Origin of the sequence: Shewanella sp. MMG014, assembly GCF_018100775.1 — a bacterium.
Classification (GTDB): domain Bacteria; phylum Pseudomonadota; class Gammaproteobacteria; order Enterobacterales; family Shewanellaceae; genus Shewanella; species Shewanella japonica.
Genome location: NZ_JAGJDZ010000001.1, coordinates 115,343 through 346,028, shown reverse-complemented (window position 1 = coordinate 346,028; position 230,686 = coordinate 115,343). Strand labels below are relative to the sequence as shown.

Genomic DNA, 230,686 nt, shown 5'->3' with positions numbered 1-230,686 from the left:
TGGATATTGATACTCCCCTAGACATAGCTTAATTGGCTCTAGTCAATATAAAGGCTTGGTATGGGCTTAATAAGGCTTGGTTTAGGCTTAGATTAGAAATATCAAAGAGATACTCAATGCAGTATCTCTTTCTAATGCGTTACATTATCTTTCCGCTCACAGCATACGTATCTTTTATGTACTTAATATAACCATTCTCGATACGGGTTTAGCGCTTAAGAGTCTGCGTTAACTGGCTTTAAAAGGTGCTTTGGTATGCTCAAGTAAAACTGATTTAAGCTTTTCAAACTCTTCAATCTTCTCAAGTGGCTTACTGGTATCTTGTTGCTCAGACCGAAAATAGAAGTTACGCCTAATGTGAGCGGACTTATGTTGCAGCTTAAACAATCTGTGCCTGTTGGCTTGACGCATAACAGTAACCTTAAGGTATATGTAAGTTATTACTTTTGTTTGTATTTCATACTTGCAGCTTAGCGTGAGAATACAGTATGGTGAAGTTATCAACCTCATGTCTTAGCCGCTAGCTAAGTGAATAATAGAAGTTAGTTAACTTGAAGAGAAGTATAACATGGAAAAAGTTAATTTAGTGTTTGGCACCGTATATGGCAGTGCTCAGTTTGTTGCTGAAACACTGGCAAGCAAAATTGCTGAACTTGATTTTGAAACTAACCTTATTCAATCATCTGATTTAACGGGATTTGTGCCTAAGGAAGATGAACTATTAATCATAGTTACTTCAACTACAGGTCAAGGTGATTTACCTGATGATATTGCGCCTTGGTTTGCTGAAATGAAGTCCGTAGCGCCTTATCTTCCTGGTTTACGTTACAGCATTATTGGTTTAGGTGATTCAAGTTACGAGACTTTCTGTGGCGCGGCTAAACAATTCGATGAATTATTTGCAGAACTTGGCGCCAAACCGCTAACAGCGCGTTTAGATATTGATGCATGTGAAACCATGGAGCCAGAAACTGACGCGGTGCAATGGATACCAACATGGCACTCAGCCGCTCAGTCTCTCAATCAATAAGACGATTAAGTCAGCAGTGGTTTAAATTTGCCCAGCGCCTCAGTCAGGCGCTGCTCATTCCTATTGCCATTTTACCTGCTGCTGGTGTGATGTTGGGCTTGTCATATAATCCACTTCCTTTTATTCCTCAAGAACTTGCAACGGTATTTTCAGCTGTTGGTAATTTAATCTTCACCATGATGCCATTGTTATTTGCGGTAGCAATTGCCATTGGCTTTTGTAAAGACCAAGGTATAGCGGCTTTTGTGGCAGTGTTTGGCTTTGGTGTTTTTATCTCGTCAATGGGGGCATTTACTGCAATTTATCAATTGCCTGCTCGATCTTTATGGGGAATTGACACCATAGATACAGGTATTGCTGGCGGTATTTTAGTGGGGGCGATGACATGTTTTGTGGTGAGAATGAGCCAAGATGTCAAATTGCCTGCGATGTTTTCATTTTTTGAAGGCCAGCGAAGTGCCGGTTTGCTGATTATTCCTTTTGCAATGGCATTGGCATTTTTGTTGGCTCACATATGGCCAACGCTCGCTTATCAGATAGATAGCTTATCACTATGGGCCGTTTATCAAGATCCTGCATTAGCTTTTGCCGTTTACGGCACGATAGAACGTTTTTTGATTCCGCTGGGGCTTCATCACATTTGGAATGCCCCATTTTATCTTGAAGTGGGTCAGTACTTTCATGAAGGTAAAATGGTTAGAGGTGAGATAGCACGTTATCTTGCTGGCGACCCTTTAGCGGGAAATCTAGCGGGAGGCTACTTGATTAAAATGTGGGGATTACCTGCCGCAGCGCTTGCGATTTGGCGCTGCGCTGATAAATCCGAACAAAATCGGGTTGCAGGAATTATGCTTTCTGCTGCGGCAACTTGCTGGCTGACTGGTATCACTGAGCCTATTGAATTTGCTTTTATGTTTGTCGCGCCGCTGTTATTTATTATTCATGCGTTATTAACTGGTGCGGCTTATGCGATTTGCATCTTGCTTGATATCAACCACAGTGTGGTGTTTTCTCATGGCTTGATTGACTTTAGCGTGTTATTTGCACAATCAAGTAATACCAGTTGGTTTTGGTTTTTAGGCCCATTAACGGCGTTTATCTATTATTTGATATTTAGGGTCAGTATTGTTGCGTTTAACTTGAAAACTCCAGGGCGAATAGCAGCAGAAGATACCGGAAATAAAGAAAGTTTACGTGCAATGGTCAGTGCATTGGGTGGTCCTGAAAATATCATTGAGCTTAATGCTTGTTTAACCCGCCTAAGAATAGCTGTAGTTGATCCTAAATTAGTTGATAAGCCACGTTTAATGAGATTAGGTGCTAAGGGAGTGATTAAAGTAGGTAAGGGCGTGCAGGTCGTTTTTGGCACAAAAGCAGAAAGTTTACGCAAGTTACTACAAAGGTACTTGGATACAAGGCAGTAATGCTTGCTCTGGCTTATATTTCATAAGGCTGGGTTATCTTCTAAGTGAGCTGTATTATTGGTCATCTCTAGAGCGTATAAGATAAATAATTCATAATTATTCCTCCTTTAAATTAAAGATTCTGTATATGGCTTACCTTATTTATCAAATTACCCATAAATATTGATGTTCTTATCTTGTGCTTGCCCTAGCTGTGTTATTAATGAATTAATTTAGTATGAAAGGCCTATTGGCAAAAATTGATGTGAGTCGTGTAGTTATGAAAAAAAACCAATCTGATACCCCTACATTAAGTGTAGATCGTAAAATTCTTATTACTGATTGTGAAGATGCACAAGGCTTGATTGCCAAAATTACCGGGGTATGTTTTGCCCACCACCTAAATATTGTTAAAAACACCGAGTTTGTAGACCATCAACAAGGACGCTTTTTTATGCGTACTGTGCTTGAAGGTCATATTGATGATGATGCTTTGCTAGCCGATCTTAGGCAGGTGCTGCCTGAGCAAAATCATATGAAATTGGTAGATGCTGGTCGTAAGCGCATCGTGATCTTAGTGACCAAGGAAGCGCACTGTTTAGGTGATATTTTAATGAAGTCCTATTATGGCGGCCTTGATGTGGAAATTGCTGCAGTTATTGGTAATTACGATAACCTGCAAGCATTAACTGAGAAGTTTGATATCCCGTTTCATCATGTTTGCCATCAAGGGATTGATAGACAACAACACGAAATGGCCATTTTAGAAATCATTAAGCAGTACTCGCCTGATTATATTGTATTAGCAAAATTTATGCGTATTTTGACGCCAGAGTTTGTTGCTCATTATCCAAACACGATTATTAATATTCACCATTCATTTTTGCCAGCCTTTATCGGTGCATCACCATATCGACAAGCATGGGAGAGGGGGGTAAAAATTATTGGCGCAACTGCGCACTTTGTGAATAACTGTTTAGATGAAGGGCCGATTATTAAGCAGGATGTGATTAATGTTGATCATAGCTTTAGTGCAGAAGAATTGGCGCATAATGGCCGAGATGTTGAAAAAAGCGTTTTGAGTAAAGCCTTACAATTGGTACTAGATGAGCAAGTTGTGGTGTATGGCAATAAGACTGTGGTGTTTTAACGATGCTTGTATTTTGTTACTGCAAATAGTCACAGTAAAATGTTAAGTTTATAAAAAAGGCCTCATTTCGAGGCCTTTTTTGAATCATTTATCAGATGATTAATATTAATCAACGATACGTAATAACTCGTTAATACCGACTTTTCCGCGGGTTTTAGCATCGACTTTCTTAACAATGATTGCCGCATATAAGCTGTAAGTGCCACATTTAGAAGGTAGGTTACCTGAAACCACTACAGAACCTGCTGGTACGCGACCGTAATGTACTTCACCAGTTTCACGGTCAAAAATACGGGTACTTTGACCAATGTAAACACCCATTGAAATTACGCTGCCTTCTTCAACAACAACACCTTCAACAATTTCACTGCGTGCGCCGATAAAACAGTTATCTTCAATAATGGTCGGGCCGGCTTGTAATGGCTCAAGTACACCACCTATGCCGACACCACCAGATAAATGCACATTCTTACCAATCTGTGCACAAGAACCAACAGTAGCCCAAGTATCTACCATAGTGCCTTCATCCACATAAGCACCTAGGTTTACGTAAGATGGCATGAGTACGGTGTTCTTGCCGATGAATGAACCTTTACGTACCGTTGCAGGTGGTACAACACGGATTGCTTCTTCTTTAAATCTTTCAGCTGTGTAATCAGAGAACTTTTGCGGTACTTTATCAAAGTACTTAGTGTCACCACCTTCAACCACTTCGTTGTCAAAGATACGGAAAGAAAGTAATACAGCTTTCTTTAACCATTGGTGTACGTGCCATTCGCCATCAATCTTCTCTGCAACACGAGCTTGGCCTTTATCAAGCATGCTAATGACAGTTTCGATATCTGCACGAACACTTGGCTCAACTGTGCTAGGTGTGATGTCCTGACGAGCCTCAAATGCAGCTTCTATGCGTTGGCGTAATGCCTCCATTACTATCTCCCAAATTGTGTTTATTGATGTAAAGGTTGAGAAAGCGCTCCTGAAAGCGCTTCGGATAATTGTGTTTGTTGTTCTTTATTTAACGCTTGTCCATCTGAAGTTTGCAGAATGAAGAAGTCTTCAGCTCGTTCGCCAATAGTGGTGATTTTAGCTGATAATAACGTGGTATCGCAGCGATATAATACATCACCGACTTTGGCCAGTAATCCCGGGCTATCCAATGCAATAAGCTCCATCATACTTGTATCATGCTTTGCACCTGGCAAGAAACTCACTTGTGTACGAACGTTAAAAGGTTTCATGATACGGGCCATTTTCCTAAATTTAGGTGGTTTAGGTTTTTGGCTCGCTAATGCTTTTTCAAGCGACTTTTTAATCGATTGAATTCGCGAGAGCTGAGTGATGGGTTCGCCATCTTGCTCTAAGATAACAAAGGTATCTAGGGCGTAATCATCATTTGATGTCATGACATTTGCATCATGAACATTAATATTTTTATTGTCTAATACTGTCATCACAGTGGCGAATAACTTTGGCTTGTCTTTAGCATAAACAAATAGCTCGCTGCCGCCACGAGTCGTATGCTTTGAAATAAGCACTAATGGCTTTTGCTTGTCATGCTTGAGCAAGGCTTCTGTGTGCCACGAGACTTGATTAGGCTGATGGCGTAAAAAGTAATCGTCTTTAAAGCGCAGCCACAGCTCGTTGATGCTTTTTTGTTTAAGGCCACGTCTAAGTAGTTCTTTTTGCGCTTTTTGTTGGATTTCTAATACGCGATCAGCAACATCAATAGGTTTCTCTTTACCGCGCGACAGCACCCTTTGAGTTGAAAAATATAAGTCTCGTAGTAATGAACCTTTCCAGTTATTCCATGCTTTGTGATTAGTCGCGCATATGTCTGCCACAGTTAGACAGTACAAATAACTGAGATGCACGGCATCTTGCACTCTATCAGCAAAAGTAGCGACAACATCAGGATCAGAAATATCACGACGCTGCGCAGTTACAGACATCACCAAGTGATTTTCAACCAACCAAGCCACGAGCCGTCCGTCATGATCGCTTAATCCATGTAACTTACAAAAATCAAGTGCATCAGTCGCGCCGAGTTTACTGTGGTCTCCGCCACGGCCTTTAGCGATATCATGAAAGATTGCGCCTAGCACCAATAACCCTTTTTTTGGTAATTGGTTGATCAAAATCGCCCCGAGTGGAAACTCATCTTTCTGATCTGCTTGGGCAAATCGGTCGATATTCAGCAGCAATCGATGTGTATGTTCATCAACAGTGTATGCATGGAACAAATCAAACTGCATTTGGCCTTCAATTTTGCGCCACGCAGGTAAGTAAGAAGATAAAATCCCATGCTTATGCATTAATGACAAGGCGGCAATTCCACGAGGATGCTTTAATATTGCCATGAAATACTTGCGGCATTCAGGATTATCTTGCAAAGGACCTGTGAGTTTACGCCTTGCTTGCCTTAAAAGGCGCAACGTCGGGGCGTATATTCGTTGAATATTAGAGTTACGTGCTACTTGTAAAAAGAGATTAAGAATTTGTTCTGGCTGGTTTTCAAATACACTTTCATCCAAAACTTCAATATAACGGCCGCGGCGCTGAAATTGATTATTGATAGGGTATATCGTTAATGACGTCGTTTGATTAAGTGTTGCCCGTTTAAACAATTGCAACAGCATTTCATTCAGCTCCATCACACGTCTAACCGTGCGATAGTAACGTTTCATCATTTGCTCAACAGCCAGTTGAGTGGCATCTTCATAACCCATTGCTGTCGCAACTTGGCGTTGTAAATCAAATAGCAGCCTGTTTTCATTTCTACCCGACGTCATATGCAGAGCAAAGCGTAGTTGCCATAAAAAATCACGACATTCGAGCAGCTCAGTTAATTCAACAGGAGTTAGGAAATCATGCTCAACTAAATCTTGTAATGAGGCTGCATCAAAATGACGCATCGCTACCCAAGCAATGGTTTGAATATCTCTTAAACCGCCAGGGCAAGATTTGATGTTAGGTTCTAAATCAAAAGCGTTGGCTTTTTCGTGGCGCAGATCTTGTTCTTCTTTTTTGCCTAAAAAGAATGTTTGCGAAGGCCAGAAGTCAGGCTGGCGGATAGCATCGTATAATTCGTCGTATAAACCGCTATCACCCATTAATAACCTTGCTTCCAACAGATTGGTGGCAATAGTGATGTCTTGAGCACCTTGAGAAAGTGTATCTGCAATAGTGCGAACACTATGGCCAATCTCTAACCCAGAGTCCCACAGGTAAGTGATGAACTGACTAATGGCATCTTTGGCTTGCTGACTGGTTTCATCAGATTGGGATAGCAGTAATAGGTCGATATCTGAATGCGGATGCAGTTCTCCTCGTCCATAACCGCCCACAGCGATTAAGCAAATAGATGCTTGGTCTAAACCAAACTTTTGCCAGTTGTCGAGTAAAAGAGCATCAACAAATTGGCAGCGCTGCTGAACTAAGTCCGTAATTGGCTGTTTAGCAGTAAATTGCTCCAATAAGCGCTGGTTGAATTCGATGAGGGTGTTTTTTGCTACCAGCGCTGTGTTCATTGATGTCCTTATTGAGTGTTTAAGTTATATCGTTCTTGGGAAGTCTTCTTCGCCACGTAAGGTTAATACCTCAACACCAGTTTCTGTAACGAGTAAGGTATGTTCCCATTGAGCTGATTTTTTACCATCTGACGTGGTGACTGTCCAGTTATCTTCTTTATCTAAAACAGTTGTATAACGTCCTGCATTAATCATTGGCTCAATTGTGAAACACATGCCGGCTTTTAATACAGTATTGTCATTGTTTTTGTAGTGAACCACTTGAGGTTCTTCATGGAAGCCTTCACCAATTCCATGACCACAATAATCTTGCACAATTGAGTATTTGTCCAAGCCTGATTTACTTGCTTTGATGAATTTTTCTATTGCAGTACCAATTTCACCTAATTTAACACCAGGGCGTACTTTTTTAATCGCAAGATATAAGCTTTCTTGAGCGATACGAGCAAGACGTCTGTCTTTCGGGCTAACATCGCCAATTAAAAACATTTTTGATGTGTCACCATGGAAACCATCTTTAATGACAGTGATATCGATATTTAGAATGTCGCCATTCTTGAGTTGGTAACCGCTTGGAATGCCATGACAAACGACTTCATTAACTGAAGTACAAATTGATTTAGGGAAACCATGGTAATTTAACGGTGCTGAAATCGCGCCTTGTTCTTCGGTGTATTTAGCGCAGATATCATTGAGTTCATCTGTGGTCACACCGACCTTGACGTGAGGTGCAATCATTTCCAGTACTTCTGCTGCTAATTTACCCGCAGCACGCATTTTTTCGATTTGTTCTGCTGTCTTGATGACTATGCTCATGAATATTCTCTTACCCTTGTATCGGTCAAAAAAGGCGTAAATAAATTTGTCAAAATTTGTGCTTTTTACCCAGTTATGATATAAAGCGCGCCGTTATGTTTAAGTCTTAATGAACGAGTCATTTGAATTAAGTATAAATACTTTCTTCACTTACTGCTTCACTAAGCGTAAAATATGGCGGCCATTATACATGTTATAGATGGCAATTTAACTAAATACTAAATCACACACGTATCGACACATTCTTCGGGGTGCTCTTAGTGCGCTATTTTAGCAAGCAAGAGTCGAAGGTATGGGATTCGTGGAGGTCTAACCCCCCAAATTAAGGTATATAAAATGACTACTGTTTCAATGCGCGACATGCTTCAAGCTGGTGTTCACTTCGGTCACCAAACTCGTTACTGGAATCCTAAGATGAAGCCTTTCATCTTCGGTGCACGTAATGGTGTTCACATCATCAACCTTGAGCACACTGTGCCAATGTTCAACGAAGCATTAGCGTTCATTAGCAACGTTGCTTCTAAAAAAGGTAAAATCCTTTTTGTTGGTACTAAGCGCGCTGCTGGCGAAGCTATCAAAGAAGCTGCAATCTCTTGTGACCAGTACTACGTTGATCACCGCTGGTTAGGCGGTATGTTAACTAACTGGAAAACTGTTCGTCAGTCAATCAAGCGTCTTAAAGAGCTAGAAAGCCAGTCAGTTGACGGTACTTTCGACAAGCTTACTAAGAAAGAAGCGTTAATGCGTACTCGCGAGCTAGAGAAGTTAGAAAAATCTTTAGGCGGTATCAAAAACATGGGCGGTTTACCTGACGTATTATTCGTTATCGGTGCTGACCATGAGCATATTGCTATTAAAGAAGCTAACAACCTAGGTATCCCAGTTGTTGCTGTTGTTGATACTAACTCTGCTCCAGACGGCGTTAACTACATCGTTCCTGGTAACGATGATGCTATGCGTTCTATCCGTTTGTACACTACTTCTGTTGCTGCAGCTGCTAACTCAGGCCGCGGTCAAGATTTAGCTGTTCAAGCTGAGCAAGACGGTTTCGTAGAAACTGTTTAATAAGGTGTGATGGTTACCATCCCCCTTATGTACCAATAGTTAATTGGTGAACAGGGGCCTTATGGGCCCCTGTTTTTAAATGCAATATTAGACGAATTTAAAATAGAGGATTTAACAATGGCAATTACTGCTGCCCAAGTTAAAGAACTTCGTGACCGCACTGGCGCTGGCATGATGGATTGTAAGAAAGCACTAACTGAAACTAACGGTGATATCGAGCTAGCTATCGATAACATGCGTAAAAGTGGTGCTGCTAAGGCTGCTAAAAAAGCAGGTAACATCGCTGCTGAAGGTACTATCCTTATTCAAGCAGGTGAAGGTTACACAGCTTTATTAGAAGTTAACTGTCAAACTGACTTCGTTGCTAAAGATGCAAACTTCTTAGCATTCGCTAACGAAGTATTAGCTGTTGCAGCTGCTTCTAAAGTAACTATTGAAGATCTTAAAGCACAATTCGAAGAAACTCGTGTTGCGCTAGTAGCTAAAATCGGTGAGAACATCAATGTTCGTCGTGTTGAATACATCGATGGTGCTTCTCAATCTTCTTACCGTCACGGCGACCGTATCGGCGTTGTTGTTTCTGGTGAAGCTGACGAAGAAACATTGAAGCACATTGCAATGCATGTTGCTGCTTCTAAGCCTGAATTCGTTAACCCAACTGACGTTCCAGCTGATGTTGTTGCTCGTGAGCAAGCACTTCAAGTTGAGATCGCGATGAACGAAGGTAAGCCTCAAGAAATCGCTGAGAAAATGGTTATCGGTCGCATGAAGAAGTTTACTGGTGAGATCTCTCTTACTGGCCAAGCTTACATCATGGAGCCAAAGAAAACTGTTGGCGACATTCTGAAAGAGAAAGGCGCTACTGTTTCTAACTTCATCCGTTTAGAAGTTGGTGAAGGCATCGAGAAGAAAGAAGAAGATTTCGCTGCAGAAGTTGCTGCACAAATTGCTGCTACTAAAAAAGCATAAGTAATTATCTCTTCATCCCCTAAAGCCGCAGCAACCGCTGCGGTTTTGTTATAATCAGGAAAAAATTATGAGCACCAATCCAAAACCTGCATTTAGACGCGTTCTTTTAAAACTAAGCGGCGAAGCGTTAATGGGCGAAGAAGGCTTCGGCATTGACCCTAAAGTTTTAGACCGTATGGCTCAAGAAGTGAAAGAGTTGGTTGAGTTAGGTATTCAAGTTGGTGTTGTTATTGGTGGTGGTAATCTATTCCGTGGTGAAGGCTTAGCGCAAGCTGGAATGAATCGTGTTGTCGGTGACCATATGGGGATGCTTGCAACTGTGATGAACGGCCTAGCGATGCGTGATGCACTGCACCGTGCCTATGTCAACGCACGTTTAATGTCTGCAATTCCTTTAAAAGGTGTTTGTGATGACTATAACTGGGCAGAGGCAATTAGTTTATTAAAATCTGGCCGAGTTGTTATTTTTGCAGCTGGTACAGGTAACCCATTTTGTACAACTGATTCAGCAGCCTGTTTACGCGGTATCGAAATTGAAGCAGAAGTTGTACTTAAAGGCACAAAAGTTGATGGTGTTTATTCTGCTGATCCAATGAAAGATCCTGACGCAGTTAAATATGATACTTTGACCTATGACGAAGTATTAGAAAATGAATTCAAGGTAATGGACTTAGCGGCATTTACGTTAGCCCGTGACCACGATATGCCTATTTTAGTTTTCAACATGAATAAACCGGGTGCTTTACGCCGTGTTATCATGGGTGAAGATGAAGGTACGCATATTAAAACGAAATAATCTCATAAAGGTTATTTGTTTAAACTAAATGTATACCAATGAGCGAATATCGACATAGCAACGACTATGTGCCATTCTCAGATTATCGCTTAAGTAATAAGTATTTGTGACCAAAAGGATATTTATCGTGATTGATACAATTAAAGAAGATGCTCAAGAGCGCATGACAAAATGTGTTGAAGCTACTAAAAACCAAATGGCTAAAGTACGTACTGGTCGTGCTCACCCAAGCCTACTTGATTCAATTCAAGTGTCATATTACGGTGCAATGACACCACTTAAGCAAGTGGCAAACATTGGTATTGAAGATTCTCGCACATTAAATGTAACTGTTTTTGATGCCACTATGGTTCAAGCTGTTGAGAAAGCGATCATGAGTTCAGACTTAGGTCTAAACCCAATGACTGCTGGTAACGCAATGCGTATTCCATTACCTGCACTGACTGAAGAACGTCGTAAAGACTTCATCAAAGTCGTACGTGGCGAAGCTGAAAATGGTCGTGTTGCAGTACGTAATGTACGTCGTGATGCTATCAGTGAAGTTAAAAAGCTTGAGAAAGCCAAAGAGTGTACTGAAGATGACGTTCGCCGTAGCGAAGATGAAATCCAAAAGTTCACTGATGCAAGCATCAAGAATATTGATGGAATTTTAGCTGCTAAAGAAAAAGAATTGATGGAAGTCTAATTCTCAACCTAGCAAAGCTAGAGTTAAAGCGCCGTGTAAGGTTATACTACACGGCGTTTGTCTATTTGAAAGGGTTGTAATAGATGTCATCCACTGTTGGATATGAGCCAGAAACAAAGTCGAGTGCTGATATTGCGTCATCAGAACAATTGCCAGGGCAATTATCTGAAGCAGTAAAGCAGTCGCTACCTAAGCATGTCGCTATTATTATGGACGGTAATGGCCGCTGGGCTCAGCAGCAAGGAAAACCAAGGGTGTTTGGTCATAAGGCTGGTGTAAAAGCTGTACGCCGAGCTGTGAGTGTCGCGAGCCAACTAGGCATTGAGTCACTGACCTTATTTGCATTTTCAAGTGAAAACTGGCGCAGGCCAGATAAAGAAGTCAGTTTACTAATGGAGTTGTTTTTCTCAGTATTACAAAGAGAAATTAAACTACTGCATAATAACCATGTAAGATTAAATATCATTGGTGATACCAGTCGTTTTTCTGCACGTTTACAAAAACAGATTGAAAAAGCACAACAACACACTGCAGAAAATACCGGATTAGTGCTTAATGTTGCAGCTAACTACGGTGGCCGTTGGGATATTTTACAAGCAGCTCAAAAGCTTGCAGATAAAGTTGCCCAAGGCGAGATTGAGTCAAGTGAATTGACAGAAGAGTCGTTAAATCAACAACTGTGTATGAGTGAACAGCACGAAGTAGATTTAATGATACGAACTGGCGGTGATTACCGTATCAGTAATTTTATTTTATGGCAGGCTGCATATGCAGAATTGGTCTTTACTGAGACTTTGTGGCCAGACTTCAACGAGCAAGCTTTTAAAGATGCACTTGCCGTTTTTGCCAGTAGGCAGCGTCGATTTGGTTTGACTGGCAGTCAAATTGAAGAAATACGAGCTGTATAAAAAATTTAAGAGGCTTTTGCTTTGTTAAAACAACGAATTATGACTGTACTATGGCTCCTTCCATTAGTGATAGGTGCCATTTTCTTTTTACCAGCAGAATATTTTGCTTGGGCACTCGTGCCTGTTTTTATGATTGGAGCAAAAGAGTGGGGGAGTTTTATTGACCCACAATGTACAGTCACTCAATGGACGTTTACCGTCACGGTTTCGTTAATTCTTATTGCACTTAATATATTTGTTCCAGTTGAGGCATTATGGCTGAAAGGCCAAGTTCATCCTATCTTTTTAGCCGTCATTTCAATTGGCCTTTTTTGGTGGGTAATTAGCACCTTGTTAGTGTTTACTTATCCTAAAAGTGGCAGCATTTGGCAAGCCAGCCCAATGTTAAAATCAATGTTTGGACAGTTAACGTTAATTCCCTGTTTTGTCTCACTTATCACCCTCAAGTCAATCAGTGCTAATGTTGAACCTTACTTTGGTGGTACTTTAGTCTTTTTAGTCATGCTAATTGTTTGGGCTGCTGATACAGGAGCTTATTTTGCTGGTCGTTCATTAGGCAAGCATAAATTGATGCCGAAAGTGAGCCCTAATAAGACTTTAGAAGGCCTTGGTGGTGGTTTAGTTGCGACTATGGCGGTTGTGGCAGGTGTTATGTATTACTCACCAGAACAAGAGCTTGGGCTTGTCATTGCGGTTACCTTAATTACGGCAATAGCTTCAGCATTTGGTGACCTGTCTGAAAGTATGTTTAAACGAGCAGCTAATATAAAAGACTCAGGAAAAATCTTACCGGGTCACGGTGGTGTATTAGATAGAATGGACAGTCTGACTGCAGCATTACCTGTTTTTACTTTCATTTATCTCGCATTCTGGATTTAATCAACCATGCAAAATATGGTCATCCTTGGAGCCACGGGCTCTATCGGAAGCAGTACGCTAAGTGTTATCGAGCATAATCCAGAGCAATACTGCGTTTATGGTTTAGTTGCCAATGCCAGTGTAGAAAAGATGCTTCAATTGTGTCTGAAGCATAAACCTCGTGTCGCGCATATGGTGGATTCAAATGCGGCGCAAGCGCTTAAAGAAGCGATACCAGCGAACCTCAATATTGATGTCACCACAGGCGCCGATGAACTTGAAAGTCTTGTTACAGCCACTCAAGTAGATACCGTGATGGCAGCAATTGTTGGTGCAGCGGGGTTAATGTCAACTTACGCTGCGGTTAAAGCGGGCAAGAGGGTGCTATTAGCCAATAAAGAGTCACTGGTGATGTCTGGTGAACTTTTTATGAAGGCTGCGCGTGAAAATAATACGACGCTACTGCCAGTCGATAGTGAGCATAACGCAATTTTTCAATGCCTCCCTGCCGATATTCAAGCAAATCTCGGAACCTGTGATTTAACGGCATCTGGTATTTCTCATATCTTATTAACGGGTTCTGGTGGACCATTTCTGACCTCAGATATTGCCGCTTTAAGTGCAATGACACCAACACAAGCATGTAATCATCCTAATTGGTCTATGGGACCTAAGATTTCTGTTGATTCAGCCACCATGATGAATAAAGGGCTTGAATTTATTGAAGCGCGCTGGCTTTTTAATACTAATAAAGAGCAATTGAAAGTGGTGATTCACCCTCAAAGCGTGATTCACTCCATGGTGCAATACAAAGATGGTTCAGTGATTGCACAAATGGGTAACCCTGATATGCGCACACCTATTGCGCATTGTATGTCTTTTCCAGAAAGAATTTACGCTGGAGTTGAACCTTTGGATTTTTTCAAAGTCCGAGAATTAAGCTTTTGTGAACCTGACTACCAACGTTTCCCTTGTTTAGCTCTTGCGATGAAAGCATGTGAACAAGGTCAAGAGGCTACAACTGTACTCAATGCAGCAAACGAAATTGCTGTTGATGCTTTTTTAAATGAAAAGATTAAGTTTACTGATATCGCTCGTGTTAATGAGTCATGTTTAGAACGGGTATCACATTCAGCATTAGGTACGATTGAAGATATTATGGCGTTAGACGGGCAAGCTCGTATAATCGCAAACGAAGCAATCAAATCGATTAACTAGTTCGTAGGAGAACAATGTTAGATTTTTTATGGAACCTGGGGTCATTTATTGTCGCACTGGGTATTTTGATTACTGCACATGAATACGGACATTTTTGGGTTGCACGTCGTTGTGGCATCAAAGTAGAACGTTTTTCTATTGGTTTTGGTAAAGCCATTTGGCGTAAAGTGGGGCAAGATGGCACTGAGTATGTCGTTGCCATGATCCCTTTAGGTGGTTACGTCAAAATGCTCGATGAGCGAGTTGAGGATGTGCCTGAAGAGTTAAAAGAACAGGCATTTAACCGTAAAACCGTTTGGCAACGGATCGCGGTTGTATCCGCAGGACCGATTGCAAACTTTTTATTTGCTATTGTGGCACTTTATTTAATGTATCTTATTGGGGTCCCTTCACTAAAACCAGTTATTGATACAACAAGAGCAAATACTCCCGCCGCTCAAATTGAGCTAAAAGAACCGATGCAAATTGTGGCAGTTTCTGGCCAGAAAGTTAGAAACTGGGAGGAAGTTAACCTTGCTTTAGTTGGCCATATTGGCGGTAAAGAACTGGACATTAGCTTAGTTCCTTTATCTTCGACAACAACATCGGAAAAAACTTACACACTAGATATCCGTGATTGGCAATTTGATCCAGACAAAGAGTCACCTATTGGGGCTATGGGTCTAGGAATATATCGCCCAGGAATTAAGCCTGTGATTGCGCTTGTAACCAACGGAAGTGCGGCCGAAATTGCTGGTTTACAGTTGGGTGACGAAATACTCAAGGTAAATGGTCAACCTTATCAAGATTGGAATGATTTTGTTGATGTGATACAAACGTCTGCAAACAAAGACGTTAACCTGACCATCGCACGTAACAATGAGCAATTAACTATCATTGTCACTCCGCAAGCACAAAAAAATGCAAACGGAGAAACCATTGGCATTGTTGGTGTAAGCCCAACTCAAATTGATTGGCCTGAAAGTATGCGCTTCCAGCTTGAGTATGGCATAGTAGATTCCTTTGCTGCAGCTGCAGATAAAACCTGGCAACTGGTTGTTGTCAGCTTTAAGATGATTGGAAAATTATTTACCGGCGATGTGTCGGTGAAAAACCTGAGTGGACCTATATCAATAGCTCAAGGTGCTGGCACCAGCGCAGACTATGGATTAGTGTATTTTCTTGGGTTTATCGCACTCATCAGTGTGAACTTAGGGATTATTAATTTAATGCCTTTGCCAGTACTCGATGGGGGACACTTGCTGTATTACTTTATCGAAGTGATTACGGGTAAGCCTGTACCAGAAAAGGTTCAGGACATAGGATTCAGGTTTGGTGCAGTTATGCTGCTGTTGTTGATGAGCATTGCCATCTTCAATGATTTTTCCAGACTCTGAGCAGGGAACACAAATAATTAGAAGTGCTCTATGAGATTTAATAAACTTTTTGCCTCGATGATTTTAGTCGGTGCGTCATTTTCAGGCAATGGTGTGGCTGATACTTTCCAACCATTTGAAGTGACCGACATCCAGATTGATGGTTTACAGCGAGTTGCACTTGGTGCCGCCTTGCTTAGTCTCCCCGTTAAAGTGGGCGATACTGTAGATCAAATTAAATTACAGCAAGCGATTAAAAGCTTGTACGCCTCAACTAACTTTGAAACGATTAACGTTGCTCATGAAGATGGGGTGTTAATCGTTACAGTCAAAGAGCGTGCGACAATTAGTGCCGTGACCTTTGAAGGTAACAAAGACATTAAAGATGAGCAGCTTCAAGAAAGTTTAGATGGCTCAGGTATTAAAATAGGTGAGTCTCTCGATAGAACCATGTTATCGGGTATTGAAAAAGGCTTACAAGACTTCTACTACGGTGTCGGTAAATATGGCGCAAAAGTAGAAGCTGAAGTCATTAACTTACCGCGTAACCGTGTTGAGCTGAAGTTTAACTTTACCGAAGGTCTTGCGGCTGAAATTCGCCAAATCAACGTGGTTGGTAACAGCGTGTTCTCAGATGCAGAATTGATCGGTTTATTAGAGCTTAAAGACTATGTTGCTTGGTGGGATTTATTCGGCGAACGTCGATACCAAAAGCAAAAACTACAAGCAGATTTAGAAACGGTAAAAACCTACTATCACAACCAAGGTTACATTCGTTTTGAGGTGACTTCGACACAAGTTGCGATGACACCTGACAGAAAAGGATTGTATATCACCATCAATGTTGATGAAGGTGAGAAGTATCAGGTTTCTGAAGTTAACTTAACCGGTGAGCTAATGGGCCGTGAAAAGTTAATGAAAGCGATTTTGCCGATTAAAGAAGGTGATACTTACAACGGTGGCGATGTTACGTTCACCGAAGAAATGTACAGCAAATACCTTGGCCGATTTGGTTATGCTTATCCAGAAGTGAAAACCTACCCTGAAATTGATGACGAATCTAAAGAAGTTGCGCTAAACATCAATGTTAACCCTGGTAAACGTGTCTACGTTCGCTCGGTTAATTTCACTGGTAATACAGTGACAAAAGATGAAGTAATGCGCCGTGAATTACGTCAAATGGAAGGTGCATGGTTAAACTCTGCACAAGTCGAACAATCAAAAGCACGTCTTAACCGTCTAGGTTACTTCGAGACCGTTGATACAGAGACTGTTCAGGTACCTGGAAGTGATGATCTTGTCGATGTCGCATTTAACGTTAAAGAGCAACCATCGGGTTCATTTAACGCAGGTGTTGGTTACGGTACTGAATCTGGTCTGAGCCTTCAGTTTGGTGTTCAGCAAAGTAACTTCTTAGGTACAGGTAACCAAGCTGGCGTCAGCTTAAACACCAACAAATACTCTAAGAATGTAAACTTCTCGTACACTGACCCATACTTTACTAAAGATGGTGTGAGTTTAGGTGGTAGCATTTATTGGAATGAGTTTGATGCGAACGAGGCTAACCTTGAGCGCTATAAAAACAAATCTTATGGTATTGCATTAAATTCAGGTTTCCCGATTAACGAATACAACCGTTTAAACGGTGGTATTGGTTACCGTCATAACCAAATTTCTGAAATTTCTGCTTACGAACAAGCATTACGTTTCTATAATGTTTATCGTGAGTCAGATGATCCTAATGCTGATTTAAGTTTTGATAACTTTGAACTTAATGGTGGTTGGAGCCGCAGTACATTAAACCGTGGTACTTTCCCAACCGATGGTTCATCACAGCGCTTTAGCGCTAAAGCGACCATTCCAGGTTCTGATTTACAGTACTTTAAGACAGATTTAGATACCAACTTCTATTTCCCATTAACTCGTAATCATAGCTTTGTATTATTGACCCGTGCACGTTTGGGTTATGCTAATGGTTATGGCCAGTTTAATGATAATGACCAAATTCTTCCTTTCTGGGAAAATTACTATTCAGGTGGTAGTAGCTCATTACGTGGTTTCCAGTCTAACTCTGTTGGTCCACGTTCATTCTATTTATACCGTGGTAGCGAACCATGTTCTCCAGATCCTTCTGGTGACAGCTGTTCATTACCGGGTGAGCCAAATAGAGTACAAGTGAGCTCAGGAAGATCAATTGGTGGTAACGCAATTGCGACTGCCAGTATGGAAATGATTGTGCCGACTCCATTCTTGGATGAAGCTTATTCAAATTCAGTACGTACCAGCTTCTTCGTTGATGCAGGTAACGTATGGGATACCGAGTTCGATTATGACTCGTATAGATATCTTCCAGCCGATGAGTTTGATAAATTGGAAGATTATAGTGACCCAAGCAGAATACGTGCCTCATGGGGTATGAGTGTTCAGTGGCTATCGCCGATGGGACCTATGGTGTTTAGCTTGGCTTGGCCGATTAAAGAATACGAAGATGATGAAACTGAGATCTTTTCGTTCAATATTGGCAAAACGTTCTAAAACAAATACACTCGGCAAGTTTTGCTGATAATAACAAGGAGTCTATTTTGAAAAAGATGGTAAATCGCGCGTTAGTAACAATGGCATTTTTAAGTGCACCTATGATGGCACATGCTGAGAAAATTGCTGTGGTTGATATGGGCGAAGTGTTTGAGCAACTACCTCAACGTGAACAAATTTCACAATCACTAAAAACTGAATTTGGTGACCGTGTTGCTGAAGTACAAAAAATGCAAGAAGAAATGCGTACTATGGTTGAGAAGCAGCAACGTGATGGCGCGTTGATGAGCGACAGCCAAAAGACAGATCTTGTACGTCAAATGGAGTCGTTAAAATCTGACTTCCAACTAAAAGGCAAAGCACTTGATGAAGATATGCGTCGTCGTCAAGGTGAAGAGCAAAACAAGCTTTTAGTTAAAGTACAAGAAGCAATCAACACCATTGCACAGAAAGAGTCTTATGACATCGTTCTTCAACGTGGTGCTGTAATCTTTGTAAAGCCAGAAGCTGATATCAGCGACAAAGTTGTTCAAGCGTTAAGTAAAGGCAACTAATGAAAACTGTGACTTTAAAAGAGCTTGGTCAGCTGTTGGGCGCAACGATTTTGGGTGATGATTCTCTGGAAATAACCAGCGTTGCGACCCTTGAAGATGCTGCTTCAGATCAACTTTCTTTTTTAGCCAATAGTAAGTACCGTGCACAGCTTGAATCTTCTCAAGCTGGTGCGGTGTTATTGAGTGAAAAAGATGCCGAAGATTACTCTGGTAATGCTTTGGTTTTAAAAGATCCTTACGTAGGATTTGCACGCGTAGCGCAATTACTTGATACCACCCCGAAAGTGGCAACAGGTATTCATCCCTCAGCAGTTATTCATGCTTCTGCCCAATTAGGTGAGAATGTTGCTATTGCGGCAAATGTCGTGATTGATGCCAATGTGATTATTGGCAATGATGTGCAAATCGGTGCTGGAAGCGTTGTCGCAGAGCAATCAATTATTGGTTCTGGCACATGTTTGAAGGCAAATGTCACCTTTTATCATGACGTGATAGTGGGACAAAATTGTATCTTTCATTCTGGTTGTGTCATTGGCTCTGACGGTTTTGGCTATGCCAATGAGCGCGGTAACTGGATTAAAATTCCACAAACAGGTGGCGTGAGAATTGGTGATAATGTCGAAATCGGAGCTGGTACTACAGTTGACCGTGGCGCATTGTCACACACTGAAATTCACGATGGCGTTATCATCGATAACCAAGTCCAAATCGCCCACAATTGTGTTGTAGGCCAAAATACAGCAATTGCAGGGACGTCTTTCTTAGCCGGTAGCTCAACTTTGGGCAAATATTGTATTGTTGGCGGCGGAAGTGGAATTGCAGGCCACCTTAAAGTGGCGGATGGCACACATATTTCAGGCAGTACCAATGTAACAAGCGAAATTCGTAAGCCTGGTCTGTATTCATCTGCTACAATTGCAATGGATAATAAGAGCTGGCGACGTAATACGGTTCGTTTCCGCCATTTAGATGAATTGTTCAATCGTGTGAAAGAGATTGAGAAAAAAATAAAAGATTAGCAGTAAATGGCGTTAACGCCATTTCGAGGAATTACGTGTGGCAAACCAATTGAATACAATGGATATTGAAGAAATTCTTCAATATCTTCCTCATCGTTACCCATTTTTACTTGTCGATCGTGTTTTAGATTACACCGTTGGTGAATCATTACATGCGATCAAAAACGTGACGTTTAACGAACCTTTCTTCCAAGGCCATTTTCCTGTTAAACCTGTCATGCCCGGCGTGTTAATTATTGAAGCAATGGCACAGGCTACTGGCTTACTTGCATTTAAAACCATGAGCCCAGATCCTTCTCCAGATGTGCTATACCTACTCGCTGGTGTTGATAAAGCCCGTTTTAAACGTGTTGTATCACCAGGGGATCAATTACATTTTCACGTTAAAATGATTAAAGAGCGCCGAGGGATTGGTGTATTTGAAGGACAGGCATTTGTTGATGGTGAACTAGCTTGTTCAGCCGAAATAATGTGTGCACGCAGAGAGATTAACAAGTGATTGATAAGTTAGCATTCGTACATCCCGATGCAAAAATTGGTAACAACGTTACCATTGGTCCTTGGAGTTATATCGGCGCTGATGTTGAAATCGGCGATGATACTTGGATTAGTTCCCATGTGGTTATTAAAGGCCCAAGCGTCATAGGTAAGGGTAATCGCTTCTTTCAATTTTCATCTATTGGTGAAGAATGTCAGGACAAAAAATACGCAGGTGAACCAACGACATTAATCATGGGCGACAACAATATTGTTCGTGAAAATGTCACCATTCATCGTGGCACGATTCAGGACAACAGTGAAACGCGTATTGGTTCGAACAATTTATTGATGGCTTACGTGCACATTGCTCATGATTGCGTATTAGGCGATAACATTATTATGGCTAACAATGCGTCAATTGCTGGTCATGTACACGTCGGTGACTGGGCAATTTTAGGCGGCATGACAGGCGTACATCAGTTTGTTCATATTGGTGCCCATGCGTTTACTGCAGGTTCTTCTACTATCTTCCAAGATGTACCGCCATTTGTAATGGCAGCAGGTAGTCCAGCAATCCCTCGTGGGTTAAATGTTGAAGGTCTTAAGCGCCGTGGTTTCACTAAAGAGACTCAACATGCTATTCGCCGTACGTATAAATCGTTGTACCGTAAAAACCTGACAATTGAAGAAGCATTAGCTGAAATCACAGCCGATGCTGAATCAGATGAACATGTAAAAGGGATGGTTGAGTTTATTAATGGCTCATCTCGCGGGATCATTCGATAGAAGATAACATGACAAATAATACCCCTCGTATATTTGCAATGGTCGCCGGAGAACTCTCCGGCGATATTTTAGGTGCAGGATTAATAAAGTCACTGCAAAAACAATACCCTGATGCACGATTTATCGGTATTGGTGGGCCGCAAATGGAAGCGCTCGGTTTTGAGAGTTACTTTTCATTTGAAGAGCTTGCTGTCATGGGAATTGTTGAAGTCCTCGCGCGATTACCACGATTGCTTAAAGTGCGCGCGACGTTAATTAAAAATATTTGTGCTGAAAAACCTGATTGTTTTATTGGCATAGATGCACCTGATTTTAATATTGGTCTTGAGCTTAAACTCAAAGCACAAGGGATTAAAACCGTTCACTATGTCAGTCCATCTGTATGGGCTTGGCGTCCAAAACGTATTTTTAAAATCGCAAAAGCAACCAACATGGTGCTGTCATTACTGCCGTTTGAAAAAGCATTTTATGACAAGCATCAGGTACCTTGTACTTTTGTTGGTCACACTTTAGCTGATGATATTCCCATGGAAAGCGACAAGCTTGAAGCCCGTGAGCAGCTTGGCTTAGACCCGCAAGCGGAATATTTAGCGATTTTGCCAGGTTCTCGGGGTGGCGAACTCAAGCAACTTGCCGAACCATTTATCAAAGCTGCAGTCATTATTAAACAAACCTATCCAGATATTAAATTTGTGACGCCTTTGGTTAATCAAGCTCGCCGTGAACAGTTTATAACGGCGCTTAAACAGTTTGCGCCAGATCTTGAAATCGAATTGGTTGAAGGACAATCTCGTGCTGTGATGGCGGCATCAGATGCCATATTGTTAGCATCCGGTACGGCGGCGTTAGAAGCCATGCTTGTTAAGCGTCCGATGGTGATGTCATATCGTGTTAATGCGATGACATACACTTTGGCAAAGCGACTGATGTTGGTCGAGCACTATTCTTTACCAAATTTATTAGCGGGTCGTGCGTTAATCCCTGAAATTGTTCAAGATGAATGTAACGAGAACAATATTTCTGCAGCTGTGATTGAACAGCTAAATCGTGACTTTACGCCATTGAAAGCTGAGTTTGAGCAAATCCATGAAACCCTTCGCTGCAACGCCAGCGATCGAGCTGCAGACGCTGTTATCGAATTAATAAGCCACTCTCCACTGCAAGAAGTGAAATCATGAGCAGAATACCGACAGTCATTAAAGGGATTACACCAGAGCAAGTTGCGTATATCACTCGTGGTGTTGTTGCTGGTGTGGATGAAGTCGGCCGCGGTCCTTTAGTAGGGGATGTGGTGACTGCCGCTGTTATTCTTGATCCTAATCAGCCGATAGCGGGGTTAAATGATTCTAAAAAGCTATCAGAAAAGCGTCGAGAGTTATTGTTTAACGAGATCACAGATAAAGCCTTAGCCATTAGTGTTGGTAGAGCAACGCCAACCGAAATTGATGATATCAATATTCTGCACGCCACTATGTTAGCAATGCAGCGAGCTGTTGCTGGATTATCCATTCAACCAGAAAAGGTGTTAGTCGATGGTAATCGTACCCCTGATTTTGGTATTCAAAGCCATGCTATTATAAAAGGTGACGGATTAGTAGCAGCGATTAGCGCAGCGTCAATTATCGCTAAAGTCACTCGCGATAGTGAAATGGATGCATTAGATGCCAGATATCCTCAATATGGATTTGCTAATCACAAAGGTTATCCAACAAAAGCTCACTTCGAAGCATTAGAAGCACACGGCGTACTACCTGAGCATCGCAAAAGTTTTAAGCCAGTGATGGCTATTCTTAATCAGTCATGATGAGCGATGACTTTTAGTTCATTATTTTTACCTCATTATTTTTAGATTATTATTTGTTACTAAGCCCTGTAATTTCAACTTACGAGGTCAGGGATGAACCGTTGACTTTCCGCTTAGATTGATATTAATTTCGCTATTATAAATTGGCGTAGTTTGCTAATCTGGTCAGCGGTTTTTTCCTTTTAATCATGCATTTCAAAGATACTCATATTCTATGTCCGATCCTCGTTTCGTCCATCTCCGTGTCCACAGTGATTTTTCCATGTCTGATGGCGTGGCAAAAGTTAAACCTATTCTGGCGAAAGCCTCAGAACTGGGTATGGGAGCATTAGCAATTACTGACCAGAATAACTTTTGTGGTCTAGTAAAATTCTATGGCGGTTGTCATGGCGCGGGAATAAAACCGATTATCGGCGCTGACTTTTGGATGAAAGTGCCAGGTTTTGCGGATGAATACTGTGCTATAACCATTATCGCCTTAGACAATGACGGTTATCAAAGCTTAACTCAATTAATCAGTGAAGCGTATTTACGTGGCCAGCTTAACGGCAGAGTGGTCATCGATCAGGAATGGTTAGTCAAATTTAATCAAGGCATCTTGCTGATTTCAGGTGCTAAAGATGGTGATATTGGTAAAGCGCTATTGAAAGGTAACATGGCGCAAGTTGAAGAGCTGGTGTCATTCTATAAAACTCACTTCCATGACCGTTACTTTTTAGAGTTGATCAGAACGGGCAGACCGGATGAAGAACGTTATCTTCATATGGCTGTTAAACTGGCTTCAGAAAATGAATTACCTGTTGTTGCAACTAACCAAGTGGTGTTTTTAAAAGCCGACGACTTTGAGTCTCACGAAATTCGGGTTGCAATTCATGACGGCTTTACGTTAGCCGATCCTCGTAGACCTAAAAAATACAGTGAACAACAATATCTCCGAACCGAAGATGAAATGTGTGATTTGTTTGCTGATATTCCATCTGCATTATCAAACAGTGTCGAAATTGCCAAACGCTGTAATGTCACGATTCGTTTAAATGAATATTTCTTACCTAATTTCCCAACAGGCGATTTGACCATTGAAGACTTTTTGGTTGAAGTGTCTGAAAAAGGTCTGGAAGAGCGTCTAGCGTTTTTATTCCCTGACGAGCAAGAGCGTAAAGAGAAACGTCCTGAGTATGATGAACGTCTCGATGTTGAACTAAAAGTGATTAACCAAATGGGGTTCCCTGGTTACTTCTTGATCGTAATGGAGTTCATTCAATGGGGTAAAGATAATGGCATACCTGTTGGGCCGGGACGTGGCTCTGGTGCCGGTTCTTTAGTGGCTTATGCGCTTAAAATTACTGACTTAGATCCATTAGAATACGATTTGTTATTTGAACGTTTCTTGAACCCAGAACGTGTATCCATGCCCGATTTCGACGTTGACTTCTGTATGGATCGCCGTGATGAGGTAATTGACCACGTTGCCGATTTATATGGCCGTGATGCAGTATCTCAAATTATTACCTTCGGTACGATGGCGGCAAAAGCGGTAGTACGAGATGTTGGGCGGGTGTTAGGTCATCCTTATGGTTTTGTTGAACGGCTTACCAAAATGATCCCAGCCGAGCCTGGCATGACACTGGCTAAAGCGTTCGAAGTCGAACCGTCACTGCCAGAAGCTTATAATAGCGATGAAGATGTCAAAGAGCTTATTGACATGTGTCGCCGCCTTGAAGGTGTGACTCGAAACGCGGGTAAACATGCTGGTGGTGTTGTAATTTCACCGACAGTCATCACTGACTTCTCACCACTATATTGTGATGCAGAAGGCTTAAACCCAGTGACTCAGTTTGATAAAAATGACGTTGAAACGGCTGGCTTAGTTAAATTCGATTTCTTGGGATTAAGAACCCTAACTATTATCGACTGGGCTTTGCAGATGATTAACCCTCGCTTAGAAAAAGCAGGGGAAGAACCCGTCAGAATTGAATCCATTAGCTTGACTGACCCTAAATCATTTAGATTATTGCAGCGCTATGAAACCACGGCGGTATTCCAGTTGGAGTCTCGTGGTATGAAAGACTTGATTAAACGTCTGCAGCCCGATTGTTTTGAAGACATGATTGCATTAGTGGCGTTATTCCGCCCTGGACCTTTGCAGTCCGGCATGGTAGACAACTTTATTGAACGTAAGCATGGCCGTGAAGAAGTCTCTTATCCTGATGCTGAGTATCAACATGAGTCGTTAAAAGACTTACTAGAGCCGACATACGGTATTATTTTATACCAAGAACAGGTTATGCAAATTGCGCAGGTATTGGCTGGATATACCTTAGGTGGCGCGGACATGCTTCGTCGTGCTATGGGTAAGAAAAAACCTGAAGAAATGGCTAAGCAACGGGGTACTTTCGAAGCTGGCGCAATTAAGAATGGCGTTGATGGGCCATTGTCGATGAAAATTTTCGACTTGGTAGAAAAGTTCGCGGGTTATGGTTTCAACAAATCTCACTCGGCTGCTTATGCGCTAGTTTCATATCAAACCTTGTGGCTAAAAACCCATTATCCTGCAGAGTTTATGGCTGCAGTAATGTCCGCTGATATGGATAACACGGATAAAATTGTGATTTTGGTTGATGAGTGTGAGCGTATGGGCTTGCCAATTATTCCACCTGATGTGAATAAGGGATTGTTCAAGTTTACTGTCGATGACGACTTAAACATTGTTTATGGGATTGGCGCGATTAAAGGGGTGGGTGATGGCCCTGTAGAATCGATTTTAAATGCGCGTAAAGATGGCCCATTTACCGATTTGTTTGATTTCTGTGCTCGTATCGATCTTAAAAAGCTAAATAAGCGGGTGATTGAAAAGCTAATTTGCGCAGGAGCACTCGATAACTTAGGCCCACATCGTGCGGCCATGATGGCGACCTTACCTGAAGCGATTTTAGCCGCTGCTCAACATGCGAAAGCTGAAGCCATTGGCCAGAATGATATGTTTGGCTTACTTAATTCTGAGCCAGAAGATAACAAACAAAGCTTTGTTGAATGTCCTACATGGCCTGACAAAGTTTGGCTTGAAGGCGAGCGTGACACATTAGGTTTATACCTTACTGGTCACCCAATTAATCAGTATTTAAAAGAGTTAAGACAATACACTTCTGGACGATTGAAAGACGTTCACCCAACTGATCGCGGTAAAACCGTTAAAGCTGCAGGGTTAGTTATTGCCACTCGAGTGATGATCACCAAGCGAGGCTCAAAAATGGGCTTGGTCACTCTTGATGATAAAAGTGCGCGATTAGAAGTCATGTTGTTTACTGAAGCATTTGAGAAATTTAATCATCTCTTAGAGAAAGATCGTATTTTGATTTGTGAAGGTGAAGTGAGCTTTGATGACTTTGCTGGCGGTAACCGAATGACTGCACGCAATATTATCGAAATCGGTGAGGCGAGAAGTCACTTTGCTAACGCGGTAGAAATTAATGTCACTGCTGAGGATATTAACCCTGAGTGGCTGGAAAAATTTGAACAAGCGCTTTCGCCTTGGAAAAATGGCAGCGTACCAGTAGTGATTAATTATCAGCAGCGTGAAGCCGCAGGGCAATTACGTTTAGGGGATGAGTGGCGTGTTAACCCTACCGATGAGCTGATGTTAGCAATTGAAAGCTTGGTCGGCTCGAGTAACGTTAAGATTGTTTTTTAGTGTTAACTCTGCGTAACTTTGTCGTGTTAAGTGCGCTGAGTAACGCACTGGATTAATCATAGTATGTTAAAAGGGACAAGCTGATGAAAATCATTAATATCTGTGAAGCGATTAAGCAGCACACATCAGCTTTGTTATCGATTAACAGCCCAGCTGGTGCTGTTAATGCTGCTCATCATTCACCGAATAAAATTGTGCTGGCATACAGCGGCGGGGTTGATTCTGAGTGTCTTTGTTACGGCTTGAGCCAGTTTGCCCAGCAAAACCCGCATATTTCATGTTTATTGGTCCATGTGCATCATGGTTTAAGCCCAAATGCAGATGAGTGGGCGCAGCACTGTGTATCACAAGCGAGTCAATATCAACTCCCTATTCAAGTAGAGCATGTCTCATTGATTAAAACATCTCGGACGAGTCTTGAAGCAATCGCCCGAGATGCTCGCTATCAAGTTTTTAAAAAGTACCTTAATCCTGGTGATATTCTCTTAACGGCCCATCATCAAGATGATCAGCTTGAAACGTTATTACTAGCGTTAAAACGTGGTCAAGGCCCGAAAGGTTTGGCAGCTATGGGGAGCATTCAAGCATTTCATCAACAAAGTTGGGTCATTAGACCTTTACTGGGCTTTTCTCGTAGTGACATTGAGGCATTTGCAATCGATAAGTCATTAATTCATATCGAAGATGAAAGTAACTTAGACACCCAGTATGATCGAAATTTTCTGCGTCAAGATATCATTCCTAGGCTAAAGCAACGTTGGCCGAGTATTGCTGCAACAGCATCTCGCAGTGCGCAGCTTTGTGCGCAGCAGCAATCTATCGTTGACGCTGAAGTGGCTCAGCGACTTCCTGAATTCATTACGTACTCTCCGAGTTTTAGTTTATCAGGCCCTGGTTTAGCGCTATTAACATTCAAAGAACAATCCAGTGAATGGCAAAACTTGCTGTTACGCGGTTTTATTTTAGCTCAAGGCTACAAATTACCGTCTCAGTCGCAGCTTGAGCAAATTGTGAGTCAACTATTGTACGCTGCTAATGATGCTAACGTAGATGTCCAGTGTGCTGGATATTCGATTAAACGTTTTGCTGGATGTGCCTATGTTGTACCCAAGATCAGTAAAAAGGACTTAGAGGCAACACAGAACATTGATGCTGAGTTGCTGACTAATGCGATTCAGCGGTTAGACATGCGAACTGAAGAGGTTTGTACTGTTGAGCTATCCAGTCTATCTATTAATAATTTAGAAGGTGAGCAATCACCTCAACCTTTACATGTTTCAGTGGGAGCGAGTACTCAAGGAGCGCGACTATCGATAACGGATTTAACCTCGGTTAGCATTGCCTTTACAGCGAAAGGGAGTACCCGCTGTCAACCCCACTTTAGGGATAAAGGACGAGAGCTTAAAAAGATATGGCAAGAACTTGCCGTTCCGCCTTGGATGAGGGATAGAGTAGCTTTGGTTTTTTATGGCGAAGTGTTAGTTGCCGCGATTGGCTTGTGGGTCGATAAACGCTACTTAGCTAAAGCTGATGAAATCGGTTTACTATTAAACTATAAAATGCAGACATCAGATTAACGTTTACAAACAGTTACTGCATTTCTTCAAGGTAACTTAGTATAAAACGGCAATCTTTTTACTCACTAAGAACGCTCAACGTTAAAGTGATTCGCTAATATAGCTGAACACTCACAATTATCTTTGTGATTTATTATCAATAATTTAACTCTGTTAAGTTTTGTCTATTCATACCTTAGTCATTGCAAATTCTAAAACAACTTCTGCCCGCATCTTTGGCTTCATATAACGCCATGTCAGCACTTTCATACAGTTTATCTTGGGTTTGTGCGCCGCTTGAACTTGCCACGCCTAAGCTGCATTTAACTTGAAAAGTGCTCATTAACGGATGTGACTCCATGGTGTTAATGATACGCTGACACAAAGGCGTCATTTCGAGTGCATTTCCTTGAGCTATAATTATAAATTCGTCACCACCAATACGAAAAGCTTGATCGGTATTTCGAATAGCGTCATTAATCAGTTCAGCAAATGAAGATAAAATCGTATCGCCAAGTTTATGTCCGTGTTGATCATTTACACTTTTAAAGTTGTCTAAATCGAGCACAACCAAAGAGATATCACCTTGGTTTCTGTTGGCTCTGGCCAATGCGCTCTTGATACTTTGTCGATAATAATAGCGATTACCTAAGCCTGTTAATGCATCAAACATGGCTTGATTCGACATTTGACTGTACTTAGTTGCATTTAAAAATGGTTGGCAAAACAATTTTTCAATTTCATTAAGCTGTATTAATTGGTCGGGTGTTAATGGCGAGCTGAGGTAATATTTGATGCTATAAGGCTCACCAAAGCCGCTAATCACTCTTTGTTGATTAAGTCCATGACAACGACCCCAGTTCAGTTTTAGCTGGTGATTCAGTTGTACACCTTGGATCGGCAAAAATTGGCCTAGTGATTTGCCGTAACTGGCAAAGACCGTTCTTGGCTCTAAACTTGCGTGCATTTGCTGCAAGATTTCCATCAAGTTATTATCTGAGTTGTGATCTTTGCCAGCTGTGTAAGGCGCTGATTTTCCCCAGTTTTGTTCTGGATATGGCTGTGAAGCTATGGCGTAATCCATTTTTACTACCTCATTTGATGCAAATACATGCGAATGCGAAACATATAAATAAAATTGTTTTTACCTGTATCAAAATGTAAGCAAAAACTGTGCCTGATATTTTTAGTTACTAATTATCATAAGGTTATTGTTAATTGGTTTTATTGTTAATAGACTGTTTCATTGAATCGCTATTTTATTGACTCGGAGAACTCGCATTTATGGAGCACAGCATCTTTATCCATATTCTCTCAATGCTCGTGATAGCTATTGTGGCTATTTCACTGCTAAGGCGATTTGGTTTACCTCCCATTCTTGCTTACCTACTCACAGGAGTAGTGAGCGGTCCTAGCGGTTTTCATTGGTTCACCCAGCAGCAAATGCATTCAGTGGCTGAGCTTGGCGTTGTGTTATTGATGTTCAGTTTAGGGCTTGAATTCTCTGTACCTAAGTTGTGGTCAATGCGAAGAACGGTATTTGGCTTAGGTAGTGCGCAAGTGACCTTTACTGCGCTGTTAGCTGGTTTGGTGGCACTGCTATTTGGCCAAGATATGATTTCAGCCATTGTTATTGGTTCTGCAGTTGCATTGTCTTCAACGGCGATTGTATTAAAGCTGGTTAACGAGCAAGGGTGGATGCGAAGACGTCACGGCGAGCTCTCTGTCAGTGTGCTGCTCTTTCAAGATATTGCAGTGGTGCCGCTATTAATTATCTTACCTTTACTATCAACCAATGGTGAGCCGATAGGCTTTCTAGATATTGCTTGGGGTATGCTTACAGGCATTTTGGCATTCATTGGTTTGATGTCTTTCGGTAAGTGGGTGTTACCTCGAATTTTTGACGAAGTAGCTCGTTCTCGTTCAAATGAATTGTTCGTGTTATCCACCTTAGTTGTTGTATTAGTCACAGGAGCCTTTACTCAGTGGTTAGGTTTATCGATGGCGCTCGGTGCTTTTATTGCGGGTATGTTATTAGGTGAGAGTCAATATCGTCGTCAACTTGAAGCTGATATAAGACCATTTAGAGATCTCTTAATGGGTCTGTTTTTTATCTCTATCGGTATGCTGCTAGATTTTACGATTGTTGCGCAATTTTGGTGGCAAATTCTATTAATTTTAGTTGCTGTTTTAGTGACTAAAACTGTCGTGGTATTCGGTATTTTAAAGTTGGGCGGTGAACAGTTTAAAGTGGCGTTAAGTACAGCCATTAGCTTGGCACAAGTGGGTGAGTTTAGTTTTGTACTGTTAGCGTTGGCGGTTAATTATCAGCTATTAGAAACTCAAATGAGTACCATTTTTGTCATGGTAGCCGTTTTGTCTATGTCAATTGCGCCTTGGCTTATCAGAAACAGTGTTGATATAGCGCAGGCTATCGAAGGTAAAACATCACGTAAAAAACAGATTGAAGATGAGTTTCAATTGCCGCCACCAGAAGACGGGGATTTAGTATTAATTCTTGGTTACGGCCGAGTGGGGCAAACCATCGCCCGATTTTTGAAAAAAGAAGCAGTGCCATTTGTGGTGTTAGATCTTGACCCTACGAGAGTGTCAGAAGCTAAGAATGCTGGCGAACCTGTATTTTTCGGTGACGCTTGTAAAATGGGGTTATTAAAACAAATTGGTATACGTCGTGCCAGCATGGTGGTCATTACATTTGGAGAGTCTCGCCAAGTGGAAGATTGCCTGGCACTGTCGCGCAAATTGGCGCCAGATACTAAGATTTTAGTGAGAACCACGGATGATGCAGAGCTTGATAGTTTAAAAGAGATGGGCGCCACGCAGGTTATTCCCGAAAAGCTTGAAGGCAGCTTAATGCTGGTATCCCAAGTGCTATACAAATGTGGGGTACCACTACCAAGAATTATTAAGCGATTAGAATCAGAAAGGCGTAACCATTACCAATATCTTCATGGCTTTTTTACTGGAGCTGAGACGGATATGACCTTAGAGCTACTGCATGCGGTGTCGTTAGATACTGGTTCTAATGCGGTTGGTAAGCGCATCGCTAAAATCCCTTGGTCTCAGTTAGGTGTTGAACTTAGAGCGGTAAGAAGGAAAGGCGAGGAGATAAGTCCTGCACCAGAAGATTGGGTTTTCGAGCGTAATGACATCATCATGTTGGTCGGTAAACCACGCTCAATAGAGGCTGCAGAAGAGTATTTATTGCAAGGTTGATGGTTTTTTTTGAAGATGGCTAATTACAGTAGAATTTTGCCATCTTCTTCCATACAATGGCTAGTTACGTTTGTTGTTGAGTAGCCATGTGGTTACTGCTTGTATGGGATAGTCATGTCGGCCAAATTGTTTAATCTTCCTATCAAAATAAGCTTAGAGTTGATTGCTAAGTTATTTTCATCAGTTCAATTACAAAAAGCGCAGAATTATCTCATTGAAGGCCGAGTGCTTGAAGTGCACGCAAGCCAAGAAAATCATAATGTTGAATCTTATGTGGCTGGCTCTGCGATCGAGCCTTATCGCCAAGACATTACGCTGGTAAATGTAAATCACAAAATCGTGATGAAATCACATTGTACTTGCCCTGTCGGCTCCAACTGTAAGCATGTTGCAGCCGCCTTGTTAGCGCTAATTGATAAAAAACCAGTTGAAGAACAACGATTAAGCCAGTGGTTGATGCAGCTTGAAAAGCAAGATTTAGTGCACGCCACAGAAGAAGATGAAGAAAAAGATCGAATTATTTTCACGCTTTCAAGCGATCATCATGGCATTTTTGTCGACTTTAAGCGCAGTAAGCTAAATAAAAAACAACAGTTTAATAAGGGCAGTAAAATTGCCTTAAATGATGTTAAATATCATCTACCTTGGTGGATCAGCCCTGAAGATAGTCAGATTATTAGCTTGCTGTTATCTTCTTCAAAAAGTGCTTCAAAAATATACCTTGAGGGCGAAATTTGCGCTCTTGCATTAACAAAAATGCTTGAGCTTGGTACGTGTTTCTGGGAAGAGAATCGCACACCTTTAACGTTAACTTCTAAACTGGCTCCTGATTTTGTTTGGCAAGAAACTGACGCCCGTCATACTCAAATTAGCATGAGTATGCCAGAGCTAGATAATTGGGAGTTTATCGCTACCAACCCACCAATGTTCGTTGACTTAGATTATTTAAAAGTTGGCTATTTAGACACGGATTTATCAGTAGATAAATTAAAGCTGTTGCAGCAAATGCCGCCAGTGCCATTAGATAAGGTGGATGATATTAGCGATAAAATGCTGCGTCATTTTTCACCTAAAAGTGTGCCAGTTCCCAGTGAGATTGAATTTCATGAGATAGAAGATCCGCTCAAAGTCTCGCTAACCTTTACGATGGCACAGCTAAATGACAGTCCTATCATGCAGCCTGTGCTACAAGTCGAGTTTCTATATGGTGATATCAGCATTGCTGGTAGAAAAAGCCGAGAAAAAATTAATCTTATCAAACAAGGTAAGGTGCAATATCAAATACATCGAGAGCTTGAGTTAGAAGCTCAAGCACTTGAATGTCTTGAAAGCCTACAGTTACAGGCGATTGATAACAGTATCTTGACCCATAACAATCAACATGTTAGCTATTTTAGCCTTGGTTTAATGCCAGAGATGGTTAACGAGTGGGCGCAACTCACGACTTTTGGCATTATGACCTTAGAAGATTTAGGCTATAACGTGGAGTTTGCTGCTGACTTTGATTTAAACATTGTTGATGCAGATATTGAAGTAGATTTAGATGACGATGAAGACAGTGGTTGGTTTTCGTTATCGTTAAATGCTGATATCGAAGGGCAGAGTGTGCCGCTGTTGAGCCTTGTTGCCCGTTGGCTCCAGCAAAATGGTGAGCCTGATGATGAGCAAGAGCTTATTTTACCTGGGCCAAATGGACGGTTTGTCAAAATTAAAGCCAAAACAATTAAGCCGCTAATCTCGGTGATTCAAGAGTTATTTCAGCGAGGCGGTGGTGATGTTCTCGAAGTTCCACGTAACCGAGCTGATTTGCTTAATGAATTGTCAGAAAGCGATATTAGATTACTCAATGGTGAAAGAGTCAGGCATTTAGCGACAAAATTAGCCGAGTTTAAAGGGATTGAGTCAGTTGCATTGCCCACAGGGCTTAATGCCACTTTGCGAGACTATCAAAAACAAGGGTTTGATTGGTTGTGCTTTTTAAAAGAATATCAACTGGGCGGTATTCTTGCTGATGATATGGGCTTAGGTAAGACGTTACAGACATTGGCATTTTTATTAAAAGCCAAACAGATGAAAGCGCAAAATATTGACTCGAGCAGCACGACGTCATTAACACCAAGACCGAGTCTTATCGTTTGTCCTACGAGTTTAGTGGGTAACTGGTATAAAGAAGCTCAAAAGTTTACTCCCGAGCTAAAAGTGTTGGTTATTCATGGCAACAAGCGTCAAGCATTACTCGAAAAAATCGAAGAGTTTGATGTCATTGTCACCACATACCCTCTGATTTTACGTGATGAAATGGTGTATAGCGAATATAGCTTTGAGCACATTATTTTAGATGAAGCACAACAAATCAAAAATGCGCAAGCAAAGGTGACACAAGCGTTAAAGACTTTTAAAGGTCAATTCCGTTTGTGTTTGTCAGGCACACCGTTAGAAAATCATTTAGGTGAATTAAAGTCGTTAATGGATTTTTGTTTACCAGGATTATTAGGCCAACATACTTACTTTAATAAAGAGTTTCGTGGCCCAATTGAGAAACAAGCTGATACAGAAAAGTCAGCTATTTTGCTTAACCGAATTGCGCCATTTTTACTACGTCGTACTAAAAACGAAGTGATGTCGGAGTTACCTGAAAAAACCATCATAGTACAAACCCTTGAACTGGAAAAAGATCAACGTAACTTATATGAAAGTATCCGCTTAGTGATGGAGAAAAAACTGCGAGAACTGTTTGCAAAACAAGGTGTTTCAAGCAGTCATATTGAGTTTTTAGATGCGTTATTAAAACTACGCCAAGCCTGTTGCGATCCTAGACTGGTTAAGTTAGAACAAGCCCAATACGTTGAAGATAATGCGAAGTTAACTTGGCTGACGCAAAACGTGCCAGAAATGGTTGAAGAAGGCCGAAAGATCCTTATCTTTAGCCAGTTCACAGGTATGCTGGCATTGATTGAACAAGAGTTTATTAATATGGGTATTCCATATAGTAAATTAACCGGCCAAACTCGACAGCGCCAAGATGAAATCGATGCGTTTCAAGAGGGAGATGTGCCGGTGTTTTTAATCAGTTTAAAAGCAGGCGGAACTGGGCTTAATTTAACCGCTGCAGACACGGTGATTCACTTTGATCCATGGTGGAACCCCGCAGCAGAAAAACAAGCGACCGACCGAGCGCACCGCATTGGTCAGCTAAATCCAGTATTTGTTTATAAGCTAATTGCTCAAGGTACAGTTGAAGAGAAAATTCAAGAAATGCAGCAACATAAACAAAGTCTTGCTGATAGTATTCTCGCTGGAAGTGCCAAGAGTCAGTGGCAAGGCAATGCCGATGACTTACTGGCACTATTGAGATAATACAGCTGCTAAGATTGACTGACTAAATTATCAAGTACAGTAAAGCTTTCAATATGCTGATATTGCCAATAGAGCTGAGTTAACTCAGCTCTATTTTTTTTGTGTGTTAACGAGGCAATATTGGGGCTCTCAGCCATGACGTGCAAATAGCTCAACAGTGCATCAAATTCAAAAATGACTTCGCCCGCCATGGGGAGGTTCTCTGCGTAGGGGTAGCACTGGCGGCTATCAGCTTGATATTGTTGATGATCGAATTGAAAAAACACAATGTCTGCTCGAGTTTGCAGCATATCAATATACAAAGATGAATAGTCAGTTATCAGTAAATCAACCTCATTGATGATTTCGTAGGTGTCTTGCCAATCAGAGATATTAATAATATTCGGATAGTGACTAATATCTTTGGCTAACTCAGCTTCGTTAGGGTGTAAGCGTAATAATAATAGCTGCTTATTGTAGACGAGTGCTTCCGATAAGCTCTCAAAATTAATGGCTTGTAGATAAGGGTTAGTGCGAGTTTCCCTATCATCCGCAATACCACTGTCGCGCCAAGAAGGGGCGTACAATAACACCTGCGACACATTATTATTCTGTTTCAATGTTTGTATTATGGATGTTGATTTAGGGTATCGCTGATAAAAATCTGTACGAGGATTGCCCGATAACAACATATGGTGCTCGTTAATATGAAAAGCTGTAGCAAATAATGCCGAGACTAAATCGCTTGGTGCAATCATGTAATCTGGAGCTACTCTTTGCTGGTGGTATTGCGTTACGGAGACAAACTTTTGATGCAAGCTCTGAGGGTGATAAATCGAGAATAATGGGCCGTTATTGATATCATATTCAATACGTTTTAATGGCGAACCATGCCATAAATTAATCTTGACAGCTCCATTGGCAAAGTACTGATTCACATCTCCAATATAGCTGTTATACACGTAATATTTGGCAGTAAGGGCATGGAAAATGCCTTTTATACTCCAACGATAATAAGCTTCATAACCTTGAATGGTCAGTTGAGCAATAACATCTTTGTCACCGGAAATCCAAATAGAGCGAATCGTTTTCGCTTGTTGCCAATGCAGGTATAGGTACTTACTATTATCTGCGAATTTGTTTTTGTAGCTTCCCATCACAGCCTTTTGAGTTCTTGGAAACAAGGCTGCAATAAAATAGATGGATTGAGTGACTACAAACCTGATGCTGTTGACAATGTATTGGCCCAATTTATGATCCCATAACAATTGAAAAATCCGTTAAATACAGAATAGCACTAATCAAGTTAACTGCCAGATATAAAAGAAATTTATTAAAAATGTTACCTGCCTGCGATTAAGCAGGCACTGCAAGATTATTTTTAATTTCAGTCGTTGAAATATCATCGGTACGAGTAAGATATAACACATCACATTGACTTTTTAGATGATCAAATTGACCTTCCCAGTCGTCACCGATAGCAAAAACATCGACATCAAATTTCTCTATATCGGTGCTTTTTTGTTGCCAGTTTTGCTCAGGGATGACTTTAGATACATATTTACAAGCGGCAATGATTTCACTGCGTTGCTCATAACTGAAAAAAGCAGCTTTGCCTTTCATTGCATTAAATTCGTCGGTGGACACCCCAACAATAAGTTGGTCACACATTTCGCTTAAACGAGCCAGTAATCTAACGTGACCAAAGTGAAATAAATCAAAAGTACCGTAAGTTATAATCGTTTTCATAATGATATTCCTTAATCGTATTCATGCGATAAATGAGTATTAGGCTTAACCTTTTATAACGATGTCCGTATTGGCTTTATTCATTTGCTGTTGCAACAGGTTGACTAAATATTGTGGTTTATTCGCTTGTTCAAATTCTATTTCAACCATTTGGACTTCTTCGATTGGGGTTGTTTCATCAAAATTAAGTTGTACTGGTCCATAAACACCATATGGGGTTGAGCTATTGATTTTGTTTTGGAATTGCGTTGAGGCACCAAACAAGTTGAGGTCTCCTTTTGCAGCACTCCAAAGTTGAGGTAATAATGCAAAACTAGGGCTAGCAATATTGAACTTGTGTACTTTAATCGGTTGATTATCATTGCTAACAACGGTGTCAGTAACTATGGGTTTTCTGGGTTTATTAATGCATGCACATAAAAATAACGTCAGTAAAAGTGGCGATAATAGGACGTATAGTATGAGTAATCCTGCACGCTGAACTAACGTATTATATTGCGTTGGCTCTTGAACTGACTTGGCAATAAGACTGGGATCTTCAATACGAGTCCAGCTATTGGTTTGCGGGTCTATCATCAAGTCTTGCGAGATGATTTTATTGTTTACACTGAGCTGTGGTCCAACATATGAGTTAGGTAAAATGATGCTGTTTTGAATAGTGCTATCTTCAATAAAGCAGTATTCACCGACAACCACGCCTTCAGTAAGCGATGCTTTTGAAGATACTTTTGTAAACTCGCCGATGGCGCCATATACATCTGTTTTTGATAAATCAGGTAATTGACATTGCGCTTCAACAATCAAATGTTGCTTGGTATTGTTTGTCGCTATCGCACGACCTTTAACGCAAAAATCACGACTGTTGATGACATATTCAGATGCCTCAACATAGGCAGCTAAACTATCTAAGTAAAAGCATTCGCCATGAAGTAACTGCGCAACACTATCTGCATGGTTAACTTCTTTCGTCTCAAGCGGCCAGTTCATTAACTCATGATGTTTCCAACCAGCAGGTAGCATCATCATTGCTGGATTACGCTGTGACATTTTTGCATGCACAAACTTTGATGGCATTAGACTGGCAAATTCAATAAAACGACCCAAACAAGGACTGCGTAACATATCTCCACGAACCACCAATGCTTGGGTGTCTTTGTTGATGCACATGCGAGACAGCACGCTATTAACTTGCTCTTCAGGTTTGCTTAAGAAGTAATCTATTTTTAATCCCCATTGCTGACCATTTCCGAGTTGGCTTTCGATTTTTTTTGCGTCGCTACAGATGACTAGCTTCACGTCGGTAACACCTGCTGACGCTAAGTCTTCTAAGGTATATTCAACCAATGCTTTATTAGCAACGGGCAAAAGCGCTGGGCAGTATTGTTGATTTAAAGGGGCTAATTCATTGCCTGTACGATTTGCAAATACGATAGCTTGCATAATGTCTCCTAGTAGGCGCCGCGCGCCAAAAGTACTGCCGGAATGGTTTTCAATAACAAGCTGATATCTTCTTTTAGTGATTGCTTGTAGATATAGTCAATGTCGAGTTCTACTTGCTTATCAAAAGGGATATCTGAACGTCCGCTAACTTGCCATATGCAGGTTATACCTGGTTTAACTCCCAATCTGCGACGGTCACTTAACTGATATTGGCTTACTTCATTAGGTAGTGCAGGTCTTGGGCCAACTAGTGACATATCACCAATTAATACGTTCCAAAGTTGCGGTAATTCGTCAATTGAAGCCTTTCTTATCAGTTTTCCTATCGTGGTGATACGCGGATCTTTTTTCATCTTAAATATTACGCCACCTTGCATTTCATTGTTTTTCTTGATTTTTTCTAGTCTTTCTTCTGCATCAATATACATTGAACGGAACTTCCACATCGTGAATGGTTGATTATTACGACCACTTCGAGTTTGTGAAAAAAAGATTGCTCCTTTTGATTCAACACGGATGCATAAGGCGGTGAGTAGGAACAAAGGCGCCAATAGGATTAGCAAAATGCTAGCGGCCACAATATCAAATGTGCGTTTTGCAAATTGACCACATTTGATTCCAAAGAAATACCAGCGACGCTTATTTTGGTTGTTCACTTGGCCTAGATTAGTTGCAATGTTTGTAGGTGCTTGTTCAATAGATGCATGACTTAAACGTTTTTGCTTTAATACTCGAGCGATAAAAAGTGGGTTACCAACCACATAACGTTTCCACATACGTGTTGGCTCTTGGGCTAAGCGCCATACCCACTCCATACCGACTTGTCTTACTGCAATTGGTGCTCTTGAAACGTTATTGGCAAAGAAGTCAAATAATCCACCCACACCAACAGCAACTCCAACGCTAAGTGCTGATTTATGCTGACGTATCCAAGCCTCTTGTTTAGGTGCGCCCATGCCAACTAACAAGATGTGCGCTCCAGATTGATTGATTTGTTCAATAACTTGCTGCTCATTTTCATCGGTTAAGTAACCGTGGTGACAGCCTACAATCTCAAGGTTTGGATATTGCGCAGCCAAGTTAGCTGCGGCTTCGTCGGCAGTGTTACCTTTGCCTCCTAAGAAGAATAATTTGATGCCAATTAAGGATGCTTTCTCGCAAAGTAATGGCAGCATATCTGTGCCGTTAACATTATCTTTAAGGCCGATATGATGTAGCTGGCAGGCAATCCTAATACCGCTTCCATCAGCAAACACTTGATCGCATTGATTTACCGTATCGCGATAGTCAGAGTCACTCGCTGCAATGTTTAAACAATCGGCATTTACGAAAGCAAATTGTTTAGTGCTAGTCGATTGTGATGAATGGATAAGTAACTCAATACTTTCATCCATGGTGTTGTTATCGATATCGACACCTAAAAGATTAAACTGTTTTGGGTAGTTTAATTGTGTTGAAACAACCACTAACTTGCTGATTAGGCATTTAAAAATGTTCGATACATAACCGAAGAGGCCAAATGTTGGCGCTGTATTGGGGTTAGTATTGATATGCGTAATGCCCATACGGCGCTGCATTTGTTCAACTGATAAGATCCCTGGGCGCTGGTTAGCGTGGCTTGGCTCAAATACGGCGTACTCAAATGACGTACCTAACAATCCAACTTGGCCTTTTAAGACACTGAACAGCAAAGGGAGTGTCGAAAATCGGCCTTGTGAGAATGTCCGAATCGCAGCTTCCTTTCCACCAGAATGAATAAAAAGTGTTTCGAAAATAGGGTGCTTAGAACAGGCAAGGAATGCCACTTTCACTACCCAAATCGGGCTTGATAAGATCAGAATGCTGCATGCCACAACCCAGTCGAAAACTAAGATGCTAATAGGCGTTTTATGTGAATGAGTGTTGTTAGGTGCAGTTTTCATATGTTGCCTCACACAGGATCGACGTAATTGATACCTTGGTAAAGCAGGAAGTGTTCCAACTTTTTAAGTTGTTGTTATTTAAGTGTTTGTATTGGCTTTTACTGTGTTGAGGAATGGTTGGTAACAGGCGATTACCATAATGAAAAAGTCGGCTTTGCAGATTGCAAACAAGTCTGCAAAGCCAAACAGGGAAGCTTTTTCATATATCGATAATTCACTCAAGTTTATCTCGGCCTTATAAAGGCATTTTATGGTCAGTGAGGCGTTTACAGTTTGTTGTCTTGCATAAACTCACTTGATACGCCATCTTTCGCAATGCGAAGTTTTTGCATCATGCTAATACATTTTTGACCGACGCCTTCGATAACCAGGTATCCCCAAGAAGGCATTACCCATTGCGCATAAGCTGCAATTAAAGTGGTTACTGTACGACCCGTTTCAGATTGCAAAATACTTGGTGATGTCGAAATCGCTTGGTTTACCAGTTTTACCGCTGTTGCACCATCACCTAAGCGAATCGCTTGTCTTGATAAATAACGTAACTGGTAAGCACGCGCGGCTTTCTCATGGCGTGCAAGTAGCGTAGGCGCGAAATCACGTGCTTTTTCAATCATCTTTTCCCACGAAGCATATTGCTTCATTAGATTTGCAGATAAACCACCATGATTTAGACGGTAATATGTTAGTGGCTCTGGTAAGCCTTCAATTTTCCAAGAGGTAGTTGCAGCAATACGTAACCAACATTCAATATCTTCAGATTGACGGAAGCTCTCATCAAAATAACAGCTATAACGTTCTGCAGTACTCATTGATTGGTAGCGAATGTCATTTAATGTAGTACGGCGAATGACTGGTGCGCTGCCATTACCAACAGGGTTGCGACATAATAAGTGTGCAGCATCAATATCAGTTAGTTTTGGCATTTGATAAAAATCAATAAACTTGCCTGTGTAATCAATGAAACTTGAGCGAGAAAAGCTAACACCGATTTGTGGATCGCTTTCTAAATGTGCCACGTGACGAGCTAGTTTTTCTGAGTGCCATAAATCGTCGGAATCAATAAAAGCGATATACTCACCTAGTGCATGACGTATCCCCGTGTTTCTCGCTGCTGCTAACCCTTTATTTTTAGCGTGACGAATAATGTGCACACGTGGGTCGCCAACAAATTGTTTACAGATTTGGATACTGCGGTCATCGCCGCGGTCATCAATAATAAGTAATTCAAAATTATCAAATGTTTGACTCAATACAGATTCAATTGCTGATTTAACGAATTTTTCAACATTATAAACTGGCATGACGACTGAGATTCTTGGAGACATAGTGTTTTCCTTAACTGTTTATAACAGTTGATTGAGTAAAAGTTATGCGGCTGCTGTACCAGCAAAGCCAAGGCATGATGATTAAGTAAGTCACCATTACGCTGCATGCGACGGTGGTTAAATCAAACTGGCTAGCGATACTGATAACCAGAGTTAAAAGGGCGGTGATAGAGATATTTAGTTTGAAATTTAAGTGGCTGTGTCCATGTGCCAACAGTAGTTGGCTGGCTGCTTCAGCCATCGGACGAACTAAACCGCTTAAACATAAAAATACGAAAACCGAAATTGCATCTGTGCTTATCCATTGCTCGCCGTAGACAAAAGGGACATACAATGGCGCTAAACTGGTTTGTAAGATAATGATTGGCGCAGCAATTGCGGTGATTGCTATGACACTACTACGATATTTCTGCTGTGCTGACTGTTCATCTGATGTTGGGTTACTGCCACAAATGTGAGAGTAAAAAGCAGTGCCAAAACTTTGTACTAGACCAAGGCTGACGCCCAAGCTGACGTTGTAAGCAAAGAAGTAAACGCCAAGTGCTTCAACACCCATGAAATAGCCAATAACAAGGTAATCAATGCTCTGTCTTAGGGTATTAATTAAGTCGCTTAAACTTACTGGTACACTAAAGTTAAGCAGTGCTTTAACTTGATTGGCAGACGGCTTTTGAGTGCTTACTGGTAATTTAGTGTCTTTTTTATGGATGTATATCCAAACCAATACCATCACCACTTTTGGGATAATAATGGCCCATAATCCAAAACCGCTTAAGGCTAAGGTTGCTGTTAACACGCCATCACCTATGGTTTGCCATAAGTTAGCACTTGCCACTTTACGCATATTGTTATTACGTAAGTTGGCCGTCGCGTACATCATCCCAAAAGGTAAAAGTAGGTAGCTTGATGCAACAAAGATAATTGGCAGCACTAATTGCGTATCTTGATAGTAATATGCAAGTGGAATACTGATTAAGCTCATTAAAGCAAATGCAATTACACAGCTGGCAAGGTTGATAAGGTTAGCGCTGGCAAGGTTGTCACTAAAGTCGCTGTCATTCATACGAATTAATGCAGCGGAAGTGATACGTCTTGTAGGAGTGCAGATTAATTCAAATAAGGTTAATACGATTGCTACTTGACCAAATATCTCTGGGGTCAATAATCGAGCCGTTATAACGCTTGCACCTAGTCTCACCACTCGACCGCTGAATTGTGCACTAGCTAACCATAAAAGGTTTTTACCTAATGAACGTATGCCTTGATTAAGCATCTCATTAAGCGCTAGCTTTTGATTCAGCGTTTGCTTCGATTGTGATTGAAGCTTAGTGATGTTCTGCATGACCGCTATCCTTGATATTAAATTGCATTTTGCTGTTTAGCATTGAGAGCAAGTTGCGTTGATACCTAGGTATTACAGTTATTGTGTCAACTTTTAAGTTATTGATTTTGTGTTATTTTGTTTTTAATTTTTAAAGCTTAATATGTGAAGTTAGCATTTTGAAAGTGGAGGATTGCAGAATGCAATTTGCAATAAATCTGCTTTTGGGGGGAAATTTCACTCTGTCAGTAAGGAAGTCAGGGGCTTGATGTCTGTCTAGCTCAAGTAATGAGTATGCTAATAATTTAAAAACGTGATGGATATGAGATCATATTAGGTGACTTCATATTAGGTGACTTAATATTAAGTGACTTCATATTAAGTGATATTTAAAGATAAACTTGTGCTGAGATAGAGCGATTAACCTTGAGGTATAAATAGTGATTAAAGTAAGAACAATAAAAGTAAAAGTAGCAAAAGCAATCAAAACGAGCTTCCCAGACCTAAGGTTATTGATTGGTACATTTCTGGTATCTGGGTTTCTGATAGGTTGTGGTGAAGAACAAGACGTTGCTGCAAAAGCACAAGTTTCGGTAGAAATGCAGGAACAGTGTGGAGAGCAGGAGTTTTTAGTTATTGCTGAAAAAGTGAGTGCTGGTGACGGCCAAGGACATGGTCCAGATATTGGCTCAGATGAATGGCAATCAGTCATTGAATTTAAACTTGGCATTAGAGGGCAGGCAGACGTGCCTGCAAGAGATGATGTTCAATGGTGCCAATTTATTCTTAAAAAGCTATAAGCATTCATTTGTTATGGAGCATCCAGTGCATCTGCTTTAGCAAATACGTCGTCAGGCTCTTCAGCGCGAAGGGCCATGCCTAATACAATAAGGCCTGGCCAAAATAAATAGGCGAGAATTTCTAAATTTTCCCCAAAGGTATACAGTCCTAGCATAAGTAAGATAGCCATGCCTACTTTGGCTAATGGGTTGCTAAAAAGGCGTATTAGCAAGGTGATAAAGGTGACTAACATAGGGATGGCTAACGCGACAGCACCTACGACCCCTTTAACAAATAGCAATCCGTACCAAGTGTGATGCGAACCTATCGGCATATACTCCACCATATGTGGGCCTCGCTCGACAATACCATGGCCAAAAACAACTGCTTCGTTCATCCACCGTTCAACAGCAATATCTGCCAAAGCTTGTCTTACTCGAGTAGAGTCGGCACGAGCCGCTTTAACGGCATCGATACTTTGCTCAATTTTAGAAATGGTGGATTCACCGATAACACCGACAAATAACATCATAGGGCTGAGCAATAAGTACAACCAAGGAGAACGCACAAATCTCAGCGTGGTAAAAAAGCCAATTAATGCAAGGTAGCAGACAATGGCAAGTCGAGACTGTGACATGAGGATCATCAGTAAACTGCCGCCGTAGCCCCATCTTCTCCATGTTGCATTTTTTTCTTGTAAGGCAAAAATAAAGTACAAATTCCCTAGCATCCCCAGTGCAGGTGCCCACGGAGTAAATAGTCGCCAACGGGGGACGCCGCTTCCAGGGTCAATTTCATAAAGGCTGACACTAAAAAACTCAGGCCCTGGGCCACCAATGATGCTTAAAGGGGAAACATATAAAGTGCTAGGTAAACCAGCGACCCAAGCAAATACAAACACTGGGAATAACATGATGGTATGTTTGCAAACTCGACAACTTGCGCGGTAAATAATTTCAGGTCGAATAGGTAAGCAACCGATTAAAGGGAATATCGCTAATAAAGCCCAACCTTTAGCCCAGCCAATGGAGGATTTTATAAGTTTGCCCGTGCCAAGGCCAAACTGCAGGTGCCCAACGACCAACGCAATTAACATGACCCACATGCCTAGTACCCAAACATAATGTGTGATGCTAATACGAAATGCGGGTTGGTTATCTAACTTTTTGACAAGAAGTCGCAAAAATAGAATCCAAGCAATCACAGGTGCAATGACGTAAAGCGCACCTAATAACCAGAATAAGTAACTAAAACTTATGCAGTTGTAGATGATTTTTTCGTCAACATTTTCCGTAATAATGGTTTGCGAATCCATAAAATGCTTAGTCCTACTAATGACATGAATGATGCACATATACCGCCGAAAATAATCAAAATAATGGCGAGTTTATCGGGTGATGCAGGCAAACTTGGTGCTGACAGTAACTGCAACATTGGGTAAGCGGTGTAAATATCTGATTTACCAACATCCATTTTTGCCATGGCTGAAGTTAATACTGCCGAAGCTAATTGATGTTCACGCTGTAAGTCTGCAAGTTTCGCTGCATCGTCATTGCTGTGTTGTAAACGTTGTTCCCATTGATTGATTTGAGCAGTTAACGAGTCAACTTCTGACTGGGTCGCTTTGCGATTAGAGGCGAGTGTGATGAACTCTTGCATCATTTCAGCTCGACCATCAACGTCATCAACAGTGAGCATCATGAGTAGTTTTTCATCTTGAAAACCGATCACGGTATTAAAGCGTTTTTTCATGCTGTCTAAAATACTGTCTAACTCTGCTTTTAATGACACTAAAACAGGATGGCGGGCACCTAATCTGCCAGCATTTTCGATATACATAGTGTTTGCTGTATTGTGCTTTTCAACTAATTGTTGGAACAATTTGTCATTATTTAGCTTTAGCAACATTGCTGCTTGGGCATCACTTAAACCCAAGTGGTTTTCGTATAAAAAGTAACTTGCATTTAACCCTTGTAATTCGGCAAGCATAGTGACTTTACTGTGTCTCAGACGTTCGATAGTAATCGCTAACTCTTTAAATTGGTCAAGTGTGACTAAGCCGCGCTCAGATTGAAAATCTAAAAGTTGCTTTTGGGTTTCTTTTACTCGAGTTGAATAACTTTTAAGGCCTTCTTTTATTCCGATTTCACGTAAAGCAATTTCGTCGGCGCGTAAATCATCTAAAATATTTTGCAACGAGCGATACATTGCCCAGCCTCGCTCTTGAGCTGCTTCTGGACTGTCAGCTTTAATACTGTATTCCATTAAGCCTGTTTGACTAGGTAGTTTTAGTTTAGGCTTTTTAATGGCTGATGCTGAAACATCAAGGTAGTGAGCTGCACTTTGCATTAACAAGGTGCTCATTGAAATTGCTTTGTAGTTTTCTCGTGGATCGATGGCAGAGCTCATGTAAGGCGAAATACTAGAGGTACTTGCTTGACCTAAGCTATCAAGGCTTAAAGATGATCCCGCCGCTGCACCAGGTAAAATGAGTACCCACTTGCTTACGTATTGCGTTGGCGTGAGCATAATGAAAATGCCTGCCAGTAACCAGATGATGAGTAATGCGCCAAAACCTGTTTTAAGGTAAAGGCGTTTACGCAATTTAGGCGTCAGTTTACTGCCTTCTAATGTGGCGCGTTTTATCCAATATAAGTAAGCAAGTTCAGAGAAACTTGTTTGCTCACTCGTTTCGTCATTGTTGTCGTCGGCTTTTTCTTGTTTAGTATTTTGTTGGTCAGTGTGTTGCTGGCTATCAGCAATGGCTTTTTCAATAGCTTGTTCTATAACAGGAGCCGCTTGTTGGCTATCCGTGCTGGTTTGAGTCTTATCTTCATCATGAATTCGGCTCATTGCTGACTCCTTACAACCATCCAATAAGGGTGGTTGGTACGACTAACTCAGTCACTGTTCTTGCTATTTCGCGCATGTTGGTAACACGAGAGTCATAACATGCAAGACCATCACCAGGAAGTAACACTGGGTTTGATTGATCATTCCAAGCGCTTTGTATTAGTCCATCAATTGAACGCTCAACAACATCAATTTGATTTGAAAGTGGATTTTTGGTTACAAGTATCACATATCGACTTGCGTTAGTTGATTGCGCACCACCCACACAGTTAGCTGCGATAGCCCCATTGAGTAAGCGAGTACCATATGGAAAACGTGTTGCTTCACGATCGACCGCTGACTGACTGTTTGAGCTAGCTGGCTGTGTTAAGTTTGACATAAATACCCTGATCCCTGGAGCTGTCAATTGTGAAGGTCTAGCAAGTTGATCATTAAATGAATGTGTCGATGGAACATGAACATGATCGCCAGCCATTAATGTCATGCTGGGTACTTTTTCACCTGTTAGCATACCACGTAAATCCATATTGAAAACCTGACCATTACGGATAACTTTAATCGCAGAAATATCAGCATCAGGGCGCACACCACCTGAAGATTTTACAGCGGCACCAATACTACGGTTAATGGCTTGGTCACCAGCATAATTACTACCGTCATCTTTTAGTTCTATCGGTAGTTTTTTATTGATCATGTGTTGACCAGGTTCAAATACCGCACCTGAAGTCGTAATTTCAATTGGCGCCCAGCTGATAGGTAAAATACTAATGCGCACTGCGTGAGCTAACATTAATCTTTCATCAATGAGTAGCTTATTGATATATGTATTAAGCTGCTTAAGTGTTAAGCCTTTTGCTGCAATTGCAGGTAAGTAAGGTAGATAAATATTACCATCGGCATCCACTTCAACATCTTTACTGAATTCTTCACCGTTTAGGATGTTAATCGAGATTTTGTCACCTACTGATAATGACAATGCTTGATTACTTGCATCGACAATCATGGCTTTGTCACCAAAGATTGGCGCGGTTGGAAAAGTGGTATGGTTTGAGGTAACCGCACTGACTTTTCGATTGTAAGGTGTTTGCTGACCAAAATAGTGACAGCTAGTAAGTTGCTTTTCTAAATCACAAACGTCCTGTTGCGCTGGCTGCGAAGGGGTGACGCAAGCGGTTAAACTTGCGACCATTGCGATTGAAATTAGAGTATTAATCATTTTCATTGCGTTATTCCCTTTACGTTTAGTTTAGAAAAATTTCAGTTATTGTCAGTTTTTATTAACTGGCTAAATCAGCGATGACACGTTTATCAAAATCAGACTCTTCGACAATGCTGCTGTGACGTAAAAACTCGAGTGCTAATTTTTCCGTTTCAAAGATTTCGAAAATATGATGTAAACGTGTTAGTTCAATCAGTGATCTCACTGCGGGTGTTGGCGATAACAAAACAATGTTGCCTTGATAATTGAGTGCTTGATTTCTTGCAGATATAAGCACTGATAATCCACTAGAGTCGATATATTCAAGGTGCTGCATATCGATGACTAAACGTGTGTGACCTCTATCGATATAATCAACAAGTGCGGCTCTATAAGTTGGTGTGTGCGCCATAAACATTCTTATTGGTAGGGTTACTACGCTCGCATGTTGCGCTACTTTTAATTCAAATTTCATAACGTGCTCCTAGACTGTAATGATGCTTCTATATGTATTGTTTATTTGAAGCTTGTAGTCTTTAATAGCAGGTACTATGCCAACTTTTTATTCGTTTTATTTCAATTGTTTATGTGTTTGTTTTGTTTTTTCGCTATTTGGGTTTGCTGTTTGCGAAGAGGAAAATTGCTGTTTGCAACAGAGGTTTTTGATGATATTTGCAGTTTGCAATTTGCAAAATGAACGCATATCAATTGATCTGAGGCAGAACTGTGATTGGCTATTACACGTTTAAGAGGCTGGAATGTTGATGTTTAAATATGGGGATAAAGCGCAATACTGAAGTTATGTGTTAAGTGATATAAAAGGGTAAAGAAGCAGGCCCAATAAAAGGGAAATATAAATAAGAGGCAAAGAGAAGCAAGTGGTGAGAGAAGGTAACAGTGTTTCGATTCTAAAAATGATTATAGGAACGAGAATACGGCATTAGAAGTTGCAATAGTGGAGTGGTTGCAAATAGTAAGGCTACAAGCTTAAACAATAATGATGGAGGTCGAATTCAGTATCATTCAGCAATAAGCTTGTTCTATGTAAACTTGTAGCCAGTCTTGCTCGGGGCTGCGCAATTTTTGTTGGTCATCAAATTGCTGCCTTTTCTAATGAGAGTCGCAGATGAGTGCCTAATACGGTGGCTTTCTTGTTTACCTTGTCCATCCATTGATCCATGATCCACAGGCCTCTGCCATTAGGTCTATCGTTAGTCGGGCACTTTTTTGGCGCAGAAAGCTCAACAAACTCTGCAGTATCAAGAATATCTACGACGATATTGTCTTTGTTGTTTTGCACTAACAAGGTCACATCCTCTGTGTTATCAGGGCAATGCTGCGATACATTATTAACGGCCTCCAAGATACAGAGCATTAATTTGAACCTTTGCATAGAGGTAATTTCGTTGGCAATTAAAAAGGCCTCAACTTCATCATAAATCTGTTCAGGTGTCATGAGCTGTAAGTTTAAATTCATTTGTAAACTATTCATTGTTAGTCCTTAAAAGTGGCTATAGCACTTTATGGGTTAGGTTACTTTGCAGTAAATGATTTAGTTATCAACGTTGGCATCCATCAATCTTAATTATCTGATTGTCTTGTATCTTGGCACCATAGATCCAAAATAGCGTTAGCCTGTTCATTGCGATACTTTTCTCATTACTATGCCTTTGTAATTCATAAGCTTAGTGACTAAGTTTCGGGTGCTGTAAACAATAACAGCGACATATCATCCTGAGGTTGATTTTGCTTCCATAGGTTTAATACATAAGTAAGGTGTTTAAGTAGTTTATTGGCAGGCAAATTTTTGGCTTCTGCACAACGCTGCTTGAAACGTGCTAAGCCAAACATGCCATGTTGTGGATGATTGACTTCATAAACACCATCTGAAAAAAGCAGTAACTGTTCGCCAGGATAAAGCTGATACTCACCGGTTGAATATTGACTGTTTTTATCAATACCAATAGGGAGACCAGAAGGCACAGATAATGTTTGGACATCATTTTTGGAAATGATTAAAGGCATTGGGTGGCCTGCACTAGACATGTAAACCTGATGAGTTTTAATATTGATTTTACCAAGGATCACCGTGGCAAATTGGCCTAAATTAGCGGGGTCATCAAACAATAAGTTTAATCTGTGCATTAACACTTCTGGTGCAAGCTCCCAATCCATTCTTTGAGGAGATAAGCCTTGAGCTAGGGTGAAACTTAGCATTGCAGCTCTAGCGCCATGACCCGATACATCAATCACATAAAAACCAATCCACTCTTCATCAATTTTAAAACACTGAAAAATATCGCCAGCAAGTTCTGCTGCAGGTTCAAAAAAATGCTTAACATGCCAATTATCGAATGATAAATCTTCTTTGGGCAGTAAAGATTGTTGTAAAGTCGCTGCTTGCTCAAGCTCAGTTTGCTTGTTGTTTAATTCAATTTCTAACTTTTGGTTATTCTCTAATATTTTTTTTTTGGCTTGTATTAACCTCACAGCGGCTAAAACTTTCACCTTTAAAACAGAGGCTAAAAAAGGCTTAGTAATGTAGTCATCAGCACCAGTTTCCATGGCATAAACCATATCTTCAGTTTTATCGTTACCAGTAAGCAAAAGGAAAAAAGCGGGATTATTTGAGGCTTTTAAACGTTTACATAATTCTATACCCGTCATATTGGGCATACGCCAATCACTGATGATTAAGTCAAAATCATGCAGTTTACAGGTATCAAGTGCTGTTAACCCATCTTCACATTGAGTTATTTCAAATTCGATGTCATCAGGTTGAAAGCTTTGGAGTAAACTTGCTATGTAGTAACGCTCACTAAAAGTGTCTTCAACTAATAATATTGACAACCTTTTGGGCGTTGTACTTGCATTTTGCATAGCTGTTTCCTAAAAATATAGAGATATATCTGATAAAAGCAATTACTGTACCTAAATTGTTTTAGTGTTTAATATCAGTGTTATAGCGTATGTTGTTATTTAGGTTTATTCATGTTTTTTCATTTTGCGAATAATTTTTTGCAAAATGCAACAAGGTGATTCATAGTGAGTTGTGGCGTGGTTATTGTCAGCTCTGTCAGCGCTTTTTCAGCTTGAAAACATGGATTGATTTGCAAAATGCAATAGGAGAAGGAATTTGTCTTTCAGATTAAAAGCCATCATTGCGATTGGGTTGATGCAATCAGCATTGTTATTGATGCTTATCTATAACGCCTTAGGGGTAATAAAGTCCGCTAATCAAGCCGAAATTCAACAGCAGGGGCATCTGTCTGCCATACTCGTCGCCAATAGTGTCGATGTCACTAATCCACGCCAATCTATATTATTACTTAAGCAATCCCTCGAAGAACATCAAATTAGCCACATAGAATCTGTGCAGGTATTTCAAGCTGATAAACGCTTATATGCCGCAGAGCGCAATAGCCTTGGGGAGTTTGCATTAGTTGAACAGCCCGTTCGTATCGATAACTTAGTACCTATTGAAGCCCAGTCGAATAACGGTAGTGGGGTTGCTATTAAGGTGATGGTCAATACTGATGAGTTTGATCACAGCGTTAATGGTGTCGCGATTAAATACAGTGCCTTGATGCTGCTCGTGATTGTGCTGATATCCATTTTATCTTGGTATCAGGGACTTAACCTTATCAAACATGTGTTCAATATCCAGCGGGCATCTAAACAAGTCCTCGAAGGCGATACAGGGGTTCAAGTTAACGAGCCAGGCACTCAAGATATTACAGATACCACCAATGCCTTTAATGAAATGCTGCAATTTTTAGATCAGCAGCGCCACGATCTTCAAGGTGCTAATGTCCGATTAAATACCATTTTAGATTCTGCAGCAGACGGCTTTGTGATAATTGACACTAGCGGTGTGATAACCGAGGTTAATAAAGCGGTAAGTAGTTTATTTGGTTATCAAAAAGAAGAATTAATAGACCAGAATGTATCCATTCTCATGCCGATGGCTGATAGGTTTATGCATGATGGTTATATTCAGGATTACTTAAAAGGCGGTGACGCCAAAATTGTTGGCTTAGGTGGTGGACGAGCATTAAAAGCTCAACATAAAGAAGGCCACCTTTTTCCGATTGAGTTGTCTATTTCCAAAATGGAAATCGATGGTGATGTGTTATTTCTTGGCTTTATTAAAGACATGTCTGAACTTAAAAAGGAACAAGCATCTGCGGCTCGAACTCAATCAATTCATTTAGCAACATTAGAAGCCAGCCACGATGCGTTAATCACGATTAATATCGCCGGGCGAGTAGAAGAGTTTAATGCTGCAGCTGTGAAGTTGTTTGGCTACGAGCGTGAGGAAGCTTTAGGCGAGTTACTTGAGGATTTGATTATTCCTGAAGGGTTCCATAAGGCGCATAAAAATGGCATGGATCATCATCGTAAAACCGGTGAAGGACCAGTGTTGAATAACCGAATAGAAGTGCCAGCACATAATAAAGCAGGAGACGAATTCCCTGTGGAGTTGCGGGTTATACCGATTCAATTAGATGACGAAATGTATTACACCGCTTTCTTACGTAATATTTCAGAACAGAAATCAAAAGAAGAAGAACTGCGCCAAGCTAAAGAGCAAGCCGAAGAGGGCAGTAAGGCAAAATCTCGCTTCTTAGCAACAATGAGCCATGAGATCCGCTCACCACTTAATGCGGTGCTCGGTAGTGTTGATTTATTGCTTGATTCTAGCTTAGAGAAAGGTCAGAGGATGTACGCTAGGACGGCTAAAGAAGCTGGTTCTGTGCTGTTAAGTACCATTAATGACATTTTGGACTTTTCTAAAATTGAAGCGGGCCAAATGGTGTTGGAGCCCAAAGAGTTTGAACCTGACGAGTTAGTGGCGCAAGTATTACAAATCTTATCCCATAAAGCCCATGATAAAGGGGTTCATTTAGCCAGTTATATCAATCGAAATGTACCGCAAAAGCTGGTGGGTGATGCGCAGCGTATTAGGCAGGTAGTGCAAAACTTAGTAGATAATGCGATTAAGTTTTCTACTGAGGGGTGTATCTCTGTTGAAGTTTGGATCCCAAATCGTGATAACGATAAAGTGCAATTATGTTGTCGAGTCACTGATCAAGGTATTGGTATTGGGGATGCCTCGCAGGAGAAACTGTTTAGAGAATTCTCTCAGGTTCATGACACTCATACTACAAGTTACGCAGGCACAGGTTTGGGTTTAGCGATTTGTTCAGAACTTGCTCGAATGATGGGCGGTAACTTAGTGGTTGAAAGTAAGCTGGGTGAAGGTAGCCAATTTACCTTATCTGTATTGTTAGATGAATCTAGTCAAGCCAGTAATCACAATGTTCGCTTACCAGAGCACCCGCGTGTACTCCTTATTCACCCCGATGAAACCTTGTGCAAACTGATTAAGAAACAGTACAGTCAATATGGTGTTGAAACGAAGTATGAGCACCATGTTAGCGATATATTTAATAGTAAAATAGTGCGTGGACGATTTGATTTAATCATGCTCGATGATGCATGTCTCTTATCTGCTAAAGAAAAAGACGTCAGTATTTTACACAGTGATTATTTATTCGAAACTGGCTATATCGCAGCTCTTGCCACTGGCGTTAATAATGATGCGCAATCACTGATTGAAAAATTGGGCATTGAAGAATCGGTGAGTAAACCGTTAAGCCGTGCAATGCTATTGAGTTTAATTAGTGGCGCGACAGCTGAAAATAAACATGAAAAGCCTTTAGAGAAAGTCGCTAGTTTACCTCAAGGCTGCCGCCTATTATTAGCTGAAGATAGCCCTGCTAATCAGATGGTCGCAGGTACAATGCTCACCAATGAAGGCGCAGTAATGACCTATGCCAATAATGGCGTAGAAGCTGTTGAATTAGCACTGAGCCAAGACTTTGATTTGATATTGATGGATATCAGAATGCCTGAAATGGATGGCTTAGAGGCATGTCAAAAGATATTAGCTCATAAACCAGATCAAATTATTTTGGCGATGACTGCCAATGTATTTAGTGAAGAAATCGCTGCGTGTAAAGCCGTTGGCATGCTTGATTGTATTGGCAAACCTGTGAATAAATCTGATTTGATCTCAGGTGTGAGTCATTGGTTAGGTCAAGTAAAGCAGGCATCTTCAATGGGAATGGGGATGCAAATAGAGTTAACTCATGACAAGCCGCAAGTTGAAAATAAAGATAAGGTGACAGCTGAAATAAGCGAACAAAGTACTGAATTATCCGCCCCCAAAGTTTCTACAGACACAGACACTGATGAATTGTTCACAGAGGTCATGCTAGATGAGGCTGTTTTTGACGAATTACTCTCAGCTGTGGGTGAAGCTAGCTTAGCCAAAATGATGCAAGTGTTTTATCACGAGACGATAATGCGGGTTAATACACTTAAAGCCTTAACGCCTCAAGGAAGTCGTCATGATATCGAAACGGAAGTGCATACCATTAAAAGTAGTGCAGGTAGTTTCGGCGCTAAGACCTTAGCTGATGTTGCTGTTAGATTAGAAGCGGCTTCAAGAACAGAAGATGAGCCTTTAGATGCGTTATTTAATGAAATGTTTGCCGTTGCTGAACAGAGTTTAAACCTGATCCAGCAACGCTTTAATATTACTCAAAAATCAGAGTAATCGAATGAATGATAAGGAATGAACAAATGGGTTTTAGTGCCATTCTTGTAGAAGACAGTATGTCCTTAGGCGCACTTTATAGTGAGTACCTTTGCGCAGAAGGGGCTGAAGTCACTCATGTTAACTTTGGCGAAGATGCGTTAAAAGAATTAGCGCGCAAGCAACCAGACTTATTAGTATTAGATATCAAGCTGCCTGACATGTCAGGAATGGATATCTTAACGAAGGTGCAAAAAGAATACCCAAATATTACCGTTATTATGATCACCGCCCATGGCACGATTGATCTCGCTGTAGATGCAATGCGTGCAGGTGCATTTGATTTTTTGATCAAACCATTCGACAGTAAACGCTTATCGATTACCGTGCGTAACGCTTTAAAGCAAAGGGATTTATTAGCGTTAGTTTCCAATTATGAGAACAGTTTACCGAAAACCAATTTTCACGGTTTTATCGGTGACTCACTGGCAATGCAAACGGTATACAACACCATTGATTGTGTTGCTAACAGTAAGGCTTCTGTGTTTGTTGTGGGTGAAAGTGGCACAGGTAAAGAAGTGTGCGCACAAGCGATTCATGAAGCTGGAATTCGATCAGAAGCCCCATTTATTGCCTTAAATTGTGCATCAATTCCAAAAGATCTCATTGAGAGTGAAATTTTCGGCCATACAAAAGGGGCATTTACTGGCGCAGTCAGTCATCGTGATGGTGCAGCTACTCGTGCAGATGGTGGTACGCTATTTCTTGATGAACTATGTGAAATGGATTTAGAACTGCAAAGTAAGTTATTACGGTTCATTCAAACGGGTGTTTTTCAGCGTGTGGGTGGCAGCAAAGAAGAAAAAGTCGATGTCAGGTTTATTAGTGCAACTAACCGAGACCCTTGGAAAGAAGTGCAAGAAGGACGTTTTAGAGAAGATTTATATTATCGTCTTCACGTTATTCCGATTGAATTACCGCCATTAAGACAACGGGGGAAAGATGTTATTGCTATTGCTAAAAAGCTATTAAAGCAATACAGCAAAGAAGAGGGCAAAAACTTTAAAGGCTTTAGCAAAGAGGTTGAACGTTGTTTTGGCCTATATTCATGGCCTGGCAATGTGCGGCAATTACAAAATATTATTCGCCAAGTCGTAGTGTTAAATGTGGCTGATGAAGTTGCGATTACCATGTTACCCGCTCAAGTGACTGCGGCTTTATCTCAAGCCAATGTTAAATCTGTCAAGGTCAGTGAACAGGTTGCACAAACAGCAGTAACGAGCGCAACAGTGACAGATATTCATGCTAAACCTCAAGCGCATGCTGTTGGTGAGAGTACCGTCGCTGCCGCGACATCAGATGATATTGTTAATAACAATATGCCAGTTAATAGTGGAATAAACGCTATCGAATCGGAAGAAGATATTCAACCTTTGTGGCTTACTGAAAAAATCACCATTGAAACCGCCATTAAACAATGTGATGGCAACATCCCCAAAGCGGCTGCTTTATTAGATGTCAGTCCTTCAACGATTTACCGTAAAAAACAGCAGTGGGAAGACAAAGGTTTGTAGAGCATTATTTTATCACTGGAGTAGTTGCACAGAGATAGAACATCAGCAGATAGCGTAAAAGGTTCAAATAAAAAGCCCATCATATGATGGGCTTTTTATGTAAAAACGACTTTTCAGCAATTAAAAATCTCGTTCCCAACCTGCATAAAAGGTCGTTTCCCAGTCACTACTGGTATCAATTTCTGGGTATTCACTGTAACCAATGGTACCGCCGACTTTTAACTTACCTGCATAGAATGGTCTATGGTAACTGGCATCGAGTTGATATAAGCGCTCGTAACGACCAGGTGAAACTGGGTTTCCACCAGAAGGGTTGCCAGTATCTACTCCATCAAAGTTAAGTTTAGCGTAACGGAATTTGGTGCTTAGGCTCTGCCCATGCTCAAGCTGAGTGATCCCGCCTAATACCACTACTCTTGAGTCATTATCATAGGTGCTGCCGAGACTGCGCCCGTAATAACGGTAACCACTTTTGTAGAAGCCATGCTCATACATACAGTTATAAACGTCAGATTCGACGCCACATGATGCTGCAGTATCTGAGTATTCAGCAAAAAATCGAGTGTTTAAATCGGCAATGAAAATATCAACGCCACCCATGTTTGATGCGTTAATTAAACGATTTTTACCTTTATGATAATCTTCATGAATACGCTCGTAGTATATGCCATAAGGCACTCCCCATGCGGTATCTGACCATCTGAAATCATAACCTGCGAGCATGTTTTCTTGGCCATTTTCTTTATCGCCTTCATTAACACCGCCGTTAAACAAACCATCCCACCAGTCTGAAAGGCTATTACCATAACCTTCGCCGCCCCATTGCATAGTCCATGAAAAACCTACCTCTAGTTTAGATATAGGCTTAAAGGTACCTCGAGCCCCCCAATGTTGGGTATCAGGTACATAACGCTCACTTTCCATTTGGCTAAAGCTTGTGGTGAAAGTCCACGGGCCAATCCAATTAAGCCATGGCGTTTCAAATGCATTACTGTTGTTACGAGAAAAAGTTATGCCTGGCATTGGGCGTGCATTCGTTGTTTGTATTAAACCTGAGTCCCAACCTGGCCCCCAGTATTTTTGGACTGCACCACCTGTCACAATCCAATTGCCCAGCTTAACGGCAGCAAAGCTATTATCTAATCGGGACTCGTTACCATCAATGGCATCGTAATGATAACTGGCAGCTAATCGCCCACTAAACCAGTCTTTGGTGACTTCAGCGGTGAACTCCACTTCGGCTTTATCGCGGTAATCATTACCATAGCCAATAAAGCGAGCTTCCTCGTTTGCCCCAGATAAGCTGGCACCTAAACTGACCGTTTGATGGTCTTTGTCGTAGGCCCGCATCACCCGATGAAAAGCATCTTTTTGATGCACAGTCATTGGGCTATCAACGGCATTATCTAAATCAGATTTTATCCCTGACCACATTAGAGGGAAGGTGGTGACTGGCTGAAGGATGATACCTGTATCAGCAAGTAATTGAATATCAGCGCGAAGCGGTAAGTCGGTAGGTTCAATCCACCAAGCAGCTTGTGTTGAAAAGCTGCTAAGTAATGCTATCCCTGCTAAAAATTTTAACTTCATTAGGTACTCTTTAAGATGAACAAATACATCAACTAATAAAAAAGGCTGTTATCGTTAATGATAACAGCCTATTGAATTAGAGCACTAATACTGAAGACAATTTTTCAATTTGTTAGGTAAGTATTGAAACAAGTGATGAATTAGATGTGAATAATGTTGCTTATTCGCTGCTTACACACTTTCATTTATACTTTTTGTTGTTTCAACATAAGCATCTAACATGTTTTGTTGATTATTCATATTTGCGGCATTGACAGTTGCAGCTCTCGCATCATCATTATTTTTGATGATATAAGCTGAAGTTGCACTTATCGAATCGTCACTGCCATTGGCTACGCCTGCTAAGTCCGAGTAAAACTGATATTGGGTCTGAGCTTTTTTATAGTGGACATAGTTCTCCACTTTTTCGCCGTTATTTGGCAAGCTAGGTTGAGTTTCAGGCTCTGATTGACTTTGTGATAAGGCCATGGCTTGAGCACTTATCGTTACTGAATCTCGTTGAGTCGTATTAAGATGACTGACTTGTTCACTTGACGGCTTATTTACTGACGTATTTTGCTGAGTGCTATTGGCTGGGCTAACAGTATTCGCACTCATTTGTTGAGCGGCAGTATAAGATTGAATTTGCATGATAACCCCTGTTTAAATAACGGTGACGAAAAACTTGATGCTATGCTAATTGGTACTAGCTGTACTGAAGTTGAACAAAACAGGCTGAACAATACAGCTTGAACAATATTGTTAACCAATAATTATTAATACAAAGGAACCGTTTTACCCCAGCTAAATGGGTTGTACCACTTAGATACTGACCGCATTTCGACTATTGTTTGGCTAAAGTCACAATGAGTTTGGCAACTTGGGCATAAGCATTCGCTTAACCCATCAGGATAGTAGCGAGTATTAGTCATGATGTGTTCTTTGCAATGACTGCAGTGCACTTTGACTTCTATTATCATTTTTAGCCCCCTGACTTGTTATTATCTCGCTTGGGACATGATGTAATTAACTCCAACTTGATTATTGAGCTAGTTACATAAGTGGCAAGGCGTAGATAATGTTAAAAAACGTTTGATATTTAATCAATATTTTAACCTTGAATATGTGATGTATTAAGTGTTCTGTTTGCTGATAAGAGAAATAACACCAGCGCTGTAACAAATGTGAAAACTGGCAGCGTGAATGTGGTTGATTATTTAACAATAGATCGCGCGGTTAACATTACTGTGTCTGCGAAATGGAATACGAGTCGATTAATAAGCTGCGCTTTGATGTTGGGCTATAAATTGATTGCGATGAGCATGCCTGCAGAAATCATGATGCTTCCAGCGGTGCGATTAATCACCCGGATGGCTTTAGCTGAACGAAAAACTTTTTTGGCCTGTGTGGCCATTAACGAGTAGCCCAAATTGATACTGCCAAATGCCAATGTTGAAATCAGCATGACAAGAATAACATCGTTTAACGTGGTATGTAGTGGAACAAACGCAGGGAAAAAACCAACATAAAAAATAATCGCTTTGGGGTTACTTAATCCAATCATTAATCCTGTCATTAGGTTTTGATAAGCCGATGTTTTTGTCCCAGTGGCCATTGGATTAGATTGACGCTGAGCTTGAAATAATTGAAAGCCTAACCAACAAAGATAAGCCGCACTGACATATTTTATGACGATAAAACTGGGCCCCATTGCATTGGCTAAAGCAGATAAGCCAAATAAAGCAGTGCAAATGAAAATATAATCAGCAATTAATACCCCTAAAAACAGCTGCATGGCCGCAAGAAGGCCATGTGAAAATGACCGTGAAATAATTGCAAATACCACTGGCCCAGGAATGATAGCCAGCACTAACATGGTAAAGAGTAGGCTTAATGATTGCTGCAATTCCATTGTTTATTAAGTTCCCTACTTATCGCTGTTATCAATCAAGCTGAGTGTGCTTCAAGATATTCCGTCGCTGAATTGTACCTGTTTTTTTCGCTAGTGTATTGGAGCTATCACTCTGAATAGTGATAACATTCAGTTTGTACAACAGACTGTAAATACTGCGATATCCCTATTCTTATTCCTATTTACCTTGGCTCCTTATATGAAGATAGTGCTACTTACTCACCAAAAAGAAATCAGTCGGCTAAATAATACTGGCAGATGCGTGACCACCATTTTAAAAGACGATGCCTTGGTTGTGGTTTGGGATAGAGTAAACCCTGATCTTCAATTACTGAATATGATTAACACGTGCAAAGTGGGATTATTGTATCCTGATAATCAACAACTCAATGATGCTAAAGTACCAGAAGCGACGGCTCAACAATCACTTTGCCAAATGCATACAAACGTTGCGCAAATTAAAGAACATAGACAAGAACAGCACCAAGAGAGAAACCAAGATCAAAACCGAGAGCAACAGCAAAAAACAAATCAAGATAAGTTTGATGCGTTAATACTCATCGATGCAACATGGCAAGAGGCACGCAAAATATATAATCGCAGTAACTACCTAAAGGCGTTACAAAAAATCTCGATATCTAGCCAGCATGAGTCGATTTATCAACTTAGACGAAATCAAGTTGAAGGGGGATTATGTACTGCAGAATGCGCAGCACATATACTTTCAGCTTCAGGTGAGCCCCAAAAAGCTGAGCAGATAATGGCATTACTTGTTCAGCAAATTGCTGATGAGCAAAGTTATCGAAACTAAAGTTATCGAAACTAAAGTCATCGAAACTAATGTATTACTTAATTAATCATATATTCATTATTAATTTAAAATGAGCTGCTCCACTTTCGTCGTTAATAAGCTGTTCTGTAATTTAGCTTTATTTACATTGGATTTGTTTTGGATAATCTTAGTGGCAAGCACATAGGCTTTTGCATGATTGATAGCATCGACAGCGAGTAAAGTATCTCCTTTAAAGTACCAAACTGAAAATGACGTTGGCTTGTTTTCTTCAACTTGTTTAATGACTTCATCATAGCCTTGGGCTAAGCCAACCATTTGTAATTTAGTATCAAATTGATCAGACCAAAACCAAGGTAAGGCTTGGTATGTTAACTTTTCAATTTCATTCAATGTTGTTTCAATACGCATTGAACGCGCTGTTGAATAGTGATCTTTTTGATTTTGTGCAATTACCTTTGCTGCAACTTTGGCTTGTTCAACTGCGTTCTGTACTGATTCAAGCCGAATCATACGGTCATAATGTGGATTGTGATGATATGTGCAGTCACCAATTGCAAAAATATTCTCGTCACTGGTTTGCAATGAAGCGTTTACCCATATCCCAGATTTGGGGGGGCTTTTAGGTTTATCACGGCCATTTCCATTTGCTTCATTATGATTAGCCTGCTCATTAGGCATATCAGATGCGAGTTTAATCCCACACGCTTTGGCAAGCTCAGTGTTAACTGTAATACCAACGCCAATCACAATGACATCCGCAATATAGCTGCTGCCATCTGCGCAGGTAATCTTATGTGCTAATGGCATATTTTTATCATTATTCAAATTTGATGTGCTGATTTGTTGAACTAACTTGTCGGTTAATACCTCAACCTGATTTTCTTGATGCAATTGGGTAAAAAATTCAGACATTAGCGGGGCAGTGACTCGAGCTAAAATACGCGGCTCTCTTTCTAATACCGTCACCGTTGCACCAAGCTTTTTTAATGAAGAAGCGGTTTCTAGTCCTACATAACCGCCACCAATAATAACGACGCGTTTTTGCTCACTTGTAGCTAAGGCCTGTTTAATGCGGCTGACATCACTAACGGTTCTTAAACAAAAAGCTTGTTTACAAGCTTTTAAGCCCGAAATTGGTGGAATAAAAGGTCTTGCTCCTGTGGCTAATACGAGCTTGTCATAAGCTTGTTTTGAACCATTACTTAATGTCACTTGTTTGGCGTTTCTATTAATTTCCGTTACCGTGAGCCCCAATTTAAGGGTGATGTTTTGCTTGCGATAACTATCTGGGGATTTTAGTTGAATACTGCTGGGTTCAAGATGGTTTTTATGGCTAGCGCATTCATTCACATTATGATTAAGTAAGAAAGCTTTCGATAAAGGAGGTCTGTGGTAGGGCAAATTTGGATCTGAATCAATCAAGATAATATTACCTTGCCAACCTTGTTTTCTCAGTGAAAAAGCAAGGTTAACGCCGCCATGACTTGCGCCAATGATCACACAGGTATCATTTTGGGTTAACGTCTGTATTGCATTATCAGTAAGTTGAATAGTCATATTTGGCCTGTTTAATGAAATACCGTGGTTGAAGTTAATCGTTATTGGGTGAATTGAGTGGGTAGCGACTATTGCGAAAAACTATCGCGCTATGGCGCTACGGTTAATATAAGACCGTCTAAGTCATCAGATAGCGTTATCTGGCAGCAAAGCCGGCTTAATTCTGTGACATTATCATCAAGCTCTAACATGTCTTTTTCGATTTCACTGATAGCACCTGTTTTATCAAGTTGATCAGAGGCCACATATACATGGCAGGTAGCGCAAGAACAAACACCGCCACAATCTCCATCAATGCCTTCAATGTTATTTTCAACTGCTAGCTCCATGACTGAACCCTGATGTCCTTCAACTGTTGTTGATTGTTCATTTGAAGTAATAAATGTAATTTTTGCCATGGTAAATTCCTTCTATATTTAGTGTGGTGTTATCGGTAAGGACTGAATATCGCATTCAGTTGCTCATAGCCGACTTTTCGCTGAAATGCGCCCCAGTCTTCGATGTTATCTTGTTGTGATAGCACCTCAATCGTGTCAACTTTATTGGTTAGTGTCGTGATGAGCGTCTTGATTATTTGCCTTGCATGGGTGGCTCCAAGACAGTTATGTGTTCCAAAGCCGAAAGCGACATGAGGGTTAATTTTTCTATCTAAAATGACTTCATTTGGTTGTTCGAAAACCGAGGCATCGCGATTTGCTGAAGCCCAGCAAAGTGATATCCGTGAGTCAGCTGTCACTCCCTGCTGAGCCACATCTGTATCTTGGGTAACGACTCGGCCCATATGAGTTAACGGTGAAAAATAGCGAATTAATTCCTCGACAGCTCTGGGTATAATTTCGGGCTCTTTTCTGAGTCGAGAAAGAGACGATGGCTGACTGGCAAAGTAGGCAATGGTATTGGTGACAGCATTAATCACCGTATCTCTGCCGCCTGCAAAGGTTAATATCATCACGCCTTTAATTTGCTCTTTAGATAGCTTTTTACCGTCGATACTGGCACTAAGTAAGGATGAGTAAAGGCTGTCGCTTGGCATTTTTATGGCTAATTCAATTTGATTATCAATATAATCGTATAAGATTGCGGCTTTTTCGCCATCTAACTCTGACTCGTTACTGCGAAACACATGGGTGCCCCAATTAATCCAGACTAAGGATTCTTCATAAGGTACATTTAAAAGCAAAGTGAGTGCCCGAGATTGTAGTTTTAGCGAAAATTCGCTCACAATATCGGTCGAACCATTGTGAATAACATCATCAACGAGTTCTGCAATGATTTGTTGTAATGAGTTGATATAGCCTTGTTCCAGTGGTCTTTTAAACCATGGATTAAGTAAATCACGAAATTGCTTATGCTCTGGAGGGTCTAGCTCAAAAGGAATTTGCCTTGTCTCTCTAATACTGACTTCTGAAGGAACAACGATGCGCCCTGGAACTGCCCCAGATTGGAATATCTTCCAGTTATGAGCACACTTTCGTACGTCTTTTAACCCTAAAATCATCGTCACAGGATCATCCTGATCTTCAATGAAACCCAATCCTTTTGTAATACGTGCTTGTTCAAAAACATCAGGTAACTGGTCAGTAGGGTTAATAGGGCATCGATTTATCGGGCGATTATTATTCATGTCACTATTCCCCTGTGCTGGCGACTAAAAAACGGTTATCTTGTTAAATTAACAGTGTTAATCCTATGGCATCAATCGATGCCTAAATACGCATATTAGGGCCAGAAGTATCAAATATTTGCACTATTGGCATGGTTGCTGTGAAATAGAAGCAGTCAATACAAGCGCATTAACCTTAAGAACGGATTAACGGATGAAACAGATGGGATAGAGTCAGTGAGTGAATACTTTTTGGCATAGACTCTCGCAAAACAAGGATTGAACGTGGTACACAAATTAACAGCCATCACGCTGAGTATATATGCCTTGATAGCAGGGTGTTTATTATTGTTTTCATATGCAGACAAGACAATTTGGCAACAATTTATTTATGCCATTGTATTTATTGTTATTCCCATTATCGGCACGCTTAGTAGTCTTTATGGTGATAAAGGAGGCATTAGCTTAGTGTTATTACTCATGGCATCGCAGGTAATTAGACCCTTGACTCCGTTTGAGGTTTTTCCTTTTCATGCGCCTTTTTCTCTTGCTTTTCCTTTTGGCCAAATTGAGCAAGGAAAGGGCTATTTATTTGATATTTTTGCCTTTGTGATGTTGCTTGTCGTTGCTTCTATGTTGAAACCCAAAAAGCGATAGCTTAAAGATTAGGGCTGAGGGTTGAACTTGAAGCTGACATTAATGTCTTAAAAATGGCCAAAGTTTACATAAAATATGACGTATAAAATACGAGCCTATAGTAAACAGACGTTAGAAACTGAACATTAGATAAACATCAAAGGAAAGAAAATGTGTGCTATCAAAGGATTGTTATATATCGCTGCAAGCGTCGTTGTTTTGTATCCATTATGGGGATTAATTCAACCCGCAAGTTATTTGACTGAAATTGTCGAGGTTTATCCTTTTGCTGGTGATGCTAATGAGGCTCAAGTTAGAGTCGCTGCAGGATTATTATTGTTGAGTAATACCGTGATGGGCTTATCTTTGGTAAGCATTGCTGGGTTTATCGCGCGTCCAACGTCTATTCACCTATTGAAGCTTTCCGCTTTATTACTGATTACGTATCCGTTTCTATTAACTGTCGTTGAGGTGTTTTCTGCTAAAGCACTTTCAAGTCACCTTGAGGCATCTGCTGTAACAGTAGAGTTTTCAGCAATGAAGTTGTTTTATGTGATTTTTGGTATCGGGTTATTGGGCGTATTTAAAACAATTTCACTTAATGATGTTACAAAGGCCTAAATCAAAAACAGCGTAAACCGTGAGTCACTCAATCGGTATACGCTGTTTTAAATGCTGGATAAGATTCGTCTAGCAAGCCGTCTTGCTATTTTTGATAGTTAAAGCTTTTTTGCAAACGAATATCTTCTACTGATGAGCCAAGCATTACAGTAAATTTCCCCGCCTCAGCAAGCCAATCATTTGAGTTAATATCCCAAAAAGACAGGTCTCGCTGAGTTAAAGTAAAGCTAACTTGGCCCGTTTCGCCCGCTTTGAGCAATATTTTATCAAAACCTTTTAGCTCTTTTTGTGGACGCGAGACGCTGGCTTTTACGTCATGAAGATATAGTTGCGCGACTTCGGCACCATCAATGCCACTAGTATTAGTAATGTCTGCTGTAATGGTCATTGTGCCACCTTCAGCCATTGTACTTTTAGATAGCTTGATATTGTCATAACTAAATTGACTGTATGATAAGCCATGGCCAAAAGGGAATGCAGGAGCAATTTTTTGTTGCTCAAACCAGCGATAACCAATAAATACGCCTTCGGAATATAACGACTCCGTTTCATTGTAATCATTCAACGCTATCGGTGCGGTGTCCTGTAATGACTTAGGTAAAGTGATAGGCATTTTTCCATTTGGGTTGGCATCGCCAAAGAGGATGTCACTATAAGCATGGCCCGCTTCCATTCCGCCGTACCAGCCCCAAGCAATAGCGTTAGCTTTGTCTGCCCATGGCATTTCAACTGCCGAGCCTCCAATGATAAACACAACAGTATTCGGGTTAACCGCAAGGAGTTTATTGATAATTTCATCTTGTTGACCTGGAAGCTTCATATCTGGGCGATCAATGGACTCACGATCATCAGCATGGCTCAGGCCGCCAAAATACAACACGGCATCGGCATTTTTGGCTGCTGCTAAATATTCAGCTTCATCGTTATATAAACTGTTTGGCGTTTCCCAGCCTAAAGTGACTTGCTGTTGACCTTGATAAATTAATCTAATGGCATAGGTCTCTTCAGCGGTGAGCTCAATGACATACTCGATAATGTTGGCTGGGTTTGCTTTTTTATTGACTAATACCTTGTCATTAACAGCAAGGCTAACATCGCCATCCGCTAGTATTTTTAAGGTATGCTTACCTGATTCAACTGGCTTAATATTGGCTTTTATCTCAACATTTTGAGGCTGATTTTTGGCATCGAATTGGGGATCGGCAATCCAAGATTCACTGGTTAGCTGATTAAGTTGTTTATCGGCATAGTAGTTAATCTGCCAAGAAGGGGTGCCTGTCCAATGACGTGTCGTAAGGTAATCATTAGGGATAGGCATAAACTGACTACTTGCAGGGCGCATATGCTGAATATTAACGTTTTTTCCTGCTTGTTTAAACTTGGCCTTGAGTCCGTCTAATGGGCTGATTTCGTACAATGCTTTTACTTCTGATGAGCCGCCACCAAAGCCGTGACGTTTATCTGCATTAGGGCCAAGCACTAAGATATTGTTAACTTTTTGGGCATCTAAAGGCAGCACTTTACCGTCATTTTTAAGCAGTACCACGCCATTAGTAGCGATGGTGCGCGCATCATTTCGGTGAGTCTGAGTATTACGCTCACCTGACAATCGCTGTTTATCCATCATGCCAATACTTAATTGTACTCTAAGAATTCGGCGTACTTTATCATCAAGCTCTGACTCAGGCACTTTGCCAGCTTTTATCATGTTTAGCAGCGGTGTTGCGAGAAAATACTCATCATAACTTGCGACATCTGTGCCCATTTCAATATCAAGGCCATTCATCGCAGCGTCATAGGTATTAATATCGACATTCCAGTCAGTTAACAACACGCCCTCGTAGCCCCATTCACCTTTTAAGATGGTTTTAATAAGGTGATGACTTTGGTTAGCGTTAGTTCCGCGAAATTCATTATATGCTCCCATGATGGCATAAACGTTGGCCTCTTTAACTGCAGCTTCAAAAGCGGGCAGGTAAACTTCACGTAATGTGCGTTCATCGGGTTTTGCATTCACTCCAGTGCGATTTAGTTCTTGAGTGTTTAGGGCATAGTGTTTGACAGTTGCACCAACATCGTTGGCTTGAATGGCTTTGACAGTGGGGACAACCAAGGCTGCAGCGAGATAAGGATCTTCACCCATGTATTCAAAATTACGACCGTAAAGAGGTAAACGAGCCAAGTTGACACCTGGGCCGAGTATGAGATCTTTATTACGGTGGCGAGCCTCAGCGCCAAGCACATTGCCATGTAAGCTCGCCATGTTCGGATCCCAACTTGCCGCGACAGCGGTAAGTGGCGGTAAATAGGTAGAGTAATCGTTAGTCCAGCCAGCTGGTGCCCATGAATTTCTGTCAATTTCATAGCGTACGCCGTGAGGCCCATCCGACATCCACATTTCATGAATATTGAGTCTCTCGATAGCTGGGATATGAAATTTACCCCCTGCATGCACTAAGGAGACTTTTTCTTCTAAAGTCAGTTGAGGCAGTAATCTTTCAATTTCAGCTTCTACTTTCGATAGTCGTGTCTGTAAACGCTGCTGCTCAGATTGACTTAATACAGAAAGCGCATGGTTCTGATTAGTGTTCATCCCATCTGATTGAGCGAAACTGCTGGAAGTACTGATAAGCATTGATGCCGAAAGGGAAACAACCAGGGCGTGTTTAATACCTCTTGTAAGCGCTTTCATTTTGTGGCGATGTTTCATTGTCATGTCAGAGTCCTTGCTGATTATTTTTATTTAATTTGGTTATTTACTGCAGCTGGTTTCGAATTAGTGGATTCGAATAACGAGATAATTTGCTCAACGCTTATGTCACATTGATAAATATATTGGCGGTTAAGCGCCCGGAACTTGGATTACTATCTATATCCGTTTGTTGATCAACTAAGGTTGAGTGCAATAAGTTTCCAGGGTAAATGACTAATCGATGTTGTTTGTAATCGACTTGATGGTATTGCTGGTAGTATTCATTACTGTCAACGAAGTATTTCGCTGGAAAGGGCGCTAACGCCTGTAAATAGGGCTCAGCAGCGCGAAAATAATTATCCATATTCGCTTGTGTAATTCGCTCATAACCTGTTGGTTGATGCTTAAAAAAAGCCGTGGCGCCATGTGTACTGTCATTAAGGTATTGTAATAATGCAAAATAATATGGCGCTGGGGTGTCAAAATGAGGAATACGCTGCAAAGTCGTTAAACTTTCCGGTGGTCGGTTTATCAATGAAAAGTAGGTCGCTTGCGGCTTGATACGCAAGTTTTTAGGGATTTTATAGACATCGTAAATCAGCTGAAATACCTGATTTAGCACTTCAATGACGTAGTCTCTAGGGAGCTTGGCTCTAACACCTGGATAGTAAGAGCCTTTATCGAGATTAAAGTCGATTTGGTTAGCATAATTCTGTAACGCTGATAAATCGGTTGTAAAGTCATCGATAACAATCACAGGCGTTTGCAGCTCACCGATATAATGGATCTCAGGGTTCAAAGGCTTGTTGATTAACACCAATGAATCGAGATTTTTCATATCTTGCGCCCGCTGACGCTGTGATTGAGAACTTGTCATACTCTACCTTTACACTTCATTTAGTGACTTAATAACGTTCCTAGCTTACTCACTGCATTGCAGACTTACAGCATTTTTGACTTGCAGTAATGCTGCACGAAATCATAATGATCAGGCAAGTTTGCTACTTTTTGTTTTGCTTTTGCCTTTATTGATGCAAGGAAGTTTTCTAGCTCATCATCTTCCATCATGTCAACAATTGGGTGGTATTGTTTTGGAGCAAGACCCTGTCCCATCATGACTTGAATCCAAGAGCTCTCACCAAATAACTCATTACCATGTTTATATACTTTGCCAGATGCATCAAACATATCGATTCGGTGTTGAAGTGATGCAGGTACGCTCATGTTTTTACAATAACGCCAGAATCGGCTATCAGTTCGGTCAGTGACTTTGTAATGCAAAACAATAAAGTCGCGAATATTTTCAGTTTCGGTGCGAGTTTGTTCATTAAACTCATTAATGTCTTCTTCAACGAGCCCTTGAGAAGGGAACATTTGCAATAAGCGCACAATGCCACGTTGAATTAAATGAATGCTGGTGGACTCTAGGGGTTCTAAGAACCCGGAAGATAGACCTATAGCAACACAGTTCTTATGCCAGGTTTTACGGCGGCTACCTGTGCGGAATTTGATGACACGAGGGTCTGTTAATGGTTCACCTTCGATATTGTCCATCAAGGTGGCTTTAGCTTCTTCATCGCTCATGTACTTACTGCAAAATACTAAGCCATTGCCTGTACGACTTTGCAGTGGAATGCGCCATTGCCAGCCTGATTCTCGCGCAATTGAGCGAGTATAAGGAATCGGTTTTTCAGTGGTTTTAGTTTGCACCGCAATGGCGCTGTCGCAAGGTAACCAGTGACTCCAGTCATCAAAGCCGGTATTGAGAGTCTGCTCAATTAACAGCGCTCTAAATCCAGTGCAATCAAGAAACAAATCACCCTCGATAACGTCTCCTGATTCAAGGGCTAATCCGCGAATATTACCAGTATCATCATGCTGGAGGACTTCTTTAATTTTGCCCTCAATTCGGGTGATGCCATGTTGCTCAGCAATACCCCTTAAGAACTTGGCGTACAATGTGGCATCCATATGGTAGGCATGGTTGTAATCTTGATTAGGTAATACGGCAAAACGCCCCTCACGAGCCGCTAAATGCTCGGTACAGTAATCACCAATTTGGCTGACGATACCGCGTTGTTGCCCTTTGAGCCAAAAATGTTGAAATCCACATGCCCAACAGTCTTTGCCTAAAAATCCAAAGGAGTGAATATAATCTTTACCTACGTCATGCCAGTTTTCAAATGCAATTCCGAGCTTAAAGGTTGCATTGGTCGCAGCCATGACATCTTGTTCTTTTATGCCAAGTAAACGGTGAAAGATGTGTAGCGTTGGAATCGTGGCTTCACCAACCCCAACGGTGCCTATTTGGTCTGACTCAACCAGCACCACTTCTAGGTGTTTTCCCAGTAACTTTGTTAATGCAGCTGCAGCCATCCAGCCCGCAGTACCACCACCGGCAATCACGACTTTTTTAATCGGTTTGTTTGAACTTATTGTATTTGAAGCTTGCTTTTGCATAACAAAATGTCCTTTGAATCAACTTATACCCGAGGTAATTTTATTTTCGTTGTTGATTTTGTTCGTTAAGTTGCTGTTTGTGTAAATCAAATGGCCGCACATTAGTATCACAGAGGCGATTACCGCTTGAGCTTGTTTATTAAGTCTGCTCTTAACTTACGTGCGTTTAATTCATCCAGTGGCTTAGTTTGCATGCCCTGAGCTGAATCTGGTATGTGCGAAACGTCATCGTCATCATGGTCAAAAATATAATGATTAAAATGCGCCTTCCAAGCTTGTCGTTGCGCTTTAGGTAAAGAGCGTAAGCTGAGCATTGCCAGTGCTAGGGCGTTATTGGGTCTTCCTAGGTAAGCGGGTGTATCTCGCCACCAATGGGTAATGAGTACATTAAATGCTTCGATACCACTGACTTGATGCCACCACATGCTTGGAACATACAGTACATCGCCAGGCTCTAGCTCGGCAGTTTGAGCAGCGTTGAGGGCATGTTGGTATTTGGGGAATTTTTCAAAGTCAGGATTATCAAAATCCACCATACTGATTTCTTGGCCGCCGGGTGCAAATTCCATTGGGCCAGTATATAAATTGCCTACTTGCTCAGGAGGGAATAAGGTAAATGTTCGCTTTCCCACAACGTTACAGGCTAGATTCTGAGGAAAATCAAAATGCGCCGCAATACGAGATTGATTGCCTAACCACACACTTGTCAGAGGATGAATCTTGTCAAATGTTAGACTGTTTTCAGCAGCAAGCCCTGGCAGAAACTGATTAATTTCTGTTGATCCCATATAAATACTGGGTGGAAGGGCATCGTCTTTATGGGTAAATAGCTTATCAATGACTTGGCGTAAGTTTAGCTGCGCTGCTTGATAGTTAAAACCATTGACTTGCTCGTTATAAAAAACACGCCCTTTATGCTCTGGGGAAACATAATAGGCGGTAACTGGTGCTTCTTGATAAAATGTCAGTAAGTATTGTGCAGCAGCTTCTGCACTTTGTTGTCCTGCTTGCACAATAGGCCAATGGGCACATGCGCCTTTAAAAATCACAGGCTCATCTGTGTTATCAATCACTTCTAAAATATGACTGATTTCAGTGTTATCAATGACCCTGACTGCCTGCTTTTTTTCCATTGACTACAACCTTTTAAATAATCCTAACGAGACATTGCTATCTATTGTGCATTTTTAAAGTTGAGTAATTGTCTGATATTGGATTGTGATGCCAATGTCATATAAATTGCGTTCAAATAGCCGTTTTGATGCAGCTCACCTAAAGTTTCGGCAGGTAAGCTTGCTAAGGTTTCTTCATTGATGGTGTAAAAACCTATCATTTGGTGCTTGGCGCCATTATCAAGTTCAATATCTAAAGTGAATGATTCAAGCAGTTCTAGCTTGATGAGTGTTTCAATGAACTGTTTACTGTCAATTAACCCATGATGGATTACTTCAAGCATTTCACCGACTTCATCTAAATACGGTGTATTACCGCCGTATGGAAAAAATAGCGGCTCACCTTCAGTTTCATTAATACGAGGATGATTAGGGTCAAGGTGAATCACACGTTGTACTTGCTCTACACCGTCTTCTTGAATAGTTTGTTGGCCGATTAAAAATGGCTGACGACGAACGGTAAGCGGGATATAAGATGCTTGCCATTTGCCATCTTGTAAAAACAAATTCTCTTTATGTTGAAAACCAAACATGGCAACAGAGTAAAACTGACCTGTATTACTGTCTTTTTGAAAAAAGATGGGATAGTGCGCTTGAACACTTCTGAATTCAGCCGGAAAAGTCACTGTATACCATAGGTTATCACCGTACTTTTCTGAGCGTTCGGTAATAATTTTAATATCTTTATGATCGACACTGTTGAGTAATACTGGTTTGTTCATGCTGACATCCTAATCAAATATTATTGGTTTTTGCTGTTTTTCAATTGTTCAAAAGAAAACAGTTATTGTTATCTTGTTGCTAAATATGGGGCAAGCCATATTGACGAATTTTATTGAGCAGCTCGCGATTGGTTGGCAGGATTTGCTTTAATCCCTGGGTTCGCTTGATATTTTCAGTAAACAATTGCTGAGCACGCTGTTGAAGCGTTGGTTTTAGGTGAGTTGGCACATGGGTCTCAAACGCCATTCCGTATAATATAAACTGAAAACTTGCAGCGGGAAATAAGACGTCAGTGTGCTGAATATCATGCTTATTGGGCGTTTGGGTTCGCCATAGCGCTATCTGCTGTTGCAATGATTCTGGTATGGTCGATGACTCTCGATGATCATGCCAATAATCACTATCGCTGCGCTGACTTAATACATAATGTAACTTTAAAAATTCAATAATTTGTTGCCAATGCTGAGAAAATCGTTGATTGACTCTAGTGGCAACAATATCCATAACTTGTCTATTGGCAGGTAGTTGCTGCGCTAAGGTATTGGCGCTCCATTCAACTAATGCTAATGCAGAGGCTTCTAACGGCTCAATAAATCCCGATGCCATACCAATTGCCATACAATTGTTTTTCCAGCAAATTTTTCGGTGACCTGGTGCTATTGATAGTTTTCTAATATCAAGGTTATCGAGGTCAACATTGACACTGGGTCTTAAGTAGTCAATCAATTGCTGTTCAGCTTGCGCTTGGTCAGTATGGCTAGACGAATACACATGGCCCACACCACGTCTTGTCGGTAAGCCGATATCCCATATCCAACCATTGGTTTGTGCGGTTGAATGAGTGCATGAAGCAATCTCAGTATCATCAGTTGGGTAAGGGACTTGAATCGCTAACGCTGAATCGTTAAATAACACTGATTTTTGACATACAAACGGTACATGCATTTGCTCACCGAGTAGCAAAGATTTTACCCCTGTACAGTCAACAAAGAAGTCTGCTGTCAGCTCGCCTGAATGTTGAGTGACTAATGAACGAATATCGCCATTCTCAGCTTTTTGAATATCGCTGACATGGTCTTGAATATGAGTTACACCGAGCTTTTCGGTACAATGTTGTTGCAGTAACTGACTAAATTTACCCGCATTGAGATGGTAACCGTAGTTGTTTTGAAACTGGTATTCACCGGTAGTAATTTGTTTAGGTGCCAAGCCCTGCATACTCAGTTGGTTTTGTTGGCCAACAGCGTCAGCAAAACTGACTTGTTGACGGTGAGGCAGCCAAAAAGGGCATAAATCAATTTCGTTAGTGCCAATTGGTAAACTGAATGGATGAAGGTAATGCTCTCGGGGTTGCTTGGTTAGATCAGCGTCTGGGCTATGGGTCCAATTGATAAAACGAGAGCCTTGTTTAAAGCTTGCATCGCAGCTGATTAAGAACTCAGTTTCACTGATACCGATTTTTTTCAGCGTCGTGCGCATTGAAGGCCAAGTGCCTTCACCAACACCAATAGTGGCAACATCTGGTGATTCAATTAATGTAATGTTGAGCTTAGGGGAGGGCGATAATTTGCCATTGTCAGCGTTATGTTCAGCAGCCAAAATGCCAGCGGTAATCCATCCCGCAGTGCCGCCGCCAACAATAATGATGTCTCTTATCGCGTGTTCCATAATCTGCCTATTATTGTTTTGTTTTATCGTTAAGGCTGTATTGAAATGTTTGTTACTAAGAATAATGTGATTTTGAGTTTATTTAGCATTGAATATTTTTCAATCACTTACAAGAGGTATAGCGTAATAATTTGTATTAATAAAAATCAAAATGAAATTTAAAAAAGGTGCAACGTCCTTGTTGCTAACGGATGTAGCTTAAAAAAGAGGTGACCATAATAGTCACCTCAAACGACCTTAGTTTACATTTTGCAAAAGGTGCACACGTTAGAATGTATAACGAGCGCCAAGACTGTATCGAGCTCCTGTTTGTGTGTAGTTAAGTACTTGAGTACTTGAACGACCATGAGTTCGAGTATTCTCTTCAGTAATGTTTAACCCTTCGAAGAATACTGTTAAGCCTTCAACTGCGGCGATGTCGTAACCAATATTGAAGTCAACTTGCGAGTATTCTTCAGTGTAAGATGGGTTAGCACCTGTACCGTCACCAGTTGAGTTCAAGAACTCATCACGCCAGTTCCAAGCAAGACGAGCTGAGAAACCGTAGTTTTCATAGATAGCAACAACGTTAGCTGTATCACTGATATTAGTTAATACGTTTTGTGGCTCATCACCTGGACGGTTTAAGTTGAAGTTGTCATAAGAATCACCCGCATTCACTAACGTGTAGTTAGCTTGCATACCGAAACCAGACTCTCCAAAGAAGTGCTGTACCGCAAACTCCCAACCATCAATAACTGAGCTGTCGCTGCTATTAGACGGTGTGGTAATCACGAAGTTTAAATCAGGGTCACCAGGGTTACCTGTAATTTCGATATTACCGTTATCAGGGTTTAACGTAACGTTTGGATCTGTTGCGCCGTAGTTATCATAAATCCACTGGCGTTGCTCAATTGCGGTTGTTGCACCTGCAGCAATGGCTTCTTGAACGTAAACACCATTTGATGGATCCGGAATGTTGTAGATATTTGAATTAACAGGGTTACTGTCAATGAAGTTTGTTACGTCTTTACGGAAGTAACCAACAGAAACATAACTGCCTTCAGCATAGTACCACTCACCAGAGAAATCATAGTTAGTTGATTCAAGCGGTAATAAACTTGGGTTACCACTTTCACCACTACCACCACCACGGTTAGCGAGTGTGCCTACCGACGTACCACCTTGAATAGAGGTATAATCTGGACGACCAATGGTTTCACTGTAAGCTGCACGTAAATAGATATCTTCTACCACTTCAATGTTGAAGTTAAAGCTTGGTAGTAAGTAATCGTATGAGCCTGTTTGAGTACCAAATACGCGGTTATCAGCCGTTGTACTTTCTAGAGCAATCTCAGTTTCCGCAATCCAAGTCGCTTGATCGTACGATGATACTGCGGACTTAGATTCAACATCGGTTTTCTCGTAACGCAAACCTAAGTGAACATCAAATGGCATATCACCAAGCTCGCCTTCGTAGTTATATTGTACGTAAGCAGATTGAGATTCTTCTTGAGTGAAGCGGTCAGTATCGCTAGCGTAATCAGTCGATGGGCAGAAACCATTACCACAATCACCAATCGCCGTTGAGCCGTATAATTCAGCTGCACGTGCTCTTACTGCTTCAAAGTCCCATAAGAAGATAACGTCTTGTGGGTCAATAGAGGCAGAACCTTGATAATCAGAGAAGTCACCTTGTGAACCATCAAACTTATCTTGAACACTATCTGCAGGGAACCATGAAGGGTCAAAGTCGCCTTCTGCACCTACACCACCCCAGTCATTACGTTGAACGTTAACTGATTGAGAATGGTTATTAACGTCAGTTGCAGCGATACCGAAATCAATACTACCCGCTTCTTCAAATACGTAAGTACCGTTAATTTGTAATTGTTCAATTTCAGATTTATTACGAGCGTTACCAAATACAGAACCAGTCACGCGCATATCTTCAGGGCGAACAGCATTACCGCCACCCACAGCGAGAACGGGTACATCACCAGTAAAGTCAGTCGCTGCACTTGTACGAATAAATGCTGCTGTACTTAAGTTACTGTTACTACCATTTTTGTTGTTTGGTGAGCGTTCAGCTTCTGAAGTATGGTAATCCAATGATAAGAATAAATTATCAGTAGCATCCCACTCTAAGTTAAAGCCTAATGAGCCACTTTCATCTCGGGTACCGTAATCACCAGCTGCCATTGATAAATCGGCGCCGCCATCAGGGTAAGTTTCAGAGTAAACAAGTGGCGAAGATACTGGGCCGTCAGACCAAGTACTTTCTTGTGTTGGTACGAAGTTAAACCATGCAGAAACATCATGAGATTGAGTATCAACATCATTTTGCATGTAGGTGTAATCTAATGTTGCACGTAATGAGTCAATTGGCTCGTATTGCAGTACTAATTGACCATTTGTACGAGTACGTTGCTGCTCTTCAAAACGGTAAACCGTGGTTTGAGGAACTGCATAAACATCATCTTCGCCAGGGCGGTTGATTTGGTTATCATCTTTTGGAACACCACCCCATTCAGCGTTATCGCCGCCCCAATCTTGGTCAACAATACCAGGGAAACTACGCCAGCCTGTACCTACTTGCGCTTGCTGATTACCACTTTCACGTTCTTGGTAGCTTGCAGAAATAGAAATACCAAACTTGCCATCAGCAAAGGTATTTGAATATAAACCTGATAATTCAGGTGTTACAGAGCCTTCATCTGTTGATGTGTCATCAACGGCTTTAACACCAAATGTGGCTTTAAGACCTGGAGAGCTTAAAGGGCGATGAGTTAGAACATTAATGGTTGCACCGATACCACCGGTTGAGTTTTTCGCTTGGCTGGTTTTTTCAACTTCAACAGCACTAATTGCTTCAGAAGCAATATTGGCGAAGTCGAATGAACGCGAACCTGTGGTTACTGGCATTTGACGATTGTTCAGCATAACCAAGTTTTGGTCTGCACCGAAACCACGAACAGACACTCGGCTACCTTCACCATTTTGTCTGTCGATAGATACACCAGTAATACGTTGCAGAGATTCTGCTAAGTTACTATCCGGGAATTTACCAATATCTTCTGCGTTAATCGCATCAACGATACCGTCAGAGCTTCTTTTTAAATCCATTGATTTAATTAAGCTTCCACGAATACCAGTGACCTGAAGCACCTCGATGTTTTCATCTGCAGCGACTTCGTCTGCTGCAAATGCTGGCATCATGGTGCTTGCACTCAGTACTACCGACAAACTAGTGGCAATTCTGGTCTTTTTGAATGTTCTAGATTTCATCTAAGTCTCCCCTCGACTAGATCTCAGGCTACTACTCTCTGATTTTTTTATTCGGATTACGCATTCACGTAATGTGTTTTATTCATCATTTGTAAACGCTTTTAAAAGCCTTTATGTAAAAGTTAATGTAAGCGCTTACATAAAACTAGATTAATTTGTTAACAGCGTCAACAATAATTACGATAAAAAGTCACAACTTGTTAACCTTGTTTTTATAAAAGGATAAAGTAAAATTTTTTAGTTTATTGTTTTAATTGATTTAAATTTATTTTTTGTGCTTTTTTTTGTAGAAATAAAAAAGAAATATTTTTGTGATAGCGCTTACATTTTTATTGTGAATTTTAAGGTAGGGAGTTTGGTTTGTTGCAAATTTAAAATCATCATTTTTAAATCAAGACAATATACTGATTTAACGGGTTCCGATTTAAGGTTTCTTTGCCCGTTATTTGGTGCGATTACTCATGTTTCAGCTGGCTACTTAGGGCACCTAAAAAGAGACGTTATCCTCTGGGTAACGCTGAAGCACTTTTGAGCTTCAATTAATCAGTCAGTTCGGTCTTGAGTACAAAGCCTGATAAGTGAATAGCCGAAATTAACACGATTGAAAAACAAAAGTGCCAAGGCAGAGTACTTGAACAGAGTACCTGGACAGAGTGCCTAGATAGAGTAATCTGTGCAGAGTGAATAACGGTAAAGCGAGTAGAAGGTTATAGGGAATAAAGCGGTAGCGAGTAAACGATAAAGGAGGGTGATATTAACACCTTGTGGATATCATGATAGGCGAGATCCCAGTTGTGCTTGTACTCATTACTGCGGAAACGCTAACTGTTTAAAGGAATAGGCAGAGAGGATATTGGCAAAGTATTAAGGTTATCGGGGTAATATAAAGCGTATAGGGAAACAGTATATGAGGGAATAGCGAGTTAGACTATTCCCTTAACGTCTTCAATTTCGAAGGTTACTTGTGTGGTGATGTCGCAGAGTCTCTCACTATCAGTTGCGGGATGAAGGTGTTTTCGACTATCGCCTTAGGGTCATTATATACATGCTTAAGCACCCAAAATGCAGCCATTTTACCCATTTCATGGATGGGGTTGTTCACTGTGGTGAGTTTTGGTGAAATATATTGTGGAAAAGGAATATTATCGTAGCCAACAAAAGAGAGTTCTTGAGGGATTTTCATGCCTCTTTCTAAGCAAACTGCAATCGCTCCTGAAGCCATCTGATCACTGGCACATACCACCGCTGTGAAAGGCTTATCGATGGTTAATAAATGATTCATCGCATCACTGCCGCCAAATTCACGGAAGTTACCTTCATAAAATAATGTCTTATCAAAGTCGACATTGAACTCTTTTAATGCTCGTTTATGTCCGAGTAAACGGTCTTGAGCATCTAGCTTGTATAACGGGCCTGAAACGTAAGCTAGATCAGTATGGCCTTGGCTTAAAATATGCTTGGTTGCTAAATAACCACCTAACTCATTATCTAAATAAACGCAGCAATCACTGATTTCTTCAATATAGCGGTTAATGAGCACAATGGGAGTGTTGCCTTTATGTAGATTTATCAAGTATTCATCATCGACAGCTTCAACGTCTAGAATCAACGCATCACAGCCACGGCTCATTAAAAACTCGACACCGTCTTTTTCCTGTGATTCAACACTATGGCCAGCGGCAATAATAACGTGCTTATTGCCAGCTCGAAGCGCGGTTTCAATCTCGGTCATCATAGGGCCATAGTATGGACCATCAAGTTGAGAGACTAAGACTCCAACACTGTTTGAGCGACTAGACGCTAGTGATTGAGCGATGGTATTAGGTCGATAACCTAACTGATCCATTGCGCTTAATACTTTCTGGCGTGTTTTTTCACTGACCTTAGTATTGTTATTCATCACTCTTGATACCGTTGCCAGCGAAACACCTGCTAACACTGATACATCATATATAGTCGCCATATATCCCTATTTAATACTTGTTTTGCTAGTCAAAATCGAAAAACGCCGATAAGACTAGCATGAACCTTTTAGCATAATCATCAAAAAAACAGATAAATTGACGAATGTAACTCAATCATCAGGCCAATTTGACAGTATTTTCTTTTGATAGTGTAAATTGTATCAAGGCTGTTTGTTGTTAACTATATACAATTCTGAGTAAATTTATACTAACAGCTTTATCTATTAACCCATTGATAGTTATTCTGTAATCTCAGCATGAACCTGACTTACCGCTTTGTTATCTAAGGTGTACCATTTCATTACGATGGCTACGATGATAGAGCCGACAGCAGGGTAAAGGGTAAATGACATCAAAATACCGTGTTGTGTCGCTTCTGTTTGCTCTACATCTGCTTGATAGCCATAAAAAGCCAGTAACCAACCAGCAGCTGCGCCACCAATTGCAACACCAAGCTTAATAAAGAAAATGATTGAAGAATAAATCATGCCAGTAATTCTAACGCCTGTTTTGTACTGGCCGTAATCGACAACATCCGCCATTTTAGCCCATAGCAATGGGGTGCCCATATTGAAGGTGAAGCCCCAAACAATGAACAGCGCAAATGCCAATTCCACTTGTTCACCCGATACAAAGTAGGCTGCTATACATAACGCAGCAGCAATAATTTGAATGGTAATATAAGCTTTTACTTTACAGACTCGTTTGGCTAAAGGCTCAGCTAAGATACAGCCAAAAATATTACCTATCATTCCAAGCGTGATAAATAAGGTAATGGAGTCAGGCATATTCAAATAATACTTAACGTAATAAATCGCTAAACTGGTTTTTAATACCATACCTGATAATAACCAAATCGCAGCGATTGAAAGAATGCGCCACTGATCGTTTTGCCAGAGTAATTTAAAGTCTTTTTTGAAGCTGAGGTTTTGATCTTTAGGAGGATGTAAGCGCTCTTTGGTTCCTAAGAAGCACAAGATAAACATCACTACGCCCAAGGCACTCATTGCCGCAATCGTAAGCTGATAACCTTTAGCTTGATCACCTTGTCCGAAATATTCAACTAAAGGTAAGGTTAATGCTGACACCATTAATCCACCAATCATGGCAAACACAAAGCGATAAGACTGGACGGAAACACGTTCTTTTGGATCTGCGGTTAATACGCCGCCTAATGCACAATAAGGAATATTAATGGCGGTATAAACCATCATCAGGGCGGTGTAGGTAACAAAGGCATAGATCATCTTGCCTTCTTCCGCTAAATCTGGCGTGGTGAAGGCCATAACACTGATAATACCGAAGGGCAGGGCAAACCAAATAAGGTAGGGGCGGAACTTACCCCATTTTGTTTCGGTTCTATCGGTTAATGCGCCCATTAGCGGATCGGTTATTGCGTCGATAAATCTTACTGCAAGGAACATGGTGCCGACAAATGCCGGCGAAATTCCAAAAATATCAGTATAGAAAAAGGTTAAAAATAACATCACGGTTTGAAACACGATGTTACTGGCGGTATCACCTAATCCATAGGCTATTTTCTCTTTAACGCTAATCATTGAAAACCTCTTTCGGGTTATTATTCTTTTTAAGTAGGGTTTTGAGTATGTATCGATTAATCAATGCGTTGATTAATAAAGTCACGGTAAGCTAAGCCACTGCGCTTTATGGTGCGTTTTTGTGTTTGGTAATCAACATACACTATTCCGAAGCGTTTTAAATAGCCTTCCGCCCATTCAAAGTTGTCCATTAAGCTCCAAGCAAAATAGCCATCAACTTTCACGCCTTGCTCTATAGCATTATTTACAGCGTTTAAATGGGCTTGATAATATTCTAGGCGGTCAATATCGTTAACGGCGTTATCTTCAATGTGATCGTCAATTGCCGCACCATTTTCAGTAATATAAATAGGAGGTAATGAGTAGGTATTATTGAGACTGGTTAATAAGTCAGTGAAGGCTTCTGGATAAATTTCCCACCCAATATCTGTTTTAGGGGCATCCTTCATATCTATTTGGACAAATTGATTGTCGCTACATGCTTGATAAACGGCGCGGGTATAAAAGTTAATGCCTAAAAAGTCGATTGGCTGACTAATGATTGCCATATCGCCTGGTTCAATGTCGGGTTTATCACCAGCTGCAAAATCGTTAATGATTGCTGGATACTCACCATCCATAATGGGTTTGATATACCACTGGTTAAAGTAGTCATCTGCAATCTGTGTCGCTTTTTTATCTTCTGCGCTTTGGGTCAGTGGATAGCAAGGCGTAAAGTTAAGCACAATACCATTAAGAGATTGGGGACTATTTTTTTGAATCACTTGCATAGCCAATCCATGTGCAAGTAATAAATGGTGCGCAGATTTGCGGCCAAAAGCTTTGGTAGCAAGCCCTGGTGCATGAATACCAATTTCATAACCTAGATATGAACTACAAAAAGGTTCATTTAAGGTGGCGTAGGAATACACTCTATCACCTAAGGCTTTAGTAATTTTGTCCGCGTAGTCTTGAAAAAGGTATGCCGTATTTCGATTAAGCCAGCCACCTTCATCTTCAATATGTTGAGGTAGATCCCAGTGATATAGGGTGACGTACACTTTAATATCACGACGGTTTAATTCATCCATTAAGTTGATATAAAAGTTAACCCCATCTTGATTTAAGCTGCCATCTTGGTTAATCACTCTTCCCCACGAAAGTGATAAACGATAAGCATCGACACCTAAAGATTCGATTAAATTGACATCTTCTTTCCAAAGCGCAACGTGCTCGCAGGCTTGCTTACCGTCTGAACCATCTCGAATTTTATCTGGAGTCGCACAAAAGGTATCCCAAATACAAGGCAAGCGAGAATCTGCTGCTCCTTCAATTTGGAAAGAGGCAGTTGCCACTCCAAACGTAAATGATTTTGAGTGCATTTTAGAATTTTCGGGTAGAGAAATTTTCATATTTATTATTCACTTAATATGTTTCAGGCGTATTTGTGTCAACGAAACTACAGCGTCTTTTACTCAGGGTAATACCTAAGTGTTTTTACAATGATTACTTACAAAAAGCGTTGACTTTCGTTATCGATATGTTAAAAATGAAAGCGCTTACATCGAGATTAGTGATTAATTAACAAAAGGTCAATAATTGATTTAGATAAATCTTGAAACAGCCTATCTGCGTACTACTAAAGGTGTACAGCTACAGTGCTTAGATAGTCATCGACCATAAATAGATAATAATTAAAGAGGGAATGACATGACCAGTGCACCATTAAATGCAGAGTCTGCAGAAATGGGAAGTGTTCATCAAAGCGGTAACTTTAAGTTTGCGTTGATGGCATTAACCTCATTATTTTTTATGTGGGGATTTTTGACCTGCTTAAATGACATCTTAATTCCATATTTAAAAAGTATGTTTGAATTAAGTTACACCCAAGCCATGTTAGTGCAGTTTTGCTTCTTCGGTGCTTACTTTATTGTTTCCGTACCTGCTGGGGCTTTAGTTGGCAAAATAGGCTATCAAAAAGGCATTGTGACAGGGCTTGCGATTGCCTGCGTTGGCTGCTTGATGTTTTATCCATCAGCTAGCTATGCCTCTTATTGGATGTTTTTAAGCGCGTTTTTTGTATTGGCTGCTGGTATTACAATTTTACAAGTTGCAGCGAACCCTTATGTCAGTGCGTTAGGCCCAGCTGAAACCGCTTCTTCTAGACTGACGATGACCCAAGCATTCAATGCGCTTGGTACCACTGTCGCGCCGTTTTTTGGCAGTTACCTCATTCTTAGCAATATGAGTCACAGTGATGATTCAGCTGCTGTTGAAAGTGCAACCATTGAAGCCGTTCATCAAGCAAGTACTGTGCAAGTTCCTTATTTAATGTTAGCTGGTGCATTGTGTGTGCTGGCGATAATTTTCTTTGTTTTAAAGCTACCTGTACTTGGTATCAGTGAACAAAACACCCAACAGTCTTCTTCTGATACGGGCAGCGCTTGGAAGTTTCCACACCTTGTTTTAGGTGCAGTAGGTATTTTTGTTTATGTGGGCGCTGAAGTGGGTATTGGTAGCTTTCTGATTAACTTTTTAACTCAACCTGATATTGGTGGCTTTACTGAAGCGCAAGCGGCTAAATACATTGCGTATTACTTTGGTGGTGCCATGGTCGGACGCTTCATTGGCGCATTAGTCATGCAAAAAATTGCGGCGGGTAAAGTACTCGCCTTTAATGCAACTTGCGCCGTGCTACTAGTTGCAGTTGCGATGCTTGCTGAGGGCACGACTGCGATGTGGGCTCTGTTGTTGGTTGGATTATGCAATTCAATCATGTTCCCGACGATTTTCAGTTTAGCACTGACCGATTTAAAGCAACACACCAGTCAAGGTTCAGGCGTACTGTGTTTAGCCATTGTGGGTGGGGCTATTGTGCCGCTACTACAAGGCATGCTAGCTGACTCATTTGGTATTCAAATGGCGTTTATTTTACCGTTAGTTTGTTATGCCTTTATTGCCCATTATGGCCTTATTGGCAGTAAGGCAAAGCGTCCACAAGTGTAATACCACAAGTTTTTTATTAATTAATCTTCTGCGAAGGCAGATTGGATAGAAAAGGCAATATTATGGATAAGGCAACTCACGTATTCGCAAATAAGCAAATAACCTTGCCACTCACTCTGCTAGCTGTCGTGATGGGTTTATCGGCATGTGGCGAAGATGATACAAAGAAATCAGTACCAAAGGTAAGTGATGATAAACCTGCACCTGTAGCTGAAACGTCACAAACGGTGTCCAATAAGATTGTTTCTGGGACTGTTTCAGGTGACATTTCTATTTGGCCGGAGTTAGCGATTCCATTTACAAAAGACGCTGCGCTTGAGAAGCGTATTTCTGATTTGATGGCGACAATGACACTTGAGCAGAAAGTTGCGCAGATGATCCAACCTGAGATCCGTGATATTACCGTTGAGGATATGCGTACTTATGGATTTGGCTCTTACCTTAATGGTGGTGGCGCCTATCCTAATAATGATAAACATGCCACGCCTGCAGATTGGATTAAACTCGCCGAAGATATGTACCAAGCATCTATAGATGACAGTATTGATGGCAATGCAATTCCAACTATGTGGGGCACAGATGCCGTACACGGTCATAATAACGTTATTGGCGCTACGCTTTTCCCTCATAACATTGGTTTAGGTGCGGCGAATAATCCAGACTTAATTCGTGAAATAGCCGCCATTACCGCTAAAGAGGTGATGGTAACAGGTATTGATTGGGTATTTGCCCCCACGGTTGCTGTTGTACGTGATGATCGCTGGGGACGTACATACGAAGGCTATTCTGAAGATCCACAAATAGTTAAAGCCTACTCACATGCTATCGTCGAAGGTCTTCAAGGCAAGGTCGGAGATGACTTTTTATCTGATCAACATGTTATTTCCACAGTGAAGCATTTCTTAGGAGATGGTGGGACTGAAAAAGGGATAGACCAAGGACAAAACCTAGATTCTGAGCAAGAACTATTTGATATTCATGCTCAAGGTTATGTGGGTGGATTGACTGCTGGCGCTCAAACCGTCATGGCGTCGTTTAACAGCTGGCAAGGCAAAAAAATTCATGGCGAAAAATACCTACTGAATGATGTGCTTAAAGACAAAATGGGCTTTGATGGCTTTGTTGTAGGGGATTGGAATGGTCATGGACAAGTCGATGGCTGTACTAATGAGTCATGTGCGCAAGCGGCAAATGCTGGGTTAGATGTGTACATGGTACCTACAAGTGCATGGAAACCATTATATGAGAATACGATTGCCCAAGTGAGAAATGGTGAAATCCCTCAAGCAAGAATAGATGATGCAGTTAGCCGTATACTCAGAGTGAAAATTCGTGCTGGCTTGTTCGAAAAACCCAGTCCTGCTAACCGTGAAATTTCAGGTAAAACTGAACTTATTGGTGCTAAGGCACATCGTGATGTCGCCAGACAAGCAGTACGCGAATCGTTAGTTTTACTGAAAAACAATAATAATGTGTTACCACTTTCTCCAAAAATGAACGTTTTAGTCGCTGGTGATGGCGCAGATAATATTGGTAAGCAATCTGGCGGGTGGAGTATCACTTGGCAAGGCACCGATAATCTAAATGAAGACTTTCCAGGTGCAACCTCTATTTATGCTGGTATTGCTAAAGATGTGACAGCGGCTGGTGGCCAAATAACACTTAATGTTGATGGTCAGTTTGAAGCAAACAATAAACCAGATGTTGCTATTGTTGTATTCGGTGAAGAACCTTATGCAGAAGGGAATGGTGACATTGATAACCTTGAATACCAACGTGGTGATAAACGTGATTTAGCATTACTTCGTTCACTTAAGTCTCAAGGTATTCCTGTTGTGTCTATCTTTATTAGTGGTCGTCCTATGTGGGTGAATCCTGAGCTAAATGCATCGGATGCATTTGTTGCTGCTTGGCTTCCCGGTACTGAAGGTGATGGTGTTTCACAAGTGCTATTTAGTGATAAAGACGGCAAAGTTAATCATGACTTTACCGGTAAACTTTCATTTTCGTGGCCAACTCGACCTCAGCAAACAGAAGTTAATGTCCATGATGAAAATTATCAGCCTTTATTCGCTTATGGCTATGGCCTGAAGTATGGCGAGAAGAGTGACGTGTCTAATGCGCTTTCAGAAGATAATTTTGCAGCCCAGGAGAAGTTAACTTCATTAGCATTGTTTGAACGTGCAGTAAAAGCGCCTTGGCGATTAATGATTGGTACTGAATCATCGTCCGATACTGTCAGTAGCAGCATTCAAAGTAATGATGTTGTGACGATCAGAACTTTTGATAAAGTTGTTCAAGAAGATGCTCGTTTAGTTAGTTTTAATGGTACAGGCCTTGGGTTTGTAGGATTAATCAGTAACTTCCCTCGTGACTTACGAGCATACTCAAACACCGATTCAGCGCTGTCAGTGTTAATTAAAACCACCAATAAAGTTGAGCAGCCAGTGATGTTAGGGGTTGCATGTGACCGAGATTGCCGCGCAGATGTGGATATTGCTAATGCCTTAAATACAGCGGTAGGTGAGTGGCAAACCATCAGTGTTGATTTGAAGTGCTTTGCAAATAAAGACGTCAATTTCGGTAACATCAATACACCTTTCTATTTGGCAACCAATGGGAGCGCTGAGATTAACTTTAGCGACTTATTGATTGTGCCTAATGCGGCAGAAACAGCCACAATATCCTGCCCAGACGCCTAATATAATTTTTGTTTTGCCGGCTAGCATAATGCTAGCTGGCAAGTTAATCCTGCACTGCTGCGAACTTGCAATTAATTTTGTAGGGGATTTTGCTGGATTTTTTTCGTGTTTTTTGAGTATTCCTTGGGGGGAAAATGAAAAAAAGAGCATCAGTTTTAACTATCACAAGTGTGAGTCTCGCTGCAGCCATGTTATTAGGATGCGGCTCTGACAGTGCCACAGATGCTGTTGAAGACACGGCACCTGTCGATAACAGCGAAGAACAAGAAAACCTATGGAATTTGGTATGGAGCGATGAGTTTGATGGTACCACTATCGATTTAGACAAGTGGAACCTCGCATATAATTGTTATGGCGGAGGCAATGAGGAGCAGCAATGTTATACCCAGCGTCCCGAAAATAGCCAAGTTGCTGATGGAAAGTTAGTGATTACTGCACAGCGAGAAGATTTTAGTGGTCCTGCTGTTGCATTGGGCGATCCTAATTATGATGAAAACGATACGTCAAAACAGCAAGCGTACACATCAGCACGATTAGATTCGACGAACAAAGGTGACTGGAAATATGGCCGTTTTGAAATCCGTGCCAAAATGCCGCAAGGGCAAGGTACATGGCCAGCGATTTGGATGTTGCCAACAGATTGGGTTTATGGCCCATGGGCTGGTTCCGGCGAAATCGATATTATGGAAGCGGTTAACCTTAAAGTGGTGACAGAAGGCTCTGATCCCGAAGCTAAAATTCATGGCACTTTGCATTACGGTAAAGCCTGGCCTGGCAATGTGTACTCTGGCGCTGAATATAGCTTACCTGATGGGGCTAACCCAGCTGACGATTTTCATGTTTATGTCATTGAGTGGGAGAAGGATGAAATTCGTTGGTATGTTGATGACGTCCACTTTGCAACTCAACGTTCAACAGGTTGGTACAGTCAATACGTCGATAGTGATGGTAATCTCGCTAATGCAGCGGAAGATGCTCCTTATAATCAATCATTTCATATGATTTTAAATCTAGCAGTTGGTGGAACTTGGGCGGGTAATGTCAATAACACTGGGGTTGATGAAAGTGTTTTCCCGCAAGTATTAGAAGTGGACTACGTTAGAGTTTATGAGTGCAGTGTGTCACCCGAAACTGGGGCTGGTTGTGCCAGCGTAGGTGACAATGCTGAGATTGTTGAAGGGCATGTTGCCCCTGAAATTACTGTGCCATCAACTGATATAGGTGCGGGGCCAGAATTCATACTATATGACGAAGGACTCGCTGAGGGGTTAAGTCTTGATAGCTACAACCCTGATAATGCGGTGACATTACAAACGCTAACTGTTGAGGGAAAGGGGGAAGTGCTTCAGCTAGATAAAGTTGGCGCGACAGGTAATGCTTATTTTAGTTATCCACCTACTGCTGATTTGTCACATTGGTCAGCAAACGGCACTTTAGTTTTTGACTTAAATCTATTAAGCACAGACAACGACGTTGAGTTATTGGTCAAAATTGATAGTGGTTGGCCAAATGTTAGTGATGTGAGTGTTAGCTTACCTGAATTGAATACTTGGACAGATATCCGTATACCTATTGCGGAACTTGTTGCCAGTGGTAATCGGTTTTCTCCAGGAAGTTTCGTTGATTTAGCATCAGTATCAAATCCCTTTGTCATTGAACCATTAGGCAATATGAGCTTACAAATCGATAATGTCCGTTATGAATATCAAGTATCAACGGCTAATGAGCTTATTATTTATGATGATGAAGTAAAAGCTCCTTTTACTATTGGTCATTATGCGGCTTCAGGCAGCGTTGCAATTGAGCAACTAGACGTCGGTGCTGACCATGGCATTGTCAACCAGTTTAGTTTTAATACCGATGAGGCTGTGGTGTATTTTCAAAGTACAGGCTTGCAGCAAGATGTCAGTAGCTTTGCTGCGGTCGAATTTGATCTTAACGTCATAACAGACCCTCGCGAAGTACGCGATTTTAATATTAAAGTCGATTGTGGCCATCCATGTAGTTCAGGAGATTTTGCCATCCCAGCGCCTGAAGTTGGCACATGGACACATTACCGTATTGCGTTAGCTGATCTCGTCGCCAATACAGGTTCAAGCTTGGTATTAACGCAAGTGGATACGCCGTTAGTTATTTTCCCTGCATGGGGCAATCAAAATGGTGTTGTAATGCAGGTGGATAACGTGCAGCTGGTTAAATAAATGGGACAGTATTTTTAAGATAACAAGTGTTCGTTACAGTAGCGTCACTGGATAACTCCAGCCTTTTAGACTCCATTTTGTAGCTAAAAGGATAATAACATTCAGGTTTGAATACGAATGCAGCCAAGGGTTAGAGGCTTTCAAGCTTATCCGACTTGGCTTACTATCAAACCTGTTATTACAAATGAGTAACAATAGCGGTATTAGCAAGGCTAATGATTAATGTCTAAGACAAGCTAAATAGTTATAAATATTTACCTTGTTCAATGGCATAATGTGTTGATTATTTACGACTTAATCGTCGATATTTTCCAAGGAGTTACCTTTGAGTAGCCAGAGAATAGATCAACCTTTTGATATAACAGAAAATCAGTTACAGCAAGTTATCAGCATCGCTAAAGACGCTGGTAATGCCATTATGCAGGTGTATTCATCTTCAGACTTGCAAGTCGTCACTAAACAGGATGACAGCCCAGTCACGGCTGCTGACATTGCAAGTCATAATGTTATTGTCGCAGGGCTTGAAAGTCAGTTTGCAGGTATTCCAATCATGAGTGAGGAAGCTGCAGATATTCCGTGGGAAGAACGTCAATTATGGAACACCTATTGGCTTATAGACCCACTGGATGGAACGAAAGAATTTATAAAACGAAATGGTGAATTTACTGTCAATATTGCGCTAATACATCATGGTAAAGCCATCGCTGGAGTGGTGTATGCGCCAGTCCTAGAAACGTGTTATTCAGGTATTTGCCATCAAGGTGCTTGGCTAGAACAAGGTGATAAGCGAGTTAAGCTCGATATCAGCCAACGTCCTATTAGTGAAAACCCGATTGTTGTTGGTAGTCGCTCGCACATTAGCCCTGACGTAGCAGCGTATGTCGCTAATATTGGTGAGCATGAGATGCAAAGTGTCGGCAGCTCCCTTAAATTTTGTTTAGTGGCAGAGGGTAAAGCTGATGTGTACCCAAGAATGGGGCTAACAAGTGAATGGGATACCGCGGCGGCGCAAGCAGTATTAGAAAGTGCAGGTGGACAAGTGTTACGCCACCCAGATTTAGCACCGTTAGATTACAACCAAAAAGAAGATATTTTAAACCCGTATTTTATTGCGGCATCACCGAAATGGTTTGAGCGACAGTCCTGACTTCGTCATACATGACAGCTCATTATCACTCGTTGGGTTAATGCCGTGAATCTACGTGTTAAATGATAGATTATAATTAAATGGAGAGTGAAGCTATGATGCGCATGGGTGTTGACCTTGGCGGGACAAAAATCGAGTTAGTAGCGTTAGCGGATGATGGCAGCGAGCTGTTTCGTAAACGTGTTCCTACCCCAAAAAATTATCCTGGAACCTTAGATGCGATAATTGGACTCGTTTCTGAAGCTGAAGCTGAAACTCAGCAAACAGGCTCAGTTGGTGTAGGGATCCCTGGCGTTGTTTCACCTTTTACAGGATTAGTTAAAAACTCAAATTCTACTTGGATTAATGGACATCCATTAGATAAAGATTTGAGCGCCCGTCTTGATAGAGAAGTACGAGTTGCCAATGATGCTAACTGCTTTGCTGTATCTGAGTCAGTAGATGGCGCCGCAGCAGGAAAAGGCGTGGTTTTTGGTGTGATTATTGGAACGGGTTGTGGCGGTGGTTTATCTATTAATGGCAAAGTCCACGGCGGGGGTAATGGTATCGGCGGTGAATGGGGGCATAACCCATTACCTTGGATGACGCCTGATGAGTTCAACTCAACATCGTGTTTTTGTGGCAATAAAGATTGTATTGAAACCTTTATTTCGGGGACTGGCTGGGTAAGAGATTTTCGCCGAGCAGGAGGTGAGGCTGACAGTGGAATACAAATTTCACAGATGATGGCTGAAGGGCATCCCTTGGCTACTCAAGCTTTTGTTCGTTATATCGACCGTTTAGCACGCTCTCTTGCCCACTTAATCAATATGATTGACCCTGACGTTATTGTATTAGGTGGCGGAGTATCGAACATTGATGCCATTTACAAAGAGTTGCCTAAGGTGTTGCCTAAATATGTCGTCGGCCGTGAATGCGACACGATAGTGGTCAAAAACCAGTTTGGTGCGTCATCAGGTGTACGTGGCGCAGCGTGGCTATGGGGTAAAGATAGCCATTAATGAGAGTTTTTGATTTGTTTTTGTATTGATTATTTAGGGCATTACACTTCAAATTCAAAGCATATAAAAACACTAGCGACGCTTATCATAGGGTCGCTTTTTTATGCATAAAGCAATTTTATGTTCATCATATTGGTGACGATATGATGTTGGTGAAATGTGGAGCGTGACTGGATAACATATAGGTATTAGTAATCTATTCCTTAACAAGCTAATATATTGCTGCGAATAATCTTTGGGTATCTTAATGTTTTGGCTTAAAAAAATACTTTCACAATTAGTCATGCCTGTACCATTTACACTTTTGTGTTTGCTCATGGCTCTACTCATTTGGCGTTACTGTAGTAAACATAAAAAAGTTATTGGACAGCTGTGTCTATTTTTAGGCTTTTCAACCTTATTGGTCTTCAGTAACTCATATGTATCTGCTGCGCTATCCCATAGTTTAGAGTCAAGGTACTCAGTGAACGAAATTCCGCTGTCTTTTGCTTATGACGAAAATGAAAATTATCAATGCTATGTGATGGTGTTAGGCTCAGGCCATACTGAAAATAACGAGATCAGTGCTGTACAGCAGTTATCATCGACCGCACTTGCAAGGTTGATGGAAGGCTTACGACAGCTAGATATCGCAGACAGACCATGTACCTTAGTCGTCAGTGGTTGGAGCGGCGGAATTACCCCAACGCCCCATGCGATGATCATGAAACGTGCAGCCATTGAACTTGGGGTGCCAGCTGAAAGCATTACTATTTTTCCAACAGCGTTAGATACCATAGAAGAAGCACAAGCAATGAAGCAGCTGGTAGGAAAAACACCATTCATACTGGTTACCTCAGCGACGCATATGCCAAGATCGATAAAAATATTTAGCCAAGAAAATCTATTCCCAGTGGCTGCGCCAACGAACTTTATCAGTTCTACAGGCTATTGGTGGCGGTTTAGCGCTTCAAACTTGTTTATTTCTCAACGGTCGATTCATGAATATGTCGGGATGGAATGGCTAAAAATAAAACGGTTTTTGATTGAAACCTTTGAATAACAACCTTTAATCCTTACAAGCTAAACGTTGGCAACATGACTCAAGAAAACACATTATTAATCAGTCCATTTGGTAAGCGTAATGGTATAACCTTAACCGTGTTCGGTTCGCTAGCGTTATTTATCAGCCTAGTGTTATTTATCACTGCAAAACACCTATTTGGGATCGGCATTGTGTTGTTTGGTTTTGGCAGTGTGAGTTTAATTTTAGGTATCGCTAAAATTAACCAACCTAGTGCCAGTTTTAAGTTAACACAGGCAGGAGTCGAATATTTCCATCGACGCGGTACTGTCCATATCGGGTGGAACAATATCCAGCGAATTGATGTATCAAGAGTGACTCAAAACCTTGAATTAATCGAATTGCCTTACATTGGCTTTAAGCTCAAAAAAATTAACCCCATTCTAGACAATATTTCCCCACGATTGGCGACAGGTCTGTTAACTGAGCAGCGCCCGTTATTGATGACGGCAGCGACACAAGATGAAGACTTACAAAGTTTAGAAACCTACCTAGGCGCTGAGTTTACTCCTTTGGTCGTTAATGGGGATCGTTACAGAGGCGTGTTAGCAATGTTTGGCCATCGCTGTCAGACACTTGAAAGTCATCTCGGGTTTCATTTATATATTTCTGTGGATAGCCTTGATAGGGCACCAATGGCGTTTGTGGCTTTACTAAGGGAGTGGCAGCAAGAGTTTGGTGGAGAAGGAGAAGAAATAACGTAAACTTTGTTATTGTCTCGTGGGTGATGGTTCAAACATCACTTGAAACAACAACAAAGCTTATTAATACAGTTATCAACAAATTTAGGTGAAAACTAAGCTGTCACAGCAGCGGAAAGTTGTGGGTTATCAGTTTTTTCTTCTGATGAATCACTGATCACTTTTTCATTTGAGATTAACTGATGTTCTGCGCTTTCGTCATAAGCTTTGCGGTATCCGATAAACTGACCATTATCTAAGATTTCCATACGCTTACTGTAAACTTCACCATCAAACGTACCTGTATTGGTGATTGATAATTTATCGCACGTAATATTACCTGTCATCAAGCCTGAGACTGACGCTTCAACACAAATCACGCCACCAGTCACTACACCTGTTGATTCTACTGTTACGTTACCTGTTGCACGAATTTCACCGTTGATTTTGCCTGCAATCAAGACGTCCCCAACAACTTTGATATTACCCGTGACTTCACAGTCGTTTGCGATAAAACTGAGGTTGTTTGCCGGACTTTTTTTACTAAACATGTAGACTCTCTTTTCGCATAATTAGGCCGCAATAAAACTGATAAGCGCGGCGAAAATGACTTTGTTATAGATATTTAACATTTAATATAGCGACAATTAAATGCAAAAAAAACAATTAAATTTTGACTGTTAGGACTTTTTTTTGACGGCGGTCACTCAATTAGCCTCAATTACTCGGCTTTAGCGTGAGGTTCTGTCACGGTAATTGACTGTGCAGGGCAAGGAGATACGCATGCGCCGCAGCCAGTACAAGCATCAATATCAATAATGGGTTTAGGGATTTGACCGACTGCCATCTTAAACGTAATAGCTCTAGGATCGCATGCATCTTTGCAACTTTGACACCACACACCTTTGTAGGTCAGGCATGAATCATTGATTGACGCTTTAATTGTCCATGGTAAAGCTTGAGATACATCGAAAATCTTTTCTTCGCAGACGGTTGCACACTGCTGACAAAAAGTGCATTCATCTTCAGAAAATTTAATTTCTGGAAAGCCGCCATCTCCTTTAATAAGCACTTTGGTTTCGCAAGCATCGATACAGGCATTACAACGAGTGCATTCGTCAGTAAACTCGATAGAGTCTATCACCCATGGTGGACGTTGAGCATTGTCTTTTCTGCGTCTGAATAGGTTTCTACGGCTATGATTAATGGATTGGCTCATGATTTATTTCCAGCCTTACAATGATTCATTTCGTGTTTATTCTCGATAACCTTTAGGGTTTTTTGATTGCCATTGCCAGCTACTTTTAACCATTGACTCAAGGGTATGAGTGGGCTGCCAATCAAGTTCTTTGTGCGCCAAAGTCGCATCAGCGAAATAGGCGGCTAAATCTCCTGTACGGCGATCTGTAAAGCGATAAGGTATAGTCTTACCACTGGCTTGTTCAAATGCCGTAATTAACTCGATGACGCTATAACCTCTACCTGTACCGAGGTTGTAAGTCACAATGCCAGGGTTTTCAGACAGTTTATTTAAAGCCTTGATGTGGCCTGTTGCGAGATCTTCGACATGAATATAATCTCGAACACCAGTGCCATCAGGTGTGAGGTAATCATTCCCAAAAACGCGTAATTCTTTGATATTCCCAATCGCGACTTGGCAAATAAATGGCATTAAATTGTTGGGTATATCACTAGGATCTTCGCCTATTAACCCACTTTTATGGGCACCAACTGGGTTAAAATATCGTAATACAGCAATATTCCATTGGCTATCTGCAGCGTATAAGTCAGCCAATAGCTGCTCAACCATAAGTTTAGATTGCCCATAAGGGTTGGTAGCACCTGTGGCAAAATCCTCTCGAATTGGCAGACTTTCAGGTAGGCCGTAAACAGTGGCTGATGAGCTAAAGACTAATTTTTTTACATTATGCTCAGCCATGACTTGGCAAAGTATGATGGAACCTGTGACGTTGGTTTCATAATATTGCAATGGGTTAGTGACAGACTCACCTACCGCTTTTAAGCCTGCAAAATGAATCACTGAGTCGATAACATGATCGGTAAAGATTTTGTGTAACAGGGCTTTATTGAGCACGCTACCTTGATAAAAAGTGCAATCTTTCCCTGTAATTTGGCGGATTCTGTCGAGCGCATTAACGTTGGCATTCGATAAATTATCAACAATGATCACTTGTTGATTGGCATCTAACAGTTCTACGACAGTATGAGAGCCGATATAGCCAACACCGCCAGTCACTAGAATTGCCATGGTTTGTCCTTAACACTGTGGAGTAAAAAGTAATTGCTCATACTATTGTACTTAACTTAGCGTGATGAATATAACTTTTGTTACTGATATCCATTCGAATAATCAGTAAATAGCAGCATTCATTCTAAGATGCGCTACAAAAAAGTCTGCAACATTGATAGCCTTTAACTCATTCGTCAAACTATAACTACATTTTAAGTCTCTGTTTTTAAATTACTATTTTTTATCAATATTGACTTTGTAGCGAATGGTTTACGTTTTTAGCTAGCAAACTGCCAATCAATAAAGTGTGAGCCTGTTAACAAATATGAAACCTTAGCTCACTATGAAGGCAGAGAAGTTTACGTAAAGTGACACTTATGAGTAAAGCAACAAATTACACAGCTAAAATCCCCGATAGTCAGGGTTATATTCAGTACACTGATGAAGAACATGATGTCTGGCATGAGTTATATCAGCGTCAGATGGTTAACATGCCAGGACGTGCATGTGATGCGTATATGCAAGGCCTTAAGGCGCTCAATATGCCGACCAACAGGGTGCCGCAATTACAAGAAATCGATAAAGTGCTAACCGAAACGACTGGTTGGAAAACCGCGGGCGTGCCGGCTTTAATTTCTTTTGGAAAATTTTTTGAATTGCTAGCGAGTAAACAGTTCCCCGTTGCCACGTTTATTCGTACCAAAGAAGAGTTTGATTACTTACAAGAACCGGATATTTTTCATGAAATTTTTGGCCATTGCCCGTTATTGACGAACCCAGCATTTGCGCGCTTTTCACATATTTATGGTCAGCTAGGTTTGGCTGCATCAAAAGAAGAGCGGGTATATTTAGCTAGACTGTATTGGTTTACTGTGGAATTTGGTTTAGTCAAAAGTGCTGACGGCGGTCTTAATATTTATGGTGGGGGGATTTTAAGTTCTCCTGGCGAGACCTTATATGCGTTAAGTGATGAACCTGAACGTAAGCCATTTGATTTGATAGAAGTGCTAAGAACGCCTTACCGAATCGATATTATGCAACCTATTTACTATGTGATTGACAGCGTCGACTATTTGGATGAAATCGCTCAAATGGACATTATGGCTGCAGTGACAAAAGCACGTCAGTTGGGGTTACTTGAACCTAAATTTGCCCCAAAGACGATTGCAAGTTAATACGAATAAAAGAACAAAAAACTCAGGAGTAGTTATGTCTGATTTATCAGAATTAAAATGTGAAGCTTGCCAAATTGATGCCCCAAAAGTGACCGAGCAAGAAATGGTCGAGTTCAGTCAAATGATCCCAGAATGGACCGTAGAGAATCGTGACGGAATTAATCAGTTAGAGCGTGTGTATAAGTTCAAGAACTTCAAATTGGCGATGGTTTTTACCAATAAATTAGCTGAACTTGCTGAAGAAGAGTTTCATCACCCTGGTATTTTAACGGAATGGGGCAAAGTGACAGTGACTTGGTGGTCACACTCAATTAAAGGACTTCATAAAAATGATTTTATCATGGCGGCGAAAACCGACCAGTTGATAGACTAGCCAGCTTCATTATTAATTTCAGCAGGTTACGTTAACGTAACCTGCTGGAATACGTCATCTGTTACAATTCCGCTGTAAACAACACTTGCCACAAGCCGCATAACCTTTTAACGTATCGCTCACAAATAAAGAAGGATGACAATTTTCATTCAATTTTGAATGGTTATTGCCTTGAATCCTCGTATATTGCTGCAAAATGACTGATAGGGAATAGTTGTATATGCGTTTGGAAGTGAGTTGTTTAGATCGCATTGGTCTTGCGAAAGATATTCTTGAAGTATTAGAGACTTATGGCATTAATTTGATTGCAATTGATGCTAGTAACAAAGGTTTTCTCTATTTACAATTCGCTGAAATTGGGTTTGAAACCTTAAGCGAATTAATGCCACTTATTAGAAAAGTAGAAAGTGTTCATGATGTACGAACTGTATCGTTTATGCCTTCTGAGCAAGAGCATTATGCATTAAAAACCTTGTTAAAAACGTTACCCGATTCGGTATTTTCTATTAATTCCAAAGGGCGTATTCGTATCGTCAATGAATCTGCATTGTTGACCTTGAATATGCAAGAGCATGAAGTTATTGATGAATCACTAAATCACTGGGTTCAAGGCTTTAACTTTTCTCGTTGGTTAACAGAAGCACCTGTCTTAGCTCAAGCTACCCGAGTACAAATTGGTAGTAACGAGTATCTAGCTGAAATGCTCCCGATTTATTTACCAGATGAAAACAATGCCAGTATCTTAGCTGGTGCTGTTGTATCACTTAAATCGCCTGCCAGAGTAGGTAAACAGTTTAATGCACTTCAAAATCAAACAACGGGTTTTGATAATGTTCTTGCTGTTAGCGATAAGATGAAAGATGTACTAAAGCAAGCTAAACGTATGGCACAACTTGATGCGCCTTTATTGATCACTGGTGAAACGGGAACGGGTAAAGAGTTAATGGCTAAAGCAAGCCATGATGCCAGTATGCGCCGTGAACATCCGTTTATTCCAATTAACTGTGCTGCATTGCCTGATAGTGTGGCAGAAGAAGAATTATTTGGTTTTGTTTCAAATGGTGATGTTATAAAACGTGGCCTATTTGAAGAAGCGAAAGGCGGCACCGTCTTTTTAGATGAAATCGCAGAAATGTCAAAAGCGGCGCAAGTTAAGTTATTGCGCCTTTTACAAGATGGCACCTTCAGACGAATTGGTGGCGATGAAGAAGTCCGTGCTGATGTACGTATTATTTGTTCCACTCAGAAAAACCTAGCAGAGCTTTGTCAGTCTGGTGAGTTCAGAGAAGATCTATATTACCGAATTCATGTACTCAGTTACCACATGCCGTCGCTGCGCGAGCGAAAGGTTGATGTTATCCCATTAACTGAAATGTTCTTAGAGCATTACAGTCAGCAGCTATCAAGCCCACTTCGCCGTATTTCAGCATCTTGTCGTGATTACCTGTTTACCTATGCGTGGCCTGGTAATGTTCGTCAGCTTAAAAACGCTATTTTTAGAGCGGTTTCAATGTGGGATGGATCAGCTGAATTAACTGTTGAACAGCTTAAACTGCCGTCTTACGCAGAAGGGTTTGGTTATTTTGATGAAGAGTTTGAAGGTAGCCTTGATCAAGCAATGAAAGAATATGAAGCGTCATTGTTAAGGCGTTTATATCCTGCTTATCCAAGTACCCGACAATTAGCCAAAAAGTTAGGTGTTTCTCATACGGCGATTGCAAACAAACTTAGAGATTACAAAATCACTAAAAAGCGTTAGCCGTGAACTTAAAGTTCATTAGGTAAAACAGACTGTAACGATATAATGCCAGCAAAATGCTGGCATTATGGTATTTTTAAGGCATATATTGCTGATATTGCCACTATCTTGCACTGTGTATTAAAAGCTTTACAAAATCACCGCCAACTAACCAAAGTGTGATTTATCTCACGCTATATTAATTTGGCTGAGCTTAATGTATTCCTAGCGTTATAACGCTATTTTCGTTGATATTAACCCGCAATCTGTTCGGCAAATGCTTCATTAGCGTCTTAGGTACAGATTGCCAGAAATAACAATTTAAAATCTAGTATCAACTTTATTTGTTCCCTTTAGGAGTCAAAATGAAACTTGCAAGTTACAACAACGGCCGCCGTGATGGCCAACTTATGTTGGTGAGTAAAGATTTATCAAAAGCCGTTGCCGTTCCTGCTATTGCCAATACCATGCAGCAACTATTGGATGCATGGGATTTACTTAATCCTCAATTGCAAGAGCTGTATGAAGCGTTAAATGCTGGTCAAATGGATAATGCTATCGATTTTGATGAGTCACGTTGTCTGTCACCTTTACCACGTGCATACCAGTGGGCAGATGGTAGTGCTTATGTTAATCACGTTGAGTTAGTTCGTAAGGCTCGTGGTGCTGAAATGCCTGAGTCTTTTTGGACAGATCCGTTAGTTTACCAAGGTGGCTCTGATTGCTTTATCGCACCTAAAGCGGATATTGAAATGGCAAGCGAAGAGTTTGGCATTGATTTCGAATCTGAAATTGCCGTTGTTACGGATGATGTTGCAATGGGTGTTGATACCGATAATGCAGCTAAACATATTAAATTACTGATGCTAGTGAATGATGTGTCACTGCGTAATTTAATTCCTGGTGAGTTGGCTAAAGGATTTGGTTTTTTCCAATCTAAGCCTTCTAGTGCATTTTCTCCTGTTGCGATTACCCCAGATGAGTTAGGTGATAAGTGGCAAGACAGTAAAGTTCACTTACCATTAGTCACACATTTAAACGGCGACCTATTTGGCCAACCCAATGCTGGCGTTGATATGACGTTCAACTTCAGCCAACTGGTTTCTCATGTGGCTAAAACCCGTCCATTATGCGCTGGTGCTGTGATTGGTTCAGGCACGATATCAAATTATGATCGCAGTGCAGGTTCTAGCTGTTTAGCTGAGAAACGTATGTTAGAAATCATTGCAGATGGCAAAGCTTCAACTCCATTCATGCATTTCGGTGATACTGTCAGAATCGAAATGTTTGATGAAGAAAACAACAGTATCTTTGGCTCAATAGACCAAAAAGTGGTTGAGTACAAAGGCTAGTCGTTACGGTTTAATACCCTAAAGCAATAGCGCTATGCGTTATTGCTTTTTTTATGCTCATTAGGCTGTTAGCTCAATGATGATAAGGAGATAAAATGAAACTATATGGATACTGGCGCTCAAGTGCCGCCTATCGAGTACGCATTGCACTCAATTTAAAGCAACTGGTGGCAGAACAGGTTTCAGTGCATTTAGTTAACAATGGCGGGGAGCAGCATAGCGAGATGTTTGCAGCGTTAAACCCTCAGCAATTAGTTCCCGCTTTTGTCGACTCTAACGATGACGGGGAATTTTGCCTTACTCAATCAATGGCAATTATTGAATATTTAGAAGAGCAGTATCCTCAAAGCCCACTATTGCCAAAAACGCCAAAGGATAGGGCGATTGTTCGTGCGATGGCGCAATCTATTGCTTGCGAAATTCACCCATTAGATAATTTGCGTGTGTTGCAATTTTTAGTGAAAGAGATGGATGTAGATGAAGAAGCTAAAATGAAGTGGTATCACCATTGGATCCACATTGGCTTTAAAGCATTAGAATCACAAATGAAGACTCATTCTGGCAAATATTGTTTCGGTGATACTCCTACGTTAGTGGATTTATGTTTAATCCCGCAGGTTTATAATGCTAAACGATTCAATGTTGATTTAACTGATTACCCGAACATTTTAAGAGTTTGGACGTATTGTAATCAACAATCTGCTTTTGCTGATGCCGCTCCAGAACAGCAGGCAGATGCCACTTAAACCTTGTTGACTCTTTCGCTATACAGCCAGTTAATGTTGAGCGTGTTCTACAATCACATGCTCTGACCACTTAACTGGCAGTTGCTCTTTTCAGTGCGTTATTCGTGTTTAAACTTACTATATATTTTCCAATATTTTTCCCTATCAACTTGAAATGGCGCGTTGTTTATTAATAGCTTAGTGGCATAAAATCAGTTAACTTAACCCACCAATATTAGCATGTGTTAATATTGTCATGTGTTAATATTGGTTTTGTTATTATTGTTTTTTGTCAAAATTGTCGTTTAGCAAGTTTTGTCGAAAGAGTCGCGTTATTTATCGATCAAAATGTAAATTATTAAAGTTCTTCATTAATTAAGCCGATAAAGTGGTAGCTTTTGATTTACCGTTTTTAAATCTGCAAATTAGCATCGGTACACTGTGGTTAATTTAAATAGTACAAATAACACTCGGAATAGGTCATGGATTTTGAATCTCAAATAAAACAGTGGATTACAAACGACCCAATGCGCATGAAAGCATTGGATCTGACTGCGCAAATGTTTAAAGAGCTTGAGGTTGATGATTGGTATATTGCTGCAGGTTTTGTTCGTAATTTAGTGTGGGATAAATTGCATGGTGCTGCGGAATCAGTATTAGATGATATTGACGTGATTTATTACTGCAATGAAGAAACCAGTGTTTATCGTGACAAGTTAATCGAACTTGCTTTAGCGGAAATGGCTTCATTCCCTTGGTCCGTTAAAAACCAAGCAAGAATGCACATAAAAAACCAGCATCCTGCTTATACTTCTGCTAAAGATGCGATGTCTTATTGGCCTGAACTGCAAACAGCGATTGGGGTGAAGCTCGATGAGCGTGGTGACATTGTCGTTGAGTCAGTGTTCGGTTTGCCTTGTCTATTTAACTTGACTGTAAATTACAATCCTAAAGCTGATGAGTCAGTGTTTATGGAGCGAGTTGCCAGCAAGCCTTGGTTTAATGAGTACCAGAATTTGTCATTAGAGCTTTAATTCGTTTAGTTAGCATAGCTAATTCAAACATTTTGAAATAACACTTCGATGGTGACAGTCAAAACGGCTTGATTCAAGCGCTCGCTGTCTTCATCTTCACTCCATGTGTATTCAGGCGTAATGCCAAAAAATAACCATTCTCTCAAATAACTTTGTCTATATGTGAGCCCAATACTAGCTTTATCAATATAATGGTAGGGCTTATTGACGCCATTTATTTTTGCTTGATAGCTAATGGCTTGTGTCTCACTAATATATTGATAAAGCTGTAAACCAGTGCCTATTTTCCAGCCGTTACCTTTATTCTCATATTGTGCTGCACTGTGCCAACGGAGCAAAAATTGAGGATTAAAAGCATGTTCAAAATCTAACTCTGTAGATTCACCTGTTACGCTTTTTTCCTGGTATAACTTTTGTGTAAATCGCCAAAGGCTGTTGTCCGAAATCGGTAAAGTGTAACGGTAGCGCGCTTCAATTTTGGGTTTAAAACTGGCTTTGATATTGAAACTACTTCTTTCTTTTGTATACCAGTCATATCGTAAGCCGACATCAACATCTCTTTCTTCATCAGGACGTTTAATAAAAGAGAAAGGATCATCTTCGCCCGTGGAGTCAAAAATAAGCTTTAATTTCTTGCTCATTCCCGGCAAGTTTAAACGCGCATTTAAGTTAGCTCGGTACTTAGACCCCTCCTTTTCAAAATAAGAGAAGTCGTTATACCAGCGAATGATGGTGCCTGCTCGTCCATCATCTTCTATACGATCATCGACAAAAAAGCTGTCAAACCAGATAGCGGGTTCGCAAAACTTGGTATTCAAATAAGCGAATGTTTTATCTAACGGTAGTTCTGATTGTGAGCGGCTATAGCATGGAGAGTCTTCAGTAGCGCTTTGCTCACCGTTGGCTTTTGTAGCGTTTGGTTTAATTTTTTGAACAGCTTCTACAATTGCGTCGCTTGCCGTTTCTGATTTACTTTCAGCTTGCTTCGATGCTTGCTCAAAAACCGTACTCGCTTGAGTAGAGTTAATATTGGCAAACAACAATAGCCAGCTAATTATCATAAAAATTTGTTTTGATAGGCGCGACAAAGCGATGTGATTCCAAAAAGAAAGTCGATAAATTTGATTGTATCACTTATGTAACAAATTTCTGTTGGTTAACATCTTAGTGGCATAAAACAAATCTTATACCAATTAGATAGATGAAATTGTTGTCAACATGTGAATTATTTATTTTGCCTGAATATTTATGCGATACCTAGAATTGAGTGGAATCTGTTCATTTTTAATACGATATGCTGGATTTATAGCTGCATATTAAATGCGTGTTATCTAAATCTGCTAGGTAAATGTGATCTCAGTCATTAATGTTGCTTACCTAGTTTGGTATAGGTGTTTTTATTGATTTGGATCAATATTGTTAATCAAATACTCTGGCAGTGTAGCGGCAATTGTTAACAGTGTTTGCACAAAGCACTAATTATGTTGCGCACATGGAGTTGTCACAATGAATAAAAAAATAGCCTTAAGTATTGTCGCAGCCAGTTTATTATCTACTGGTATTTCTTCTTCTGTTTTTGCTCACCAAGCGGGTGATTTTATTTTTCGTGTAGGGGCAGTTGCTGTCGCGCCGAATGATGAAAGTCAAAATGTTGATACCCCAGACTTAGGTGATTTAGGCCAATTCTCTGTTGATGACAACACTCAAGTTGGTTTAAATTTTGGCTACATGCTGACAGATAATTGGGGAGTTGAATTATTAGCAGCAACGCCTTTTACTCATGACATCTCAATTGCTGGCATGAAAGTGGCTGAAACTAAGCATTTACCGCCAACCTTAGTTGCACAATATTACTTTGGTAATGCGCAATCTAAATTACGCCCGTATATTGGTGTAGGTGTTAACTTTACTAACTTTTTTGACAATGAAATTACCAACAGTGTTGATGGTCGTTTATCTGACTTAAGCTTGTCTAACTCTTGGGGCTTAGCTGCTCAAGTAGGCTTAGATTACAACATTAATCAAAATTGGTTAGTTAATGCTTCAGTTTGGTATGCACAGATTTCAACTGATGCAAGCTTTAACTACGCGCCAAACGGTGGTGCAGATTCAGTAGCTGTGACAATTGAAACTGATATAAACCCGTGGGTTTATATGGTGAGCGTAGGTTACAAGTTCTAAGTCAGAGCGTTATTGTTACCAAAAAAACAGGAGCTTAGCTCCTGTTTTTATTGATTGACGAGACAGTATTAAATCAACTTTTACGCCATTTTTAACTAAGGCTATTTCTTCTTTTTGTTTTTCCAGTGGCGGGTGTTGTAAATAAATTCCGGCAACATCATGGTTAACCAAGCAACCAGACGCCAGCGTTTAGTCACATATACCTTACGTTTACCTTTTTTCATTGCTGCAATTATCTGATCTGCCACTTTAGCAAGAGGCGGGAGCCATAACTTACTTTGCTGCATCGCAGCCTTATCTAATAAGCCTAATTGAATATCTGTAATGGTGATGGGTAATTTCAGGCGCTGAGCATGCATACTCAAGCCTTCAAGGTAGTTCTGTGCATACGCCTTAGATGCATGGTAAGCAATGCTTGGTCCACCTCTCAGTCCGGCAATTGAGTTAATAGCGGCTATTTGGCCATACCCTTGCTCTCGCATGAGTCGGAAAGTGGTATTACAAATAGCAGTAAAACCAGTGACATTGACGTCAATAATATCTTGCTCAAGTTGCCATGGCAGCGTCTCGTTGTAACCATTTAGCCCTGTGTTTATTAAGACCAAATGTGCGCCATCAATTCGTTGCCACTCTTGTTCTAATTGGCGAATTATCTCAACAGGCTGCTCAATATTTAACGGTAAAACGTTAACTTCAGTCTCAAGTTGTGAAGCAAACTCTTTTAATGAGTCTGGATCTTGGACAAAAAGTGTCAAAGCAACTTTTTCTGCGGCCAATTTACGGGCGATTTCTTTACTAAGATGTGAGCTAGCGCCCACTATTATTGCGTTTGCTTGTGTCATGCGCTTTAAGGCTTCGAAATGATGACCTATGATAAAAACAACTGCTTTCGATAACAAGCAAGAATATTATTCAATATAAGACGTATAGACTTCTAGAAGTCTTTATGTATGATAAGGAGACTGAAATGAGCAAGGCAATGATGCGATTATTTAATGGAGTGCTTGTCGCGGTAGTGGTGCTTTTAGGATTAGGTGCATGTGCTTCGCACAATGATCTTGTCAGTGTATCAGGTGAGATCATGTATCGAGAGCGCATCGTGTTACCTGATAACGCAGTTATTAAAGTGCAACTTAAAGATGTGTCTTTGCAAGATACGAAAGCGATTGTAATGGCTGAAATGACTTCAGATGAAGTGACGACGCCCCATGCATTTACATTTGAACTTGCTCGCGATCAATTTCAGCAGGGTCATACCTATGCAGTAGGTGCCCGTATTGAGGTGGAAGGTAAGCTTTGGTTTATCAATACTCAATCTTATGTAGTTGATATTAATAGTAATGAGGCTATTAATCTTATCGTAAATAAAGTCGGTAATGAGTGATAAATATCGGACGCAACACGGTTGTGTGTTGTTGATGTTTTCCAAGTACCGAATCTTATAGTGTTAAAAAGGTGCTTTGATGCCGGTTAGAATCCCAGATAATTTACCCGCTGCAGAAATCTTAGAATCAGAGAATATTTTCGTTATGTCCGAAACACGGGCTGCGAATCAAGATATTCGTCCAATGCGTGTGCTGATTTTAAATTTGATGCCTAATAAAATTGAGACAGAAACTCAGTTGTTACGTTTATTAGGAAATACGCCTTTGCAAGTGGATGTGGATTTATTACGTATCCATGATAAAGCTTCAAAACACACCTCAATTGATCATATGAACACTTTTTATCGTGATTTCGAAGCGGTAAAAACACGCAATTATGATGGTCTAATTATCACTGGTGCGCCACTAGGGCAATTAGACTTTGAAGATGTTGTGTATTGGGAACACATAAAAGAAATTATCGATTGGTCTCAGCAGCATGTCACATCGGTATTGTTTTTATGCTGGGCTGCCCATGCGGGCTTGTTTCACTTATATGATTTACATCGAAAACTGTTAGAGAAGAAACGTTCTGGTGTGTTTAACCACAGTCGCTGTAATAAACCACATCCGTTATTACGTGGTTTCGATGATGAATTTTTTGCGCCTCATTCACGTTTCGCTGAAATGGATATTAATGATATTAAACAGCATCCTGATTTAGAAGTATTAGCTGAATCAAAAGAAGCTGGAGCTTATATCGTGTTAAGTCGAAATAATCGAAACTTGTTTGTAATGGGTCATCCAGAATATCAAAAATCGACGTTAAACGACGAATACCTGCGTGATATTGAGCAAGGTCTAAATCCAAGTGTTCCCACTCACTATTATCGTGACGATAACCCTAAAAATGACGCCGTTGCCAAATGGCATAGTCATGGCAGTTTGTTAGTCAGTAATTGGCTTAATTATTATGTTTATCAGTTAACGCCGTATGATTTATCTGACATGAGTGCAATGACGCCATGGGAAACCGGTCGTTAGTGTCTCAATATTAACTCATTCGTTTAATTAAAGGCGCCATTTAGTATGACTAAGTGGCGCTTTTAGTCTCACCTTATTGCCTGAAAAATACCCAAAATAATTAGTTGTTTAGCACAAGTTAATACTTGGGATTGAAATCAAGCCCAACCAGTGTCGTGTCGTTGTTTCTTCGGTTAGGATTTTTGAATACTTAGTTAACGTAGCTGAGTCTTGCTGAGTATTACTTTTCAAACGGATCTGAAATTTAATGAGGGTATTCAATTGAATAACAAGAAACTACTCCCGCTAGCGTTTGCTATTGCTGGGTTATCTGGAGCCTTGCAAGCCGCACCGCATGCTCCCACGCCACAAACGGGCGCTTTCGATTTAGTGATTGCCGATGAGCAGAAGTTAATAGAAATGCTCAAGAAATCAGGCAAAATCTCGCAAAGTGCTAGCTTAAAAGAAGCTGAAACAGCGTTAAAAACCTACCTTAAAAAACGTCAATCAGAAGCGGTACTAAATGCCGCAGCGCTCGATGCCACTGTAGTCAGTCAGTATCCCATGACTAATGAAATTAAAGGTAAGGCTAAACATCATAAACGGCATGAAGCGTCAAAAGGACAGCTAACAGCCAATGCGATGCGAAGCCGTCCTGCGAATGTTCAAGAAGAAGTATATGAAGGTGAAACACGAGAAGCACGTGTTTTAGCGATTTTGATGGAGTTCCCTGACTTTGTGCATAATTCTATCTTACCTGATGAAACAGGTATGTATTATGAGGATTACAACCCAGACCATTATCGTCAAATCCTTTTTGGTGACGATGGTTGGGTTGCGCCGAATGGTCATCATGCTAATTCGTTTAGACAATTTTATGAGAAACAGTCAGGTGACAGTTATACCGTCACTGGCGATGTTGCTGGTTGGTATATGGCAGAAATGCCTGCAGCATTCTATGGCAACAATGTTGATGGTGATGCGAGAAGCTTAATTCGAGAAGCTTTAACAGCAGCCTCACAAGATCCCACTGTTGACTTAAATCAATTTGATATTGAAGACAGGTATGATCTTGATGGAGATGGTAATTACTGGGAACCAGATGGATTGGTTGATCATGTGATGGTATTCCATTCTGCAGTGGGGGAAGAAGCTGGTGGTGGTCAAGTAGGTGAAGATGCTATTTGGTCACATCGTTGGAATTTGGGGGGAGTATTTGGGATCCCTGATTCTTCAAGCTCAGCGCCTTATTGGGGCGGACTAATGGGGGCTTTTGATTATACCATCGCTCCGATTGACAGTGCTGTTGGAGTCATTAGCCATGAATATGGTCATGATTTAGGGTTACCTGATGAATATGACACTCAATATACTGGCCAAGGTGAGCCGGTATCTATGTGGTCTATTATGTCATCTGGTAGTTGGGCGGGTGAAATCGGCGGCACAGAGCCCGTTGGTTTTAGTCCATTCGCAAAAGAGTATTTACAAGCAAGCCTTGGTGGCAATTGGCAACACGGTGCTGTGGTGAATTTTGATGATATTCCTCGTCGAGGTGTCGTCGGTCTATTAGACCAAGCATCCAGTAAAGGCACTAATCATGATGTGATTAGGGTGAGTCTGCCAAACAAGCAACAGGTTATTACTGTACCAACCAGTGGGGAATATGCGTATTTCAGTGGTTCTGGAGATAATCTAGAAAACCTGATGGCCGTTTCTGTCGATTTAACTGATGCAACCACTGCTGCAGTGCAGTTTAAAACATGGTATGACATCGAGCTTGATTGGGATTATGGCTATGTGATTGCTGTTGGTAGCTTTGGTCAGATGATGCTTGAAGGCAATATCACCAGTAACACAAATCCGAATGATACTAATTTGGGTAACGGTATAACAGGTAATTCAGCGGGCTGGATTGATGCTGAATTTGATCTCACCGCGCTTGCGGGTGAGGCATTTGATTTATACGTAATGTATAAAACCGATGGCGCGGTATCCAACCCTGGTATGTACGTTGATGATTTAAACATTGTGGTCGATGAAACGATTGTTGCGACAGCGAATGCTGATGTGATGCCAGAAGTCATGATGCTAAATGGATTTGATGTATCGACGGGCGTTTCTGAAACTGAGCACTATTATTTAGTTGAGTGGCGAACTCATCATGGTGTCGACAGTGGTTTAGCGCATATCAATGTTGCTGGACAACCAATGACCTATGAAAAGGGCATGCTCATTTGGTACGTGGATAATCAATATTCAGATAACTGGGTTGGTGTTCACCCTGGTGACGGTTTCTTAGGTGTTGTGGATGCTGATCAAAATACCTTGTCATGGAGTAATGGTAATGTTGCAACGACACGCTACCAAATCCACGATGCGACATTTAGAATCGATAGACCTGAAAAAATGTTTATCGATTTGTCTGAAGATTATGGCATCACTATGTATGACAACCGTACTCGTGCCCAACGTACTTTTAGAGATTCTCGTGATTACTCTGGCGGCGACTTACTTGATGCAGGACGTAATATTCCTGAATACGGGTTAACAATTCGCTTATTAAATCAAAGTGAAGATCGTAGCGTTGGTGCAGTAATGATCCAAAAGTAGTGCCTTTTTGCATAAACAGCTTGAAATAAAGCTTGCAGTTAATTGCAGATGATTCACCAACAGTGAAGTTAATGAGTGGCCTAAATAAGCCACTTTACTTCTGCAAAAAGCGCTGAGATTCAGCGCTTTTTTTATTTTTCATATTTATTTTTATACGCGAGTTATCAGTTAAAAATATCAATAGTCCTGATATTTTGCCGATAAATTATGGCAACTAAGCTAGATACAGATTAATTATCTAATCGCATTAGCGTTAGCACCGATTCAAGCATAAGCCTGCGGTCTTCGCTACATTGTCATATCGAAGCAACTCACTTATGCTGATACAATCTGTTAACCCTTGTGACAGTTTAAATCTTGTTTTGCAGACCGTGATTTATAATGGTAAGCAGGGGCATAGCGAAATCAGATGTTGAGGCGCCCATTGATTGAATTTCACCTTTGTTATTACCGAGTGCTATCGATAAGCCGATTCATTGCGTTGGTAGGCTTTATCAGTCTGGTTACTCCAGTTTATGCCAATGACAATGCAGAGCGAGCGATACAGTCAAATGATGCTCACGTCATGACATTAGATTCAGTTAAACAAGCGCTGGATAAGTTTACTGCGCCAGAGGAAAAGCTTGAGTATTTACAACAAGCTCAGCAACACCATTCGTGGAACCCAATTGATAATGCCCATATATTCAATTTAATTGCGATTGAACAAGAGGCATTAGACAAATTAGATGATGCCGTTGAATCATATTCTTTAGCGATTCAATCTGCTGAGCAAGTTGCCACTTCAGATATTTTAGTTATCAGTTATATTGAGCGTTCATTCATTAAATATTTACAGGTTAATGATAAAGAGCGCTATTGCCCTGATAGAGAATATGCATTGGAATTAGCACGCGCTATTGACTCTCCTATCGTGTTGTCCAAAGCACTCACGCAAAGCGCATTTTGCTACACTGATACACAAGTGTTTGAGCAAGGATTACAGCGCCTTGAAGAAGCTTTGTTGATTGCCAAGAAGCACCATTTCCCTCCGAACAAGCAAGCGATGATTTATAACTCAACTGGCGCGATTTACCGCTCTAATGGATTACATAAATACGCTTATGAATACTTCAATGAAGCCTATCGGTTATGGAGTGAAGTTGACGATATTCAAGACATGTTTAATATGCTGCACAACTTGGTTGGTGAGGCGATAAAAATGTCAGACTGGGAAGCGGCTGAAATTCATGTTGTCGGCCTGTTTGATTTAGCCAAGCGGCATCCTGAATTTAACGACTTCTTATTTTTCGCTTATTTTAATGCGGGTCGGCTAAGTTATTATAATAATGATCATGGGTTGGCAATTGAGCGATTACAAAACGCTAAACAGTTAAGCTCAACTACTAATGAACAATATTTTATTGGCTTAATGTATGCCTATCTCGCTTTAGCTCACATGCAGCAAGAGCAGCCAGAGATGGCTTATGACGCTGCTGATGTATTTATAAATTCTGACACATTTTCGGCGAGCTCTTCCTTTCTCAAAACGTCAATAATGGCGCTTAAACAGTTTTCCGAACAAGAGTACTTAGCCAGCTTTAACTTGTTGATGTCGAGCTTAAATCATGAACGTTTGACCTATGCCTCCATCATGGACAAAGACGTTATCTACTCGTCGCTAGAGCACAATTCAAAAGTCGCTGAATATGAAATCCAAATCCTAGAAAATCAGCTTGCGATTAATTTACTGAAGTTAAAGTCAGAAACAGATAAACAGCAAATATCTCAATTAACCTTAATCGTTACCAGTTTGATTATTGTGGTTTTACTTGTTGCAACGGCTTTTTTAATTCAGTCTCGCCGCTTTTTTAAACGCCGTTCGCAAACAGATTATCTTACAGGGATATCAAATCGACGTTACACCATGGAGCAGGGGAATAGGTTATTTAGTCTTGCCCAAAAACGAGCTGAGCCATTAGCGGTGATCATTTTTGATATTGATAAATTTAAAATGATTAATGACACATACGGTCATCATATCGGGGACTTAACAATTAAAGCTGCGGCACGAAAAGCAAGAAATTGGGTCAAAAAAACGGATGTATTAGGCCGAATTGGTGGAGAAGAGTTTTTATTAATCTTGCCTAATACCAATATAGACCAAGCAGTTGAAGTGGCTGAGCGACTTCGTAATAGTATTGAGCAGCAAACATTTACTTTTGATCATGTTGAAGTGAAATTTACCATCAGCTTAGGGGTTACTGTAAGTCAACTAAGCGAAGTCGATGGTGTTGTCATAGAGCATAGCGAGCAAGATGAATTAACAGAGCAAGATCTTGGAATTGAAGAAAGCCTAGATTCACTATCTAAGATGATAAAACGAGCGGATGCTGGTATGTATAAAGCGAAACAAAATGGCCGTAATCAAACCTTTTCGATGTGATATTTTCCTATTGATCCAATGCGTGTTGATTTGATGGCTTTCCACCAAACGGGCATTAGCAACTCAATTAACCTTGATGCCCCTTAAAACCTCCGCAGGTCACCACTGTTATTTCTTTCCCATCTATTTCTTTCCCATCAAAATCTGCAGCGATTAATTCCCCGTGTAAGTAAACTCACTTTTTGACAACAATAAACTTGGCGGTCCTAGTTATAAATCCCCTTAATTATTAATGGTATATCGTTTTTGTAAATTTTCAATGACAGCCGTGTTGAAATCTTAATATGAAATTGACGATTTTTTCTTGCTTTACGTTAGCGTAAACGTCAGAGTGTGATAATTGAACTAGATCACATTTTACTGTGTATTAATCTCGGCCAGAATATTTGCCGGTTTACAGCGGAGAAGTTATGAGCACCACACATTCATCACCACAAGATATCGTTATCGTTGCTGCTAAGCGTACCCCAATGGGTGGCTTTCAAGGCGCATTATCAGCAGTGACATCTCCAACATTAGCCGCCAATGCGATTAAAGGGTTAGTCAGTCACACTCAGATTGATACTCATTTAATTGATGAAGTCTTAATGGGTTGTGTATTGCCTGCAGGTTTAGGACAGGCGCCAGCTCGCCAAGCGACATTAGGAGCTGAATTACCTTTAAGTGTTGGTGCAACGACCATCAATAAAGTCTGCGGTTCAGGTATGAAGACTGTGATGATGGCGCACGACTTAATCAAAGCGGGTAGTGCAGAGGTTGTTGTTGCTGGTGGTATGGAAAGTATGACTCAAGCGCCTTATTTATTAGATAAGGCGCGTAGTGGAATGCGTATGGGTCATGGCAAAGTTTTGGACCACATGTTCCTCGATGGCCTTGAAGATGCGTACACAGGTGGTGCAATGGGGACTTTTGCCCAAAAAACTGCTGATGATTTTGGCTTAACTCGTGAAAACATGGACCAATTCGCACTGAACTCTTTAGAAAAGGCTAACACAGCGATTCAGTCTGGAGCGTTTAAAGATGAAATCGTGCCAGTGACGATTTCAAGTCGTCGAGGTGATGTCACAGTGGATACGGATGAGCAGCCAGGCAATGCGCGTCCTGAAAAAATCCCTTCACTACGTCCAGCATTTGCTAAAGACGGCACAATTACAGCCGCTAACTCAAGCTCTATTTCAGATGGTGCTGCGGCCTTAATGTTAATGAGCCGAGAAAAAGCGGAGTCATTAGGTCTCACTATTATGGCGACAATTAAAGGCCATACCACTCATTCTCAAGAACCTTCAATGTTTACCACTGCACCAGTCGGTGCAATGAACAAGCTATTCGATAAAGTTAATTGGTCTAAAGCTGATGTGGATTTATTCGAAATTAACGAAGCATTCGCCATGGTGACCATGTTAGCTATTAGCGAATTACAACTTGACGAATCTAAAGTCAATATCAATGGCGGCGCTTGCGCATTAGGCCATCCTATTGGGTGCTCTGGGGCACGTGTACTTGTGACGTTAATTCATTCGCTAAAAGCCAAGGGCTTATCTAAAGGCGTGGCGTCATTATGTATTGGTGGCGGCGAAGCAACGGCAATGGCAATTGAAGTATAACTATCTCGCTATAAACGTTTAAGTGTAACAATCGATTAGAAAATAATTCAACAAGACTCAAGTGCTGCACGAGCTAGACAATTATTCGTAACACTAATAAGTAACAGTAATTAGTCAAAAATAACAAGCCGGCAGTACTTCACTTTCACAGAGCTTTGGGGCTCTACAGGGATTTAGGAAGCAAGATGACAGTTCAAGTGAAACATTATATCAACGGTGAATTTACCGAAGGCATGGGAACCCAACAGATTTCGGTGACCAATCCTGCAAATAACTTACCGATTGCCAATATTAATGCCGCCACGGTAGAGGAAGTTAATCAAGCGATTCATAGTGCTAAAGAAGCATTTAAAACATGGAAAGAAGTGCCGGTCTCAGAACGTGCCAGAGTGATGTTGCGTTATCAACATTTGCTAAAAGAGCATCATGACGAGCTCGCAACCATACTAGCCCAAGAAACAGGTAAAACCTTTGAAGATGCTAAAGGTGATGTTTGGCGTGGCATCGAAGTCGCTGAGCACGCATGTAACATCGCCTCAATGTTAATGGGCGAAACGGTTGAAAATGTGGCAAGAAATATCGATACCTATAGTTACACGCAACCATTAGGTGTTTGTGCGGGTATTACCCCATTTAACTTCCCAGCGATGATCCCATTATGGATGTTCCCGCTAGCCATTGCGTGTGGTAATACTTTTATCTTAAAACCTTCAGAGCAAGATCCAATGACGCCACAACGCTTGGTTGAGCTATTTGTTGAAGCGGGGGCGCCAAAAGGGGTACTGCAGCTGATCCATGGCGATAAAACGGCAGTTGATGTGTTGCTCAATGATAAAGAAATTAAAGCGATTTCATTTGTCGGTTCTGTCGGTGTAGGACAATACATCTATAAAACGGGTACCGATAACTTAAAACGTGTTCAAGCCTTTGCTGGTGCGAAAAACCATTGTGTGATTATGCCTGATGCGAACAAGCAACAAGTGATTAATAACATGGTAGGCGCCTCTGTTGGTGCGGCGGGTCAACGTTGTATGGCGATTTCTGTTGCTGTATTTGTCGGCGCTGCCAAAGAGTGGATCCCTGAGCTTAAAGAAGCACTAGCAAAAGTACGCCCAGGATTATGGAATGATGAAAATGCGGCTTATGGCCCAGTCATTAGCCCGGCTGCTAAAGCGCGTGTGCTAAAACTGATTGCTCAAGGTAAAAAAGAAGGCGCTGAGTGTTTACTCGATGGCAGTGACTTTACTGTTGAAGGATATGAGTCTGGTAACTGGATTGGCCCAACCATGTTCAGCAATGTCACCACAGACATGAGCATCTACAAAGAAGAAATCTTTGGTCCTGTACTCTGTTGTATGGAAGCTGAAAGCCTTGATGAAGCGATTGACGTTGTTAATAACAGCCCTTATGGCAACGGCACTTCTATCTTTACAGCATCAGGCGGTGCAGCACGTAAATATCAACATCATATTGATGTTGGCCAAGTGGGAATTAATGTCCCTATTCCTGTGCCATTACCGTTTTTCTCATTTACGGGATGGAAAGGCAGTTTCTATGGCGACCAACACGCCTATGGTAAGCAAGCGGTTCGTTTTTACACTGAAACCAAAACCATTACCTCTCGCTGGTTTGATGATGAAGTCGTCAGTGGCCCAAATATGAGTATTAATCTTAAGTAATTGATAAAGGCCTTCTGATGGGAGAAGGCCTTTTATCGACGTTGTAATAAGGCCGCAATGTTTGGCCTGCCGAGACATGCCATTCAGCAGGAAGCTGAATAACTAAACAACATACTACGCCTAAGTATCTGCAAACAGAGCAATATAGCTCACACAAATCTATTGCAGAACTTTAGCTTTAGTGACCACTGATAGTGGCAATTCAAATGACCATAGAGTCATAGTAAAAAAGGATTCAAACATGAATTTTGATTTCAACGAAGACCAACGCCAGTTCGCCGATCTCGCTCGTCAATTTGCTGCTGAAGAACTCACACCATTTGCAGCAAAATGGGATGAAGAGCACTATTTTCCAAAAGATGTCATTAAAAAAGCGGGTGAGTTAGGTTTTTGCTCATTGTACTCGCCAGAGTCAGAAGGTGGCATGGGGTTATCTCGCCTTGATGCTTCAATTATCTTCGAAGAATTATCCCAAGGTTGCACTGCAACAACCGCCATGTTGACCATTCATAATATGGCCACATGGATGGTAACAACTTGGGGAACCGAAACCTTACGTCAGCAATGGTCTGAAGGTTTGACGACAGGACAATTATTAGCATCTTATTGCCTAACGGAACCGGGTGCAGGTAGTGATGCCGCTTCTTTGCAAACCAAAGCGATTAAAGATGGCGATGATTACATCATTAATGGTTCGAAAATGTTTATTTCTGGCGCCGGTGAGACTGAGTTATTAGTTGTTATGTGCCGTACCGGTGATGCTGGTGCTAAAGGCATCTCAGCGATTGCGATTCCAGCTGATGCACCAGGCATCACATACGGAAAAGCAGAAGAAAAAATGGGCTGGAACGCACAGCCAACTCGATTAATCAGTTTTGAAAATGTACGTGTGCCACAAGCCAACTTGTTAGGCGATGAAGGACAAGGGTTTACCTTTGCCATGAAGGGCCTTGATGGTGGTCGCATTAATATTGCGACTTGTTCAGTTGGAACAGCGCAAGCGGCATTAGAACGCGCGACAGAATACATGAATGAGCGTAAGCAATTTGGTAAACCCATTGCCGCTTTTCAAGGGTTACAATTTAAACTAGCGGATATGGCGACTGAGCTTGTTGCTGCAAGACAAATGGTACGTTTAGCCGCATTTAAACTTGATAACAATGATCCTGAAGCAACGGCTTATTGCGCTATGGCCAAACGTTTTGCCACCGATATTGGTTTTCAAGTGTGTGATAGTGCGTTGCAAATCCACGGTGGTTACGGATATATCCGTGAGTACCCATTGGAGCGACACTTTAGGGATGTTCGTGTTCATCAAATATTGGAAGGCACCAATGAAATCATGCGTTTGATCATTGCTCGCCGTCTATTAGATGAGAATTCACACGCCATTTTATAAGTTGCCAGCTTGCTCCGTTTCGATAACGGAGCATTAATGCGCATGCACTATTGTTAAAGGATTAAATCATGACGACGACAACTGCCCAAACAGGGCCCGCTATCGTAGAAACCATTGATGGTCATACCGCCATTTTGACCTTAAATAACCCGCCAGCAAACACCTGGACATCAGCCAGTTTGATGTTGCTTAAAGATATCGTATTACGCCTAAATCAAGACAATAATATTTATGCGCTGGTGATTACAGGTCAAGGAGAGAAGTTTTTCTCAGCAGGTGCTGATTTAAAATTATTTGCCGACGGCGATAAAGGCAATGCAGCGACAATGGCCAAGTGTTTTGGAGAAGCATTTGAAACATTAAGCGCCTTTCGTGGCGTGTCTATTGCGGCTATCAATGGCTATGCCATGGGTGGCGGGCTAGAAGTGGCATTAGCGTGCGATTTACGCATTGCCGAGTCGCAAGCACAAATGGCCTTACCTGAAGCCACAGTCGGCTTGTTACCTTGTGCGGGCGGCACACAAAACTTAACGGCTTTGGTCGGGGAAGGTTGGGCAAAAAGAATGATTCTATGCGGCGAGAGAATCGATGCAGTTAAAGCCCAAACGATTGGTTTAGTAGAAGAAGTGGTTGAACAAGGTCAATCATTAGATGCTGCGATATCGCTTGCGGCAAAAGTGGCTCGTCAATCACCGAGCAGCGTGAAAGTATGTAAAACATTAATTCAAGCTGGAAGAACCATGCCTCGCACCCAAGCTTTACCCCTAGAGCGTGAGTTGTTTGTAGGATTATTTGATACCGAAGATCAGGCTGAAGGCGTCAATGCCTTTTTGGATAAACGCACTGCAAATTGGAAGAATAACTAATGAATCAAGATGTGATTTTTCAAACATTAGGAACACTATCAGGCAAGTCGATTGGTGTGGTTACGCTTAATATTGAAAAAGCGTTAAATTCACTGAATCTTGGTATGGTTCAAGCAATGACTAAGCAGTTATTAGCTTGGCAGCAAGACAATGATATTGCTTTTGTTGTACTCGATGGCGCTGGTGAGAAAGCTTTTTGTGCTGGTGGTGATGTCAGAGCTATCTATCATGCTTCTATGGCTAACCCTCAATCAATGACTCAAGAAGCGTGTGACTTTTTTAGCGAAGAATACCAACTTGACTACCTATTACATCAGTACGGAAAGCCTGTATTAGTGTGGGGTGATGGAATTGTGATGGGCGGCGGCTTAGGGCTTATGGCTGGCGGCAGCCACCGAGTGTTAACTGAGCGAAGCCGTATTGCAATGCCCGAAATTACCATTGGTTTATATCCAGATGTTGGCGGTAGTTACTTCCTTAATAGAATGCCTGGTAAAACAGGATTATTCTTGGGATTAACGGCTTACAACATGACCGCTGCTGATGCCCATTACGTCGGATTAGGCAATCACTTTTTAAGTAGTGATGATAAAGAACCCTTGTTTGATGCTATAGCTGAAGTAAGTTGGAGTGATGATGTTGCTTTAAATCACTTACAACTAAGTGATTTACTTAATTCAATGCAGGAAAACGCGACGGCGAGTATGGGCGATAGTCTGCTAGCACAATATCAAGTTGAAATTGATCAACTCATGAGCGGTGAAATCGAAGAAGTGCATCATCAAATTTCAAGTTTAGATACTGAACTTGATTGGCTAAAGCGCGCACAAAAAACGGCATTAGCAGGTAGCCCGTTAAGTTGGTTTTTAATTTTTGCTCAAGCCAGTATCGGTAAAGATAAAACCTTAGCTGAGTGCTTTAAATGGGAATTAGGCATCAGTGTTAATTGCTGTTCTTACGGTGACTTTTGTGAAGGGGTACGAGCACTGTTAATCGATAAAGATCGAAATCCACAATGGCGTTTTCCTCACGCAAGTGATGTGACACCAGAGGCGGTGACGCAGCTATTAACGTCACCTTGGAATAATGACAATCACCCATTAAAAGACATGTAAAAGGACATTATTATGGCAACTGTAGCATTTATTGGACTCGGTAATATGGGTGGCCCTATGGCTGTAAACTTAATTAAAGCAGGCATGACCGTGACTGTTTTTGATTTGGTTCCTGCAGCGGTAGATGCACTCACATCTCAAGGTGCGCTTAGTGCCAAAACTGCCTGTGGCGCTGCGGCTTCGGCAGATTTTGTGATAACTATGTTGCCCGCTGGAAAGCATGTCCATAGTTTGTATATTGGCGATGCAGACAATAAAGGATTGTTGGATGTTGTAGCAGAAGATGCAGTGTTAATTGATTGTTCGACCATTGATGCAGGCACTGCGCAAACAGTGGGTGCACACGCGAAAGCAAAAGGCATTGAGTTTATGGATGCGCCTGTATCTGGTGGCACAGCTGGCGCCGCAGCGGGCACATTAACCTTTATTTGTGGTGGCTCAGATAACGCGTATCAAAAAGCACAAACGGTATTAACTGTGATGGGGGCAAACATATTCCACGCAGGAGCAACGGGTGCAGGTCAAATAGCTAAAATTTGTAATAACATGCTGTTGTCGGTATTGATGGTCGGTACGAGTGAATCTTTGCAATTGGGTATTGATAATGGTTTAGACCCTAAAGTGTTATCTGATATCATGAAAGTCAGTAGCGGTGGTAACTGGACTTTAGAGAAATATAATCCTTGTCCAGATGTCATGGACAATGTGCCATCATCAAATGATTACCAAGGCGGATTTATGGTTGATTTGATGGTGAAAGATTTAGGCTTGTCTCAGCAAGCATCATTGGCGTCAAACTCTAGTACGCCGATGGGAGCATTAGCACGTAGTTTATATGTAAACCATGCGAGACAAGGTAATGGCCGCCACGATTTTTCAAGTATATTTGAGCAGTTTGCTCAAGCGGATAAGAAATCATAACGATTGATTTTAATAAATTAAGAAAGGATCCAGTTAATGGAAATTAAAGATAAAGTTGTTGTCATTACTGGCGGAGCAGGTGGATTAGGGCTAGCGATGGCGCAAGAGTTTGCCTCTCAAGGCGCAAGACTTGCACTTATCGATGTTGATCAAGAAAAATTAGAGCGTGCTTGTGCTGATTTAGGAGCGACAACAGAAGTACAAGGTTATGCCTTAGACATTACTGACGAAGAAGACGTCGTGGCAGGTTTTAACTATATCCTTGAAGATTTTGGTCAAGTGAACGTATTAGTTAACAATGCAGGTATTCTTCGTGATGGCATGATGATCAAAGCAAAAGAAGGTCTTGTGACTGACCGTATGTCTTTTGAGCAATTTCAATCGGTCATCAATGTTAACTTAACAGGGACTTTCTTGTGTGGGCGTGAAGCGGCTGCAGCGATGATTCATTCAAAGCAAGCAGGGGTAATTATTAATATCTCTAGCATTGCTAAGGCAGGTAATATTGGTCAGTCAAATTATTCTGCATCTAAAGCTGGTGTCGCAGCAATGAGTGTTGGTTGGTCTAAAGAACTTGCGCGTTATAACATCAGAAGCGCCGCAGTTGCGCCAGGTGTAATAGCAACAGAAATGACCGCTGGTATGAAACCAGAAGCCTTGGAGCGTCTTGAAAAAATGGTGCCAGTTGGGCGTTTAGGTCAAGCACAAGAAGTGGCTACAACAGTTAAGTTTATTGTTGAAAATGATTATGTAAATGGCCGCGTTTTTGAAATTGATGGCGGTTTAAGCATGTAATTGCTACTGACTCAGACTAAAGCCAACCCGTTAATGGTTGGCTTTTTTATTACTGCGATTATTGTTACCATCTTGGCGAGTGTTATCGACAGCACTTTGTTCAGGGTATTTCACAGAATAATTAAAGGGATTGCGAAATGGATAGGCTAGAAAAAGCAATGAAGCTAACCATGCTGACAGTGGGGATTGCTGGTATTGCCGTGATTTATTTTGGCTTCTTTTATCTGCAATATAATGCTGAATTAGGCATGACAATGCCGTGGTATTTTTTGATCTCTCCTTGGGTGTGTGTTTATTTTGGACTAAGTGAACAACAACAAAGCGCCACTATTGCCTGGTTTACTCGAAAATTCACCGCAAAGAAATAGTCTGTTATTCCCTTCATTCTTCAGTTACTGAGTGGTTCTGACCTTCAATATTCCCCATCTATCATTTTTGACTTAATAAATTCATGGAATTTCGCCTGTTTTATGGCGCCTTGTGGCTAAGTTAAGTTGAAAAAATAAGCTGAAATGCTATAGTACGCCGCCTATTTAATATGGCCATGCTTAACTAATTAAGGGTGGCTAGAAACCAGTGCTAACTGAGCAATAACCGCTATACTCGTTGAACGTTATAGCCGTTACATAATTCGGCACTGGTTTTTTGTTTTTATCATAACTTGAATTTTGGAATCTCATTTTGATTACTACAGCTAACATCACCATGCAGTTTGGTTCAAAGCCTCTGTTTGAAAATATCTCAGTTAAATTCGGTGGCGGTAACCGCTACGGTCTTATCGGAGCCAATGGTTGTGGTAAATCCACCTTCATGAAAATCCTAACTGGTGACCTTGAGCCGTCAAGCGGTAATGTGTCAATTGACCCAGGCGAGCGCATGGGTAAGTTGAACCAGGATCAGTTTGCATATGAAGCATATTCAGTGGTTGATACTGTGATCATGGGTCATAAAGAGCTATGGGAAGTTAAGCAAGAGCGTGATCGTATCTACTCATTACCAGAAATGAGTGAAGAAGACGGCATCAAAGTGGCTGAACTTGAAATGCAGTTTGCTGAAATGGACGGTTACACTGCTGAATCTCGTGCTGGTGACTTACTGATGGGCGTCGGTATTGGTGTTGACCAACACTTTGGCTTAATGAGTGAAATTGCACCAGGTTTCAAATTACGTGTGCTACTTGCACAAGCCTTGTTCTCAGACCCAGATGTATTATTACTTGATGAACCAACCAACAACTTGGACATTGATACCATTCGCTGGTTACAAGAAATGCTAAACCAACGTAATAGCACCATGGTGATTATTTCGCATGATAGATATTTCTTGAACTCTGTATGTACCCATATGGCAGATATCGATTACGGTGAACTACGTGTTTACCCTGGTAACTACGATGAATACATGATGGCAGCGCAGCAAGCTCGTGAGCGTCTACAGTCAGATAATGCCAAGAAGAAAGCACAAATTGCAGAACTTCAAGGCTTCGTAGCTCGTTTCTCGGCTAACGCATCTAAAGCAAAGCAAGCTACATCACGTGCTAAGCAAATCGATAAGATTAAAATTGAAGAAGTTAAAGCATCTAGCCGTGTGAATCCGTTTATTCGTTTCGAACTAGAGAAGAAATTGTTCCGTAACGCATTAGTGGTTGAGCAGTTAGCTAAAGGCTTTGACGAAACGCCGTTATTCTCTGGTTTTGACATGATGGCTGAAGTTGGCGAGCGAATTGCTATTTTGGGTGAAAATGGCGTGGGTAAAACCACCTTGTTACGTACCTTAGTCCATGATTTACCACAAGATGCGGGTACGATTCAATGGTCAGAAAACTCAAACATTGGTTATTATGCACAGGATCATGAAGCTGATTTTGCTAATGATATGACCTTGTTTGATTGGATGAGCCAATGGCGTAAGCCTGAAGATGACGACCAAACAGTACGTGGTATTTTAGGACGTATGTTATTTGGTTCTGACGATATTAAAAAGTCAGTAAAAGTCTTATCTGGTGGTGAAAAAGGTCGCATGTATTTTGGTAAGCTTATTATGCAAAAGCCAAATATCTTGCTGCTTGATGAACCAACTAACCACATGGATATGGAATCAATTGAGTCATTAAACAACGCGTTAGAAATGTATGAAGGTACGTTGTTGTTTGTATCTCACGACCGTGCGTTTGTATCATCTCTTGCTACTCGAATTCTTGAAGTGACGCCACAAGGCATTAATGACTTCAAAGGAACTTATGATGAGTTCTTAGCAAGCAAAGGCGTTGAAGGTTAAGCTAAAGCTTTTATTTAAATAGCCGATAAACCTGTAATACTCATATAGAGTTTTACAGGTTTTTTTTTGCGCGAACGATATTCTCATACTAATTTGAAAAGAAATTAAGTCGCCTTAGTTACATCAAAGCATGTAATTTATTGCGATAAATTGCATGGAGCACTTACTCTAAGGGTAAAGATACAATGAAATGGATTACCGATCTAAAAACGCTACATAAACTGCTATTGCTAATTGTCCCGCCTCTGCTGATTTGTCTGATTTATGGTGGCATGTTTGTTCACAATAAATATGAAACTAAATCAGAATTAAATACGGTACTTTCGTTAACTGAGCTCGCTGTAATTAATAGTGCATTAGTCCATGAGTTACAAAAAGAGCGTGGCATGAGTGCCGGTTATATTGGTTCACAAGGACAATCATTTGCCGATGCGCTACCTCAGCAGCGTGGGATGTCTGATAGACAAATAAGTCGTTTTAATAGCATTCCAAATGTTGATGATTTTCCTGTTCAGATTAGTGCTACTTTGAGACAAATTAGCAACCAGTTGCAGCAATTGCAGTCAATGAGACGTTCTGTTGATTCATTGACGGTTACGGTTGCTGATGAAGTGAAGTATTACACAGGTTTAAATACGGCATTGTTATCGGTTGTTGATGAAACGGCAATGCAAAGCACTGACAGTGAATTATCACTCAAGTTGGCATCATTTGGTGCGTTTTTACAGTTAAAAGAACGTGCCGGTATTGAGCGTGCTGTACTTAGCACAACCTTCGGCCAACAAGGGTTTAAAGATGGCGTTTTTAGCCGATTTGTCACTTTAGTGTCTGAACAAAATACTTATGGTGAACGCTTTAAGGCGTTAGCGACTCCAGATTGGATATCGCAATTTGAACAAGTTTCACGATCTCGAGAACAGTCAGCGGTGCAGCAATTACGTGATATCGCTTTTTCTCAAGACGTCACTAATATCAGCGCCCAAAATCCGGAAATTTGGTTTAGCACTTCTACAGCAAGAATTAACGTGCTAACTGACTTTGAACATTTCTTAGCTGATGATTTGATTAAGTTAACTAAACTAAGATTGGATTCAGCCAACCAAATGATGTGGACATCATTACTCGCATTAACAATATCCATAGTATTGCTAGCGTGGTTGAGTTTATCAGTGTCTAATTACTTGAATAAGAGCTTGAGTCACTTATTTGATAAAGTCACCCATGCAGGTAACCATTTTGATTTAAGCACGCGGATTGAACACAAATCTGCAGACGAATTCGGCCAATTGTCTGCCGCCTTTAATGCCATGATGACTGACTTTGAAACGATAATCGCTCAAGTTAGACAAAGTGCTTCGCAAGTGGTGAGTGTTGTTGAGCAAGTTAATGGTCATACTCAGACCATGAAGCAAGATGTTGAACTTGGCTACCAAGAGGCTGAGCAAGTGGCTTCGGCTATGACTGAGATGAGTGCAACAGTCACTCAAATTGCGGCTAATGCGGTGCAAGCATCAGATGCATCTACGTCTGCTAATAAAGAGGCACATATTGGTAATAAGGGCGTTTCACAAACGACGGTATCGATAAAACATCTTGCCAGCGAAATCAATGAAGCCTCAAATGCGATTGAGACATTAGATCAAGATGTGCAATCTATTGCGACTATTTTGGATGTCATTAGCGCGATTTCAGAGCAAACTAATTTACTGGCACTTAACGCGGCCATTGAAGCGGCAAGAGCGGGAGAGCAAGGACGAGGCTTTGCTGTTGTGGCTGATGAGGTCAGAACCTTAGCGCAACGAACACAATCATCAACGGACGATATCAAGCGGATGACTGATAGGCTTAAATCAGGTGCTCAGTTAGCCGTTAAAACCATGCAGCGTGGCATGGTCAGTGCTGATGAAAGCGTTATTGAAGTTGAAAATGCGGGTAAAGAGTTGAAACAGATTGTGGCGGATGTTGATGTTATTGACAGTATGAATCAACAAATTGCTTCAGCAACTCATGAACAAGCAGCTGTTGCCGAAGAAGTGAATCAAAATGCGATGAAAATCAGTGAGATTTATAATCAAACGCAAGAAATCGCTAATGCGTTAAGTCAACTCAATGAAACCTTACTTGAAGATGCAGCAGTGATGTCTGAACAAGTTCAGAAATTTACTCTAACTCGGTAATAATCGCATTGAGTATTGTTTAAATTCAGAAAAGTTGACGTAACAAAGGCCGGCACTTGTTGTCGGCTTTTTTTATTTACACCATTTTATGTAAACAAATTCAGAAAAAGCTAATGTATTCTAGATTTTGATAATAAATGGCATTAAGGTTGCTGAAATTAAGGCAAGTGCTTACATATACACTAAAAATGTACTATAGAAGAATGTGCATTACACTATAAGGAATCGGTTTAATACGGTATTGGGCTGTTAAAAACGGATTAAGTTTAAATGGATTATTTAGCGACAAACAAACAGGCTTGGAATGAAAGAGCAAAAGTGCACTTTGACTCATCGTTTTATGATGTTCCAAGCTTTATTGCTGGCGAAACCACATTGACTGAAATTGAGCTCGCAGAACTCAATGATGTTGCGGATAAGTCGTTATTACATCTTCAGTGTCATTTTGGGTTAGATACGCTGTCATGGGCAAGAAGAGGGGCTAAAGTGACTGGTGTTGATTTATCAAATACAGCCATTGATAAAGCGAATGAGCTGGCTAAACAATGCCAAATAAGCGCTGATTTTGTTTGCTCAGATGTTTATAGCTATTCAGCTGATAGTCAGCATAGTTTTGATATTGTCTTCACCTCGTTTGGCGCTATTTGTTGGCTGCCTTGTTTGACTCAGTGGGCAAAAGTGATAGCAGATAATTTAACATCCGGTGGCACCTTTTATATGGCTGAATTTCATCCTGTACAGGATGTGCTAGAAGGGTATCCGTATTTTCATCAATCCAAGCCAGATATTGTCACTGAAGGCAGTTATACTGATGTAGAAGATGATACGCCGCAAACGATGGTGACTTGGGCACATTCATTGGGAGAAGTGATTAACGCTTTGATACAAGCTGGTATTCGCATTGATAGCGTCAATGAATATCCTTATAGCCCTTATAATTGCTTTGAAAACTTAATTGAGCAGCAACCGAACCAGTTTCACTCTATTGTAAAAGGCCAATCAATTCCTTTGGTGTTTTCTATAAAAGGAACAAAAACGTAAATGTTATTTTCAACCGATCAAAAGTTAGACATTGGTAATCGTTGGTTAGGCATTTTTACTAAAGTCTCTTTAGGGATTTGTGCAGCTGTTGCACTAATGTATTGGTCATATTTTTATGTCAGCCCGAGTGTGACAGTTAAGAATAGCTCTGAATTTGTTATTGATTCTGCAGTCATTCAATTGCCACATAGTCGTCTCGATTTTGGTGAGATAAACATTGGTGAGCAAAATCGAATCTACTATGACTTAGCTCAACTTGATGGTGATTATCAGTATCAGCTAGTGCTTAATAGTGGTGAAACCCTTGATGGACGATGTGGTTATGTGACTAATCTTGAAGTCAATAAACGTGCTGTGTTGACTCTTAATGATAACGGGAAAATCCGTTGTGATTTTTAGTATTTTATTTATATTGTCATCTCGTTAAGCTTAACCACAATTTTGAATCTGTTCATTCAAAAGCTAATTTATATCTCACTCTTATGTCGACAAACACTTTGAACAAACGCTGAAATACGGGCTCCCCCACGTATTAGCGAATCAAGCTGAAGCTATGGCTGTCCGTCATTATCCTTTCTAAACGAACAAATAACAGTTTGATACACATGTTAAGTTTGTGGTGGGTCATCTGGGTGGTTGTTAATTGCTCGGGCTTGCTGTTAGTGGCATTGTCAAGATATTGGATTTCTTAAACATCCATATTCCTTTTAGCTCAATTTTAATTTTAAATTAATACTTCATCTCTATCATCCTCGCTCCCAAATTTATCTGTCTATTTTATCATCAATGCTGAGATTAATTTTACCAGTACAGAAGCATTGAATGAGTCACTTATTTATTTATCTCAATGTTTTTAATGTTGATTAACATTGAAGCTGTTAAGGATTTTTCGCTCTAATGCTACGAACTTTTACTCTTGTTATTGCTCTTTCGACGCTTTTTATTAGTCATATCGTTTTTGCTGAAGATTCGATAGAAGTCACTCCCAAATACCAACGTGCTTTCCCTATTTGGGCACAAGAAGCGATTGATTTAGGTTACGAACTCCCAAAACCTTATGGCTTTAGCATCAATTATATGATGATGGAACAGCCTTTAGTGGTCGATAGTGTTGCCTTTACAGGATTAGGGGACTTTATTGATGACAAGATTTCGATTAATGGCAGCGAAGCACTACAAGACTCTGAAACATTAACGTTTCGGGCAGACATGTGGGTGCTTCCATTTTTGAACTTGTATGGTGTTATTGGTCATACAAAAGGCAGTAGCGTCGCCAATGTGCAAGTGGATGTCGATTTACCTTTTTTCCCTGAGTTAGATCCTTTTGATTTTGAATTAAATTTTAAAGGAACAACCTATGGCGTTGGCGGCACCATTGTTGGCGGTATTGATAACTGGTTTGCGTTATTGGATGTGAATTATACCAATACAGATCTGGATATTCTCGATGGTGAAATCAGTACGATAGTTGTGTCGCCACGAGTGGGGTATCGCACCAAAGTATATGGTAATGATCTGCAGGTATGGGTCGGTGGTATGTACCAAAACGTTGAACAGACTTTCAGTGGCTATCTTAAAGATATTCTTCCTATCGGTGACTCGAGTATTGGAGATCTGATAGGTGATGGTAAATTTGAAGTTAACCAACATCTAGCTGATAAATGGAACACCTTGGTGGGGGCTCAATTACACCTTGGCGCTGGCTTTGACTTGTTGCTTGAGGGTGGTTTTGGTACTCGTACAAGCTTTATGGCCTCCATTGGATATCGGTTTTAATACTGATGCGATTATTGATTACCAGTATCGTTATTTGGCTCATTTCCGGTTGCTCGACCGTCTCTATGGTGGATAGTTATCAGCAAAAACAGCTAAGTAATGCTGGTTTTGAGCGAAACTATTTAACGCTAGCGCAGGACGGGGAATTACATTATTGGCAAGGCGGCAATGAACAGGATCCTGTAATCATTTTACTCCATGGTTTTGGTGGTACAGGCATGACAAGTTGGTATGAAACCATGCAAGATCTTGTCGTCGATTACCATATTATTGTTCCTGATTTATTGTGGTTTGGCGATTCATATAGCCATGCTCCAGCAACCATTGAAAGCGAAACTTCGGCGATTCAACAGCTCATAAGTGAACTTAGGCTTAAACAAGTAAACCTTGTTGGTATTTCGTTCGGTGGCTTTGTGACGTTTGACTTAATGATTAAAGCGCCAGAAGTAAAAAAAGCGATGATGCTTGCCAGTCCGGGGATTGTCTTTAGTGATGCTGATATGGATGCGATGAGTGAGCGATTAGGCCAAACAACCCCTGAAGCGGTGTTTGTGCCTCAAGATAAAGAAGGTGTAAGGCATCTTTTGGAACATACCTTTGTCGCACACCCTTGGTACCCAAGCTTTATCGATGAACAAATCTATCAAACATACTTTGCGAATTACCTCGAAGAAAAACGCTCGTTGATTACCACATTACCTGCGTATCGAAATCAATTGGAACCTGCTGAATTCAGAGATAACTTGCCTCCATCTTTATTGATATGGGGTGAAAACGATCAGGTGTTTCCATTAGAGAAAGGGCATGAGTTTTCAGTTTTTCTAGATGCGCCACTTATCATTATTCCTGATGCTTCCCACGGGCTAACGAATGACTTTCCGGAGCTCATCAATCAAATGATCCGAGATTTTATAAAATGATGCAGTTTCTCAACAAAAACCTATTACTCCTTTCAATAATCACTATCGCTAGTGGCTGCTCAAGCAGTGAATGGCAAGTCAGTGCGACGCCATCTGATGTGGCAGTGGAAGCAGCGCTTGATAATGAGCCTGACAACGCATTACTCAAGGACATCAAATTACCAGAGCAAGCAGCTTTACCTTTACCGACAAGTGTTAGACCTTGTTGTGCATTTGGTAGTGGCCAGAAAGTTAAACTTGGACCGATTCCGGTGCCATTTTTTAGACATGCCAATACGATTGAGCTGGATGATATTGGTGCTCATGCGTTTGAAGCGGGAAGCTTTAGCCATCAAAAGTCGGCGCCGAATGCTGGCCGAAGTGGTGAGAATAACGGTTTGGTATACACCCTAAAAGGTGGCTTTATTGACCTCGCTCATGTGCGTGATACTGCTGATAACGCTGTGGCTTTGTTTTACCGCATTCAGCCTTATTTAGGTGAGGCGCAAACTATTGAGCTGCCGTTTGAAATCGGTCCAAGAACCATTGAGTTAGCGGCGTTTGACGTCAGCGAGTTAACCGCTACTGAGCGCTGGGAACTGGCGGCAAGTATAGCGGTTCGTTTGGCTTACTCTATGGCAGAAGCCCATGAAATCGCGCAATACCATGGTTATCGTAGCTTTAGTCCCTGGACCGAAGATGTGTCGGCGTATTCACCTGAAGATCTTTACTCGAATATGTTAGGGGCGAAAATCGCTCTTGCAGTGCTCACCAATAATTTAGCCATGACACGTCAGCAATATAATTTTCATATGACAGCGTGGATTTCTGCAACCATCGCTTGGTTAGAACCCGTTTCTGCCCAACAAACTGATGCCATGTTTGAAGCCATTGATGGTTATTGGTGGGATTCAAACGAACCGTTACCGAATAAATTTATGCTGCTTAAACGTCACTATGAATTAGGAGATCAACAATCACCTTACATCGTGCCTAAGGGGTTGGCATTTATTAGTAAATCATGGCCAGCGATCAGCGCTCTTTATGAGCAAACGGTTGAGCCGCATGAGTTACAGCTTGCCAATCTTGTCCACGGGATTGCCATTGATGATGTCGCAAAGCAGTGGCTATTCGTAGACCCTAAATTTTCAGCCTCATTTGATCATGTGCCTGCATCGCTTTGGCAGCAAGGTTTTACACAAGAGCAGTTTCTTGAGTTATCTCGTTATAACCAAACTCGAGATCAAGCCATGTTAGCTGAACATTTAGCTAAGTACCCTAAGTTGCCATTGGCGAAACAACTGAAACAAGCTGATAGCTCAAACCAAGGACACGTTAATGAAGCTAATTAATTCTGTGGCACGCACATTGGCTGTTACAGTGAGCTCAAAGCGCAATCATGCTTGCAGGCGTTCAGCGTTACTTTTGCCGATTTTATCTCTATCAATTTCACTCATGCTGAGTTTTAGTGTGTCAGCAGCACAGCCTCAATCAGTGAATGGCGCGACTAAACAGATCACAGAACAAGAGCTGCATAAGGCTAACGGTGCTGATGAAGTGCCATTTCAAGACGACAATGAAGCGCTCGGCTGGGTAGAAAATTTTTTACAAAAGCTGGGGGCTGATGGCGAATTTGACCCGAGTAAACCTATTGATTTTAGCTTTTTACCAGGGCCATTTTACAATCCTGAAATGGATTTAGGTGTTGGCATTTCTGCTGTTGGCCTGTATCAAGTTGATCCTAATGATGAAGTCAGTCAATTATCCTCACTGGTCATTAATGGTTTAGCCTCTATTAATGGCGCATTAGGTGTGTCCATTGAAAATAAAACCTTTCTGAATGAAGATAGGCAGCGCCTATATCTCAACGCCGAATTGTCAGATATTCCCGATGTGTTTTATGGCATTGGGTATGATGAAAACTATCAAGATGATAATCGTACTGATTTTAGTGGCAGAGTGATTAGTGCAAATCCAATGTTCCTTCAGCGGGTGTCGTCAAATGTGTTTGTTGGAGCAGGTTTTGACTTCAGTTATGCCAAAGCCAGTAGTATAGATATCTTAGAATCTGAAGTTGATATCACGCCATTAGAAGCATCATCACGCAGCGTAGGTATTAACTTATTGGCCAATTATGATAGCCGAGATAATGTACTCAATCCTGAACAGGGAAAAATTGCTCAGATAGATGTCGGTGTATATCGTAAAGACTTAGGTAGCAAAACAGACTTTGAAGTCGTTAATGCTCTCTACAGCACTTATTATCCAGTTGCAGGTAGTGACGTTCTGGCATGGCAAATACGTGGTCGATTTACCCATGGTGATGTACCTTGGGATCAGCTATCTAAAGCTGGTGGCGGAGATTTACTACGAGGTTACACCTCAGGTCGTTATCGCGATAAGCAAATGCTCCTTGCTCAAGTAGAATATCGTCAAAACTTATCTGGTCGTCATGGCATGGTATATTGGGTAGGTGCTGGGGTTATTTCTGATAAATTTAGTGAATTAGCGTCATCTGATGTGCTACCCAACACGGGCATTGGTTATCGTTTTGAAGTGAAACCGCGAGTTAACCTTAGATTAGACTTGGCCTTTGGTGATGGCGACAGTGGGTTTTATTTCAATGTAAATGAAGCTTTTTAGGTTTCAATCTTGTTTTTTCAAACTTGTATTTTCAATCTTCTATTTTAAAAATTGGCATCTGGATTGAGTGATGTGCATGCTATAACGTTACTCTGGATAAGTATATTTAAAAGCATGGAGGCTTGATTAATGATACAAAAAGTTGGTGCAACCCTTATTAAGCTGCGGCATATTGCTCGTTGCCATTGCGGCGAAGTGAACATTGAATTGTTTCTCCCTAATGGAATAGAAAATCCCAGACGTTGTGATTGTTCTATTTGTCGCCGTAAAGGTGCCATTGTGGCTTCTGTTCCTTTAGCAAATTTAACGATTATTGCAGGCGAGCAGCATTTATCTTGCTATCAATTTAATACTCATACCGCTAAACATTACTTTTGCTCTAAATGTGGCATCTATACACATCACCAACGGCGCTCAAATCCCAATGAATATGGCTATAACATTGGGTGTCTGGTTGGAGTGAACCCATATGAATTAGGCGATGTAGTGATAAATGATGGTGTAAATCATCCTGCTGACAAGTAGGATTACAATAAGCGCAAAAACAAAGCTAAGCGTTAGTGTTGTCGTTTAGTTTTAGCTATCACCCAACTTCAAGGAAGATGAATTGAGTAGAGTCAGATTAACAGGCTATATTTTAGTGGCTGATGAGGATTTATCCGAAGTAAAACAAGCCTTACCTTTGCACCGCAAGCTGACGCTAGCAGAGTCTGGCTGCGTTAGTTTTGAAGTGCTTCCTGATAACAAAAATCCCAATAAGTATAATGTCGATGAAGTGTTTACAGATCAAATGGCATTCGAAGTGCATCAAGCACGAGTGAAGCAATCAGCTTGGGGGCGGCTTACTGTCAATGTCACTCGACATTACCAAATGAGTGATACCGAGTAATGTTTACTTAATCTCGTTTCCTACCTTGCATTGTTTTAATAATGCAGTAAAAAATTCAGTGCCTTTACGTTCAGCAAAAGCGATATTCCTCTCAGGGATAGACTCTGGCTCATCATATTCAGCTAAAGCGGCTTCCATACTCGCTTCACGAATGATGTGAATCGTTGGATAAGGTGAGCGGTTGGTATAATTTGTGGGACTATCTTGTGGCTCGCCATCAAAACAATAGTCCGGGTGAAAACTGGCAAGTTGATAGACACCTTCATAGTCATTTTCGAGTAATTTATCATTGGCTAAATCGACAAGATCGAGATAGTGATAAAAGCCTTCAAAACCTCGGGGTAAAACGAATAGTGTGGTCTCGGTATCGGGATGGTTATCTAGGTATTCACATTCTGACAGAAAGTCTTTTAGCACCTGTTTGACTTTAGTGTTTTCGCTGCAAATGTATCGGATGCTGTTATTTTCAACTTCTCGACGTGCAAATGGGCAAATATTGTATTTCATGATCACTTTATTGACCCAGTTTGCTGTTTCAATATGGTATTCGCTTTGCTCTTGCATGTTCTTTCCTGTCATATGTTCAATTCGTCATAGCGGGCTTACGCTAAAACTAATGTTCGTCGCTATAACTAACGTTCGGCGTAAAAGCTAACAGCCTTACTAACAGTGTTGTTGACTCAGTGTAAGGCTAATCAGGTAAAGCCATCTGTATGATAGATAACACTAATAGCAGGGCCATTGAGATATTGAATATTCTTTGCTGACGCTCGTTTTTAAGCAGTTTTTTAAGGCCAATACCAAAGCTTAACCAAATTGAGGCACAAGGTAATGCCACCATAAAAAATACCACTGCAATGGTTAATACTTGCGGAATTAAAGCGTGTGAAATGTCAGTAAAGGTAGCGATGGCGCCGACAGCCATAATCCAGCCTTTAGGATTAACCCATTGAAATGCAGCAGCTTGAAAGAAGTTAAATGGTTTAGCTGTTTGTTTACCTTCTAAGTTGCTTGAGCTATTAGCGATGCGCCAAGAAAGGTAAAGTAGGTAGATGATACCAGCAACTTTAATGACTTGATGCGTCATTGGGTAGGCTTGAAAGACGGCACTCAGTCCTAAGCCAATAGCGACCACCATACTCGGGAAGCCAATAATAATCCCTAGTAAATGTGGCATGCTGCGTTTTATACCGAAATTAACGCCAGACGTCATTAACATGATGTTATTGGGGCCGGGTGTAATTCCTGCAGAAAAAGCGAATAGTGCAATAGTAAAAACGAGTTCCATAAATCGGTAAAATATATCAATACGGCAGTGCTAATAGGTGATCATCTTAACGGGAATATACTGGCTAACCTAGTGTTAATTACATTTTTCGTGGATGGTGCTTTTACATTTGTACTGTAATTGTTTGTAGCTTGCTAATCTTGTGTGTGGCTTTTGCTGGTAACATGACATAACTTGTTATTGAAATTGAGTCAGGTTAGGTTAGGGTTTAAGTGTTATATTGATAACGAAATTTCAATAGCTTGATACAATAAAGATAGGCTAACTTGCTGACTACAGGACTAAATGTGAATGAATAGCAAAAAATGGTGTTTATGGATAAGTCTTTTCGCTGTATTGATTTCAGGTTGTGCAACCAAAGAAGAGGTCAACAAGCCTGCTCCTAGTCGAATCACAATGGTGACTTCAGGAGATCTTAGCTTTATTTCTTCGCAAGTAAAGAGCTTTGCTTGGCACCCAACGATGTTTACTGTTCATAGTGCAAATAAACTTGATGATGCTGAATTAGTGAGACATATGCGTCAATCGATAACAAAAATCATGGAGCAAAAGGGCTACCATTTTGCTAAAGATAATGAGAATCCAAATGTGCTTATTGGTTTTGGTATGGCGCTAGAGTCGGAAATGAGTGACGCAGAAATCATGAAAAGAGCAGGTCTCGTTGCTGGCTTGTCAACATCAGGTATTGATGATGATTTTGAAAAAGGATCTGTACTGGTGGCTTTGTTTAGTCCTAATCGTATTCAACCTATTTGGAAAGTGTTAGCACAAGGGTTTACAGAGACAGGAAAACCTATCGAAGATCGTGAGATCCGCTTTGATAAATTGACTGGTATGATGCTGAGCTCTATCCCTAATCATACGATGTAACGATTTTCCTGAGCGAGAAACTATTATAAAAAAGCCGCAGAGCCTAAGTTCTGCGGCTTTTTATTTAGCCTATATTCAGTTTACCGTTCAATTGAAGTGTTATTCAGTGTCAACATTCACTTCGTATGATGAGAACTTACGGATATTGATAACGCCTGTGTCAAAAATGAGGTACTGACCTTTAATACCTTGCAAAACCCCCGTTACTTCAGGTGTTTTATCAAAGTTATGAGATTTTACTTTTTTAGGGAACTCGGTAATAGGGAAGCGAATACCTTGAATTTGATCATTGAGTCGCTCAATCACAAAGTCAGGATTTTGCTCTTTTATCTCTAACAGTTTTGCTTCAATCTCTGGGATTAATTGATTGGCCATATCGACTAAATCAACATCATCAGCATTACCTTTTAACATGGCTTGCCAATTGGTTTTATCATTAATCAGTTTTGCCAATTCGACTTCAACAAGGCCTGAAAGTTGGCGAGTTGAAACTTTAAAGATAGGTAACCCTTGTGTGGCGCCTTGATCTATCCAGCGAGTCGGTATTTGCGTGTAACGCGTAATGCCAACTTTGATCCCAGATGTATTAGATAAATAGACAAAGTGAGGAACAAAGCAATGACTTTGTGCCCATTCAGGTTCACGGCAGGTACCTTGATCAAAGTGACACGTTTCAGGCTTCATGATGCATAAGTCACAGCTAGCAAGCTTTGACATACACACGTAACAATGTCCCTGAGAGTAGCTTTTTTTGGTTTTCTTACCACAACTTGAGCATAAAATTTTACCCGTATGGGTCAAGGTGAGTGTTTTACCGATTAAAGGGTTTAACTCTAAGAGTGCATCCCCTACTGGTAATTGATAGTGCACTTCATTTTGCTCATCAAGCTGAGTGCGCATTTTTGATAACGTTCCTAACATCTCTAAACTCATTTTTTGTTATGATTTGTTAATAGTCTAACAGATGGTAGTCAGTAAATTTAAACGGTTTTTTAGATTGAATAGAAGGGATATCTGTTGCGCTAATACATTCATTAACGCAACAAACAAAAGGAGCTAGGCGCTTTTACTGAGTTTATCTAACACCACATCGTCACCGAGTTCATATAGTGATTCTGTGAGTTGTTCTTCCTGGCTTGGATCTGATAACCCTAAACCCATGGTGGCTCTAAACAATGCAATACCACTGTGGCCTGCAGTTTCTTGCTGACTACTAAATTGCTCGATGTTAATACCAAGTGCATTTATTTTATTTGAAATTTCAAGCACTAAGCCTTCACGGTCGTAGGCTACTAAATTAAAACTTAATCGTTTAATCGGCTCCGCTATGTGGCCCGTTTTACTGTAAGTACAGCTTAGCCCTTCGATACACTCCAAAGACTCAAGCAAGGTATCCCATTTTAATGCCGATACTTCTAACTGTAATATTGCGGCAAAAACACCGTCAATATGGCGCATTTCGGAGTCGAGCCAGTTGCCGTTGTGACGACTGATAACATTTGCAATTTGTTCAACTAACCCTTTTCTATCAGGGGCTTGCAAGGTAACTAGATAACGTAACATAAAAGAAACTCCCAAATGTTTAACAAATAAATCGCCTGTAACACTACTGTCATATATACGTCATATAATTCAGCCAATTAAAATAGGCATCTAAAAAATGTCATCAATTAATCACTTAAACGTACTGATTTGAACTGACAATTGTTGAGTTGTAATCACAAACGCTTAAGGTAAATAAAACAGCTATTTATTTAGTATCACAGCGGATTAAACAATCATAGCGAAATTTCGCTGACGATTAATTATAGAGGTTCTGAATGGAAAGTCAGGTCAATCAACCTGGTTCTGAGACGAAGAGTCTGCTAGTAGGCAGAAAAGCGAATCGAAGAGCATTTACGGATAAGGCAGCAGAAGTGGGTGTAACTGTGGGTGGAACCATGGTTTTTGTCGCTTTGTTGTTGATTTTCTTTTACTTACTGTATGTTATTAAGCCAATTTTTGATGGTGCTGATGTTGAACCTGTATCAACAATCAGTTATCAAAATACCGAGATTGCCACTTTAATGGTGGGAAGTGATGAGCAAAATGAAATAGCTTATCGCGTACTGGTAAATGGCCAAGTTGATTTTTATTCAGTAGCCAGTAAACAGTTAATTGAGAGTTTTCAGCCTCCGCTTCCTGTAGGGGCGACAGTGGTGAGCAGTGCCAAAGCTAAACCAAATGAGCAACGTTTTGCGCTTGGGTTAAGTACGGGTGAGGCGTTAATCGTTGGGGTTGATTTTGGCGTGACTTACCCTGATAACGTGCGCACAATTACACCACGTTTACGCTACCCATTAGGTGAAACACCAATCATGGTTGATGAAGGTCAGGCTTTACACCATTTAGCCTTTGACTATATCGATAACCGTATTGGTTTTGCGTACCAAGATGAACAAGGTGCATGGAAGTTAAATCGCCTTGAAGGTGAAGAAAACATGATGACCGAAGAGATCGAGTGGTATTCAGATCTATCGGTAGTTGAGGATGCACCTAAAGATGCGTTAACAGCCTTGATGACACCAGATCATCGTCAATTGATATTGCCTACAACTAATAAAATCTTTATTTATGACATCCGTGACACCGATGAACCATCATTATTACAAGTACTTGATGTAAAAGATGGCTCAAACAAAGTTTCAAATGTCAGCCTACTTGCTGGTGCCAGTTCAATTCTGATTAATTATGAAGACGGCACGATTGATCAATATTTTCAAGTCAGTAGCCGAAATGGCCGTTTGTATCAAAAAATTCGCGACTTTGAGATTGATTCACCTGTACAAACAATCGCCACTGAGTTCTACCGCAAAAGTTTTGCTGTAGTCAGTCCTGAAGGCGAGTTATCTCTTTTATACACCACAAGTCAGCGTAATTTATTCACTGAAAAATTTAATATTGCTAAGCCTGGTGAAATGGCATTTAGCCCTCGCTCAAATGCGTTAATCGTTGAAGCGAATAATAGCTTGAATGTATTTGCAGTAGACAATGACCATCCAGAAGTCTCTTGGAGTGCTTTGTGGCAAAAAGTTTGGTACGAAGGTTACCCAGAGCCACAGTATGTTTGGCAGTCAACTTCAGGCTCTGATGATTTTGAAGCAAAACTAAGCTTAATGCCGTTAGCATTCGGTACCATGAAAGCGGCATTTTACGCGATGCTTTTCGCTGTGCCATTAGCGATTGCTGGTGCAATTTATACTGCTTACTTCATGTCACCTAAAGTCCGTAGTGTTGTTAAGCCAACCATTGAAATCATGGAAGCACTTCCTACGGTTATTTTAGGTTTCTTAGCGGGCCTTTGGTTAGCGCCGTTAATTGAAGACCATCTTCCAGGCATTTTAGTATTACTGACATTGTTACCAACCAGTATTTTACTAAGTGCATTTACTTGGAGCAGGTTACCAAACTCGTGGAAGCAACGATTACCTGAAACGTACCAAGAAATCATGCTAATCCCAGTTATCTTGTTTGTGGGTTGGTTCTCATTCGAAATCAGTCCAGTGATTGAGATTGCTTTCTTTGATGGTAATACTCGCCAATTTATTACCAATGATTTAGGGATTACCTTTGACCAACGTAATGCATTTGTTGTCGGTATTGCGATGGGCTTTGCTGTTATTCCAACGATTTTCTCAATTGCTGAAGATGCTATTTTCTCGGTGCCACGTCATTTATCAAATGGCTCATTAGCACTTGGCGCGACAAACTGGCAGACACTGACTCGCGTGGTGCTATTGACAGCCAGTCCAGGTATCTTTTCCGCTGTGATGATGGGACTTGGCCGTGCAGTGGGAGAAACCATGATTGTACTGATGGCGACAGGTAACACCGCAATCCTTGAATGGAGTGTATTTGAAGGTATGCGGACATTAGCGGCTAACATTGCGGTAGAAATGCCTGAATCTGCCATTGGTAGTTCGCACTATCGTGTATTGTTCCTTGCGGCATTCGTCTTGTTTGTATTTACCTTTGTCTTTAACACCATTGCAGAAGTGGTACGTCAACGTCTACGTGAACGTTACAGCTCACTTTAAGGAATGAAGATGAAAATAATAATGAATATTTCGCCAATCGCTTTGAGAGGTTTGAGCAATGGGTAAGTGGGTTAAATCGGGTTCTCCATGGATTTGGATGACCGGTGGTGCAGTCAGTATCAGCTTGATTGCAGTATTAGGTTTGTTGTTATTAATTGCATGGCGTGGATTAAGTTACTTTTGGCCTGCCGATATTTATCAATGGCAACTTGAAGATAATAATGGTGTTAAATCAACCTTAATTGGAGAGATTTATGACCGTGAAGAAGTGCCTACTGAACGATTGATTTCAGCAGGTCATCAGTTTAACGAACATCCTGGTGAGTTTGTCACTCGCTATCTAGTGAAAACAGGTAACCGTGAATTCGTTGGTTTGGATTTTCGCTGGATTTTGGCTACAGACATCGTTAGTCGTGAAAAGCCTACTGATATCGCTATGTTGGAGCGTACCAAAAATGGTAACTTCTACGGCTACCCGGTTGCTGTGATTGAAAATGGTGAACGTTTACCATTATCAGGCGAGCAAATCGAAATCGCGTTAGAAGAGCACATTGACCGTGCTGTGACCATCGGCGAGCAGGCGTTAAAGCTTCAAAAGTCTGAGATTGGTTCAGTTAACTATGAACTTGAGCGTTTACGTTTAAAAGAACGTGGTTATGAATTAGACGGTAAATTAACCCCAGAGCGTAAAGCTGAATTAGATGCACAAGCAGAAAAGCTCAATCAAGATTACTTAGTCATGGAAAAAGACTTGTTCGCGTTGCGTGACCAAGCGGCAAGAGATTCTGTGATAATTCGAGACATGCGCGGTGAAGAAGTCACGCTCAAGTTAGATTCAGTATTAGACGTTAGCTACGTCAATCGTATGAACAGTTTCGATAAAGTAGTACATTGGTTTGTCGGTTTAGGTCGCTTTGTTAGTCATGACCCACGTGAAGCAAATACTGAGGGTGGGGTATTTCCAGCTATCTTTGGTACGGTATTTATGGTGATGCTGATGGCCGTTATTGTAACGCCATTCGGGGTTATCGCTGCTATTTACCTACACGAATATGCTAAAAAGGGTCCAATTACTAAGATGATCCGTATCGCGGTAATTAACTTAGCGGGTGTTCCGTCAATTGTTTACGGTGTTTTTGGCTTAGGCTTCTTTGTATACATGCTTGGTGGTTCATTAGACCAATTGTTTTATCCAGAAGCGCTACCTTCACCCACTTTTGGTTCGCCAGGTGTGATTTGGTCAGCATTAACGTTAGCGATTCTAACGCTTCCAGTGGTCATTGTATCGACTGAAGAAGGCTTAAGCCGAATCCCAAGTGCAGTGCGTCAAGGCAGTTTAGCGCTTGGTGCGACTAAGTTTGAGACCTTATGGCGAATTGTTATTCCAATGGCGAGTCCTGCAATTATGACAGGCCTTATTTTGGCTGTTGCGCGGGCAGCAGGTGAAGTTGCACCATTGATGTTAGTGGGTGTTGTTAAACTCGCACCGACTTTACCTATTGATATGAACTTTCCGTTTATCCATTTAGAACGTAAGTTTATGCATTTAGGTTTCCATATTTACGACGTTGGCTTCCAAAGTCCTAACGTAGAAGCGGCAAGACCATTAGTTTATGCCACTTCATTCTTATTAGTATCTGTGATTGTGACACTTAACTTAACAGCTATCAGTGTACGTAATCACTTACGTGAAAAATTCCGTTCGCTAGAACACTAATTAGCGATATCCTGAGGAAAAAAGAAAAATGATTTCTATTGATCAAAGCGCTATTAAATCTGAAGTTGTCGATTTAGCTAACCTACCTGCACAGGATACTGCGCTAGAAATTCGTAATTTAGATTTACGTTATGGTGATAAACAAGCTCTATTTGATGTGAGCATGAAAATCCCGAAAAACCAAGTGACAGCATTTATTGGTCCAAGTGGTTGTGGTAAATCGACGCTTTTACGTTGTATTAACCGTATGAATGACTTAGTTGAAACTTGTCATATTGACGGTGAAATTTTACTTCACGGTCAAAATATTTATGACAAGAAAGTTGATGTTGCTGCACTTCGTCGAAATGTCGGTATGGTGTTCCAGCGTCCTAACCCGTTTCCAAAATCGATTTACGAGAACGTGGTTTACGGTTTACGCCTGCAAGGGGTGAGTAACCGTCGTGAGTTAGATGAAGCCGCCGAGCGTTCATTACGCGGTGCAGCAATTTGGGATGAAGTTAAAGACCGTTTGCACGATAACGCCTTCGGATTATCTGGTGGTCAGCAACAACGTCTTGTTATTGCCCGTGCCATTGCCATTGAGCCAGAGGTATTGCTGCTTGATGAACCAACATCGGCATTGGATCCAATTTCAACGTTAACGATTGAAGAGTTAATCACGGATCTTAAATCAAAATATACTGTGGTTATCGTAACGCATAACATGCAACAGGCTGCACGTGTATCAGATCAAACGGCATTCATGTATATGGGTGAACTGATTGAATATGCTGACACTAATACTATCTTCACTACGCCACAAAAGCGTAAAACAGAAGATTACATTACCGGTCGTTACGGCTAAATTTATTGCATTAGAGCTGATGGCTTAGGTCAATATAGTAAAGAATAAGGTTGATACAGTAATGGAAAACAAAAGTTTAAATAAGCATATCTCGGGTCAATTTAACGCCGAACTTGAAGATATTCGTAACCGTGTTTTAGCCATGGGCGGCCTAGTTGAACGCCAACTAGAAGAATCTCTAGATGCACTTGCTTCTTTAGATGCTGAGCTTGCGCAAAAAGTCATTGATGGTGATCACCGTGTTAATGGCATGGAAGTGTCTATTGATGAAGAATGTACTCGTATCATCGCTAAACGCCAACCAGCAGCCAGTGATTTACGTTTGATTATCACAATCACTAAAACCATTACCGATCTTGAACGTATCGGAGATGCCTGTGTTCGTATTGCTAAAGCTGCGTTAGATAAGCGCTTGAACAATCAACAACCATTGCTAGTAAGCATTGAAAACATGGGGCGCCATGCTACTCGTACACTGCATTCAACCTTGGACGCTTTGGCCCGTATGGATGCAGATAATGCATTTGAGTTACACAAAGAAGATGCCAAATTAGATAAAGAGTATGAAGGGATTATTCGTCAATTGATGACCTATATGATGGAAGATCCTCGCTCTATCCCTGGTGTACTAGATGTTCTTTGGGCTGCTCGTGCTGTTGAGCGAGTGGGCGATCGCTGTAAAAACATCTGTGAATACATTATTTACTTCGTTAAAGGTAAAGATGTTCGCCATACTTCATACGAAGATATGGAAAAAGATCTTAACTTATAATAAGTAAGGCAAACTAACTTTGAGTGAGTTCTAGATAACTCATTAATTAATAAGCACCTTTCGAGGTGCTTTTTTATTGCGAAAATCTGAGTTCACTCACCTCGATGTCATCATATTAAGAATGACTAATTTGGACATATTGACCTTTTAAAGAATTTTTGTGTGGGTCAATATGTCTATTGTTTTTGGCTAAACGATTAACTTCACAGCATTATTTTGAACTAGTTCACATTATTTTTGTTGGCATTCAAATTGCTATATTTCAGTATCCAATCCCTACGGCAAGATATATGAGATGTAAGACCAACCGTTTTAATAATTTCAACAAAATTTCAGGTGAGTTCAGTGGTGCTTTTGCGGACTTAGGCACTTTTCTTCCTTTAGTGCTTGGGCTTATTGCCCTCAATCAATTTTCCCCCCAAGGCATATTCTTAGGCTTTGGTTGTTTTGCAATTTTTACTGCTTTTTATTATCGAAGACCTATTCCTATCCAACCGATGAAAGTGATAAGCGCGCTAGTGATTGCTGAAGGGTTAACCCCCGGTATGTTGCAAGCATCTGCCATGTTGATGGGGGTGATCCTTCTGATATTGGCATACAGCGGTATTATTCAGTGGATGGCAAAACAATTGTCGCCTGCCATCAGTATCGGTATTCAACTCGCCATTGGTATTCAGTTGATGTGGATGGGCGGTTTCATGATGAGTGAAACATGGGGCGTAGGCTTATTGGCATTTGGTATTTTGTTTTTAAGTCGGTTTATGCCAATGCAGTATTTGGTTATGCCTTTGGTGATTTTTCTAGGCATTCTATGGCAATTATTTAGCCAATCTAGCCCGAACTTTGACTTTACTCAAACCACAGGTTGGCAATTCAGTTGGCCTGAGTCTAATGAGTGGAGTTCAGCTGCATTATTGTTAGTATTACCGCAATTAGCACTCACCTTAACTAACGCTGTCATTGCGATTTCGGCAATGGCTAAAGACAAATTCCCCGAAGACAGTGACAAGTTTACTCCACAAGCTTTTGCAAAAACTTCAGGTTGGTCAAACTTACTCATGGCGCCATTTGGCGGCGCAGCAATGTGCCATGGCGCTGGAGGACTTGCTGTTCAGCATCACTTTGGCGCTAGAACATGGTTAGCACCGGCAATCTTTGGTGGAACGTGTTTATTCATAGCCATTTTTTGGGGACAGGGCATTGCGACTGTTTTATCGTTAATTCCCCTAGCGGTGTTGGGAAGCTTGCTTGCTATTGCTGGAACGCAGCTCGCTTGGTCTAAGCGATTTATCGATGGTAAGCCCTTTTGTATTTTTGTCATTTTTTCAACGGCATTAGCATGTTTGGCAATTAATACAGCTGTAGGGCTGGCAGTGGGCGTTGTACTCGAGTTAGGCCGAAATCAATGGCTGCAACTGAGTGCGCCTAAATAGCAGTATTCGCTCGCTATAACTGTATGTTGATGCAGATTAAAGATGGCTTTGTAGATCTATTCGTGATTTAGCTCACAAAGCCAGCTTTGCTCATTTAGCTGTGATGAATATACGTCATGGCTTATGAGCATTGTGTGCTACCATTTTCGTTCTGATTTCTATTTGCGTGGACGTAATGAAAAACACCCTTTCTAGAGGCCTAACTAATCTGTTACCTATGGTACTCAGCCTTTGGTTATTCTGGTCTTTATTTATCTCTTTAGATGGCTTAGGTCATTTCTTGCTTGATATTGTCGAACTGGACAACGCTTTTGTTGGCACAGGTTTTATCCTGGTTGCAGTATTGGTTTTTATCTCGGGGTTACTATTCTCGTTTAGTCCGTTTGCTTGGTTATATTCATGGCTTGAACAGCAATTAATGAAGTTTCCTTTGTTTAAGTCGGTATATGGCAGTATTCGTGATATTGCAGGGTTAATGAAAAGCGATGGTAAGCCAAAAAACCAAAAGACCGTGCTGATTAAACAGGCAAACGGTGGTTATGTTGTTGGTTTTATTATGAACCAAACCGCGCCTAAACCATTAACAGACGCGCTACCAGACGGGGATTGGGTACCGGTTTTATTTCAGTTGAGTTATCAAATGGCTGGTGTTACGAGTTTAGTTAAACGAGAAGATTTAATTGAAGTTGATTGGTCGTTTGAAGATGCGATGCGCTTTAATTTAACCGCAGGAATTTCGGCAAAATCAATCACAGCCACTAACGCTAAAAGGCCTATTAAAGACAGTGCCAAAGACACATTAGTAGACAGTGAACTTGAGGCTAAAAATAGCGACAATAACCATTAAGCTAAACTACATACCAGTCTTAATACGCATTTAATTGCGAGCGGCCTTGAGCAAGGATAAAGTTAATAGCCGCTATTTTCGTCGATGTTTGCATATTAAGTCGCTCAGGGATAAATGGACTGCCCCTGAGCTTACTGAAAACTCGTCATTAATCCTGTTGCTTAAAGCACGACATCCTCATCACCTAGTATTAACATCTTGCAGTCAACTCAAAATGTTAGTCTCAGGGCTTGCTGTTACATTGACTTGCAGAGCAAATTTAATGTTATAGATCTGTGTTTATCTGTATCTTAATCCTGACAGTTGTTAACTGTGGGTAAACTTTTGCTTAAAGCGTGTGCTGTAAGACAAAAACATCCATTAGATTGTGCTATTGTGAAGGTTAGTTTATAAGTTAATCAAAGCATTAAGTTCGACAAATAGATTTTTGAACGACTTAGCGCTTAGGTTAGCTTAGATATCTTTTCACTCCAAACTAGGAGTATTAATGTTACCTAAGGCTAGTATAAATCCGCCTGTATTTTTTTCGTCTGTCACCCTTATTACTATGATGGTTCTCCTGTGTGCTTTTTGGCCACAGCAATCCGCAGCTTTTTTCCAAACGGTTCAGTCTTGGCTGCAACTTAAAGTTGGTTGGTTTTACATCGTAGGCGTCGCAATTTTTATCATCTTTATCATGTTCGTTATGATGAGCCGTTTTGGTGATATCAAGTTAGGTCCAGATCACGCCGTCCCAGACTATAGTTACAAAAGCTGGATTGCCATGCTGTTTTCTGCAGGTATGGGAATTGGCTTGATGTTCTTTGGTGTGGCTGAGCCTGTGATGCATTTTCTTGCGCCACCTGATACCAGCCCTGAAACCATAGAAGCCGCAAAAGAAGCAATGAAAATTACCTTCTTTCATTGGGGTATTCACGCTTGGGCGATTTATGCCATTGTGGCGTTAAGTTTGGCGTATTTTTCTTATCGACATAAGTTACCACTATTACCTCGCTCTGCGCTTTATCCGTTAATTGGAGAGCGCATATATGGTCCAATCGGCCACGCAGTTGATACATTTGCTGTATTAGGCACTATGTTCGGTGTCGCGACCTCATTAGGCTTCGGTGTGTTGCAAGTCAACTCTGGCTTAAGCTATTTAATTGACGGATTGCCAAACAATATCACTGTCCAAGTGATATTGATTATTGCCATCACTGGCGTGGCGACTTTATCGGTGTTCTCAGGCTTAGATAAAGGCGTTAAAAGGCTCAGCGAGTTAAACCTAGGGTTAGCTTTGTTACTCTTAGTTGCTGTGCTTTTACTTGGCCCGACAATTGCATTATTGCAAGCCTTTGTGCAAAACACTGGCGGCTATTTAAGTGATATTGTGGGTAAAACATTTAACTTATATGCCTACGATCAAAAAGAAGATTGGATTGGTGGTTGGACACTACTTTATTGGGGCTGGTGGATATCATGGTCCCCATTTGTCGGTACCTTTATTGCCAGAGTAAGCCGTGGACGAACCATTCGTGAGTTTTTGATTGGGGTGTTATTTGTTCCATCAGGGATTACTTTCCTATGGATGACGGCATTTGGTAATACCGCAATCGATGCTGTAATGAATCATGGTGCAACCTATTTGTCGGATGCTGTTTCAAGTGACGTTTCAGTAGCGCTATTTAAGTTCTTTGAACACTTACCATTTTCGAACATCTTATCGGTTATTGCCGTGTTCTTAGTGGTGACATTTTTCGTTACGTCGTCAGACTCAGGTTCGTTAGTGATTGATAACCTTACATCTGGTGGCGACAATAGTGCACCAGTATGGCAACGAATTTTTTGGGCAATTTTACAAGGGGTTGTTGCATCGGTACTGCTAATTGCGGGTGGGTTACAAGCATTACAAACTGCGGCAATAGCCAGTGCAATGCCGTTTTTAATTGTTATGCTATTAATGTGTGTCGGCTTGTTTAGAGCCTTACAAGATGATTATTTGAAGATAAACAGTGTCCAATCTCATAATACCAGTGTGCAATTTGCTAAAGCGAATATGAGTTGGAAAGATCGCATTGATGTGCTTGTATCTCAGCCGAGTCATCAAGATGCACAAGAGTTTTTAGATAACATCGCCAAGCCTGGTCTTGACCAAGTGAAGCAAATATTTTTGCAAAAAAATATCGCTGCTGTAATCACCCAAGATGAGCAACGTGTCAGGTTGGTTATCGGTAATGAAGATAATGATACTCTGCCATTTGCTTATGGGCTGCGGTTACGTGCGTTTAATATGAATGGTGCGGATGTTGAGTTGTTTGATAGCGAACAAGACTATTATCGTGTTGAAGTGTTTTTAGAGCACGGTGGTCAGCAGTATGATGTTATGGGGTACACCCAAGAGCAAATCATTGCAGATATTGTTAATCAATATGAACGTTATCTACACTATTTACATTTGTCGAACTCTGAGTTGGTGACAGAGTAGTCATATTGGCTTTAGCGGTAATGTAAGCTGTATTAAATGCGTTTGTGATAGAAACCATTGCCCCAATGGATAACTGAGATTATCCTTGGGGTAATTTTTTGACAACGATTTAGCGTTAGTCACTCATATTTAATTATCAAAAGTTGGAAACTCGATGTCAGGTACGCAAAGTAAATTAGATAAAGTACTCGCTGAAGCAAGAGAATATAAAGCGAGTCGTGAAAAAGGCTATCGTGAGCAAGCATTGAAATTATACCCTTGGGTATGTGGTCGATGCACTCGAGAGTTCACTCATAAAAATTTGTCTGAACTAACTGTGCACCATGTTGATCATAACCATGATAACAACCCATCAGATGGCTCTAATTGGGAATTATTATGCTTATATTGCCATGATAATGAGCATTCTCGATTTGAGGAGTTAATTCGTTATGGCAGTACGACTGAAGTGAAGCAAGAGGCGGCAACATACAACCCTTTTGCAGATTTAAAATCAATGATGAAAAAGTGATGTTGCGTTAATACGTTAAGCATCATTCATCTGAATATTAAAAGGTTACCCGTGGGGTAACCTTTTTTATTGCAAGCAGCATGTTGAACTAATCTAATTTCCCTTCGGCAGCCAGCCATTTTTCACGACTGATAGTTTGAAAGTTATTGCCTCCTTTCATCACCGCTTTTCGCTCAGGTAATTGCGCCCAAATTTGTTGTTGTCTTTCTTCACTTGCTTTGCCCCAGCCAACAATTTCATTGATATGCCTAAAACATCCCATACAAAAGTCGTCATCATTGAGACCGCATTTAGCGACACAAGGAGAGTGCATATAAACATCCTATACTGAATTAATAAACCTGAATTCTACTGAGCCAAATAGCATTTAGCCCTAGACAGAAAATGTAAAAATAACTAGTCTCGATAATATTTATTTTATATATATCAGATAGTTAAATTAAACCTGTAGCTGTGTCACAAGTGTTTTATTTGTAAGGCAAGCTATGGGTAACTGTTGGTGTTTGTTTGTTGTTTTGCTGCTTATTTGTGTGGAGAATACCATGAATACATGGGAAAGTTCAGCCGTTAACCGTTTGGTTCAAGTGTTATTGTTGTTAGTGAGCGTCAGCGTATTAACTGGCTGCTCTTTATTAGAGGTTAAGCTTGAAAGTGGCGTAGAGCCCTTGCCTAAAGAGCAAATTAATATGCGTATGTTCAGCCGTGAATATAGCTATAACTTTTATACAGAGGTTGAATCCAGCGCAGATTTAATTGCTAATGACACGGATGATGTGGCAATAAAATCTAATACTCTGATGTGGAAAATTTATTCAGAGCAAAGCCTACAACGCGCCATTTTTCAGGCATCCCCTATTGCAGCTATGATTGATACTTGGGTGTTTACTGAGCAAATGAACCACTATTTTACAACTGGTGCGGGACGCGAGGTTTTTGGGGAGCATCAGCATATTGCTATTGAAGCGAGTCAACGTCTATCGGCTCGATTTGCTAAAACGGCAAAGGGATTTAATGTGAGTAATTTTAAACAGCATCAGAAATTTGTTGAGCAATACGTAGCTAAAAACCCAATCAGTGATTTGACGTTTAGCCGAACCTCAGCTTTTAATGATTGGCTTGAGTTTAGTAATATATCTGAGTTTGAAGCGATAACCACATTCGGCTCTATGCCTGAAGTGATGAGTGACATGTCAGATCGTATGGCTATGACAACCCAACAAATGCCGAAAATCTTGGGCTGGAAAGCCGAACTGTATGCGTTACATTCTGATGTTAATGCGGCAGATGTTGAAAAGGCACTGACAGATATCAGTCAAACTACCGTTAAATTTCAAGCATTAATGGAGCAAACCCCTGAGTTAATGACACAGCTTGCCGCTGATATGCGCACGGAACTAAGCCCGCTTATTGAACAGTTAAGTCAAGTGACTGATGATAAGTTAATGCAGTTATCTAAAGAGCGTGCTTCATTGGCGTTAATCATTACTCACGAGCGGGAAGCTCTCGTTCAAATGATTGCAGATGAGCGAGTTGCGGCGGTTCAAGATTTAGACGCATTAAGCCATAAAACCGTCGAATTAGTGTTTCAACAGATCACAGAAACCATTAAGAGTGTCATTGTGTATTTCATTTTGTTTTTAATTACAGTATTTTTCGCACCACTCGGTTTAGGTGTTTGGTTGGGTAAACGAATGGCGACCAATAAGAACAACTCGGTAGTTAACAATTAACAAGGTGAAATATTGTCTATTGCTAAAGTAAATACATCTGCAACTCATCGTCTAACTTTCAGTGAGCAGTTATCGATTCGAAGCGATTGTTTATTGTTACTTACCCCTTTGTGGCAAGTGCAGGCTTTTGAGTGTGCCGAGTTACCTTGGGAGACACAATTCCCAGCGCTGGCGAAAGCAGTTTGGCAAATTGATGACAGTGAAATTGATACAATAGACGCAGATCAAACTGCTTTAGTTGAGTGTTTATTGCCAAGCTTACAGCTTGATTTAGCCTCAAATAACTTGAGCATAGATGGCTTATTTGAACTACTCACCAGTAAGGTAAAAGCTCAGGTTGAAGTTAGCGTTAATCAAATGCAAAACAAGGTTGCTGAGCAGGGACTAACTGAAAGCGAGCTTAGTCATTTTAGCGCGCATATCAAAGGGCGCAAATGGCAACAAATTACTGCGTTTGCTCACTTTATTCCTGCGGATGATTTACCCATTCTTGAATGGTGTGCGGGGAAGGGGCATTTAGGGCGGTATTTAGCGAAGAAAAAAGCGACAAAGGTAACCAGCTTAGAATGGCAGCAAAGCTTATGTGAGCAAGGGCAAGCCTTTGCTGATAAATGGCATTTACCCCAAACGTTTACTTGCACTGATGTATTTGAAATAGCGAATAGCCCTTTAATTAATAAACAGCATGCGGTTGCGTTGCATGCCTGTGGTGATTTGCATGTAAGGCTGATTGATTTAGCTGTACAGGCGTCGACTCGCGCTATTTCATTCTCGCCTTGTTGTTATCATTTAATCCAAGCAAGTCACTATCAGGCACTATCTGATGTAGCTAAAGACTCGGGGTTAACGTTTTCACGTCATGACTTGCAGTTGCCTTTACAGCAAAGTGTTATTGCTAACCCAAAGCAGCAACTATTACGTCATCAAGAAATAAGCTGGCGCTTGGGGTTTGATTCTTTACAAAGAGACATCACTGGTAGCGGTCGATATTTACCCATTCCCAGCGTAAAACGCAGTCAATTATCCGCAAGCTTTGATGAGTTTTGTCGATGGGCAGCCAATCAAAAAGGCGTTGCACTTAACGGGTCAATTGATTTTGATGACTATCTTATCAAAGGTGAGCACAGACAGGCATTAACGCGTCGAATCGATCTCGTCGCGCACCTATTTCGTCTAATAATAGAGCAGTGGTTATTATTAGATAGAGTGTGCTTTTTAGAACAACATGGTTATCAGGTTGAGATGTTTGAATTCTGTGCAAACAGTATTACACCCAGAAATTGTTTAATTCAGGCTAAAAAGCAGCCATAGCAGACTTCTTTGTTCGAATGCTAGCTTAACCTACTGTTTATTATTGTAAAATTTTATGGTTTAGTATTAATTCTGATTTTTTTTGGCTGTTTTTTCTGTATTCATGTCTCATTGAAGTAGATTTAAATGGCCCGTAAAGTGGTTTTGTATTGAATATTTGGATTTTTCTTGTTCAAATGGCGGGTTAATAACAAATACCAATAAATTCGGTTGCTGATAGCGACCTTAAAGTGAGCGATTGATACGGTTTCATGAAATATTCCCGCGTTTTTATTAATAGTATGGCTTATGAACTTGCACCCCAAGTGGTGTCAAGTCTAGACCTAGAATCTCGCCTTGCGCCGCTTTATCAAAAGTTTCGTATCCCGATGGGGCAATTAGCCGCATTAACCGGTATTAAAGAACGCCGCTGGTGGCCGAAAGGTTATCGTTTATCTGATGGGGCACTTTGTGCTGCCAGAAAAGCGGTCGATGAGACAGGCATTAGTGTTAGCGACTTAGGTGCAGTGGTTTATACCGGCGTATGTCGTGATCAACATGAGCCAGCTACGGCTTGTCGAGTTGCAGCAGAGCTTGGCGTATCAAAAGATACAGCGATTTATGATATTAGTAATGCCTGCTTAGGTGTGCTGTCAGGTATCTTAGATATTGCAAACCGTATTGAGTTAGGCCAAATCAAAGCGGGTATGGTGGTATCGTGTGAATCTGCACGTGACATTGTTGAGGTGACGATTGATAACATGTTGTCAGACCCAACTATGCAAAACTTTGCCCAATCTCTTGCCACGCTAACAGGTGGTTCAGGTGCCATTGCCGTCATTTTAACCGATGGAAGCCTGCCGCTTAAAAACACCCGTCAGCATCAATTGTTAGGTGCAAGTCATTTATCGGCACCAGAGCATCACGAGCTATGTCAGTGGGGGCTACAGGAGACGAGCCAGAAGCTGTATCGTGAGTTTATGCGAACTGACGCTGTCACATTACTTAAAGAAGGTGTCGACTTAGCTAAACACACTTGGGAGCATTTCTTAACCCAACGTGATTGGTTAGTCGAACAAGTTGATAAAGTGATTTGTCACCAAGTCGGTGCTTCAAACCGCAAACAAGTTTTAAATGCGCTTAATATCCCGCATGAAAAAGAATTCCCTACTTATGAAACCTTAGGCAATATGGGCACCGTTTCGCTGCCTGTCACTGCTGCAATTGCCCATGATCAAGGTTTTTTAAAACTTGGCGATCAAGTGAGCTTCCTAGGAATAGGTAGCGGACTCAACTGTATGATGCTTGGCATCAAGTGGTAGTTCGTTAGCTGTGTATTTAGGATTAATAAAAAAAGATTAGGAAGCATCATGTTAGAGAATTTATTACCTTTTGATAGCCATTTCTTAGACCGTAATGGCAATAAATTGCATTATGTCAACGAAGGTCAAGGTGAGCCTGTTGTTATGGTTCATGGTAATCCAAGCTGGAGCTATTATTACCGTAATTTGGTGGGTGCATTAAGCCCAACTCATCAGTGTATCGTGCCTGATCATATCGGTTGTGGTTTGTCTGATAAACCTGACGATCCAGATTATGACTACACGCTTAAAAATCGTATTGATGATTTGGAAGCTTTACTTGATCATCTAGACGTAAAAGACAACATTACCTTGGTTGTTCATGATTGGGGCGGAATGATTGGTATGGGCTATGCTGCTCGTTACCCTGACAGAATTAAGCGTTTAGTATTTTTAAATACAGCGGCTTTCCATTTGCCAGAATCAAAGCCGTTTCCTTGGGCACTTTGGGTATGTCGTGAAACTATTCTCGGTACTTTTTTAGTTCGTGGCTTTAACGCATTTTCTTCAATTGCATCATACGTAGGCGTTAAACGTAACCCAATGCCAAAAGAAGTAAGAGAAGCCTACGTTGCTCCGTTTAATAACTGGAAAAATCGTATTTCGACTTTACGATTTGTGCAAGATATTCCATTAAAACCAGAAGACAGAAACTATGATTTGGTTTCTAGTATTGCTGATAGCTTACCGCAGTTCTCGAATGTACCGACTTTGATTTGTTGGGGTTTACAGGACTTTGTATTCGACAAGCATTTTCTTGATAAATGGCGTCAACATATGCCTCATGCCCAAGTACGTGAGTTTGATGATTGTGGCCATTACATTTTAGAAGATGCCAGTGAAGATGTGATTGGCTTAATCCAACATTTTATGGCCGAGCAACCTCAATCTTAATCCATAAAATATTGAACGTTGTAGTATCTAAGGGCATTTTAACAATGCCCTTTTTTATTAAAATGAATGCTCTATAGGTTTAAGAGATAACTAATACATTAATGAGATACTTCAGTGGTTACAGGTATCCCCAATAAGATGACATCAACATTATGACTTTACCTTCGGCCAATATTTGTCAGCACCTTCAGCATGCAGCTGTTCACTCTCCAACAGAGCTTGCCGTTGCCGTGCAAACGGCATCATCGACACTGTCATATCAAGAAATCGATTTTAACCAGCTAAATGCGCAATCCGATGAAATGGCTTATCGCTTAAATGCCGATGGTATTAGAGCAGGAATGAAAGCGGTATTAATGGTGACGCCGAGTATTGATTTTTTTGTACTGACGTTTGCCTTATTCAAAGCAGGAATTATTCCCATTCTGGTTGACCCTGGAATGGGCGTAAAAAACCTAAAACAATGTTTTGAAGAGTCGCAACCTGATGCTTTTATCGGTATTACGAAGGCAAATATTGCAAGGCGCATTCTTGGATGGGGTAAAGGCTCGGTTAAGCAATGCCTCAATGTGGGAGGCAGTCGAGTCGCATGCTTTTTGGCAGGGGCAAAGGCGATAGATGACTTACCCCAAAATACGGCCTCTGCACCTTATCCCATTGCTGCATTGGCAAAAGATGCCATGGCGGCGATATTGTTTACCAGTGGTAGCACTGGCACCCCAAAGGGGGTGGTTTATAGTCACGAGTTGTTTGAGGCTCAAATTCAAGCATTGAAACATGATTATGGCATTAAGCCTGGTGAGCGAGACCTAGCGACATTTCCGTTATTTTCATTATTTGGTCCAGCGCTTGGAATGGCATCGATTGTGCCAGCTATGGATGCCAGTAAACCGATTACCGCCACCCCTGAATACTTGTTTGCGGCAATTGAAAAGTATCAATGTTCAAATATGTTTGTTAACCCAGCTTTGCTGGAGCGATTAGGTGAAGCAGGTGAGAGTAAACAGCATAAATTACCTAGCGTTAAACGCGTAATTTCAGCTGGCGCCCCAGCAACCATAGCTTCGATAAAGCGCTTCAGTCACATGCTGAGTAGCGGTGTTGAAGTGTTAAACTCTTATGGTGCTACCGAGTCGTTACCCATTAGTATGATGCCGAGTTCGGCCTTATTTGAGACCACAGAGGCAACTGATAACGGCTTAGGAATTTGTGTGGGTCATCCGATTAAAGGTGTTGATATTGCGATTATTGATATCACAGAAAACCCGCTTAAACAGTGGGATGATGACTTGATGCTCGATAGCGGTAGCATTGGTGAAATTGTGGTAAAAGGTCCCATGGTGAGCCGCAGTTATTATCATCGTGAAAGTGCAACTGCAATCGCTAAAATCTCAGATGGTGAGCATATTCGTCATAGAATGGGCGATGTTGGCTATCTTGATGAAGAAGGGCAGTTATGGATGTGTGGCCGCAAGGCGCATCGTGTTGACCAAACTGGTACAGATAAAAAACGTTATTTTTCTATTCCCTGTGAAAGAGTATTCAATACCCATCCGCAGGTTAAACGTTCTGCACTTGTTCCTATCAGCATAAACGGTGAAACTTTGCCTTTGTTGTGTATTGAACTAGATAAAGGCCTCGCCTGTTCAGATAGTAAAATGCTCTATAGTGACCTGCTAGCAATCGCAGAAAAGCATTCTCATACCGTGGGGATCAGTCGATTCCTTATTCATCCAGATTTTCCTGTTGATGTCCGCCATAATGCAAAAATATTTCGCGAAAAGCTGGCAGTTTGGGCACAAGCACAATGGAAGGAAGCGTAAGTGACTCAAATTGAAAATAAGCCCTTAACTCATTTGGAAGCGAACTCAATGACCTCAGTAAATAGCGCTCAGCTTCAATTAACTGATTTACTGCCTCAAGAACAAACGGCATTAGCAGCACTTAAACAAACGGCAAACAAGGCATTTGTTACCGGAGCGGGCGGCTTTCTAGGTAAGAGTATTTGTAAACGTCTGCGCGCCGCGCAAATTGAGGTCGTAGGATTTGCCCGTGGTGATTACCCTGAACTCACTGCAATGGGTGTTGAGATGTTTAAAGGTGATCTTGCTGATTATGATGGGGTGGTTAACGCTATGGAAGGCTGCGATCTCGTGTTTCACGTTGCTTCAAAAGCCGGTGTTTGGGGAACTAGAGATAGTTATTTTGAACCTAACGTTAATGGCACCGCCAATATCATTAGAGCGAGTAAAGCCCATCAAATCGACCGTATTGTGTATACCAGTACCCCTAGTGTGACTTTTGCTGGTGAAGATGAAGCAGGAATTGATGAATCAGCGCCATATGCGGCTAAATTTTTAAATTATTATGGCCATTCAAAAGCGCTAGCAGAAAAGATGATTCTTGATGCAGATAGCAAAGAACTCAAAACCACAGCATTACGACCTCATTTAATCTGGGGGCCTGAGGATCCGCACTTGGTTCCAAGGGTGATTGAGCGTGCTAAAAAAGGCAAATTAAAACTAGTAGGCAAGCAAGATAAGTTAGTTGATACGATCTTTGTCGATAATGCTGCATTTGCACATATTCTTGCCGCTGTAGAGTTAAGTCATCAAGCAAACTGTGCTGGTAAAGCCTACTTCTTGAGTAATGATGAACCAATAACAATGGCTAATATGCTTAATAAAATTTTAGCTTGTGTTGATATCCCCCCCGTTGAAAAACGAGTACCTGCAGGGGTTGCCTATGCAGCAGGAGTGGTATTAGAAGGTTTATATGGCCTTTTAAAGAAACAGCAAGAACCGATAATGACACGATTTGTAGCAAGGCAATTATCAACCAGTCATTACTTTGATATTAGCGCAGCAAAAAACGATTTTGGGTATCAAGCGCTAATCAGTATTGATGAAGGCATGATAAGACTAAAGCAGTCGCTTTAGTCTTATGTTAATTGTCACTAAATAAAATCAATAAGTTGAGCCAATGAACCACATTGTGCTAAGCGATTGGTTTGATAAAACGACAAGGGTTGCCGGCATACACACCATTGCCGGCGATATCTTTAGTCACGACACTTCCTGCACCAATCACAGTGTTATCGTGAATGGTAATGCCTGGCAATACAGAAACATTTCCACCTAACCAAACATCATTTCCTATCGTAATCGGCTTTCCGAATTCAGTATTGCGGCGTGCAATAGGATCAATCGGGTGTGTGGCCGTTGATAACATAACGTTAGGGCCAAACATAACATTGCTTCCTATTTTGACTTCACAGACGTCTAAAATAACCAAATTATGATTGGCATAAAAATTATCGCCGATGGTGATATTAGTGCCATAGTCACAGAAGAAGTTTGCTTCGATATGACAGTGTCCAGTGATATTAAGTAATGTTTTTAGCATCGCTTGGCGTTTATCGTTATCCAATGGACTAAGTTGATTAAACTGATGACACATTAATTTTGCCTGATTTCTTGCAGCTAGAAGCACTTCATCCCACGCATCATATGCCAGGCCAGCTAACATTTTTTGTTTCTCAGTCTGTTTTTGCATCACGATAACCTTAAGTGCGTGAATAATTTTTCTTTAGTATGACTTAAGTTTGCAAACCAAACATAGACTTATGTCTGCTATACGCCGAGTGTAACTTGATTATCATAACGGTATTACTTTAACGCATTGTTATAGAGGGACTTATCGTACCTAAATTAAATGCAATTGGATGGATACTGGCAGATGAACATTAAATTCACTGAGTTATATCGTCAAATAGGGCGTCTAACCAAGGCTAAAAACTTTAAGGTTTTGGGGCTGTTTTGCATCATGCTAACAAGTATGCCTTTAGCAATAGGCCAAAATCAGCCTAAGCAAGAATCCCTTCATAATCCTTTGATTGGTAGCTGGGCGCTGTTTGATGGCAAGTACCTCAATGAGAATAAACAATGGGTTGATTATAAGACACTTAATTTATCTGCTATTAAACTTGTGTCGGCAACGCACTTTAGCTTCACGACAATGAAAAAAGAGGGCGGGAAAAAGACATTTTGGGCAAGTGCTAGTGGTCATTACGAATTAATTAATAATCAATATACCGAGTTTCCGACGTTGAGCTCATTTGGGGTGAAGCCAGGAGAGTCCTATCGCTTTTTATTTATGTTAAAAGAAAATGAGTGGCATACACAAAGATACGATGGTGAAGATCTCGTTGAAGAGGAGGTGTGGAAAAGGCTTGATTAAAGGGCTTGCGGATTTTCGTAATCTTGGCTTTACAAGTTTGAAGGTATCAAAAAGTCGTTTTAGCATTGGCTAATTTATCAGCACATGTATCTTGAGTTTGACTTACCCACACCAATCACAATTCTAATGAATGGGTAAGAAGGGAGAAAAAGATGCATAAACCATGGAATTTAGCCACATTAGCCATCCACGCAGGGCACGAGAAAGATGCGCTTGGGGCGTTGGTATCGCCACTATATCAAAGTGCGACATTCGTTTTTGATAATGCAGAGCAAGGAGGAGCCCGCTTTGCGGGTGATGAAGCTGGATACATTTATACTCGTTTAGGTAACCCGACAACCAATGAGTTAGAGCGTAAAATGGCTTTGTTAGAGGGGGCTGAACAAGCAGCTGCCTGTGCGTCTGGGATGGCTGCAGTATCGGCATCGCTTATGACTCATTTGGAATCAGGTGATCATCTCATTGCCTCAAACGCGATTTACGGCTGTACTTTCGCTTTACTAAGTAGTCAGTTAACCCGTTTTGGGGTTGAAACAACCTTCGTCGATTTTAGTGATCTTTTAGCCATAGAAGCGGCCATTCAACCGAATACCAAATTATTATTTTGTGAAACCCCAGTGAACCCTCACTTACAAGTGTTCGATTTGAGCGCCATCGTCGATATCGCCAAAACCAATAACCTGATTACGATTGTCGATAACACCTTTATGACGCCATTGTTACAGCAGCCTATTAACATGGGAGTCGACATGGTTATCCACAGTGCCACAAAATATTTAAATGGTCACGGTGATGTTATTGCCGGAATAGTGTGCGGTTCTGAAGCGCATATCCACAAATTGAAGTATGAGATTTTAAAAGATTTTGGTGGCGTACTTTCGCCACATGATGCTTGGTTGATTTTGCGTGGAATAAAAACCTTAGATGTGCGATTACAAAGACATTGTGATAATGCAGAGATATTAGCTGAATACCTTAATCAGCATCAAGCTATAGCAAAGGTGTTCTATCCAGGGCTTAAGTCTCATCAAGGTCATGGATTTCTTGGCTCACAAATGAAACGTGCGGGCGGGGTGATTGCATTTGAAATAAAAGGAGACATCAAACAGGCAATCAAATTTGTCGATAGTTTGTCACTATTTACTATTGCTGTCAGTTTAGGAGATGCGGAGTCGTTAATTCAGCACCCAGCTTCTATGACTCATTCGCCATATACCCCAGAAGCCAGAGCTGCTGCTGGCATTACCGATAATCTATTGCGTATCTCTGTCGGATTGGAAAACGTAGAAGACTTGATAGAAGATATTTCACGAGCATTGAATATGTGCGCAATCGATAGCAAAGCGTAGAGATAGATACATAAACTGGGTAGATATCAAAAATTAAATTCTTTAATTGTAATAACAAACTAAGAAATAAACAGAAGTATAACAAGGGGAAATAACTAAATAAGATAGGTATTGATAAAATTGGTTGCGGGAGCTGGATTTGAACCAACGACCTTCGGGTTATGAGCCCGACGAGCTACCAAACTGCTCCATCCCGCGTCCGATTTTTATCTTTTGTTATTAAGTGGTTGCGGGAGCTGGATTTGAACCAACGACCTTCGGGTTATGAGCCCGACGAGCTACCAAACTGCTCCATCCCGCGTCCGTACTTAATAATGATAGTGGTTATATTGGTTGCGGGAGCTGGATTTGAACCAACGACCTTCGGGTTATGAGCCCGACGAGCTACCAAACTGCTCCATCCCGCGTCCGAATATAAACTATCTTGCTTAAACAGTGCGATATAGCTTAGCTATAATACCTTGTTGCCATCATTATATTGGTAATCAATTGATACCATTACAAAATTGGTTGCGGGAGCTGGATTTGAACCAACGACCTTCGGGTTATGAGCCCGACGAGCTACCAAACTGCTCCATCCCGCGTCCGTTTAAGCGGGGCGAACTATAACGACCTAAGCTGTACTTGGCAAGTCATAATGACAATTTTATGATCGTTTGCTGGGTTAATGAGCATAAATCGATATTTTAGTCACATTCAGTCGTTTTAATCGCCAAATCCGCTATCTCTATTCTGAGTCGCTTGCCTATTGACCGAGCGATACTTGGGCTAAGGGAACGACTTATTAGTGAGAATGACCCATTTGGTGAGGCAATTTGAATTAAATTGTCTTAAAAAGAGGAGTATTTATCCAATTCAACCACATTTTCTCACTTGAACTCTTGATTAGGTATATAATGCCGACTTAATTATATCTGTGAGATGATGACTGCCAATTCCATGTTAAATTTTTTTGCTGCAGCCCCTAAGGGTTTTGAATATAGCTTAGCCAATGAGCTTAAAGAGTTTGGTGCTACTGATGTTAAGGAAAGCGTTGCGGGCGTATATTTTTCTGCTCCACTTGAGCTTGCCTATAGAATTACATTGTGGACAAGACTAGCGAGTCGCATTGTCGTGGTTATCTATAAAGGGGCTTGTGAGTCAGCCGAGCAACTTTATAACGCAGCTTACTGTATTGATTGGCCGTCGCATTTTTCTAATAAGAGTACATTCAGTATCGACTTCCATGGTACGGGTGGCTTTATCAATAATACGCAATTCGGTGCATTAAAAATTAAAGATGCAGTCGTAGACCGTTTTCGTGATGATGGCGAGCGCCGTCCTGACGTTGAACGGTTAAATGCTGAATTTAGAATTGACGCTCACTTTAGAAATAATCAATTAACAGTATCGATTAACTTTTCTGGACCTTCATTGCATCAACGTGGGTATCGTGCCACAACAGGTGAAGCACCACTAAAAGAAAATCTAGCAGCGAATATGTTGGCCCGTAGTGGCTGGCAAGCCAACCCAACGGATTTGCTCGACCCATTTTGTGGTAGTGGAACAGTCGTCATTGAAGCGGCATTAATGGCGTCAGATATCGCCCCTGGTTTGCAACGTGCACGTTTTGGGTTTGAGCATTGGCAACGTCATGATGACGCAGTTTGGCAAGCCGTACTACAGGAAGCTAAAGCACGTGCTTCTTTGGGCAAGACCCGCTGCCAAGTGAAGTTTTTTGCATCTGATATCGATTCTCGCTTAGTGGCATTAGCTAAGAAAAATGCTGAAAATGCCGGTGTCGCTGATTTGATCGAGTTTTCCGTTTCAGATGCGCTGAATGTCACCCCACCAGTTACTGAAGGTTTTTTAATTTCTAATCCGCCTTACGGGGAACGATTAGGTAGCATCACTGAGTTATTACAACTTTATTACCAACTTGGTGATAAGTTCAAAAAAGACTTTGGCGGATGGAAAATCGCCATGCTATGTAGCGACATCGAATTATTGTCAGCCTTGAAGCTTAAAGCTGATAAACAAATGAAGATGTTTAATGGTGCATTAGAGTGTGGCTTTAACTTGTACACTTTACATGCTAAAAGCACCCGTCGTGAAGCGCCTGTATTGCCAGAAGGCGTCGATATTGCTGATATTTCGCCAGCATTTGCTAATCGTATTAAAAAGAATATGAAGCAACTGACTAAATGGGCGAAAAAAGAGGGTATCGATAGTTACCGTATTTATGATGCCGATTTACCTGAATATAACGTTGCTATTGATAAATATGTCGATCACGTTGTGATTCAGGAGTATTCAGCGCCAGCAAGTATTCCTGAGGCTGTTACCAAACGTCGTCTTACTGATGTATTGCTTTCGCTTCCTGCTGCGTTAGGTATTGACCCTGATTTAGTTACCCTTAAAACCCGTGAACGTCAAAAAGGCACTAATCAATACCAAAAACTTGATGAGCAAAAGCTTGAGATTATTACCCAAGAATATAATGCACGCTTTAAATTAAACCTGACTGGCTATTTAGACACTGGCCTATTTTTAGACCATCGTTTAACGCGTAAATTGGTCGGCGAGAAATCTGCTGGCAAGCGTGTATTGAATTTGTTTTCTTATACGGGATCGGCGTCAGTCCATGCTGCACTTGGCGGTGCTAAGTCGGTAACGACTGTCGATATGTCTAATACCTATCTTGCTTGGGCAAAAGAGAATTTTGAGCTTAATAATCTCAATGTTAGACAATACCAATTTGAACAAGCTAACTGCATTCAATGGATTAAAGATTGCGACCAGCAATTTGATTTGATTTTCATCGACCCACCGACTTTTTCCAACTCTAAAAGAATGGAAGACAGTTGGGATGTTCAGCGTGACCACGCCGCTTTATTGGTTGATTTAATTAAGTTACTTAGCCCAGATGGTGAGATCATCTTCTCTAATAACAAGCGTAAGTTTAAGATGGACATCGATTTATTAAGCCAGTACAAAATGGATATTAAAAATATCGATAGCCAAACCTTGCCAATGGATTATAAGCGCAACCCGCATATCCATAACACGTGGTTAATTACGCATGCAAAATCTCCTTACGCTAAATAAATAGACGCAAAGAGGTATCGTTTGCAAAGCAAAACAACAGAAAGTCATTTGATTTTATATCACACAGATGGTTGTCATCTGTGTGAAATTGCTCAGGCCCTGGTTGAGCAATTAGGTATTCATTATCAACATATTGATATCTGCGATGATGAAAATCTCGCTGCACGCTATGGCGTGTCAATTCCAGTGGTATCTGTGGGTGATAAAGAGCTGTTTTGGCCATTTGATGAGTCACAGCTAACTGATTTTATTAGGAGCGTCGTTTGAGTTTAGTTCGTATTAATAATGGTTCTTTAGCGTATGGTTACACACCATTATTGAAAAACGCAGACTTTACCATTTTACCGGGTGAGCGTGTTTGTATTGTAGGCCGAAATGGTGCAGGTAAGTCGAGTTTAATGAAAGTATTGTCTGGTGACGTATTACTCGATGATGGTGAATTCAATATTGCCTCTGATGTCAATGTCAGCCGCTTACAGCAAGACCCGCCTAAAGCAGAAACAGGTACAGTATATAAGTATATTTCAGCTGGGCTTAAAGAGATTGGTGAACAATTAGATAGATACCACCAATTGTCACATGATGTGGCAACCGCCGATCCTGATGCGATGGAAAAAATGCTTAATCAAATGACTCGTTTACAAGAGTCACTTGATCATAACAATGGCTGGCACTTAGATTCTCGTATTAAACAGAATTGTGAACTGCTAGGGCTTGACCCTGATAAGCCACTTAATGAGTTATCTGGTGGCTGGCAACGTAAGGTCGCATTAGCTCGTGCTTTAGTAAGCGAGCCAGATTTATTGCTCCTTGATGAACCAACTAACCACCTTGATATTGACACCATTGAATGGCTTGAGCAGTTTTTATTAAGTTTTAAAGGCGCCATTGTATTTGTGAGCCATGACCGTGGATTTATTCACCGCATGGCAACACGGATTGTCGACCTTGACCGAGGGGTTGTCACATCTTGGCCTGGTAACTACAAAATGTACCTTGAAGGTAAGCAAGAGTGGTTACGTGTTGAAGCTGAACAAAATGCTCATTTTGATAAGAAACTAGCAGAAGAAGAAGCGTGGATTAGACAGGGCGTTAAGGCTCGTCGTACCCGTAATGAAGGCCGAGTAAGAGCGTTGAAAGCCTTACGAGTTGAGCGAAGTGAACGCTTAAATCGTCAAGGAAACGCTAAGATGAATGTCAGTGACTCAGAGCGTTCAGGTAAGTTAGTCTTCGACATTAAAAATGTAAATTACAACCTACCTGAAAAAGACTTAGTTAAAAACTTCAGTTCAACCGTGATGCGCGGCGATAGAATTGCACTGATTGGTCCTAATGGCTGTGGTAAATCAACCTTGATTAAGTTATTGATTGAGCAGTTAACGCCACAATCTGGTGAAGTTAAAGTCGGCACTAAACTTGAGGTTGCTTACTTTGACCAGTATCGTGAAGCGCTAGATCCTGAAAAAACAGTGGAAGAAAATGTTGGCGACGGTAAAAGTACTGTCACCATTAATGGCCAAGACCGCCATATTTTGAGCTATTTACAAGACTTCTTGTTTTCACCTGCCAGAGCAAGGACGCCAGTAAAAGCCTTATCTGGTGGTGAGAAAAACCGGTTATTGTTAGCGCGCTTACTGTTACGACCTGCAAACTTAATTATTCTTGATGAACCAACCAATGACCTTGATGTTGAGACACTAGAATTGTTAGAGTCTTTGCTAACGGATTTTGAAGGTACCTTACTGATTGTAAGTCATGACCGTGAATTTATTGATAATACGGTCACCAGTAGTTGGTGGTTTGCCGGTAATGGTGCATGGCACGAATATGTTGGCGGCTATAATGATGCAGTTTCTCAAGGCGCTAAATTTTATTCTGAGGAACCTGAAGCAACATCTGTTGTCATACCATCAGCACCTGCAGAAACTAAGCAAGAAAAACCGAAGAAAGTGGCTGCTGCAGCACCGAAAAAATTATCGTTCAAGCTTCAACGGGAGTTAGATCAATTACCCGCCAAAATGGAGAAGCTTGAGCAAGAAGTAGAAGAGTTACAAAATACTGTGGCTTCGGCTGATTTTTATAGCCAACCACAAGATAAAGTCAACACAGTGTTACAAGCGTTGGCAACAAAAGAACAGGAATTGGACACTTGCTTTGAACGTTGGGAAGAACTCGAGTCATTGAAGTAAGCGCATAATAACAATAGGAATTAAAATGAAGTCGAAGTTTGATAAGGCATTATCAGTCGTTGCCTTGAGTGTGCTAGGCGCTATAGGAAGTGTTCAAGCAGCACCCGTATACGAAATCGTTAATATTGAAGATTTTGATCTCAAAGGAAATGTTGACGGAACCAGCCGTGGTTATGCATTAGCTGTTAATGCAAATAATGAATTAGTTGGCGTATCAAAAGGTAAAAAGAAATTATCTGTTGATGACGAAGACGAAGATGATGTTATTGACGTTGAAGATGGTATTGCGCCTGAAGAAGCGATTGTCTATTCGGTATTTTTACCGATTGTGGCGAATAACTTCACTTTCACTGCGGAAGAAAATGACCCTGAGTCTCCATGGAATCCAAACTTTTACAGCATTAATGGTACAACACCACCAACAGAAGTTGATGATGAAGGCGAGTTAGTGGTTAACTCAGTTGATACTTATTTTTATGGTATGAACGATTCAGAAGTGAAAGTGGGTTCATACACAGCGCCTGAAAAAACCATTGATTACGAAGGCACTGACGAAGATCAAGAGTTTTGGTATTACCGAGATTTTGAACTGCGTGGCGTGGCTGTGACCGCAGACGGTACTGAGATTGAACTTGTCCCTTCATACGAAACTTATGTTCGTGAAGAAGATGACTTTGTTGTTGAGCTAGGTGGTTGGTCAGCAGCAGCTGCCGTTAACAATAATAACCTAGTCGCAGGTTATGCAAGTACTGATATCATTGAGTACAGTGCAGGTCGTATCGATGATTGTATCGACGCAAGCCAAAACGAAGATGCTGAGTTTCCAGTTCCAGTAGAAATCTGTGTTCAGGCAGATCAATACCCATCAAACGGTACACGTAATATTTCTTACCAAACACGTGCACATGTATGGCAAATTGAAGCTGATAATACAATTCCTGAAGATAACATTGTTGAATTGCCATTAGGTTTAACACCTGATGAAGATTCAACCTTGAATTATATTGCTCAAGGCTTGGGTATTAATGATGACGGTGTTGTTGTAGGTCGTTCGCATACCTATCGTGATGGTAAAAAAGACGATTTATACCAAGATGCTGCCTACTGGCAAAAAGATAGCAATGGTGACTACCAATATAACTGGATTGATCCAGATATTTTCAGCGATACCGTTTATAGCTCAATAGCTTATGATATTAATGATAATGGTATTGTTGTGGGTAGCTTTCAAAAGTATATCAGTGGTTATTTAAGAGAGAAATTTTTCTACTACGACATCAATGATCCTGCTGCTGAAATTGTAGTACCTGATGATTTCCAAGATGGATTGTCAGACTTAACCAGTAAGCCGAAAGCAATTAATAATGCTGGGCAAGTGGTGGGTAACATTGAAGTGACTTACGATAAAGATAAGCCACGTCCGAAAGCTGCCTTCTTGTTTAACATGAATGATAATGAATTTATCAATATCAATGACAATTTGACCTGTGAGTCAAAAGGTTATGAACAAGATGAAGACGGTAACTGGTCACGTCACCCAATTGAAGTGATTGATGGTGACGGCTCTATTCTTACCTATGGTTCTGAGTTTTATGTGGTAGAAGCAAACAGTATCAATGAAGAAGGTACGATTGTTGGTACTGCTTTTGTTCGTAAACCAGTTTACCAATATGATACTGATGGTAATTTGATTTTGGGTGAGAACGGTACACCATTATTTGAGATTGATGGTAATGGCGATCCTGTTACTTCATTCTTAACTCGTATGGTCGTACTTAAGCCAGCAGCAGGAAATCAAGAAGCCTGTACTGAGTCTGACTTAGTTGAAGACGAGCCATATGAGCGTAAAGGTGCTTCATCTTGGGCTTGGTTGTTCAGTTTACCTTTGCTTTGGTTACGTCGTCGAAAAGCAAACTAGCTTGAGCATTTTTTGAACAAAAAGTCGAGGTTTTTTCCTCGATTTTTTTTTCTGTTTTTTCTCAATACGTTAATTAAAATCCCATAAATTTGTCATAAATCGACATTGATCTTGTCTAAAAAAGCGCCTATTCCTAATGATGAAGCTTTGGTATTTATCGACCCAAAAGCTTAATTAACAAAACGAGGATGTGTTAATGAAAAGACAAAAAAGAGATCGACTAGATAGAGCTTTTTCTAAAGGATTCCAAGCAGGCATTGCTGGACGTTCGAAAGAAATTTGTCCTTATGGCACTTTAGATTCTAAATCACAATGGCTAGGCGGGTGGCGTGAAGGTGTTGACGGCAGGTTAAGTGGATTGTTTAACAAATAGTAAGGAAACACATATTAAAAAAGCCCTCAAACGATGTTGAGGGCTTTAAAGTAGTATCAACCTATATCTTTATCATATTTGCTCTGAGTAAGCAGTATTGGCAGCTAAAGTGTCTTTAAACTGATTAGATACTTTTATTCACGGACAATTAAAAGTTTGCTTAAAAAGTCGATGTATCTTTGAAAATACCGACTTTTAGATCTGTAGCGGAATAAATCTCGCGGCCATCAACTTCCATTGTTGCATCAGCAATTCCCATAACCAACTTACGATGTATTTTACGCTTTAAAGTTAACTTGTAAGTGACTTTTTTGGCATCTGGTAATACTTGACCAGTAAACTTAACTTCACCAACACCCAGTGCACGGCCTTTACCTTCAGCGCCTTCCCAGCCGAGATAAAAACCAACTAATTGCCACATGGCATCTAAACCTAAGCAACCAGGCATAACGGGATCACCATTGAAGTGGCAATCAAAAAACCATAACTCAGGTGTTATATCGAGTTCAGCGACGATTTCGCCTTTGCCAAATTCACCGCCATCTTCATTAATTTTGGTAATTCTGTCGATCATCAGCATATTATCAACAGGTAAGCGAGGTGAGTTAGGCGCAAAAAGGGTACCGTTACCGCAAGCGATTAGCTCTTCTTTTGTGAAACTATTAGCTTTTACCATTTAAAAATTACCACTTATTCGAGAATAGGCAGACAAGATAGCGAACACGTGTAAGCTAAACAACTCCGATCACTAGATTATCCGTAATTTAATTAAAATTCGTTGTAAAAATGACGGTTCAATCTCTTCTTCATCTTGCCCAGCCATTTTTTCTAAGCGCTGCTGAACTAAACCATAAAGAGATTTTTCAGGAAAATCATTGTCTTCATTTCTCTGGCCTGCTTCAATGTCCATTAACAAACTGATGGCCTGATCCATATGCTCAATGGCATGAATGTGGAATTTACCATTTGCAACCGCTTCAATAATTTCAGGAGACAGGTTCAGTTGTAACACGTTTGCTTTTGGAATAATGACGCTTTGTTCGCCGGTTAATCCACGTTGTAAACATAAGCGATAGAAACCTTCAATCTTTTCGTTCACCCCACCAATTGCTTGGACATTACCAAATTGATCAAGTGCGCCAGTGACTGCAATCGATTGATTAATAGGTTGCTCCGCAATTGCTGACATTAGACAGCAATATTCTGCTAGTGAGGCGCTATCACCATCAATTTCTTGATAGGATTGTTCAAATACAATATTGGCATTCAAATGTAATGGCGCATCGCGGCCGAATATACGATACAAAGAGGCTGAAAGGATCATCATGCCTTTAGTATGAATGTTACCGCCTAATTCAGATTTTCTTTCAATATCGATAACTTCGCCGTCACCATAATGAACTGTTGTGGTAATTCTGGCTGGCTCACCGTAGCTTGCATCGTCGGTATCGACCACAGTTAATCCGTTTATTTGGCCTATCATCTCACCTGATGTTTGCAAATTAATGAAATTATCTGCAAAGTTTTGAGCGGCATAAAGCTCAGAGGTTTCGTGGCGACGTTTAGCTTGTTTTAAGGCTTTGGTAACTGACGTGCCGCTGACCGTTTTTGATGTTGTATAACTCGCTGCCTGAAGCATTAATTGTGATAATAAAATGCTTGATAGGCTTAAGCGTTGTTGGTGTTCAGTGAGCTTTGCACTATGCCAAAATAACGTCATTAGGGCTGAAGTTTCTAATGTAACGTCGACTTGCTTTGCGAGGCTATGTAACCACTGTAAATATTGGGCTTCAGAGTATTGGGTTAGATCTAATTCTGAATTGAGTTCAGCCAGTAAAGGGAAGTACTTTAAAAATACCGGATCTTCAGAACGCAAATGACTGAATAAGTTAGCATTACCCACTAAAATGATTTTACAATTAAGTGGAATAGGGGCAAGTTCACTGTTAATTTTGTAGCAATTATCTTGGAGAATTTGCATCACAAATTCCCAAAGCCCTTCGCGCTTCCATAATGACACTACGTCGATGAATACATAATGGTGACTGGCTAATATTCCTGCCTTATATTGGCTAGACTTGTCAGTTTTAACCATTCTTCCGATTAGTTCAGCGCGGCGAATAGAGCCACTGAGGTAATGATATGACTTATTTTGGTTTGCAATAATACCAACTGATGCTGCAGGCAATGCTGTTTGCCATCGAAAACTAAAATCCAAATCCTCAGTGGGCGTTTTGCTGGCCACTAAATAGGAGTCAGATGGCGTATCAGCTTGCTCGACAATCGCTTTTATTAATAATTGACGATCGATACCCGCATAATCAGCCAAGAATAGATGTTGATTCTCAAGCTTAGTCATTAGCTGAAAAGCTTCGACAGCTCGCTCTTGACCTAATAGCAAATGGCTTAAGTAAACGGTACTCGGTAAAGACTGAGGTAAAGTGAATTGAGGTGCAAGTTGCGACGTCGGGATCAAAGTTGTGGTCATAGCTACAAGTATTAGAAATAATTAATTGCGATTTTAGCACACTATGTCGTCATATCATCGTCATATGGCTGAAATGATTCGTATAACAATCGCTACCGATTTTAAATAAGCCTATTCATTGGCGTTGTTAACTGCGAAATGTGGGGTTGTTTTGGTTAATTATTATCTAAAAAGACGATTTGATGACCATTTGAATAATTTTTCAAAATTTACGGTTTACAATGACCGCTGATACTTATATTATTCACGGCGTTCGGAGAGATGGCAGAGTGGTCGAATGCACCGGTCTTGAAAACCGGCATGGGTTTGTAGCCCATCTAGGGTTCAAATCCCTATCTCTCCGCCATATTTAGAAAAGCCCGTTACTGCAAAGTAACGGGCTTTTTGCTTTCTGTATTTTGAAATATTGGCAATGGGTTTGTAGCGTAATCAATGAAGGGTGCAAATCCCTACCTCTTAACCATATTTATCGAAAGAGCCCGCTAGCAATAGCGGGCTTTTTTGTGTCTGGATTTAAACTTTTAATGAAATGGTTTGTAGCGCAATCAATGTAGGGTTCAAATCCCTATCTCTCTGCCATATTTATCGAAAGAGCCCGCTAGCAATAGCGGGCTTTTTACTTTCAAAATTTGGAATTAACGGGCTTTGCGTTTTTTATAAATGGCCACATATGTGTTGGATTTTGTATCTTGATTGATTAGGGTAACTATTCAAACCGTTAAAGAACTATCTAACTTATCTAGGAGCAAGTTTGTCAGTTATAAGTCAGCAATCAGCAGAGCATTATATATGGGGAAATAATTGTGATGGTTGGCATCTGGTGAAATCAAAGCAATTAAGTGTTATCCAAGAGCGTGTGCCACCAGGTAGCTTTGAATCTCGGCACTTTCACCAAAAATCAGAGCAGTTTTTTTTCGTTTTATCGGGTATAGCAACGATAGAAGTGGAAGGTGAAGTATTGACTGTTAATCCGTTGCAAGGGGTTCATGTCGGTGCTGGTAAAGCCCACCAATTAAGTAATCAACATAATAGTGAGTTGGTATTCACGGTGACCTCTACGCCACCAAGTCATGGGGATAAGATAGAACAAGGTTAACTGGATAAAACTATTTGTAGAATGAGTCGCTTGTTATTAATTATTATTAACTTTATTTAATTATATGATTTTTATAGTTTATTTCTTCTTTTTCTGAGGGGGAGTCTTATTACTCTAAAAATTGAGTGTTAACTTGTAAGTGATTGCCTATAATCGCTCTACATCATTAAGGAATAGTATCGTGATAACCCGTGGCTTAGCATTTATAGTGTTATTTTTATCGTTGAGTTTATTCTCCACGATGATTGCTGCCGAGGGAAACCCAGCTTCACACGTTTCTGGGCCTTCAATAAGTTATCAAGTTAGCCATATTAATCCCATTGTGAATGATGTCGCTTTACCCACAGAGCTTGAAACCAGCTTTAATCAAACTCACATTGAGCCTGTAAAAGATTTGCCACTTATCAGTGACATTGAGCGCTTTGATTTTCTCAATGATTTTCGCCGAGTCGTGAGTCATGATAACCGCGCAGGTATCGGCGAAAAACCCAATTACTCCCTTCTCATCGCTTTTTTTGAACCGATGATTTTTAATCGCTATATAGCTCCAATCTCAACTCCCAAGTTTGTTAATCACTGGACCAGCCAGCTGAGCTCCGCAATATCCCGTGTTTCCGGTTGGAAAGATGGCAATAGTCTGTATAGCCATAATCATCAACGTCTAGCTTAATTTCTTTGGCTTGAAATCCGATATTTATCGGAACTTTACCGTGCGCTTTTGATTATTGAACCGCGAAGCTCCTTTAAGGAATGCCATGCGTTATCAATAAGCTCGAACAGTGCCTTGTGTTTTGTATTGTCAGAGAATTTATTGTGAACAAAAAACAACATCAACCTCTAAATCGTAATGCGATTTGGAAATATATCGTGCTGAGCGTCAGCATAGTGATTTTATTTTTAAGCGCTTTACCTTCATGGTACGGCGAACAGGCTTCAGTACATATTAAGCACCCTAACCAGACTATTGATGTTCTCGCTGTGTCGAAATATCTCACTCAGGCCGATATAGCAACAACGGCTATCCATCAAACGAATGGACAAACGATTATTGTATTACAAGATGATAATCAACAAGCTAAAGCAAAAGATGTTATGGAGCAGCACCTCATTGAGGGTGAAGTTATTGCACTAGCGATGGAACCTTCAGCGCCAGATTGGCTAACCAACTTAGGCTTTGCGCCAATCAAGTTAGGTTTGGATTTACGTGGTGGAGTGCAATTCTTACTTGATGTGGATATGGAGCCTGTTTATCACGCCCACCGGCAGGTGGTTATGGATGAGTTTCGCGCTAAAGTCAGAGGCTCAACAGGTCGCCATTTCGATGATAGCGTTTATTTAAGTTTTAGGTCGCCAGAAAGCTTACAAGAGGCGATTTCAGTTGCTCGTGAAGAGTTTCCGCAATGGCAAAGAGCAGTCAGTAATAATCAATTAATATTGAGTCAAACCGAAGAAGAAAGAGATGCGTTACGTGCATCTACAGTGCTACAAAATTTACAAATTATGCGCAGTCGAATTGAACATTTAGGGATTACTGAAGCATCGGTACAAAGACAAGGTCAATCAAGAATAAGGATTGAATTACCTGGCGTACAAGACCCAGCTGCAGCTAAGGACGTTATTGGCGCAACCGCATCATTATCATTTCATAGCTTAGTCAGTGAACGCTCACCCGGTGCATTAGTTATTGATGATGAAAATGGTAAGCCTGTTTACCTCAATAGAAACGCTATCTTTGGTGGTGAGCATATTATTGATGCAAGGGCTAGCATTGGTGAGATGGGACTGGCAGAAGTGAATTTAGTGCTCGATTCTGCAGGGGGGAGAAAAATGTCCCATCATTCTCGGGCAAACATTGGCCAGCCTATGGCAACAGTTTATAACGAGTACACACAAGGTCGAGATGGTACTAGCATTAAAAACAGTGAGGTCATTAGTGTTGCAACGATTCAAGCGCAGTTAGGTAGTCGTTTTCAGATCACAGGTAGTGGAAATCTTGCTGAGGCGCAGCAACTTGCCTTGTTGTTAAGTGCAGGCTCGCTAACTGCACCTGTCACCATTGTTGAAGAACGTACCATAGGACCAACTCTTGGAGCTGAAAATGTTAAGAACGGCTTTGCTGCTTTAGCATTAGGTTTGGGATTAACACTGACGTTTATCGCATTATGGTATCGCCGTTTAGGTTGGGTTGCTAATTCAGCATTGTGCATTAACTTAGTCATGTTAGTGGGGTTAATTGCTTTAATTCCTGGCGCAGTACTCACTATGCCAGGTATCGCAGGGTTAGTACTTACTGTAGGTATGGCCGTTGATACCAATGTGCTTATTTTTGAGCGTGTTAGAGACAAAATGAAACAAGGTTACAGTTTTGCTCAATCTATAAACACAGGCTTTGATAGCGCTTTCTCTTCCATTTGGGATGCTAATTTAACCACTATGATTGTTGCTATCGCACTCTATTCGATTGGTAATGGTCCTATTCAAGGTTTTGCACTTACATTGGGATTAGGTCTTCTAACCAGTATGTTCACTGGGATCTTTTTATCTAGAGTCATCATTAATCTTATTTGGGGACGCGATCAGCGTCGTATGGTTAAAATATAATGAAAAAATTAATTGAGAGATTGTCTTTAACTGCACCGACATCAATATTGACCCAATTACGATGCTTTATGACAGGGATATCTTTAATATTATTAGTCGTTTCAATGACGATTATGGGCGTTAAAGGGTTTAACTGGGGGCTCGATTTTACTGGTGGAGTAGTGGCTGAAGTCGCGATTGACCAAACCGTGGCAAGTAGTGAGTTAAAAGCGCATTTAGATAAAGTGCTTAAACAAGATGTGCAAGTGACTCAAGGCGCGCAAGCAGGTCAGTGGACAATCCGATATAACCATGATGAATTACCCGATCTCAGTATTACGCAACAGCTGTTACCAGTCAGTGATTCCGTGCAAGTATACAGCAACAGTGTTGTTGGCCCACAAGTTGGACAAGAAATGGTTGAACAGGGCGGCTTAGCGGTCATTGCATGCTTATTATTAATTATGGTGTATTTGAGTATGCGGTTTGATTGGCGATTGGCATCAGGTGCTTTAATGGCGTTGATCACGGATATTGTTATCGTATTAGGCGTGTTCTCTCTATTTCAATTGGAGTTTAACTTAACGGTATTGGCGGCCTTATTGGCGGTGCTTGGTTACTCATTGAATGACTCAATCATTATTGCTGATAGAGTGAGGGAGTTGATGAGAATGCGCCCAGAATCTAAGACGGCTCCTATTATTGATGACGCCGTTAAAGCAACGTTTTCAAGAACTTTAGTCACATCGGGGACAACATTAGTCACTGTATCAAGCCTTTGGCTTTTAGCTGGCGACAGTTTGCAAGGCTTCTCTGTTGCATTATTCGTCGGGATCGTTTGTGGAACCTGTTCATCTGTGGCATTAGGAGTAACGTTACCACAATGGTTTGGTTTAAAAGCGAGTGATTATATTGTGCGGCCAATAGAGGTTGAAGAAGGCTACACTTAAGGTATTGCGGCGTTAATGTTTAGCGTTTAAAAAACCAGCCGTTTGGCTGGTTTTTTATGAAGACGAATGGAGTGTAACCTATCTTATTTAGGTCACTTTACACAATTCTAGCAAGCGTGGCAGATACTGCTTATCAAGCTGTGCAATATCGCTTTGTTCCGCTAACACGTCTTTTAATATGGTTTCAGTGGTAAGCGGATTAGCTAAAACAACTCTAAATACTGTGGTGTCTTTACGCAGATATTTGGCTGGTTTTATCCGTGTACGTGACACGAATGATTTACCTTGTTCACGTTGATGCTTTTGAATGAATTGGGTTAAGCCATCGAGAAGTTCATTACATGTTGTGACAAACTTAACGTCACCCCGTTCAACGGCATCATCAATAGCTTGTTGTACTGAGTGCGGTACAAATCGATAGGTTAAAATGCACAATTCAGGGTAAGTAATAAGCTCAAAGTCTCTGTGTTCGACAATACAGTCAGCAAAGTAGCGGGCTTTTTCAAGGCTGTTATTGATTAAAATTTCATAGCCGTCACCGCCAATAATTTGCAAGCAGGCATGGACTAACATAGCCATACCAGGTCTTGAGCCTTCAAGGGTTTGACTCCCTAAGTCCTTAGAGCCGACACGTAAAATATATTCAGCGTGATGGGCAATGGCATTGGCAAGTTCCGGGTCTTTAAATAACACCATACCCGCGCCCATAGGGACGTACATTTGTTTATGGGCATCGATTGTGACAGAGTCAGCTTGTTCTATACCATCAAGCAAATAGCGATATTTGTTTGATAATAAACTTGCGCCGCCCCACGCCGCGTCCACATGAAAGTGACAATCAAGTTCTCGTGCTAACTCAGCAAGCTCAGCTAAGGGATCAATATTACCTGTTTCAGTAGTACCCGCTACGCCAACAATTGCCATGACTTTTATATTGTCACTGGCCAGCTGTTTGGCTGTTTGACGCATTTTTGTAACATCAACTTTATTGTCAGCTGTGGTTGGAATACTGATGATATTATCACGACCGATCCCTAACAAATCAGCGGTTTTTCCAATGGAGTAATGGCCGCGTTCAGATACCAGTATGGCGATGTCCTCAAAACCATAATATTTTAAGGCCTTGGGTAAACCTTCACGGTTTATTCCTTTAAAATGTCCATCTGCTTTCAATAATTGGTTGCGTGCAATCCACAGAGCGGTGATATTGGCAACGGTTCCACCAGAACAAAAGGCGCCTAAAGAGTAGTTTGCACTATGCATCCATTGTTCATAAAACGAATCATTTTGGCCAAATATAAGGTGGTGCATCATTCCCAAGACTTGGCGTTCAAGCGGGGTGAAAGCTTTTGAAGTTTCAATTTTGACCAAGTTTTGATTCAGGCCAACCATCATTTTAGACAGTGGCAGTACAAAATATGGCAATGCCGATGTCATATGACCGATAAAGCTCGGGGCAGAGGTATGTACTGAGTGAGCGACCAAGTTTTGCATGATTTCATCAGTATAATCAGAAACAAAGCGTGGGGCATCAGGGATCTGAAATGTCCTGAAGTCTTGTTCAATCAGTGATAAAGGTTTCTCTAAAGCAGCAATGCTTTTACCCAAGAATCCCGCTAAATCTTCAGAGAGCTTTTGTTCAATGATACTTAACGTTGATTCTGCATCTTCTGGTACGGTAAAAATACGTAATAGACTATCTTCAGATGCTTGGGCTTTGCGGTCGTTCTTAGTGGTCATTTAATCGTGCCATCATTTTTATTTTTCAGCCATGAATCACTCTTTTTGAAGGTGATTTCATGGCGATTATGAGGGCTAACTTTACTGCAAGGATTATTTGGCAGCAAGTTTTTGCTTCAAACGGTCGTTTTTATATTGATAGTTTCAAGCTTGCGGCGATATTTTGAGCAGTGTTTACCAAGTTATTATGGGCATTGGCTAAAATATCATCCAGTGGGGATAACGAAGGAATGATTGGAAATATTGCTGTCATGCCCTGAGCCAGAATATCCTCAGCACCTTGACCTAAACACCCAGCAATACCAATCACGGGGATATCTTGTTTTATCGCCTGTTGCATCACGCCCATAGGTGTTTTACCACTGAGGGTTTGACTATCCATTCTGCCTTCACCTGTGATAACAAGATTTGCCTTATCCATTTTTTCAGCTAATTTGACGGCTTGTACGACAATATCAACCCCAGGTTGTAATTTAGCGTCAAGTAATGCCATTACCCCAAATCCCATTCCGCCAGCAGCCCCAGCACCAGGAAATAAGTCTATATCGTTAACTAAGGATAACTGGCTGGTGTTGTTAACGATGGATGCAAAATGTCTCAGGGCATTGTCGAGTTCTGTTACCATTTGAGGCGTCGCCCCTTTTTGCGGGCCAAATATTGCCGAGGCGCCGTTAGGGCCACATAACGGGTTGTCAACATCACACGCCACATCGATTTGGCAATTGCTCAAAAGCGGGTGAACCTCATCAGTATTAATACTTGCCAATTGGGTTAAACCTGCTGCGCCGTAAGTTATAGCATTACCTTGGCTGGTGAGTAAGGTAAAACCAAGTGCTTGCGCCATACCTGCACCACCGTCATTGGTCGCACTGCCACCTAGTCCCAATATTATATGGCGTATGCCACGATCAAGCGCGTCTCGGATCAACTCACCTGTGCCGTAGCTGGTGGTAAGCATCGGATTTCTGTGATCGCGTTTAATATGATGCAACCCTGAAGCCTCTGCCATTTCGATGACTGCTGTCAGTTTTTGGGGAGCGAGATTATCGCTCCCCTCCACTGAATTCTCAGCACCTAAGATACCGTAATGCGCTGATACCGGTTGACCATCTGGCCCTGTAACCTGAAGAGTCACTAATTGCCCGTTAGTTGCGTCAACCATTGCTTGTACAGTACCTTCGCCGCCATCGGCCATTGGTACTTTACAATATTCTGCATCAGGGAAAATTCGTTTAAATCCTTCCTCTATTGCATTAGCAACACCTAATGCACTAAGGCTCTCTTTGAATGAGTCAGGGGCAATGACTATTTTCATAACAATTCTCTTAGGGTTTAGAAAGCCCCACTCAGCAAAGAGCTGAGCGGGACGAAAGGGTATTTATAGAAGAACGAGGCTGAGTAGGTACACTAGGGTCATTGCGGTAAGACCTTGTACTAGAGTTGCCATTGTTTGTGCTCGATAAGCTTGTTTAACACTCATGCGGCTAAATTGCGTAACAACCCAGAAAAAGCTGTCGTTAGCATGTGACACTGTCATTGCACCTGCACCAATCGCCATCACTGTGAGTACTCGTCCCATATCACTCGCTAAGCCAATATCGCCTAATAACGGAGCGACAAGCGCTGAAGTAGCAACCAAGGCAACAGTCGATGAGCCTTGTGCTGATTTAAGTGCTGCAGCGACAATGAATGGCATGAAAATACCGACACCAAGTGCCGATAAGCTACTGCCAAGGTATGTACCAATTTCAGTGGCTTTAAGAACGGCGCCGAAAGCACCGCCTGCACCAGTAATTAACAAAATAGGAGCGGCTACGACTAAGCCTTGGCTAATACGTTCGCTGAACTCTTTCACTTTATCAGTGCTTTTTAGTAGCGGAATGGCTAACAACAAACCAATCATAAGTGCATTAACGGGTTGGCCCAAGAACATTAAAATATCAAATAAGCTCTCTTTACCTAATGGTGCCGACGGGAAGTTGGCTATTGAACCTAAGCAAATCAGCAGTATCGGCACAAAGATTGGTGCAAAGGCTTTAGCTGGGCTTGGCAGTTCGCCATAACTGCTTTTTAGCGCTTCATAATCTTCTAATTTGTCATTAAGCTCTTCTGCACCTTCGCCATCGGGTTGCTCGTTTGCGAAGCGGTTTGCCCATAATGTTCCGGCAAGTGCGGCAATAGCGGCAATAAACACCCCGACAGCAATCACAAGCCCGAGCTGGTTTTCTAGCCCGAGGTTACCGGCTGCAGCGATAGGACCTGGTGTAGGTGGCACAAAAGTATGGGTTGCGTATAAACCTGTAGCTAAAGCTACGCTCATTGATACACTCGATACCTTCATGCGGTTTGCCATAGATTGTTTTAATGAATTTAAAATGACAAAACCTGAATCACAAAATACTGGGATCGAGACAATATAACCAATAATGGACATGGTTAATGTTGGAAAGCGTTTTCCAAGCACTTTAATGACTACGTCAGCCATGGTGATGGCAGCGCCGCTTTTTTCAAGAATAGTACCGATAATAGTACCTAGCACGATAACGAGGCCAATATAGCCTAATATGCCACCAAAGCCTGTGGTGATAGTTTTAGCAATGTCTGCACTTGGCAAACCATAAGCAAAGGCTGCTAAAAAAGAAGCTAAAATTAGTGTTAAAAAAGGGTGTAATTTAAATTTAGATGTCGCAATAACAATAAATGCAATTACGCCAATTAATATCAAGATCATGCTCATTGATAACTACTCTATTTAGGGTATTAAGATATGTTGTTTTTGTAGGCGTATTATTGAAAAAATGATATCTATTTGCTTTGTGCTATTTCACAGAATTAATATGCATACAGGGTATTTGTTTGTGCAGGTGCACAGGTTGTGAGCTGTGATCGGTTATTTTGATGACTTTTGATTGTTTCAGCTGAAGAAAACTATCATGGTTTAGGCCTGAAACATGATTTGCCCAAGATATAGATTAAGCAAATGCTGAAATTCTTGTAAGTTTGTTCCAGTTATTTGCTGAATTTTATCCAGTCTATATCTCAATGTGTTGCGATGAATAAACAGCACTTCAGCACAACGTTTATGATCGCCAATATGTTGAATGTAAACCGCTAAGGTTTTTTGTAATACGCCATTTTTGTCTGCATGGACGAGTTTTAAATAAGGTGCTGCTAGGGCGTCACCACGCCAATGTTGTTTCAGTCCGGTAAAGATGACTTGCAGTGCGTAATCTTCATATAAGTATTTATTTTTCTCTGGGTTAAGACTTTTGCCAATGGCAAGGGTTTCTTTCGCGGTTCGATAGGATTTTGCTATTCCTTCTACACCACCGAAGAAATGCCCTAAAGCAATGTTGAGCTTTAGCTCCATGTTGGCGGGGATACGTTGCAATAACTTATCGATACGATGGCTTTCGAGCGCTGGATCCCATTGGCGCCCATCTAAAAAGGCAGGCTTCAAAATGACTAATTGATTGAGTGAAGTCATTGCAATCAAGTTATTTCTGTCGGGATACTGCAGTAAATGTACCATTTGCTTTAGTGCTTGGTTATTATGAACCTGCTGCTGGTTTACAGATTCAATTTCGATAATGGCGACAACACGCTCTTCTTTTACGTCAATACTAAGCTGATGTCCCCAGTGAGTTAACTGATCAACGTCCTTTTCTTCAGCGCGAATGAGTTGCAAAATGAATTCTTCTTTTTGTCTATTTTGCCACTGTAGTTGATCTTGTAGATTGGCTTGTTCGACAATCATTTCTGCTGTCATTTTCAGTAGTTCGCCATACTGAGCTAACTCTGATGGGTTGCCGGTAATGCCTATCACGCCGACAATTTGCCCTTGATAATGCAGGGGAAGATTTAGCCCTGATTTAACCCCATGTAAACTTGGGGCAATCTCTTGATTAATTTCTACATTACGATTTTGGCTTATTGCCAATAACGCACCTTCATGGACAGCGCCAATTCGCTCATTTGTCCCCGATCCTAGAATAACCCCTTGAGCATTCATCACATTGATATTATGGCCAATGATTTTCATGGTTCTGTTTACAATTTTATTGGCGATAGCACTGTCAATTACATACATGGGTTACTCACAAATTGGATTAGGCTGCGATTTGATTAACGAATTGAAATAACCAGTAAATCAATAAACCGTAACTGGTAATTAATGTCAATAATGTCGCAAATTTGGCAATAGGTGGTGTTTGCGATTGTTTCAAAGCAATGTGGCAAAGCGCGATTGAAAATAGACTAATCGGCGCCACAATAATACTTAAAGGCAAAATGATGATGGCACCGCTAAGCAGAATCAATGCAGAAAAGCGTGAAGGAGGGCGTTTGTTGGTTAATGGTAAAGGTATTAAAGCAGCACCAATCGATAGTAATACAACGCCAAAGTAGAGAATAAACTGCGCAAAACTCTGATATTGATTAATAAAACCTATCAATGCAATGAGAGGAATAATAACCGAGACGGTTACATGTTTATGGCTAAAGCTGGACTGGACATATTGGCCAGAAAAGTAGCAGCAGGTTTGCACAACGGCATTAATGGTCACAAAAGCCATAAGTGCGATAAATACCAATAAGCTGTTGTTGGCCATGGTTGTTGTGGATGCAAACGCTGGTGCAGACAATAACAATAATGGCAAACTCGAAATGATTAGGGACTTTTTAAGCATGGTAATGTGTCTATATGTTCTCATTCCTCAGATTTTAATCAACAATGAGTAGAATAGCTTTTGTTAATTTAGCAATCGTGAGTTATTTATCGTTAAATGAGAATGTGAGCACAAAAGTAAATAGATAAAACAAAAAAGCCTGCTAAATAGCAGGCTTTTTTTAATCGTGTTATCGCTTACAACTTGTAGTTGACGCTTAACATAATCATGTGAGCAGTGTAATCGTGACTGTTGCTTCCAAAGGTCATGACATTCCAAATGTTATCAGGAGCGATATCATTTGCTGCATCATTATCTAGGTACTTTTCAATTTTATAATCAAGACGTAAAGCCATTTTCTCAGTAGCTTGGTATTGACCATATAAATTAACGTTATGCACTTTTGCAAAGTAATCACCGTAGTCTCCAGTCACACCTTGGCGTACTTGAGTATTACTGTCTGATTCTGAGTAAGTGTAATCTAGACCTAAACGTAGACGGCTATCCATTAAGTTGTTGTAACTTAGGTTAGCACCAACAACGTCAACGGTGTCTTCGATGTCAGCTTGCCAAGTAGGGCCAGAGAACGTGCTACTGCCAGATTGTTGTGACTCAATAACCTGATGGTTATAGAATGCATTTAGCATAACGTCTTTGTTAAACATGTAGTTTACATTAACGTCGTAACTGGTGTCTTTTGACTCAGTTAACCCAATCTCGGTATCAGTGTAGTCATCTAATGCGTAACGAACACCTAAATCAATTGTTAATGCATCGATTGGTGTATGGCTAACACGAGCTTCAACCATGCTACGATCACGATCTGCTAAATAATATTTACGTAGTAAGTCGTTATTTTCTGAAGAGGTCCATTCAGAAGCTTGGTAATCAGAGCCATCTCGACTTCCGAAACTACCTTTTACCCACATGTCCCAGTTTTCAAAACTGTTTAAGCGGTAACGAGCCCAAATAGTGCTTTCTTCAGTGACTTCACGCTCTGAGTAACTGCGCTCATCACGTTTATAATCAACACCACCGTCTAACTTCATACCACGGTTAATGCGATAGTCAGCACCAATTTTTGCACGGTGAGTTGTTTGATCATAAGGGGTGTTATAAGCGACTTGGCCGTTAACATCATTAATGCTGATTTGAGTCCACTCTTCAATATTCGTGTTGTTTTCACGGTCAGAGTAGTCGTAACTACCCGATACTCGAACAGAGCGGTTAACGCGGCTGACTGCTTTTAATGTCATCCCGGTTAAATCAACTTTAGCATCAACAGATTCAGTTGGCACACTATAGCCATAACCAGACGTTACCACGTCTTGATCTTGGCTCATTTGACCGAACATCAAGCGACCGCTAACAGCAGTACCATTTTCAGTGTATTGACCTAGCAGCGACACGATATGTGATTCGTTATCAGGATCAAGTGCCATATAGCCACGAGTCTGAGCACCAAAAGTCGGATTAAACGCATTATCGTAGCTTAATTCAGCATTATCATTTTTAAAGATAGAGCCATCGTAGTTTAAGCTTGTGAACCAGTTTTTACCGCTAAATTTGATACCAGCATTGATGGTATCAGTTGTGTAGTCAACAGGCTCTGCAATCATCATTGACTGATTGAAGAAGCTACCTGAAGCTGTCTTAGTGCCGGTTTTTTCTTCACGTTGATAATTAACGTAAGTGGTTAACATTGATTCAGTTTGATATTCAAAACCAAGGCCTGCACGTTCGCGTTTCAGTGAAAGCTCGAATGGGTTAAGGCTACTATATAGCTCTGACATACCGTCAGTTGAACCTGCAGTGACCCAGTTATCTGGTAATGTGAGGTCTGAACCGCCAATACCTTGATACGGAGACATAACAGTGTTTGAGCTGTAAGTCGCTAATGAGCGGTAATTTAGGTTGAAGTTGTACTGGCCTAATTTACCAACATTTACATCCAAACGGCCATTATCTAAGCCAAGATCTGTTGCTTCAACTTTCGCTCTATAACCCGATTCTCCGATGTAATTTACATCAGCATCTAATTTAGGCGCGATTTCATTGTCACTACCAAAAGCATTAGCTGAGTGAATATCATCTTCACTGTTATAACCAACGCCAACGCCAACACTACCAGTAACACCCGTTTCTACAGCACAACCTTTACAGACCCATTTATCAAATTTAACTTTATCTGTATTGGCATTGCCGACACCGTAACCATCTGCTGCCATTGCAAATCCAGCATTGGCAACTAACGCTAAGGTGATAATATTCAGTTTAAATTTCATAGTCGTACATCCTTAACGCTGAAGTAATTTGCCAGAAGGGTGGTTTGAACCATGTACTTGGCTATGACAATTTAAGCAACTGCGGCCACCAGTAAAGGCATTATCACCAACATTAGAACCCATACCTGTGTTCCCTAAATATGCATTGCTAGCATGGCCATCGCTGGCATGACATTGCTGACATAGTTGTGGAGCACGAGTTTTTAGCATTCCTTCGTTTACGCTGCCATGTGGATTATGACAAGTGACACAATTTTCTGTCACTGGAGCATGTTCCCATAGTTTAGGGCCGCGTTTTTCAGCGTGACATGAGTAACACGTCTCGTTCACACTTGGTTTAACCAAGTCTGAATCAGCCATGCTGCCATGTGGATTATGACAATCACTACATGTCATTTGATTCCATTTCATTGGATGACTAGAGCGTTTGTTCATGTCAGTTTTTTGCTTGGTATGACAACTAGTACACACTTCCATTTCTGTCTTTTTATCCAGAATAGGGTCGTTAGCAGTGTGAACACTGTGACAAGATGCACAAGCAACATCAGCATTGTCGTGATGGCTGGTATTCCAAGACATACGTTCGTCATCTAAATGACAACCCATACAAACACTGTTTTGTTTTTCAGGAGATAACGTTGAGTCTGGGCCAAATGCAATGACAGGTTCATTACCGCCACGGTTATGTTTACCCATTGGGCCGTGACATGCTTCACATTGAAGACCTGCCATTGGGCTTTTTGAAGAGTCAATTGCACCGTGAACGCCTTTAAATAGGTCCATCACTTTTTCAGAGCGTCTATGACACATTAAGCAAGAGTCAGCCCCTTTTGGTGAGTAACTCCCTTCTTCGAACTTTTTGTCTAATACAGCTTCGACTTCTTCAGGTGTCATTTTGGCATCCCATTTCGACGCATAGGCCGAATGAGACATCCCAAGAGATAGCAGTGCAATTGCCATAAAGGTTGGGATTAAAGAGTTTAATTTCATTTTAATTTTCATAGTAAGGCTTCCCAATCTATCCATGATGTAGATGTATTTATAGTTGTAAAAGGGAGAAGCGAGCTTCTCCCTGATATTACAATTACATGTTCACCGCAGTGTGATCGAAGATAGTTGGCTTATGACATCCCATACAGAACTCAAGTTGAGCTGAAGCATTGGCATCATCGTAAGAACCATTTACAACAGCGCCTTGGCCTTCTGCGTGAGCTTTAATTTCATCGAAGCCATGACAAGAAGCACAAGTGGCTGTGATTGGCGTTGTGTATTCGCCAGCTGAAGTGGCTAATGCACCTTTCTGTTTGAATGCATCAAGATTGAAGTCATTATGACATTGCGCACAATCACTGATGATACCTTCCTCGCCATGAACACTATGAAGTTTCATTTCAAGTGCACCTTGATTACCACCTGAAGCGTATGTGCCATCAGGAGTATGACAAGTCACACAACCATCAACGCCAACTACAACTTCACCTTCAGCATTTTCACGACCTAATTGTTCAGTCATAACAAAACCTGCATGGTAACCTTTGTGAATTTCAAATGTTTCACCATGACAGTTTTCACAGGTATTAAAAGCGACTGAATCAGTATGACGCATGCTTGGAGCTTCGCCTGAGAAAGTGCCAAATACTAAGTCTGCTTTCATACTTGTTGTAGCAATATCTTCACCACAATCAACCGCCTCAGTACCGTCGTTACACATTTCTAAACCAACGAAAGTAAATGCAGTGTCAGTATCTTGGATGCCAGCAGGTGAGTACTCATCAAACGGAAGGGCTGGTAGGGTGTATTGCAATGCACCTGCTTCTACAGAAACATTTTCACCTAATTCACCATTTCTAACCAAGTCGTAAGCGACTTTTGCTTGTCCGTTTCCTGGGCTTGCGTTGTAACCCATGATTGGGAAGTTTGGACCCACGTTAGTGATAGTCTCAATACGTTGGATTTTGCTTACGAGAGTTGATGCATCAATTGCAGTACCCGCAGCATCAGTAATCGTGACAGACAGTGTGGCTGTTTTGTCTGAATTAACGATTAATGAAGATGTCATGCCGTACATATCAATGAAGGCTTTTTTCTGTACGAAATCGCCAGTGTGAATCTCTTCTGTCCAGCTAGCATTATGACATGCGATACAGTTTGAGTTATCAGACTGTTGTGAATGACCTTCACCCGCTTTGAAGTCAATGTTCGTGTGACAACTTGTACAAGTTTCCATTGTTGGAATACGTGTCCAGTTACCCCATTCAGTTAACTCTTCTGATTCAATGTGACATGTTTGGCAGTTATCTTGAACGATAGCGTGTGCTGTTTCAGCAGTGTAATCGTTCTTACCCCATACTTTGTTTGAGTTATGTACGTTATGTACTAAATGAGCGAAAGCAACTTCAGGTTTACCACGGCCATCTGCCCATTCTTGGGTATGACAAGTAATACACGTTTCAACCGTAGTGGCTTTGTGGTAAATCTTCTCGCCTTCAGCGTGACATGCTGCACACGCTTCGTGAGATACGATATTTTTAGTGTATAGCGCTTCGTAACCTTCACCGTCGAAATCAGCAACAATTTCACTGACCGGTACTTCTGTAACACCGTCTAATAACGTTGAAGCTTCAGCAACAACATTAAAACGTTGAGTTAATTCTGAATTGAATGTATCTGTATCGAAGCTTTCGAAAGTGAAGTCGTAGCTACCATTTTTGTTATCAACAAAAGTAGAGGTTGAGCCAAGCTTCTGCCAGTTCGCGCTGTTTCCTGCGCCGCTAGCGCCTGCAGGGATAAGCTGAGCTGCATTTTCAATTGAAAAGTCTTTTAATCCGACTACTGCTTCATCATCTTCATTAGTCGCATAAACTTTAACTGTAGGGATATTGTCGGCATAAGTCACTGACAGCACTTCTAAATTAAGCTGTTCAATTGCTTCTGCTGGTGTTCCACCAGGAAGACCAGGGTTGCCATCTTTACCATCATCACCGTCACTGCCACAGCCTGTTAAGGCTACGCTGACTGCACTTGCTACAAGCATTAGTGCTATTTTTGAATTTTTTTTGTTCATCATTTGTCCCTGCGTATTAAGACATTGCTTAAATTTGACTTGGCTTATTTAGTGCCTAGATACATAGTCTTTTGAGTCAATTCAGCTTTTTGGGTTTTAAATTCATCACTTACAAGGTTAATCCACAACAAGATAAAAATCTTTAAATCTAGACTGATACTGTGAAGCAGATCGGTCTATTTATAAAGAGGTATAATATTTGTCGTTCTAACTCGCTTTAAATCAGTAAAAAGCAAAAAGAGCCGCACATTGGCGACTCTTTATTTTGCTAATTAACCTTTACTGTCCACCCCAATTAGAGTGTGCTTCAAGGATTTGTCCATCGTTATGACAAGTTGAACATGTTTCAACCACATTCAATGCATCATAGTCAGCTTCTGGAACACCTAATGAATCAATCGTACCGACAACACCGCCATTAGTTTCAATGTGTTGGATAGTTGATTCGCTTAAACCATATGGAGGTACGTGACAACTAACACAAGCTGCAGTTTGTGGAGATACAACGAGCAATCCATTGTCATCTTTACCAAATGCAACTGGTGTAGATTCAGCAGTGATGTTTTGGATAGAGAATCCATCTTCACCATGACATGCCTGACATTCAGTTTTCTTGAAGAATAACGAACCGCTTGAGTCATAAACGTAATGCTTCGAGTGAACTTTAAATGCTAGGTTAGAAGATTCACCACCTGATGTTGCACGGGTACCATTATGACAAGAAGCACAGCCATCAATGTCATTGGTATAACGGTGAGTGATTTCAGTCGTGTGACATTGCTGACAATCTGCCATTTCTGCATGTTGCATACGTGGTGATTCTTCAACAACTGTACCATCTAAGTTGAAGTAGTAAGTGTCAGAGGTTACGTAAGGAGCACTCTGATCACCAGCATCTAAATCTTCTTCGTTACAGTACTCGATGACGCCTCTGTGAGAACAAACATGAAGTTGACTGCTTAGTACGATAGTTGAACCTGCATCAATCAATGTTGCGATATCAAAGCTATCAGCACTGACCGTAGAGGTAATAGAACCATCCGCTTCTTCAACAAAGGTGTCGTAACCTACTTTTTGGTAGTTCACTAAGAAGTCATCAGTTAATACACCATTAATGACGATAGCACTGTTGAATCCACCATATTGGTATGGGCGAGGATCAATTTGGTTAATCGCAACTAATTCTTCACCATTTTTCACTGTGAAGTTTACTTTAATTTCTGATTCATCATCGGCAACAGTCATAGAGTTGAATTCAACTTTGAGTGTTGTTGCTAAGAAATTACTGTTTAACGCGTAATGGGCTTCATTTGCTCCACGAGCGCGTTCGCCGTCTTTATGACAAGTTAAACAGTTATTGCCTTGTTGATGTGAAGCAGGAACACCGGCAGCTTCAGCTGCAGGGCTCGGGCTATGACAGCTCCAACATGCAGTGGTATCAACATCAGCTTTCCAGCTATCAGTTAAGTTAAACTCTTCATTTGGATTATGACAAGTTAAACAGTTTGATGTCATTTGTGGGTAAACACCCGCGTCAGAGAAGTTAGCTTCAGTATGGATACTGTGAACCATACCTTTGATTGAACCATCGTATTCATACGCTTCACCAATTGCATTACCTTCGCTATCGGTATCCTGTTTGCTATAGCTGTTGTAATCAGTGTGACAGAAAGAACATGCTTCTTCTGTATTATGTTTACTGCCATGCATTGATAATTCACCAGCTTGATCAGCACGGTGACAGGTTTGACAATCTGAATTTGCAAGAATTTGTAGTGGTTTTTCAACTTCTACATCAGTTGCAGGTACCCAATAGAAGAAACTATTGTTAACTAACGTTTGTGATTCGTTGTTGGTTGTTTTGATAGACATGTAAACGCCGTTGGTTGCGTCTGCCATGTAGTCGTATTTATCTAGAGTGTCGATTGCTTTATCAATTGTAATTGAATAGCTACCATCTTTATTGTCAACGAAGCAATCTTCACATTCACTTTTACTACCGTCAAAGTAGCTAGAGCCTGTGAAGTAACCATCGCCTTTGTCTTTATTGAAGTAACTTAACCAAATTTGTCTATCGACACTTGGATTAACAATTTCGTCTTCACCTGGTTCATTTGCAGAACCAACTCGTCCGAAAGATATCGTGGCGATATCAGCAAGTGTTAGGCCTGTAAGAGCAACACCGTTTGCATCAGCTAATTTAAAATCAACAGTTAGAAATTGATTTTCATCAACGCTTGCTGTGGTAATTGTACTCGTTAACGCTGAAACAGAACCAACTGGTTTGCCTACAACACCGTCTTCACCATCACTACCGTCGGTACCGTCACTGCCACAACCGGATAAAGCGAAGGCTATTAAGCCAGCACTAAATACCGCTTTAGCAGTAGTATTGAAATTGAATTTTTTCATCATTGTTCCCTGCAAGAGATTTTTATTCGTACTTGATTCTTCATCATAAAATCAAGTGTATGGATATTATCCAAGCTTTTAATAAGCCTCTTTATTTTATTCACTTAGTTCTATAATCACTGTGATTAAGATCTTAGTATGCCTAAAGAGGTATTTTGAAATCTGCAATTTGCAAGTTGGCATATTGAAAATGTTATGCCGGCGGGAGTGTTATTGCTCATCCGTTGCAATATTGTAGTTTTTCAGTGTTTTATTAAGCTGTTAGGAATATTCAATTTCAGTAAGCATAACGAATAAATCCATTATTCAATGTACCATCACATACATTACTTACGTCTAAAATTGCCATTACTAATAATAGGTCTTTTAGTTAAAAAATGTATGCATAATCAGGTGATTTTTGGCTGATTTTAATGGTCAACTACAAGCTTTTTAAGGAAATTGTGATGCAGATCTCATATTTGTTGCGCGATTAATAATGAGCGGCCAAATCAATAGACTTTTGAAATGAATTTAGTATTGAAATTTAAAGTTATTGCATAAACATGCATTTACCTTAGTTGTGATAAATTATGTGCAAATTGGGCAATGATTGTGCAAACAGTCATGTTCATATCGAATGAGCCATAATTTCGCTTGATCATGGCAGGGGCTTAGGGGATAATCCTGCCGTTCACATTAAAAGAAGCGTTTAATGTGAAATCTATGGTGACCTTAGGGTCCCCTCGCAATGATAACTTGTGAACTCGGCCAGGCCCGGAAGGGAGCAACCGCAGCAGGTGACTCATGTGCCGAGGTGTGGCTCTAGGGGAACCTCCAAATCCTCTTTTTATTATCTTTCTTTATTACGTTTTATCGTTTACTAGCCAGTTTGTAATCGGCTTTTAATATTTGTATTTATTAACATCAATTATGTGTTTTCTACACTTGGTAATGCTGCAACTTTAGCTTTTGCTTCAGCCTCTTCTTCGGCTAAACGTCTTTTTAAGTTCGATTTTAAAAATTCTCTAGACTTCTCTAATGCGGCCTGTATTTCTTTTTTCATATTTTGAAGTTCATTATAATCTTCAAAAAAATACGTATCGACTAGATGTCTGATATAGCGAACAGGCAACTGATTTAACGTCACGCAGCATAAGTCGGCAAGGTATTCTTCTGGCAGTTCCTCCATTAACCCTTCATCTCTTAATATTTCCATTAATAAGACTTCATAATAATTGCGAATATCAACCTGCATAATTTACTCCGATGGCGCTACTTTTATATCAGTTTGCAACTAGATTGAGTTGGCTGCAATAAAAAGTTGGCTATGGCGTTGGGTTAATTCAGTTTCATCGCGGCTATAACCACCACCGATAACTGCCGCGATTGGGATTTGAGCCTTTTTTGCTGTAGATAAAATTATTGTATCTCTAGCTAAAATTCCAGCGGTTGAAATGTTGAGATAGCCTAGATCATCGTTAATGTGGATATCTACGCCTGCATCATAAAGGATTAAATCTGGTTGATGGATATTAATAAGGTAAGGAACAACTTCTGTTATTGTCTCGATAAATTGATCATCATTGGTATATTTGTGAAATTCAACATCGTGATCTGATTTTGCTTTTCGCGCAGGGAAGTTTTTAAGGCAATGAAATGAGCAAGTAACAATATTAGTATTATTACTGGCTAATGTGGCAGTGCCGTCTCCTTGGTGTACATCACAGTCAATGATTAACACTTTACTGGCTTTACTTGAATTGATCATAGTCGATGCGGCTAATATCAAATCGTTGAAAATACAGAAGCCACTACCGAAATCTTGGTGGGCATGATGGTAACCACCACTTAAGTGTAAAGCGACGCCATTTTCGATTGCCAATTTCGCGCAAAGTACAGTGCCATTAACTGCATGTAAGGTTCTGTCTACTAATGATTCACTCCAAGGGAAACCAATCCGCCTCATTTGTTTTGTATCGAGTGTATTAGCTAAAAAGCCATCTACATAATCGGGATCATGAACTTGTTTTAGTTGGTCTATGCAAATTTTAGTAGGAGAGTGAAAGTCTTTTGTATTGGCTATACCGCTTGAAATTAAATATTGCTGCAATAATTGATATTTCGTGGTTGGAAAACGGTGCGCACTCGGTAACACCAGCTTAGAGTAGCTGGTGTGATAAACAAGTGGTATGCCCAAATGTAAAACCGAAAGCGCGGTGGGGATGAAGAAAAGTTATAGCTGTTTAATCGCCCAGCTCATAAATTCTTTACGAGTTTCTTCATCAGCTTGAAGCCACCAATATTGAAGCATTTGCTCAGGATGTGTTCCTGTTTGGCTATTGGCGTTAACTTTTGTACTGCTTGTTTTAGTCTTGTTAACTTCATTTGCACTAGTGGCTACAGCAGGTGCCGTTGCTGCAACAGTCGCACTAGGTGCAACTTTAGCGACAGGTAAAGATTTTGTATTACTATCCGTTGCTGAAGCAGACAAGGTATCAATATCTTCGCCTTGATTACCGTTGAACAAATTGGAAATAAAACTACTCTCTTTATAATCTGTTTGAGTTACTGTATATGATACTGCACCGTTATCTTTTCGAGAAATAACGACTTGAGGGTCTTTGGCAAAGGCTTTAGGCTTTTTGACATAGTCGCCGTCGATAGGTTTTAACTGATACTCGTAATCGCCATCAACCTTGATATCGATAATAAATGGTGAAGATTTAATAAAACTTTGGCTATCACTGAAATCATCATCAACCATATCATGATAACGAATTGCAATTTTGTGCTGGCCGTTATCTAACTCAAGGTTAGTTTTATGCGAGAACATATTGGTATCAATTTCTTTGCCGTCTAAAGCAAGATATTCAAAAGACATAGGAATGGAGAGATTTGCTGCAATAACAGAAGTTGAAGTGACAAAAGCCAGTAATGTCGCACTCAGCGGCAGTGTAAATTTCATTGTTGCTCCTTAACGATTTGTATTTCGATGCGGTCGTTCAAACATTTGAATCCTATCTTCAATATAGCTAATTGCTTGACGGCACTTTCCTAATCTGCGGTGCAGAGAAAGGATTTCATTTTGTATCGTGATTTTGTCAGCACTGTGACAGTTTGCAAGCTTAGTTTCCATTTCTGCAATTTTTTGTTCAAAAGTTGTAGCCCAATTCAAATGTTTATTAAGCTCTTGGTAAATCTGGTGGCTATTTTTCATCACATTGTTAGCTATCCATGCAAATCCACTGTCGGCATGTTGCTGCTGTTGCTTCTTCGCATACCTAGCACGGTTGTTGGCACGTTTTTGTTCAGCTGTTTTTACATTAATATTGGTCGTCACTAAAGCTCGACGTAATGCAGTAAAGCGGTCTTGTATTCTTTGGCAACTTAACTCGATAATTTTGATGTCTAATTTTAGAGAAAGTTGCTTTTCTAATTGAACAATATCTTTTTTAAGTTGTTGGATACAGGGTGTGAGCTGAGCACCTTGCTGAATAAATAATTGCGAATTAAATCTTTCAATGTCTTGCAGCATTTTCTTCTGTTGTGAAGGCAATTGCTGGTCATGATTTAACGCATCTCGTTCAAGTGTATTGAGCTGCTGCTTTAATTGATGAATTAGTTGATTTGTATTTCTCATAACCATGCTGTCCAAGCAAGATTAGCTGCAATTGCTAGTACGACGATAATAAAGAGTGGTTTGACAAAGGGAATTCCGAATCGTATTGCTGATTTCGCGCCAATGAATGAGCCCGCCATCATACACACTCCCATCCATAGACCCAGTATCCAGTCAACTTCACCTAAAAGGGCAAAAATAATGAGTGCAGTGACATTACTGACAAACGTCATGACCCTAGCAAGGGCGCAACTGTTTAATAAAGGTAGCTTGTGCAGCCTGATACTGCTTACTGTCCAAAAGGCACCAATGCCAGGACCTGCAAAACCATCGTAGCAACCTAGTAGAGTCCCTTGAGCTGCTTGTTTCGTTTTACACGGCGATTGGGTGGGCGCAACAGAGATATTATCTCCCATTGCTTTTGGGCTGAGTAAGGTATAAAACGCGATGCTGATGATAACCAATGGAAGAATTTTTTCGAGCCAAGCGGCGTCGATTAAATAAACTAAAATGCTGCCTAATACAGCACCTATAAAAGTGGTAATAAAGGCGGCTCGCCAAAATCTAAGTTTGATGAGCTGCTGCTTATAATAAGTATATCCAGCGGTCAATGAGCCGAAACATGCTGCCAGCTTATTTGTGCCTAAGGCTAAATGAGGTGGAATGCCCATAGTCAGTAGTGCAGGAATTGATAACAATCCACCACCTCCTACTACGGCATCAATAAAGCCAGCGACTAATCCAATAACAGCCAAAAACGCCCAATGGCTAGGATCTAACAGAAATTCCAAATAAATACCTATTCTATAACTTTACGAAATGGCGGAAGGGCATCAAGTAATGATTTACCATAACGCTTAGTAATAAGACGCCTATCTAAAATGGTGACGCGACCATAATCATCTTCTTTACGGAGTAATCTACCACAACTTTGGATCAATTTGCGTGATGCATCTGGAATGGTGAGCTGTAAAAATGGATTACCACCTTTACTCTTAATGTATTCTGCATGCGCTTGTTCAACTGGTGAAGTTGGCACTGCAAAGGGTAATTTGGTAATAATCAGATTGGTAAGGTAATCACCGGGTAAATCTAACCCTTCTGAAAAACTTCCTGTACCGAAAATAATACTGGGCTTACCTTGGTCACAGCGGAGCTTGTGTTGCTCTAAAATTTGTTGCCTTGGCATGGTTCCTTGCACAAACAGCTGGTCTTTGGCTATTTTACCATTGACTTTATCTGTTACTTTTTCCATTTGCCAATATGAGGCAAACAGTACTAATGTCGCCATTTCATCTTCTACGAGTGCGATAACTTGTTCTGCTAGTTCATCTGTAAAAGCATCTTCAGTGGGCTCATTTTCCATTTGTGGAATAAACAATGTCGCATTATTTTGATAATCAAAGGGTGATAACAAGGCTAAAAAACGACTACCATCATTTAGGGACAACCCGACTTGGTGAGCGAAATGATTGAAATTATTTAAGGCTCTTAATGTTGCGCTACACAATATAACGCCTGCAGCTTTTTGCCAGAGCATATGCTCAAGCATAAAACCGACCTCAATTGGAGATGCGCAAAATAGGTAATCTTGTTGTTTACCGGTAATGAGCTCTGCCCAGCGAGCCATTGGCGCCCCTTTTTTGGAATCCTCTTTTGCGAGCATTTTCCAGAGTTTTGCGAGATTTTCTAACCTTTGCAGTATAAAGCCGGCCTCTGATAAAGCAGCTTCTGATTGATGCTTTGGTAGTTCACCATCTTTGATAGCTTCATTCAGTACACTTTGGATCTTGGTAAATTGTTTTACTGCAAGATTTGATGTAGTTGCTAAGTTTTCTGCTTGTATTAGTAAAGACTCTGGAAGCTTTCCATTTTCGAATCGTAAACGCGTTTCTGGGTTGGCAAAAAGTTTAGGCTGTGTGTCGCAAAAATGGGCAACTTGATTAAGCTGAGTCACTAAATCGTCAATGTGATCGAGCATTGCTTGCACTGGGGCAATAATATGAGTGGTTTTAAGTTGATTTTGAAGTTTGGAGCAGGTCTTTGACGCCTTTTCAAGCCAATCACTCGCCCCCCTCAATGTTGCTTGAGCACTTGAAAAATCTCTTGCTACCGTCGGCAAGTGATGAGCCTCATCGATGACATAAAACATGTCTTCAGGTTCTGGCAAAATCACGCCACCGCCTAACTCTAGATCGGCAAACAGCAAACTGTGATTAACAATAAGTACATCCCAGGTCTCGACATCTTCACGAGCTTTATGAAAAGGGCAGTGATGATGGCTCGACATTTGGCGATGACAACTGTGCTTATCACAGCAAATTTGCTGCCATAAAAAGTCAGGAATAGGCTTTTTTAATGTATCAATCTCGCCGTTCCACTTATTGTCGTTAAAATCTTGATGTAGGGCTTTGAGGAGATCTATTTGACTTTGATCTGGTTTAGTTTGCCACATTGCCATCTGAGATGTGTCTTCAGGACCTATCATGGCAGCGAGTTTAGCTAAACATACGTAACGCTGGCGGCCTTTAACTAAACCGAATTTAAAATCAACGCCAGATTGTTGCAAAAAGAAAGGTAAATCCTTATGCAATAACTGCTCCTGCAAGGCTACTGTTGCTGTCGCGATACAGACCTTTTTCTTACTTGCCAAAGCTAATGGAATCGTACCGAGAATATAAGAAAGGGATTTACCAATACCGGTTCCTGCTTCACAAACCATAATGCGTCGTTGTTTATCATAGTCACCAGCTAGGGTTTTTGATATTTCTGCCACCATAAAATTTTGCTCTCTGCGAGAACGAAAATTTGGCATCGCAGTCGCAATATCTTTATAGATAGTGCGGATCTGGGTTTTGATATGATCCGTTAGCATGTAGGGTCCATTAGCAATCTTTACTTACTAATTCTGTATTAGCTGTTATATGCTGTACATAATAACAGTGATTTTAGTTGTTCGAAATATATAATCTAGCTAAAAGCTAAGCGAAGACTTTTAGCGACAGGATTCAAATCGGATAATGAAGGGCTCGATCTTAGATGTTATGAATATCTATGGCTATGACCTTATTCAGTTAATCACACTCAATATGTAAAGTAATCTTGTTAATCCATGGACACTCAATTGCAAAAAAACACCCTAAAAGGGCTCGTACTCACCCGACACGCCATTTATCGACATGGCCGATTACTATTGCAGTATTTTATAAAAACAGCTGATGGTCCTGCAATCATTGAGGTGGAGCAGTCTGATGTTATTTGCTTTTGTAAGCAGATAGATTCTGAGTTCATTTTAAGTCATTTTAGTACTGGTATAAGAATTGAGCCGGTAAGCCTAAAAAGTTTTAATTTCGAAGATGTTTCTTGTGTTTATGTAAAATCAACAACGATGTTAAAACAGGTGCTGCGCATTGCTAATGACGCTGGTATTGAAATTTATGAAGCAGATATTAGACCTGAACAACGTTTTTTAATAGAAAGATTTATAGCATTACAAGCTGAATTTGCCATTAGTGCTCCTTTATCACAGCTGCCGTATAACACTGATAACCATCCAAGGACTCACACTTACTTAGCAAGCAAAGCCAGAAGAACAGAAGTTAATGTGCCTGTCTCAATGGTGTCTTTAGATTTTGAATGCAGCCCAACTGGTGAACTGTATTCTGTTGGTTTATATGGTTCACATTCAGCGCTAGATGAGCAAACCGACCTTTATCAGAAAGTCATCATGGTAGGAGAGTCTGAATCAATAGATAACAAAAAGTTTGATTGCGACAAATTAAGCGATGATGACATTCTCTGGGTGAGCGATGAAGTCTCATTAATTAAAGCTCTGATAACTTGGTTCAAAGAGTATGACCCTGATGTCATTATTGGCTGGGCGGTGGTGACCTTTGATTTGGCGCTACTGTATAAGCGTTGTCAAATACATCAAATAGCATTATTAATCGGTCGCGATGAACAAGCGCTGACTTGGAAGGTGGAAGATAAGTATCGTCCTGAGACACTATCGCTGCCTGGACGGGTTGTACTTGATGGTATTGATTGGATAAAAGCGGCTTTTTATCAATTCGAGCGTTATTCACTAGAGCATGTTTCTCAGCACCTATTAAACGAAGGCAAAGCCATTGATCATGTTGAAAATCGTGGGCAAGAAATATGTCACCTTTTTGAGCACAACAAACAAGCATTAGCTTTTTATAACTTAACTGATTGTAGGTTAGTGTGGGATATCTTTAAAAAGACTCAATTACTGGCTTTTGCATTAGAAAGAGCAAAATTAACGGGTTTTGAGTTTGGGCGAGTAGGTGCCTCGGTCGCTGCATTTAATAACTTGTACTTACCGCATCTTCATAGAAGTGGATTTGTTGCACCAGCGAGAGCAGCCAGCAATGGTTTAGAATCTCCAGGTGGCTATGTTATGGACTCCATTCCAGGCTTTTATAAAGATGTATTAGTCCTCGATTTTAAAAGTTTGTACCCTTCAATAATACGTACCTTCTTAATTGACCCTAAAAGTCTTGTTGAAGCAAAATTTAACCCTTTAGAAGATGATGTTGACGGCTTTTTGGAAGCTAAGTTTAATCGTCATAATGCAATTTTACCTGGTCTTATTGCTAGTCTTTCTCTGCAAAGAGAAAAAGCAAAACAAGATAATGATAAACCTCTTTCTCAAGCAATTAAAATTATCATGAACTCTTTATATGGCGTTTTAGGCTCAAAAGGGTGCGTTTTTCATGACGCTAAACTGGCAAGTTCTATCACAATGCGTGGCCATCAAATTATGAAACAAACGAAAGTTTGGATTGAAGAATTGGGTTATAAGGTTATTTATGGTGATACAGACTCAACATTTGTGTGGTTGGGTGAAAAGCATCAAGTAAAAGATATCAACAAACTAGGAGAGCAACTAGCACATGATATGACAGTTAAGTGGCAACAGCGTTGTCTGGATGAATACGCTTTAACTAGTCATTTGGAGCTAGAATTCGAAAGTCATTTTAGTCAGTTTGTTATGCCGACCTTAAGAGGGTCAGAAGCTGGCAGTAAAAAGCGTTACGTCGGCGCATCAAAGGATGCCGAAGGGCAACTCTCTCTTACATTCAAAGGAATGGAGCAAGTAAGAAGCGATTGGAGCCCGTTAGCGAGAAGGATCCAATACCATTTGTATTTTTTATTGTTTTCTAATGGTGACGTTAAATCTTATCTATACGAGCAACTTGAGCAATTGGCTTTGGGGCAATTCGATAATGAGTTGATATTTAGAAAACGATTGAAACGTCATGTAGAAGAATATACCGCTAAATCCTCACCACACGTTAAAGCTGCCATTAGGCTTTGCCAGATCACAGGTGATAAGAATAAAGGTAGAAGAGGAGCATTAATTGAGTACCGAATGACATTGAATGGAGCTCAGCCTATTACTGCTGTAAATGAGTCAATAGATTATGACTATTACATCGAAAAACAGATAAAGCCGATAGCAGAGCCAGTTTTAGCCTTATTAGGGGAAGGGTTTGATAGTCTTAGTAGTCATCAGATAATGTTAATTTAGTGTTATTTGATATTGCGTTTGTGGTTATTCGTTACTATTTTTGAATAGTTTGGTAGTTGATTGTACTGTTTGATGTGTGTATTTAGTATATTCATACGGAAATTGCGCTCATTTCTTTGTTTCGTGATATTTCAGCATGCTAGCCTTTGTTGAAAGGATAATACAAACAAAATGGACTGTTACCAGCAACAATGATGAATTTAAAATGGGAAGGTTTAGCTCGATGAAAAAGACTTTAATCGCTTCGACACTAGCAGCAGTGATGTTCGTACCAACAGCTTCAGCAATTGAAATCTATAAAGATGACAAGAACTCAGTAGAAATTGGTGGCTTCATTGATGCACGTGTTTATCACGGTCAAGACACTACAGAAGTAGTCAATGGTGCATCACGCATTAACTTTGGTTTTGATCGCCAAATGGGCGATGGTTGGAATGCGTTTGCTAAACTAGAGTGGGGCGTAAATCCATTTGGTGACAGTGAAATTATTTATAACAATGACCAACTTTCTTATGAGAATGGTGACTTCTTATCGAACCGTTTAGGCTATGTAGGTGTAAACCATGATACATACGGTACGCTGACGATTGGTAAGCAATGGGGTGCTTGGTACGACGTCGTTTATAACACTAACTACGGTTTTGTTTGGGATGGTGATGCTTCTGGTACTTACACATATAACAAAGGTGATGGTTCTGTAAACGGTACTGGTCGTGGTGATAAAACGGTTCAATACCGTAATGCATTTGGTGACTTCAGCTTTGCAGTTCAAGCTCAGTTAAAACAAGATGAGTTTGACGTATTATCAGATGGAAGTATTGGTGACGAGCCTGTGGCTCCGTTGATCAGTGCTCAACAAACTGTTGCGACAATCGAATATAACAACACTTATGGCTTAGCCCTTACTTACCAAGCTACCGATAATTTTGTTGTGACTGCCGGTGTGAACGTTGGTGAGTTCAAAGGTGAAACTATCGAAAACGAAAAAATCGAAGAAACTGACATCATTTATGGCTTTGGTTTGACATATGGCGGTGGCTGGGATGCTGAAGGCTTATATGCTGCTGCAAACTACAGTAAACAAGAATTCCACGATACTGACAATTTAGGTCGCTTAATTTCTGAAGCATATGGTGTTGAGACGTTAGTATCATACCGCTTTGATAACAACATCCGTGCATTTCTTTCATACAACATCTTAGATGCTGGTGACGAATATAAAGCGGAATACAACGGTGATACTTTCAAACGTCAATTCACGGTTGCTGGTTTGCATTACATCTGGGATGCCAACACTGTAATTTATATTGAAGGTCGTATTGATAGTAGTGACTTCAGTGGTAGTGAAGAAGCTGCTATGAAATTATCAGATGATGATGGTATCGGTTTCGGTATCAGATATACGCTTTAGTAGTTTAATCACTGATAAAAAGCACCCGAAAGGGTGCTTTTTTTTTGTTTAGAATAAAAAAGATGAAGTTAAATGTTAAAACTTTGTACCAATAAGTATGTATTTCACCATTTGCAATGAAATGAAGCTGTTTAAATATCGTTCATTTGAAAACAAAATGTTAATAAGCTTGGTTCTGATTGGTAATAAATAAAACTATTACCTATCAATGCCTTATGGTTTTGCGGTAGTTATATCATCTGATACTGTCCACTAAAATGGACAGATTAACTACCATTATCAAGGAAACTCTCGTTATGTTAATGAAACATATGTTGAATTAATGTTTCATTTGTGATTTTATTGCTCTTGAAATGTAGTGGCGGTGTAATTCGTACACATTCACCAGCTTGGTTTTACCGAGTTTGGAAAATAAGAAAGATATAAGTCCAGGGAGATTGACAATGCATAAGAATTTATTAGCTAAATCAGTGCGTCTAGCAATGATTAGCGGTGCGGCTGCGGCGGCATTCACCACTCCAGTAGCATTTGCTGCTGAAGAAGGTGAAAAAGTTGAACGCATCGAAGTTACCGGTTCACGAATCAAACGTGTTGACATGGAAGGTGCTAACCCTGTCCAAGTTATTACGCGTGAAGATCTTGTTGAATCAGGTATTTCTAACATCGGTGATATCTTACAAGAAATTCCTGCAGTTGCTGGTGCAGCAACTAACACTGCTATTAACAACGGTGGTTCTGGTGCAGTACGTGTTTCTTTACGTGGTTTAGGTAGCGCAAGAACATTGGTACTTGTTAACGGCCGTCGTATGGTTAACTCAGGTACTGGTGCTAACGCATCTGCTGACTTAAGTACTATTCCTGTTGCAATCATTAAACGTGTTGAAGTGTTAAAAGACGGTGCTTCAGCTGTTTATGGTTCTGATGCAATTGCTGGTGTTGTAAACATCATCACTCGTAATGATTTTGAAGGTTTCGAAGCTAACGTTTCTTATGACGGTTCTACTGAGAACTGGGATGGCGAAACTAAAACTGTAGATTTCACAGTTGGTGTAAGTAGTGACAAAGCAAATGCGGTAGTAAGTGCATATTACACAGAGCAAACAGAGCAAATGTCTGGTGACCGTGATTGGTCAGCTTTTGAATATGACTTAAACCCAGCCACTGGCGAGTTAGATAAAGGCGGTTCTTCTGCGCCACCATGGGGTCGTTATAACGGCGTAAACAATGGCATTGATGACGCAACTTGTAATTCATTTACTCATGGCGCAGCTAATGGCCCTGGTCAATCTAATCCTTCTGATTTCACAAACCCTACAGGGTATGATTGCTGGGATTGGGATAAAGATACTTATAACTATGCACCTGCAAACTATCACTTAACGCCTCAAGAGCGTTACGGTATGTATGCATCTGCTGAATATCGCTTTAATGATTCTGTGCGTTTCTTCTCAGAAGTCTCATTTAACCGTCGTTCATCTAAAACTAAACTTGCTCCATTACCATTAGCACCTCTTGCATTCTTCGGTTGGACAGATGCAACTTACTCTGCTGACAACTATTGGAACCAACAGTTAGGTCCTAAGAATGACAATGGCGAGACAGTTGATATTGCTGATTGGCGTCGTCGTATGGTTGAAACTGGTGGACGTGATTCAACATTCGAAGTTGATACTGTACGTGGTGTATTTGGTATCGCTGGTGAGTTTGCTGACACTTGGGGTTATGAAGTGTCTTACGTTTACGGTCAAAACTCATCTAGCACAGCCGGTGCAGGTGGTGTTAACTTTGAAAAAGTTAGCTTAGCTGTAGGTCCATCGTTTATGGATGCAAATGGCGATATTGTTTGTGGTACTGCTGATGCTCCTATCGCTGATTGTGTTTCTTTAAATACATTTGGTATTCCAGGTACAGATACTCAAGTATCTCAAGAAATGCTTGATTATATTACGTTCGAAGCACATGACTTAGGTTCTAATGAACAAACAGTTTTAAGTGCTAGTGTATTTGGTGATGCATTTGAGCTTCCTGCTGGTCCAGTAGGTATGGTATTTGGTGCTGAGCACCGTGAAGAGGAAGGCGCAGATTTACCAGATGCATTAATTGCACTTGGTATTACTAGTGGTTCAAGCCGCCAAAAAACTCAAGGTAGCTACGAAGTTGATGAGCTTTATGCAGAAATGAACTTCCCATTACTATCTGGTGTAGTTGGTGCTGAAAGCTTAGAAATTGACGGTGCAATCCGTTATTCTGATTACAGTACATTTGGTGACACAACTAACTATAAACTTGGTCTTCGTTGGCTTCCAATTGATGGATTAATGTTCCGTGGTACTGTTTCTACAGCATTCCGTGCACCATCTACGAGTGAGTTGTTCGCTGGTAACTCTGATAACAGTCCTTTAGTTTCAGATAAGTGTGCTACAAATCCGACTCCTTTCTGTATCGCTGATGGCGTTCCAGCAGGCGGTTTTGAGCCTATTGGTGACCAATTATCTTCAACTCTAGGTGGTAATGAAGATTTAACACCTGAAGAGGCAGATACTGTAACTATCGGTGCTGTTTGGAGCCCAAGTTTTGTTGATAATTTATCATTTACGCTTGATTACTGGGATATCGATTTAGATAACGCAATTTCTACAATTGGTGAACAGTTAATTTTAGATAAATGTGCTGAAGAAGGTACTTACTGTGACTTAATTACTCGTTATGGACCTGAATTCCCAGGTTTATATGGTAACTCAAGTGATATTGATAATCGTAACATTAACGTGGGTGGAGTACATTCATCAGGTTATGATTTCAATGCTCAATACAGTATTGAAACTGGTATCGGTGATTTAAGCTTCGTTCTAGATACTACATACTATGACACTTACGAAATCACTCAAGCTGATGGTTCAACGATTGAAAACGCTGGTTGGTTCCGTCGTACAAGTGGTGATGGTAACTTCCCTGAGTGGAAAACTAACTTCAACATTAACTTAGCACAAGATAACTGGTCAGCTAACTGGAAGATCCGTTACATTGGTGAAGCATTAGAGCCATTTGATGCTAACAATGATGGTTCTACAGATCTTGATGATTTAAGTGATTCTCGTACAGTTGATAGCCAAACGGTACATGATGCACGCTTTACTTATTACTTTGATAACGTAAGTACTACTATTGGAGTCAGCAACGTATTTGACCAAGACCCACCATATGCGGCGACTGGTTTCAATGACAATACTGACCCACGTACATATGCTACAACAGGTAGACACTTGTACTTAGGTGTTGGCGTTAAGTTCTAAAATTAGTTTTTAAATAAATTTAGTAAGTAAATCTGATAGACATGGTTTGAAAAAACCATGTCTTTTTTCAATTTAATGGAGTAAAACATGGATAAATTTACAGCTTTAATCTTGTTGATTTTATTATCTGGCTGCGCAGCACAGAATACTGATGATACCGTCAGTTACAATGATGAAGACTTAGTATGTGAATATGTAGCGAAAACAGGGAGTAATTTGAAAAGAAAAACTTGTATGACGCGCGAGTTATCAGACGAACTTAGAAAAGAGAGTGAACAAGATTTACGAGAAGCATGGAGAAAAGGGCAAACACAAGCTCATACTAATATATGATCAATCATTTTTTTGACAAAAATCCTAATACGAACTTGTATTGGGATTTTTTGTTTTTATATTTATATTAGTTTTATTCTATTTTAGATGAACTTAGTTATTTACCTTATAAATTAAATGACTTAATAATTGATAAAATTCAAGCTAGTCACCAAGATTCCAACTCTATTTCAGTCTCACTTTGCTTAAAAATACAACGTTCGACTAATCAAGAGCGTTTAACACGTCTTTCCAGTAGTTTTTGATGTTCTCAAATGTTGACACAGGTCAACATTTTGTGAAATGATGCGAGCGGGTCTATGCCTTAGCAGGTATAGAATAGGGAAGAAAAAACTAACAATCACAAGAGAAAGATAGACTTAGCAGTATCAGTCAGGATTAACAATATAATCCTAGTTGTTACTCATTAGTTAAGCTTTCTAAATCACTATAAATTGGTTGGGAACTATGTCCAAGGTAAGCAATAGAACAAAAATCGCTACTGCACTTGTTGGCGCGCTTGCATTAGCTAGCAGCAACTTCGTGATTGCAGATCCTCTAAGCGATGTACAAAAAGCTGATAGCAAAATTCATGCTGATGCAGCTGCATCTCAAAACAAAGTAGATAAATATTTTGATCAAGCACAAGACATGCTTTTCGAGTATGGCTCAGTAGCTGACGAACGTGAATCACTAAAATCTTACAACGATTACGTTGCAGGCTTAGTTGCAGACCAAGAAGCAACAATGAAACTGATCCAAGACGATATCGACGGTGTTGATGCTCTTAGACAAGGTGTTGTTCCTTTAATGTTTAAAATGGTTGAAGCATTAGAGCAATTTATTGCTTTAGACTTGCCATTCAATCAAGACGCACGTGAAGCTCGTGTTCAACGCTTAAAAGATACTCTTAACAGCGCTGAAGTAACACTAGCTGAAAAATATCGTCTAATTCTTGACGCATATAACATTGAACGTGAATACGGTTCAAAGTTAATTGCTGAAACAGGTCAATTAGAGCTAGATGGCAAAGAAGTCTTAGTAGATTTCTTAAACTTTGGCCGTGTTAGCTTATATGCGCAAAGCCAAGATCAAAAGTCGGCTTGGATGTATAACGAAGAATCTAAAAGCTGGGATAAGTTAGAAGATAGCTATCTTCGTAACTTAAGCAAAGCAATTAAACAGGCTCGTGGACAAGGTGCTCCTGATCTATTCGCCTTACCAATCCCTGCTGCGGAGGCTGCGCAATAATGAAAAAGTTTATTACTACAGCAATCGTTGCTGCAACTTTGTCTCTAACTTCAGGAATGGTTAGTGCTGCTGATGCACCAAAGACGATTGACCAATTATTAAAACAAGTACAAACAGATCGTGCTAACGCGAATAAGACTAACAAAAAGCGTGAAGCTGAATTTTTAAATGAGCGTGGCGATAAAGCCGCTCTTTTAAAGCGTGAAAAAGCGGCTTTAGCTGCTGAAGTTCAACGTGGTAAAGATTTAGCTCAAGCTTTCACTGACAACGAACGTAAAATCGCTCAGTTAGAAGAAGATCGTAAAATTGCTTCTGGTGACTTAGGTGAAATGTTCGGTGTAGTTAAAGGTGAAGCTGGTGATTTCGCAGGTAAGTTAGTTGCTTCTAACATTACTGCTCAGTTCCCAGGCCGTGACGCATTTATTGCTGAACTAGGTGCTCGTAAAGAACTTCCAAAAATTGACGAGTTAGAGCAATTCTGGGAAGCACAACTTTTTGAAATGGTTGAATCTGGCAAAGTTGTTAATTTCGACGCTGAAGTAACAGGTTTGGACGGTAACGTTCATACAACTACAGTTACTCGTGTTGGTGCATACAACTTACTTGCTGATGGCCAATATGTTGTTTACAACGCTGATTTAGGCTTGATTCAAGAACTATCTCAACAACCTGGTAGTGCACAAGTTTCTAGTGTTAAGTCATTCACTAGCGCAACTTCTGGTTACGAAAAATTATTCGTTGACCCGGCTCGTGGTGTTCTACTAAGCGTGTTCACACAAAAAGCGACTATTGAAGAGCGTATTGAAGCTGGTGGACCAATTGGTTACATCATTATCGGTATTCTTGTTCTTGGTGCGTTGATTTCTATCGAACGTCTAGTAACGCTTTACATCGTAGGTTCACAAGTTAAAGCACAACGTAAGAACATTGATAATCCTGGTAACAACGCGTTAGGTCGTGTACTTAAAGTTTACCAAGAAAACAAAGATGTTGATGTTGAAACACTTGAACTTAAGCTTGACGAAGCTATTCTGAAAGAAACACCAGCTTTAGAAGCTCGTATTTCAATCATTAAAGTACTGGCAGCTATCGCTCCAATGATGGGTCTACTAGGTACAGTAACTGGTATGATTGCAACCTTCCAAACAATTCAATTGTTCGGTACAGGTGACCCACGCTTAATGGCTGGTGGTATTTCTATGGCATTGATGACAACCGTTCAAGGTCTAGTTGCTGCACTTCCATTGATGCTTATGCATGCAATCGTTGTAGCTCGTAGTAAAACAGTTGTTCAAGTTCTTGAAGAGCAAAGTGCTGGTATTATCGCAGTACATGCTGAGAAGAGGGCTGACTAATGATGCTAATCCTGATGGATGTTTGGGACTCTGTCAGGGGCTTCATGGCCACCGGAGGAGATATCCTCTGGTTGGTTGCAGGTGTTTTATTCTTAATGTGGGTATTGATGCTCGAGCGCTTTTGGTACGTCAATTGGGTAGCACCAAAAGAGCATAAAGGCATTATCGACTTATGGAATAATCGAGAGGATTCTACCTCTTGGTATGCGCACCGTATCCGTGAAGCTTGGATGTCCCAAGCAAAACAAGATATGAATGCTCGTATGCTGATGATCAAAACCTTAGTAGCAATCTGTCCTATGATAGGTCTACTAGGAACCGTAACCGGTATGATAGCAGTGTTCGATGTGATGGCAGTTCATGGTACGAGTAACGCTCGTATGATGGCGGCTGGTATTTCAATGGCAACCATGCCAACGATGGCAGGAATGGTTGCAGCATTATCTGGTGTATTTTTTAGCACTCGATTAGATGCAAAAATGAAAATCAGTCTTGAAAAGCTTAAAGATAGCTTGCCGCACCACTAGAGAGAGTATTTAAAATGGCACGTAAAAAGCATTTAAATGTAGAAGAAGAAGCACAAGTAGATATGACTCCGATGCTCGACATCGTATTCATTATGCTTATCTTCTTTATTGTGACGACTTCGTTCATTAAGCCATCAGGCCTTGATTACAAGAAACCTGAAGCTTCTACGGCGACACAACAAAAATCTGCGAACATCTTTATTGGTGTTAGTAAGACTGGCGTTATCAAAATGGAAAACCGTCAGGTTGACATTGAGCGTGTAACAGCAAACGTTGAGCGTATGTTAGCTGAAGCACCTGAAGCGGCGGTATTAATCGAAGCAGACCAAGAAGCCGAACATGGCCTTGTTGTTAAAGTAATGGACAACGTTAAGAAAGCGGGTATCGATAAAATTTCGATTTCAGCGGGGAAAGACTAATATGCTGAGAGCAATAGTATCACTCATTTTAGGTGCTGCTGTTACTTTCGCCTTGTTTATCTTCATGGCCTTCTTGGTCGGTGGCGGCGCTAAGCGCGCCGACACCAAAACTGATTCTCCTATTATTGAGATCAGTATGGAGAAGCAGGATACGAAAGTTCAGGATAAGCCAAGGGTCAAACCTAAGCCGCCAGCGCCACCTGAGCAACCGCCTAAGCCGGAAACTACTCCGCCAGATACGTCATCAGATATTGATACGAATATGGCATTTAACATGAGTGGTGTAGTGGCTGGTGGTGCGAGCACAGGCTTTAAACTCGGTAATATGATGACGCGTGACGGCGACGCAACACCAATTGTACGTATTGATCCTCAGTACCCAATTGCTGCTGCTCGTGATGGTAAAGAAGGTTATGTACAACTTTCGTTTACTATTAACGAACTAGGCGGAATCGAAGACGTTAAAGTTATTAAAGCAGAACCTAAGCGTATTTTCGACAGAGAAGCAGTTAGAGCTCTGAAGAAATGGAAATACAAGCCTAAAATCATTGATGGTAAGGCGATGAAGGTTCCTGGCATGACAGTTCAACTTGACTTCACTCTAGATAAAGGAGGTAGATAATGCGTAAAGTAAATACAATAGCTAGTGCATTAATGCTGACTTTATGTAGTACTTCTTTATTGGTTGTTTCAACTGCACAAGCTGCTGAAAAATGTCCAATCGAGGAGCGTCAATCAAGAGCTGTTGGTGCAAGTGCTGGTAAAAAAGTTCAAAGAGCATTTGAAAGATATACAGAAGGTCAACTTGACGAAGCCATTGAGATCTTACTCGAAGTCAATACAAAAAATGATTTCGACAAAGCTTATATTGGTCGCATGATTGGCTCTTTCTATGCTGAAAAAGGTCAAATGAGTACCGCTATTAAGTACTTAAAGACTGCTGTAGATGCTGATATCCTTGGTGGTACAGATCACGCTGCAACATTACGTTTGTATGCTGATTTATTACTCCAAGAAAAACAGTTTAAGGAAGCGATTCCTTACTACTACAAGTGGATGGATTTCACTTGTAAAGTTGACCCAATAGTATACCGCCGTGTTGGTATTGCTTACAGTGAACTCAAGCAGTGGGATAAAGTACTTGAAGTGGCTGACAAAGGTCTTTCCTTGATGGAAAAACCTGATAAAGGCCTTTATCAAATGAAATTGACTTCATACTTCAACCAAAAGAAGTATAAAGAGGCTGTAAAAGTACTAGAGATTATGGTGCCTTTATTCCAAGACGATAAACGTCTATGGGTTCAGCTTGCTCAGTTCTATTTGATGACTGAAGATTATACTAAATCTTTAGCAACTTATGATTTAGCTTATAAAAATGGTTTTCTTGAGACTGATGGTAACATCACTCGTTTAGCTCAACTTATGTCGCAAAATGGTGCGCCTTATAATGCTGCTAAAATTTATGAAAAACATATGAAGTCTGGTTTGATTAAAGAGTCTGAAAAGTCTATTAAAATCTTAGCTGGTTTCTATCATAACGCTAAAGAGTTCAAGCAAGCAGCTAAACTATATGGTCAAGCTGCTGAGTTAACAGGAGATGCTGAGTTGTACCTTAAACAAGGTAAAATCTTAGCTATCGCTGAACAGCCTAAAGCTGCAATTCCAGTGTTTGAAAAAGCACTTGCAGCTGGTTTAGATGAGCCAGGTGATGCTGAACTTGAGCTAACGTTAGCTCACTTAAGCCTAAAGCAATATAAATCTGCTTATAAACGTGCCAATCGAGCTGCTAAACACAGCAAGACAAAACGTAGCGCAAATAGCTATATTTCTTATATCAAAGAAAAAGCACGTATCAATAACATTACTTTGTAAGTTTGTTGATATCGAAAAGCCCCTTATGGGGCTTTTTTTTTACTTTTAATTTATGGTTTATACCTTAGGTAACTTGTTATTCTAAGTTACAATTTATCGTTAGAGATATTCACTAAATTTAGATAAATTACACATAATAACTACAAAGTATCGGATCATTTTTTGGTAATACGTTTATTACCATCCATAGGGAAATTATTATGCAAAAAACGCTACTCGCCGTATCAGTTTCATCACTTATGTTGTTGCAAGCTTGCAGTGAACCCGAAGTAACCTCTGCTCCTGCTAATGCTGTGACAACAGAAACTGCTGCCAAAGCGGTTACAGAGCAATCAGCTGAATATATTTACAAAGCAATGGCTGACAATTATTTTAATGATGTACTTGCTTTAGAGCCTATCTACGCAACCTATGTTGGTGTTAATGATTACAATGACCAATTTGGTGGCGCGTTAACAGAAGAATATTTAAAACAGCGTCATGAGCTGAATTCAAAATATTTAAAACAAGCCAAAGCAATAGATGCTGATAAATTACCTAAAAATCTGCAACTCAGCTTCGATATGTTTATTTATGATAGGCATATGGATCTTGTTGCTGAAAGTTATCCCGAACATTTCATGCCGATGAATCAGTTCTATAGCACTGTGATTAGCATGGTGCAATTGGGTAGTGGTGAAAGTGCGCAACCTTTTAAAACAGTAGAAGATTATCAAAACTGGTTAGGCCGCTTATCTGGCTTCATCAATTGGGTTAAGTTAGCTCAAGTAAGAATGGATGAAGGTATTAAGAGCAAAGTTGTACTGCCTAAAGTGCTTGTTGAAAGAATAATTCCACAACTTGATGCTCAATTAGTTGAAACTGCCAGCGATAGTTTGTTTTACACGCCAATTTCGTCTTTACCTGAAAACTTCAGTGAACAAGATAAAGCTGCGTTAACCAAGGAATATACTGCCCTTATCCAAGATGAGCTTCTACCGTCACTGACCCAATTAAGAGATTATTTTAAAGACACCTATTTACCGCATGCTCGCGCATCTGACGGTTGGTGGGGATTACCGAATGGTAAGGAATGGTATCAGACATTAGCTAATCGTCACACAACAACGACCATGCCTGTTGACGAAATCCATCAAATTGGTCTTTCTGAAGTAAGTCGAATTTTATCTGAAATGGATAAAGTGCGAGAGCAAGTTGGTTTTGAAGGCGATTTAACAGCATTTTTTGCATCGCTATCAAGCGAACCTGAATATTTCTTTGAAGATAGACAAGGTTTAATTGATGGGTACATGGCATTAAAAGACAGTATTAATAAAGAGCTGCCTAAGTACTTTAATGTCATGCCAAAAGCTGACTACATTGTTAAACCTGTTGAAAGCTTTAGAGAAAAGTCAGCAGCAGGTGCTTCATATCAGTCGCCTGCAGTTGATGGTTCTCGTCCGGGTGTGTTTTATATCAATACTTATAATTTGAAGGCTCAACCTAAATGGGGTATGACGACTTTATCACTGCATGAAGCAGCTCCTGGACATCATTTCCAAATTGCTATTAAGCAAGAATTAACGGGAATCCCTGAATTTCAACGTTTTCAAGGCTATACGGCATTTGAAGAAGGTTGGGCGTTATACGCTGAGTATTTAGGTATAGAAATGGGGTTATTCAAAGACCCATATCAATATTTTGGTAAATTATCTGATGAAATGCTAAGAGCGATGCGTCTTGTAGTTGATACAGGCTTACATTCAAAAGGCTGGAGTCGTGAGCAAGCTATTCAGTATATGAAAGATAACTCTCCAATGGCTGAATCAGATATTGTTGCTGAAGTTGAGCGCTATATGGCGATTCCCGGACAAGCACTTTCGTATAAGATCGGTCAGCTTACGATATTAAAATTACGAGCCGATGCAGAGTCAGAATTAGGTGACAAGTTTGACCTTAAAGGTTTTCATGATCAAATCTTAACCACTGGTTCATTGCCTATGGCTGTGATGGAGAAAAAGATTGCACGTTGGGTCGAATCTGAATTGGCAAAATAACGAATAACTGTTAGCTTGTTAGTTGAATATATATAGGGAGTTTTGCTCCCTATATTTTTAGCAATTTTATCTACAATTAGTAGGAGTACATCATGGTACAGGCAACTGCACGACACCTTTTAGTTAGCTCAGAAGAGCAATGTGAGCAATTGAAACAAGAAATTCTAGCGGGTGCCGATTTCGCTGAAATTGCAAAAGCAAATTCTTCATGCCCATCTGGAGCACAAGGTGGAGAGTTAGGTTCTTTTGGGCCAGGAATGATGGTTCGTGAATTTGACGAGGTTGTTTTTAGTGCGCCATTAAACGAAGTTCAAGGACCAGTGAAAACACAATTTGGGTATCACCTTCTTGAAGTAACAAGCCGCGGTTAATTTAACTCTTAATCGTCGAAGGCAGCTTTGGCTGCCTTTTTTATTTTTTGTTACTCAATAAATTTAATTAATGGAATTGATAAATGATTGCATTATATACAGATAGGTTAGTCATTAGAACAATTCAGCAAAACGACTGGTCAAATGTGCTAGCAATTAATTCTGATCAAACTGTGTTAACACATATTCGACCTGTTACCTCTACTGCGGATATTGAGTCGACTTTTAAGCAACGGTTGGAACCATGGTCATACGATTCAGGTGAGTGGTTAACCTTAATCATTGAAACAATACAAGATAAGACGTTTGTAGGCTTAACCGGTTTTTATAAAGAGTCCGACGCGATGAATCGTGCTGAAGTAGGCTACTTAATAAGTCCAAACCAACAAGGTTTAGGTTACGGCACTGAAAGTTTAAAAGCGGTTATCGATTGGGGAATACACGAATTCAATATTCAAAAGTTTATCGGTTATTGTGCTGTCGATAACATTGGATCGGCTCAGGTAATGCGCAAGTGTGGATTTATCCAAGAAGGGTTATTAAGACAGAACCATAAGATTGGTGACAGGCAAATAGATGAATACCTGTTTGGATTGCTTCAATCTGATATTAGGATTTAAACAATCAAGTTTAAATGAAATAAATTGCGAGTTTTAAGCCATACATAAATAAGCCATAAAATCACTTCTTAAACTCGGGCTTTTATCACATAATTACCAATACAATTGAAAACTATTCTCGTTTCCACTTATAAAACATGATCTAGGTAAAGGTATTGCGTAAATGTCTAATATAAAATTAATCAATTATAAAATTTTGCACGCAAGGTGGATGTCTAATGAAGCTCAGTGAACTCAATCCTGGGGATACGGCTAAGATCGCTGAAATCGGTCAACTTTCTTTACCTCAAACAGTAAAGCGGAAGTTGTTATCTATGGGGATTACACCTCATACAGCGTTCACAATGTTACGCCGAGCACCAATGGGGAGTGGTGTAGAGTTAGAGTTACGCGGTAGCCGTTTATGCATGCGTTGCGATTTAGCAGATATCATTGAGGTAGTAGTAGCACATGACTAAAGAATTTCATTGCGTCACTGTAGGTAATCCAAATGCAGGTAAATCAACCTTATTTAATGCATTAACAGGCGCGAATCAGCAAGTTGGTAACTGGTCAGGTGTTACAGTTGAAAAGAAAACAGGCTATTTCACGTTAGATAATACCAATGTTCATCTTACTGACTTACCAGGTATTTATGATTTGCTGCCAGCTGGCAATAGTTGTGATTGCTCCCTTGATGAGCAAATTGCTCAACAATATTTAGCAGATCAAAGAGTTGATGGGATTATTAACCTTGTCGATGCAACTAACATTGAACGCCATTTGTATTTAACTGTGCAATTAAGAGAACTTGGTGTTCCTATGGTTGTGGTGTTAAACAAAATCGATGCAGCTAAAAAGCTTGGTATTGAAGCTGATATCGAACGAATGAGCCAAGAGTTAGGTTGCCCTGTTGTTGCCGTTTGCTCTAGAGACGAATCAGATATAAAGCAAGTTCAAGATCAAGTGCTGAGTTTATTAAAAGGTGAGGTCACTGAATCTCCGCTGGTACTAGATTACGATGAGTCCATTGAGTCCGGTGTTAAAACGTTACAACAACATGCTGAAAACTTGAGCCGTGGTCGTGCACTAGCCATGTTGGGTAATGGCAATGGCTGTGGACAATGTGATAGTACTAGCCTTAAAGATGTAGTAAACAACTGTACTCAAATCGCTGAGCAGTCAGGTACCGACATTGAGGTACTTGTTGCCACGACAAGGTTTGATTTTGTTCAAAAAGTATTTGATGCATCAGTGAATGTCGGTGAGCATGAAAGTGCAAGCGACAAACTAGATAAAATCATTCTTCACCCAGTGCTTGGTGTGCCAGTCTTTTTGCTGGTGATGTACTTAATGTTCATGTTTAGTATCAACGTTGGTAGCGCCTTTATTGATTTCTTTGATATTACTGCTGGTGCAGTATTTGTCGACCAATTTGGCGCCTTATTAGAATCTTTTGGCTCACCTTTATGGTTAGTAACTATCTTGGCTGGCGGTATTGGTCAAGGTATACAAACTGTGGCCACCTTTATTCCAGTTATTGCCGCATTGTTCCTCGCATTGTCAGTACTTGAAGCATCTGGTTATATGTCTAGAGCTGCTTTTGTCGTTGATGGTTTAATGCGTCGTATTGGACTGCCTGGAAAAGCGTTTGTTCCAATGATTGTAGGGTTTGGTTGTTCCGTTCCTGCCATTATGGCGACACGTACACTAGGCAGTGAGCGAGAAAGAATTGTCACAGGCATGATGGCACCATTTATGTCTTGTGGTGCTCGTTTGCCTGTATACGCCTTATTTGCTGCAGCATTTTTCCCTGAGTCGGGTCAAAATCTTGTATTTTTACTTTACATCATTGGTATTTTAGCCGCAGTTGGTACCGGCTTATTACTGCGTAGTACAGTGTTGCCAGGTACCAGTAGTGCTGTGGTGATGGAATTACCAAGTTATGAAATGCCAAAGGCGAAAGCGGTTTTTTCACGTACAACCAAACGTACAAAAAGCTTTATCCTAGGCGCAGGTAAGACGATTGTTATTGTTGTCACACTACTGAACTTTGTGAATGCCATTGGTACCGATGGTAGTTTCGGTCATGAAGACAGTAAAGAATCGGTATTGAGTGTACTGAGCCAAAAAGTCACGCCGTTTTTCTCTCCTATGGGAGTAGAGCAAGATAACTGGCCGGCAACAGTAGGTATTATTACAGGTATCTTTGCTAAAGAAGCCGTTGTTGGAACGCTTAATAGTTTATATTCAGATCCAACAGAAGGTGATGAAGAGCTTGCAAGTCTATCTGAAAGCTTCTCAGAAGCATGGGAAACCATTCCTGAAAACTTATTCGGCATTGCACCAGAAGATCCATTGTCGATTGATGTAGGTAATGTAGAAAATATCGATGAAGCTGCAGAAGAGCAGGGGGTTGAACGTTCAACCTTCAGTGCACTACAAGCGGGTTTTAGTACTAAGGTTGCTGCTTTTGCTTACTTGTTATTTGTTTTGCTTTACACACCATGTGTTGCAGCAATGGGAGCATTAGTCAATGAGTTTGGTTCTAAATGGGCGCGTTTTGCAGCGCTATGGACCTTTGGTTTAGCATATGGCAGTGCCACTGTTGTATATCAAGGTGCAAATATAGCCAAGCACCCTGTTCAATCAATTGGCTGGATTTCATTCTTCAGTATTGCATTGGTTGGGTTTTATTTCTGGCTTAAAAAGCAGGGTAAGAAAAATCAACAGATTATTCCTGATGTGCGAGTCATTACCGAATAAGCATAAATAATGTTCAAATCAAAACCAGCATTTTAGTAAATGCTGGTTTTTTGTTTTCTGATGATTATTTTTATCAAACAGGCATTGTAACTCACGTAAAACTGTAGGATCATCGAAGGTCTGAAAATTTAACCACCGTGCACTAAGAGGAACTCTATGAGTCAAGTGGACAACGAAGTACGTCCAAGTAACTTCATTCGTAATATCATTGATGAAGACTTAAAAAGTGGAAAGCACGATAGCGTGCATACACGTTTCCCGCCGGAGCCAAATGGTTTTTTACATATTGGTCACGCAAAGTCTATTTGTTTAAATTTTGGTATTGCAAAAGATTATCAGGGTCAATGTAATTTGCGCTTTGATGATACGAACCCAGAAAAAGAAGATATCGACTACGTTCACTCAATTCAGGATGACGTACGCTGGTTAGGGTTCGATTGGGCGGGTGAAATTCGTTATTCATCTAACTATTTTGATCAACTTCATCAATATGCGTTGGAGTTAATTAATAAAGAGCTTGCCTATGTGTGTTTTTTGAATGCAGAAGAAACACGTGAGTACCGTGGTACGTTAAAAGAGCCTGGTAAAAATAGTCCTTACCGTGATACCAGTGTTGAAGAAAACTTAGCGCTGTTTGAAAAAATGCGCTTAGGTGAATTCAAAGAAGGTGAGTGCGCTTTACGTGCTAAAATCGATATGACTTCACCATTTATGTGTATGCGTGATCCCGTTATCTATCGGATCCGTTTTGCACATCATCATCAAACTGCTGACAAATGGTGCATTTATCCAATGTACGATTTTACGCATTGTATCTCAGATGCTATCGAAAATATCACTCACTCTTTATGTACATTAGAGTTTCAAGATAACCGACGTCTATATGATTGGGTATTAGATCATTTAGATGATTTCAATCAACCAAACCGCACGCGTCAATATGAATTTTCAAGACTAAACCTTGAATATACCTTGATGTCGAAGCGTAAATTAAATGACTTGGTTGAAAGAAACTTAGTGAATGGTTGGGATGACCCTAGAATGCCAACGATTGCTGGACTTCGTCGTCGTGGCTATACTCCTGCATCTATTCGTGAGTTTTGTCAGCGTATTGGCGTAACAAAACAAGAAAACTTGATTGAAGGTGGGGTGCTTGATGCCTGTATTCGTGAAGAGTTAAATGAGCATGCACCACGAGCAATGGCTGTATTAAAGCCAATTAAAGTGATAATTGAAAATTATCCTTCGGATTCACCAGAAACAATCAATGCCCCTATGCACCCGAATAAGCCTGAGATGGGTACTCGTGATTTGGCATTTGGTAAAGAGTTGTTTATTGATGCTGAAGATTTCCGTGAGTCTGCAAATAAGCATTTCAAGCGTTTAGTGTTAGGTAAGGAAGTTCGTTTACGTAACGCTTATGTGATTAAAGCTGAACGTTTTGATCAAGATGAAGATGGTAATGTGACTACTGTTTACTGTACTTACGACAATGAGACATTAGGTAAAAATCCTAGCGATGGTCGTAAAGTAAAAGGCGTGATTCATTGGGTTGAAGCTTCAACGGCTAAGGAAGCAGAGTTCCGTCTTTACAATAGATTATTTACTGAAGCAACGCCTGCAGCATTTGATACTGTAGATGAGGTGATTAACCCTGAATCTTTAGTTGTCGTAAATGGTGTTGTTGAAGCAGGTCTTGTAAATGCTGAAGTTGAGAAGGCTTATCAATTTGAGCGAGAAGGTTACTTCTGTGCAGATAACAAAGATTCAACAGCTGAGCATTTAGTTTTCAATTTAACAGTGCCTTTACGTGATTCTTTTGCATAAATGATAAAATGACATGTTGTCATATTTAAAAGCCAAGGTGTTGACCTTGGCTTTTTTGTTTTTACTCGTTAATTAAACCCAAAGGGTATTATTGATTGGATGAAATCAAGTGTAATGGCCTGTCATTGCTCAAGTAGGCTTCATCAACTTGATCTAATTTATTATAACGAATCATCTGCTGTATGCCGTCAATGTAAGCTTGCCCGCGCTCTGAATATTTATCTAGCGTAGAAGCCAATTGTATTCCTGTAATAGGTTGTTCATCGGCTCTTAAATCTCGTCTAAGCTCTCTAAGCTTAATATAGGCTGCGTTAGTGTTAATATTTAGCATATATCCTTCTACAGAAGCTTGCGGTGTATCAAACCTTGCTAGACCATAGTTTCCTAACTCTTTTCGTTGTTGCTTAGGGATCATTCCGTTACCACTAAAATCCCACTGTCCGAAAAAGGCATTACCTTCAACGGTAAACCGGGATGTTGCCCAACCACTTTCTTCTGCTGCTTGAGCTAATACAAGCGATGGCGGCATGATATCGACGCGCTTTAATAATTTATGTCTTTGTTCTTCGGTTAGTGCACTGTCTTTGTCACTGATTACCTTATATTTAACTGCGATATCGATGAGTGATTTATCATCAAGTGAAGCTTGTTCGACAGTTTGTCGTTCGTTAAGAATATTCTCATTACTGATTAAAATCAGTGGCGCCATTAATCTAAAAAATACCATCTTTTTCATCTGCACTGGAATTTCATTGGACGTTTGCTGCCACTTCTCACTGACTCGCTCAAAGGTTAGGCGAGGGACTTCTCGTACACCCGCTTTCCAGCTTTCGGTATTGTAATTAAGTGAGTCAAAGAGGCTAATCAGTTCATCTAATGAATTTAAGCTAATATCTTTGGCTGCTTGATTCGATTTTGATTGCACCGATTTTGATTGAACCGATGTCGTTTCAGCAACAGGTTTAGAATTTGAAACCGTTGGCTTGATTTCAGACTGAACCTTTCCTTCATCGGTTGATGATTTTACCCAATAATTAATGGCGAAAAGTCCAAACAACAACAGTGCGACAAACAGAATTTTTTGGTAAGTATTTTTAGTCATGTGTTCCCTTAACGATACGGCTTATTGTGCCGCTATAGATACAAATTGATCGTCTATTACATGGCAATTAAGAGCGACGCATTCTCAAGCGAATAAACTAATGTTTTATCCACACAATAAAAAAGGCGCCGATGCGCCTTTAATTATAGTCGATTTGTGACTATTGCATCATTGGGCCAAAACCCATGCTCCAAAGAATAACACTACTACCCATTAGACCAACTAATAATACCAAGCCCGCAGTCACTACTGAGCTTGCGTAAATAAAGCCTTTTTCTTCAGGGATATTCATTATGATCGGGACTCCGGCATATAGCAGATAAACAGAGTAAGCTAAGCCTGCTAGGCCAACGAGCATAATAAACCATAGCACTGGATAAAGTACTGAAATGCCCACCATAAATAAAGGTGTTGCAGTGTAGGCGGCCAGCTCTAACGCTTGAGTAAAGGTTGGCGTGGCATCGAATGTTTTTGCCATCCAATAAGATAGGTAGGCAAGTGCAAGCACGCCACCGATTAAGCCAAAATACATACCGACAGACATGAACATTGCGCTTTGCGGTGTTAAAAATAAAGGTTCACCATTAGCTGGATGCCAGCCAATGTAGGCAGTAGCAATATAGCTACATACAGAAGGAATTAAAGCGATAAGTAAAATATGACTTAGACTGCTTTTTACAGCTTCGTGATTGCGTTCAATTGTCTTCCACTCTTCCTTTGGATGAGTGTATAGCCCCATTAAGTGATTTAATATCATTGTTATTATCCTTGTTTAGCATTCATACATAGCTCGCCAAACTTCAGACGAACTGATCATAGCCCCATATATCAATCGCCTTAATCAGTCCCACACATACCAGCTTAAATGACTCTGCTTTTTGAGTGATTTAAGCCAATAATAACTTCATCCCTATAGAAGTTTATCCATTAAAGGCAATCGAAATACAACTTTAGCAACTATTGTTACGAAGATGTATAGACTATTTATTGAACATAAGCATCCATTCGTCAAGCTCTAATACGCTTTTATCTGTAGAAATCTTGTTATTACAGGTAAAATAGCTGCAAATCCAGTCGACTACTTAAATCATTCATGCAGCAATTACTTGAGCCAATTACGGCGTTTTTAAAATGTGAGACACCACAGTCATGGGTAGATGAAGCCAAAAAGCCTGAAAACTTGTCTTTGCTTTTAAGAGACCACTTACTATGTGAATTAAAAGCCGCTCAAAGTGCTATGTTTTTAATTCGTAAATACGCCGTAGATAAAGACAGCGCAACCCAGCTTAGTGCGTGGGTCAAGCCTTATGAAGAATTTGCTTATAAAAAGCAAGGGTCCTTAGAGACACTTAAAGGTAAAAGTAATATTTCAAAGCAAGTTACGGTCAGAGCTGATTGTGACTATGGCCAAGATTTAGTGGATAAAATGGTGCTGCTGATTAAGGAGGAATTACATCACTTCTATCAAGTGTTAGAACTCATGGATGCGAAAAATATTCCTTATGAATTATTAGAAGCTGGGCGATATGCGAAAGGAATGATGAAGCATGTGAAAACTTTTGAACCTGATGCGCTCGTTGATAAATTAATCATAGGGGCATTTATTGAAGCGCGTTCTTGCGAACGTTTCGCTAAAATCGCACCCTATTTAGATGCAGATTTGGAAAGGTTTTATATTTCTTTGTTACGTTCAGAAGCCCGTCATTATCAGGACTATTTATCTTTAGCGCAAACTATAAGTAAAACTGATATCAATGAACGAGTAGCATATTTTGCAAATGTTGAAGCAGAGCTTATTCAATCGAATGATGAAGACTTCAAGTTTCATAGTGGTGTACCACATAATCTAGTCTCGAATTAACGCATTAATCTTAAATATCTTGAATTGAGCCGAATTAAGGCCTGTATTGACTATCGCTGAGTTGTAAAAGGCAGTTGTTGTAACATCGCACTGTCTTTTTTTATGATAAGAATACTGCCTTGTTCGTACCAGTCGCCGACGACGATACGCTGTTTATGATTGTCGAGTTCATGAATTGCAGGTCTGTGAGTATGGCCGTGGATCATGCGAGTTGTATTGGTTTTAGTCAATAATTCACTAACCGCTGATGGTTCAACATCCATAATCTCGTAGGTTTTTTGTTGGTTACTGTTTTGACTTTTTTGTCTTATGTTTGCAGCAATTTTTTGTCTAGTCGATTTAGGAAGGTGACGATAAATCCACTTTACAATAGTAGAATTACGAAAGCGTCGAAAACGTTGATAGGCTTTATCTAATGTACATAGACTATCGCCGTGAAGAACCACGGTTTGAATACCATATAAATTAAGTATGTTAATTTCTGGCAATAAAATCATCCCAGAGCGACTGGCAAATTCATTACCTATCATAAAATCACGATTGCCATGGATGAAGTAAACAGGCAGTTTGGTTGAGACTGATTTTATATGTGTTGCTATTTCATCGGTATACGGCTCAGCAATATCATCACTGGTCCATACTTCAAATAAATCACCGATAATATATAAAGCTTCAACCTCAGAAAGGTCTGAGTTGAGATATTCAATGAAGGCTTTGGAAATATCAGGACGATCTGCACTTAAATGCAAATCGCCCATAAATACAGTATGCACTCGCGTTTATTCAGCTACGCTTACACTGTTGATTACCACGGCTTCTAATGGCACGTCTTGATGCATGCCACGGTTGCCAGTGCTGACACCTTTAATTTTTTCAACGATGTCTAAACCTTCAACAACTTCAGCAAACACACAGTAACCCCAGCCTTGGCCTGTTTCTGCTTTGAAATCTAAGAAAGTGTTGTCACTGACGTTGATAAAGAATTGCGCTGTAGCAGAATGGGGATCTGAAGTACGAGCCATAGCAAGAGTACCAATCTTGTTTGATAAACCGTTATTCGCTTCGTTCTTAATCGCTGCTTTAGGAGTTTTCTGAACCATGTCTTCGGTAAATCCACCACCTTGAACCATGAAACCATCAATTACACGGTGAAAAATCGTCCCATCATAAAAACCATCTTTAACGTACTGCATGAAGTTTTCAGAAGTTAAAGGCGCTTTTTCTGTATTTAGTGCAACTTTAATGTCGCCCATATTGGTGTGTAAAGTGATCATATTAAAATACCTTGATAAAAATTGTTGCGGGATTCTAACTTATCTAACGTGAGGCTTAAAGTGCAGTATTCAAAACAGTATTGCTCATGATAGACTTTATCCCAATTATATTGGTATCAAAACGAGTAAAAGAGAACCATCGATGTTGAAAATTTACAATAGTATGAGTCGTGATAAGCAAGAATTTAAGCCGATTAACCCTGGAAAAATTGACATGTATGTATGTGGTATCACCATCTACGATTTATGTCATATTGGCCATGGTCGTACTTTTGTTTCTTTCGATATGATCGTTCGTTATTTACGTTACCGCGGCTACGAAGTGAATTACCTGCGTAATATCACCGATGTTGATGACAAGATTATTAAGCGTGCCGCTGAAAACAATGAAAGTTGTGATTCGTTAACTGAGCGATTAATTGGTGAAATGCATAATGATTTTGATGCATTGAACATGATGCGACCTGATTTTGAGCCAAGAGCAACGTTACATATCGAAGAAATCATCGAGATGGTTCAAAAGCTGATTGCTAAAGATCATGCTTACGTATCTGAAAGTGGCGATGTACTATTTAGCGTTTCTTCATTTCCTGAGTATGGACGTTTATCAGGTCAAAATCTTGAGCAATTACAAGCTGGCGCACGAGTAGAAGTTGAAGATACAAAGCGTGATCCTATGGATTTCGTATTGTGGAAAATGTCCAAGCCAGGAGAGCCAACTTGGGAGTCGCCATGGGGACCAGGTCGTCCTGGATGGCATATCGAATGTTCTGCGATGAACAGTAAGCATTTAGGCGAGCATTTTGACATCCATGGCGGTGGCAGTGACTTGCAGTTCCCACACCATGAAAATGAGATTGCTCAGTCTTGCTGTGCCCACGGTTCACAATACGTGAATTACTGGATGCATACTGGAATGGTCATGGTTGATAAAGAAAAAATGTCCAAGTCATTAGGTAATTTTTTCACTATTCGTGATGTATTAGCCCATTATGATCCTGAAACAGTGCGTTATTTCTTATTGTCAGGCCATTACCGTAGTCAATTGAACTATTCAGAAGACAATTTAAAACAAGCCAAATCGGCTCTTGAACGCATTTATACTTCACTTAAAGGGCTTGACCTTACGGTTGAGGCAGCACCAGCTACAGAATTTATTAATAAATTTACTGTCGCAATGGACGATGACTTTAATACACCAGAAGCTTACTCTGTAATCTTTGATATGGTGCGCGAAATTAATCGCTTGAAATTGGTGGATATGGCTCAGGCAAGTGCATTGGGTGTGAGCCTTAAGTCACTGACAGATGTATTGGGTATTATCAACCGTGATGTTGATGCATTCTTCCAAGGTGATGGTAGCGATGATGAAGTGGCAGAGATAGAAGCGCTGATAGTTGAGCGTAATCGTGCCCGTGCAGAGAAAGACTGGCCAGCTGCTGACGCTGCTCGCGATAGACTAAATGCATTAAACGTCGTACTTGAAGATGGTGAAGAAGGCACAACTTGGCGAAAGAAGTCGTAGTTAAGTCCTTGTGATAAAAAAGCCTGCTATTTTTAGCAGGCTTTTTTGTTTATAGGCTTATTATCAGTAGGCTTTGGGTCAAAACAAAGCAAGCTTAATTATTAAGCATTTACAGTTAATCGTGATACTGCTCGGCAGCATAAAGCGTATTTTCAAGTAGACTTGCGATTGTCATTGGGCCAACACCGCCAGGTACCGGTGTAATGAACGCAGCTTTTTCTGCTGCAACATCAAACTCAACGTCACCAACTAAACGACCATCTTCAAGTCGGTTAATCCCTACATCAATAACAATTGCACCAGGCTTAATCCATTCTCCTGGAATAAAGCCTGGCTTTCCTACCGCGACAACCAGTAAATCAGCTTGACGTACTTTTTGTTCTAGATTTTTTGTAAAACGATGACAAGTTGTTGTAGTGCAACCCGCTAGGAGTAATTCAAGTGTCATAGGGCGGCCAACAATGTTTGAAGCGCCAACAATGGTTGCATCCAAGCCATAGGTATCTACGCCCGTAGATTTTATTAAGGTAATGATGCCTTTTGGCGTACATGAACGTAATACAGGAATACGTTGTGCTAAGCGGCCAACATTATAAGGGTGAAATCCATCAACGTCTTTATCAGGTCTGATACGCTCAATCACTTTTGAATCTTCAATATGAGCGGGTAAGGGAAGTTGTACCAAAATTCCATCAATTTTAGGATCTTCATTACATTGATCGATTAAGGCTAATAGCTCAGCTTCAGTTGTACTGGTTTCAAGGTCATATGAGTAAGATTCGAAGCCAACTTCTTCACAAGCGCGGCGTTTACTACCTACATAAACTTGAGACGCTGCATCAGCGCCGACTAGGATAACCGCGAGGCCAGGAATACGCTTGCCAGCAGTTTTGCGTTCCAGCACTTTTTCTTTTAACGTGCTACGAATAGATTGTGCGATCGCTTTGCCATCAATATTTTGGGCAGTCATGGGGGTATAGTTTCCTTTATATGGCGCGATGATATATGAATTTTAACGACGCGTATTCTATCAGTCAGCCATAGTTCTGTCATGATTATTGACTTAGTCATTTATTGAAAACAGAATTTTTTGTGTGTAAAAACAGCAGCTGAACAAGTTTGTAAAAAAAATCGTTGACGATAGTAAAGTGACTCGTTAATATGCGCTCCGTTCTCGCAGTTAAGGCATTAAGTTAATGCATAAACCTTGATTGGCAAGACTTCTCGGTGATTAGCGCAGCCCGGTAGCGCATCTGCTTTGGGAGCAGAGGGTCAGAGGTTCGAATCCTCTATCACCGACCAAATTTCTATTTGTAAAGTTAACGCTTTATGAATAAGCTGGGAAAGTTAAACTGAAAACCAAATCAGTTTACTATTTATCTAGCAGGTATACAGAATAAGTATGTAAGCCAAGCGCCACTAGCTCAGCTGGATAGAGCAACGCCCTTCTAAGGCGTGGGTCTCAGGTTCGAATCCTGAGTGGCGTACCAAATTATGGTGATTGTAGCTCAGTTGGTAGAGCCCCGGATTGTGATTCCGGTTGTCGTGGGTTCGAGCCCCATCAGTCACCCCAAATTCTGCATTAAAAATGCACGATTGTAGAGAAAGCGACCTTAGGTCGCTTTTTTTATGTCTAAAATCCCCATATAACCGCATTTTCAGGCTCGACTCTATTGTAATCGGTCGCTATAATGTCGCGTCTTGATAAATATCTAATACGAATTACTACAGGTAATAGCGCTGAAAGCTGCTGTATCATGCTTTTATTAGTAAACATTAATAATCAAGAAACGAATATTTAATAGTTGAGCTTTCGACTATTACAAAGGACGTCAGACATATTTCGAGGTAAAACAATGCAAGTTTCTGTTGAAACAACTCAAGGCCTAGAACGTCGCCTAACAATTTCTGTTCCTGCTGAACAAATTGAGAAATTAGTTAAAGACAATTTAATACGTGAAGCGAAGCGTGCAAAGATTTCTGGTTTCCGTCCAGGTAAAGTACCAGTTTCTGTCATCAAGCAACGCTACGGCGCTGCTATTCGTCAAGATGTCACTGGTGAAGTTATGCAACGCAACTTTATCGAAGCTATCATGGCTGAAAAGTTAAACCCTGCAGGCGCGCCAGTTTTTGCTCCAGGTAAAACTGAAGGCGAAAACTTTGAGTTCGTTGCAACGTTTGAAATCTACCCAGAAGTAGCATTAACAGGTCTAGACGCAATTGAAGTTGAACAACCACAAGCTGAAGTTAATGACGCTGACGTTGACACTATGATTGAAACACTTCGCAAGCAACACGCTACATTTGCTGTAGTTGAAACTGCTGCAGAAGAAGGCAACAAAGTTAAAATGAACTTTGTTGGTTCTGTTGATGGTGAAGAGTTTGAAGGCGGAAAAGCTGACGACTTCGAATTAGAACTTGGTAGCAACCGTATGATCCCTGGTTTCGAAACTGGTGTTATCGGTCATAAAGCAGGTGATGAATTCGAAATCGAAGTGACTTTCCCTGAAGACTACCATGCTGAAAACTTAAAAGGTAAAGCAGCTAAGTTCGTTATTACACTTACTGAAGTTCAGTCTGCAGAATTACCAGAAGTTAACGATGAATTCGCTTCTTTATTCGGTATCGCTGAAGGTGGTTTAGACGCACTTAAAGCTGAAATCCGTAAAAACATGACTCGTGAACTTGAGCAAGCGCTAAAAGCAAATGTGAAAGAGCAAGTTATCGAAGGCTTATTATCAGCTAACGAAATCACTATCCCTAAAGCACTAGTAGACGGTGAAGTTAACGTTCTTCGTCAACAAGCTATGCAACGCTTTGGTGGCCAAACTGAGAACATGCCTGAGCTTCCTGCTGATTTATTCACAGAGCAAGCTGAGCGTCGCGTTAAAATTGGTTTACTTCTTGGCGAAGTTATCAAAACTAACGAGCTTCAAGCTGAAGACGAACGTGTTCAAGGTCTTATTGCTTCAATGGCTTCAGCTTATGAAGATCCAAGTGAAGTGGTTGAATACTACAATGGCAACAAAGAGCTTATGCAAAACATGCGCAACGTAGCGCTTGAAGAGCAAGCTGTTGAAGTTTTACTAAAATCTGCAAAAGTGACGACTAAAGACGTCGAATTTGAAGAATTTATGAACAAGGCAACAGGTAAAGCGTAACCATCGCTTGACTTGATTGGCGGTTCGCCATTTATAATGGCTCGTATGAGGTTCCTCATACGAGCCATTTTTATTTTAGGGAAATATAAAATGCATAAAGCGCCAGAATCTGTACTCAATGCTCTTGTACCTATGGTTGTTGAACAAACTGCTAAAGGTGAGCGTTCATATGATATTTACTCTCGTTTATTAAAAGAGCGAGTAATTTTCTTGGTTGGTCAGGTTGAAGAACACATGGCTAACCTGATCGTGGCGCAGTTACTGTTCCTAGAATCAGAAAGCCCAGATAAAGATATTTCAATCTACATTAACTCGCCAGGTGGTTCTGTCACTGCTGGTATGGCAATTTACGATACAATGCAGTTCATTAAACCGAACGTAAGCACTGTATGTATTGGTCAAGCTTGCAGCATGGGCGCATTCTTATTAGCGGGTGGCGCAAAAGGTAAGCGTCATTGTTTGCCGAATTCTCGAGTCATGATTCACCAGCCTTTGGGTGGTTTCCAAGGCCAAGCGTCTGACATTGCAATTCATGCTCAAGAAATCTTAGGCATTAAGAATAAATTAAATGAAATGTTAGCTGAACACACTGGGCAACCATTAGATGTTATCGAGCGTGATACAGACCGTGATAACTTCATGAGTGCACAAGAAGCTGCTGATTATGGTTTAGTTGATTCAGTTTTTGAAAAGCGTAGCTGATTTTTAGGCCTGAGTACGCTATTCTGTGATGAATAGCGTATAAAAAATATTTAACTGTTTCTGTGTAGTACAAATAATGCACAGAGAGTATATCTAAAGACAGTGAACAGGCTGCAACAGAGGTAGGGTAATGGGCGATAACAAAAGTACCGGTGACAGTGGCAAACTACTGTACTGCTCTTTTTGCGGAAAAAGCCAACATGAAGTAAGAAAGCTAATCGCTGGACCTTCGGTATATGTTTGTGATGAATGTGTTGAGTTATGTAATGACATCATTCGTGAAGAAATTAAAGAGATCTCGCCAAAGCGTGATCAAGACAAGTTGCCAACACCACACGAATTGCGTGAGCACTTAGATGATTACGTTATTGGTCAGAACCAAGCTAAAAAGGTGCTGTCAGTTGCTGTTTATAACCATTATAAACGTTTACGCAATGGCACGCCGATTGAAGGTGTTGAACTAGGTAAAAGTAATATCTTGCTTATTGGACCAACGGGTAGTGGTAAAACACTGCTAGCTGAGACGTTAGCTCGTTCATTAGATGTGCCATTTACTATGGCTGATGCAACGACACTAACTGAAGCGGGTTACGTAGGTGAAGATGTTGAAAACATCATTCAGAAGCTACTGCAAAAGTGTGATTATGACGTTGAGAAAGCGGAGCGCGGTATCGTCTATATCGATGAAATCGATAAAATCAGCCGCAAATCTGACAACCCATCAATCACCCGTGATGTATCTGGTGAAGGTGTTCAGCAAGCTTTGCTTAAGCTAATTGAAGGTACTGTTGCTTCTGTGCCTCCACAAGGTGGACGTAAACATCCACAGCAGGAGTTCTTGCAAGTAGATACGTCTAAAATCCTATTCATTTGTGGTGGTGCATTTGCTGGGCTTGAAAAAGTTATTGAACAACGTGGGCTAACTGGAACAGGTATTGGATTTGGCGCTGAAGTTAAGGGTGAAGCTGATAAAGTCACTATTTCTCAGACGTTAGGCAAAGTTGAGCCTGAGGATTTGATTAAGTTTGGCTTAATCCCTGAGTTTATTGGCCGTTTACCTGTTGTTGCTACGCTAACTGAATTAGATGAAGCAGCGCTAGTACAGATTCTTTCTCAACCTAAAAATGCACTAACAAAACAATATGGTGCATTGTTTGAGATGGAAGAGGTTGAACTTGAGTTCCGTGAAGATGCTTTAAAAGCCATTGCTCATAAAGCGATGACGCGTAAAACCGGTGCTCGTGGCCTTCGTTCAATCATTGAAGATATCTTACTTGATACTATGTATGATATTCCTTCAGTTGAGGGCGTAATTAAAGCTGTTGTCGATGAATCTGTCGTCAAAGGCGAGTCTGCCCCCATCTTGATTTACGAAAATGCTGACAACCAAGTTGCTGGTGGCGAGCAATAATTCGTCGCTTTTGCTAATAGTTGAAAAATAAGGAGTCCATTGGGCTCCTTTTTTCGTATTGCCCATTGAAACTCTTAGAAACATCCCAATATACTGATTATATAATCCATTCATCAAACGGAATCGAACTATGACCCAAGAGCGTGAAGCGCATATCGAACTCCCCGTGCTGCCACTTCGAGATGTAGTGGTTTATCCCCATATGGTAATTCCGCTATTCGTCGGACGAGAGAAATCTATTCGATGCCTTGAATCAGCGATGGAACAAGATAAGCAAATATTACTGGTCGCCCAGCGGGAAGCTGATTTAGACGAGCCAGCAAAAGACGATATTTTTGAAATTGGTACCGTTGCATCTATTTTACAGTTATTAAAATTACCTGACGGCACGGTTAAAGTGCTAGTTGAAGGTGGTCAGCGTGCCAAAGTCACTGAGTACACACAAGAAGATGAATTCTTTGTCGCAAACGTGACAATGTTAGCGTCTGAAGAGTTAGCTGATAAAGAAGAAGAAGTACTGGTTCGAAGTGCTATTAGCCAATTTGAAGGCTACATCAAGCTAAATAAGAAAATTCCACCAGAAGTACTGACATCTTTAACTGGTATTGAAGAAGCTGCCCGTCTTGCTGATACTATGGCAGCTCATATGCCGCTAAAGCTTGAAGACAAACAGTCAGTGCTTGAAATGATCAATGTTGGCGAACGTCTTGAATATTTAATGGCAATGATGGAAGGCGAGATCGACTTACTTCAAGTTGAGAAACGCATTCGTGGCCGTGTTAAAAAGCAGATGGAAAAAAGCCAACGTGAGTATTACTTGAATGAGCAAATGAAAGCCATTCAAAAAGAACTTGGCGATCTTGATGAAGGTCAAGATGAGTTTGAAGTTTTAGGTCGCAAGATTGAAGAAGCCAAAATGCCGGCTGAAGCAAAAGAAAAAGCGGAAGCTGAGCTTAATAAGTTAAAAATGATGTCGCCAATGTCAGCAGAAGCGACAGTGGTAAGAAGTTACGTAGACTGGATGACGTCTGTACCTTGGAGTCAGCGTTCAAAAATCAAACGTGACTTGTCAAAAGCTGAAGCCATTTTAGATACCGATCATCACGGGTTAGAGAAAGTAAAAGAACGCATTCTTGAATACCTTGCTGTGCAAAGTCGAGTTAAACAATTAAAAGGACCAATCCTTTGCTTAGTAGGGCCTCCAGGTGTTGGTAAAACGTCATTAGGCCAATCAATTGCTAAAGCAACAGGACGTAAATATGTTCGCGTTGCCTTAGGTGGCGTACGCGATGAAGCTGAAATTCGTGGTCATCGTCGAACTTATATTGGTTCTATGCCAGGTAAAGTGATCCAAAAAATGGCCAAAGTGGGTGTTAAAAACCCATTATTCTTATTAGATGAAATCGATAAGATGAGCTCAGATATGCGTGGTGACCCATCATCAGCGCTACTTGAAGTACTAGACCCTGAGCAAAACGCAGCGTTTAATGACCATTACTTAGAAGTTGATTACGACTTATCTGACGTGATGTTTGTGGCAACATCGAATTCAATGGATATTCCAGGGCCATTATTAGACCGTATGGAAGTGATTCGTTTATCGGGTTATACCGAAGATGAAAAATTGAATATCGCTAAAAAGCATTTATTGACTAAGCAAATCGAGCGAAACGGGTTAAAACCAAAAGAAATTAATATCGATGATAGCGCCATTATTGGTATGATCCGTTACTACACTCGAGAAGCTGGTGTCCGTTCACTAGAGCGCGAGCTATCAAAAGTGTGCCGTAAAGTCGTTAAGATGATTCTTTTAGATAAATCAGTTAAAACCGTCGAAGTGAATCAAGAGAACTTGAAATCATTCCTCGGTGTGCAGCGCTTTGATTACGGTAAAGCTGAGTCCAATAATCAAATTGGTCAAGTGACTGGTTTAGCTTGGACGCAAGTTGGTGGCGATTTACTGACTATTGAAGCGACGTCGGTGTCAGGTAAAGGCAAACTTGCTTATACTGGCTCACTTGGTGATGTCATGCAGGAGTCTATTCAAGCTGCGATGACAGTTGTTCGTGCTCGCGCTGAACAATTAGGCATTAACAGTGATTTTTACGAAAAACGTGATATTCACGTGCATGTTCCTGAAGGGGCAACGCCTAAAGATGGACCATCTGCAGGTGCTGCAATGTGTACTGCGTTGGTATCAAGCTTAACGGGGAATCCGGTTAAGAGTGATGTGGCCATGACAGGTGAAATTACCCTAAGAGGGGAAGTTCTACCTATCGGCGGTTTGAAGGAAAAGTTACTTGCAGCACATCGTGGCGGCATAAAAGTTGTACTTATTCCTAAAGAAAATGAGCGTGATTTGGAAGAAATTCCAGCCAATGTCATTGCCGATCTTAAGATTCACCCAGTCAGATGGGTCGATGAAGTACTTGAATTGGCCTTAGAAAAGCCAGTAAAAGGCTTTGAAGTGGTTAAAAAGTAGCTAATTAGCAAAAAAAGTTGCTTTGAACCTAAAAAAAATGAAAAAAGGGGCTTAACAATCTGTAAAGCTGTGGTAGCCTAGATAAGTGGAGAGTCAGTTAGCACCAAACCCTTGGCGCAACTGACTTTGAGCTGTATCCAAGTACATTTTTTTTGGTTTTCCAACTAAGTTTGGTGTGGTATCAAACTTATAACAAAAAAGCCTCCGCAGACCGCTCTAAAGACGGATTTGGTTGCGGCGCGAAAATAAACATTCAAGGGGATGACATGAACAAATCTGAACTAATCGAGAAAATCGCTTCTGGTGCTGACATTTCTAAAGCTGGCGCAGGCCGTGCATTAGATTCTTTCATTGGTGCTGTTACTGAAGCACTTAAAGAAGGCGATAAAATTTCTCTAGTTGGTTTTGGTACTTTTGAAGTACGTCAGCGTGCTGAGCGTACTGGCCGTAACCCACAAACTGGTGCAGAAATTAAGATTGCTGCGGCTAACATCCCAGCTTTCAAAGCGGGTAAAGCTCTAAAAGACGCTGTTAACTAAGAATAGTTAATATCGTTGCCTTTTGTAAGGCATAGTTAAAAAGCACTGTTTTGGCAGTGCTTTTTACGAAAAGATTATTAAGAATAACAATGTTAATTTTAATAATCGGAGGAATTGGGTCATACCCGAGGTAGCGTCTGATAACTCCATATAAATTACAAGAAGGCGCATCCCCAAGTGGTGCGCCTTTTTATTTTTTTAATCGCAACAAGCGAGAATTCAGATGTTAGAAAAAATTCGTGAAGGCTCACAAGGCGTTGTCGCTAAAAGTATTTTAGTGTTAGTGATCCTTTCGTTCGCATTTGCTGGTGTAAGTAGTTACCTAGGCACATCAACTGATGTAGCTGCTGCCGTTGTTAATGGCGACGATATTACCGCAAATGAACTAGAACAAGCTTATCAAAATGAACGTGGCCGTTTAGAGCAACAGCTTGGCGAAATGTTTGATGCATTATCTGCTGATGATACGTACATGAACGGTATCAAGCAGAACGTATTAGACCGCTTGATCGCTGATAAGTTAATGACTCAAGCAGCTGAAGATTTAGGTCTTCGTGTTTCTGATGAACAAATTAAACAAGCGATTGTTAACGAACCAGCATTCCAAACCGATGGTGTGTTTGATAACGAGCGCTACTTAGCAGTATTACGTCAGCTTGGTTATCAAACTAATAGCTTCCGTGACATGATGCGTACCGATATGACTCGTCGTCAGTTATTAACTTCGTTAGTGGGCAGTGAATTCGTGTTGGATGGTGAAGCTAAGCAACTTGCTGAAATTCAAGGTCAAACTCGTGATATTCGTTATTTAGTCGTTGATTCTTCTCCTTACTTAGTTACGGCAAGTGTGACGGATGAAGAGATCAAAACTTACTATGATAGCAACTTGATGCAATTTATGGATCAAGAAAAAGTCAGCTTAGAATACGTTGAGTTAAACGCTGCTGAACTTGCTAAAGGGATGGATACGTCTGTCGATGAAGCACGTACATACTACGAAGAAAACAAACAACAGTATCAAACAGCTGAAAAACGTTTAGCTGCCCATATCTTATTCGCTTCTGGCGACGATAGTGCTGATGAAGCAAAGGCTGAAGCAAGCTTAGCTAAATTACAAGCTGGTGAAGACTTTGCAGAAGTTGCTAAAACTGATTCAGATGATCAGTTTAGTGCGGAGCAAGGCGGCCAACTTGATTGGTTCGAGCAAGGCGTGATGGATCCAGCATTCGATGAAGCGCTGTTTGCACTTAACCAAGGTGAATACTCACAAATTGTTAAGAGTGAATTCGGCTACCACATCGTTAAATTACTTGATATTCAATCTGGCGCAGCTGCACCGTTTGAAGAAGTTCAAGATAAGATTGTTACTGATTTACAAAACAAAAAAGCAGTTGATGAGTTCTATAGCTTACAAAGCATTCTTGCTGATACTAGCTACGAAGTGCCAGATACGTTAGATGAAACAGCTAAAGCACTCGGTACGACAGTTCAGTCTACAGGCTTGTTCTCTCGTGACAATGCTCCGGCTAACCTAAGTAGCCCTGATTTAGTTCGCACTGCATTTTCTGACGAAGTGATTACCAGTGGCATGAACAGTGAAGTGATTGAACTTGCTCCTAATCATGTGGTTGTTATTCGTTTATTAAAGCATCAAGATGCGGGTACTTTACCACTAGCTGATGTTAAAGCTGGTATCGAAGCGCGCTTGGTTCAAGATAAAGCGAACCTTCAGGCGAGTGAAAAAGCCAATGAGTATCTTGCTAAACTTAAAGCGGGTGAAGAAATCACTGATTTGACTGTTGCAACTAAAGCGCAATTAGCTAGATTCAATCAAGATATAGATCAAGCGATTACGACTAAAGCGTTCCAAATGCCTGCTCCTGAAGCAAGCGGTGTATCGTTTGATACCGCAGCGTTAGCAAATGGCTTTGCGGTCATTGCAGTGGATAAAGTGAACGAAGCTGAGGGGATTGATAGCAATGTTATTGATTCAATTAAGCAACGTTTAGCTCCGCAATACAGTGAAGCGGATTACCGCTCTGTCATTGCCGCGCTTAAATCAAAAGCAAAAATTGAGTACCCAGTTGCTGAATAGCTAGGGAACTTAATATCAAATAGCCAAGGTTATCCTTGGCTTTTTTATTGGTTTTCGTTTAATGACCGCAACAGATATTTTTTTGTAAAGTTAGATGAGAAGGATGCTCATGAACATTGCGCTATTTGATTTTGATGGCACGATCACCGAAAAAGATACCTATACGCCTTTTATCCATTTTAGTGTGCCTAAATGGCGTCGCATAGTATGCACAATACTACTGTTGCCAGTGATTGTATTGTATAAATGTAAATTAATCGGTGGCTCAACAACGCGTTCTATTGTCAGTTTTTTTGCTTTTTGTGGGCGCAATAAAAAAGCGGTTTACACGCAGGGAAAGGACTATGCACAAACTCTTGATCAACTTGTTATGACACAAGCTAATAAGCGTCTCCAGTGGCATAGGGCTCAAGGTGATATCATCGTTATTGTTTCAGCTTCACTGGATACATATTTAACCCCTTGGTGCGATAAACATCAATTTCAATTGATTTGTGCAACCCTGAACACCAAAGGCCAACGTTTGACGGGTACGTACAAAAACGGAGACTGTTCAGGCGCTGAAAAAGCAAGGCGTGTCAGTGCTGAATTTAATTTAGACTCCTTCGATACTGTTTATGCCTATGGTGACACAGACGAAGATAAACAATTACTTGCATTGGCAGACGTTGGCTTTTTGAATTGGCAACAGATCCAATAAATAATTTTGTAATACTGTAATTCAGTGATGGAAAACATAACCTAAAGAGGTCAATTTAAGTTAATGGAATCAATTAACCAAAGGTTTGAAGCGGTGTTAACTCACATTGATGAAAACCTATCAAAGCCGCTTTCATTATCTGTATTGTCTGATATTGCCAAAGTACCTGAATACCATTTTAATTTTATTTTTTTAAGTTTGTTTCATACATCAGTAACAGATTATATTGCTTTACTTAGAAACCTAGAGGCAGGACAACAATTAGGCTTTGATAAATCAATTTCAATTAAAGAGGTCGCTGTGTCTGTGGGCTATCAAAGTGAAACAGCCTTTATTACAGACTTTACACAAGCCATTGGTCAATCACCGCAAGCTTTTCAACGTCAGCCTGATTGGGGGCAATTTTTTCAAAAGCAGCAACCGCTAAAAACCTTATCTGAAGGGCATAATGATTTAACTGCTGCTGATGTGAATATCGACAACTGTAAACTTGATAAGATTGATCTCGCAATGATTAGCCATCAGGCTGAAGCACAGTATTTACCGCAAACTATTCAGGCGATGAGAGCATTTCGTCAAGCCAATAAACTGTCTCCTACAAGCAGTAGAACATTCAATTTTGTATATCAAAGCAAACCGAAATTAACAGAGCAATTGCATATTGATATTGCAGTGAGTATCAACACACTAGAGAAGCAACGCATAGAGCCTGCTATCAATGACTCTGAGTATTTTTATTACTCTTGCATACCTGAAGGAAAGTATGCTTCTTTTATGCATGTCGGGTCTGATAAAGAGCTAGAGCGTAAATTAAAGTATCTTTATGGAACATGGTTGAGTTCAACAAATCAACGATTAAAAAATGTGCCGTTGATATTTGAACAACTTAATATCACAGAGCCTTCAAAACAGGCCACACGAGTTTATTTAGGTCTTGATTAACTGCTATTCAGATGAATTTAATGTGCCGTGATTCTCATCATTTCGGCACAAATCCACGCCATGTATGTTGCCCAAGCATAGCCAAATACTGAAAACATGATGGCAACGGGTGCTAGCGAACGATGAAATGCCATTGCAACCACAGGTGAAGAGGCTGCTCCACCGATACAGCATTGGCTTGCCATCGCCATATAAGCAACCGGAGCTTTCATCAATACCCCCGCAATAATGACCACCAGTGCATGGATGGTTAACCATATGAACCCGATAGCAAAATAGATTGGGAAGTCATCAATCATGGTTAAATCCATTTGTAGTCCCATATTGGCTATCAGAAAGTAAAGCATCACAGTGGATATTTTAGAGGCGCCTAGATCTTCTAGATGACGGATTCGAGTATGAGATAATATGACGCTCACAGTGGTCACTAAAATAACAACCCAAAAAAAGCTAGAGGTAAAACTGTATTTTTCAGTTGCAGGATAATGTTCAGCGAAAAATGGGGCGAGTATATCTGCCCCAAAATGTGCGAGTCCAGTTACACCAAAAGCAACACAAAAAATTTGCATATAGCTATGTAAACTTGGGAGTTGCAGTTTAGTCTTTGAAGCGTTTTCAGTGACATTGACTAGTTGATTAAATTGACTGGCATCAGCGCCTATCGTTTTATCAATGGCTTTAGCGTGATTGGCACAAATTAATAAAAATGACATCCATATTGCTGAGTAAACCACATTGACAGAAATCATAATGGCGAATAGATTATCATCGACTTCGTACACTTCTTTCATCGCCAGTTGATTAGCTGTTCCGCCTACCCAGTTTCCAGCAAGTGTTGCCATACCACGCCAAGCCGCATCTGCACCAACCCAATTAATACTCTCAGGGGCGATATAAGAAAACAACAATAAGGTTAATGGACCGCCAATAATGACGCCAAAGCTGCCTAATAAAAACAAGATAACAATCTTAGGCCCAAGCAATAAAATTGCTTTAATGTCGACACTGATTATCAACAAGGATAAACAAGCTGGCATAAGATAATTAGATGAAATGGAGTTGAGTTGACTGTGGCTAGCATCAACAATATTGAGGGTATTAAGTAGTGAAGGGAGGACATAGCACATCACCATCACAGGGATAAATCGATATACTTGACGCCATATAGGATGTGATGAAGTACTGGTAAAAAATACCAAGCCAATAATGGTTGCCAATAAGCCAAAAATAACGGGGTCTTGAGTGATCATTATCGTGCAGGCAACCTTTAAAAATGAGGCTTATTGGTTACAGAATCTAATAAACTCTTC

General features: G+C 40.7%; 186 protein-coding genes, 8 tRNA genes and 1 other RNA gene (2 of these 195 cut by a window edge). 122 read left to right on the top strand and 73 right to left on the bottom strand.

All coding sequences use genetic code 11. The features are described 5' to 3' along the window. A protein-coding gene (truC, locus tag J8L86_RS01430; protein ID WP_055023095.1) for a tRNA pseudouridine(65) synthase TruC crosses the window boundary here: on the top strand, positions 1-32 show its end. Its footprint begins 817 nt before the window's first position; only the last 32 of its 849 coding nucleotides appear in the window; the start codon falls outside the window, past its left edge; it ends in the stop codon at positions 30-32. Between the two features lie 196 nt (positions 33-228). Here truC and J8L86_RS01425 read toward each other — a convergent pair whose 3' ends face one another. Continuing rightward, a complete protein-coding gene (locus J8L86_RS01425; RefSeq protein ID WP_055023094.1) occupies positions 229-411 on the bottom strand; it encodes a hypothetical protein in 183 nt (60 codons plus the stop codon). Positions 412-568: 157 nt separating this feature from the next. On the opposite strand from J8L86_RS01425, the gene J8L86_RS01420 reads away from it, so the two are divergent. The 3 genes from J8L86_RS01420 (at position 569) to purU (ending at position 3,583) form a co-directional block, all read left to right on the top strand. Then, the gene (locus tag J8L86_RS01420; RefSeq protein WP_211028354.1) at positions 569-1,030 is read left to right on the top strand and encodes a flavodoxin; all 462 of its coding nucleotides are present in this window, start codon (positions 569-571) and stop codon (positions 1,028-1,030) included. Beyond that, entirely contained in the window at positions 997-2,454 is a 1,458-nt protein-coding gene (locus J8L86_RS01415) for a PTS transporter subunit EIIC (RefSeq protein WP_211028352.1), read from the top strand. The genes J8L86_RS01420 and J8L86_RS01415 overlap by 34 nt, the downstream gene beginning before the upstream one ends. A 259-nt stretch (positions 2,455-2,713) precedes the next feature. Beyond that, a complete protein-coding gene (gene purU / locus J8L86_RS01410; protein WP_211028625.1) occupies positions 2,714-3,583 on the top strand; it encodes a formyltetrahydrofolate deformylase in 870 nt (289 codons plus the stop codon). A gap of 105 nt (positions 3,584-3,688) precedes the next feature. On the opposite strand, the gene dapD is transcribed toward purU, so the two are convergent. From dapD to map, 3 genes are read right to left on the bottom strand one after another with little or no spacing between them, the layout of a single operon-like run. Beyond that, a complete protein-coding gene (gene dapD / locus J8L86_RS01405; RefSeq protein WP_055023091.1) occupies positions 3,689-4,513 on the bottom strand; it encodes a 2,3,4,5-tetrahydropyridine-2,6-dicarboxylate N-succinyltransferase in 825 nt (274 codons plus the stop codon). Positions 4,514-4,533: 20 nt separating this feature from the next. After that, positions 4,534-7,113, bottom strand: a complete 2,580-nt coding sequence (gene glnD, locus J8L86_RS01400) for a bifunctional uridylyltransferase/uridylyl-removing protein GlnD (RefSeq protein ID WP_211028350.1) — start codon at positions 7,111-7,113, stop codon at positions 4,534-4,536. A gap of 24 nt (positions 7,114-7,137) precedes the next feature. Further along, positions 7,138-7,929, bottom strand: coding sequence for a type I methionyl aminopeptidase (gene map, locus J8L86_RS01395; protein ID WP_065109143.1), 792 nt, complete (start codon positions 7,927-7,929; stop codon positions 7,138-7,140). Between the two features lie 336 nt (positions 7,930-8,265). On the opposite strand from map, the gene rpsB reads away from it, so the two are divergent. The 17 genes from rpsB to tilS all read left to right on the top strand — a co-directional run bounded on the left by rpsB (position 8,266) and on the right by tilS (position 28,226). Next, the gene (gene rpsB, locus J8L86_RS01390) at positions 8,266-8,994 is read left to right on the top strand and encodes a 30S ribosomal protein S2 (protein ID WP_055023088.1); all 729 of its coding nucleotides are present in this window, start codon (positions 8,266-8,268) and stop codon (positions 8,992-8,994) included. 117 nt (positions 8,995-9,111) lie between these two features. After that, positions 9,112-9,963, top strand: a complete 852-nt coding sequence (gene tsf, locus J8L86_RS01385) for a translation elongation factor Ts (protein ID WP_055023087.1) — start codon at positions 9,112-9,114, stop codon at positions 9,961-9,963. A gap of 67 nt (positions 9,964-10,030) precedes the next feature. Next, positions 10,031-10,759, top strand: coding sequence for a UMP kinase (pyrH, locus tag J8L86_RS01380; protein ID WP_055023086.1), 729 nt, complete (start codon positions 10,031-10,033; stop codon positions 10,757-10,759). A gap of 127 nt (positions 10,760-10,886) precedes the next feature. After that, positions 10,887-11,444: a ribosome recycling factor gene (gene frr, locus J8L86_RS01375; protein ID WP_055023085.1), complete on the top strand. Its 558-nt coding sequence runs from the start codon at positions 10,887-10,889 to the stop codon at positions 11,442-11,444. An 83-nt stretch (positions 11,445-11,527) separates the two neighbouring features. Next, positions 11,528-12,352, top strand: a complete 825-nt coding sequence (locus J8L86_RS01370; protein WP_055023084.1) for an isoprenyl transferase — start codon at positions 11,528-11,530, stop codon at positions 12,350-12,352. Positions 12,353-12,373: 21 nt separating this feature from the next. Then, a complete protein-coding gene (locus J8L86_RS01365) occupies positions 12,374-13,231 on the top strand; it encodes a phosphatidate cytidylyltransferase (protein ID WP_211028348.1) in 858 nt (285 codons plus the stop codon). A 6-nt stretch (positions 13,232-13,237) separates the two neighbouring features. After that, positions 13,238-14,428 (top strand): 1-deoxy-D-xylulose-5-phosphate reductoisomerase, encoded by a 1,191-nt coding sequence (gene ispC, locus J8L86_RS01360; RefSeq protein ID WP_211028346.1) that lies wholly within the window; start codon positions 13,238-13,240, stop codon positions 14,426-14,428. Positions 14,429-14,442: 14 nt separating this feature from the next. Further along, positions 14,443-15,804, top strand: a complete 1,362-nt coding sequence (gene rseP / locus J8L86_RS01355) for a sigma E protease regulator RseP (RefSeq protein WP_211028338.1) — start codon at positions 14,443-14,445, stop codon at positions 15,802-15,804. Positions 15,805-15,834: 30 nt separating this feature from the next. Then, positions 15,835-18,318: an outer membrane protein assembly factor BamA gene (gene bamA / locus J8L86_RS01350; protein WP_055023080.1), complete on the top strand. Its 2,484-nt coding sequence runs from the start codon at positions 15,835-15,837 to the stop codon at positions 18,316-18,318. Positions 18,319-18,374: 56 nt separating this feature from the next. After that, entirely contained in the window at positions 18,375-18,872 is a 498-nt protein-coding gene (locus J8L86_RS01345) for an OmpH family outer membrane protein (protein WP_055023079.1), read from the top strand. Continuing rightward, positions 18,872-19,891: a UDP-3-O-(3-hydroxymyristoyl)glucosamine N-acyltransferase gene (gene lpxD / locus J8L86_RS01340; protein ID WP_065109147.1), complete on the top strand. Its 1,020-nt coding sequence runs from the start codon at positions 18,872-18,874 to the stop codon at positions 19,889-19,891. The genes J8L86_RS01345 and lpxD overlap by 1 nt, the downstream gene beginning before the upstream one ends. A gap of 37 nt (positions 19,892-19,928) precedes the next feature. Continuing rightward, entirely contained in the window at positions 19,929-20,390 is a 462-nt protein-coding gene (fabZ, locus tag J8L86_RS01335) for a 3-hydroxyacyl-ACP dehydratase FabZ (protein ID WP_055023077.1), read from the top strand. Continuing rightward, positions 20,387-21,157: an acyl-ACP--UDP-N-acetylglucosamine O-acyltransferase gene (lpxA, locus tag J8L86_RS01330; protein WP_055023076.1), complete on the top strand. Its 771-nt coding sequence runs from the start codon at positions 20,387-20,389 to the stop codon at positions 21,155-21,157. The genes fabZ and lpxA overlap by 4 nt, the downstream gene beginning before the upstream one ends. An 8-nt stretch (positions 21,158-21,165) precedes the next feature. After that, entirely contained in the window at positions 21,166-22,335 is a 1,170-nt protein-coding gene (gene lpxB / locus J8L86_RS01325; protein ID WP_065109149.1) for a lipid-A-disaccharide synthase, read from the top strand. Further along, positions 22,332-22,961, top strand: a complete 630-nt coding sequence (rnhB, locus tag J8L86_RS01320; RefSeq protein WP_211028336.1) for a ribonuclease HII — start codon at positions 22,332-22,334, stop codon at positions 22,959-22,961. The genes lpxB and rnhB overlap by 4 nt, the downstream gene beginning before the upstream one ends. Positions 22,962-23,175: 214 nt before the next feature. After that, a complete protein-coding gene (gene dnaE / locus J8L86_RS01315) occupies positions 23,176-26,649 on the top strand; it encodes a DNA polymerase III subunit alpha (RefSeq protein WP_065109151.1) in 3,474 nt (1,157 codons plus the stop codon). 83 nt (positions 26,650-26,732) lie between these two features. After that, positions 26,733-28,226, top strand: a complete 1,494-nt coding sequence (gene tilS / locus J8L86_RS01310) for a tRNA lysidine(34) synthetase TilS (RefSeq protein ID WP_211028334.1) — start codon at positions 26,733-26,735, stop codon at positions 28,224-28,226. Between the two features lie 175 nt (positions 28,227-28,401). Here tilS and J8L86_RS01305 read toward each other — a convergent pair whose 3' ends face one another. After that, positions 28,402-29,289, bottom strand: coding sequence for a GGDEF domain-containing protein (locus J8L86_RS01305; protein WP_211028333.1), 888 nt, complete (start codon positions 29,287-29,289; stop codon positions 28,402-28,404). 200 nt (positions 29,290-29,489) lie between these two features. On the opposite strand from J8L86_RS01305, the gene J8L86_RS01300 reads away from it, so the two are divergent. Both J8L86_RS01300 and J8L86_RS01295 read left to right on the top strand, forming a co-directional pair. Beyond that, complete coding sequence (locus tag J8L86_RS01300) at positions 29,490-31,442, top strand: monovalent cation:proton antiporter-2 (CPA2) family protein (protein WP_211028332.1); 1,953 nt, start codon at positions 29,490-29,492, stop codon at positions 31,440-31,442. A gap of 114 nt (positions 31,443-31,556) precedes the next feature. Beyond that, positions 31,557-34,799, top strand: coding sequence for an SNF2-related protein (locus J8L86_RS01295; protein WP_211028323.1), 3,243 nt, complete (start codon positions 31,557-31,559; stop codon positions 34,797-34,799). Positions 34,800-34,807: 8 nt separating this feature from the next. On the opposite strand, the gene J8L86_RS01290 is transcribed toward J8L86_RS01295, so the two are convergent. The 6 genes from J8L86_RS01290 to J8L86_RS01265 all read right to left on the bottom strand — a co-directional run bounded on the left by J8L86_RS01290 (position 34,808) and on the right by J8L86_RS01265 (position 42,556). Then, positions 34,808-36,028 (bottom strand): CDP-glycerol glycerophosphotransferase family protein, encoded by a 1,221-nt coding sequence (locus tag J8L86_RS01290; RefSeq protein ID WP_211028321.1) that lies wholly within the window; start codon positions 36,026-36,028, stop codon positions 34,808-34,810. 106 nt (positions 36,029-36,134) lie between these two features. Further along, positions 36,135-36,527 carry a glycerol-3-phosphate cytidylyltransferase gene (gene tagD / locus J8L86_RS01285; protein WP_055023069.1) on the bottom strand — a complete coding sequence of 131 codons (393 nt, stop codon included), beginning with the start codon at positions 36,525-36,527 and terminating at the stop codon, positions 36,135-36,137. Between the two features lie 45 nt (positions 36,528-36,572). After that, the gene (locus tag J8L86_RS01280) at positions 36,573-37,967 is read right to left on the bottom strand and encodes an NDP-sugar synthase (protein WP_211028319.1); all 1,395 of its coding nucleotides are present in this window, start codon (positions 37,965-37,967) and stop codon (positions 36,573-36,575) included. 8 nt (positions 37,968-37,975) lie between these two features. Next, positions 37,976-39,889 (bottom strand): WecB/TagA/CpsF family glycosyltransferase, encoded by a 1,914-nt coding sequence (locus tag J8L86_RS01275; protein WP_211028317.1) that lies wholly within the window; start codon positions 39,887-39,889, stop codon positions 37,976-37,978. A 266-nt stretch (positions 39,890-40,155) separates the two neighbouring features. Continuing rightward, positions 40,156-41,214 (bottom strand): glycosyltransferase, encoded by a 1,059-nt coding sequence (locus J8L86_RS01270; protein ID WP_211028315.1) that lies wholly within the window; start codon positions 41,212-41,214, stop codon positions 40,156-40,158. A gap of 10 nt (positions 41,215-41,224) precedes the next feature. Continuing rightward, complete coding sequence (locus tag J8L86_RS01265; RefSeq protein ID WP_065109157.1) at positions 41,225-42,556, bottom strand: oligosaccharide flippase family protein; 1,332 nt, start codon at positions 42,554-42,556, stop codon at positions 41,225-41,227. A gap of 419 nt (positions 42,557-42,975) precedes the next feature. On the opposite strand from J8L86_RS01265, the gene J8L86_RS01260 reads away from it, so the two are divergent. Further along, positions 42,976-43,335: a hypothetical protein gene (locus J8L86_RS01260; protein WP_055023064.1), complete on the top strand. Its 360-nt coding sequence runs from the start codon at positions 42,976-42,978 to the stop codon at positions 43,333-43,335. An 11-nt stretch (positions 43,336-43,346) separates the two neighbouring features. Here the strand turns inward: J8L86_RS01260 and J8L86_RS01255 are convergent, their stop codons facing one another. The 6 genes from J8L86_RS01255 to J8L86_RS01230 all read right to left on the bottom strand — a co-directional run bounded on the left by J8L86_RS01255 (position 43,347) and on the right by J8L86_RS01230 (position 50,246). Next, the gene (locus J8L86_RS01255) at positions 43,347-44,630 is read right to left on the bottom strand and encodes an O-antigen ligase family protein (RefSeq protein WP_211028314.1); all 1,284 of its coding nucleotides are present in this window, start codon (positions 44,628-44,630) and stop codon (positions 43,347-43,349) included. Continuing rightward, positions 44,570-46,168: an exopolysaccharide biosynthesis protein gene (locus J8L86_RS01250; protein ID WP_235530839.1), complete on the bottom strand. Its 1,599-nt coding sequence runs from the start codon at positions 46,166-46,168 to the stop codon at positions 44,570-44,572. Before J8L86_RS01250 ends, J8L86_RS01255 begins: the two co-directional genes overlap by 61 nt. Positions 46,169-46,178: 10 nt before the next feature. Beyond that, a complete protein-coding gene (locus J8L86_RS01245; RefSeq protein ID WP_055023062.1) occupies positions 46,179-47,390 on the bottom strand; it encodes a polysaccharide biosynthesis/export family protein in 1,212 nt (403 codons plus the stop codon). A gap of 55 nt (positions 47,391-47,445) precedes the next feature. After that, positions 47,446-47,841, bottom strand: a complete 396-nt coding sequence (locus J8L86_RS01240; protein WP_055023061.1) for an STAS domain-containing protein — start codon at positions 47,839-47,841, stop codon at positions 47,446-47,448. 618 nt (positions 47,842-48,459) lie between these two features. Continuing rightward, positions 48,460-48,858 (bottom strand): ATP-binding protein, encoded by a 399-nt coding sequence (locus tag J8L86_RS01235; protein ID WP_211028311.1) that lies wholly within the window; start codon positions 48,856-48,858, stop codon positions 48,460-48,462. Between the two features lie 200 nt (positions 48,859-49,058). Then, the gene (locus J8L86_RS01230) at positions 49,059-50,246 is read right to left on the bottom strand and encodes a fused response regulator/phosphatase (RefSeq protein ID WP_211028309.1); all 1,188 of its coding nucleotides are present in this window, start codon (positions 50,244-50,246) and stop codon (positions 49,059-49,061) included. 256 nt (positions 50,247-50,502) lie between these two features. Here J8L86_RS01230 and J8L86_RS01225 point away from each other — a divergent pair, with 256 nt between their 5' ends. Then, entirely contained in the window at positions 50,503-53,991 is a 3,489-nt protein-coding gene (locus J8L86_RS01225; RefSeq protein WP_211028307.1) for a PAS domain S-box protein, read from the top strand. Between the two features lie 26 nt (positions 53,992-54,017). Next, positions 54,018-55,544 carry a sigma-54 dependent transcriptional regulator gene (locus J8L86_RS01220; RefSeq protein WP_065109160.1) on the top strand — a complete coding sequence of 509 codons (1,527 nt, stop codon included), beginning with the start codon at positions 54,018-54,020 and terminating at the stop codon, positions 55,542-55,544. Between the two features lie 120 nt (positions 55,545-55,664). Here J8L86_RS01220 and J8L86_RS01215 read toward each other — a convergent pair whose 3' ends face one another. From J8L86_RS01215 to J8L86_RS01200, 4 genes are all read right to left on the bottom strand, one after another. Further along, positions 55,665-57,134: a capsule assembly Wzi family protein gene (locus J8L86_RS01215; protein WP_065109161.1), complete on the bottom strand. Its 1,470-nt coding sequence runs from the start codon at positions 57,132-57,134 to the stop codon at positions 55,665-55,667. A 171-nt stretch (positions 57,135-57,305) separates the two neighbouring features. Beyond that, complete coding sequence (locus J8L86_RS01210) at positions 57,306-57,764, bottom strand: hypothetical protein (RefSeq protein WP_211028306.1); 459 nt, start codon at positions 57,762-57,764, stop codon at positions 57,306-57,308. Positions 57,765-57,889: 125 nt separating this feature from the next. Next, on the bottom strand, positions 57,890-58,045 hold the full coding sequence (locus tag J8L86_RS01205; protein ID WP_211028305.1) for a hypothetical protein: 156 nt from the start codon (positions 58,043-58,045) through the stop codon (positions 57,890-57,892). Positions 58,046-58,413: 368 nt separating this feature from the next. Beyond that, complete coding sequence (locus J8L86_RS01200; protein ID WP_055023054.1) at positions 58,414-59,025, bottom strand: LysE family translocator; 612 nt, start codon at positions 59,023-59,025, stop codon at positions 58,414-58,416. Positions 59,026-59,224: 199 nt separating this feature from the next. Between J8L86_RS01200 and J8L86_RS01195 the strand changes: the two genes are divergently transcribed. After that, the gene (locus tag J8L86_RS01195; protein ID WP_211028304.1) at positions 59,225-59,836 is read left to right on the top strand and encodes a tRNA-uridine aminocarboxypropyltransferase; all 612 of its coding nucleotides are present in this window, start codon (positions 59,225-59,227) and stop codon (positions 59,834-59,836) included. 60 nt (positions 59,837-59,896) lie between these two features. Here the strand turns inward: J8L86_RS01195 and J8L86_RS01190 are convergent, their stop codons facing one another. From J8L86_RS01190 to J8L86_RS01180, 3 genes are all read right to left on the bottom strand, one after another. Further along, positions 59,897-61,375 (bottom strand): FAD-dependent oxidoreductase, encoded by a 1,479-nt coding sequence (locus J8L86_RS01190; RefSeq protein ID WP_211028303.1) that lies wholly within the window; start codon positions 61,373-61,375, stop codon positions 59,897-59,899. Between the two features lie 89 nt (positions 61,376-61,464). Then, positions 61,465-61,773, bottom strand: coding sequence for a 2Fe-2S iron-sulfur cluster-binding protein (locus J8L86_RS01185; protein WP_055023051.1), 309 nt, complete (start codon positions 61,771-61,773; stop codon positions 61,465-61,467). Positions 61,774-61,802: 29 nt separating this feature from the next. Beyond that, the gene (locus J8L86_RS01180) at positions 61,803-62,999 is read right to left on the bottom strand and encodes a cytochrome P450 (protein ID WP_211028302.1); all 1,197 of its coding nucleotides are present in this window, start codon (positions 62,997-62,999) and stop codon (positions 61,803-61,805) included. 264 nt (positions 63,000-63,263) lie between these two features. Here J8L86_RS01180 and J8L86_RS01175 point away from each other — a divergent pair, with 264 nt between their 5' ends. Further along, positions 63,264-63,635, top strand: a complete 372-nt coding sequence (locus J8L86_RS01175) for a hypothetical protein (protein ID WP_211028301.1) — start codon at positions 63,264-63,266, stop codon at positions 63,633-63,635. 150 nt (positions 63,636-63,785) lie between these two features. Continuing rightward, positions 63,786-64,235, top strand: coding sequence for a hypothetical protein (locus J8L86_RS01170; protein WP_211028300.1), 450 nt, complete (start codon positions 63,786-63,788; stop codon positions 64,233-64,235). A gap of 85 nt (positions 64,236-64,320) precedes the next feature. Here the strand turns inward: J8L86_RS01170 and J8L86_RS01165 are convergent, their stop codons facing one another. The 10 genes from J8L86_RS01165 to J8L86_RS01120 form a co-directional block, all read right to left on the bottom strand. Then, on the bottom strand, positions 64,321-66,951 hold the full coding sequence (locus J8L86_RS01165; RefSeq protein WP_247663131.1) for a glycoside hydrolase family 3 C-terminal domain-containing protein: 2,631 nt from the start codon (positions 66,949-66,951) through the stop codon (positions 64,321-64,323). A 97-nt stretch (positions 66,952-67,048) separates the two neighbouring features. Beyond that, entirely contained in the window at positions 67,049-67,804 is a 756-nt protein-coding gene (locus J8L86_RS01160) for a DUF6445 family protein (protein ID WP_244899784.1), read from the bottom strand. Positions 67,805-67,869: 65 nt separating this feature from the next. Continuing rightward, on the bottom strand, positions 67,870-69,387 hold the full coding sequence (locus J8L86_RS01155; protein ID WP_065109169.1) for a tryptophan halogenase family protein: 1,518 nt from the start codon (positions 69,385-69,387) through the stop codon (positions 67,870-67,872). 119 nt (positions 69,388-69,506) lie between these two features. Further along, positions 69,507-70,520 (bottom strand): cupin-like domain-containing protein, encoded by a 1,014-nt coding sequence (locus tag J8L86_RS01150; RefSeq protein WP_211028299.1) that lies wholly within the window; start codon positions 70,518-70,520, stop codon positions 69,507-69,509. Positions 70,521-70,561: 41 nt separating this feature from the next. Next, positions 70,562-71,281, bottom strand: coding sequence for a SapC family protein (locus J8L86_RS01145; RefSeq protein ID WP_192022444.1), 720 nt, complete (start codon positions 71,279-71,281; stop codon positions 70,562-70,564). 79 nt (positions 71,282-71,360) lie between these two features. Next, on the bottom strand, positions 71,361-72,950 hold the full coding sequence (locus J8L86_RS01140; protein ID WP_211028298.1) for a tryptophan halogenase family protein: 1,590 nt from the start codon (positions 72,948-72,950) through the stop codon (positions 71,361-71,363). Between the two features lie 267 nt (positions 72,951-73,217). Beyond that, positions 73,218-76,217: a TonB-dependent receptor gene (locus tag J8L86_RS01135; RefSeq protein WP_055023042.1), complete on the bottom strand. Its 3,000-nt coding sequence runs from the start codon at positions 76,215-76,217 to the stop codon at positions 73,218-73,220. A gap of 958 nt (positions 76,218-77,175) precedes the next feature. Next, complete coding sequence (locus J8L86_RS01130) at positions 77,176-78,180, bottom strand: LacI family DNA-binding transcriptional regulator (protein WP_065109173.1); 1,005 nt, start codon at positions 78,178-78,180, stop codon at positions 77,176-77,178. A 240-nt stretch (positions 78,181-78,420) separates the two neighbouring features. Beyond that, on the bottom strand, positions 78,421-79,740 hold the full coding sequence (locus tag J8L86_RS01125) for a glycoside-pentoside-hexuronide (GPH):cation symporter (RefSeq protein ID WP_211028296.1): 1,320 nt from the start codon (positions 79,738-79,740) through the stop codon (positions 78,421-78,423). Positions 79,741-79,796: 56 nt separating this feature from the next. After that, entirely contained in the window at positions 79,797-81,131 is a 1,335-nt protein-coding gene (locus J8L86_RS01120) for a GH1 family beta-glucosidase (RefSeq protein WP_055023039.1), read from the bottom strand. A 298-nt stretch (positions 81,132-81,429) separates the two neighbouring features. On the opposite strand from J8L86_RS01120, the gene J8L86_RS01115 reads away from it, so the two are divergent. From J8L86_RS01115 to J8L86_RS01085, 7 genes are all read left to right on the top strand, one after another. Then, the gene (locus J8L86_RS01115; protein WP_211028294.1) at positions 81,430-82,725 is read left to right on the top strand and encodes a sugar MFS transporter; all 1,296 of its coding nucleotides are present in this window, start codon (positions 81,430-81,432) and stop codon (positions 82,723-82,725) included. A 62-nt stretch (positions 82,726-82,787) separates the two neighbouring features. Further along, positions 82,788-85,427 (top strand): glycoside hydrolase family 3 N-terminal domain-containing protein, encoded by a 2,640-nt coding sequence (locus J8L86_RS01110; RefSeq protein ID WP_247663129.1) that lies wholly within the window; start codon positions 82,788-82,790, stop codon positions 85,425-85,427. A 134-nt stretch (positions 85,428-85,561) separates the two neighbouring features. Continuing rightward, the gene (locus J8L86_RS01105) at positions 85,562-87,628 is read left to right on the top strand and encodes a glycoside hydrolase family 16 protein (protein ID WP_211028292.1); all 2,067 of its coding nucleotides are present in this window, start codon (positions 85,562-85,564) and stop codon (positions 87,626-87,628) included. A gap of 325 nt (positions 87,629-87,953) precedes the next feature. Next, positions 87,954-88,775, top strand: a complete 822-nt coding sequence (cysQ, locus tag J8L86_RS01100; protein ID WP_247663127.1) for a 3'(2'),5'-bisphosphate nucleotidase CysQ — start codon at positions 87,954-87,956, stop codon at positions 88,773-88,775. Positions 88,776-88,870: 95 nt separating this feature from the next. Then, entirely contained in the window at positions 88,871-89,776 is a 906-nt protein-coding gene (gene mak, locus J8L86_RS01095; protein WP_055023036.1) for a fructokinase, read from the top strand. Between the two features lie 463 nt (positions 89,777-90,239). Next, positions 90,240-90,818, top strand: a complete 579-nt coding sequence (locus J8L86_RS01090; protein WP_345742582.1) for an ElyC/SanA/YdcF family protein — start codon at positions 90,240-90,242, stop codon at positions 90,816-90,818. A 35-nt stretch (positions 90,819-90,853) separates the two neighbouring features. Further along, complete coding sequence (locus tag J8L86_RS01085) at positions 90,854-91,543, top strand: DUF2982 domain-containing protein (RefSeq protein WP_055023034.1); 690 nt, start codon at positions 90,854-90,856, stop codon at positions 91,541-91,543. A 92-nt stretch (positions 91,544-91,635) separates the two neighbouring features. Here the strand turns inward: J8L86_RS01085 and J8L86_RS01080 are convergent, their stop codons facing one another. The 3 genes from J8L86_RS01080 to galE form a co-directional block, all read right to left on the bottom strand. Next, positions 91,636-92,070, bottom strand: a complete 435-nt coding sequence (locus tag J8L86_RS01080; RefSeq protein ID WP_055023033.1) for a polymer-forming cytoskeletal protein — start codon at positions 92,068-92,070, stop codon at positions 91,636-91,638. A gap of 170 nt (positions 92,071-92,240) precedes the next feature. Then, on the bottom strand, positions 92,241-92,738 hold the full coding sequence (gene napF / locus J8L86_RS01075) for a ferredoxin-type protein NapF (RefSeq protein ID WP_080915361.1): 498 nt from the start codon (positions 92,736-92,738) through the stop codon (positions 92,241-92,243). A 36-nt stretch (positions 92,739-92,774) separates the two neighbouring features. Further along, positions 92,775-93,788, bottom strand: coding sequence for a UDP-glucose 4-epimerase GalE (galE, locus tag J8L86_RS01070; RefSeq protein ID WP_055023031.1), 1,014 nt, complete (start codon positions 93,786-93,788; stop codon positions 92,775-92,777). A gap of 359 nt (positions 93,789-94,147) precedes the next feature. On the opposite strand from galE, the gene phhA reads away from it, so the two are divergent. The 6 genes from phhA (at position 94,148) to J8L86_RS01040 (ending at position 100,167) form a co-directional block, all read left to right on the top strand. Continuing rightward, positions 94,148-94,945 (top strand): phenylalanine 4-monooxygenase, encoded by a 798-nt coding sequence (phhA, locus tag J8L86_RS01065; RefSeq protein ID WP_055023030.1) that lies wholly within the window; start codon positions 94,148-94,150, stop codon positions 94,943-94,945. Between the two features lie 34 nt (positions 94,946-94,979). Continuing rightward, positions 94,980-95,318 carry a 4a-hydroxytetrahydrobiopterin dehydratase gene (locus J8L86_RS01060; RefSeq protein ID WP_055023029.1) on the top strand — a complete coding sequence of 113 codons (339 nt, stop codon included), beginning with the start codon at positions 94,980-94,982 and terminating at the stop codon, positions 95,316-95,318. Between the two features lie 220 nt (positions 95,319-95,538). Continuing rightward, entirely contained in the window at positions 95,539-97,077 is a 1,539-nt protein-coding gene (gene tyrR / locus J8L86_RS01055; RefSeq protein WP_055023028.1) for a transcriptional regulator TyrR, read from the top strand. 344 nt (positions 97,078-97,421) lie between these two features. After that, positions 97,422-98,408, top strand: a complete 987-nt coding sequence (locus J8L86_RS01050) for a fumarylacetoacetate hydrolase family protein (protein ID WP_065109183.1) — start codon at positions 97,422-97,424, stop codon at positions 98,406-98,408. Positions 98,409-98,503: 95 nt separating this feature from the next. Next, positions 98,504-99,154: a maleylacetoacetate isomerase gene (gene maiA / locus J8L86_RS01045; protein WP_211028290.1), complete on the top strand. Its 651-nt coding sequence runs from the start codon at positions 98,504-98,506 to the stop codon at positions 99,152-99,154. A 461-nt stretch (positions 99,155-99,615) separates the two neighbouring features. Further along, positions 99,616-100,167: a nucleotidyltransferase family protein gene (locus J8L86_RS01040; RefSeq protein ID WP_065109185.1), complete on the top strand. Its 552-nt coding sequence runs from the start codon at positions 99,616-99,618 to the stop codon at positions 100,165-100,167. 23 nt (positions 100,168-100,190) lie between these two features. Here J8L86_RS01040 and J8L86_RS01035 read toward each other — a convergent pair whose 3' ends face one another. Then, complete coding sequence (locus J8L86_RS01035; protein WP_247663125.1) at positions 100,191-101,228, bottom strand: hypothetical protein; 1,038 nt, start codon at positions 101,226-101,228, stop codon at positions 100,191-100,193. 445 nt (positions 101,229-101,673) lie between these two features. Between J8L86_RS01035 and ompW the strand changes: the two genes are divergently transcribed. Continuing rightward, positions 101,674-102,348 carry an outer membrane protein OmpW gene (gene ompW, locus J8L86_RS01030; RefSeq protein WP_211028283.1) on the top strand — a complete coding sequence of 225 codons (675 nt, stop codon included), beginning with the start codon at positions 101,674-101,676 and terminating at the stop codon, positions 102,346-102,348. A gap of 101 nt (positions 102,349-102,449) precedes the next feature. Here ompW and J8L86_RS01025 read toward each other — a convergent pair whose 3' ends face one another. After that, positions 102,450-103,190: an SDR family NAD(P)-dependent oxidoreductase gene (locus J8L86_RS01025; protein ID WP_211028281.1), complete on the bottom strand. Its 741-nt coding sequence runs from the start codon at positions 103,188-103,190 to the stop codon at positions 102,450-102,452. 125 nt (positions 103,191-103,315) lie between these two features. Between J8L86_RS01025 and J8L86_RS01020 the strand changes: the two genes are divergently transcribed. The 22 genes from J8L86_RS01020 (at position 103,316) to J8L86_RS00915 (ending at position 129,851) form a co-directional block, all read left to right on the top strand. Beyond that, a complete protein-coding gene (locus J8L86_RS01020) occupies positions 103,316-103,732 on the top strand; it encodes a YbaY family lipoprotein (protein WP_211028279.1) in 417 nt (138 codons plus the stop codon). Between the two features lie 79 nt (positions 103,733-103,811). Beyond that, a complete protein-coding gene (metA, locus tag J8L86_RS01015; protein WP_065109187.1) occupies positions 103,812-104,756 on the top strand; it encodes a homoserine O-succinyltransferase in 945 nt (314 codons plus the stop codon). Positions 104,757-105,017: 261 nt separating this feature from the next. Then, a complete protein-coding gene (locus J8L86_RS01010; protein ID WP_211028277.1) occupies positions 105,018-107,345 on the top strand; it encodes an immune inhibitor A domain-containing protein in 2,328 nt (775 codons plus the stop codon). A gap of 424 nt (positions 107,346-107,769) precedes the next feature. Continuing rightward, positions 107,770-109,770, top strand: coding sequence for a GGDEF domain-containing protein (locus J8L86_RS01005; RefSeq protein WP_211028275.1), 2,001 nt, complete (start codon positions 107,770-107,772; stop codon positions 109,768-109,770). A 410-nt stretch (positions 109,771-110,180) separates the two neighbouring features. Continuing rightward, positions 110,181-111,374, top strand: a complete 1,194-nt coding sequence (locus tag J8L86_RS01000) for an acetyl-CoA C-acyltransferase (RefSeq protein ID WP_055023018.1) — start codon at positions 110,181-110,183, stop codon at positions 111,372-111,374. 185 nt (positions 111,375-111,559) lie between these two features. Next, positions 111,560-113,053, top strand: coding sequence for a CoA-acylating methylmalonate-semialdehyde dehydrogenase (locus tag J8L86_RS00995; RefSeq protein ID WP_211028273.1), 1,494 nt, complete (start codon positions 111,560-111,562; stop codon positions 113,051-113,053). A gap of 241 nt (positions 113,054-113,294) precedes the next feature. After that, the gene (locus tag J8L86_RS00990) at positions 113,295-114,452 is read left to right on the top strand and encodes an acyl-CoA dehydrogenase family protein (RefSeq protein ID WP_055023016.1); all 1,158 of its coding nucleotides are present in this window, start codon (positions 113,295-113,297) and stop codon (positions 114,450-114,452) included. A gap of 68 nt (positions 114,453-114,520) precedes the next feature. Next, positions 114,521-115,318 carry an enoyl-CoA hydratase gene (locus tag J8L86_RS00985; RefSeq protein ID WP_211028271.1) on the top strand — a complete coding sequence of 266 codons (798 nt, stop codon included), beginning with the start codon at positions 114,521-114,523 and terminating at the stop codon, positions 115,316-115,318. After that, a complete protein-coding gene (locus J8L86_RS00980) occupies positions 115,318-116,433 on the top strand; it encodes an enoyl-CoA hydratase/isomerase family protein (protein ID WP_055023014.1) in 1,116 nt (371 codons plus the stop codon). Before J8L86_RS00985 ends, J8L86_RS00980 begins: the two co-directional genes overlap by 1 nt. A 12-nt stretch (positions 116,434-116,445) precedes the next feature. After that, complete coding sequence (gene mmsB / locus J8L86_RS00975) at positions 116,446-117,354, top strand: 3-hydroxyisobutyrate dehydrogenase (RefSeq protein WP_211028270.1); 909 nt, start codon at positions 116,446-116,448, stop codon at positions 117,352-117,354. 36 nt (positions 117,355-117,390) lie between these two features. Then, positions 117,391-118,149, top strand: coding sequence for an SDR family oxidoreductase (locus tag J8L86_RS00970; RefSeq protein WP_211028269.1), 759 nt, complete (start codon positions 117,391-117,393; stop codon positions 118,147-118,149). Between the two features lie 137 nt (positions 118,150-118,286). Next, positions 118,287-118,517 (top strand): hypothetical protein, encoded by a 231-nt coding sequence (locus J8L86_RS00965; protein ID WP_055023011.1) that lies wholly within the window; start codon positions 118,287-118,289, stop codon positions 118,515-118,517. Positions 118,518-118,830: 313 nt separating this feature from the next. Beyond that, on the top strand, positions 118,831-120,426 hold the full coding sequence (locus J8L86_RS00960) for an ABC-F family ATPase (RefSeq protein ID WP_211028268.1): 1,596 nt from the start codon (positions 118,831-118,833) through the stop codon (positions 120,424-120,426). Positions 120,427-120,611: 185 nt separating this feature from the next. Next, positions 120,612-122,603, top strand: a complete 1,992-nt coding sequence (locus J8L86_RS00955) for a methyl-accepting chemotaxis protein (RefSeq protein ID WP_211028267.1) — start codon at positions 120,612-120,614, stop codon at positions 122,601-122,603. A gap of 270 nt (positions 122,604-122,873) precedes the next feature. Further along, positions 122,874-123,644: a class I SAM-dependent methyltransferase gene (locus tag J8L86_RS00950; protein WP_065109194.1), complete on the top strand. Its 771-nt coding sequence runs from the start codon at positions 122,874-122,876 to the stop codon at positions 123,642-123,644. Beyond that, the gene (locus tag J8L86_RS00945; protein WP_055023008.1) at positions 123,645-124,043 is read left to right on the top strand and encodes a hypothetical protein; all 399 of its coding nucleotides are present in this window, start codon (positions 123,645-123,647) and stop codon (positions 124,041-124,043) included. A 498-nt stretch (positions 124,044-124,541) separates the two neighbouring features. Then, the gene (locus J8L86_RS00940; protein WP_065109195.1) at positions 124,542-125,420 is read left to right on the top strand and encodes a virulence protein; all 879 of its coding nucleotides are present in this window, start codon (positions 124,542-124,544) and stop codon (positions 125,418-125,420) included. Between the two features lie 5 nt (positions 125,421-125,425). Then, on the top strand, positions 125,426-126,340 hold the full coding sequence (locus J8L86_RS00935) for an alpha/beta hydrolase (RefSeq protein ID WP_211028266.1): 915 nt from the start codon (positions 125,426-125,428) through the stop codon (positions 126,338-126,340). Further along, positions 126,337-127,671, top strand: a complete 1,335-nt coding sequence (locus J8L86_RS00930; RefSeq protein ID WP_247663123.1) for a DUF4056 domain-containing protein — start codon at positions 126,337-126,339, stop codon at positions 127,669-127,671. The genes J8L86_RS00935 and J8L86_RS00930 overlap by 4 nt, the downstream gene beginning before the upstream one ends. Further along, the gene (locus tag J8L86_RS00925) at positions 127,658-128,962 is read left to right on the top strand and encodes a BamA/TamA family outer membrane protein (RefSeq protein ID WP_247663121.1); all 1,305 of its coding nucleotides are present in this window, start codon (positions 127,658-127,660) and stop codon (positions 128,960-128,962) included. Before J8L86_RS00930 ends, J8L86_RS00925 begins: the two co-directional genes overlap by 14 nt. Positions 128,963-129,091: 129 nt before the next feature. After that, positions 129,092-129,487 carry a GFA family protein gene (locus tag J8L86_RS00920; RefSeq protein WP_211028265.1) on the top strand — a complete coding sequence of 132 codons (396 nt, stop codon included), beginning with the start codon at positions 129,092-129,094 and terminating at the stop codon, positions 129,485-129,487. Between the two features lie 82 nt (positions 129,488-129,569). Continuing rightward, a complete protein-coding gene (locus tag J8L86_RS00915; protein WP_211028264.1) occupies positions 129,570-129,851 on the top strand; it encodes an antibiotic biosynthesis monooxygenase in 282 nt (93 codons plus the stop codon). A 3-nt stretch (positions 129,852-129,854) separates the two neighbouring features. On the opposite strand, the gene J8L86_RS00910 is transcribed toward J8L86_RS00915, so the two are convergent. Both J8L86_RS00910 and J8L86_RS00905 read right to left on the bottom strand, forming a co-directional pair. After that, positions 129,855-130,415 (bottom strand): DUF1415 domain-containing protein, encoded by a 561-nt coding sequence (locus tag J8L86_RS00910; protein WP_065109200.1) that lies wholly within the window; start codon positions 130,413-130,415, stop codon positions 129,855-129,857. Positions 130,416-130,542: 127 nt separating this feature from the next. Next, entirely contained in the window at positions 130,543-131,139 is a 597-nt protein-coding gene (locus J8L86_RS00905) for a LysE family translocator (RefSeq protein ID WP_055023002.1), read from the bottom strand. Positions 131,140-131,430: 291 nt separating this feature from the next. Here J8L86_RS00905 and J8L86_RS00900 point away from each other — a divergent pair, with 291 nt between their 5' ends. Further along, positions 131,431-132,009: a DUF4136 domain-containing protein gene (locus J8L86_RS00900; RefSeq protein WP_211028263.1), complete on the top strand. Its 579-nt coding sequence runs from the start codon at positions 131,431-131,433 to the stop codon at positions 132,007-132,009. A gap of 99 nt (positions 132,010-132,108) precedes the next feature. Here the strand turns inward: J8L86_RS00900 and J8L86_RS00895 are convergent, their stop codons facing one another. Both J8L86_RS00895 and J8L86_RS00890 read right to left on the bottom strand, forming a co-directional pair. Beyond that, positions 132,109-132,930, bottom strand: a complete 822-nt coding sequence (locus tag J8L86_RS00895) for a DUF2797 domain-containing protein (RefSeq protein ID WP_055023000.1) — start codon at positions 132,928-132,930, stop codon at positions 132,109-132,111. A gap of 135 nt (positions 132,931-133,065) precedes the next feature. Further along, a complete protein-coding gene (locus tag J8L86_RS00890) occupies positions 133,066-133,572 on the bottom strand; it encodes an ACT domain-containing protein (protein WP_055022999.1) in 507 nt (168 codons plus the stop codon). A gap of 257 nt (positions 133,573-133,829) precedes the next feature. Here J8L86_RS00890 and J8L86_RS00885 point away from each other — a divergent pair, with 257 nt between their 5' ends. The 8 genes from J8L86_RS00885 (at position 133,830) to J8L86_RS00850 (ending at position 144,676) form a co-directional block, all read left to right on the top strand. Further along, on the top strand, positions 133,830-136,085 hold the full coding sequence (locus J8L86_RS00885; RefSeq protein WP_211028262.1) for an ABC transporter permease subunit: 2,256 nt from the start codon (positions 133,830-133,832) through the stop codon (positions 136,083-136,085). 58 nt (positions 136,086-136,143) lie between these two features. Beyond that, positions 136,144-137,802 (top strand): phosphate ABC transporter permease PstA, encoded by a 1,659-nt coding sequence (gene pstA / locus J8L86_RS00880; RefSeq protein ID WP_065109203.1) that lies wholly within the window; start codon positions 136,144-136,146, stop codon positions 137,800-137,802. A gap of 28 nt (positions 137,803-137,830) precedes the next feature. Then, positions 137,831-138,649 carry a phosphate ABC transporter ATP-binding protein PstB gene (pstB, locus tag J8L86_RS00875; RefSeq protein WP_055022996.1) on the top strand — a complete coding sequence of 273 codons (819 nt, stop codon included), beginning with the start codon at positions 137,831-137,833 and terminating at the stop codon, positions 138,647-138,649. A 61-nt stretch (positions 138,650-138,710) separates the two neighbouring features. After that, positions 138,711-139,421, top strand: a complete 711-nt coding sequence (gene phoU, locus J8L86_RS00870; RefSeq protein WP_055022995.1) for a phosphate signaling complex protein PhoU — start codon at positions 138,711-138,713, stop codon at positions 139,419-139,421. A gap of 290 nt (positions 139,422-139,711) precedes the next feature. Then, entirely contained in the window at positions 139,712-140,854 is a 1,143-nt protein-coding gene (locus tag J8L86_RS00865; protein WP_065109204.1) for a putative sulfate/molybdate transporter, read from the top strand. Between the two features lie 175 nt (positions 140,855-141,029). Further along, on the top strand, positions 141,030-141,701 hold the full coding sequence (locus J8L86_RS00860) for a DUF502 domain-containing protein (RefSeq protein WP_211028261.1): 672 nt from the start codon (positions 141,030-141,032) through the stop codon (positions 141,699-141,701). A gap of 487 nt (positions 141,702-142,188) precedes the next feature. Then, positions 142,189-144,165, top strand: coding sequence for a BCCT family transporter (locus J8L86_RS00855; RefSeq protein WP_211028259.1), 1,977 nt, complete (start codon positions 142,189-142,191; stop codon positions 144,163-144,165). A gap of 154 nt (positions 144,166-144,319) precedes the next feature. Beyond that, the gene (locus tag J8L86_RS00850) at positions 144,320-144,676 is read left to right on the top strand and encodes a YajD family HNH nuclease (protein WP_055022992.1); all 357 of its coding nucleotides are present in this window, start codon (positions 144,320-144,322) and stop codon (positions 144,674-144,676) included. A gap of 88 nt (positions 144,677-144,764) precedes the next feature. On the opposite strand, the gene J8L86_RS00845 is transcribed toward J8L86_RS00850, so the two are convergent. After that, complete coding sequence (locus J8L86_RS00845) at positions 144,765-144,989, bottom strand: DUF1289 domain-containing protein (protein ID WP_055022991.1); 225 nt, start codon at positions 144,987-144,989, stop codon at positions 144,765-144,767. A gap of 229 nt (positions 144,990-145,218) precedes the next feature. Between J8L86_RS00845 and J8L86_RS00840 the strand changes: the two genes are divergently transcribed. From J8L86_RS00840 to oleD, 6 genes are all read left to right on the top strand, one after another. After that, complete coding sequence (locus J8L86_RS00840; RefSeq protein ID WP_211028257.1) at positions 145,219-146,406, top strand: chemotaxis protein; 1,188 nt, start codon at positions 145,219-145,221, stop codon at positions 146,404-146,406. Between the two features lie 18 nt (positions 146,407-146,424). Continuing rightward, positions 146,425-147,717, top strand: a complete 1,293-nt coding sequence (locus tag J8L86_RS00835) for a methyltransferase (RefSeq protein WP_065109260.1) — start codon at positions 146,425-146,427, stop codon at positions 147,715-147,717. Between the two features lie 251 nt (positions 147,718-147,968). Next, positions 147,969-149,018, top strand: coding sequence for a 3-oxoacyl-ACP synthase III (locus J8L86_RS00830; RefSeq protein WP_055022990.1), 1,050 nt, complete (start codon positions 147,969-147,971; stop codon positions 149,016-149,018). Between the two features lie 48 nt (positions 149,019-149,066). Beyond that, entirely contained in the window at positions 149,067-149,951 is an 885-nt protein-coding gene (locus J8L86_RS00825) for an alpha/beta fold hydrolase (protein ID WP_055022989.1), read from the top strand. Between the two features lie 152 nt (positions 149,952-150,103). Beyond that, entirely contained in the window at positions 150,104-151,774 is a 1,671-nt protein-coding gene (gene oleC, locus J8L86_RS00820; protein ID WP_211028255.1) for an olefin beta-lactone synthetase, read from the top strand. 48 nt (positions 151,775-151,822) lie between these two features. Next, complete coding sequence (oleD, locus tag J8L86_RS00815) at positions 151,823-152,890, top strand: 2-alkyl-3-oxoalkanoate reductase (protein WP_211028615.1); 1,068 nt, start codon at positions 151,823-151,825, stop codon at positions 152,888-152,890. Positions 152,891-152,948: 58 nt separating this feature from the next. Here oleD and J8L86_RS00810 read toward each other — a convergent pair whose 3' ends face one another. Next, positions 152,949-153,506, bottom strand: coding sequence for a sugar O-acetyltransferase (locus J8L86_RS00810; protein ID WP_065109209.1), 558 nt, complete (start codon positions 153,504-153,506; stop codon positions 152,949-152,951). Between the two features lie 183 nt (positions 153,507-153,689). Between J8L86_RS00810 and J8L86_RS00805 the strand changes: the two genes are divergently transcribed. Both J8L86_RS00805 and J8L86_RS00800 read left to right on the top strand, forming a co-directional pair. Beyond that, entirely contained in the window at positions 153,690-154,190 is a 501-nt protein-coding gene (locus tag J8L86_RS00805) for a hypothetical protein (RefSeq protein ID WP_231919084.1), read from the top strand. 152 nt (positions 154,191-154,342) lie between these two features. Further along, entirely contained in the window at positions 154,343-155,539 is a 1,197-nt protein-coding gene (locus J8L86_RS00800) for an aminotransferase class V-fold PLP-dependent enzyme (protein ID WP_055022985.1), read from the top strand. Positions 155,540-155,660: 121 nt separating this feature from the next. Here J8L86_RS00800 and J8L86_RS00795 read toward each other — a convergent pair. The 4 genes from J8L86_RS00795 to J8L86_RS00780 form a co-directional block, all read right to left on the bottom strand. Then, a tRNA-Met gene (locus tag J8L86_RS00795) sits at positions 155,661-155,737 on the bottom strand. Positions 155,738-155,763: 26 nt separating this feature from the next. Next, positions 155,764-155,840: transfer RNA gene (locus J8L86_RS00790), tRNA-Met, on the bottom strand. A gap of 29 nt (positions 155,841-155,869) precedes the next feature. Further along, a tRNA-Met gene (locus J8L86_RS00785) sits at positions 155,870-155,946 on the bottom strand. Positions 155,947-156,046: 100 nt separating this feature from the next. Further along, a tRNA-Met gene (locus J8L86_RS00780) sits at positions 156,047-156,123 on the bottom strand. Positions 156,124-156,478: 355 nt separating this feature from the next. Between J8L86_RS00780 and rlmKL the strand changes: the two genes are divergently transcribed. The 5 genes from rlmKL to rmf all read left to right on the top strand — a co-directional run bounded on the left by rlmKL (position 156,479) and on the right by rmf (position 163,106). Then, positions 156,479-158,626 (top strand): bifunctional 23S rRNA (guanine(2069)-N(7))-methyltransferase RlmK/23S rRNA (guanine(2445)-N(2))-methyltransferase RlmL, encoded by a 2,148-nt coding sequence (gene rlmKL, locus J8L86_RS00775; protein WP_211028253.1) that lies wholly within the window; start codon positions 156,479-156,481, stop codon positions 158,624-158,626. A 21-nt stretch (positions 158,627-158,647) separates the two neighbouring features. Then, positions 158,648-158,893 (top strand): glutaredoxin family protein, encoded by a 246-nt coding sequence (locus J8L86_RS00770; RefSeq protein WP_055022984.1) that lies wholly within the window; start codon positions 158,648-158,650, stop codon positions 158,891-158,893. Further along, positions 158,890-160,815, top strand: a complete 1,926-nt coding sequence (locus tag J8L86_RS00765; RefSeq protein ID WP_065109210.1) for an ABC transporter ATP-binding protein — start codon at positions 158,890-158,892, stop codon at positions 160,813-160,815. The genes J8L86_RS00770 and J8L86_RS00765 overlap by 4 nt, the downstream gene beginning before the upstream one ends. A gap of 25 nt (positions 160,816-160,840) precedes the next feature. Beyond that, a complete protein-coding gene (locus tag J8L86_RS00760) occupies positions 160,841-162,733 on the top strand; it encodes a DUF3466 family protein (protein ID WP_211028251.1) in 1,893 nt (630 codons plus the stop codon). 196 nt (positions 162,734-162,929) lie between these two features. Next, a complete protein-coding gene (gene rmf / locus J8L86_RS00755) occupies positions 162,930-163,106 on the top strand; it encodes a ribosome modulation factor (protein WP_055022981.1) in 177 nt (58 codons plus the stop codon). Between the two features lie 160 nt (positions 163,107-163,266). Here rmf and fabA read toward each other — a convergent pair whose 3' ends face one another. Both fabA and J8L86_RS00745 read right to left on the bottom strand, forming a co-directional pair. Continuing rightward, entirely contained in the window at positions 163,267-163,782 is a 516-nt protein-coding gene (gene fabA, locus J8L86_RS00750) for a bifunctional 3-hydroxydecanoyl-ACP dehydratase/trans-2-decenoyl-ACP isomerase (RefSeq protein WP_055022980.1), read from the bottom strand. 72 nt (positions 163,783-163,854) lie between these two features. Then, positions 163,855-165,594, bottom strand: coding sequence for an AAA family ATPase (locus J8L86_RS00745; RefSeq protein ID WP_211028249.1), 1,740 nt, complete (start codon positions 165,592-165,594; stop codon positions 163,855-163,857). Between the two features lie 255 nt (positions 165,595-165,849). On the opposite strand from J8L86_RS00745, the gene J8L86_RS00740 reads away from it, so the two are divergent. The 5 genes from J8L86_RS00740 to secF all read left to right on the top strand — a co-directional run bounded on the left by J8L86_RS00740 (position 165,850) and on the right by secF (position 170,220). Further along, positions 165,850-165,940, top strand: a tRNA-Ser gene (locus J8L86_RS00740). Between the two features lie 405 nt (positions 165,941-166,345). Continuing rightward, positions 166,346-166,690, top strand: a complete 345-nt coding sequence (locus J8L86_RS00735; protein ID WP_065108405.1) for a cupin domain-containing protein — start codon at positions 166,346-166,348, stop codon at positions 166,688-166,690. Positions 166,691-166,871: 181 nt separating this feature from the next. Further along, the gene (locus J8L86_RS00730; RefSeq protein ID WP_065108404.1) at positions 166,872-167,360 is read left to right on the top strand and encodes a hypothetical protein; all 489 of its coding nucleotides are present in this window, start codon (positions 166,872-166,874) and stop codon (positions 167,358-167,360) included. Positions 167,361-167,503: 143 nt separating this feature from the next. Then, positions 167,504-169,291: a protein translocase subunit SecD gene (gene secD / locus J8L86_RS00725; protein WP_348772637.1), complete on the top strand. Its 1,788-nt coding sequence runs from the start codon at positions 167,504-167,506 to the stop codon at positions 169,289-169,291. After that, positions 169,291-170,220 (top strand): protein translocase subunit SecF, encoded by a 930-nt coding sequence (gene secF / locus J8L86_RS00720; protein WP_065108403.1) that lies wholly within the window; start codon positions 169,291-169,293, stop codon positions 170,218-170,220. Before secD ends, secF begins: the two co-directional genes overlap by 1 nt. 87 nt (positions 170,221-170,307) lie before the next feature. On the opposite strand, the gene panP is transcribed toward secF, so the two are convergent. The 9 genes from panP to J8L86_RS00675 form a co-directional block, all read right to left on the bottom strand. Next, positions 170,308-171,960: a pyridoxal-dependent aspartate 1-decarboxylase PanP gene (gene panP / locus J8L86_RS00715; RefSeq protein WP_055023918.1), complete on the bottom strand. Its 1,653-nt coding sequence runs from the start codon at positions 171,958-171,960 to the stop codon at positions 170,308-170,310. 130 nt (positions 171,961-172,090) lie between these two features. After that, a complete protein-coding gene (locus tag J8L86_RS00710; RefSeq protein ID WP_065108402.1) occupies positions 172,091-173,275 on the bottom strand; it encodes a glycerate kinase in 1,185 nt (394 codons plus the stop codon). 63 nt (positions 173,276-173,338) lie between these two features. Further along, positions 173,339-174,697 (bottom strand): GntP family permease, encoded by a 1,359-nt coding sequence (locus tag J8L86_RS00705; RefSeq protein WP_055023916.1) that lies wholly within the window; start codon positions 174,695-174,697, stop codon positions 173,339-173,341. Between the two features lie 201 nt (positions 174,698-174,898). Next, positions 174,899-176,050: a sugar diacid recognition domain-containing protein gene (locus tag J8L86_RS00700; protein ID WP_055023915.1), complete on the bottom strand. Its 1,152-nt coding sequence runs from the start codon at positions 176,048-176,050 to the stop codon at positions 174,899-174,901. Between the two features lie 19 nt (positions 176,051-176,069). Then, positions 176,070-176,648 (bottom strand): hypothetical protein, encoded by a 579-nt coding sequence (locus J8L86_RS00695; RefSeq protein WP_065107027.1) that lies wholly within the window; start codon positions 176,646-176,648, stop codon positions 176,070-176,072. 176 nt (positions 176,649-176,824) lie between these two features. Beyond that, on the bottom strand, positions 176,825-178,912 hold the full coding sequence (locus tag J8L86_RS00690; protein WP_055023913.1) for an MtrB/PioB family decaheme-associated outer membrane protein: 2,088 nt from the start codon (positions 178,910-178,912) through the stop codon (positions 176,825-176,827). Between the two features lie 12 nt (positions 178,913-178,924). Further along, positions 178,925-179,914 carry a DmsE family decaheme c-type cytochrome gene (locus tag J8L86_RS00685; RefSeq protein WP_065108400.1) on the bottom strand — a complete coding sequence of 330 codons (990 nt, stop codon included), beginning with the start codon at positions 179,912-179,914 and terminating at the stop codon, positions 178,925-178,927. An 82-nt stretch (positions 179,915-179,996) separates the two neighbouring features. Continuing rightward, positions 179,997-181,979 carry an OmcA/MtrC family decaheme c-type cytochrome gene (locus J8L86_RS00680; protein ID WP_065108399.1) on the bottom strand — a complete coding sequence of 661 codons (1,983 nt, stop codon included), beginning with the start codon at positions 181,977-181,979 and terminating at the stop codon, positions 179,997-179,999. Between the two features lie 276 nt (positions 181,980-182,255). Further along, entirely contained in the window at positions 182,256-184,388 is a 2,133-nt protein-coding gene (locus tag J8L86_RS00675) for an OmcA/MtrC family decaheme c-type cytochrome (RefSeq protein WP_055023910.1), read from the bottom strand. A gap of 714 nt (positions 184,389-185,102) precedes the next feature. Here J8L86_RS00675 and ffs point away from each other — a divergent pair. Then, positions 185,103-185,199: signal recognition particle sRNA small type (ffs, locus tag J8L86_RS00670), an RNA gene on the top strand. A gap of 99 nt (positions 185,200-185,298) precedes the next feature. Here the strand turns inward: ffs and J8L86_RS00665 are convergent. The 6 genes from J8L86_RS00665 to dinG are packed head-to-tail and all read right to left on the bottom strand — an operon-like array spanning position 185,299 to position 190,864. Next, a complete protein-coding gene (locus J8L86_RS00665) occupies positions 185,299-185,625 on the bottom strand; it encodes a late competence development ComFB family protein (RefSeq protein WP_211028244.1) in 327 nt (108 codons plus the stop codon). A gap of 39 nt (positions 185,626-185,664) precedes the next feature. Next, entirely contained in the window at positions 185,665-186,567 is a 903-nt protein-coding gene (locus J8L86_RS00660) for a histone deacetylase (protein WP_211028243.1), read from the bottom strand. Between the two features lie 36 nt (positions 186,568-186,603). Beyond that, positions 186,604-187,335: a DUF2057 domain-containing protein gene (locus J8L86_RS00655; RefSeq protein ID WP_211028242.1), complete on the bottom strand. Its 732-nt coding sequence runs from the start codon at positions 187,333-187,335 to the stop codon at positions 186,604-186,606. Between the two features lie 9 nt (positions 187,336-187,344). Next, a complete protein-coding gene (locus J8L86_RS00650; protein ID WP_065108395.1) occupies positions 187,345-188,016 on the bottom strand; it encodes a primosomal replication protein in 672 nt (223 codons plus the stop codon). Continuing rightward, positions 188,007-188,780: a TSUP family transporter gene (locus J8L86_RS00645; protein WP_211028240.1), complete on the bottom strand. Its 774-nt coding sequence runs from the start codon at positions 188,778-188,780 to the stop codon at positions 188,007-188,009. The genes J8L86_RS00650 and J8L86_RS00645 overlap by 10 nt, the downstream gene beginning before the upstream one ends. A gap of 8 nt (positions 188,781-188,788) precedes the next feature. Next, positions 188,789-190,864: an ATP-dependent DNA helicase DinG gene (gene dinG, locus J8L86_RS00640; protein WP_211028238.1), complete on the bottom strand. Its 2,076-nt coding sequence runs from the start codon at positions 190,862-190,864 to the stop codon at positions 188,789-188,791. Between the two features lie 237 nt (positions 190,865-191,101). Between dinG and J8L86_RS00635 the strand changes: the two genes are divergently transcribed. The 16 genes from J8L86_RS00635 (at position 191,102) to glnS (ending at position 211,582) form a co-directional block, all read left to right on the top strand. After that, positions 191,102-193,543: a DNA polymerase II gene (locus tag J8L86_RS00635; protein WP_211028236.1), complete on the top strand. Its 2,442-nt coding sequence runs from the start codon at positions 191,102-191,104 to the stop codon at positions 193,541-193,543. Positions 193,544-193,766: 223 nt separating this feature from the next. Continuing rightward, complete coding sequence (locus tag J8L86_RS00630; RefSeq protein WP_065108391.1) at positions 193,767-194,954, top strand: porin; 1,188 nt, start codon at positions 193,767-193,769, stop codon at positions 194,952-194,954. Positions 194,955-195,397: 443 nt separating this feature from the next. After that, positions 195,398-198,247, top strand: coding sequence for a TonB-dependent receptor (locus tag J8L86_RS00625; protein WP_065108390.1), 2,850 nt, complete (start codon positions 195,398-195,400; stop codon positions 198,245-198,247). Positions 198,248-198,334: 87 nt separating this feature from the next. Beyond that, on the top strand, positions 198,335-198,580 hold the full coding sequence (locus J8L86_RS00620; RefSeq protein WP_065108389.1) for a hypothetical protein: 246 nt from the start codon (positions 198,335-198,337) through the stop codon (positions 198,578-198,580). A 447-nt stretch (positions 198,581-199,027) separates the two neighbouring features. Then, a complete protein-coding gene (locus tag J8L86_RS00615) occupies positions 199,028-199,810 on the top strand; it encodes a DUF3450 domain-containing protein (protein WP_055023899.1) in 783 nt (260 codons plus the stop codon). Further along, positions 199,810-201,165: a MotA/TolQ/ExbB proton channel family protein gene (locus J8L86_RS00610; protein WP_055023898.1), complete on the top strand. Its 1,356-nt coding sequence runs from the start codon at positions 199,810-199,812 to the stop codon at positions 201,163-201,165. Before J8L86_RS00615 ends, J8L86_RS00610 begins: the two co-directional genes overlap by 1 nt. Then, positions 201,165-201,692 (top strand): MotA/TolQ/ExbB proton channel family protein, encoded by a 528-nt coding sequence (locus tag J8L86_RS00605; RefSeq protein WP_080915420.1) that lies wholly within the window; start codon positions 201,165-201,167, stop codon positions 201,690-201,692. The genes J8L86_RS00610 and J8L86_RS00605 overlap by 1 nt, the downstream gene beginning before the upstream one ends. Positions 201,693-201,706: 14 nt before the next feature. Next, on the top strand, positions 201,707-202,111 hold the full coding sequence (locus J8L86_RS00600) for a biopolymer transporter ExbD (RefSeq protein WP_055023897.1): 405 nt from the start codon (positions 201,707-201,709) through the stop codon (positions 202,109-202,111). 1 nt (position 202,112) lies between these two features. After that, complete coding sequence (locus J8L86_RS00595) at positions 202,113-202,733, top strand: energy transducer TonB (RefSeq protein WP_055023896.1); 621 nt, start codon at positions 202,113-202,115, stop codon at positions 202,731-202,733. Continuing rightward, positions 202,733-203,983, top strand: a complete 1,251-nt coding sequence (locus tag J8L86_RS00590) for a tetratricopeptide repeat protein (RefSeq protein ID WP_211028234.1) — start codon at positions 202,733-202,735, stop codon at positions 203,981-203,983. The genes J8L86_RS00595 and J8L86_RS00590 overlap by 1 nt, the downstream gene beginning before the upstream one ends. A 200-nt stretch (positions 203,984-204,183) precedes the next feature. Next, positions 204,184-206,019: a DUF885 domain-containing protein gene (locus J8L86_RS00585; RefSeq protein ID WP_211028232.1), complete on the top strand. Its 1,836-nt coding sequence runs from the start codon at positions 204,184-204,186 to the stop codon at positions 206,017-206,019. Positions 206,020-206,111: 92 nt separating this feature from the next. Further along, complete coding sequence (locus J8L86_RS00580; RefSeq protein WP_055023893.1) at positions 206,112-206,390, top strand: peptidylprolyl isomerase; 279 nt, start codon at positions 206,112-206,114, stop codon at positions 206,388-206,390. An 83-nt stretch (positions 206,391-206,473) separates the two neighbouring features. After that, complete coding sequence (locus J8L86_RS00575; RefSeq protein ID WP_211028231.1) at positions 206,474-207,010, top strand: GNAT family protein; 537 nt, start codon at positions 206,474-206,476, stop codon at positions 207,008-207,010. Between the two features lie 218 nt (positions 207,011-207,228). After that, positions 207,229-207,468, top strand: coding sequence for a FeoA family protein (locus J8L86_RS00570; protein ID WP_211028230.1), 240 nt, complete (start codon positions 207,229-207,231; stop codon positions 207,466-207,468). Beyond that, on the top strand, positions 207,461-209,755 hold the full coding sequence (feoB, locus tag J8L86_RS00565; protein ID WP_211028229.1) for a Fe(2+) transporter permease subunit FeoB: 2,295 nt from the start codon (positions 207,461-207,463) through the stop codon (positions 209,753-209,755). The genes J8L86_RS00570 and feoB overlap by 8 nt, the downstream gene beginning before the upstream one ends. A gap of 156 nt (positions 209,756-209,911) precedes the next feature. Then, positions 209,912-211,582, top strand: coding sequence for a glutamine--tRNA ligase (gene glnS / locus J8L86_RS00560; protein ID WP_211028228.1), 1,671 nt, complete (start codon positions 209,912-209,914; stop codon positions 211,580-211,582). Between the two features lie 88 nt (positions 211,583-211,670). On the opposite strand, the gene J8L86_RS00555 is transcribed toward glnS, so the two are convergent. Next, positions 211,671-212,684 (bottom strand): glucosaminidase domain-containing protein, encoded by a 1,014-nt coding sequence (locus J8L86_RS00555; RefSeq protein WP_211028227.1) that lies wholly within the window; start codon positions 212,682-212,684, stop codon positions 211,671-211,673. 160 nt (positions 212,685-212,844) lie between these two features. Then, entirely contained in the window at positions 212,845-213,441 is a 597-nt protein-coding gene (locus J8L86_RS00550) for a Yip1 family protein (RefSeq protein ID WP_055023887.1), read from the bottom strand. A 336-nt stretch (positions 213,442-213,777) separates the two neighbouring features. Between J8L86_RS00550 and miaE the strand changes: the two genes are divergently transcribed. Next, a complete protein-coding gene (gene miaE / locus J8L86_RS00545; RefSeq protein WP_211028226.1) occupies positions 213,778-214,545 on the top strand; it encodes a tRNA isopentenyl-2-thiomethyl-A-37 hydroxylase MiaE in 768 nt (255 codons plus the stop codon). A gap of 50 nt (positions 214,546-214,595) precedes the next feature. On the opposite strand, the gene J8L86_RS00540 is transcribed toward miaE, so the two are convergent. Next, positions 214,596-215,318, bottom strand: coding sequence for a UDP-2,3-diacylglucosamine diphosphatase (locus J8L86_RS00540; protein WP_211028225.1), 723 nt, complete (start codon positions 215,316-215,318; stop codon positions 214,596-214,598). A gap of 6 nt (positions 215,319-215,324) precedes the next feature. Continuing rightward, complete coding sequence (locus tag J8L86_RS00535) at positions 215,325-215,819, bottom strand: peptidylprolyl isomerase (protein ID WP_055023884.1); 495 nt, start codon at positions 215,817-215,819, stop codon at positions 215,325-215,327. 142 nt (positions 215,820-215,961) lie between these two features. Here J8L86_RS00535 and cysS point away from each other — a divergent pair, with 142 nt between their 5' ends. Then, positions 215,962-217,344: a cysteine--tRNA ligase gene (gene cysS / locus J8L86_RS00530; protein WP_065108381.1), complete on the top strand. Its 1,383-nt coding sequence runs from the start codon at positions 215,962-215,964 to the stop codon at positions 217,342-217,344. Positions 217,345-217,459: 115 nt separating this feature from the next. Here cysS and folD read toward each other — a convergent pair whose 3' ends face one another. Further along, positions 217,460-218,314, bottom strand: coding sequence for a bifunctional methylenetetrahydrofolate dehydrogenase/methenyltetrahydrofolate cyclohydrolase FolD (gene folD / locus J8L86_RS00525; protein ID WP_055023882.1), 855 nt, complete (start codon positions 218,312-218,314; stop codon positions 217,460-217,462). Positions 218,315-218,569: 255 nt separating this feature from the next. On the opposite strand from folD, the gene J8L86_RS00520 reads away from it, so the two are divergent. The 11 genes from J8L86_RS00520 (at position 218,570) to J8L86_RS00470 (ending at position 229,376) form a co-directional block, all read left to right on the top strand. After that, positions 218,570-218,646: transfer RNA gene (locus J8L86_RS00520), tRNA-Pro, on the top strand. Positions 218,647-218,757: 111 nt separating this feature from the next. Next, positions 218,758-218,834, top strand: a tRNA-Arg gene (locus J8L86_RS00515). Between the two features lie 7 nt (positions 218,835-218,841). Then, a tRNA-His gene (locus tag J8L86_RS00510) sits at positions 218,842-218,917 on the top strand. Positions 218,918-219,200: 283 nt separating this feature from the next. After that, the gene (gene tig / locus J8L86_RS00505) at positions 219,201-220,505 is read left to right on the top strand and encodes a trigger factor (protein WP_055023881.1); all 1,305 of its coding nucleotides are present in this window, start codon (positions 219,201-219,203) and stop codon (positions 220,503-220,505) included. Positions 220,506-220,595: 90 nt separating this feature from the next. Next, complete coding sequence (gene clpP / locus J8L86_RS00500) at positions 220,596-221,207, top strand: ATP-dependent Clp endopeptidase proteolytic subunit ClpP (RefSeq protein ID WP_055023880.1); 612 nt, start codon at positions 220,596-220,598, stop codon at positions 221,205-221,207. Between the two features lie 130 nt (positions 221,208-221,337). Next, entirely contained in the window at positions 221,338-222,618 is a 1,281-nt protein-coding gene (gene clpX / locus J8L86_RS00495; protein ID WP_055023879.1) for an ATP-dependent protease ATP-binding subunit ClpX, read from the top strand. A 130-nt stretch (positions 222,619-222,748) separates the two neighbouring features. Beyond that, on the top strand, positions 222,749-225,100 hold the full coding sequence (gene lon / locus J8L86_RS00490) for an endopeptidase La (protein WP_055023878.1): 2,352 nt from the start codon (positions 222,749-222,751) through the stop codon (positions 225,098-225,100). 266 nt (positions 225,101-225,366) lie between these two features. Further along, positions 225,367-225,639, top strand: coding sequence for an HU family DNA-binding protein (locus tag J8L86_RS00485; RefSeq protein WP_055023877.1), 273 nt, complete (start codon positions 225,367-225,369; stop codon positions 225,637-225,639). A 223-nt stretch (positions 225,640-225,862) separates the two neighbouring features. Continuing rightward, a complete protein-coding gene (locus J8L86_RS00480) occupies positions 225,863-227,734 on the top strand; it encodes a SurA N-terminal domain-containing protein (RefSeq protein ID WP_211028223.1) in 1,872 nt (623 codons plus the stop codon). Positions 227,735-227,843: 109 nt separating this feature from the next. Next, positions 227,844-228,434: an HAD-IB family phosphatase gene (locus J8L86_RS00475; protein WP_065108378.1), complete on the top strand. Its 591-nt coding sequence runs from the start codon at positions 227,844-227,846 to the stop codon at positions 228,432-228,434. A 63-nt stretch (positions 228,435-228,497) separates the two neighbouring features. Then, on the top strand, positions 228,498-229,376 hold the full coding sequence (locus J8L86_RS00470; protein WP_211028221.1) for a GyrI-like domain-containing protein: 879 nt from the start codon (positions 228,498-228,500) through the stop codon (positions 229,374-229,376). Between the two features lie 17 nt (positions 229,377-229,393). On the opposite strand, the gene J8L86_RS00465 is transcribed toward J8L86_RS00470, so the two are convergent. Both J8L86_RS00465 and J8L86_RS00460 read right to left on the bottom strand, forming a co-directional pair. Continuing rightward, on the bottom strand, positions 229,394-230,626 hold the full coding sequence (locus tag J8L86_RS00465; protein ID WP_211028212.1) for a DUF819 family protein: 1,233 nt from the start codon (positions 230,624-230,626) through the stop codon (positions 229,394-229,396). Between the two features lie 30 nt (positions 230,627-230,656). Beyond that, on the bottom strand, positions 230,657-230,686 hold the final stretch of the coding sequence (locus tag J8L86_RS00460) for a LysR family transcriptional regulator (RefSeq protein WP_055023872.1). It continues 846 nt past the right edge of the window; the window shows 30 of its 876 coding nt (coding positions 847-876); its start codon lies off the right edge, out of view — the gene reads right to left on this strand; its stop codon occupies positions 230,657-230,659.

Excerpts from the sequence above, each read along its gene's own strand:
- J8L86_RS01425 (WP_055023094.1), bottom strand. The coding sequence starts at position 411 with ATGCGTCAAGCCAACAGGCACAGATTGTTTAAGCTGCAACATAAGTCC.
- J8L86_RS01420 (WP_211028354.1), top strand. The coding sequence starts at position 569 with ATGGAAAAAGTTAATTTAGTGTTTGGCACCGTATATGGCAGTGCTCAG.
- J8L86_RS01415 (WP_211028352.1), top strand. The coding sequence starts at position 997 with ATGGCACTCAGCCGCTCAGTCTCTCAATCAATAAGACGATTAAGTCAG.
- purU (WP_211028625.1), top strand. The coding sequence starts at position 2,714 with ATGAAAAAAAACCAATCTGATACCCCTACATTAAGTGTAGATCGTAAA.
- dapD (WP_055023091.1), bottom strand. The coding sequence starts at position 4,513 with ATGGAGGCATTACGCCAACGCATAGAAGCTGCATTTGAGGCTCGTCAG.
- glnD (WP_211028350.1), bottom strand. The coding sequence starts at position 7,113 with ATGAACACAGCGCTGGTAGCAAAAAACACCCTCATCGAATTCAACCAG.
- map (WP_065109143.1), bottom strand. The coding sequence starts at position 7,929 with ATGAGCATAGTCATCAAGACAGCAGAACAAATCGAAAAAATGCGTGCT.
- rpsB (WP_055023088.1), top strand. The coding sequence starts at position 8,266 with ATGACTACTGTTTCAATGCGCGACATGCTTCAAGCTGGTGTTCACTTC.
- tsf (WP_055023087.1), top strand. The coding sequence starts at position 9,112 with ATGGCAATTACTGCTGCCCAAGTTAAAGAACTTCGTGACCGCACTGGC.
- pyrH (WP_055023086.1), top strand. The coding sequence starts at position 10,031 with ATGAGCACCAATCCAAAACCTGCATTTAGACGCGTTCTTTTAAAACTA.
- J8L86_RS01370 (WP_055023084.1), top strand. The coding sequence starts at position 11,528 with ATGTCATCCACTGTTGGATATGAGCCAGAAACAAAGTCGAGTGCTGAT.
- ispC (WP_211028346.1), top strand. The coding sequence starts at position 13,238 with ATGCAAAATATGGTCATCCTTGGAGCCACGGGCTCTATCGGAAGCAGT.
- rseP (WP_211028338.1), top strand. The coding sequence starts at position 14,443 with ATGTTAGATTTTTTATGGAACCTGGGGTCATTTATTGTCGCACTGGGT.
- bamA (WP_055023080.1), top strand. The coding sequence starts at position 15,835 with ATGAGATTTAATAAACTTTTTGCCTCGATGATTTTAGTCGGTGCGTCA.
- J8L86_RS01345 (WP_055023079.1), top strand. The coding sequence starts at position 18,375 with ATGGTAAATCGCGCGTTAGTAACAATGGCATTTTTAAGTGCACCTATG.
- lpxD (WP_065109147.1), top strand. The coding sequence starts at position 18,872 with ATGAAAACTGTGACTTTAAAAGAGCTTGGTCAGCTGTTGGGCGCAACG.
- lpxB (WP_065109149.1), top strand. The coding sequence starts at position 21,166 with ATGACAAATAATACCCCTCGTATATTTGCAATGGTCGCCGGAGAACTC.
- rnhB (WP_211028336.1), top strand. The coding sequence starts at position 22,332 with ATGAGCAGAATACCGACAGTCATTAAAGGGATTACACCAGAGCAAGTT.
- dnaE (WP_065109151.1), top strand. The coding sequence starts at position 23,176 with ATGTCCGATCCTCGTTTCGTCCATCTCCGTGTCCACAGTGATTTTTCC.
- tilS (WP_211028334.1), top strand. The coding sequence starts at position 26,733 with ATGAAAATCATTAATATCTGTGAAGCGATTAAGCAGCACACATCAGCT.
- J8L86_RS01305 (WP_211028333.1), bottom strand. The coding sequence starts at position 29,289 with ATGGATTACGCCATAGCTTCACAGCCATATCCAGAACAAAACTGGGGA.
- J8L86_RS01300 (WP_211028332.1), top strand. The coding sequence starts at position 29,490 with ATGGAGCACAGCATCTTTATCCATATTCTCTCAATGCTCGTGATAGCT.
- J8L86_RS01295 (WP_211028323.1), top strand. The coding sequence starts at position 31,557 with ATGTCGGCCAAATTGTTTAATCTTCCTATCAAAATAAGCTTAGAGTTG.
- tagD (WP_055023069.1), bottom strand. The coding sequence starts at position 36,527 with ATGAAAACGATTATAACTTACGGTACTTTTGATTTATTTCACTTTGGT.
- J8L86_RS01280 (WP_211028319.1), bottom strand. The coding sequence starts at position 37,967 with ATGCAAGCTATCGTATTTGCAAATCGTACAGGCAATGAATTAGCCCCT.
- J8L86_RS01275 (WP_211028317.1), bottom strand. The coding sequence starts at position 39,889 with ATGAAAACTGCACCTAACAACACTCATTCACATAAAACGCCTATTAGC.
- J8L86_RS01270 (WP_211028315.1), bottom strand. The coding sequence starts at position 41,214 with ATGTCTCCAAGAATCTCAGTCGTCATGCCAGTTTATAATGTTGAAAAA.
- J8L86_RS01265 (WP_065109157.1), bottom strand. The coding sequence starts at position 42,556 with ATGCAGAACATCACTAAGCTTCAATCACAATCGAAGCAAACGCTGAAT.
- J8L86_RS01255 (WP_211028314.1), bottom strand. The coding sequence starts at position 44,630 with ATGGATTCGCAAACCATTATTACGGAAAATGTTGACGAAAAAATCATC.
- J8L86_RS01250 (WP_235530839.1), bottom strand. The coding sequence starts at position 46,168 with ATGAGCCGAATTCATGATGAAGATAAGACTCAAACCAGCACGGATAGC.
- J8L86_RS01245 (WP_055023062.1), bottom strand. The coding sequence starts at position 47,390 with ATGAAAATGATTAATACTCTAATTTCAATCGCAATGGTCGCAAGTTTA.
- J8L86_RS01240 (WP_055023061.1), bottom strand. The coding sequence starts at position 47,841 with ATGAAATTTGAATTAAAAGTAGCGCAACATGCGAGCGTAGTAACCCTA.
- J8L86_RS01235 (WP_211028311.1), bottom strand. The coding sequence starts at position 48,858 with ATGAATAGTTTACAAATGAATTTAAACTTACAGCTCATGACACCTGAA.
- J8L86_RS01230 (WP_211028309.1), bottom strand. The coding sequence starts at position 50,246 with ATGCAAAATGCAAGTACAACGCCCAAAAGGTTGTCAATATTATTAGTT.
- J8L86_RS01220 (WP_065109160.1), top strand. The coding sequence starts at position 54,018 with ATGGGTTTTAGTGCCATTCTTGTAGAAGACAGTATGTCCTTAGGCGCA.
- J8L86_RS01215 (WP_065109161.1), bottom strand. The coding sequence starts at position 57,134 with ATGAAGTTAAAATTTTTAGCAGGGATAGCATTACTTAGCAGCTTTTCA.
- J8L86_RS01210 (WP_211028306.1), bottom strand. The coding sequence starts at position 57,764 with ATGCAAATTCAATCTTATACTGCCGCTCAACAAATGAGTGCGAATACT.
- J8L86_RS01205 (WP_211028305.1), bottom strand. The coding sequence starts at position 58,045 with ATGACTAATACTCGCTACTATCCTGATGGGTTAAGCGAATGCTTATGC.
- J8L86_RS01200 (WP_055023054.1), bottom strand. The coding sequence starts at position 59,025 with ATGGAATTGCAGCAATCATTAAGCCTACTCTTTACCATGTTAGTGCTG.
- J8L86_RS01195 (WP_211028304.1), top strand. The coding sequence starts at position 59,225 with ATGAAGATAGTGCTACTTACTCACCAAAAAGAAATCAGTCGGCTAAAT.
- J8L86_RS01190 (WP_211028303.1), bottom strand. The coding sequence starts at position 61,375 with ATGACTATTCAACTTACTGATAATGCAATACAGACGTTAACCCAAAAT.
- J8L86_RS01185 (WP_055023051.1), bottom strand. The coding sequence starts at position 61,773 with ATGGCAAAAATTACATTTATTACTTCAAATGAACAATCAACAACAGTT.
- J8L86_RS01180 (WP_211028302.1), bottom strand. The coding sequence starts at position 62,999 with ATGAATAATAATCGCCCGATAAATCGATGCCCTATTAACCCTACTGAC.
- J8L86_RS01170 (WP_211028300.1), top strand. The coding sequence starts at position 63,786 with ATGTGTGCTATCAAAGGATTGTTATATATCGCTGCAAGCGTCGTTGTT.
- J8L86_RS01165 (WP_247663131.1), bottom strand. The coding sequence starts at position 66,951 with ATGACAATGAAACATCGCCACAAAATGAAAGCGCTTACAAGAGGTATT.
- J8L86_RS01160 (WP_244899784.1), bottom strand. The coding sequence starts at position 67,804 with ATGACAAGTTCTCAATCACAGCGTCAGCGGGCGCAAGATATGAAAAAT.
- J8L86_RS01155 (WP_065109169.1), bottom strand. The coding sequence starts at position 69,387 with ATGCAAAAGCAAGCTTCAAATACAATAAGTTCAAACAAACCGATTAAA.
- J8L86_RS01150 (WP_211028299.1), bottom strand. The coding sequence starts at position 70,520 with ATGGAAAAAAAGCAGGCAGTCAGGGTCATTGATAACACTGAAATCAGT.
- J8L86_RS01145 (WP_192022444.1), bottom strand. The coding sequence starts at position 71,281 with ATGAACAAACCAGTATTACTCAACAGTGTCGATCATAAAGATATTAAA.
- J8L86_RS01140 (WP_211028298.1), bottom strand. The coding sequence starts at position 72,950 with ATGGAACACGCGATAAGAGACATCATTATTGTTGGCGGCGGCACTGCG.
- J8L86_RS01135 (WP_055023042.1), bottom strand. The coding sequence starts at position 76,217 with ATGAAATCTAGAACATTCAAAAAGACCAGAATTGCCACTAGTTTGTCG.
- J8L86_RS01130 (WP_065109173.1), bottom strand. The coding sequence starts at position 78,180 with ATGGCGACTATATATGATGTATCAGTGTTAGCAGGTGTTTCGCTGGCA.
- J8L86_RS01125 (WP_211028296.1), bottom strand. The coding sequence starts at position 79,740 with ATGATTAGCGTTAAAGAGAAAATAGCCTATGGATTAGGTGATACCGCC.
- J8L86_RS01120 (WP_055023039.1), bottom strand. The coding sequence starts at position 81,131 with ATGAAAATTTCTCTACCCGAAAATTCTAAAATGCACTCAAAATCATTT.
- J8L86_RS01115 (WP_211028294.1), top strand. The coding sequence starts at position 81,430 with ATGACCAGTGCACCATTAAATGCAGAGTCTGCAGAAATGGGAAGTGTT.
- J8L86_RS01110 (WP_247663129.1), top strand. The coding sequence starts at position 82,788 with ATGGATAAGGCAACTCACGTATTCGCAAATAAGCAAATAACCTTGCCA.
- J8L86_RS01105 (WP_211028292.1), top strand. The coding sequence starts at position 85,562 with ATGAAAAAAAGAGCATCAGTTTTAACTATCACAAGTGTGAGTCTCGCT.
- mak (WP_055023036.1), top strand. The coding sequence starts at position 88,871 with ATGATGCGCATGGGTGTTGACCTTGGCGGGACAAAAATCGAGTTAGTA.
- J8L86_RS01085 (WP_055023034.1), top strand. The coding sequence starts at position 90,854 with ATGACTCAAGAAAACACATTATTAATCAGTCCATTTGGTAAGCGTAAT.
- J8L86_RS01080 (WP_055023033.1), bottom strand. The coding sequence starts at position 92,070 with ATGTTTAGTAAAAAAAGTCCGGCAAACAACCTCAGTTTTATCGCAAAC.
- napF (WP_080915361.1), bottom strand. The coding sequence starts at position 92,738 with ATGAGCCAATCCATTAATCATAGCCGTAGAAACCTATTCAGACGCAGA.
- galE (WP_055023031.1), bottom strand. The coding sequence starts at position 93,788 with ATGGCAATTCTAGTGACTGGCGGTGTTGGCTATATCGGCTCTCATACT.
- phhA (WP_055023030.1), top strand. The coding sequence starts at position 94,148 with ATGAGTAAAGCAACAAATTACACAGCTAAAATCCCCGATAGTCAGGGT.
- J8L86_RS01060 (WP_055023029.1), top strand. The coding sequence starts at position 94,980 with ATGTCTGATTTATCAGAATTAAAATGTGAAGCTTGCCAAATTGATGCC.
- tyrR (WP_055023028.1), top strand. The coding sequence starts at position 95,539 with ATGCGTTTGGAAGTGAGTTGTTTAGATCGCATTGGTCTTGCGAAAGAT.
- J8L86_RS01050 (WP_065109183.1), top strand. The coding sequence starts at position 97,422 with ATGAAACTTGCAAGTTACAACAACGGCCGCCGTGATGGCCAACTTATG.
- maiA (WP_211028290.1), top strand. The coding sequence starts at position 98,504 with ATGAAACTATATGGATACTGGCGCTCAAGTGCCGCCTATCGAGTACGC.
- J8L86_RS01040 (WP_065109185.1), top strand. The coding sequence starts at position 99,616 with ATGGATTTTGAATCTCAAATAAAACAGTGGATTACAAACGACCCAATG.
- J8L86_RS01035 (WP_247663125.1), bottom strand. The coding sequence starts at position 101,228 with ATGATAATTAGCTGGCTATTGTTGTTTGCCAATATTAACTCTACTCAA.
- ompW (WP_211028283.1), top strand. The coding sequence starts at position 101,674 with ATGAATAAAAAAATAGCCTTAAGTATTGTCGCAGCCAGTTTATTATCT.
- J8L86_RS01025 (WP_211028281.1), bottom strand. The coding sequence starts at position 103,190 with ATGACACAAGCAAACGCAATAATAGTGGGCGCTAGCTCACATCTTAGT.
- J8L86_RS01020 (WP_211028279.1), top strand. The coding sequence starts at position 103,316 with ATGAGCAAGGCAATGATGCGATTATTTAATGGAGTGCTTGTCGCGGTA.
- metA (WP_065109187.1), top strand. The coding sequence starts at position 103,812 with ATGCCGGTTAGAATCCCAGATAATTTACCCGCTGCAGAAATCTTAGAA.
- J8L86_RS01000 (WP_055023018.1), top strand. The coding sequence starts at position 110,181 with ATGAGCACCACACATTCATCACCACAAGATATCGTTATCGTTGCTGCT.
- J8L86_RS00995 (WP_211028273.1), top strand. The coding sequence starts at position 111,560 with ATGACAGTTCAAGTGAAACATTATATCAACGGTGAATTTACCGAAGGC.
- J8L86_RS00990 (WP_055023016.1), top strand. The coding sequence starts at position 113,295 with ATGAATTTTGATTTCAACGAAGACCAACGCCAGTTCGCCGATCTCGCT.
- J8L86_RS00985 (WP_211028271.1), top strand. The coding sequence starts at position 114,521 with ATGACGACGACAACTGCCCAAACAGGGCCCGCTATCGTAGAAACCATT.
- J8L86_RS00980 (WP_055023014.1), top strand. The coding sequence starts at position 115,318 with ATGAATCAAGATGTGATTTTTCAAACATTAGGAACACTATCAGGCAAG.
- mmsB (WP_211028270.1), top strand. The coding sequence starts at position 116,446 with ATGGCAACTGTAGCATTTATTGGACTCGGTAATATGGGTGGCCCTATG.
- J8L86_RS00970 (WP_211028269.1), top strand. The coding sequence starts at position 117,391 with ATGGAAATTAAAGATAAAGTTGTTGTCATTACTGGCGGAGCAGGTGGA.
- J8L86_RS00965 (WP_055023011.1), top strand. The coding sequence starts at position 118,287 with ATGGATAGGCTAGAAAAAGCAATGAAGCTAACCATGCTGACAGTGGGG.
- J8L86_RS00955 (WP_211028267.1), top strand. The coding sequence starts at position 120,612 with ATGAAATGGATTACCGATCTAAAAACGCTACATAAACTGCTATTGCTA.
- J8L86_RS00950 (WP_065109194.1), top strand. The coding sequence starts at position 122,874 with ATGGATTATTTAGCGACAAACAAACAGGCTTGGAATGAAAGAGCAAAA.
- J8L86_RS00945 (WP_055023008.1), top strand. The coding sequence starts at position 123,645 with ATGTTATTTTCAACCGATCAAAAGTTAGACATTGGTAATCGTTGGTTA.
- J8L86_RS00940 (WP_065109195.1), top strand. The coding sequence starts at position 124,542 with ATGCTACGAACTTTTACTCTTGTTATTGCTCTTTCGACGCTTTTTATT.
- J8L86_RS00935 (WP_211028266.1), top strand. The coding sequence starts at position 125,426 with ATGCGATTATTGATTACCAGTATCGTTATTTGGCTCATTTCCGGTTGC.
- J8L86_RS00930 (WP_247663123.1), top strand. The coding sequence starts at position 126,337 with ATGATGCAGTTTCTCAACAAAAACCTATTACTCCTTTCAATAATCACT.
- J8L86_RS00925 (WP_247663121.1), top strand. The coding sequence starts at position 127,658 with ATGAAGCTAATTAATTCTGTGGCACGCACATTGGCTGTTACAGTGAGC.
- J8L86_RS00920 (WP_211028265.1), top strand. The coding sequence starts at position 129,092 with ATGATACAAAAAGTTGGTGCAACCCTTATTAAGCTGCGGCATATTGCT.
- J8L86_RS00910 (WP_065109200.1), bottom strand. The coding sequence starts at position 130,415 with ATGCAAGAGCAAAGCGAATACCATATTGAAACAGCAAACTGGGTCAAT.
- J8L86_RS00905 (WP_055023002.1), bottom strand. The coding sequence starts at position 131,139 with ATGGAACTCGTTTTTACTATTGCACTATTCGCTTTTTCTGCAGGAATT.
- J8L86_RS00900 (WP_211028263.1), top strand. The coding sequence starts at position 131,431 with ATGAATAGCAAAAAATGGTGTTTATGGATAAGTCTTTTCGCTGTATTG.
- J8L86_RS00895 (WP_055023000.1), bottom strand. The coding sequence starts at position 132,930 with ATGTTAGGAACGTTATCAAAAATGCGCACTCAGCTTGATGAGCAAAAT.
- J8L86_RS00890 (WP_055022999.1), bottom strand. The coding sequence starts at position 133,572 with ATGTTACGTTATCTAGTTACCTTGCAAGCCCCTGATAGAAAAGGGTTA.
- J8L86_RS00885 (WP_211028262.1), top strand. The coding sequence starts at position 133,830 with ATGGAAAGTCAGGTCAATCAACCTGGTTCTGAGACGAAGAGTCTGCTA.
- pstA (WP_065109203.1), top strand. The coding sequence starts at position 136,144 with ATGGGTAAGTGGGTTAAATCGGGTTCTCCATGGATTTGGATGACCGGT.
- pstB (WP_055022996.1), top strand. The coding sequence starts at position 137,831 with ATGATTTCTATTGATCAAAGCGCTATTAAATCTGAAGTTGTCGATTTA.
- phoU (WP_055022995.1), top strand. The coding sequence starts at position 138,711 with ATGGAAAACAAAAGTTTAAATAAGCATATCTCGGGTCAATTTAACGCC.
- J8L86_RS00865 (WP_065109204.1), top strand. The coding sequence starts at position 139,712 with ATGAGATGTAAGACCAACCGTTTTAATAATTTCAACAAAATTTCAGGT.
- J8L86_RS00860 (WP_211028261.1), top strand. The coding sequence starts at position 141,030 with ATGAAAAACACCCTTTCTAGAGGCCTAACTAATCTGTTACCTATGGTA.
- J8L86_RS00855 (WP_211028259.1), top strand. The coding sequence starts at position 142,189 with ATGTTACCTAAGGCTAGTATAAATCCGCCTGTATTTTTTTCGTCTGTC.
- J8L86_RS00850 (WP_055022992.1), top strand. The coding sequence starts at position 144,320 with ATGTCAGGTACGCAAAGTAAATTAGATAAAGTACTCGCTGAAGCAAGA.
- J8L86_RS00845 (WP_055022991.1), bottom strand. The coding sequence starts at position 144,989 with ATGCACTCTCCTTGTGTCGCTAAATGCGGTCTCAATGATGACGACTTT.
- J8L86_RS00840 (WP_211028257.1), top strand. The coding sequence starts at position 145,219 with ATGAATACATGGGAAAGTTCAGCCGTTAACCGTTTGGTTCAAGTGTTA.
- J8L86_RS00830 (WP_055022990.1), top strand. The coding sequence starts at position 147,969 with ATGAAATATTCCCGCGTTTTTATTAATAGTATGGCTTATGAACTTGCA.
- J8L86_RS00825 (WP_055022989.1), top strand. The coding sequence starts at position 149,067 with ATGTTAGAGAATTTATTACCTTTTGATAGCCATTTCTTAGACCGTAAT.
- oleC (WP_211028255.1), top strand. The coding sequence starts at position 150,104 with ATGACTTTACCTTCGGCCAATATTTGTCAGCACCTTCAGCATGCAGCT.
- oleD (WP_211028615.1), top strand. The coding sequence starts at position 151,823 with ATGACCTCAGTAAATAGCGCTCAGCTTCAATTAACTGATTTACTGCCT.
- J8L86_RS00810 (WP_065109209.1), bottom strand. The coding sequence starts at position 153,506 with ATGCAAAAACAGACTGAGAAACAAAAAATGTTAGCTGGCCTGGCATAT.
- J8L86_RS00805 (WP_231919084.1), top strand. The coding sequence starts at position 153,690 with ATGAACATTAAATTCACTGAGTTATATCGTCAAATAGGGCGTCTAACC.
- J8L86_RS00800 (WP_055022985.1), top strand. The coding sequence starts at position 154,343 with ATGCATAAACCATGGAATTTAGCCACATTAGCCATCCACGCAGGGCAC.
- rlmKL (WP_211028253.1), top strand. The coding sequence starts at position 156,479 with ATGTTAAATTTTTTTGCTGCAGCCCCTAAGGGTTTTGAATATAGCTTA.
- J8L86_RS00760 (WP_211028251.1), top strand. The coding sequence starts at position 160,841 with ATGAAGTCGAAGTTTGATAAGGCATTATCAGTCGTTGCCTTGAGTGTG.
- rmf (WP_055022981.1), top strand. The coding sequence starts at position 162,930 with ATGAAAAGACAAAAAAGAGATCGACTAGATAGAGCTTTTTCTAAAGGA.
- fabA (WP_055022980.1), bottom strand. The coding sequence starts at position 163,782 with ATGGTAAAAGCTAATAGTTTCACAAAAGAAGAGCTAATCGCTTGCGGT.
- J8L86_RS00745 (WP_211028249.1), bottom strand. The coding sequence starts at position 165,594 with ATGACCACAACTTTGATCCCGACGTCGCAACTTGCACCTCAATTCACT.
- secF (WP_065108403.1), top strand. The coding sequence starts at position 169,291 with ATGAAAAAATTAATTGAGAGATTGTCTTTAACTGCACCGACATCAATA.
- panP (WP_055023918.1), bottom strand. The coding sequence starts at position 171,960 with ATGACCACTAAGAACGACCGCAAAGCCCAAGCATCTGAAGATAGTCTA.
- J8L86_RS00710 (WP_065108402.1), bottom strand. The coding sequence starts at position 173,275 with ATGAAAATAGTCATTGCCCCTGACTCATTCAAAGAGAGCCTTAGTGCA.
- J8L86_RS00705 (WP_055023916.1), bottom strand. The coding sequence starts at position 174,697 with ATGAGCATGATCTTGATATTAATTGGCGTAATTGCATTTATTGTTATT.
- J8L86_RS00700 (WP_055023915.1), bottom strand. The coding sequence starts at position 176,050 with ATGTATGTAATTGACAGTGCTATCGCCAATAAAATTGTAAACAGAACC.
- J8L86_RS00695 (WP_065107027.1), bottom strand. The coding sequence starts at position 176,648 with ATGCTTAAAAAGTCCCTAATCATTTCGAGTTTGCCATTATTGTTATTG.
- J8L86_RS00690 (WP_055023913.1), bottom strand. The coding sequence starts at position 178,912 with ATGAAATTTAAACTGAATATTATCACCTTAGCGTTAGTTGCCAATGCT.
- J8L86_RS00685 (WP_065108400.1), bottom strand. The coding sequence starts at position 179,914 with ATGAAAATTAAAATGAAATTAAACTCTTTAATCCCAACCTTTATGGCA.
- J8L86_RS00680 (WP_065108399.1), bottom strand. The coding sequence starts at position 181,979 with ATGATGAACAAAAAAAATTCAAAAATAGCACTAATGCTTGTAGCAAGT.
- J8L86_RS00675 (WP_055023910.1), bottom strand. The coding sequence starts at position 184,388 with ATGAAAAAATTCAATTTCAATACTACTGCTAAAGCGGTATTTAGTGCT.
- J8L86_RS00665 (WP_211028244.1), bottom strand. The coding sequence starts at position 185,625 with ATGCAGGTTGATATTCGCAATTATTATGAAGTCTTATTAATGGAAATA.
- J8L86_RS00655 (WP_211028242.1), bottom strand. The coding sequence starts at position 187,335 with ATGAAATTTACACTGCCGCTGAGTGCGACATTACTGGCTTTTGTCACT.
- J8L86_RS00650 (WP_065108395.1), bottom strand. The coding sequence starts at position 188,016 with ATGGTTATGAGAAATACAAATCAACTAATTCATCAATTAAAGCAGCAG.
- dinG (WP_211028238.1), bottom strand. The coding sequence starts at position 190,864 with ATGCTAACGGATCATATCAAAACCCAGATCCGCACTATCTATAAAGAT.
- J8L86_RS00635 (WP_211028236.1), top strand. The coding sequence starts at position 191,102 with ATGGACACTCAATTGCAAAAAAACACCCTAAAAGGGCTCGTACTCACC.
- J8L86_RS00630 (WP_065108391.1), top strand. The coding sequence starts at position 193,767 with ATGAAAAAGACTTTAATCGCTTCGACACTAGCAGCAGTGATGTTCGTA.
- J8L86_RS00625 (WP_065108390.1), top strand. The coding sequence starts at position 195,398 with ATGCATAAGAATTTATTAGCTAAATCAGTGCGTCTAGCAATGATTAGC.
- J8L86_RS00620 (WP_065108389.1), top strand. The coding sequence starts at position 198,335 with ATGGATAAATTTACAGCTTTAATCTTGTTGATTTTATTATCTGGCTGC.
- J8L86_RS00615 (WP_055023899.1), top strand. The coding sequence starts at position 199,028 with ATGTCCAAGGTAAGCAATAGAACAAAAATCGCTACTGCACTTGTTGGC.
- J8L86_RS00610 (WP_055023898.1), top strand. The coding sequence starts at position 199,810 with ATGAAAAAGTTTATTACTACAGCAATCGTTGCTGCAACTTTGTCTCTA.
- J8L86_RS00605 (WP_080915420.1), top strand. The coding sequence starts at position 201,165 with ATGATGCTAATCCTGATGGATGTTTGGGACTCTGTCAGGGGCTTCATG.
- J8L86_RS00600 (WP_055023897.1), top strand. The coding sequence starts at position 201,707 with ATGGCACGTAAAAAGCATTTAAATGTAGAAGAAGAAGCACAAGTAGAT.
- J8L86_RS00595 (WP_055023896.1), top strand. The coding sequence starts at position 202,113 with ATGCTGAGAGCAATAGTATCACTCATTTTAGGTGCTGCTGTTACTTTC.
- J8L86_RS00590 (WP_211028234.1), top strand. The coding sequence starts at position 202,733 with ATGCGTAAAGTAAATACAATAGCTAGTGCATTAATGCTGACTTTATGT.
- J8L86_RS00585 (WP_211028232.1), top strand. The coding sequence starts at position 204,184 with ATGCAAAAAACGCTACTCGCCGTATCAGTTTCATCACTTATGTTGTTG.
- J8L86_RS00580 (WP_055023893.1), top strand. The coding sequence starts at position 206,112 with ATGGTACAGGCAACTGCACGACACCTTTTAGTTAGCTCAGAAGAGCAA.
- J8L86_RS00575 (WP_211028231.1), top strand. The coding sequence starts at position 206,474 with ATGATTGCATTATATACAGATAGGTTAGTCATTAGAACAATTCAGCAA.
- J8L86_RS00570 (WP_211028230.1), top strand. The coding sequence starts at position 207,229 with ATGAAGCTCAGTGAACTCAATCCTGGGGATACGGCTAAGATCGCTGAA.
- feoB (WP_211028229.1), top strand. The coding sequence starts at position 207,461 with ATGACTAAAGAATTTCATTGCGTCACTGTAGGTAATCCAAATGCAGGT.
- glnS (WP_211028228.1), top strand. The coding sequence starts at position 209,912 with ATGAGTCAAGTGGACAACGAAGTACGTCCAAGTAACTTCATTCGTAAT.
- J8L86_RS00555 (WP_211028227.1), bottom strand. The coding sequence starts at position 212,684 with ATGACTAAAAATACTTACCAAAAAATTCTGTTTGTCGCACTGTTGTTG.
- J8L86_RS00550 (WP_055023887.1), bottom strand. The coding sequence starts at position 213,441 with ATGATATTAAATCACTTAATGGGGCTATACACTCATCCAAAGGAAGAG.
- miaE (WP_211028226.1), top strand. The coding sequence starts at position 213,778 with ATGCAGCAATTACTTGAGCCAATTACGGCGTTTTTAAAATGTGAGACA.
- J8L86_RS00535 (WP_055023884.1), bottom strand. The coding sequence starts at position 215,819 with ATGATCACTTTACACACCAATATGGGCGACATTAAAGTTGCACTAAAT.
- cysS (WP_065108381.1), top strand. The coding sequence starts at position 215,962 with ATGTTGAAAATTTACAATAGTATGAGTCGTGATAAGCAAGAATTTAAG.
- folD (WP_055023882.1), bottom strand. The coding sequence starts at position 218,314 with ATGACTGCCCAAAATATTGATGGCAAAGCGATCGCACAATCTATTCGT.
- tig (WP_055023881.1), top strand. The coding sequence starts at position 219,201 with ATGCAAGTTTCTGTTGAAACAACTCAAGGCCTAGAACGTCGCCTAACA.
- clpP (WP_055023880.1), top strand. The coding sequence starts at position 220,596 with ATGCATAAAGCGCCAGAATCTGTACTCAATGCTCTTGTACCTATGGTT.
- clpX (WP_055023879.1), top strand. The coding sequence starts at position 221,338 with ATGGGCGATAACAAAAGTACCGGTGACAGTGGCAAACTACTGTACTGC.
- lon (WP_055023878.1), top strand. The coding sequence starts at position 222,749 with ATGACCCAAGAGCGTGAAGCGCATATCGAACTCCCCGTGCTGCCACTT.
- J8L86_RS00485 (WP_055023877.1), top strand. The coding sequence starts at position 225,367 with ATGAACAAATCTGAACTAATCGAGAAAATCGCTTCTGGTGCTGACATT.
- J8L86_RS00480 (WP_211028223.1), top strand. The coding sequence starts at position 225,863 with ATGTTAGAAAAAATTCGTGAAGGCTCACAAGGCGTTGTCGCTAAAAGT.
- J8L86_RS00475 (WP_065108378.1), top strand. The coding sequence starts at position 227,844 with ATGAACATTGCGCTATTTGATTTTGATGGCACGATCACCGAAAAAGAT.
- J8L86_RS00470 (WP_211028221.1), top strand. The coding sequence starts at position 228,498 with ATGGAATCAATTAACCAAAGGTTTGAAGCGGTGTTAACTCACATTGAT.
- J8L86_RS00465 (WP_211028212.1), bottom strand. The coding sequence starts at position 230,626 with ATGATCACTCAAGACCCCGTTATTTTTGGCTTATTGGCAACCATTATT.